The following is a 221,530-nucleotide window of genomic DNA, read 5'->3' as shown; positions in this document are numbered from 1 at the left end:
GCCTCACCCTGGGCGTTGTTCACCACTTCGGCGCGATAGCCCTCGGCGTTCTCGACCAGTTGCGCGGCTTCACCCCGCGCGCCCGCCAGCACCCGGTTGGCATAGGCGTCGGCCTCTTTCTCAAGCCGGTCGCGTTCCTGCTGTGCGGCCTGAACCTCGCGGAAACTGTCGATGACCTCGCGCGGCGGGTCGGCGCGGTTGAAGTTGACGCGCACGATGTTGATGCCCGCGTCATAGCTGTCCAGCGTCGCCTGGACCGCATTGCGCAGATCGCCGGCGATCAGGCCACGGTCGCGGTTCAGGATCGGGGCCAGTTCCGACCGCGCGATGATATCGCGCATGGCCGATTCCGACACCGCGCGGATCGTGTCCTGCGGGTCGGCGATGTTGAACAGGAACTTCGACGGATCGGTGATGTTCCAGACCACCTGGAACTCGACATCGACGATGTTCTGGTCGCCGGTCAGCATCAGGCCGCTGTCCATCGTGCCGCCCTTGCCGGTGCCGATCTCGATCGACCGTTCGGTCGAGACCGGGATCACCTCGCGCGTGACGACCGGCCAGGGCGCGAAGTTCAGGCCCGGCTCGCCCACGCCGACGAAGCGGCCGAACATCAGCTCGACGCTGCGTTCCTCAAGTTTGACCTGGTAAAAGCTGGCGAAGGCCCACAGCACGGCGGCGCCGAGCGCGGCCAGACCGATGGCGCCGCGGCTGAGCATCGGGCCTTGCGGCAGACGCGGGCCATTGCCGCCCGAACCGCCATTGCCACCCTGCCCCGGACGCCCCTTGCCGCCCATCAGCACGCGCAACTGATCCTGACCGCGCCGCATCATCTCCTCGATTTCGGGCGGGATCGGACGTTCACCGGGGCGGCGCGGGCCGCCCGAGGGGTCGCGGTCGGGGTCTCGGTTCGGGTCTCGGGGGTCATTGGGCCGGTCGCGGTCATCGCCGCGATTGCCGCCTCCGCCGCCCCAGGGGCCTTTGGTCATCCGTCTTCCTTTCGGTCAGTCTTCCTCGGTGCAGATCGCAGCCGGGCCGCATCTTGCCACTTGGGCAGGGGGCGGCCCGAAATCAAGTCAAGGGCCTAGCCAAGGCCGGGGTATTCGCGCGTCATCTGGCGCATCGTCACCAATTCCTCGGCCAGGGTGGGGTGCACGGCCATGGTGGCGTCGAAATCGGCCTTGGTCGCGCCCATGGTGATCGCCACGGCGGCCATCTGGATGATCTCGCCCGCCTCGGGGGCGAAGATGTGGCAGCCCAGCACCCGATCGGTCGCGACATCGACCACCAGCTTCAGGCGGGCGCGGGCCTCGGAGCCGGCAAAGGCGCTGCGCATCGGGCGGAAGGCGGTGGCGAAGATCCGGGTGTTGCCGCGCGCCACAGCCTCGGCCTCGGTCATGCCGATGGTGGCCAGCTCAAACGGCCGGGTAAAGACGGCGCTGGCGATCAGGCTGTGATCGACCTTGCGCGGGGTCGCGGCAAAGATCGTGTCGGCAAAGGCGTGCCCCTCGCGGATGGCGACGGGCGTCAGGTTCGCGCGGTCGGTCACATCACCCACCGCAAAGATCGAGGGAACCGCCGTCTGCGACCATTCATCGACGATGATCTGCCCGCGCGCGCCCAGCTTGACGCCGGTGTTTTCCAGCCCCAGATCGGCGGTGTTCGGCACCCGTCCGGTGGCGAACAGCACCGCGTCAAAGACCTGCGTGCTGCCGTTGTCGAAGATCACCCGCAGCCCTTCTGCCGTGCGCTCGATCGCCGCCAGATCCAGCCGCACCCGCAGATCGACGCCTTCCGCCACCAGCTGATCGGCGGCGGCATCGGCCATCTCCGCATCAAAGCCGCGCAGGATTTGCGTGCCGCGATAGGCCTGCACTACCTTGCTTCCCAGACCGGCAAAGACCCCGGCAAACTCGCAGGCGATATAGCCGCCGCCGACGATCAGCAGCCGGTCGGGCAGCCGTTCCATGCCGAACACATCGTCCGAGACCATCGCCAAATCCGCCCCCGGCAGCACCGGGCGAACCGGCCGCCCGCCGGTGGCGATCAGGATGTGCTTGGCGGTGATCGTTTCGTCGTTCACCTGTACCGTGTGATGGTCGACCAGCCGGGCGCGGCCGTCGATCACCCGCACCCCGGCCCCGGTCTGACCGGCACGATAGACGCCCTCAAGCCGGGTCAGTTCCGCATCCAGACGGGCGCGGAAGGCGGGCCAGTCAAAGGCCCCGGAGCTGGCATCGGCCCAAGCGTAGCCGCGCGATTGTTCGGCCCCGGCGCGCGCGCTGGCGGCGAACACCATCAGCTTTTTCGGCACGCAGCCGCGAATGACGCAGGTGCCGCCCATCCGGCTTTCCTCGGCCAGGGCCACGCGCGCCCCGTGCCCGGCGGCGATCCGCGCCGCCCGCACCCCGCCCGAGCCGCCGCCGATGACGAACAGATCGACGTCAAAGCTCATGCCAGAACCTCGCGCGTGGAGCCATCGGCGGACCCCAGAATGGCGCGGCTGGCGATGTTCAGGAACAGGCCGGTTTCCACCACACCCGCCACCGCCAGAAGCCGGTCGGACAAAGCCTGCGCATCGCTGATCGCGCCCAGATGCAGGTCCAGGATCAGGTTCCCCTCATCCGTGCGGATCGGCGCGTCGGCCCCGCGCAGCACCACGTCGCGCCCCTCATATCCCAGCTCATCCAACGCCTTGCGCACCAGCCGCGCGCTGCTTTCCCAGCCAAAGGGGATCACCTCGACCGGCAGCGGAAAGGCCCCCAGCCGCGCGACATGCTTGCTGTCATCGGCAATCACGATCATCCGGTCGGATGCCGTCGCCACGATCTTTTCATGCAAAAGCGCCGCGCCGCCGCCCTTGATCAGTTGCAGGCGGTCGTCCAGCTCATCCGCGCCGTCGATGGTCAGGTCCAGCCGCCCCGCCGCATCCAGCGTCACCGTCTGGATACCGACCGCCGCCGCCAGTTCCGCCGTCCGGCGCGAGGTCGGCACGGCCGTCAGCCGCAGCCCCTCGGCCTTGACCCGCTCACCCAGGGCCGCAACCAGAAAGGCCGCCGTCGATCCGGTGCCCAGACCCAGCTTCATGCCGTCGCGCACCTCGCCCAAAGCGGCGCGGGCAGCGGCATCCTTGGCGCGGTCGGCGGGCGAAAGCGGGCTGGCACTCATGGCGGGTCTCCTGTTGGTTTGGGACGTTATAGGCAGGCTTGCCGCGAATGGGTAGCCGCCGGATGGTCGCGGGCGCGACAATCCCCGTCGTTTTCGCATGGCCGTCCGCGCCCGACTGCGCCATCATGCCGCAAATCCAACGGAGGCCGCATGTTCCTGTCCACCTTCGACATCTTCAAGATCGGCGTCGGCCCGTCCTCGTCGCATACGATGGGGCCGATGGTTGCGGGCGGGCGGTTTCTGGACCGGCTGCGGGCGTCGTCCTTTCATCCGCGCGGGCTGCGCGCCGGGCTTTACGGATCGCTGGCCTTCACCGGCAAGGGCCACGCGACCGACCGCGCCACGATCCTGGGGCTGGCAGGCTTCCTGCCCGAAAGCTATGACGCTGCCGAGGCCGAGGCCGCCCTGGCCGCCAACCGCGACAGCAAGACCCTGACCCCGCCCGGCCTGGGCGAGCTGGCCTTTGATCCCGATGCCGATCTGGTGTTCCACTATGATGCGCCGCTGCCCGGCCATGCCAATGGCATGGTGCTGATGGCCTTGGACGGTCAGGGCGACGTGATCGCGCAGGAGACCTATTATTCCATCGGTGGCGGTTTTGTGGTCACCGGCGACGAGCTGGCCGAGGCCGCGACAGACCGCAAGGCAGCCACAACGCCCGTGCCCTATCCCTTTGACAGCGCAGCGCAAATGCTGTGGATGGCGCGTGACAGCGGCAAGACCATCGCGCAGATGAAGCGCGCCAATGAACGCATCTGGCGAAGTGATGCGCAGATCGACACCGGGCTGGCGCGGATCTGGGCGGTGATGACCGACACGATCGATCGCGGCCTGTCGCGCGATGGCATCCTGCCCGGCGGGCTGAACATCCGCCGCCGCGCCCGCGCCATCCATGAGGCGCTGGTCGCCGAACGCGGCATGAACCTGAACGCGCCGCATACGATCAACGACTGGATGTCGACCTATGCCATGGCGGTGAATGAGGAAAACGCCGCCGGTGGCCAGGTCGTCACTGCCCCCACCAATGGCGCGGCGGGCGTGGTGCCGGCCGTCATCCGCTATTGGCTGGATCATGTGCCCGGCGCCAGCCGCGCGGGCATTGGCGATTTCCTGCTGACGGCGGCGGCCATCGGCGGCATCATCAAGCACAACGCCAGCATCTCGGGCGCGGAATGCGGCTGCCAGGCCGAGGTCGGATCGGCCGCTGCGATGGCTGCGGCGGGCCTGTGCGCGGTGTTGGGCGGCACCCCCGAGCAAATCGAAAACGCCGCGGAAATCGCGCTGGAACATCACCTTGGCATGACCTGCGATCCGGTCAAGGGGCTGGTGCAGGTGCCTTGCATCGAACGAAACGGCCTGGGCGCGATCAAGGCGGTCAGCGCCGCCAGCCTGGCGCTGCGCGGCGACGGCCAGCATTTCGTGCCGTTGGATGCGGCCATCGAAACCATGCGGCAAACGGGCCGCGACATGCACGAAAAATACAAGGAGACGAGCCTGGGCGGGCTTGCCGTAAACGTGCCGAATTGCTAGCGCAGACGGATCATTCCTGGAGACGCCGATGCGCCTGACCCTTGCCCTGATGCTGTCCGCGCCCTTCGCGCTGGCCGCCTGCACCGATCCCTTCGCCAGCCTGCGCACCGCGCCCGACCCAGCGGCCGAAGCCGCGCCCGCCCAGCCCGCGCCTGTCGGACCGCCGGCGGTGTCGCCGCTGGAACAGCCGATCGAGGTCGCCGTGGGTGAGCAACTGGCCACCGTCGACGGCGTGACCAACCGCAGCCATGGCTTCAAGGCGCAAGGCGCGGGCTGGACCGCCCATGCGGCAGGCAACAGCACGGTGTTCACCAATGGCGGGTCCAAGCCGCGTTCGGTGCGGGTGCGCAAACTGGCCTTCGCGGGCGGCGTCGAATATATCGGCGTTGTCAGCGACCGGCCCTATGCGCTGCGTGTGACCAATGTCGCGTGCAGCGACGGCGCGGGCAGCCATGCCTTTACCGCGCGGATGACGGTGCAGGGCCGCAGCCTGAACGGCTGTGCCGATGCCACGACCGAGAACCCGCCCAAGGCCCCCGCCGCGCCCGGCGTGACCGCCAAGCCAGCCGCCCCGGCCAAGCCGAAACCGGCCACGCCCGCGCCTGCGACGCCTGCGCCCGCCACCCCGGCGCCTGCCACGCCCGCGCCGGCAACCCCGGCACCGGCGACGCCTGCCCCCTCGACCCCGGCACCCGAGACTCCGGCGCCCACCACCCCGGCCCCGGCGACCCCGGCACCCACTACGCCGGCGCCCGCAACCCCGGCGCCCTCAACCCCGGCCCCCACAACGCCGGCACCGACCGGCCCGGTGGTGATCCCGCCGCCGCCCTTCGTGCTGCCGCCGCTGGGCAATCCGCCCAGCATGAACTGATGCAGATGGGGCGGTGATCGCTGATGAACGCCGCCCCAATTGCCAGCTTGCGCCAACCAGATCGCGTCAGTGCGGGGATGGGGCTGATGGTGCTGTTCTGCATCATCGCGCCGCTGATCGATGTCGCTGCGAAGCTGGCCGCACAGACGGTGCCGGTGGGCACAGTCACGCTGGCCCGCTTTGTCGTGCAGGCGCTGCTGATCGCGCCTTTGGTCTGGGCGCTGCACCTGCCGATGGCGATCCCGCGCGCGGCGCTGGGCCTGTCGGTTGCCTGCGCGGTGCTGTCGATCGTCTCGACGCTCAGCTTTGTCGGCGCGGTCAAGGTGATGCCGATTGCCGACGCCCTTGCCATCGCCTTTGTCGAGCCGTTCATCATCCTGCTGATTGGCTGGGCGGTCCTGAAGGAACAGGTCGGCCCGCGCCGCCTGGCCGCCGCCGGGATCGGCTTTGCCGGGGCACTGCTGGTCATCCAGCCCTCGTTCGCGCGGTTCGGGCTGACGGCGGTGCTGCCGCTGATCACCGCCGCCTCATTCGCGCTTTACATGTTGGTCACGCGGCATCTGACGCGGTTCGTGCATCCGGTGCCGATGCAGATGCAGACGGCGCTGATCGCGGTGCCGCTGACGCTGGCGGTGCTGGGCGTCGGCGGCGCGCTGAACGTCCCGGCGCTGACCCTGCACGCGCCGCAGGGCATCGACTGGATCTGGTGCGCAGGCGTCGGGATCTTCGCCACCGCCAGCCATGTCGCGATGGCCTATGCGCTGCGCTTTGCGCCCTCGGCCACGCTGGCCCCGCTGCACCATCTTGAGATTGTGACCGCCACCGCCTTCGGCTGGCTGGTGTTTGGCGATTTCCCCGCGGGCACAGTGTGGGCCGGGATCGCGGTGATCGTCGGATCGGGGCTTTACGTCATCTGGCGCGAAGGCCAAGCCCGTCCAGCGCCACCGCCAGCATAGCTTTCGGCAAGATCACCAGCACATCGCCGGTCATCGACAAGGCCACCGGCCCGACCGCCCGGTTCGACGTGCCGACCCGCCCCGAGGGCGTCATCTCGATCCCGTCGATGGGCCAGTTCAGCCCCACCGACCGCCCCCGCACCACGCCCATCGGCCAGAGCGAGACCCGCGTATCTTTTGGCACCGCCAGTGCCAATTCCTTCGGTGCGCGAAAGATCAGATCCTCGCCGCCGATCAGCACAACGGGGCGCGGGTCGTGGCACAGGACGGTCAGCGCCGCCAAAGCGTGATCCATGCGCGGCCCGGTAAAGCCCACCGCCAGCACGAAGGGCGCGTCAATCCGGCGCAGACATTTGGCGAAATCGGTGCTGTCCTGCTCAGCCACCGGATGTTGGCGCGCCTGCGGGATCGCCGCGCGCGCTGCCGCGCTGATGGAATCGAAATCGCCGATCACCGCCTCGGGCATCAGGCCCAGGTCCAGCGCCGCATCGGCCCCGCCATCGGCCGCCACCACCACCGGCGCGATCCCCCGCGCCAGCGCAACGTCAGCCGCATCAACCGCCCCGCCCCCGATCAGCGTAACGCCGCGATCCGTGCGAATGATCATTCCTCGCCCCGGCCGACGCCGTGGAACAGGCGTTTGAAGGGCAGCACCCACAGAAAGCCCAGGCCGACATAGACCGCCAGCTCGGCCCAGAACGGCAGCCGACCAAAGCGGCCATCGGCCCAGTTCACAAGGCTGACCGCCGCCACGATGTAAAGCGGCATCCAGATCACCAGCACGACAAGCGCCAGCCGTTTGCGGGTTTTCAGATCAAGCGCCATGACGGCCCTCCTGTTGCAGCGCGTCGCATGTGGCGGCGTGGGACGCTCCGCGGGGGATATTTATGCCAAGAAGAATGGCCTTTCTTCTTGGACCAAATATCCCCGCCGGAGGCATCCGTCGCCGTCAACGGCGCCTTAGTCGACAAAGGGGTCACGCACCAGAATGGTGTCGTCGCGTTCGGGACTGGTCGACAGCAGCGCCACCGGGCACTGGATCAGTTCCTCGACGCGGCGGACATATTTGATCGCCGCCGCCGGAAGATCCGCCCAGGAGCGCGCGCCCTGGGTCGATTCCTGCCAGCCCTCCATTTCCTCATAGATGGGCGTCACCTTGGCTTGCAGCGCGGCGGCGGTCGGCAAGTAGTCATATTGCACGCCGTCGATTTCATAGCCCACGCAGATCTTCAGCGTCTCGAACCCGTCCAGCACGTCCAGCTTGGTCAGCGCGATGCCGTTGACGCCGGAAATCGCGCAGGTCTGGCGCACCAGCACCGCATCGAACCAGCCGCAGCGGCGTTTGCGGCCGGTGACGGTGCCGAACTCATGCCCGCGTTCGCCCAGCCGCTGACCATCGGCGTCATGCAGTTCGGTCGGGAACGGTCCTTCGCCGACACGGGTCGTATAGGCCTTGACGATGCCCAGCACGAAGCCGATGGCCGACGGCCCCATGCCGGTGCCGGTCGCGGCCATGCCCGACATCGTGGTCGAGGATGTGACATAGGGATAGGTGCCGAAATCGATGTCCAGCAGGCTGCCCTGCGCGCCCTCGAACAGGATGCGTTTGCCGGCACGGCGTTCCTCGTCCAGGACTTTCCAGACCGGCGCGGCAAAGGGCAGCAGTTTCGGCGCGATCTCCATCAGGCGGGCCTTCAGATCGGCGCGGTCGATGGGGGTGGCGCCCAGGCCCGCGCGCAGGGCGTCATGATGGGCCAGCAGGCGATCAAGACGGGCGTCCAGCGTTTCCTCATCGCCCAGATCGGCCAGGCGGATGGTGCGGCGGCCCACCTTGTCCTCATAGGCCGGGCCAATGCCGCGCCCGGTGGTGCCGATGCGCGCCGCGCCCGCGGCCTCTTCGCGCAGCTTGTCCAGATCCTGATGCAGCGGCAGGATCAGCGGCGTGTTTTCGGCAATGATCAGGTTGTCGGTGCCGATCTTGACGCCCTGCGCCGCCAGCTTGTCGATCTCGGCAAACAGCGCCCAAGGGTCCAGCACCACGCCATTGCCGATCACCGCCAGCTTGCCGGGGCGCACGATCCCCGAGGGCAGCAGCGACAGTTTGAACACCTGATTGCCGATGACCAGCGTGTGCCCGGCATTGTGGCCGCCCTGAAAGCGCGCGATCACATCGGCGCGTTCCGACAGCCAGTCGACGATCTTGCCCTTGCCCTCGTCGCCCCATTGCGCGCCAACGACCACCACATTTGCCATATCTGCCGTCCTTTCGGTCAAACCCCGTGATCTATAACGAGCCTCGGCGCGGTGGGAAAGGGCAGACCGGGCCTGCGGCGCGGCAAGGCGGGAAAGGGTTGCGCGGGCCGACCGATGGGCCTAGATAGGCGCGTCATTCCAACAAGGGGCTGTCTGCCGTGGAAAACGTCGTTCTGACCATTCTTCTGATTCTGGCCGTGCTGCTGATCGGCGTGGTTCTGATCCAGCGGTCGGAAGGCGGCGGTCTGGGCATGGGTGGCGGATCGGGCGTGATGACCGGGCGGCAGGCGGCCAATGCGCTGACCCGCGCGACCTGGATTCTGGGTGCGGGCTTCATGGCGGCGGCTTTGGCGATGACGATCATCGCGGCGCGCAATGCCGCCGGTGTGTCGGTGGTCGACCGGATCGTCGACAGCGCCCCGGCCACCCCGGCGCCTGCCCCGGCCAGCGACGGGCTGATCCAGCTGGCCCCGCCGCGCAGCGACGCGCCGCTGACCCCGCCCCCGGCCGAGGACGCGGCGGCAGCGCCTGCGCCGGTTGCACCGGTCGAGACGGCGCCCGCCACCCCGGCACCCGCTGCGCCCGGCAACTGATCCACAAGAGCTTGGCCTGTATCGCGGGCCGGTGACTATCCCTTGCGTTCCCGTTGCGGGGCGGGCGCGAATCTGTTATGTCTTGTCTCCCGTGATGGTTGGCCTTCGCGCCTGCCGAAATCCTGATTTTTCGCTTCACGGGGGCCCCTGCCATGGCAAGATATGTGTTCATTACCGGGGGCGTGGTGTCGTCGTTGGGCAAGGGCCTGGCCTCGGCGGCGCTTGGCGCGCTGTTGCAGGCGCGCGGCTATACCGTGCGGCTGCGCAAGCTGGACCCCTATCTGAACGTCGATCCCGGCACCATGTCGCCCTTTGAACATGGCGAGGTCTTCGTGACCGATGACGGCGCGGAAACCGACCTGGACCTGGGCCATTACGAACGCTTCACCGGGGTTCACGCCCGCAAGACCGATTCCATCAGCTCGGGCCGGATCTATTCCAACGTGCTGGAAAAGGAACGGCGTGGCGCCTATCTGGGCAAGACGATCCAGGTGATCCCGCATGTCACCAATGAAATCAAGGACTTCCTGTCCATCGGCGATGATGAGGTCGATTTCATGCTGTGCGAGATCGGCGGCACGGTGGGCGACATCGAGGGCCTGCCCTTCTTCGAGGCGATCCGCCAGTTCATCCACGAACGCCCGCGCGGCGAATGTATCCTGATGCATCTGACACTGCTGCCCTATCTGCGCGCCAGTGGTGAGCTGAAGACAAAGCCGACCCAGCACAGCGTCAAGGAACTGCAATCCATCGGCCTTGCGCCGGATGTGCTGGTCTGCCGGTCGGAGCACCCGATCCCCGACAAGGAACGCGCCAAGATCGCGCTGTTCTGCAACGTGCGACCCGATGCGGTAATCCCGGCCTATGACCTGAAGTCGATCTATGAGGCGCCGCTGGCCTATCACCGCGCGGGTCTGGATCAGGCGGTGCTGGACGCCTTCGGCATTCGCCCCGCGCCGCGCCCCGATCTGTCGCGGTGGGAAGACGTGATGGACCGGCTGACCCATGCCGAGGGCAAGGTGCGCATCGCCATCGTCGGCAAGTACACCCAGCTTGAGGACGCCTATAAATCCATCGCCGAGGCGCTGACGCATGGCGGCATGGCTAACCGTGTGCGGGTCAAGGCCGACTGGATCGCCGCCGAGGATATCGAGGCCGAGGGCGGCATTCACCTGCTGGACGGCTATCACGGCATCCTGGTGCCCGGCGGCTTTGGCGAACGCGGCACCGAGGGCATGATCGCCGCCGCCCGCTATGCGCGCGAGCGCAAGGTGCCCTATTTCGGCATCTGTCTGGGGATGCAGATGGCGGTGATCGAGGCCGCGCGCAACCTGGCGGGGATCGAGGATGCCGGTTCCGAAGAGTTCGACCATGAGGCCGGCGAGACCCGCTTTACCCCCATCGTCTATCACCTGAAGGAATGGGTGCAGGGCAATTACACCGTGCAGCGCAAGGTCGATGACGACAAGGGCGGCACGATGCGGCTGGGCGCCTATAGCGCGGTGCTGACGCCGGGATCGCGGATCAGCGGGATCTATGATGGCGCGGTCGAGATCGAGGACCGCCACCGCCATCGCTATGAGGTGGATGGCCGTTACCGCGACCAGCTTGAGGCCGTGGGCCTGCGGTTTTCCGGCATGTCGCCCGATGGTCGCCTGCCCGAGGTGGTCGAGTATGCCGATCATCCCTGGTTCATCGGCGTGCAGGCCCATCCCGAACTGAAGTCGAAACCCTTCAGCCCCGCGCCCCTGTTTGCCGATTTCGTGCGCGCCGCGAAAGAGAATGAGCGGATGGTCTAGACGCCTGCGGCAGGCGGGGGGCGGCGGTCGTCGCCCGAACCTGCCGGATGCCTCGGGGTCTTGGCAGCTTGCCTTTGTTCGGCGGACATGTCGGCCTGAGCGCGACAAGCTCTTTCGCGCAGCCGGGGACAAAGGGCCGCGTGCCCCGTCAGCCGCCCAGCCATGATCGACAGCGGCCAAGCCGCCAAGCACTGACCCGCTGGCCGCCTTGAAGCACGGCGCACCGCTGGGTCGCCCGACGGCACCGGGGGCCGAGCGGAACACGCCGCAGCCCTGCGACCACGGCGGGGGTGGCCTTTGCGACGGTGGCGACCTAGGCTTGGCGTGGCCGCGTGATCGCACGGCGAATGCCAAACGGCGGCCCTGACTGACCACGAGCGAAAGGAAGCCGATGTTGAACCCTGACCTGCCGCTGGTGTTGCGCGTGATCCTTGTGGCGCTGCCGCTTCTGGCCTCGGCCTATGGATTCGCGACCGGATCGATCCTGCTGGGGGTGATCGGCATTGCTGTGGGCGGCTGGCTGTTCAACCGGCTGTTCCTGCTCGGCGCCCCAGCCGACGACCGCCCCATCGACCGCGACCACGATCTTTAGGGGCTGCGCTTGTCGCCTGGCGGCACATGGTCGGGCGGGCCGATGGCGTTGCCAACATGAGGCGCGGGACGGTCGCGTGAACCAGCGGGCAATCCAACTGTCGCTTGGTCCCGCTGTCGTTCGCCGCACACCGCGGGCCGTTGTTCGCCCCCGCGCAGGATGTGGGCCAGCCCTGACACTGATGAGGCCACGCGCGCGACGGCCCACCGGTGATGCAGCATGGCCTTGGCCGATGCGCGGTTGAGGTGGCCGCACGCCGGTGCCGGCCGCAAGGGGCGCAAGTTGACCAGTTGGCAGGTGCGGCGCGTATCTGGGACAGCACCGGGGGCGACGGGCCGTTCGCCATGAAAGCGTGGTTGATCGCCACCGAGCCACCGGCAATAAGACGCGGCGTCTGCGCGGTTCGCGTGGCGACCCCGGCTAACCCCTGTCTGATCTCAATGAGCCAGTCGCGGGCAGCGACGAAGAAGACGAAGCCCATCAAGCTGGTGGCGGCATTCGCGCAGCGGCGGGCTGGCCTGGACCCCGGGTTCATCCGTGAGCGTCCCGCACAAGGCGCCCGGGTCGCAGGCCGCATCGGCGATGACCTGGCGCACACCGGCAAGCTTCTCTCAGGTCGTCGGCCTGCCGGCTGTCGGGATGAGCCGCGCCGGGGAGCCCGGAAATATCAACGGCAGTGTGGATCTTCCTCATCAGGCTGCCACGCGAACGCGCAATGAAATGACGCCGAGGCTCCGGGGCCTGCCATTGCCATCTTCGCCTCGCGGGGGCAGTGGATCCAGCGCGCCACAGTGGCGGGCTGCTCTGGTGGTCATCCTCGCCATGCGGCCATCATGATCAGCGTTCCCGAGATTTGGGATCATCCGGTGATGCGCTTTCGCCATGCACGCGCTTGATCCCTCATGTGTTCCGGTGCCGAAGCGCCCTCGATACCCATGTCTCGCGCGCAGTGGGTCCGAGCGGTTTCGATGCAACACCAAGCGGGTGGCGGCCCATGGCGCGCGCGCAATGAAGCGCACCGTCTGACGGGCTCGTGTTATGCACCAGTGCATGTCCCGCCCCGCGCGCTGACGATGCGCAGGGCCAACACCGGTGCCGCGCGAGTGGCAATCCTGCCCCCGCGCCTTTGATCTGTCCTTCCCGGTCAGGGCGCCGATGCGGCGCGTCGGCGCTGAATCCCCCTATAGATACCCCTGCGCGCGAAAGCTGATTTCGCGGCTTTTGCCGATGATGATGTGGTCATGCAGCACGAGGCCCAGCACCTCGGCGCCCTGGCGGATGCGGTCGGTCATTGCCAGATCCTGTTCGGATGGCGTCGGATCGCCGGAGGGATGGTTGTGGACCAGGATCAGCGCCGAGGCGTTCAGCTCCAACCCGCGCTTGATCACCTCACGCGGGTAGACGGGGACGTGATCGACGGTGCCACGGGCCTGCTCCTCATCCGCGATCAGGACGTTCTTGCGATCCAGATAGAGCACCCGGAACTGTTCGATATCGCGATGCGCCATGGCGGTGTGGCAATAATCAAGCAGCGCCGCCCATGAGGTCAGCACCGGGCGCTGCATGACCCGTGCGCGGGCCAGGCGTTGTGCCGCGGCCTCGACGACTTTCAGTTCGGTGATGACGGCCTCGCCCACACCCGGCACCTCGGCCAGACGGGAGGGTGCGGCGCTGATGACGCGACCGAAATCACCGAACGCCTCGATCAGGTGGCGTGCCAGCGGCTTGACGTCCTGGCGGGGAATGGCGCGAAACAGCACCAGTTCCAGCAGTTCGTAATCCGGCATCGCCCCGGCCCCGCCGTCGCGAAACCGGTCGCGCAGCCGCGCCCGGTGATCGCGCAGGTAGGAGGGCAGCCTTCCGCCGGGGACCGCCGCAACCCCCTCTGCGCCGCGAAACAGCGGCAAGGGCGGCTCGGAAAGGGCGCGATTCGGGTCCATGGCCCAGACTTGCCCGAAAATCCTTTCCAAAGGCTTAACACGCGATGTCGAAATCCTGCTACACAACTGCCACAGAGGCGCGTTAGATCAAGCCGACCCGCCATGACCGCGCAGGAGACCGCGATGACCGACGACACCCCCGCCGCAGCCGCCAATCTGGACTGGCTGGAGGCCGAACTGGCCGACACGCTGGACGAGGATTTCGAGATCGAGCTGGAAGACGCGGTGCTGTCGCAGGAGATCAAGAAGATTTACCGCGAGACCCATCCCGAAACGATCCCGCGGCCACAGTATTTCAGCGCGCTGCTGCGGCTTCAGGCCGAGCTGATCAAGATGCAGGACTGGGTGCAGGCCAGTGGCGAAAAGATCGTGGTGCTGTTCGAGGGCCGCGACAGCGCCGGCAAGGGCGGCGCGATCAAGCGCATCACCCAGCGCCTGAACCCGCGGGTGGCGCGCGTGGTGGCGCTGCCGGCGCCCTCGGACCGGGAAAAGACGCAATGGTATTTCCAGCGCTATGTGCCGCATCTGCCCGCTGCGGGCGAAATGGTGCTGTTCGACCGGTCCTGGTATAACCGCGCAGGCGTCGAGCGGGTGATGGGCTTCGCCAGCGAGGATCAGGTCGAGCAGTTCTTCAACGACGTCCCCGAGTTCGAGCGGATGCTGGTGCGGTCGGGCATCCGGCTGATCAAATACTGGTTCTCGATAACCGATGAGGAACAGCAGATGCGGTTCCTGATGCGCATCCATGACCCGATGAAGCAGTGGAAACTGTCGCCGATGGACCTGCAAAGCCGGGTGCGCTGGGAACAGTATACCAAGGCCAAGGAGGAAATGCTGGCGCGCACCAACATTCCCGAGGCGCCGTGGTATATCGTTGAAGGCAATGACAAAAAGCGCGCGCGGCTGAACGTGATGGACCACCTGCTGAGCCAGGTGCCCTATGCCGAGGTGCCGCATGATCCGATCACCCTGCCCGAGCGGGTGTTCAACCCCGAGTATGAACGCGAGGTGCTGCCGCGCGACCTGTATGTGCCGCAGAAATATTGACCAGGGCGGATGCGTATTTGGACAAGAAAGAAGGTGCGGACATGGCAAAGGGTTACTGGATCGGGCATGTGACAGTGGCGGATGCCGACGCCTATGAGGCCTATCGGCAGGCCAATGCGGCGGCTTTCGCGCGGTTTGGCGGGCGGTTTCTGGTGCGCGGCGGCGATCAGACCGTGGTCGAGGGCGACCTGCGTCCGCGCGCCGTGGTGATCGAGTTTCCCAGCCTTGAGGCCGCGCGCGCCTGTTACGACAGCCCCGAATATCAGGCGGCACTGGCGCTGCGCCGACCGGTCAGCCATGCCGATCTGGCGATCGTCGAGGGCTGGGAGGCGCCGGCGTGACGGGTTGCGGGTAAGAAAACGTTAACACATTAAAAAGGTTAGACTTTTAGCAGACAGCTTGACAGATGCCGGACAAGCGTCCACAGACGTGGCAACGGCGCTGTCGCCCCTGCCCAACCGGAGCCACCATGAGCCACGACCAGAACGGTCTGCCTGTCAACCTGACTGACCTTGCCGACAAATACGGTTCGGACAAGGGGTCGGCCAAGCACCACTATACCGAACTCTACCATATGCTGTTCCACCCCTATCGCGACCAGCCGATCCGGTTTCTGGAAATGGGGCTGTGCATCGGCGGGCCGGAACATGGGGTCGATGCCGACCGGCAGACGACCGACGCGCCCTCGGTCCGGATGTGGCTTGAGTTCTTTCCCAAGGCCGCCATCCATGGCCTTGATGTGTCGGATTTTTCCTGGCTGAAAGCCGACCGCTTTACGTTTTTCCGCTGCGACATGGACAAGCGCGAAAACATCGCCGCCACGATGAAGGATCAGGCGCCGTTCGACATCATCATCGACGATGCCAGCCACGCCAGCCACCATCAGCAATTCGCCTTTCTCGAACTGTTCCCCAAGCTGAAATCCGGCGGGCTGTACATCATCGAGGATCTGCGCTGGCAGCCCAAGACCTATGAGCGGCCGGGCATCACCAAGACCGCCGAACTGTTCCAAAGCTGGCTGCACGACCGACGGTTCAGCCACAGCGATCCGGGCCTGGCGGCCGAGTTCAACGCGCTTGCACCGCAGATGTCGGGCGTTTTCGTTCACCAGGCGCGGTTCCAGAAGAAACGCTCCGATCAGGTTGTGGTCATTCACAAACGCTGATAGGCGCATCCCCGTCCGAAAATCAGGAAGAAACATGGCTCAGGATTACATCGTCAAGGATATCGCGCTGGCCGGATATGGCCGCAAGGAACTGGATATCGCGGAAACCGAAATGCCGGGCCTGATGGCGCTGCGGGCGGAATATGGTGATGCCAAGCCGCTGAAGGGCGCACGGATTGCCGGTTCGCTGCACATGACCATCCAGACCGCCGTGCTGATCGAAACGCTGGTGGCTTTGGGGGCCGATGTCCGCTGGGCCTCGTGCAACATCTTCTCGACGCAGGACCATGCGGCGGCAGCGATTGCCGAAGCGGGCGTGCCGGTGTTCGCCATCAAGGGCGAGACGCTGGAAGATTACTGGACCTATACCGACAAGATCTTCCAGTTCGCGGATGGCACCGCGAACATGATCCTGGACGATGGCGGCGATGCGACGCTGTATATCCTGCTGGGCGCGCGGGTCGAGGCCGGGGAAACCGGGCTGATCGACAACCCGACCAGCGAAGAGGAAATCTGCCTGTTCAACCAGATCAAGAAGCGCCTGGCCGCCAGCCCCGGCTGGTTCACCAAGCAGCGCGACGCGATCAAGGGTGTCTCCGAGGAGACCACCACGGGCGTTCACCGTCTGTATGACCTGCACAAGAAGGGCCTGTTGCCCTTCCCGGCGATCAACGTCAACGACAGCGTGACCAAGTCGAAGTTCGACAACAAATACGGCTGCAAGGAATCGCTGGTCGACGGCATCCGCCGCGCCACCGATGTGATGATGGCGGGCAAGGTCGCCGTGGTCTGCGGCTATGGCGACGTCGGCAAAGGCTCGGCGGCGTCGCTGCGTGGCGCAGGTGCGCGCGTGAAAGTGACCGAGGTTGACCCGATCTGCGCCCTGCAAGCCGCGATGGACGGGTTCGAGGTCGTGGTGCTGGAAGATGTCGCGGGCAGCGCCGACATCTTCATCACCACCACCGGCAACAAGGACGTCATCCGGCTGGAGCATATGCGCGCCATGAAGGACATGGCGATCGTCGGCAACATCGGCCATTTCGACAACGAAATTCAGGTTGCCGCGCTGAAGAACCACAAATGGACCAACATCAAGGACCAGGTGGACATGATCGAGATGCCCTCGGGCGCGCGGATCATCCTGCTGTCCGAAGGCCGCCTGCTGAACCTGGGCAATGCCACCGGGCACCCCAGCTTCGTGATGTCGGCCAGCTTCACCAACCAGGTGCTGGCCCAGATCGAGCTGTGGACCAAGGGCAACGAATACCAGCCCGGCGTCTATATCCTGCCCAAGGCGCTGGATGAAAAGGTCGCGCGGCTGCATCTGGAAAAGATCGGCGTCAAGCTGACCACCCTGTCCAAGGATCAGGCCGATTATATCGGCGTGACGCCCGAAGGCCCCTTCAAATCCGACCATTACCGGTATTGAGATCATGAGCGAATACAGCCTTTTCACCTCGGAATCCGTGTCCGAGGGCCATCCCGACAAGATCGCGGACCAGATTTCCGATGCCGTGCTGGACGCGATCATCGCCCAGGATCCGCGCGCCCGCGTGGCCTGCGAAACCATGGTCAAGACCGGTGTCGCCATCATCTCGGGCGAGATCACGACTTCGGCCTGGGTCGATCTGGAATCGATCGTGCGCGGCGTCATCAATGACATCGGCTATACCTCGTCCGAGGTGGGCTTTGACGGCTCGACCTGTTCGGTGATCAACATCATCGGCAAGCAGTCGCCCGACATCAACCAGGGCGTCGACCGCGCCAATCTTGAGGATCAGGGCGCGGGCGACCAGGGCTTGATGTTCGGCTATGCCAGCGATGAGACCGACGTGCTGATGCCGGCGCCGATCACCTATTCGCACCGGCTGGTGGAACGTCAGTCACTGGTGCGGCGCGACGGCACCCTGCCGTGGCTGCGCCCGGACGCGAAATCGCAGGTCACGCTGCGCTATGATGACAACGGCCAGCCCGCCGCCATCGACGCGGTGGTGCTGTCGACCCAGCACAACCCTGAAATCACGCTGAAAGACCTGCGTGAAGCGGTGATGGAGGAGATCATCAAGCCGGTGCTGCCGGCGGCCTGGATGAGCAAGGACACCAAGTTCTTCATCAACCCGACCGGCAATTTCGTGATCGGCGGGCCGGTGGGCGACTGTGGTCTGACCGGGCGCAAGATCATCGTCGACAGCTATGGCGGCATGGCGCGCCACGGCGGCGGCGCGTTCTCGGGGAAAGACCCGTCCAAGGTGGACCGTTCCGCCGCCTATGCGGGCCGCTGGATCGCCAAGAACATCGTCGCCGCGGGCCTGGCCAAGCGCTGCGAGATCCAGGTGAGCTATGCCATCGGTGAGGCGCAGCCGACCTCGATTTCGGTGAACACTTTCGGCACCGAGACCGTGGCCCCGGCCAAGATCGTGGCCGCCGTGCGCGAGGTCTTTGACCTGCGCCCGTTCGCGATCATCCGCGACCTGGACCTGCTGCATCCGATCTATCGCCCGACCGCCAGCTATGGCCATTTCGGCCGCGATCCCTATGCGCTGAACGGCGCGACGGCGTTCACCTGGGAACGCACCGATCGGGTGGACGCGCTGAAAGCCGCCGCGCGCTGATCCCTGGGTGGTGAGGGGGCTACCGCCCCCTCTGGGCCTTTGGCCCATTCACCCCTGCGGATATTTTCGCCAAGAAGGAAGGGCGTCAGCCCGTCAGCAAGGCCGCGATCATCGCGGCCTTTTTGGCGACCAGATCGGCGTCACCGCGCGATTCGACATTCAGGCGCAGCAGCGCTTCGGTGTTGGAATTGCGCAGGTTCAGCCGCCAATGTCCGAAGTCCAGGCTGAGGCCGTCCAGATCGTCGCGCGCGGGTTTCTCGGCGGCGAAATGCGCGATGATCCGGTCGCGCGCGGCGGCGGGATCGGAGTGGCGAAAGTTGATCTCACCCGATGAGGGGAAGGCGCTGCGGCTGGCCTGCACCAGATCCGCGAGACTGCGGCCGCTGTGACCGATCAGCGCCGCGACCAGAAGCCACGGGATCATGCCGCTGTCGCAGAACATGAAGTCGCGGAAATAGTGATGCGCCGACAATTCACCGCCATAGACGGCGTTTTCGCGTCGCATCGCGGCCTTCAGATAGGCGTGGCCGGTGGGTGCGGCGACGGCCCGGCCACCGGCCGCGGCCACGGCGGTGGTGGTCGCGTAAAGCGCGCGCGGGTCGTGGATGATCGTGGCCCCCGGATGGCGCGCCAGCATCGCCTGCGCCAGCAGAGCCACCACCTGCTCGCCCGGCACGAAGCGGCCCAGGTGATCGAACAGAAAGCAGCGGTCGAAATCGCCATCCAGCGCGACGCCGAAATCCGCCCCCTGCGCGATCACAGCTTGGCCTGTGACCGGCTGATTTTCGGGCAGAAGCGGGTTCGGGATGCCGTTCGGGAAGGTCGGATCGGGCGTGTCAAACATCGGCAGAAGCATCAGCGGGCTGCCCGCGCCGGCCAAGGCATCGCCAAGTGCGGCCAGTGCAGGCCCCGCCGCGCCATTGCCGCAATTGACCACCACCTTCAGCGGCGGCAGGCGCTGCGCATCGACGAAGGACAGAACCCGAGCGACATATGCCCCCCGCAGATCGGGCGCTGCGGTGCAACTGCCGCCCGGCGCATCGGGGACGCCCTCACCGGCCTCGGCAAGGGCACGGATCGGGGCCAGGTCGGCCAGCGGCGCCGCGCCCCGCCCGACCAGCTTCATGCCGTTGTCCGTGATCGGATTGTGCGAGGCGGTGATGCAGATCCCGGCGTCCGCGCCGGTGTGATCGGTGGCGAAATAGACCTCCTCCGTGCCGCAAAGCCCAAGGTCGATCACCTGCACCCCGGCCCGCACAAGCGCCGCCACCGCCGCCTGCGCAAGGTCGGGCGAGGATGGGCGCGGGTCGCGGCCGATCACCACCCGCCGCGCGGCCAGATGCCCGGCCAGCGCACGCGCGATCCGGGCCGCGATCTCAGGCGTCAGATCGCGCCCCAGGCGACCGCGAATGTCATAGGCCTTGAAACAATCCAGCCGCATCTTGCCCCCTTGGCTGCGCCCCTGCTTGCCCCTATCTTTGCCCGATGTTCGCATCCCTTCTCAATCAGCTTCTGGGCCGCGAGGCCGCCCCCGACGCCCTTCCGGGCGAGGCCGCCGAACAGGCTTTGGCCGCGCTTTTGGTGCGCGTCGCCCGCGCCGATGGCCATTATGACGACGATGAGCGCGCGCATCTGTTGCAGATCATCGCCAGCCGTAACGGCTTCAGCCCCACCGATGCCGAAGTATTCCTGGCCGAGGCCGAAGCCGCCGAGGCGCGCGCCGCAGATACCGTCAGCTTCACCCGCGACATCAAGGCCGGCATCCCGCTGGACGAACGCGCCCAAGTGCTGCGCGCGATGTGGTCTTTGGCACTGGCCGATGCCAACCGCGACCCGGATGAGGATCAGATCCTGCGCCTGACCGCGGGCCTCCTGGGCCTGACCGACCGCGATTCGGCGCTTGCGCGGCAGCAGGCTGCGGCGGATCTGGGGTTGGCCTGACCGCCCATGCCACAGGAAGCCGTTGCATTCCGGGCGGGAATCGTCCCCTATGGCAAAAATGACGATGGCCGGACCCGTGACTGATACCCCTGTTCTTGAAATCCGCGACCTGCACAAATCCTACGGCGACCTCGAGGTGCTGAAGGGTGTGTCGATCTGCGCCCGCAGGGGCCAGGTCATCAGCCTGATCGGCAGCTCCGGTTCAGGCAAGTCCACGCTTTTGCGCTGCGCCAACCTGCTGGAGGACAGCCAGCAAGGCGACGTCCTGTTCGAGGGCGAGGCCGTGCGCTGGAAGGGAACGGGGCTGCGCCGCCATCCTGCCGACCGCGCCCAGATCACACGCTTTCGCACCAACCTGTCGATGGTGTTCCAGCAGTTCAACCTGTGGTCGCACATGACCATCCTGCAAAACGTGATGGAGGCGCCGGTCACCGTGTTGGGGCAGAACCCGGCCGAGGTCGAACCCCGCGCCCGCGCCCTGCTGGCCAAGGTCGGCATCGGCGACAAGGCCGAGGCCTGGCCCGCGCAACTGTCGGGCGGCCAGCAACAGCGCGCCGCCATTGCCCGCGCGCTATGCATGGAACCGCGCGCGCTGCTGTTCGACGAGCCGACCAGTGCGCTGGACCCCGAATTGCAGCAAGAGGTCGTCAAGGTCATCAAGGATCTGGCGGGCGAACATCGCACCATGCTGCTGGTCACCCACGACATGCGCCTTGCCGCCGATGTGTCCGATCACGTCGTTTTTCTGCACAAGGGCCGCATCGAGGAGGAAGGCCCGCCCGACCGGCTGTTCGGCGCGCCGCAGACCGACCGGCTAAAGCAATTCCTCAGCGCCACCATGGCCGTCTGAGGCGATAACAAAACCACCAACGGGAGTTCACAATGAAAAAACTGATCCTGACCGCCGCCGCTTTTGCGATGATGATGGGTGCTGCGCAGGCGCAGACCGTGCGCATGGGCACCGAGGGCGCCTACCCTCCCTACAACTTCATCAACGACAAGGGCGAGGTCGACGGCTTTGAACGCGAGCTGGGCGATGAGCTGTGCAAGCGCGCAGCGCTGGACTGCACCTGGGTCAAGAACGACTGGGATTCGATCATTCCGAACCTGGTGTCGTCGAACTATGACACCATCCTGGCCGGCATGAACATCAACGAAGAGCGCAAGAAGGTGATCCAGTTCACCCAGAACTATCTGCCGCCGGTGCCCTCGGCCTATGTGGGCCTTAAGGCCGATGTCGACGTCAAGACCGGCATCGTGGCGGCGCAGACCTCGACCATCCAGGCGGGCTATGTCGCGGAATCGGGCGCCAAGCTGGTGGAATATGCGACCGCCGATGAAACCATCGCCGCCGTCCGCAACGGCGAGGCCGATGCGGTCTTTGCCGACAAGGACTTCCTTGTGCCCTTCGTCAACGATTCCAAGGGCGAGCTGACCTTTGTCGGCGAGGATGTCGTGCTGGGCGAAGGCGTCGGCATGGGCCTGCGCCAGTCCGACACCGAACTGAAGGACAAGTTCGATGTCGCCATCGCCGAGATGAAAAAGGACGGCTCCCTGAACACGATGATCAAGAAATGGTTTGGCGACGACGCCGCGACCTTTGAATGATCTGACAGAGGAATGCGGCCCCCGCCGGTCGGGGGCCGTGATCTGACATGCTTTCCAGTTGCGCCGATCCCTCTGCCCTGCATGGGCTGTCCTGGCTGGTCTGTTATCTGACCACCGGCAAGCAAATGATGTTCTACACCTCGTTCGGGGTGGTGCTGGCGCTGCTGGCCGTGACCGCGCCGATCGCGCTGGCCTTCGGCTTTGGCGGGGCGATGGCTGCGCGGTCGCAGATCGCGCCGCTGCGCTGGTTCGGCAAGGGCTATACCGCGATGGTGCGCGGGGTGCCCGACATCATCTTCTTCCTGTTCGTGCCGATCGCCCTGGATCAGGGGCTGGAATATCTGCGCCACAAGGTGAAATGCCCCGATTGGGATGCCCCGGTGCGGCAGGGCAACGATTTCGTGGTCTGCGCCCAGGCCAAGCTGCCGCTGGCGACGTCCGCCCCTTGGGTGCATGATCTCTATGCCGTGGCGATGGCGGTGCTGGCCTTCTCCATCGTCTTTGGCGCCTTTGCCGCGAACGTGCTTTATGGCGCGATGAATGCGGTGCCGCGCGCGCAACTTGAAACCGCCGAGGCCTATGGCATGTCGCGCGCCCAGGTCAGCCGTCGGGTGCTGATCCCGCAGATGTGGATCTATGCGCTGCCGGGTCTGTCGAACCTGTGGATGATCCTGATCAAGGCGACGCCGCTTCTGTTCATCCTCGGGATCACGGATGTGGTCTATTGGGCGCGCGAACTGGGGGGCGCCAAGACCTCGGCCTTTGACTATCCCCATCCTGATTGGCGGCTTTACTATTTCCTGGTGCTGCTGGTGTTTTACCTCGCGATGACCTGGGTTTCGGAAAAGGGCTTTGCCCGACTGTCGGCGCGGCTGTCGCGCGGGCAGGCGACCGCCGCGGGCGAAGCGATGCGAAAGGCCGGGCTATGAGCTGCACCCAGACCATTCTGGATTACGGGCTGCGGTCCGTCGGCATCGGCGAACGGCTGCTGCCGCGATCCGATTTCACCCTGTGCCAGCAATTCACGCTGATCGGCTCGGGGATGATCTGGAACATCTATTTCGGCATCGTGGCGCTGGCCTTCGGCTTTTTCCTGGCCAATGCGCTGGCCCTGGCCAAGGCCAGCCGCAACCCCTGGCTGCGCAAGCCCGCCGAGTGGTTCATCTTCATCTTTCGCGGCAGCCCTTTGTTCATCCAGTTCTTCCTGGCCTATGAGGCGCTGGTGCTGCTGCCGCGCGCGGGCATCGACGTGTTCGGCATCACCGTGCAGACAAGCTGGATGACAAAGGCTTGGGCGGGGGCGCTGTTCGTGCTGTTCCTGAATACCGCCGCCTATTCCGCCGAGATCTTCCACGGCGCCCTGATGTCGGTGCCCAAGGGCGATCTGGAGGCCGCCGATGCCTATGGCCTGACCGGCTGGACACGGTTCCGCCGCATCGTCTGGCCGACGATGATGCGCCTGGCCTGGCCCTCTTACACGAACGAGGCGATCTTTCTGTTCCACGCCACGACGCTGGTGTTCTTTTCCGGCTTCCCCGCCTTTCAGCAAAAGGGCGATGCGCTGTATTACGCCAAGTATTTCGCAGACAAGACCTTTGACCCCTTCATCCCCTATCCGATCGTTGCTTTCTATTTCATCCTGCTCACGCTGGTGCTGATTGCGATTTTCGGATGGGCGAACCGGCGGCTGAACCGCCATATGCCGGGGGCACGCCCCCGCCTGAAGGTTCGCCCGCAACTGATCAGGTGATCTATGCAATGGCTGATGGACCATCCCGAGGTCCGCACGATCCGTGTCGCCGCCGCCGATCTGAACGGCGTGGCGCGCGGTAAACGCATTCCCGCGCGATTCGCCGAAAAGGTGTTCACCGACGGCACGCGCTTCCCGTTCTCGGTCATGAACCTGGACATCTGGGGCGAGGATATCGAGGACAGCCCGCTGGTCTTTGAATCGGGTGATGTCGATGGCGTGCTGATGCCGACCGAACGCGGCTTCATGCCGATGCCCTGGCTTGAGGCGCCGACCGCGCTGTTGCCGATCTGGATGTTCCACATGGATGGCCGCCCTTATGACGGCGATCCACGTCAGGCGTTGGCGCGCGTGGCCGACCGTTACCGCGCCCTGGGCCTGACCCCGGTGGTCGCGACCGAGCTTGAGTTCTTTCTGATCGACGATTCTGGCACCAATCTGCGCGTGCCCCCCAGCCCGCGTTCCGGCAAGCGCCGCACCGGCGGCGAGATCCTGTCGCTGCGGGCGCTGGATGCCTTTGACCGCTTTTTCACCGCGCTTTACGACGCCTGCGAGGTGATGGACATTCCCGCCGATACCGCCATTTCCGAGGCCGGGCCGGGCCAGTTCGAGATCAACCTGATGCATCAGGCCGATGCGCTGAAGGCCGCCGACGATGCCTGGCTGTTCAAGATGCTGGTCAAGGGCGTGGCGCGCCAGCACGGCTTTGCCGCCAGCTTCATGGCCAAGCCCTATGACATCTGGTCGGGCAACGGGATGCACACGCATTTCTCGGTGCTGGACCGGGCGGGCAAGAACATCTTCGACGATGGCACCGAACAGGGGTCTGACCGGCTGCGGCAGGCGGTGGCCGGGTGTCTGGCGGCGATCGACGGCTCGACACTGATCTTTGCCCCGCATGAAAACAGCTATGACCGGCTGGTGCCGAATGCCCATGCCCCCACCGGGATCGGCTGGGCCTATGAAAACCGCACGGCGGCGCTGCGCATTCCGGCCTCGGGTCCGGCGGCGCGGCGGATCGAACATCGGGTCGCGGGCGGCGATGTGAATCCCTATCTGATGCACGCGGCCATTCTGGGGGCGGCGCTGATCGGGCTTGAGGACCGGATGCAGGCCCCCGCGCCGATCAACGGCAACGCCTATAACCAGGGCCTGCCGCAGATACCCGGCACCTGGGGCGGCGCGCTGACCGCTTTCGAGACCTGCCCGCTGGTGCGGCGGATCTTCTCGGATGAGCTGGTCACCAACTATCTGATGACCAAGCGGCAAGAGATTCACTATATGGCCGAACTGTCGGATGCCGAGACGGTGGAGCTGTATCTGGATACGGTTTAGGCGGCGGGCCAGTCGCGCGCCGTCTCCTTCGCCAGCAGACCCTCTAACAGCGCCAGCCGTTGCGGCGCGAAATCGCCGGTCAACACGGCAAGGCCGGTCATCTCGCGCACGAAGAACTGGCGAAAGTCGGCACGTTCGCCGCACCAGGCCAGCAGCTTGACGCCCTGCGGCGGATGCACCAGCACCAGCGGCAGCACCGCGCGCTGGCTGGTGCGGCCTGACAGGTCGGTATAGCCAAAGCCGACCGGCCGACAGTCGCGGATCGCATCATGCAGCAGCGCCAGATCAGCGGCGCCCGCCGGGGGCGCATCGGCCCGCCAGACCTGCGCGGGCCGCACATCCAGCCGCTGATAAAGCCGCGCCAGAAGCGCCGCCTCGGGGTCGGTCATCGCCAGGCGGTCGATGGTGGCCTGCGCCACCGCCTTGGCCACGGGATCGCCGCGATGCCCGGCCAACGCCAGCCCACGCAGCGCCGCATCGCGCAGGTCGGCGTCGATGGGGGGCAGCGCCTCAGCGACGGCGGCGCTGCCACGCCCACCCCAGCCGATCAGCGCGGCGGCACCGGCCAGTCGGCCTGCAAGGCCACGTCGCGTCATTCCGCCTGTTCGATCTTCTGCCATCGCGCTCACCTCGGTTCAGGGTCAGCCCTGTCAAGGCAGCCATCATAAAGGGCTTGCGGCCCGTCGTGCCCCACCCCACACAGATTATCCCGCGCTGTCGCGCCGCCGCATCAGTCGGCCCCGGTGAGCGCGGTTGACGGGGTGGCCCGAACCCCCTTGCGAAAACCACCCCAAGGCGATAGTCAGGGGCCGTCGCGGGTGTAGCTCAATGGTAGAGCCGCAGCTTCCCAAGCTGATGACGAGGGTTCGATTCCCTTCACCCGCTCCATCCCCCACTTTTCAGGACGGCGCGGCGGCTTGATTGCAGCCTTGCGTTTTGGCATGGCGGTGGTGTTCCTATTCGACACCCGTGAAAGGCATCCCATGACCCAGATCCAACGCATCGAATGCGGCCCGCGCATGAGCCAGGCCGTCGTCTTCAACGGCATCGCCTATCTGGCCGGTCAGGTCGGCGCGCCGGGCGCACCGGCCGCCGATCAGACCCGTGCCGTGCTGGCCGAGATCGACCGCCTGCTGGCCGCCGCCGGCACCGACAAGACCCGCATCCTGACCGCGCAGATCTGGCTGGCCGACATGGCCGATTTCGCGGCGATGAACGGCGTCTGGGATGAATGGGTGCCCGCTGGCCACTGCCCCGCGCGCTATACCGGCGAGGCGAAGCTGGCCACCGCCGATTACAAGGTGGAAATCATCGTCACCGCCGCGCTGTAAGGGCTGCGGCGGACGCTCCGCGGGGGATATTTGGGCCAAGAAGAAAGCGCATCGCGCAAAGCCTGCCCCCGCGTGGGCTATCCCTTGGCGGCGGCGGCGTGTTCGCGCAGCCGGGCGATCATCGCGCGCAACCCGTTTGACCGTTGCGCCGACAGGTGATCGTTCAGCCCCAGCCGCGCCAATTCGGCGGGCGCGTCGATCGCCAGGGCCTGTTCGACCGTGGTGCCCGCGTAAAGTGCGTGCAGCACGGCAATCAGGCCACGCACGATCAGCGCATCGGACGTGCCGTCGAAATCCATCCGCGCGCCCGCGCCCTGACCGGTGATGCGCGGAAACAGCCAGACCTGGCTGGTGCAGCCATCGACCTTGTTGGCGGGAACGCACAAAGCCGGGTCAAGATCGGGCATCGCCTTGCCCAATTCGATCACATGGCGATAGCGATCCTCCCAGTCGTCAAGGAAATCGAAGGTCTCGACAAGATCGGCAAAGGCTTCTGTCGTCGTCATGGCGGCTCTCCTTTGGTTCGTGCCTAAGGCGGCAGGCCGGGCTTTTCAATGGCACGGCGATCGGTTAGCCATGATCGAAAGCCACAGGAGCCGTCGATGAAAGCCCCGCTGATCCCTGCCCTTGTTGTTGCACTGGCCATTGCTGGCACGCTGTCGGGCTGTTCGCGGATCAGCGAAAGCCGGTTCAATCCGCTGAACTGGTTCGGCAGCTCCGAGCCGGTGGCGGCGACGCTGGCGCCCGAGGGCGGCTATGCCCAGGCCGCCGAGGATCACCGCCAGCCTGCCGCCCAGATCACCCGGATGGATCTTCAGCGCGTCAGCGGTGGGGCGGTGCTGCTGGTCACCGGCGTTGCGCCTTCGCTGGGCTGGTGGGATGCTGAACTGGTGCCCGCCGAGGTCAGCGACCGGCCGGTCGACGGCACGCTGGCCTATCGGCTGATGATCGCGGCCCCGCGCCCCGGTAGCGCCGACGCGTCCCGCGCCGGCACCCAGCAAACGCGCGAGATCATCGTGCAGCACTTCATTTCCGAGGTGAAGCTGGCGCAGGTCAATCGGCTGGTGGTCGAGGGCGCGAATGGCGCCCGCAGCATGCGGCGCTGATCAGCCGCCCACCTCGACCACGCGCACCGTCGTGCCCTTGGCCGACAGCGCCAGTTCGCCCCGGCACAGCCGCAGCGCATCCTGGCCAAAGACCTCATGCCGCCAGCCGTGCAGCGCGGCCAGATCCCGCCGCCCCGCCGCCAGCCCGTCCAGATCCGAGGCGCTGGCGATCAGCTTGGCTGCGACGCCCGATTCTTCGGACTTGGCTTTCAGCAGCACCCGCAACAGGTCGGCCAGTGCGCCATTGCCCTGCATCTGCGGGCCGTCATCCTCGGGCTTGGGCAGCGCGGTCTGCGGCACGGCCATGCCCGCCGTCACCGCCGCGATGATGCCATCGGCAATGTCACCCTTGCGCGCCTCGCGCAAGAGCAGCCGGGCGCGCGACAGGTCATCGGCGCTTTGCGGCCGGGTCGAGGCCAGTTCCAGCAGCGCATCATCCTTGAACACGCGCGAGCGCGGCACATCGCGCGACTGGGCATAGCGTTCGCGGAAGGCCGCCAGTTCGCGCAGTACCGCCATGAAGCGGCCTGACTGGGTGCGGGTCTTGACGCGCTGCCAGGCCTCATCGGGGCGTGTGATATAGGTCTCGGGGTTCAGAAGGATCGCTTCTTCTTCCTCCAGCCAGTGCTGGCGGCCCGATTTCACCAGTTCGCGCGACAGATGTTCGTAGATCACCCGCAGATGCGTGACATCGGCCAAGGCGTAATCCAGTTGTGCGGGCGTCAGCGGGCGGCGCGACCAATCGGTAAAGCGCGAGGTCTTGTCGAGGCTGGCCCGCGCGATCTTTTTCACCAGCGTTTCATAGCTGACCTGATCGCCGAACCCCGCCACCATCGCCGCAAGCTGCGTGTCAAACAGCGGCACCGGAAAGACGCCCGCATCGTGGTGAAAGATCTCCAGATCCTGCCGCGCGGCATGGAACACCTTGACCGTGCCGGGATGGCGGAACAGGTCATACAAGGGTTCAAGCGACAGCTTGCCCGCGATCGGATCGACGATCACCGCCTCGCCATGGGCGGCCACGCCATCGGCACCCGGCAGCGCCATCTGGATCAGGCAGAGCTTCGACCAATAGGTGCGTTCGCGCAGGAACTCGGTGTCGATGGTGACATAGGGCCGGGTCTTGGCGGTCTGGCAAAAGGCGGCCAGGCCTTCGGTCGTGGTAATAATGTCCATGCGCATCCCTTGGGCGGGGTCATCCCGCAAGGGCGGTTTAGGCCAGCCGGGGGGGCTTGAAAAGCCCCCGGTCACGATCGCGTGTCACAGGTCGATCGGCGGGGTCGTTCTGAAGGGGGCCAGCGGATCGGCCGGACCCTCGGGCGCGGGCGGCAGATCAGGCAGCTCGGGTGCGGGCGGCGCACCCGGCTTGCGGCGGATCAGGATGTCGCCATTGGCCAGACGCTCGGGCGCCTGATAATTGCCGATGTCGTCGATCAGCACCCCCAGCCGGTCAAAGGTCGGCGCCATCGCATCCGCCAACAGGCCCATGTCGCGGGTGATATTGTCCAGATGCGGGGCGGCATCGCGCAGCATCTGGTCAAACAACCCGCCGATCAGCCGGTCGATCAGGCCGGGCGGCTCGGGCTGGACGGGCTCGGCACCGGCGGGCTGTGCCGCCAGCAGCAGCGCCAGCATCATGGCCGTGGCATCACGTTTCAGGGTCATTCGGTCCCCCTTCCCTTCTCCGGACGCGGGGCGCGCCCAGGCCTGAATATAGGCGCCCGGTGCGGCGCTTCACAGGTCGATGTCCAGCACCACGGGATAGTGATCCGAGGCCAGCCGCAGCGCCTGCGCCAGGGCCGGGTCGGTGTGCATGTCAGGGTCAAGGATCTGCCAATGCGGGCGATGGCGGGCCAGATCGGGCGAGATCAGGATATAGTCCAGCAGCGCCGCGAACATCCCGTCGGGGGCATCCGACAGATCGGGGCGGTGAAAACGCGCGCTGACCGGGGCCGGGTGGCGGCCCTGCCGCGCGGCTTCAGCATGGGGGTCGTGCAGGCGAAGGGAGGCGGGGCCATCTGCGCCCATCACCACCTCGACCGTCGAGAGGCCAAGCGCGGCCTCGACCCGATCATGGCCGGGGCCGTCATTCAGATCGCCCATGACGATCAGCGGCTGGTTCTGGCGCAACAGCGCGTCGATCCGGGCGCGCAGCCACAAGGCCTGCGCCAGTTGCAGCCGACCATTGCGCGCCGCGCGGCGCAGCGCATCCTCGGCCGAGGTCGCGCCATGCGGGGCCTTGGATTTCACATGCGCCCCGATCAGCCGAAGTCGCATTCCGCGCGCAGTGGTCAGCGCCAGTTCCAGCGGCGGTTTGGAAAAGCGGATGCGGCCAGGCTGGCCGATTTCAGGGACCAGCCGCGCGGGATCGGGCTGATAGTCGCCATCAAAGCGGGGGGCGCGCGCCGTGGGATCGCGGCGCCCCTGCGGATCGTGACGGGCGCGCAGCACCCGCGCGTCATGGAGAAAGGCGATTTCCTGCTGAGTGCCGTTCAGAAAGCCACGCACCGCGCGCCGCGCCCGCAGCCCATGGGCGCGGGCAAAGCGGCCCAGCAGGTGCCGGGTGTCGCGGCTGATGGTGCCGCCATCCAGCCGTGTGTCTGGGGCCTCGATCACCATCACCCCATCCGCATCCAGATGCCGCAGCACCTTCGCGATCGCGGCGATCTGGTCGCGCGCGGCAACGCCCGGCAGGCCGCCCGGACCGTCATCCGCCCGCAGCCGACCTTCGGAATCAAACAGGCTGTCGAACCAGGCGATGTTCCAACTGACCAGCCGCACCAGCCTAGCCCGCGCTGACCGGCTGCGGCGCGGCTGCGCGGATCGCCTCCCAGGCGCGGTTCAGGGCCTGGGTGCGAACCTCGGCCAGCCGCACCGCCTCGGGGGGCAGGCCGCGCGCGAAGGCGCGGTCGGGATGCGCCTCGCGCACCAGCTCGCGCCAGCGGGCGCGCGCCGCTTCAAGCCCGGCGTCATCATCCAGGCCCAGCACATGCCAGGGGTCGGGGTCGGCCTCGGGCACGAAACTGGCACGCAGGCGGCGGAAACAGCGATCCGACAGGCCGAAATGCCGCGCCACCTCGGCCAGAAAGGCATCCTCGGCCTCATTGTAGTCACCATCGGCCAAGGCGATGAAGAACAGCCCCTCCATCACGTCCTCAAGCACGCCTTCACAGGCATCGCCGGGGGCGAACATCGCGCCGATCTTGCGGGCGTAATAATCGAAACCCGCCACATCGGCGCGCGCCAGGTTGAAGACGCGGGCGGCGTTGACCTCCTCGCCTGGCGGGATGGTAAAGACCTGGCGAAAGGCCGTGACCTCATCGCGGGTGACGCGGCCATCGGCCTTGGCCATCTTGGCGCCAAGCGCGATGACGGCGATGGTAAAGCCGACGCTGCGTTCGGGCGGCGTGCGCAGCCGGTCGAACACCGCCGACAGCCCCTCGCCCCGACCAAGTGCGGCCAGGGCGCCGGCCAGACGCGACCAGATGGATTCGGGGGCGGGCAAGGTGGTGGTCATGGCCTGATCCTAAAACGCCGGGACGGGGAATGTCACAGGCATTTCTGCATCAGCACCAGATCCAGCCAGCGGCCGAACTTGCGCCCGACCTGCGGCATCCGCCCGGTTTCAGCATAGCCAAGCGCGGCGTGAAAGCGCAGCGCGGCCTGGTTTTCGCCGCTGATCCCGGCGACCATCACATGCACGCCACCGTCCCGCGCCCGCCCCTCAAGCGCAGTCATCAGCGCGCGGCCGACGCCGTGGGCCTGGGCGGCGGGATCGACGATGATCGTGTGCTCATGGGCGTGAACATAGCCATTGCCACCCCGAAACTGCGCGCAGGTGGCATGGCCTGCGACACGGCCATCCACCTCGGCCACCAGAAACCAGGGGCGCTCAGCGATCATCGCCGCCAGATCGGAAAGGCTTTTCTCCTCGCTGGAAAAGGTGATGGTCGTCGTGCGGATCAGCGGGTTCCAATAGGCGGCGATGGCGGGGGCATCGGCTGCGGTCGCGTCGCGCAGGATCACAGCCAGACCAGCCCGTTGGGCGTGTCGATGGCAGCGCGCAGCCCGGCCGGGCCGGGCGTCACGCGGATGCGCGGATCGGCCAGCCCCAGACCCAGGGCCAGATCGTCGGCACGCGGATGGCTGACCTCAAGCGCCGCAAGCCGACAGCCCGCATCGGGCAGCCGCGCGGCCGGATGCGGCCCGCCCAGCCAGTCGATCAGCGCCGGATGGCATCCGTCAAATGGCATCACGCCGCTGTCGCTGACCCCGATCCGCCAGCAAAGATCACCCCGGCTGACCTCGACCGCGCGGCCCGCGCCGCTGGCGGCCAGCCGCGCGTCAAGATCGTCGCAGGCCGCCACCCAGCCCGCCAGGCGCGGCGCGCCCGAAAACCCGTCCAGCCCGAACCACCGCGCCCGTCCGGGCGGCGGTGCAGCGGGGTCGATGGCGATCACCTCCAGATATTCGCCCGGCCCCAGCGACAACAGCCGGTTGTGGGTGCCCATCACGCCGTGCTGCCCACCGGGCGCCAAGGTCACGCCAAGCGCCGCCTCGACCCAGGCCATCCCCTCGGCCAGGGAGGCCGCCGCCACTGCCACATGATCCAACCGCATGACCGCACCCCTTTCTTCTTGGCCCAAATATTCCGCAGGGCTAAGCGGCGCGCAAGCGCCGCGAGGGGGGGCGCGCAGCTCCCCTTAGCCGCGCAGGGTAAGGGCGTCGTCCAGAACCGCGCGCAAGGCCGCCGGATCAACGGCATCACAGACAAAGGCCCGGCCAATGTCATGGGCCAGAACGAAGCGCATCTGCCCGTCGACCACCTTCTTGTCCTGCGCCATCAACGCGATCAATGCCTCGGCGCCCGGCAGATCGCCCGGAATATCAGCCAGATCGACCTTCATCCCCATGGCGCGCAGATGCGCCCGCACGCGCGAGGGGGTCTCTTGCGCGCACAACCCCATGCGGGCCGACAGATCAAAGGCCAAGGCGCAACCGATCGCCACCCCTTCGCCATGCAGCAGGCGGTCGCCATAGCCGGTGGCGCTTTCCAGCGCGTGACAGAAGGTATGGCCCAGGTTCAGCAACGCGCGTTCGCCCTGTTCGGTCTCATCACGCGCGACGATCCCCGCCTTCATGGCCACCGAATGCCGCACCGCCTGCACTCGTTTATCACTGTTTTCAGCTAGTTGCGGGCCGTTCTTCTCAAGCCATGTGAAGAAATCGGCATCACCCAGAAGGCCGTATTTCACCACCTCGCCATAGCCCGCCAGAAAGTCGCGGGCGGGCAGCGTCATCAGCACGTCGGTATCGGCCAGCACCAGGCTTGGTTGATGAAAGGCGCCGATCAGGTTCTTGCCCTGCGGGCTGTTGATGCCGGTCTTGCCGCCCACCGAACTGTCGACCTGCGCCAGCAGCGTGGTCGGGATCTGCACGAACCGCACCCCGCGCCGCAGGATCGCGGCGGCGAAGCCGGCCAGATCGCCGATCACGCCGCCGCCAAAGGCCACCACCAGATCGCGGCGTTCGACCTTTTCGGACAGCAGCCATTCGACCGCGCGTTCCAGCCCCGGCCAGCCTTTCGTCGCCTCGCCCGCGGGCAGCGCCAGCGACGACATGGCAATGTCGCCCAGACCGGCGCGCAGGCCATCCAGATGCAGGCCCGCCACCGTTTCATCGGTCAGCACCGCCACACGGCGGCGGTGCAGCAAGGGCGCGATCTCGGCCCCGGCGCGCGCCAGCAGGCCCGGCCCGATCCGCACCTGATAGCTGCGATCGCCCAGATCGACGCCAACCGCTTCGCTCATGCCATCTCCTCCAGCAGGCCGGGCACGGCGCGCAACGCGGCCCGCACTCGGTCGGTCATCCCCTCGATCGACAGGCCCGGCACCGCCTCGACCACCACCTGCGCCTCGGCATAGATCGGCTCGCGCGCGGCCAGCAGCGCGGCCAGCGTGCCGCGCGGATCGGCGGTGCGCAGCAGGGGCCGCGTGCTGCGGTGGCGCACCCGCTGCCAGAGCAGGTCCAGATCGGCCTTGAGCCAGACCGAAACGCCCGCCTCTGCAATCGCCTGCCGGTTCGCCGGTGCCAGAAACGCCCCGCCGCCGGTCGAGATCACCGAAGGCCCCGCCGCCAGCAGCCGGGCCAGCACCTCGGCCTCACGCGCGCGAAAGAAACCCTCGCCGTCGCGGGCGAAGATTTCAGCCACGCTCATGTTCGCGGCGGCCTCGATGGCCTCATCTGAATCGCGGAAATCGACGCCCAGCACGCGCGCTAGCTGCGTGCCCACGGCGGTCTTGCCCGCCCCCATCATGCCGATCAGCACCACCGGCCGTGTCAATCGTTGCACCGTGATCGTCCCGTCTGCGAGGGCCGCCAGGGTGAGCGCGGCGCGAATAGCCAGGCCCGACCGGCGAGGGGCTGCCCAAAAGACACGCCCTGCCCCGATTTTCCCCCTGAATGGCGTGATCTTGCCGAGATTACCATATATATTCGCGACCAAAGACCCCAGACCGCACCTGTGCGCGCGGTCGGGCAATGATGACAATGGCAGAAGACAGGCGGAACGGCAGATGCTTACCTTTCTGAAAATCCTTGTGGCACTGGTCGTTCTGGGCCTGATCGGCGTGGCCGGTTATGCCTATCTGGGCGACATGCAGGCCGATCCGGTCGAAACCCGGCTGCCGGTCACGCTGAATGGCACGAATTAAACCCCTGCTGGCGGCACTGACGCTGGCGCTGCCGATCCCCGCATGGGCCGCGGATGATGGCGCGCCGATGTCGGCGGTCGACTGGCTTAGCCCGTCGCTGGCACCCGCACCGGGTGTGGACACCCGGCAGGTGCCGCCGCCCGCCTGGCGGCCCGGTCAGCCGAACCCCGGTTCCCGCGTGGTCGAGCCTCCGGTCGCGCAGACCGGCGCGGTCGGCCCCGTCACCACCCTGCGGCTGGGCGAGGCGAACCCGGAAAGCCTTGGGCTGATGCCGGCCGACCGCGCACGGCTGCCCGCCGATCTGTGGTCGGGCAGCCAGCCGGGCGATGTCGCGGCGCTGATTGCGACCGCGCCCGCCGACGGGCCGCCGGGCATCGGCGCCTTGCTGCGCCGCCTTCTGGTGGCGCGGCTGGATCCGATGCCGGGCGCGCAGGGACAGGTGTTTCTGGCCCGCGTCGACCGGCTGCTGGATCTGGGCGCACTGGATGCGGCCCAGGGGCTGCTGGATGCCGCCGGTCCCGGCGATGCCGAACGCTTCCGCCGCCGCTTCGACGTCGCCCTGTTGACCGGGCATGAGACCCGGGCCTGCGCCACGCTGGACGAATCCCCCGGTCTGACGCCCAGCCTGCCCGTGCGGCTGTTTTGCCTGGCGCGCGGCGGCGACTGGTCGGCGGCGATGACCAGCTTTGTTGCGGCGCGCGCGTTGGATCTGATCGACCCCGAGATGTCGGAACTGCTGCTGCGCTTCCTTGACCCCGAACATGCCGATGGCGCGGCCCCCTTGACCCCGAACGGCACCCCCACACCGCTGAGCTATCGGCTGATGGAGGCGATCGGCGAGCCGCTGCCCACCCATGGCCTGCCGCTGGCCTTTGCCCAGGCCGACCTGTCGGCCAACACCGGCTGGCGCGCGCAGATCGAGGCATCGGAACGGCTTGCCCGCGCGGGCGCGCTTCGGGCCGACCGGCTGTTTGACAGCTATGGCCATCAGCGCGCGGCGGCCTCGGGCGGGGTGTGGGACCGGGTGGCGGCGATCGCGGCGCTGAATGCGGCACTGGCGGATCTGCCGCCGGGTGATGGTCCCGATCCCCGGTTGGATGCGGCGCTGGTCACCGCTTGCGACCGGTTGGCGGAGGCCGGTCTGATCGACCCGCTGGCCGAGGTCTATGCCCCCCGCCTGTTGCCGCGCGTGAACCGGCTTGGCCCGGCGGGCGGGGCCTGCGCGACGCGCCTTGGCCTGATGACCGAGGCCGCCGCCGACTGGACCGCCACCCCCGGCGCGGCCACCGCCCCGCCGCTTGCGCTGGCACTGGCGCGGCCCGACAGCCCGCTGCCGCAGCCGGGTGACAATGCGATGGAACAGGCGGTCTGGGCGGGCTTTGCCGACACGGCGCAGCCCAGCCAGACGGTCACCGATCTGCTGGCCGCCGACCGGCGCGGCGAGGCGCTGCTGGCCAGCCTTGCCGATCTGGCCGAGGGCGCGGGCGGTGGCGATCCGCGCCGCCTGACCGCCGGGCTGGTCGCACTGCACCGGCTGGGGCTGGAGGCCGACGCCAGATTGATCGCGCGGCAGGCGCTGATCCTTCATGACCGACGCTGAGCCCCCCCCTGCCCCATCGGGCCAGACCCGCCTATGGGTCAGCGCGTTTCTGGACGCCGCCAGCGCCGAGGCGGGCGTGGCGCGCAACACGCTGCTGGCCTATGGCCGCGATCTGGTCGATTTCGGCGGCTGGCTGGCGCATCGGGGCCTTGCCCCCGACAGCGTGACCCAAACCCAAATCGAGGACTACCTGATCGGGCTTGAGGCGATCGGCCTGTCGCCTGCCACCCGCGCGCGCCGCCTGTCGGCGATCCGGCAATTCTTCCGCTTCGTTCAGGATCAGGGCTGGCGCGCGGATCACCCGGCGATCCGGCTGGCCGGGCCGGGCCGCGCGCGCCGCCTGCCGCGCAGTCTGGGGCAGGATCAGGTGACGGCGCTGCTGACCGCCGCAGCCGAAACCGGCGCAACCCCCGCCGAGCGGTCGCGCAACCGGGCGCTGATGGAACTGCTTTACGCCACCGGCCTGCGCGTCAGTGAACTGGTCAGCCTGCCCGTCGCCGCCGCGCGCGGCGATCCGCGCATGATCCTGGTGCGCGGCAAGGGCAGCAAGGACCGGCTGGTGCCGCTGTCCGACCCCGCACGCGCGGCGCTAGCCCATTGGCTGGTCCACCGCGACGCCGCCGATGCGGCGCGCCCGCGCGGCAGCCCCCCTGCCCGCGCCCTGTTTCCCGCGCGCGGGCGCGACGGCCACCTGACCCGGCAGGGCTTTCATGCGCTGCTGAAAACCTTTGCCGCCAAGGCCGGGCTGAACCCCGCGCAGGTCACGCCTCATGTGCTGCGCCACGCCTTTGCCACGCACCTGCTGGAAGGCGGCGCCGATCTGCGCGTCATTCAGACGCTGCTGGGCCATGCCGACCTGTCCAGCACCGAAATCTATACCCATGTGCTTGAGGCGCGGCTGCGGGAACTGGTAATGACCCATCACCCGCTGGCCCAGCCCGATCCCAGACATCCGCCCACCGCAACCCAAGACGAGAGTGACAATGCAACATCTTGACCTGACCTTCTGGTTGAATGCCGCGGGCATTGCCGTTCTGCTGATGATATCGGCATTCTTTTCGGGGTCGGAAACCGCATTGACGGCCAGTTCGCGCGCCAAGCTGAAGGCACGGGCCGACAAGGGCGACGAGGGCGCGGGCATCGCGCTGAGCGTGACCGAGGATAACGAACGCTTCATCGGCGCAATGCTGCTGGGCAACAACGTCGTCAACATCCTCTCGGCCAGCCTGGCGACCGCGCTGCTGACGCGCACCTTCGGTGACAAGGGCGTGCTGGTTGCGACGGCGGTGATGACGGTGCTGGTTCTGATCTTTTCGGAAGTGCTGCCCAAGACCTATGCGATCATGGTGCCGGAAACCGTAGCCAGCCGCGTGGCCCGCCCGGCGGCGCTGTTCACCCGGATGCTGGCACCCGTGGTCACATTGGTCCGTGCCATCGTGCGCGGCATCCTGCGGCTGGTCGGCATCCGCGCCGACGCGGGTCAGCATCTGTTCACCATCCACGAGGAAATCGCCGGTGCGCTGGCGATCGGCGCATCCGAGGGCAAGGTGGACAAGGAAGACCGCGACCGCCTGCTGGGCGCACTCGACCTGGGCAATCGCACCGTAGACGAGATCATGCGCCACCGCAGCCAGATCGAGATGATCGACGCCGACGCGCTGCCCGGTGCCATCCTGGCGCAGGTTCTTGCCTCTCCGCATACGCGCATGCCGCTGTTCCGCGGCGAACGTGAGAATGTCGTCGGCGTCCTGCACGCCAAGGATCTGTTGCGCGCCGTCGACAAGTTCCTGCGCTCGGGCGATGGCAAGCTGGATTCGGTCTCGGACCTGGATGTGATGAAGGTGGCGATGCAGCCCTATTTCATCCCCGATACCACGCCGCTGGACGAACAGATGCGCGAGTTCCTGAAGCGGCGCACGCATTTCGCGCTGGTCGTCGATGAATATGGCGATCTGAAGGGGCTGATCACGCTGGAGGATATCCTCGAGGAAATCGTCGGTGAAATCACCGATGAGTTCGACACCACCACCGTTCCCGCGCCCGCCCGCACCGAGACCGGCGATTATCTGATCGACGGCGCGATGACGATCCGCGACCTGAACCGCGCGCTGGATTGGTCTCTGCCCGATGATGAGGCCAATACCGTCGCCGGCCTGGTCATCCACGAGGCGCAGATGATCCCGCTGCAAGGTCAGGTGTTCTCGTTCCACGGTTTCCGGTTCGAGGTGGTGACCCGCAAGGACAACCGCATCACCCGCATGAAGGTGCGCCCGCTGTAGATCGGGGCGCCTTTGCCCCCATAAATCCTTTAGCGCAATCATAACCTTGGGCAGTCAGGATTCCCTGACTCGCCTTTACGGGGAAATTGGTCGACCATTTCCCCGTTCCATGAGTGGTGGCAATTTCGCCAGGAACGACGGCGCGCGGCTTAGCCCTGGTTTTTTCAGGGAAGCCGCGCGTCACCGTCGCCGCGAAGCCTGCCTGACATGCAGAACGCCGCCCGGTGGGCGGCGTTCGCATCAGACAGATGGGGAAGGATCAGCCCTTCAGGGTCTTGGCGACCTCGGCAGCGAAGTCTTCCTTTTCCTTTTCGATACCCTCGCCCACGGCGACGCGGGCAAAGCCGGTCACTTCGATCCCGGCATCCTTGGCAGCCTGGGCCACGGTGATGTCGGGATTGATGACGAACTTCTGGCCCAGCAGGGTCACTTCTTCAAAGAACTTGGCCATACGGCCTTCGATCATCTTGGCGATCACCGCCTCGGGCTTGCCCGATTCACGCGCCTGTTCGGTCAGCACGTTCTTTTCGCGCTCGATATAGGCCGGGTCCAGGTCGGCCTCCGACAGCGAGGCGGGCGAGGTCGCGGCGATGTGCATGGCGATCTGCTTGGCCACATCCAGGTTGTCGCCCTTGATGCCGACCAGAACGCCGATCTTGCCCATGCCTTCGGCCGCGGCGTTGTGGACATAGGACGCCACATTGTCGCCGGTGACCACGACCATCCGGCGCAGGGTCATGTTCTCGCCGATCTTGGCGATGGCATCGGTCAGCACTTCGCTGACCGGCTTGCCGCCCAGTTGCGCGGCGTTCAGGCCGTCCAGGTTGTCGACGCCCAAAGCGGTCTCGGTGATGCCGCGGACCATGCCCTGAAACTCATCGTTCTTGGCCACGAAGTCGGTTTCGCTGTTGATTTCAACGGCGACACCCTTGCCGCCTTTGACGGCAACGCCGACCAGACCTTCGGCGGCCACACGGCCGGCCTTTTTCGCGGCCTTCGCCAGGCCCTTGGTGCGCAGCCAGTCAACGGCGGCTTCCATGTCGCCATTGGTTTCGGTCAGGGCTTTCTTGGCATCCATCATGCCCGCGCCGGTCGATTCGCGCAGGTCTTTCACCATTTGTGCGGTGATGGTCATCACAGCATCTCCTTGCTGAATGGGATCGGGCGGGGCTGACCCCGCCCTGATGTGCTGAATGGGGTCGGGCGGGGCATAGCCCGCCCTGATGTCAGTTCTGTAACGGCGCCGATCAGGCGTCGACGGCTTCTTCGGCCGGGGCCTCTTCCAGGGCGCCCAGGTCGACACCGGCGGCACCCATCTGGGCGCTCATCCCGTCCAGCGCAGCGCGGCTGACCAGATCGCAGTAAAGCGCGATGGCGCGGGCCGCGTCGTCGTTGCCGGGGATCACATAGTCCACGCCCTTGGGCGAGCAGTTGGTATCCACGACCGCGACCACCGGGATGCCCAGCTTCTGCGCTTCCAGGATCGCCAGGTCTTCCTTGTTCACGTCGATGACGAACAGCAAATCCGGCAGGCCGCCCATTTCACGGATGCCGCCCAGGCTGGCCTGAAGTTTGGCCTGCTCGCGCTCCATGTTCAGACGTTCTTTCTTGGTCAGGCCCTCGCCACCGGCGGCCATCACTTCGTCGATCTGCTTCAGACGCTGGATCGACTGCGACACGGTTTTCCAGTTGGTCAGCGTGCCGCCCAGCCAGCGGTGGTTCATGTAATACTGCGCCGACTTTTCGGCGGCTTCGGCCACGGCCTTCTGCGCCTGACGCTTGGTGCCGACGAACAGGATGCGGCCGCCCTTGGCAACGGTTTCGCGCACGACGTTCAGCGCGGCGTCCAGCATGGGGACGGTCTGCGTCAGGTCGATGATGTGGATACCGTTGCGGTCGCCATAGATGTATTCGGCCATGCGCGGGTTCCAGCGCTGGGTCTGGTGGCCGTAGTGAACGCCAGCTTCAAGCAGCTGACGCATCGAGAAATCAGGAAGCGCCATATCCATGTCCTTTCCGGTTTGCGCCTTGGCGGGGCTTTCAAGACTGACGTCTCAACCGGTGGACCGATGCAGGATGTCTCTCTGCAAAGGCCCGACCCCGCCTGTGAAGTGGCGCGCGTTTAGCCCGGAGCGGACCCGCGCGCAAGGGGGAAGGCTGCGCGGGCGGCGGGTTCGGATGCCTATTTGTGCAAGAAAGAAGGCCAAGTTGACGGTATCTTAACCGAATCGGTGTCTGTTGGGATCACGGCACAGGCTGGCGAGTCGATGGCCGTCAAGGAAGAAGGCCCTGGCGCCTGGAGGTTTGGACAGGCCCGCCTGAAAGGGTTGGGGGCGCCAGAATCTTCCTTGGTCACATACCCAAGCACGCTTAGGGCTTGCGGAAGGCAAGGCATGGGTCAGGACGCGGGGTCGGCGCGGTCAGGATCAGCATGTCGTAAAGATCGGGGGCGGCGTCGCCGGCCTCGGTGCAGGTTTGGCCGTCGCATTCGCTTTGGCCCAGGGCGAAGATACGTGCCTCGGGCGCGGCTTTGGCCAGCATCGCTGGGACAGCGCGGTCCTTGCGCGCGTGGCCGGTGCCGGTGATCAATACGACCGGGCCGCCGGTTTCGCTCAGCGCGGCCAGCGTGGCGCGGGCAAAGGCGGCATCGCGCAGCCGCTGCGCCTCGACCATGCCGGGCAGGGCAGTGTCGGGCAAGGCGCCGCAGTGATCGTCGCCGATCTCCTCGGCCAGGCGGGCGGCCTGGTCCTTGGGCAGCGGGCGGGCCAGCCCGTATTGGGCCGCACCGGTGCCAAAGACCGCTGCCGCGCCTTCGGTCATGGCGCGGCGCACGTGATCGCGTGGCAGCGCCGCACCCCGGATTCCGCCCTTGGGCACATGGGCAAAGACCGGCGCATAAAGCGCGAAATCGGGCCAGCCGGAATTGGCCCAGTCCAGGGCCCGCGCCAGTGACTTGGCATCGCGCGGGTCGATGTCGCGGGCCCGCGCCGCTTGCTCGGGGGTCAGCATTTCAAAGACGACCGCCGTGGGGGCCAGCGTGGCGATGGCGGCGGCCTGATTGCGGTGGTGCTGGGGGTTGTCGTGAACCTCGCCCAGAATGGCGATGTCGACCGGGTTTTCGGCCAGATGCAGCGCTGCATCCTGCGCCAGTGCCGGCCCCGCCAGCCATGCCGCCACCACCACCGAAAGCCCGATCCCGCGTGCCATGCCGTTCCCCCGTGCATCCTGATTGTGGTGATAGGTCGGCTCGCCCCGCTGGGCAAGCGCAGCGACGTTAACCATTCCTAAACCATCGCCGCGCTAAGCAGGGGCAAAGGGGGGCGCATGACCGCAATCACCTATACTGTGGCATTCGAGGGCGTCGAGGCGCGTGAGGTCGAGGTGCAATGTGCGCTCGCCGCCGGGATGCCCGCCTTTGCCGTCGTCGGCCTGCCCGACAAGGCGGTGTCCGAAGCCCGCGAGCGGGTGCGCGCGGCGCTGGCTGCGATGGCCATCGCGCTGCCGACAAAAAAGATCACCGTCAACCTGGCGCCCGCCGATCTGCCGAAGGAGGGGGCGCATTTCGATCTGCCGATCGCGCTTGCCTTGCTGGCCGCGCTGGACATTCTGCCGCGCGATGCGGTTGCGGGCGTCACCGCCATTGGCGAACTGACGCTGGACGGGCGGCTGATCGCGGTGCCCGGCGCCCTGCCCGCCGCGGTCGGCGCGGCGGCGGCGGGTCGGGTGCTGATCTGCCCGCGCGCCTCGGGGGCCGAGGCGGCCTGGGTCGGGGCCGCGACGGTTTTCGCGCCGGCCACCCTGACCGAAGCCATCGCGCATCTGACTGATCGACATCCGCTGCGCCCCGCCCTGCCCGGTGAGGTCGCGCTGCCTCCCGTCAGCCGCGATCTGCGCGACGTCAAGGGCCAGATCCGCGCCAAACGCGCATTGGAAATCGCCGCCGCCGGACGCCACCACCTGTTCATGTCCGGTCCGCCCGGTGCCGGCAAATCCATGCTGGCCGCGCGCCTTCCCAGCCTGATGCCGCCGCTGTCGGCACCCGAGGCGCTGGAAACCTCGATGATCCTGTCGCGCGCGGGCCTGATCGGCGAGGGCGGCATCTCGCGCCAGCGGCCTTTCCGCGAGCCGCATCACACCGCCTCGATGGCGGCGATCGTCGGCGGCGGGCGCGGTGCGCAGCCCGGCGAAATCAGCTTGGCCCATAACGGCGTGCTGTTTCTGGACGAACTGCCCGAATTCTCGCGCGCGGTGCTGGAAACCCTTCGCCAGCCGGTCGAAACCGGTCAGGTGATGGTCGCGCGCGCCAACGCCCATATCCGCTATCCGTGTCGGTTCCTGCTGGTCGGGGCTGCAAACCCCTGCCGCTGCGGCCACCTGACCGACCCAGCCCGCGCCTGTTCGCGTGCCCCGCAATGCGGCGAGGACTACCTTGGTCGCATCTCTGGCCCGTTGATGGATCGGTTCGACCTGCGAATCGAGGTGCCCTCGCTGCGGTTGGCCGACCTTGATCGCCCGGCCGAGGGTGACAGCTCGGCCGATGTCGCCGCCCGCGTGACCGCCGCGCGCGCGATCCAAGCCGAACGCTATGGCCATCACCCCGATCTGCACACCAATGCCGAAGCCGAGGGCCGCGTGCTTGAGGATATCGCGCAGCCAGATGCCGAGGGCCAGGCCCTGATCGCGCGTGTTGCCGACCGCTTCGGGCTGACCGCACGCGGCTATCACCGCATCCTGCGCGTGGCCCGCACCATCGCCGATCTCGAGGCCGCGCCGAAAGTTGCCGCGCATCACATTGCCGAAGCGGTCGGATATCGCATCCGCCCCGACCTGCGTGACTGAAGGGACGATGGTGCGACTGTCGGTCGGCGGTGGCTTGCGGGTCCGGATTTTGGAGGGCTTTGGCGGCGAAAGACGGCAGAATCGGGCTTGGCAGGCGATGACGCAACACGGGCGCTTTGCGGCTGCCAATTACGCGCACAGCCACGCTGAACGCCATCAGAAGGTGGCCGGATCACCCACGTCGCGGTCCAGTCCAGGGCACCGACCCCGCGCTATCGATAAATCTTGGCCTGCCGGCGAATCGTTTGGCAGCGATGACCTGTCATTACATCGACCACCTTCGGGATGGCGAAAGCGCCGCGCCTTGTGATGGCCAGCAGCGGATCGGCTGGGCGGGCGGCTTCAGTTCACACAGATGTTCCAGGCCGCCCACCTCAGCACGAGGCCACGCCGGGCACCGGGAACGCACCATCGGCTGCCCGGACGGTAACCGAGAATCTCGATCCATGGGCATCAGCACAATAGGCCGGAGAGGCACAGTTGATGGCGACTCACCCGGCGACCATGCGCGCCGACATCACGGCTCTGGCGGCCAGGGCGAGCGGGATCGCTTGAGGCGGCCGGCTGTCTTGATGAGCCGGCGGCAGCCGGTCTATCGACAGATCGAAGGCGGTCGAATCACGTTGGCACTTTCGTTAGGCAGCACACAGACGCCCCCGGCCCCCTTCATCGGCCAAGGTGCTTCGATACGCGATGATCATTCCGTTGAGGGGAGCGATAGCTCGTACGGCATCGCCTTTGCTTGGCAGGGATTAACCGGACCGAGGATGGTTGCAAGCTCGCATCGGGATGCTGGAGAAGCACATGACCGCAGAAGCGATGCCGCCGAAATGGGCCGTCATCAATCCGTTTGCCAATGAGGGTTTGGTGATCCAGCAGCCAGGTTTGCTCTGCCGTCCAGCGCGACTCTTCGGGATCGGTGTCACACTCGGCCCGTCTTTAGGAGACCGAGTGGGCAGTTGTCTTGATCGGCAGCGAGCCCAGGGCGCCGAACAAAATCTCCTCGGCAAAACACGATCACCCATACATCGCCCTGTTCGCCGGCGGCGATGCGTCGCGCGCCAGGTGGCCATCCCACAACCAGAAGCGCGATCGGACAAGCTGTCGGCGCGATGCCTGACATCTGCACCTTGGCCATGATTTCAGGTCGGAGCACCACGACGATCGGGTGAGTATCAGTGGCATCGGCGGATGTTTCCGCCCGTGCGTGACGGCTGGATCAGCACCATATCCACCCGCGCGACGTCACGATGCAGCATCACCTGCACCATCGCGCCGACCAGCCACAGCAGCAGGTCGACGGCGAAGGGCCACCGCAGGATTACCGCAGCAGATCAAACTGCCATGGCATCGACGCGTCGTTCGACCGCCTCCCATATCAGGCGCGCCACATTGGTGCCGTCGAAGCGCTCCAGCTCCTGAATACCGGTGGGCGAGGTCACGTTGATCTCGGTCAGCCAGTCCCCGATCACATCGATCCCGACAAAGACCTGACCTTTTTCGCGCAGAACGGGGCCGATACGGTCGCAGATCTCGCGGTCGCGCGGTGTCAGCGCAACCGGCTCGGCACGGCCGCCGACATGCATGTTCGACCGTGTTTCACCCTTTTGCGGGACGCGGTTGATCGCCCCGACAGGCACGCCGTCGACCAGAATGATCCGCTTGTCACCCTCGCTGACAGCGGGCAGGAAGCGCTGCGCGATCAGCGGCTCACGGTTGATGTTGGAGAAGAGTTCATGCAGCGCCGCGAGATTTCCATCATCGGCGCGCAGGCGGAACACGCCAGCCCCGCCGTTTCCGTACAGCGGCTTCAGAATGATATCACCATGCACGGCGCGAAAATCGCGGATGGCCTGCAAATCGCGGGCGACCAGTGTCGGCGGCGTCAGATCGGGAAAGTCCAGAACCAGCAGCTTTTCTGGGCAGTTGCGCACCCAGAACGGATCGTTCACAACCAGCGTCTGCCCCCTCAGGCGGTCCAAAAGATGTGTCGTCGTGATATAGCCCATGTCAAACGGCGGATCCTGGCGCAGCCACACCACATCGACATCGGCCAGATCACGTTCCTCGGCATCACCGAACTGAACGTGATCCCCCCTGACGCGTTGCAGGTTGACCGGCCAGCCACGTGCAAGCACCCGCCCCTCCCGATAGATCAACCGGTCAGGCGTATAGAAAAACAGGCTGTGCCCCCGCGCTTCGGCTTCCAGCCCGATGCGAAACGTGCTGTCTGCGTCAATGTTGACGGCCTGGATCGGATCCATCTGCAAAGCCACCTGCAATGGACGGCTGGCCTTGGCAACGGTTGAATCGGACGGGCGCGGGCTGGTCGACATGGGTTTTCCCCTGGCTGGACAATCCTGTTGCCCTGCATGAGACCAGTTACGTGCCGATGCAAGCCCACCCAAAGGCAGATCAGTTCAGGCCAAAGGCGTTTTCGATCACATCGACCCGCCCCATGGCATCCACCAGCGCCACGTCAAACCGCATCGGGGTCAACTGCCCTGTCGGCTCACCGGCCAGATATTCGCTGGCGGCCCCGCAGATGCGATCCATTTGCCGCCTGCTTAGACGTAGCGCCGCCGTAGCGAAATCACGGGCCCGCTTGACCTCGATGAAGATCAGCCCGTCCTCATCACGCGCCACCAGGTCGATCTCGCCCTGGCTACCGCGCCAGCGGCGGGCGGCGATCGACCGGCCCGCCTTGTCGTAATAGGCGGCCACACAGGCCTCGGCCAACAAACCGGCCTGATAGTTCGCCGCGCCTCGCGCCGCTTGCATCCGCATCGCCATCCCCTTCGCCGGGCTGACGCGGACATCAATCCAACGTCAGCGCGATCTGATAAACCTCACGCCGCGGCCGGTTCAGCATCTGCGCCACCTCGGCCGCCGCATCCTTGCGCGTCATCTGCCCCAGCCGATCCCGGAGCGCGGCGATGATGTCATCCGTGCCGATCACAACCGGCAGCGGTCGCCCCACGACAATCACCACCTCACCCTTCGGCGGCGTTTCAGCATAGCTTGCAGCCAGTTCCGCCAGCGTGCCGCGCCGCACCTCCTCGAATCGTTTGGTCAGTTCGCGGCACACTGCCGCCGGTCGTTCTGATCCGAATCTCTCGCACAGATCATTTAACATTTCCCCAACGCGTCTGGGTGATTCAAAGAAGATCATGGTTGACGGAACGGCCGCGAGTTCCTCCAGCCAGGCCATGCGGGCGCTGTGGGTGCTTGGCGCGAAGCCTGCAAAAGTGAACCGGTCGCTGGGCAGGCCCGATACCGTCAGCGCCGCCAGCACCGCCGAGGGGCCAGGCGCCGAGGTCACCGGCAGCCCCGCCGCGATGGCCTCTTGTGCCAGCCGATAGCCCGGATCGGCGACCAGCGGCGTCCCCGCCTCCGAGGCATAGGCGACGCTTTTGCCTTGCTCCAGCAGCGACATCAGCCGTGGCCGGACCGCCGCGCCATTATGGTCATGATAGGCGATCAGCGGCCGATGATTCAGCGCAATCCCATGGATTTCAAGCAGATGGCGCAGCGTCCGCGTATCCTCGGCAGCAATGGCATCGGCGTCGCGCAGGATGTCCAGCCCGCGCAGCGTGATGTCGCGCGCCGTGCCGATCGGGGTGGCAACGAAATACAGGCCCGGCGCCAATCGCGGCGCCTGCGCCTGCCCCTGAAAACCCTCGTTCATCAGCGCCTCCCTTCCTTGCCGCGCGCCCCTGCGCGGGGGTTTGCCGGTGCGGCTTTTCCCCGGCCTTAGCGCGTTTACAACCCCCTGGGAACCCCGTAGGATTTTAGCGATTTTACCACAGATCCAGCCGATGGGGCCGCCTCTCATGACCGCCAGCACTACCCTGTTCTGCCGCGCCAGCCTGACCCTGGGCGCGGCTTTTCTTGTCACCGCCTGTCAACCGACCGGCATGGGCGGACCGTCGACCGGGCCGACCATCGACCCGCGTCAGCCCGTGCCCGTCGCCCTGTTGGTGCCGACCGGGGCCGAGCCGGGCATCGCCAGCGCGCTGAGCAATGCCGCGCGCATGGCCGCCGCCGACGTGCGCGGCGCCACAATCGACCTGCGCATCTATGACAGCGGTTCCTCGTCGGCATCGGCCGCTGCCGCCGCGCAGAAGGCCGTCGATGCCGGTGCCAAGATCATCGTCGGCCCGCTGCACGCCGAGGCCGCCAATGGCGTTGGCACCGCCGTTCTGGACGAAGGCATCAACGTTCTGGCCTTTTCCAACAACCCCGCCGTCGCGGGCGGTAACGTGTTCATCGTCGGCTCGACCTTCGACAACACCGCCAACCGGCTGGTGCGCTATGCCCGCAGCCAGGGCAAGTCGCGCATTTTCCTGACCACTGGTGACGATATCGCCGGCCAGACCGCCGGTGCCGCGGTCGAGGGTGCGATTGCCCGCAACGGCGCGCGTCTGGCGGGCAAGCAGGTCCATACCCAGTCGGTCCAGGGTGTCGAGGCCGCCGCCCCCGCCGTTGCCGCCGCCGCCAAGTCCGGCCAGGCCGATGCGATCATGCTGACCGGCGATCCCTATGGCGCGCTGCCCTTCATGCTCAAGGCGCTCGGCGCGAACGGCGTCAGCCCGGCCACCACGCAATACATGGGCCTGACCCGCTGGGATGCCAATGCGCAGGTGATGGCCGACCCGGCGGCGCAGGGCGCCTGGGTCGCGCTGCCCGATCCGCGCACCTATGACCAGTTCGCCGCGCGCTATCGGGCCGCCTATGGCGCGGCGCCGCATCCGCTGGCCGGGCTGGCCTATGACGCGGTGGCCGCCATCGGGGCGCTGGCCGCGCGGGGCAATGCCAACGCGCTGACCACCGCAGGGCTGACCTCATCCTCGGGCTTTGCCGGGGTCAACGGCGCGTTCCGGCTGAACCGCGATGGCACCAACAGCCGCGCGCTGGCGATCGGCCAGATCCGCGGCAATCAGATCGTCGTGGTCGATCCGGCGCCGCGCAGCTTTGGCGGCGCAGGTTTCTGACCCCGTGACCGAGACCACCATCGACACCATCCAAAGCGCCCCGGCCCTGCCCGGGGCGCAACCCATTTTCGATGCCACCGCCTTTCGCGCCACACTGGAAAAGGCGCTGGCCGGCCATGACAACCCGCGCGACCTGCGTGCCGCCGCCGTCGCCTGCCTGTCGGTGGCCCGCTCGGCCGCACTGGCCGATATCGAGGCAGGCTTCGCCGCCCATCCCCGCGCCGCCCGCGAGACCGTGCGCGCCTATGCCAGCCTGACCGACGGCATCGTCACCGCCGCCCATATCGTCGCGACCGAGTTCCTGCACCCCCAGCAGACCGCCTCGGACGCCGACCAACTGGCGGTCATCGCCGTCGGCGGCACCGGCCGCGCCGAGATGGCGCCGCAATCCGATGTGGACCTGTTGTTCCTGACCCCCTGGAAGATGACGCCCTGGTGCGAAAGCGTCATCGAATCCATGCTGTACATCCTGTGGGATCTGCGACTGAAGGTTGGCCATGCCAGCCGCACCATCGCCGATTGCCTGCGCCTCGCGCGTGAGGACATCTCGATCCGCACCGCGCTTTTGGAACATCGCTTCATCACCGGCCACGCCCCCCTGGCCGAGGCCCTGCGCGAGCGCCTGCATACCGATCTGTTCACCGGCACCGAGGCCGAGTTCATCGAAGCCAAGCTTGAGGAACGCCGCGCCCGACACGAACGCCAGGGCGGCCAGCGTTACGTTCTGGAACCCAATGTCAAAGAGGGCAAGGGCGGCCTGCGCGACCTGCAAACGCTCTATTGGATTGCGAAATACATCCACCTGGTCGACCGCGCCGTCGAGCTGGTCGATGTCGGCGTATTCACCCAGGATGAACACCTGGCCTTCTGGCAGGCCGAGGATTTCCTGTGGGCCGTCCGCTGCCACCTGCATCTGATCACCGGCCGCCCGACCGACCAGTTGACCTTCGACATGCAGGTCGAGGTCGCGCGCCGCATGGGCTATGAAGATGGCGGCGGCCGCCGCGCCGTCGAACATTTCATGCAGGATTACTTCATTCAGGCCACCAAGGTGGGCGAGCTGACGCGCATCTTCCTGACCGCGCTCGAAGCCCGCCACGGCACCCGCGCGCCGATGCTGAAACGCCTGCTGCGCCGCCGCACCAAGGTCCGCGCGCCCTTTGCCGACGACAATGGCCGGCTGAACATCGGCGACACCGCCGCCTTTCTGGCCGATCCGCTGAACATGCTGGCGATCTTTGCCGAAGGGATGCGCACCGGCCTGTTGATCCACCCCGAGGCGATGCGCGTCGTGGTGGCCAATCTCGACCTGATCGACGACGATCTGCGCAACGATCCGCGCGCCAACACGCTGTTCCTGGCGATGCTTCTGGATCACGGCAACCCCGAACGCGCGCTGCGGCGGATGAACGAACTGGGCGTCCTCGGCGCCTTCATCCCCGAGTTCAAGCCGATCGTGGCGATGATGCAGTTCAACGTCTATCACCACTACACGGTCGACGAACACACGATCCAGGTGATCTCGACGCTGGCCCAGATCGAACGCGGCGAGCTGGTCGAGGAACTGCCGCTCTCCTCCTCCATCCTGACCGCCGGGGTGAACCGCCGCACGCTGTATGTCGCGCTTTTGCTGCATGACATCGGCAAGGGCCGCCCCGAGGATCACTCGATCCTGGGCGCCCAGATCGCGCGCCGCGTGGCCCCGCGCCTGGGGCTGGACGCCAACGAAGCCGAAACCGTCGAATGGCTGGTGCGCAACCATCTGGTGATGTCGGACACAGCGCAGAAACGCGACATCGGCGACCCGCGCACGATCCGCGACTTTGCCAAGGCAGTGAAATCGCGGCGGCGGCTGGACCTCTTGACCGTGCTGACCGTCTGCGACATTCGCGGCGTCGGCCCCGGCACCTGGAACAACTGGAAGGCGATGCTGTTGCGCCGCCTCCATGGCGATACCGCATTGGCGCTGGAATCGGGCATCGAGGCGATCAACCGCGACCAGCGCGAGGATGAGGCCAAGCGCGCCCTGACCGCCGCCCTGCCCGACTGGTCCAAGGCGCAGATCAAGGCCGAACTGGGCCGCCACTACGCCCCCTATTGGCAGGGCCTGCCGCCCGAAACGCAGGCGGTGTTCGCCCGCCTGCTGCACGGCATCGGCGATGACGAAATCCGCATCGACCTGCACCCCGACCCCGACCGCGACGCGACCCGCGCGGCCTTCGCGCTGGCCGACCACCCCGGCATCTTCTCGCGCCTGGCGGGGGCCCTGGCGCTGGTCGGCGCGAACGTCGTGGACGCGCGCACCTATACGTCGAAAGACGGCTATGCGACCGCCGTGTTCTGGATCCAGGACGCCGAGGGCCACCCCTATGAGGTCGCCCGTCTGCCCCGGCTGCGCGGCATGATCGGCAAGACCTTGAAAGGCGAGGTGCTGCCGCGCGAGGCGCTGAAGGACCGCGACAAGGTGAAGAAACGCGAGCGCGAGTTCCGCTTTCCCACCCATATCAGTTTCGACAACGAAGGGTCCGACATCTACACGATCATCGAGGTTGACACCCGCGACCGCCCCGGCCTGCTGTATGACCTGACGCGGACGTTGGCGGCCAACAACATCTACATCGCCAGCGCGGTGATCGCGACCTATGGCGCGCAGGTGGTCGACGCCTTCTACGTCAAGGACATGTTCGGCCTGAAACTGCACGCCAAACTGAAGCAGGAAGCGCTTGAGAAAAAGCTGCGCCAGGCGATCAAGGAAGGCGCGGAGCGGGCGGGGTAAGGGGGTGTCAGGCCACTTGCGCCTGCAACAGATTGCGCAGATCGGTCGCAACGGTGCCAGCCGTCGGCGGGGCCAGTTCGCGGGCGAAACGCTGATAGCCCAGTAAGCCTCGGTTTTGGGCCTCACCCCGGATCTTGGCGCACAGCGTCTTGCCCAGGATCACATGCTGCGCACCGTGCTGCGCATATTCCGCCACCACTTCAGCGTCATTGAAGGCGCCGATCCGGCCATCGTCGCAGGCCCTGATCTTCTTTCTGACTTCAACCCGTTTTGCGTTTCGGTGCTTGGCAAGTTCAGCATCGGTCCCAGCCGCCTCAACCGCCGTCGCCAACAGATCCGCGGCCGCATCCAGTGTCAGCCCGAAATGCGACGCAATGACCTCCGGCGCGCACCAATAGCCTTCCACATCGCTGTGCCGCGTCAGCCAGACCGCGATCCCCTTTTCGGCATAGGGCCGCGCGAGCTCCTCCGCCTCGGCGGGCATCATGAAATCCCGGTCGCGATGCAGCACGATCCGCAGGTGATCCCCGAACAGGGTTTGCAGCGACCGGCAGCCGTCGGCGTCCAGCAGCTTGCCACTACCATGCAGCGGCCAGATCGCCGTGGCCCGCTCCAACTCCGGCCATTGCGCCAGCAGCGATCGCAGCATCTCGGTCTTGCTATCCTCGCTCAGCAGCAGGATGCGTTTGTCCAGCAGACCCCAGCCCATCATCTGACGGCCTGCCTGGTCGCCATCAGGCTGCACCTGACCGTTCTTCATCCAGACCACCTGCGCGTCGGCCGGCAGCGCCCGGATGACCGAGGGGCTGTGCGTTGTCAGCACCACCTGCGTGTCAAACATCGCAGCCGCCTTGGCCAACACCCGCACCAAGCGCTCCTGCGCGGTGGGGTGCAAATGCGAATCCGGCTCGTCGACCAGCAAAAGCACGGGGCGGAAGTAGATCAGATAGGAAAAGATCTGGATGACCTGCAAAAATCCGATCCCGGCCAGTTCCAGCGGCTTGGTGCGTTTGGGGTCAGCCGCGCGCATGTCGTCAGTCTGAAAGCTGGCCGTGATGGTCTGGTTCTTGTCCTCATCGAAGGACAGCTGAAGAGTCAGCCCACCCAGCACCTCGGACGCGAAGTCTTGCACCCATGTCAGACCATCCTTGCGGTCATGCGTGACACCTTCCAGCAAAAGCAGCATGTTGCGCAGAACGGTGTTTGCATCCCCGGCTGCGGCCTGACGACGCACGATCAACCGGCTTCGCCGCTCTTCGGCCAGCGGGATAACCGCCAGGCCCGGAACATAGGAACTGAACTCCTGGTCGCGGTTGCGCAGCGCCAGAACGAAGGCATTGTTCGACGGAACATGTACGCTCAGCCCCTCATTGCGCGCCGCCTTGATCCACATCGTGGCGCTCAGCTGGGCGCCGTCGGATGACGCGGCTTCAACGGTCAGGGTCAGCTGCGAGGCGCTTTTGAAGTTGCCATATTCCACCCCATGCCCCGCATTGCGATAGCTGGGCGAGGGCATGTAGGTGGCGTCCTTTTCCGATAGCGTCGAACCCACTTCGGCTGACCTTTTCGTGTCGACCTCAAGGTTGCGCCCCGATTGACACACCCAGTGCAGGGCTTGCAGGACCGAGCTTTTGCCCGACCCATTGGCACCGACGATCGCGGTGAACGCCCCTAGGTCGCCTCGTCAATGGCCTTGAAATTGCGGATGGTGACACGGCGCAGCTTCATGCATCGCCCATTCAGCTGCGATGCAGATGAGGTCCGCTTGCGGATGATCGCAATGCCGACCGAAGTGGAGGGGCAAACATCGCCGTGCGCGCGCTGTGCACAAGCTGTGTACGTTCCGTGCACAGCTTGTGCGGCCGATTTTTCGTGTTCTCAACGACTTGCCGCACAGCCCCACCACCGCACCGCTCGCCCCGACCACCCCGCGCGCAACACCCCGCTGCCCCATGGCGCCGGGGCCGCGCCCGGTGTATGTCAGGGCCGAACCAGAACAGGGGCGGCACATGAAGGGCGGACTTGTCAGCGGCTTTCTCAAGGTCGGAAGCTGGACGTTTCTGTCCCGTCTCACCGGCTTTGTTCGCGACATCCTGATGGCCAATTGGCTCGGCACCGGCGCGGTGGCCGAGGCGTTCCTTGTGGCCTTTTCCCTGCCCAACATGTTCCGCCGCTTCTTCGCCGAGGGGGCGTTCAACACCGCCTTCGTGCCGATGTTCTCCAAACGGTTGGCGGGGGGCGAGGATGCGCAAGGCTTTGCGCGACAAGCCTTTTCCGGGTTGTTCTTTGTCGTCACCGTGTTTTCGGCGTTGGCGATGATCGCCATGCCGGCGCTCGTCTGGGCGATGGCCGACGGCTTTGCCGGCGACGAACGCTTTGCCCTGGCGGTCGAATACGGACGCATCACCTTTCCCTATATCCTGTTGATTTCACTGGCCTCGATGATCTCGGGCGTGCTGAATGCGAACGGCCGCTTTACCGCTGCGGCGGCAGCACCTGTGCTGCTGAACCTGCTGTTCATCGTCGCGATGTTGCTGGGACAGGTGCTGGGCTGGGACATGGGCCTGACGCTGGCCTGGGCCACGCCGCTGACCGGGCTGGCGCAACTGGGCCTCGTCTGGTGGGACGCGCGGCGCAGCGGCTGGACCTTCTGGCCGGGCCGCCCGCGCCTTACGCCAGAGATGCGGGCGCTGCTGGCCATCGCGCTTCCGGCGATGTTCGCGGGGGGCGTGGTGCAGATCAACCTGCTGATCGGGCGACGCGTCGCCTCGCAGTTTGAAGGCGCGATTGCCTGGCTGAACTATTCGGACCGGCTGTATCAGCTTCCCCTGGGGGTCGTCGGCGCGGCGGTGGCCGTCGTGCTGCTGCCCGAACTGGCGCGCCGCCTGCGGGCGGGCGATGCCGAAGGGGGCCAGGCCGCCTATTGCCGCGCGACCGAGTTCGGGCTGTTCCTGACCCTGCCCGCCGCCTTTGCCATCGCGGTGATCGCGCAGCCGATGGTGGCCACGCTGTTTGAACGGGGCAAGTTCACCCCGGACGACACCATCCAGACCGCCCGCGCGCTGGTCGTCTATGCGGCGGGCCTGCCCGCCTTTGTGCTGCAAAAGACCCTGCAACCGCTGTATTTCGCGCGCGAGGATACACGCACCCCGTTCCGCTATGCGCTGTGGTCGATGGTGGTGAACGCGGCCATCGCCTATGGGTTGATGGGCACGGTCGGCTTTCTGGCGGCGGCGCTGGCCACGACATTGGCGGCCTGGGTGATGGTCGCGCAATTGTGGTGGGGCACGCGCAAGATGGGTCAGGCCGCCCGCGCCGATGCCCGCCTGCGCCACCGGGTGCCGCGCATCATCCTGGCATCCAGCCTGATGTCGGCGGCGCTTTGGGCGATGCTGTGGGCCACGCGGTCGCTGGGCCTGCCACGGGTGCCGGAACTGGCCATCCTCGTCTTTGGCGGCGGCATCCTGTATTTCGCGCTGAGTTTCGCGACCGGCGCGCTGAGCCTTTCCGAGTTGAAGGCCAACCTGCGCCGCAAGCGCTGATCGCTACAGCGACCGTTCGCGGGGTGGGCCGGTCTCTGGCCCCGCCGCACTGGCGGCTTGCAGCTGGGCCGCGACACTGGCCGCGACCTCATCCAGGCCCAGCCAGCCGTCGCGGTTCATGTCCATGGCCAAAAGGTCGCGCAGCTTGTCGGCGCTGCGATCCGAGAAGTTCCGCACCGCCTGACTGTCGGCGCTGATGCGCGCCTCATCGGCGGTGACGTGACCATCACCATCGGCATCGGCGCGATCATGGGCCAGCTTGGCGCGGGCTTGCAGGCGGGGCGACAAGGCGCGCAAGTGAACCGCCAGCTCATCGGCTTGAACCGCGCCGTCACCATCCAGATCCGCCGCCAGAATCCGCGCCAGCGCCGTGGCCCGTCGCCCGGCCCGCGCATGGGCAATCGCCAGATCGACGCCAGCGGCATCGATGCGGCCATCCTGTCCATAGGCCAGGATCAACTCAGCCGCGTCATCCAGCACGCCCGGTGCCGCATCCTCGATCCGGTCGATCAGACCGGGCGGTAGCGCGGCCAGCCCGCCCTCGGCCCGCGCCCAGAGGGGCCAGCACAGCGCCAGCCCCAGCATCACCATCGCCGCCCCCAGCATGGGCGAAAATCGCAGTCGCATCACCAGGCCCCCTGATTCCATCCCGTGCAGGCTGGCACATCAGAGGTGAAGATCCGGTTAAGCCCTCAGCGATGCCGCAATCTATCGCGCAGTGCCGCGATCCCGCCCGGCGCCAGCAGGAAGGACAGGCCGAACCCCAGGGCAAAGCCCGCGATTTCGGCCATCCAATCCGAACGCCCGCCGAAGATGACGGCGAAAACAAGCTGGAAAACCAGCAGCATGGCAATCAGCCGGAACGCTGTCAGCCGGTTTGCCCGCATCTGCCCCAGCCGCGCCCACAGCGTGAAGGTAAAGGCCCCGATCAGCCCGTAGACCGCCGGATAGCCGCCGATCAGCGGCTGTTCGGACCAGGGCAACAGCGCATAGATCAGCGCGGCCCCGATGCCCGACAGGAAAAACACCGCCAGGAAGCGCAGGCCGCCAAAGGTCTCGGCGACGATCTTGCCCATCGCCAGGATGAAGACGACGACGAACAGCGCATGGGTGAAGCTGCCGTGGACGAACAGATAACCGACCAGCCGCGCAATCTGGCGCGGCGGATACTGGCCGGTGGCAATCATGCGGTTCAGCACCTCGGGGATGAAAGCGGTGGCCTGCATCGCCTCAAGCCGCCAGCCGACCGCGGTGGGACCGCCCGCGACACCGCTGGCACCGGCGGCAAAAACCACCTCAAGCGCGATGATCGGCAGGACCAGCAGCCAGACCACGGGCGGCAGCGCGTTCAGCGGCGATTCATCATATCCGGGGCGCATGTTTCCCTCCCGTGGGTTGACCCTGAAAGCCTGGCAGGGATAAGCAAACCCACGCCATTTGGCCAGACCCCGAGGATGACATGACCGCCAACGCCCGCACCCCCCGCATCTTTTCCGGCATCCAGCCCTCGGGCGGGTTGACGCTGGGCAACTATCTGGGCGCGTTGAAGCGGTTCGCGGAAAAGCAGAATGACGGGATCGAGACGATCTTCTGCCTGGTCGATCTGCACGCCATCACCGTCTGGCAAGATCCCGACAAGCTGCGCCAGCAAACGCGCGAGGCGGCGGCGGCCTTCATGGCGGCCGGAATCGACCCGGCGCGGTCGGTGCTGTTCAACCAAAGCCAGGTCAGCGCCCATGCCGAGATGGGTTGGCTCTTGAACTGCGTGGCGCGTCTGGGCTGGATGAACCGGATGACCCAGTTCAAGGACAAGGCCGGAAAGAATGCCGAGGCCGTCAGCCTTGGGCTTTACGCCTATCCGGCGCTGATGGCGGCCGACATTCTGACCTATCACGCCACCCATGTGCCGGTGGGCGAGGATCAGAAGCAGCATGTCGAACTGACCCGCGACATCGCCGCCAAGTTCAACCATGACTTCAAGACCGACTTCTTCCCCCTGCCCGAGCCGGTGATCGAAGGCCCCGCGACCCGCGTCATGTCACTGCGGGATGGCAGCAAGAAAATGTCGAAAAGCGACCCCTCGGATGCCAGCCGCATCAACCTGACCGATGACGCCGACACGATCGCGCAAAAGTTCCGCAAGGCGCGTACCGATGCCGACCCGCTGCCCGGTTCCGCCGAGGGGCTGAAGGACCGCCCCGAGGCGCGCAACCTGGTCAATATCTATGCCGCGCTGTCGGGGGAGAGCGTCGATCAGGTGCTGGCCCGGTTCGAGGGTCAGGGCTTTGGCGCCTTCAAACCCGCTTTGGCCGATGTCGCCGTGGGCGTGCTGGCCCCGATCAGCGCCGAGATGGCCCGCTATATGGCCGACCCGGCCGAGATCGACCGTATCCTGGGCGCGGGGGCGGCGCAGGCGGCGGCGATTGCCGACCCGATCCTGGCGCAGACGCTGGACATCATGGGCATGATCCGCAGCCGCTAAGCGGATGGGATAAAACGCAAAAGGGGGCCTTTCGGCCCCCTTTTCCATACCGGGAAAGCCCGCGATCAGCCGCGGATCAGGCCCATCGATTCCAGCTTCAGCAGCACCTGATGGGCGCAGTTGTCCACGTCCTTGTCCTCGGTGGTGACGCGCAATTCGGGGCTTTCCGGCACTTCATAGGGGTCGGAAATGCCGGTGAACTCCTTGATCTTGCCTTCGCGGGCCAGCTTGTACAGGCCCTTGCGGTCACGGCGTTCGCATTCCTCGATCGAGGTAGCGACATGCACCTCGACGAAGGCGCCGTAGGCCTCGACCATCTCGCGCACGGCGCGGCGGGTCGCGGTATAGGGGGCAATCGGCGCGCACAGCGCGATGCCGCCGTTCTTGGTGATCTCGGACGCGACATAGCCGATGCGCTTGATGTTGATGTCGCGGTGTTCCTTGCTGAACCCCAGTTCGGACGACAGGTGCTTGCGCACCACATCGCCGTCCAAGAGCGTGACCGGGCGGCCGCCCATCTCCATCAGCTTGACCATCAGCGCGTTGGCGATGGTCGATTTGCCGCTGCCCGACAGGCCGGTGAAGAACACGGTGAAGCCCTGCTTGTCACGCGCCGGGCTGGTCTTGCGCAGTTGCGTGACGACCTCGGGGAAGCTGAACCATTCCGGGATTTCCAGCCCTTCGCGCAGGCGGCGGCGCAGTTCGGTGCCGGAAATGTCCAGCACGGTTGCACCTTCCGGCACTTCGTTGGCGGGGAAATACTGCGCCTTTTCCTGCACATAGACCATGTGCTTGAAATCGACCATGGTAACGCCGATTTCCGCCTCGTGCTGTTTGAACAGCTCTTGCGCGTCATAGGGGCCGTAGAAATCCTTGCCTTGGCTGTTCTTGCCGGGGCCGGCATGGTCGCGCCCGACGATGAAATGGGTGACGCCGTGGTTGCGGCGGATCAACCCGTGCCAGACGGCTTCACGCGGGCCGGCCATGCGCATCGCAAGGTTAAGCAGCGACAGCGCGGTGGTGGCGGAGGGATACTTGTCCAGCACCGCCTCATAGCAGCGGACGCGGGTGAAATGGTCGACATCGCCCGGCTTGGTCATGCCGACGACCGGGTGGATCAAGAGGTTCGCCTCGGCCTCGCGCGCGGCGCGGAAGGTCAGTTCCTGATGCGCGCGGTGCAGCGGGTTGCGGGTCTGGAAGGCCACGATCTTGCGCCAGCCCAGCTTGCGGAAGTAAGCGCGCAGTTCATTCGGCGTGTCGCGGCGGGCGCGGAAATCGTAATGCACCGGCTGCTGGATGCCGGTGATCGGGCCGCCCAGATAGACCGGGCCTGCGATATTGTGCAGATAGTTGATCGCCGGGTGGGCCAGATCATTGGCCCCCGCGCCGAACACCTGTTCGGCCTCGCGCACCTTGTTCGGCACCCATTTGTCGGTGACCGACAGGATCGCCAGGATCACCCCCTCCTGATCGCGCAGGGCGATGTCGGTGCCCGGCTCCAGCCCCTCGGCAAAGGCTTCGCTGACGTCCAGCGTGATCGGCATCGGCCACAAGGTGCCATCGGCCAGCCGCATGTTGTCCACGACGCTGTCGTAATCGGCCTGACCCAGGAAGCCCTTCAGCGGGTTGAAGCCGCCGTTCATCAGCAGTTCCAGATCGCAGATCTGGCGCGGCGTCAGATCCCAGCTTTTCAGATTGCCGGCCTCGGCCTTCAGCTTTTGCGCGGATTCGGGCGAGACATAAAGTTCCGGGATGGGCGACAGGTTCGACAGCGACATGGCAGGCCTCGGGCGGTTCGGATCTAAGGATATGGGCGGCTCATACGACCGCACCCCGCCCCGCGCAAGCCGCGACCGGTCAAATAGGACGGCTGTTCAGCCTATCTGCACGATTTCGGTGGTTTTTCCCCGCAAAACCACGGCGGCTGGAACGAATTACGCCTGACCTGCCGCCTGTTCGGCCAGCCAGCGTTCAGCATCCAGTGCCGCCATGCAGCCCATGCCGGCACTGGTCACCGCCTGGCGATAGATGTGATCGGTCAGATCGCCCGCCGCGAACACGCCGGGGATCGAGGTGCGGGTGCTGCCCGGCTCGACCTTCACATAGCCGCCATTGTGCAGCTCAAGCTGGTCCTTGACCAACTCGCTGGCCGGGGCGTGGCCGATGGCGATGAACACGCCGTCGGCGGGAATGTCGCTGATAGCGCCGGTCTTGACGTTGCGGATCCGTGCATGGGTGACGCCCTTGGGCGCCTCGGTGCCCGCGACCTCGGCCAGTTCGCTGTCCCAGATCACCTCGACCTTGGGATTGCGGAACAGCCGCTCTTGCAGGATCTTTTCGGCGCGGAAGGAATCGCGGCGATGCACGACCGTCACCTTGCTGGCGAAATTGGTCAGAAACAGCGCCTCCTCGACGGCGGTGTTGCCGCCGCCGACGACGACCACCGGCTTGCCGCGATAGAAAAAGCCGTCGCAGGTCGCACAGGCGCTGACGCCGAAGCCCTGAAACGCCGCCTCGCTGGGCAGGCCCAGCCACCGCGCCTGCGCGCCGGTCGCCAGGATCACCGCATCCGCCGTCACCACCGTGCCGCTGTCGCAGGTCGCGGTGAAGGGCCGCTTCGACAGATCCAGGTTGGTCACCAGATCGTTGACGATCTCGGCCCCCATCGCCTCGGCATGGGCCTGCATCTTCACCATCAGATCGGGGCCCTGGATCTCGGTCTCGCCGGGCCAGTTCTCGACCTCGGTGGTGATGGTCAACTGCCCGCCCGGCTGCATCCCCTGGATCAGCAACGGCTTCAGCATCGCGCGCGACGCATAGACGGCAGCGGTATAGCCCGCAGGCCCCGACCCGACGATCAGCAAAGTGACGTGACGTTGCGCGGCCATGGCCCGTTCCCCCGAAAATCCGTGTCCCCGCCCAGATAGCAACGCCGCCCGCCGCCAACAAGCCCAAGCCACCGCGCTGGAACGCCGTGACGCGGGCGCGGCGCGATTTGAAATAATATTGCGCAGAACCCCCCGGTTCGATAGGTTCGCGCCAATTCCACCCCCGAGGACACCATGGCCATTGGCAAACTAGACGACATCGACCGCCGCATCCTGGCCGAGCTTCAGGCCGATGGGCGGATGACGAATGTCGAACTGGCCAAGCGCGTCGGCATCTCTGCCCCGCCCTGCCTGCGCCGCGTCCGTGCGCTTGAGGAGGCGGGCTACATCCGTGGCTATCACGCCAATGTCGACCCGCGCGCCCTGGGGTTCGAGGTGCAGGTCTTCGCCATGGTCCGCCTGCACAGCCAGGCCGAATCAGACCTGTCAGCTTTCGAGGCCCGCGCCCGATCCTGGCCGCTGGTGCGCGAATGCCACATGCTGAACGGTGAAATCGACTTCATCCTGAAATGCGTGGCCCCCGATCTGCCCAGCTTTCAGGATTTCCTGACCCGCGACCTGACGGCCGCCGACAATGTGGCCAGCGTCAAGACCAGCCTGGTAATCCGCGGCGCCAAGGATGAGCCCGGCGTGCCCTTCGACGTGCTTGAGGCGCGGCTGGCCCAGACCCCCTGACCCACAGCAAAAGGGCGGCGACCGATCCCGGCGCCGCCCCTTTCTTCTTGATCCAGTTATCCTGGGGTCCGGCGCAAAGCCCCGGTCCTGCCCACGGTCCTGCCCACGGGGGCAGCCGTCAATGCACGCTGACCGGCGCCAGCTCGTTCTGACGGGCCAGCGAAAAGGCCAGGGCGCGGTCGCGCACCAAGGCCAGCCGCTCGCCATCCGGGCCATGCACGGCATAAAGCCGCGTCACGCCGGGCACCTGCTCACGCAGGTCGGCGGGCAGGTCGGCCACTTCGACGGGGCGGACATAGACGATGTTGCCGGTTTCGTCCGGCGCGGTGTCAAAATCATATTTCTCGTTCATCTCACCCTTCCTTCCGGCGTGTGATGGGAATGGTCTGCACCACCGGATCAGGCACCCGGCGACGCAATTCGATATGCAAAAGCCCGTTTTCCAACTGCGCCCCCGCCACTTCGACGCCTTCGGCCAGCACGAAGCTGCGCTGAAAGGCGCGGGCGGCGATGCCGCGATGCAGGAACACGCGGGCCGCGTCGCCCTCGGCCTGGCGACCACGCACCACAAGGGCGCGATCTTCGACCGCGACGGCCAGATCGGCTTCGGCGAAACCGGCCACGGCCAAGGTGATGCGGAACGCATCCTCGCCCGCCTGTTCGATGTTATAGGGCGGATAGCCCTCGGCACCGGTCTTGGCGGTGCGTTCGACCAGCCGCTCAAGCTGGTCAAAGCCGAGCAGCCAGGGATGGGCGCCAAAGCTCAGTTTCGTCATCTCGCGGTCCTTGTCAGCGACACGTGGCTTGCGGCCCCTGACGGCGACCGCTTCCCGAATATGGGGGCGCAGCCCAGCCCCCGCAAGCCTGTGCGGAACCGGCAAAATCTTTTCCACCGCCGCGATTTTCGCCCTATGCTGGGGCGGTAGCGATTCCACAGACGGCCCGATGACCCGATGAACGCCCATTCCACCACGCCTGTCGAAATGACCCACGAAGACGTGCTGCGCGTGCAGTTGCAGATGCTGCGCCGCGAACACCGCGACCTGGACGAGGCGATCGGGGCGATGGCGGCGCGCGGCATGGGCGACCAGCTTGCCCTGGTCCGGCTGAAAAAGCAGAAGCTGGGCCTGAAGGACCGGATTGCCCGGATCGAGGATCAACTGACCCCCGACATCATCGCCTGAGGGGCGGATCGAGCGATTGCGCCCGCCCGCCCCATGCCTATAGTGCGGGCCAACATGAAAGGGGCGCGAATGGTCAAGGTCGGCATCATCATGGGATCGACGTCGGACTGGCCGACGATGCGCAAGGCCGCCGAGATCCTGGACGAACTGGGCGTTGCCTATGAAACCCGCATCGTCAGCGCGCATCGCACGCCTGACCGGCTGTGGGATTACGGCAAGACCGCCGCCGAACGCGGCCTGCATGTCATCATTGCGGGCGCCGGCGGGGCCGCGCATTTGCCGGGGATGATGGCGTCCAAGACGCGGGTGCCGGTGGTCGGCGTGCCGATCCAGACGCGGGCGCTGAACGGCGTCGACAGCCTTTATTCCATCGTGCAGATGCCGCGCGGCTATCCCGTCGCCACCATGGCCATTGGCGAGGCGGGGGCGGCCAATGCCGGGCTGATGGCCGCGCAGATCCTGGCGGTGACCGACGCCGATCTGGCCGCCCGGCTGGACCAATGGCGCGCCGATCTGTCGGCCTCGATCCCGCAGGAGCCATCCGATGACTGACATGCTGCCCCCCGGTTCGGTGATCGGCATTCTGGGCGGCGGCCAGCTGGGGCGGATGCTGTCGGTCGCGGCCAGCCGCCTGGGCTATCGCTGCCACATCTACGAACCCGCCGCCCTGCCCCCCGCGGGCCATGTGGCCGAGGCGGTCACCACCGCGCCTTATACCGACGCCGCCGCCCTGCGCGCCTTTGCCGCCTCGGTCGATGTCGTGACCTATGAGTTCGAGAATGTCCCCGCCGAGGCGCTGGACCTGATCGAATCCATCGTCCCGATCCGCCCCGGACGCCGCGCTTTGGCTGTCAGCCAGGACCGGATCGCGGAAAAGGATTTCCTGACCGGCATCGGCCTGACCTGCGCGCCCTATGCCCGCGTCAGCGATCTGGCCAGCCTGAACGCCGCGCTCGACCGCATCGGCGCGCCCGCGATCCTGAAAACCACGCGGCTGGGCTATGACGGCAAGGGCCAGGCCCGCATCCGCCCCGGCGACGACCCGGCCACCGCCTTGGCCGCGATGAACGGCGCCGAGGCGGTGCTGGAGGGCTTCGTCACCTTCGATCGCGAAATCTCGGTCATCGCGGCGCGCGGCACCGACGGCAGCGTCTCGGCCTTCGATCCCGGCGAGAATGTGCATGTCGACGGCATCCTGTCGACGACCACCGTGCCCGCCCGCATCAGGCCCGCCGAGCGCAGCGATGCGGTGCTGATCGCGGCGCGGATCCTGAACGCGCTGGATTATGTGGGCGTGATCGGGGTCGAGCTGTTCGCCACCGCCGATGGGCTGGTGGTGAACGAGATCGCGCCGCGCGTTCACAACTCGGGCCATTGGACGCAGGACGGCTGCGTGATCGACCAGTTTGAACAACATATCCGCGCCATCTGCGGCTGGCCCTTGGGCGACGGCCAGCGGATCGCCGATGTGGTGATGGAAAACCTGATCGGCGACGACGTGGATCGCATCCCGGCCCTGGCCGCCGAGGGCTGCGCGATCCACCTTTACGGCAAGGCCGAGGCCCGCCCCGGTCGCAAGATGGGCCATGTCAACCGCGTGACCCGCCGAGTTTAACGGGGGCGCTGCCCCCGTGCCCCCGGCGTATTTCGACAAGAAAGAAGCGCATCGGCGTGACATCATGCCCAACGACGCCTATAAGGCGCGCGACTTTCCCCATCCTGCGCAGGAACGATCATGATTCAGGTTTTTGGCCACAAATCCCCCGATACCGATTCCACCGGCAGCCCGATCATCTGGGCCTGGTATCTGACCGAGGTGAAGGGCACCCCGGCCAAGCCCGTCCTGCTGGGCGAGCCGAATACCGAAGCCGCCTTCGTGCTGCGCCAGTGGGATCTGGAAAAGCCCGCGATCATCAGCGATGTGGCAGCGGGCGATGATTGTGTGATCGTCGACACCAACAACCCCGCCGAGCTGCCCGCCTCGATCAACGAGGCCAATGTGATCGAAATCATCGACCATCACCTGCTGGCCGGTGGCATCAAGACCAAGGGGCCGATCACCATCACCATCCGCCCGCTGGCCTGCACCGCGACGGTGATGCACGATCTGATGGGCGATGATGCGGCGCGGATGCCGCGCGCGATCAAGGGCGCGATGCTGTCCTGCATCCTGTCGGACACGCTGGCTTTCCGCAGCCCGACCACCACCCCCCACGACCGCGCCGTGGCCGAAAAGCTGGCCGCCGATCTGGACGTGAACATCGCCGATTACGCCGATCAGATGTTTGCCGCGAAATCCGACGTTTCGGCCTTCAGCGATGCCGAACTGCTGCGCATGGACAGCAAGGAATACAATGTCGCGGGCAAGGAGCTGCGCGTCTCGGTTCTGGAAACCACCGCGCCGCAGGTCGTGCTGGATCGCAAGACCAGCCTGATGGCCGCGATGGAAGGCGTCGCGCGCGAGGACGGGGCCGATCAGGTGCTGCTGTTCGTGGTCGACATCCTGCGCGAGGAAGCCACCCTGCTGGTGCCGAACGATCTGGTCAAGCAGCTGGCCGAGGCCAGCTTTGGCGCCACCGTCACCGGCGACAGCGTGGTGCTGCCCGGCATCATGTCGCGCAAGAAGCAGATCATCCCGGCCCTGAAGCTGTGATCTGACGCCCCGCCCGGCCGCGCATCGCCGCGCGGTCGGGCCTGACACCTGACGGGTCCGGGCGCATGCCCCGCCCAAGCCCGGAGCCGCCATGACCCGCCTGATCCCCGCCCTGTCCGCCATCGCCGCCGATTACGACATCCTGTTCTGCGATCTGTGGGGCTGCCTGCATAACGGCGTCACGCCCTTTCCGGCCGCTGTCGAGGCCTTGCAGGGCTTTCGCATGGGCGGTGGGCGAGTCGTGCTAATGACCAATGCCCCACGTCCGGCGGGCTTCGTGCGCGCCTCGCTGGATCGGATGGGGGTGCCCGAGAATGCCTATGACCTGATCGTCAGTTCGGGCGATGCGGCGCAGGATGCGATGTTCGCGGGCGCCGTGGGCCGCCGCGTCTGGCATCTTGGCCCGGCCAAGGATGACGGCTTCTTCACCGACATCCCCCCCGAATGGGCCGATGCCCCCGCCATCACCCGCGTCAAGATGGATCAGGCCGAGGGCATCATCTGCACCGGTCCCTTTGACGAGATGACCGAAGTCCCCGAGGATTACCGCGCCCGGCTGATGCTTGCGCGCGAACGCGGGCTGAAGATGATCTGCGCCAATCCCGACATCGTCGTCGATATGGGTGAGGCCCGGATCTATTGCGCCGGGGCCATTGCCGCGTTGTATGAGGATCTGGGCGGCGAGGTGCTGTATTTCGGCAAGCCGCATCCGCCGATCTATGACATGGCGCGGCGCAAGCTGGCGGCGATGGGGATCGACCCGCAGGCGCGCGTTCTGGCTGTGGGCGACGGCATCAACACCGATGTGGCCGGTGCCGCAGGCGAAGGCATCGACGCGCTGTTCATCCTGAACGGGCTGGCGGCGGGCCATTTCGGGCCGGACGCCGACCGCCCCGATCCCGACCTCTTGCGCGATTGGCTGGCCGCGCGGCAGCAGGCCCCTGCCTGGTCAATCCCGTTCCTGCGCTAGGCATTGACTGGCGCCGCGCGCGCCCCATATCGCGGCGATGACACCGATCCATTCGCCCACAGCGCCCGCCCCCGCAACCGCCTCAGTCGGTCATGTCCATCTGAAGGTCGCCGATCTTGACCGCGCCATCGGCTTTTACAGTGACGTTCTGGGCTTTGCCGTCACGCAACGGCTGGGCCGGGGCGCGGCGTTCCTCGGCGCGGGTGGCTATCACCATCACATCGGGCTGAACACCTGGGAAAGCGCCGGCGCCACCCCGCCGCCGCCCGGCCACACCGGGCTTTACCACAGCGCTTTTCTTTATCCCGACCGCCGGTCGCTGGCGCAGGTGCTGCGCCGCGTGCTTGAGGCCGGGCTGGATCTGGACGGTGCGGCCGATCACGGCGTCAGCGAGGCGATTTATCTGCGCGATCCCGATGGCAACGGCGTCGAGCTTTACCGCGACCGCCCGCGCGATGAATGGCCGCTGGATGCGCAGGGCCGCCTGTCGATGGTGACGCTGCCGCTGGATCTGGCCGCGCTGCTGGCTGAGGCCGATTAACCCCGCAACATTGTTGCGTCACCCCGTCCCTTTTTGACGCAACCTTGCGTCACGCCCTTGCGCGACTCGGCCCGGCTTGCTATGCCGCGTCGCAGCAAGACCAGTCACGGGGCAGCGATGTTGGACAATTTTCCGCGCGGCACGATCTTTATCGAAGACATCGAAATGGGCATGTCCCGGCATCTGCGAAAGGTCGTGACCGACCGCGACATCGAATTGTTCGCCGAGGTCTCGACCGATCGCAATCCGGTCCATCTGGATGACGACTATGCCCAGGACACGATCTTTGAAGGCCGCATCGCCCATGGGATGCTGACCGCCGGGCTGATCAGCGCGGTGATCGGTGAACAACTGCCCGGCCATGGCACCGTCTATCTGGGCCAGACGCTGAAGTTCATGGCCCCCGTCCGCCCCGGCGACATGGTTCATGCCGAGGTCAAGGTAATCGCCATCGACCATGGCAAACGTCGCGTGACCCTTGAAACCCATTGCGCGGTCGGCAATACGGTCGTGCTGAAGGGCGAGGCCGTGGTGCTGGCGCCCAGCCGGAAGTTCGACTGAACCCGGCCTGAACCGGGGGCGCCATGCAGATCATCCACGACTGGACCGGGATCGACGCGACCCTGCGCGGGGCCTCCTGCGCGATGGGCAATTTCGACGGCGTGCATCGGGGTCATCAATCGGTCATCGATACGGCGCGCCGCTTTGGCCCCTTGGGTGTCATCACCTTTGAACCCCATCCGCGCCAGTTCTTTGCCCCCGACGCGCCGCCCTTTCGCCTGATGAACGCCGAGGCGCGCGCCAACCGCCTGGCCCATGTCGGTGTCGAGCGGCTGTATGAACTGCCCTTTGATGCGCGGCTGGCGGCGATGCCCGCGGCCGAGTTTGCGCGCACCGTGCTGGCCGATGGGTTAGGTGTCGCCCATGTCACCGTCGGTGCCGACTTCCGGTTCGGCAAGGGCCGCGACGGCGATGCGCAGGTGCTGGCGGAACTGGGCCGCGCCCTGGGCTTTGGCGTCACCATCGCGCCTTTGATGCGCGAACGCGGGGCCGAGGTCAGCTCGACCGCGATCCGCGCCGCGCTGACCGAGGGGCGGGTGCAGGACGCCGCGCAGATGCTGGGCCACTGGCACCGGATCGAGGGCGAGGTGCTGCACGGGGCCAAGCGCGGCCGCGAGCTGGGCTATCCGACCGCGAACATGGCCATCGCCGGGCTGCATCCGCCGCGCTTTGGCGTCTATGCGGTGCGCGCCAAGGTGCTGACCGGCCCGCATCAGGGCGAATATGACGCGGTGGCGAACCTCGGCCTGTCACCGATGTTCGACGGTCAGGTGCCGCTTCTGGAAACGCATCTGTTCGACTTTGCGGGCGATCTTTACGGCCAGCATCTGTCGGTGGCGCTGATCCACTATCTGCGCCCCGAGGCGCGGTTCGACGGGCTGCCCGCGCTGATCGCGCAGATGGATGATGACAGCGCGCGCGCCCGCGCGATCCTGTCGGGGATCTGATCAGGTGGTGGCGTTGCTGCGTATTTGGGCAAGAAAGAAGGGCTGACGACCTCTTGCCGCGGGATGCGGTTTCAGCCAGTGTCCGGCGCATGAAGACGACCCTTCGCCCCCGTTTCTGGGAACGCCCCCTGACGCAGCTGACCGCCCCCGAATGGGAGGCGCTGTGTGACGGTTGCGGCAAATGCTGTCTGAACAAGATCGAATACGAGGACACCGGCGAGGTGGAATACACCCGCGTTGCCTGCCGCCTGCTGGATGACGCGACCTGCCGGTGCAGCCAGTATCCGATCCGCCACCAGTTCGTTCCCGACTGCATCCGCATCACCCCCAAGACCATTGCCAAGGTGGCCTATTGGATGCCCGCCACCTGCGCCTATCGCCTGCGGCATGAGGGGCGCGATCTGCCCGACTGGCATCCGCTGGTGACCGGCGATCCAGACAGCGTTCACGCCGCCGGCATGTCGATGCGCGGGCGCACGGTGCCGGAATATGAAGTCGCCGAGGACGACTGGGACCATTACATCATCGAGGATCTGGCATGAACTTTGCGTCGGACAACGTGACGGGCGTGGCGCCACAGATCATGGCCGCCCTTGCCGCGGCCAATGCCGGAACCATGCCCAGCTATGGTGCCGATGCGCTGACCGCGCGGGTGCAGGACCAGATCCGCGCGATCTTTCAGGCACCCGAAGCGCGGGTGTTTCTGGTGGCTACCGGCACCGCTGCCAATGCCTTGTCCTGTGCGATCCTGACCGATCCCTGGGGGGCGATCTATTGTCACCGCAATGCCCATATCGAAGAGGATGAATGCGGCGCGCCCGAGTTCTTCACCGGCGGGTCCAAGCTGGTGTTGATTGACGGCGACCATGCCCGGATGAACCCTGCCGATCTGCGCCGCGCCATCGCGCACAGCGCCCGCGCCGGGGTCCATAACGTGCAGCGCGGCATGGTCAGCCTGACCAATGCAACCGAGGCGGGGGCGGTCTATTCGGTCGAACAGACCCGCGCCATCTGCGATGTGGCGCGCGATTTTGGCCTGCCCGTGCATCTGGATGGGGCGCGCTTTGCCAATGCCGTGGCCGCAACCGGGGCATCGCCTGCCGATCTGACCTGGCGGGCGGGGGTGGATGTGCTGTCGCTGGGCGGCACCAAGAACGGCTGCATGGGGGTCGAGGCGGTGGTGATCTTTGATCCCGCCCGCGCCTGGGCGTTCGAGCTGCGCCGCAAGCGGGCGGGCCATCTGTTTTCCAAGCACCGGTTCCTGGCCGCGCAGATGTCGGCCTATCTGGAGGAGGGCCTTTGGCTGAACCTGGCTGGGCAGGCCAATGCCATGGCGGCGCGGCTGTCGGCGGGGATCGCCGCCTTGCCCGGCGCCAGCCTGACCCACCCGACCCAGGCGAATGTGGTCTTTGCGGCCTTTCCCCGCGCCGCCCATGCCCGCGCGCAGGCCGGCGGGGCGCATTATTATTTCTGGCCCTTCGATCAGTCGCTTGAGGGGCCGGGGGATGAGCCGCTGACCTGCCGTCTGGTGACAAGCTGGTCAACCACGCCCGCCGAGGTTGACGACTTTCTGGCGCTGCTGGCATGACAGCCGCCGCGCCGCTGGTCTGGTTCCGCCGCGACCTGCGGCTGATCGACAACCCCGCCATCACCGCGGCCGGTCCGGGCTGGCAGGGGGTGTTCATTCTGGATGACGGGCTGGCGGCGCAGGGCGCGGCCAGCAGATGGCGGCTGGCGCAGGGGCTGTCGGCGCTGGATCGTGACCTGCGCGAACGCGGGGGCGAACTGATCCTGCGGCGCGGCGATCCGGCGGTGGTGCTGGCTGAACTGGCGCGTCAGACCGGTGCGGAGGCGGTTCACGCGAATGCCTGGCCCACCCCCGCGCAGCGCCAGACCGACCGTAGCGTGGGCGAGACGCTGGCCCGGCAGGGCTGCCGCCTGACGCTGCATTCGGGGGCTTTCCTGATCCCGCCGGGCCGCGTCGTCACCGGCGAAGGGCGGATGTATCAGGTCTATTCGGCCTTCGCCCGCGCGCTGTGGGCGCTGGACCCGCCCGATGCGCCCGCCGATCCCGTGCCGCCCCCCGCCCCCGCTGCCAACCCCGGCCAGACGCAGGATCAGACGCTGGCCGCGATGCTGGCCGATCTGTGCGCGCCGATGAACCGGGGCGCGGCGGCTCTGGCCCGTCACGCCCTGCCCGCCGGGGCCGAGGCCGCCCGCGCCCGGCTGGCGGCCTTTCTGGAGGGGCCGCTGCGCGATTATGCCGCCGGGCGCGATCGCGCGGATCGGGCCTGCACGTCCGAGCTGGCCGAGGCGCTGGCGGTGGGAGAGATCAGCCCCCGCCGCATTCTGGCCGACACCCGCGCCGCCATCGCCGCCCGCCCGGCGCTGGCCAAGGCGGGGCAGAAGTTCCTGTCCGAACTGGTCTGGCGCGAATTCGCCTGGCACCTGCTGTATGACCGCCCCGACATGGAGCATGCCGAATGGCGCCCCGACTGGCAGGGCTTTCCCTGGCAGGGCGCGTCCGATGCGCTGATCGCCTGGCAGCGTGGCCGAACCGGGCAGGCACTGGTCGATGCCGGGATGCGCGAATTGTTCGCCACCGGGCGAATGCACAACCGCATCCGCATGGTCGTGGCCAGCTATCTGACCAAGCACCTGCTGACCGACTGGCGGTTGGGCATGGCGTGGTTCGCCGATACGCTGACCGATTGGGATCCGGCCTCGAATGCAATGAACTGGCAATGGGTGGCAGGCTGCGGGCCGGATGCGGCGCCCTATTTCCGCATCTTCAACCCGCTGTTGCAGGCCGAAAAGGCCGATCCGAACGGCAGCTACACCCGCCGTTGGCTGACCCATACCGATGTCGAACAGGCCGCGCCACGGTCCTGGCGCCTGCCCGATCCGGCGCGACGTCCCGCGCCGCTGATCGATCTGGGCCAGGGCCGCGCCCGCGCGCTGGCCGTCTATCAGGATTGGAAGGCGCGGTAGGTCAACCTGCCGCGCCCCGCCCGGTCAGCGGATCGGGTTGCGATAAAGCACCCGGCGCACCGATCCGGTCTTGGACCGCATCAGGATGGTTTCGGTCTCGATGAACTTGGGCTGACGCTTGACGCCATGCACGATCGAGCCGTTGGTCACGCCGGTGGCGGCAAAGATCACGTCCGCCGTCACCATCTCGTCGCGCGAATAGATACGGTTCAGGTCGGTGATCCCGGCCTTGGCGGCGCGGCCGCGTTCGTCGTCGTTGCGGAACAACAGCTTGCCCCACATCTGCCCGCCCATGCATTTCAGCGCACTGGCCGCCAGAACGCCCTCGGGCGCGCCACCCGATCCCATATACATGTCGATCCCGGTCAGTTCCGGTTCGGCGCAATGCATGACGCCCGCCACATCGCCATCGGTGATCAGCCGGATCGAGGCGCCGGTCGCGCGCACCTCGGCGATCAGATCCTCATGCCGGGGGCGTTCCAGAATGCAGACGGTGATGTCCTCGGGCGTGACGCCGCGCGCTTTCGCCAGCACCCGCACCCGTTCCGCCGGGGCCATGTCCAGGCTGACGATATCCGTGTCATAACCCGGCCCGATCGCCAGCTTTTCCATATAGACATCGGGCGCGTGCAGCAGCGTGCCGCGCGGCGCCATGGCGATCACCGTCAGCGCGTTCGGCATGTCCTTGGCGGTCAGCGTCGTGCCCTCAAGCGGGTCCAGCGCGATATCGACCGCCGGGCCGTCGCCGGTGCCGACCTCTTCGCCGATGAACAGCATCGGGGCCTCGTCACGCTCGCCCTCACCGATCACCACCACGCCCTTGATGTCCAGCATGTTCAACTGGTCGCGCATGGCGTTGACGGCGGCCTGGTCGGCGGCCTTTTCATCGCCGCGCCCGATCAGGCGGGCACTGGCATGGGCCGCGGCCTCGGACACGCGGGCGAGGCCCAGCGACAGCATCCGGTCGTTGAAGTCCTTGGTATGGGGCATGGGTCCACCTGTTCATTGGGGTCAGGCGCATCTAGCGCGGGGTGATGCGGCGGGGCAAGTCTGGGGGCGCTAACGCCGCCGGCCCTTGCCACTATTCGACCAGAGACCGGCTGTTGGCCGCGTGCCGCCGGACCAGGCTGCGCCCCTTGCGACCCGCGATCAGCGCCCGCGCGGGCTGGGGACAGGCCCCCGGAAAGCCAAGTTCGGGAAAGATCGTCAGCACCTCGTGGCGCGCAGCCGGGCCAAGCGCGCGCAGCGCCTCGGGGCCGGGATACAGGCTTTCGGTCGCCGCGCCGTTGGACAGGATCACCTCATGACGGTCGAACATCAGATGCAGATAGCTGACCCCCGCCCCGCAGGGCAGCACATCGACGCCATCCAGCGCGCAAAGATGCCGCGCCGCCACCAGCACTTCGGGCGCCGAGAACATCCGCTGCGCGATCGGGGAACGCACCAGCACGCGATGCTGGGGGCTGACGACCAGATCACGGCTTGGGCAGCCGCCGCCCAATGCGCCCGCTGAAATACGGATCGGGCGCAGGTGCGGCAGGCTGGCAAGCTGGTCGCGCGTAAAGTGACGCCGCCCGATCCAGCGCAGCGGCTGCGCGCCATGGTCGCAGGTCAGAACAAGGTCGCCCGGCACCAGGGTCTCGATCAGGCGGGGGCCTTGGGGCGTGTCGATCAGCGTGCCCGCCGTGAAACACGGCGCCGTGCGCATCTCGGGCAGTTGCTCACGCCAGGCGTGCAGCCCGGTAAAGCTGCTTTCGACCACATCGGTCAGCTCGATGCGGGTGATCGTCGCATCCAGCAGCGCGGTGTCCCGCGAATAGGTCGACGGCGGCACGACCCAGGTATTGCCGATGCTATCCTGAATGACACCGATCTGGACCGACTTGCTGCGCAACAGCCGGGTCTGAGGATCGACAAAGGTGACATCGGCGCGATAGGACACCACAGCGTCGAAACGATGAACGCTGACACTGCCATCGGCCGCGACGATTTCAAAATAGTCGGCGCCATAGCTGCTGTCCTGATTATAGCTGTCATAGGCACCACCTGAATCCGCCGTGTCGCTGAAGGTGGTGCGCGATAACGCCGGGCGGAAGGTCTGAAGATTGTCAGCGGTCAACCGATCAAAGCTGCGCCCGACCAGCAGCCCGGCGTCCTCGGCATCGTTATTGTATTCGTAAGGGTCGATGACCGGCAGCGCGCCAAGTGAAATGACGCTGAAGCTAAGTTCGGCGGCCATGAAAATTCCTTTCTTCCCCGCCGCGGAACGGCAGGCAGTCGTGTTCGGCCGCGACCGGGCGCGGCTTGGATTGGGATGGTCCCGATTCTCGGGCTGACCGGTCAAAAAACGACCGGTGGGTTCAGGCGGCGGCCCCGTTCAGGGAGCGCCATCTGCAAACACATCGCGCAATTAAGTTAAGCTAAAGTGTCTTTCAACGTCTTTTTCAGGAATGAACAGTGCAGTTCCAGCGACTTAAGCCTAAGGAAAAATCGTTTGATTTCAGACAGGCAGACAGAATGTCGAATGTCCGAAACGAAAAAGGGCGCCCGAAGGCGCCCTTTCCCGTGATCCTGACGGATGTCTTACATCATACCGCCCATGCCGCCCATATCGGGCATGCCGCCGGCGGCGGGCTTCGGCTCGGGCTTTTCGGCCACCATCGCTTCGGTGGTGATCAAGAGACCCGCGATCGAGGCCGCATCTTCCAGCGCGGTGCGGGTGACCTTGGCCGGGTCGATGACGCCGAACTTGAACATGTCGCCATATTCTTCGGTCTGGGCGTTGAAGCCAAAGTTCTTGTCGCTGGATTCGCGCACCTTGCCGGCCACGACGGCGCCATCGACGCCCGCGTTTTCGGCGATCTGGCGCAGCGGGGCTTCCAGCGCGCGACGCACGATGGTGATGCCCGCATCCTGATCCGAGTTGGCGCCGCTGACGCCTTCCAGACCCTTCGCGGCCTGCACCAGCGCGACGCCGCCGCCGACCACGATGCCTTCCTGAACGGCGGCACGGGTGGCGTTCAGCGCGTCGTCAACGCGGTCCTTGCGCTCTTTCACTTCGACTTCGGTCATGCCGCCGACCTTGATGACGGCCACACCACCGGCCAGCTTGGCCACGCGCTCTTGCAGCTTTTCGCGGTCGTAATCGCTGGTGGTCTCCTCGATCTGGGTGCGGATCTGGGCCACGCGGGCTTCGATCTCGGCCTTCTCGCCCGAACCGTCGACGATCGTGGTGTTGTCCTTGTTGATCGTCACTTTCTTGGCGCGGCCCAGCATGTCCAGACCGACGTTTTCCAGCTTCATGCCCAGATCTTCGCTGATGACCTGACCGCCGGTCAGGATCGCGATGTCTTGCAGCATGGCCTTGCGGCGATCACCAAAGCCCGGCGCCTTGACGGCGGCGATCTTCAGGCCGCCGCGCAGCTTGTTGACGACCAGCGTCGCCAGGGCCTCGCCCTCGACATCCTCGGCGATGATCAGCAGCGGCTTCTGGGTCTGGATGACCTGCTCCAGCAGCGGGACCATCGGTTGCAGCGACGACAGCTTCTTTTCGTGCAGCAGGATGTAGGCGTCTTCCAGATCCGCGATCATCTTGTCGGGATTGGTGACGAAATAGGGCGACAGATAGCCGCGGTCGAACTGCATGCCTTCGACGACATCGACCTCGGTTTCCATGCCCTTGTTTTCTTCGACGGTGATCACACCCTCGTTGCCGACGCGCTGCATGGCTTCGGCGATCTGCTTGCCGATGGTGGCCTCACCATTGGCCGAGATGGTGCCGACCTGCGCGACTTCAGCGCTGTCGTTGACGGGGCGCGAGGCGGCCTTGATCGATTCCACGACCTTGGCGGTGGCCAGGTCGATGCCGCGCTTCAGATCCATCGGGTTCATGCCGGCGGCGACCGCCTTCATGCCCTCTTTCACGATGGCCTGCGCCAGAACCGTGGCGGTGGTGGTGCCGTCGCCAGCCTCGTCATTGGTGCGCGAGGCCACTTCGCGGACCATCTGGGCGCCCATGTTCTCGAACTTGTCGGACAGTTCGATTTCCTTGGCGACCGAAACGCCGTCCTTGGTGATGCGCGGCGCGCCAAAGGATTTCTCGATCACCACGTTGCGGCCTTTCGGGCCCAGGGTGACTTTCACGGCATCGGCCAGGATGTTGACGCCTTTCAGCATCTTGTCGCGGGCGTCGGTGCCGAACTTGACTTCTTTCGCAGCCATGTCAGGTGCTCCTTGAAACGGTTAGGGGGTGGGCGACGATCAGGCGATGATGCCCAGGATGTCGCTTTCCTTCATGATCAGCAGCTCTTCGCCGTCGATGGTGACCTCGGTGCCCGACCATTTGCCGAACAGCACGCGGTCGCCGGCCTTCACGGCCATGGCGATCAGTTCACCCGAATCCTTGCGGGCGCCTTCGCCGCAGGCGACGATCTCGCCCTCGGCCGGTTTTTCCTTGGCGCTGTCGGGGATGATGAGCCCGCCCTTGGTCTTTTCGTCGGACTGGACGCGGCGAACCAGCACACGGTCATGCAGCGGTTTGAAAGCCATCGGGATACTCCCTTGAGTTCCGGTTGAGAAGTTTTAGCACTCACATCGGGTGAGTGCCAACGACAGCCGATTTAGGCAGCCACCCGACCCGAGTCAACACCCGCCAGAGAGCCAATCGCGGCCCGATCTGACGTAAAGATGACCGGTCCGGGGGTGGTGGATGGGTGGTCGGCGGGCCGGGGAAATGTCACATTGGGGCCAAGATGAAAGGCCATATTGATGACGATTCCCTTTATCCGCAGCCTGTGCGCGGCGGCGCTGATGGCGTTCAGCGCGCCGATGGCTTTTGCCCAGACCGCCTGCCAGGGTCAGAACCTGATCGAGGCGATGCCCGCCGATCAGCGCGAGGCGATGATCGCCGCCGCCCATGCCGTGCCCTATCCGCAGGGGCTGATCTACAGCGCCGAAAAGGACGGCCGGCAGGTCACGCTGATCGGCACCTATCACCTGCACGACCCCCGCCATCAGGCGCTGATCGACAAGATCACCCCGCGTCTGGACGAAGCCCACGCGCTGATGGTCGAGGCCGGCCCCGAGGAGGAAGCGCAGTTGCGCAATGCCCTGGCGCTTGACCCCTCGCTGGCCTTCATCACCACCGGGCCGACCCTGCCCGATATCCTGGACGAAAGCGACTGGCAGCGACTGCGCGCCGCCGCCGAGGCGCGCGGCATGTTGGCCCCCGTCGCCGCCAAGATGAAGCCCTGGATGGTCACCGTGACGCTGGCGCTGTCGCCCTGCATGATGCGCGACATGCAGAACGGGCAGCGCGGACTGGATCACCGGATCATCGACATGGCGACCGAACGCGACCTGCCGATCCGCGCGCTTGAGCCCTATGATACTGTCTTCTCGATCTTCCGCGACATGCCGGCCGAGGATGAAAAGGCAATGATCCTGACCGCGCTGTCGACCGAAGCCCATGCCGAGGATTATGCCGTGACCCTGGCGGACGCCTATTTCCAGGCCGAGCCCTGGTTGATCTGGGAGTTCGGGCTGGTCGATGCCAAGGCCAATTCCGGCCTGACCGAGGCCGAGGTGACGCGCCAGATGACGATGCTTGAGGATCGGATGATGACCAGCCGCAACCGCGCCTGGCTGCCGCGCATTGCCGATGCCGCCGCCGAAGGCCCGGTCGTCGTGGCCGTGGGCGCGCTGCATCTGGGCGGCCATGACGGGCTGCTGGACCTGCTGGCGCGCGACGGCTGGCACCTGACCCGGCTGGATGGATAGGGCGCGATGCGGGGGATCTGGGCGCGGCACCGGCGGTTTCTGCTGGCCCTGGTCGCGGGGCTGGCGGCGGCGGCGATCCTGTCGCGTCTGCCGCTGGCGCTGACGGGCGGCGATCTGGCGCTGCTGGGCACCGACACCGCCTTTGCCGGCTATCTGATCGGCGCGGCGCTGCTGGCCCGACGCCTGACCCCCGCCACCCTGCGCCACCGCGCCGTGCAGGCCGATGAGGGCGGCTTGCTGATCGCCCCGCTGGCGGTGGCGGTGCTGGCGGTGTCGCTGACGGCGGTGTTTCAGGCGCTTGGCGGCGGCGGACGGCTGCACGCCGGGCTGGCGCTTGCCTCGGTCCCACTGGGCTGGGCGATGCTGCATGTGTTGGCGGGCTTTCACTATGCGCATCTGTTCTACAGCCAAGGCCCGACCCGCCACGGCCTGTCCTTTCCCGGCACCGACCAGCCGGGGATCGGCGACTTTCTGTATTTCTCGATGGGGATCGGCATGACGGCGCAGGTCTCGGATGTGGTGGTGACGTCGCCGGCGCTGCGCCGCCTGGTCACCGCCCATGCGGCGCTGTCGTTCTTTTACAACACCGTGCTGCTGGCGCTTGCGGTCAGCGCCGCCGGGGCAATGGTCGGCTAGACGCCGCCCCCCACTGGACGCCGCCACCGCCCGCTGCCAGATTGCGCCCATGCCCCCGATCCGCCTGGCCGTGCGCGCCCTGATCCTGAACGCTGACCACCGGCTGTTGCTGGTCAACGCCTTCCCCGACGCCGCCGCGCCGCTGTGGGTCGCCCCCGGCGGCGGGATCGAGCCGGGCGAAGCCATCGAGGCCGCGCTGATCCGCGAGGTGGCCGAGGAGACCGGCCTGACCATCACCCCCGGCCCGCTGGCGCTGATCGGTCAGTTCCACGACGAAGGCAGCGGCTTTCATCAGGTCGATCTGTTCTTTCGCGCCACCATCGCCTGCGGCAGCCTGCGGATGGCCGATCCGGCAGGCGTCGTTCACGCCTTTCGCTGGATCAGCCGCGCCGATCTGGCCGGGCAACCGCACGCGCCCACCGGCCTGGCCGATGCCGCCTGGGCAGCCCCCGGCCCGGCGATCCTTCACCCGCTTGAGGCGATGATCCGCCCGGCTTGATCCCCCTTCACGGCGCGGCCCGCCCGTGCCAGATTGCCGCCATGGATAGCGATTTTCTGATCATCGGCGGCGGCATCGCCGGCGTTTCGGCAGCCGCGCGGATCGCGCCTCTGGGCCGTGTCATCCTCGTCGAGGCCGAGGCGCATCTGGCCACCCAATCCTCCGCCCGGTCGGCCGCGCTTTACGAGGCGACCTATGGCCCGCCGGTGGTGCGCGAACTGAACCGCGCCTCATTCGCGGATTATCAGGCCAGCGGCACCCTGTCGCCGCGCGGCTTCATGCTGATCGGCGCGGTCGGCGGCGACGAGACCTTCGCCCGCGAATGCGCCGATTTCGAACTGACCGAAATGCCGCTGGATCAGGCCCGCGCCATGGTGCCGATCCTGAACCCCGCCACCGTCGCCCGCGCCGCCTTCTCGCCCGATGCCTGGGACATCGACACCCATGCGCTGATCCAGATGTTCCTGCGCCAGGCCCGCGCCGAGGGCGCGCAGGTCATCACCCGCGCCCCGGTCAGCGCCATCCGCCGCCTGCCGCAGGGCTGGGCGGTGACGGCGGGCGGGGACCAGATCACGGCCCGGGTGATCGTGAACGCCGCCGGGGCCTGGGCCGACCAGATCGCACAGATGGCCGGGATCGCGCCGATCGGCCTGCAACCCTATCGCCGCTCGATGGCGCGGATTCCGGCACCGGGCGGGCATGACCTGTCGGGCTGGCCGATGCTGGTCGGCCCAGGCGACACCTTCTATTTCAAACCCGACGCGGGCGCGCTGCTGGTCTCCCCCTGCGAGGCCGACCCGATGCCGCCCCATGACGCCTTTCCTGACGACATGGTCCTGGCCGAGGGGCTGGCGCGCTATGAACACTACATGAGCGAGCCTGTGACGCGGCTGATCGCCAGTTGGGCCGGGCTGCGCAGCTTTGCGCCCGATCACAACCTGGTGCTTGGCCCGGATGCCACCGATGACGCCTTCGTCTGGGTCGCGGGTCAGGGCGGCTATGGGTTCCAGACCTGCCCCGCCGCCAGCCAACTGGTCGCCGACCGCATCGCGGGACGCACATCCGCCCTGCCCGCACCGGTCGTCGCCGCCCTTGATCCCGCCCGCTTTTCGCGGCACTGAGGCGCCAGAACATATTCACGGAAAGGAACGTGTCATGGGCTACAGCGACAAGCTGGCCGATCTGCGCAGCGATCTGCGCGCCCTGAACAAGGCCATCCCCGAGGCCGCGCAGGCCTTTGGCGGGCTGAACAAGGCCGTCAAGGAGGGCGGCACCCTGGGGCTGAAGGAAAAAGAGTTCGTGGCCCTGGGCATCGCCATCAGCCAACGCTGCGAGCCCTGCATCATGCTGCATGTCGAGGCGCTGATGAAGACCGGCGCCACGCGCGCGGAAATGTCGGATGTGCTGGCGATGGCCGTGCAGATGGGCGGCGGGCCGTCGCTGATGTATGCCAGCAAGGCCCTAGCCTGCTGGGACGAACTGACCGCCGCCAAGGGCTGATCCGGCCCAAGGACGCGGGGGCGGAACGCCCGTCCCCGCCCGCCTCACAGGATCGTGATCCGCCGGATGCTGCCCGGCGCGACCATGGCGGGATGACACAGGCCCCACCACAGGGCAAAAGGGCCAAAAGGGGGCAAACCCCTCCCAACAGATGAGGCAGCAGATATGACCCGCCCCCTTCGGGCGCTTTTCAGCGTCCTGTTCGTGGTGATGCTTGGCCTGGGCCTGGCGGCCTGTGGCGGCCACCGCGGCGGCTACCCCTCGGCCCCTGCCGGGGTCGGGCCGAACTTCGGCGACCGCAAGCCCCACCCCTGGAGCTTCCGCCCCCCCACCACCTATCCCGTCCATGGCATCGACGTATCCCGCTGGCAGGCGGGCATCGACTGGGGTGCTGCGCGCAATTCCGGCGTCTCCTTCGCCTTCATCAAGGCGACCGAGGGCGGCGACGTGGCCGACCCGATGTTCCTGGCCAACTGGATCGCCACCCAGCGGGCGGGCGTGATGCGCGGCGCCTATCACTTCTATTACTTCTGCCGCACCCCCGAGGAACAGGCAGCCTGGTTCATCCGCCATGTGCCCCGTTCCAGCGGTTCGTTGCCGCCGGTGCTGGACATGGAATGGACCAACTCGCGCAACTGCCCCGGCCGCCCGGCCCCCGCCGTGGTGCGCGACCACGCCAACCGCTTCCTGAACGCGCTTGAGCGCCATTACGGCCAGCGGCCGATCTTCTATACCACGCCCGATTTCTATGCCGACAACGACCTGGGCCAGTTGCGGGCCGAGTTCTGGTTGCGCTCGGTCGCCGACCACCCTTCGGTGCGCTATCCGAACGAACGCTGGACCTTCTGGCAATATACCGGCACCGGCATCGTGCCGGGCGTGAATGGCGACACCGACATCAACGTTTTCGCGGGCAATGTCGCCAGCTATCAACGCTGGCTGAAACAGCGCACGGTTCGCTAAGCGAAACGACAAAGGGCCGCCCCACATCCGGGCGGCCCTTTCTTCTTGGGTTAAATATCCTCGGGCGTTTGGGGGCCGACAGCCCCCACGGCGCTACCCATCCACGCGGATCCGCGCGTTTTCCGGATCATGCGGGCTGTCCACCGTCACTTCCGCATCCCACAAGTCGCCCAGCATCCGCACCTTCACGCGGGTGCCCGGCACCGCCAGATCGGGGCGCAGATAGCCCATGCCGATCTGCTTGCCAAAGGCCACCGAATAGCCGCCCGAGGTCAGCCGCCCGACCTTCACCCCATCGACAAAGATCCCCTCCTTGCCCCAGGGGTCGGCATCGGCCGGCCCGTCGATCAGCAGCGTCACGCATAGCGACCGGATGCCCTTGGCCTGCATCGCCGCCTTGCCGCGGAACTCCTTGCCCAGATCGACAAAGCGATCCAGCCCGGCCTCCAGCGGCGTCGCGTCGCGGCCCAGTTCGGTGCCGAAGGCGCGATAGGATTTCTCCTGCCGCAGCCAGTTCTGCGCCCGCGCGCCGACCAGCTTCAGCCCGTGTTTCTCGCCGGCCTTGACCAGCAGATCCCACAGATAGCGGCCGAACTCGATCGGGTAATGCAGTTCCCAGCCCAGTTCGCCGGTATAGGCCACGCGGATCGCGCGCACCGGGCACATGCCCAGCTCAATCTCGCGCATCGACAGCCAGGGGAAACGCTTGTTGCCCAGAACGGTGTCGGGGTCGGCATCCTTGACCACCTCGCGCAGGATCGCCCGCGCATTGGGACCGGCAAGCGCGAACACGCCCCATTGCGTCGTGATGTCCTGGATCACGACATCGCCGCCAAAGTCCTCGGCCGATTTCACCAGCCAGTCGCCGTCATAGGCGGTCCATGCCCCGGCCGAAATCAGATAGTAATCATCCTCGGCCAGCCGCACGATGGTATATTCGGTGCGCGTCGTGCCCGCATCGGTCAGCGCATAGGTCAGGTTGATGCGGCCCACCTTGGGCAGCTTGTTGGTGGTCAGCCAGTCCACAAACGCCGTCGCCCCCGCGCCCGTCACCCGGTGCTTGGTAAAGGCCGAGGCGTCGATCAGCCCGGCGGTGTCGCGGATCGCCTGCGCCTCATCGCGCGCGTATTGCCACCAGCCGCCGCGCCGGAAGCTGCGGCTCGCGTGATCGTCAAAGCCCTGCGGCGCGTAATAGTTGGGGCGTTCCCAGCCGTTCACCTGCCCCATCTGCGCGCCCGCCGCGATCTGGCGATCATAGGCGGGGGCGGTGCGCAGCGGGCGGCAGGCTTCGCGTTCCTCATCGGGGTGGTGAAGGATGAAGACATGCTCATAGCATTCCTCATTCTTGCGCGCTGCGTATTCGGTGGTCATCCAGCCGCCGTAACGGCGCGGGTCAAGGGCCGCCATGTCGATCTCGGCCTCGCCCTCTACCATCATCTGCGCCAGATAATGCCCGACACCGCCCGCAGCGGTGATGCCGAAGGAAAAGCCCTCGGCCAGCCACATGTTGCGCAGTCCGGGCGCGGGGCCGACCAGAGGGTTGCCGTCCGGCGTATAGCAGATCGGGCCGTTGAAATCATCCTTCAGACCGGCGGTTTCGCTGGTCGGGATGCGGTGGATCATGCTGGCGTATTCTTCCTCGATCCGGTCCAGATCAAGCTGGAACAGATCGGCGCGGAAGCTGCCGGGCACGTCATACAGGAACCGCGCGGGGGCGTTCCTCTCATACGGCCCCAGAATCCAGCCGCCGCGTTCCTCGCGCACATACCATTTGGCATCGGCATCGCGCAGCACCGGATGCTCGGGGTTGCCCTCGGCGCGCCATTTCACAAGCGCGGGGTCGGGTTCAGTGACGATATACTGGTGTTCCACCGGGATCGCCGGGATCTTGATCCCCAGCAGCCGCGCGGTGCGCTGCGCGTGGTTGCCGGTGGCGGTGACGACATGTTCGGCGTGAACCTCGATCACCTCGCCCGAGGGGATCAGCATCCCGCCCTTTTCCACCATGCGTTCGCAGGTGACGATCCATTCCGAACCGGTCCAGCGATAGCCGTTGACCTGTATCTTGCGTTCGATGGTCGCCCCCGCCATCCGCGCGCCGCGCGCCATCGCCTGCGTCACATCGGCGGGGTTGATATAGCCGTCCTGCGAATGAAACAGCGCGCCCTTCAGATCCTCGGTCCGCACCAGCGGCCAGCGGGCCTTGATCTGGGCAGGCGTCAGGAACTCATGGTCAATGCCCACCGTTTCGGCGGTCGCGGAATACAGGCGGTATTCGTCCATCCGCGCGTCGGTCTGGGCCATGCGCAGGTTGCCGACCACGGCGAAACCGGCGTTCAGCCCGGTTTCAGCCTCAAGCCGTTTATAGAGCTTCACCGAATAATCGTGGATATGGCTGGCAGCGAAGTTCATGTTGAACAAGGGCAGCAGGCCCGCCGCGTGCCAGGTCGACCCGGCGGTCAGCTCATCGCGTTCGACCAGCATCGTATCCCAGCCGGCGCGGGCCAGGTGATAGGCGATGCCGCAGCCGACGGCGCCGCCACCGACGATCAGGGCTTTGACATGGGTTTTCATCCTTGGGCCTCATGCGCAGATGGTTTGTCCCCTTGTGCCAGAGGCGGCGCGGAACCGGCAAGAAAAGCCGACACCCCCGCGACGAAAACGACATCACAGGGCGCTTGACCGGACAAAGCGCCCGGCGCATCAACCGGCCCATGACGCGCCCCGCCCGCCCCCTGCCGCCCTGCGCCCCCGGTCTTGCCGGGCGGCTGGCGATTGTGCTGGCACGGCTGGGGGTGATGGCGCTGATCGCGGCCAGCCTGATCGCGCCGGGGGTGATGCCCGCGCGTAACACCGGCGGCGTCTTGCAGCTGGAAATCTGCACCGGCCACGGCCCGGTCAGCATGACGCTGCCCAGCCCGGATGGCCCCGCCCCCGATCACCGTGACGACAGCGCCGTGGCGGCGATCTGCGGTTTTGCCGCCGCCCAAGTCGCGGTCGTGCTGGCAGGCCAGACCCTGCCCCGCGCGCCCCTGCGCGCCGCCCGCGCCCGCCGCGCCCGGCCCGCATCCTGCCGCCCCGTTGCGTGCCGCCCGGCGCGGCCCTTTGCCGCCCGCGCGCCCCCGATCCTGTCCTGATCTGACCCCACCCATCTCAGACACGGACAGGAGGACACATGTCCAATCCCCAATCTGCGGGCGCCGCCGCGCCGCGCGCCAACAAACTGTATTTCGCCGCCTGGCGGTGGCATTTCTACGCAGGACTTTACGTCATCCCCTTCATCCTGATGCTGGCAATCACCGGCACGGTGATGGTGGCGATGACCGCCTTCACCTCGGAATATGGCGACCGGATGGTGATCGACCCGGTGACCCGGCCGCTGCCGGTCGAGGCGCAGGCCCGCGCCGCGATGACCGATTATCCCGGCGCCACGATCAGCCAGTATATCGCGCCGCGCAGCGACACGAACCCGGCGATCTTTGGCGTCAAGACCGCCGATCAGACCCGGATCATCGCGCTGGACCCCGCCACCGGCGCGGTGCTGCGCGACACCCGCGAAGGCGACACATGGGAGGAGTTCGCCGATGCCCTGCATGGCGAGCTGATGCTGGGCAAGCCTTGGGGCGATCTGCTGGTCGAGATCGCGGCCTCGCTGTCGGTGCTGCTTTTGGTCACCGGGCTATACCTCGCCTGGCCGCGCGACGGGCGCGGGCTGCGGGCGATGCTGGTGCCCGATCTGACTGCGCGCGGGCGCGGCCTGTGGAAGTCGGCTCATCTGGTGATCGGCACCTGGATCAGCCTGTTCCTGCTGATGTTCCTGCTGTCGGGCCTGGCCTGGGCCGGGATCTGGGGCGGCAAGTTCGTGCAGGCCTGGTCCACCTTTCCGGCGGAAAAGTTCGACAACGTGCCGCTGTCGGATGCGCTGCACGCCAGCATGAACCACACCGCGGCCGAGACAGTGCCGTGGGTGCTGGAGCAGACGCCGATGCCCGCTTCGGGCTCGGAGGCGGGGGTGACGGGGCTGGCCCATGGCACGCCCGTCACGCTGGAGACCGTCGCCGCCCTGGCCCGCCAGATCGGCTTTGACGGGCGCTTTCAGCTTGCGGTGCCCGATGGCGACACCGGCGTCTGGACGATCTCGCGCGATAGCATGTCGAACGATTCGACCGACCCGACCAGCGACCGCACCGTGCATGTCGACCGCTTCAGCGGGCGCATTCTGGCCGATATCCGCTTTGCCGATTACGGGCTGGCGGGCAAGACCATGGCCGTGGGCATTCCGCTGCACATGGGGCTGATGGGCACGCTGAACGCGGTGGCGAACATCCTGATCTGCGCCCTGCTGATCGCCGTTGCCGTCAGCGGCGCGGTGATGTGGTGGAAGCGCCGCCCGACCGGCGCGGGGCGTCTGGCCGCGCCGCCGGTGCCAGTCGATGTGCCGCTGGCCAAGGGTGTGGTGCTGATCGCGCTTGCCCTGTCGATGGCCTTTCCGGTGCTGGGCCTGACGCTGCTGACCGTGCTGGTGCTGGACGTGGCCATCCTCAGCCGCATCCCGGCGCTGAAGCGCGCGCTGTCGTGAACCAAAGGGGGCCGTCAGGCCCCCTTTACCCGCCGCATGACTTCGGCCAACAAGGGCCATGGCCAAGTCACCTGTGAAACCCCTTGCCTTTACCTGCGCCGAATGCGGCGCGGCCCATCCGAAATGGTCGGGGCGCTGCGATGCCTGCGGCGGCTGGAACACGATCATCGAGGAAGCGCCGCTGTCGCAATCCGGCCCTGCCAGCCGCACCCTGGGCGCCGCGCGCGGCAAGCGCATCACGCTGACCGGCCTTGACACGGACGAAGCCCCACCCCCGCGCACCCTCTCTGGCATGGGCGAGTTCGACCGCGTTCTGGGTGGCGGGCTGGTTGCCGGATCCGCGATCCTTCTGGGCGGCGATCCGGGCATCGGCAAATCGACGATCCTGTTGCAGGCCACCGCGCGTTTCGCGCAGGCCGGGCTGAAATGCCTGTATCTCTCGGGCGAGGAAGCCAGTGCCCAGGTCAGGATGCGCGCCGCCCGTCTTGGCCTGGCCGAGGCCCCGGTGCTGCTGGGGGCCGAGACCAACCTGCGCGACATCCTGACCACGCTCGAGGCCGAGGCGCCGCAACTGGCGGTGATCGACTCGATCCAGACGCTCTGGGCCGATCATGTCGAGGCAGCGCCCGGCAGCGTCGGCCAGGTCCGCGCCGCCGTGCATGAGCTGGTCAGCTTTGCCAAACGCTCGGGCACCGCGATCATCCTTGTCGGCCATGTCACCAAGGACGGCCAGATCGCCGGACCCCGCGTCGTCGAACACATGGTCGATACCGTCCTGTATTTCGAGGGCGAGCGTGGCCACCAGTTCCGCATCCTGCGCGCCGTCAAGAACCGCTTCGGCCCCGCTGCCGAAATCGGCGTGTTCGAGATGACGGGCAGCGGGCTGGCCGAAGTCCCCAACCCTTCGGCGCTGTTTCTGTCGGAACGCGGCGCCGCGCCCGGATCGGCGGTCTTTGCGGGCATCGAAGGCACGCGCCCGGTGCTGACCGAGGTTCAGGCCCTCGTCGCCCCCTCCCCCCTGGGCAGCCCGCGCCGCACTGTCGTGGGGCTGGATGCGGGGCGCGTCTCGACCATCCTGGCGGTGCTGGAATCGCGCTGCGCCATCCCGTTCGCGGGCCTTGATGTCTTCCTGAACGTCGCGGGCGGCATGAAAGTGACCGAACCCGCCGCCGATCTGGCCATCGCCTGCGCGCTTCTGAGTGCGCGCGAAGATATTTCCCTCCCACCGGAATCGGTGATTTTCGGCGAAATCAGCCTGTCGGGCGCGCTGCGGCCGGTGGGACAGACCGAAAACAGGTTGAAAGAAGCCCAAAAACTTGGTTTCTCTCGCGCGATTGTGCCCGATGCGACCAAGATCGAGGGCATGGATGGCATGAAACTGGATCGCGCGGCCGAGCTTGTTTCCCTTGTGGGCGAGATGTTCGGCGCCGGATAGCGACAGGAAAAGGACGAATGGAAGGCTTTACCATCATCGACGCCATCGTGGCGGTTGTCATCCTGCTGTCGGCGATCCTCGCCTATGCACGTGGTTTTGTGCGCGAGGCGCTGTCGATCGCGGGCTGGATCGGCGCCGCGATCCTGGCCTATCTGTTCGCGGGCGCGGCGCGCCCGCTGATCGCGCAGATCCCCGGACTGGACAAGTTCCTGGCCGATAGCTGTGAATTGTCGACCATCGGCGGCTTTGCGGCGGTGTTCGCCCTGGCCCTGGTGGTGTTCTCGATCATCACGCCACTGTTTGCCTCGGTCGTGTCGAACTCGGCGCTCGGCAGCGTCGATCAGGGGCTTGGCTTCCTGTTCGGGGTGGCGCGCGGGGTGATCCTGGTGCTGGTGGCCTTTGTCGTCTACGACCGGGTGATCGGCGAAAAGTCGATCCCGGTGGTCGACAACTCGCGCTCGGCCCAGGTGTTTTCGGGCCTGACCGGCAGCGTCGATGACCAGATCCCCGATGACGCGCCGGGCTGGATCGTCAGCCGCTATGAAGAACTGGTCTCGGGCTGCGCCGTGCCGGCCACAGCGCCTGCGGCGGAAACCGCACCTGCGGCCGAAACCGCCCCGGCACCGGGCGCGGAAGCCGCACCCGCCGGCAACTGACAAACTGAACGCGACGGTTTCGTGACCGTCGCGTCCCGCCGGGGGTGACAGACGGCAACGTCTGACCTAAATGAAGGCCAACCGCCATCATCAAGGGAATCGCCCGGTGACCGATGCTGCCCCGTTCCGTGCCGATCCGTTCGACGACGACAAGCTGCGCGAGGAATGCGGCGTCTTCGGCGTGATCGGCGTCAGCGACGCGGCCAATTTCGTCGCCCTTGGCCTGCACGCCCTGCAACATCGCGGGCAAGAGGCCGGCGGCATCGTCAGCCATGACGCCGAACGCGGCTTCAACAGCGCCCACCGCTTCGGCTATGTCCGCGACAATTTCACCAAGCAATCGCTGATGGAGACGCTGCCCGGCCCGCTGGCGATCGGCCATGTGCGCTATTCCACCGCCGGATCGAAGGGCGCTGTGGTGCGCGACATCCAGCCGTTTTTCGGCGAATTCGCCATGGGCGGCTGCGCCATCGCCCATAACGGCAACCTGACCAATGCGGCCGCCCTGCGCCGCGAACTGATCGAACGCGGCGCGATCTTTCAGTCGGGCAGCGACAGCGAATGCATCATTCACCTGATGGCGCGGTCGATCCAGCGCAACCTGCCCGAGCGGCTGAAGGATGCGCTGCGCCGGGTCGAGGGCGCGTTTTCCGTCATCGCCATGACCCGCAGCAAGCTGATCGGCGTGCGCGACCCCTTGGGCGTGCGGCCCCTGGTGATCGGCCGCCTGGCCGATGGCGCCTATGCGCTGTCATCGGAAACCTGTGCGCTGGACATCATCGGCGCCGAGTTCCTGCGCGAGGTCGAGCCGGGCGAAATGGTCGTCATCTCGAAAGGCCAGATCGAAAGCTCGCGCCCTTTCGCGCCGATGCCGTCGCGGTTCTGCATCTTTGAACAGGTCTATTTCTCGCGCCCCGACAGCATCATCGGCGGCCGCAGCGTCTATGAGACCCGCCGCCAGATCGGTGTCGAATTGGCGCGCGAGGCCCCGGTGGATGCCGATCTGGTCTGCCCCGTCCCCGACAGCGGCACCCCGGCAGCCATCGGCTTCGCCCATGAAAGCGGCATTCCCTACGGCATGGGGATCATCCGCAATCAATACATGGGCCGCACCTTCATCGAACCGACCGAACAGATCCGCAACATGGGCGTCCGGCTGAAGCTGAACGTGAACCGCGCCCTGATCGCGGGCAAGCGGGTGGTGCTGGTCGATGACAGCGTGGTGCGTGGCACGACCAGCCGAAAGATCAAGGACATGATCCTGGATGCCGGCGCGAAAGAGGTGCATTTCCGCATCGCCAGCCCGCCGACCGCCTGGCCCTGCTTCTACGGCGTCGACACGCCCGACCGCGACAAGCTTCTGGCCGCGAAAATGTCCGAGGACGAGATGCGCGACTGGATCGGCGTCGACAGCCTGCGCTTTGTCAGCCTTGACGGCCTGTATCGCGCCGCGGGCGAGGTCGCGGGCCGCGATGCGACATGCCCGCAATTCTGCGATGCCTGCTTCTCGGGCGAATACCCGGTCGCGCCCTTCGATCAGTTGGAACGCGGCTTCCAGATGAAACCGGCGGCGGAATAATCCGCCGCCGCCATCGGGCACGACTGGCCCTTCTTTCTTGCCCAAATACGCATCCGCAGCCGGCCATGCTCGCAGGCCCCGGTCAGGCGCGTCGGATCAGGCCGGGTCAGCCTCCAGCCGATCCGCCAGGGCCTCGGCCCGCGCGGCCATCTCGGCCAGGGATTCGGTCAGCGCGCGCGGCACCACCGGCACCTCGACGCGCGGCGGGTTGGCTTTCAGCCGGGTCAGCTCGGCCTCGGCCCGGTCGGCGCGGTCCTGCAATTCGGCGGTGCGGTCGGCCAGCATCAGCCCGGCCATCAGCAGCATCCGCGATTCCGGCAACCGGCCGATCTGCGACAGCAGCGTGGCGGCCTCGGCATCCAAGAGGCCCGCAGCCTGGGTCAAAAGCGGCTCCTCGCCGTCCTGACAGGCGACGGTAAAGGCGCGCCCGCCGATGGTGAATGTGACCTCAGGCATGGCTATCCTCCTTGGTGGCGTCAGGGATGGGGGTGGGGTTCGGCGCGGCGGCGATCAGGTCGTCCATCGCCGCCAGTGTGTCTTCGATCAGCGTGACCTCGGCCAGGCGCGCGGCTTGCAGCGCGGCGATCTCGGCCTGGCAGGCCGCCAGCAGGGGGTCAGCGCCCTGCCCCAGCCGGGCCTTGCCACTCAGCGCGCGATTGGCCGCCGTCAGTTCGGCATTGGCGGCGGTCAGCCGGTCGATCGCCGCGCCCGCGCGCGCCAGCCCCTGCTGGGCCAGCGTCAGCCGCGCGGCCAGCCGGTCGATCACGCCCTGCTGGCGGCGGTGCAGCGCGCCCAGCCGCTCGGCCAGCCGTGCGCCTGCCGCGCGTTCATCGGCCAGCGCCTGATCCAGCGCGGCTTGCGCGGCCGGATCGGCGGCCCGTTCACGGCGCGCGCGGTCGGCCTCGGCCTTGGCCTCCAGCCGGGCAAGGGCGGCGTCCAGCCGTGTCTGATGCGCTGCTGTCGTCTGATCCATTGTCCTTCACCGGGCCGATGGGCGACCCGCGTCCATGGTCTAGCGCGGTTTGCCCGGTTGGCCAAGGGTTGCGGGCCAAGGGTTGCGGGGATCAGCGGCCGGGCTTACACGGGGAAGCAACCGTTTCAGCCGAAGGAACCCCCGACGTGGACATCGCCAAGCTGCGCGCCGATCACCCCGACCACTGGAACCTGGCCACGGCCATCCGCGCGCTTGCGATGGATGCCGTGCAGGCGGCCAATTCCGGCCATCCGGGTATGCCGATGGGCATGGCCGATGTCGCCACCGTCCTGTTCCAGAAGCACCTGAAATTCGACGCCGCCCATCCCGACTGGTTCGACCGCGACCGCTTCATCCTGTCGGCGGGCCATGGCTCGATGCTGATCTATGCGCTGCTGCACCTGACCGGCTACCGCGACATGACGCTGGATCAGATCAAGAACTTCCGCCAATGGGGCGCGATCACCGCCGGGCACCCGGAATACGGCCATGTCAAAGGGGTCGAGACGACCACCGGCCCGCTGGGTCAGGGCATCGCCACCGCCGTCGGCTTCGCCATGGCCGAGGAACATCTGCGCGCGACCTGGGGGCCTAAGGTCTGCGACCACCGCACCTGGGTGATCGCCGGCGACGGCTGCCTGATGGAGGGCATCAGCCAGGAGGCGATCGCCCTGGCCGGTCGTCAGCGCCTGTCGCGGCTGACCGTGCTGTGGGACAACAACGACATCACCATCGACGGCCGCGTCAGCCTGTCGGACAAGACCGACCAACGCGCCCGCTTTGCGGCCTCCGGGTGGGAGGTTATCGCCTGCGACGGCCACAACCCCGCCGACATCGACCGCGCGCTGAGCGCCGCGAAAAAGTCCGACCGCCCGGTGCTGGTCGATTGCAAGACGATCATCGGCTTCGGCAGCCCGAAAAAGGCCGACAGTTCGGGTGCCCATGGCAGCCCGCTGGGTGACGCGGAAATCGCCGCCACGCGGCAGGTCTATGGCTGGACGCATGGCCCCTTCGACATCCCCGCCGACATCAAGAAAGTGTGGGAGATGATCGGCAAGCAGGGCGCCGAGGCCCGCAAGGACTGGGAAGACCGGCTGGCCGCCCTGCCCGCCGCCAAACAGGCCGAGATTACCCGCCGCATCGCAGGCCAAGCCCCCGCGAAACTGTCGGCCCGCATCAAGGCGCTGAAAAAGCAGGCCAGCGACGAGGCCCCGAAGGTCGCCACCCGCAAGGCCAGCGAAATGGCGCTGGAGGTGATCAACCCGGTGATGCCCGAAACCATCGGCGGATCGGCCGACCTGACCGGATCGAACAACACCAAGACCGGCGATCTGGGCATGTTCGACGTGGATAACCGCAAGGGCCGCTACATCTATTACGGCATCCGCGAACACGGCATGGCAGCGGCGATGAACGGCATGGTTCTGCATGGCGGCCTGCGCCCCTATGGCGGCACCTTCATGGCCTTCACCGATTACGCGCGCGGCGCGATGCGGCTGTCGGCGCTGATGGGCATTCCGACCGTCTATGTCATGACCCATGACAGCATCGGACTGGGCGAGGACGGCCCGACCCACCAGCCGGTCGAGCATCTGGCGATCAGCCGCGCCACGCCGAACACCTGGGTGTTCCGCCCCGCCGATGTGGTCGAAACCGCCGAGGCGTGGGAGCTGGCGCTGACCTCGACCGGCACGCCCTCGGTGCTGGCCCTGTCGCGCCAGAACCTGCCGACGGTGCGCAAGAAACACACCGCCACCAACCTGACCGCGCAGGGCGGCTATATCCTGGCCGAGGCCGGGGCCAAGCGCCGCGCGATCCTGATGGCCACCGGCTCCGAGGTCGAGATCGCCATGGCCGCCCGCGACCTGCTGGAGGCCGAAGGCATCGGCACCCGCGTGGTGTCCATGCCCTGCATGGAGCTTTTCGCCGCCCAGCCCGAGGCCTATCGCAAGCGCGTCCTGCCCGCCGGTCCGGTCCGCGTCGCGGTCGAGGCCGCCGTTCGCATGCCCTGGGATCGCTTCCTGCTGGGCGAACGCGGGTCCGAAAAGAAGGCGGGCTTTGTCGGCATGACCGGCTTTGGCGCAAGTGCCCCGGCAGAGCGGCTTTATGCCGAGTTCGGCATCACTGCCGAGGACGTCGCCGCCAAGGTCAAGGCGCTGCTGTGAGCCTGGCCCGCAAGGGCCTGACCGATCAGGCCAGCGGCATTCTGCTGCTGCTGGCCTCGATCCTGCTGTTCACGCTGATGGATGCGACGGCCAAGCACCTGACCGGGCGCTATCCGCCGTTGCAGATCGTGTTCGTGCGGCTGGTCATCAATCTGGCCCTTGTGCTGATCGTGCTGGGGCCGCGCCTGCCGCGCCATCTGCGGTCGAACCAGCCCGGCGCGCAGATCGCGCGCGGGTTTTTTCAGGTGGCCACGGTGACGCTGTTCTTCACCTCGCTGGGCTATATCGGCCTGGCCGAGGCGACGGCGATCATCGACATCAACCCGGTGCTGATCACCCTGTTCGCGGCGCTGTTCCTGGGCGAACGCATCGGCCCGCGCCGGATCATCGGCATCGCCGTGGCGCTGCTGGGGGCGATGATGATCATCCGTCCGGGCGCGGGCGTGCTGCACCCGGCGGCGGTTTTGCCGCTGATCGGCGCCTTCGCCTATGCCGGGGGTGCGGTGCTGACGCGGATGGTGCGCAGCGACAGCACGGCCACCTCGATCCTGTGGTCGACGACGACGGCGACCCTGCTGGCCAGCCTGGCGATGCCGTTTGTCTGGCAGCCGATCGCCGCCGCCGATGCCTGGGCCTTTGCTCTGATCGGCCTGTTCGGCACCGTCGCGCAGGCGCTGCTGATCAAGGCGTTTTCGCTGGCCGAGGCCGCCGCCGTCGCCCCCTTCGGCTATACCGGGCTGATCTGGGCGGGGCTGTGGGGTTGGCTGTTCTGGGGCGCGGTGCCCGATGGCTGGTCGCTGGCAGGCGCCGCCGTGATCGTCGCCGCCGGCTTGTATGTCTGGAGCCGCGAGGCCCGCGACACCGCCCGCGCCGCGAAAGCCGCAAGGGGCCGCGCATGACGACCAACACGCCCCCCGACATCCCCGCTCCGCCCCCGGTTCCGCTGACCGACCGGCTGGCCAGTGCGCTGTTTCTGGGGGCGATGCGGATGGCGGGGCTGCTGCCCTATCACCGCCGCATCCCGGCGATGGGCTGGGTCTTCGCGCATCTGCTGGCCCCGGTCGCGGGCTATCGCCGCCGGGCGCTGGACAATCTGGCACTGGCCCGGCCCGACCTGCCCCCGCATCAGGCCCGCGCCATTGCCGATGCCGTGGCCGACAATGCCGGGCGATCCCTGGCCGAGATCTACGCCGGGCGCGACTTTACCGACCGGATCGCGGCGCGCGACCCCCTGTGCGGGCCGGGTCTGGCGGCGCTGGAACAGGCCGCCGCGGATCACCGCCCCGTGATCCTGGCCTGCGCGCATTTCGGCAATTACGACGCGATGCGCGCGGCGCTGTCGGCGCGCGGCTGGCCGGTCGGGGCGCTGTATCGGCCGATGAACAATGCCGCCTTCAACGCGCATTACATCCCCGCCATGCAGGCCATTGCCCAGCCGATGTTCCCGCGCGGCAAGGCGGGTTTCGCCGGGATGCTGCGGTTCCTGAAGGGCGGCGGGATGCTGGCGCTTGGCTTTGACCAATATGCGGGCGATGGCGCGCTGCTGTCGTTCTTCGACCTGCCGACGCGCACCGTGCTGACGCCCGCCGAACTCGCGCTGCGCTATGACGCGCTGCTGGTGCCGATCCATGGCATCCGCCAGCCTGACGGTATCAGCTTTGCGGTGCAGGTGGGCGCACCGATCCCGCCCTCGACACCGGAACGGATGATGCAGGCGCTGAACGACGATCTTGAGCAACTGGTGCGCGCCCATATGGGCCAGTGGTTCTGGGTGCATCGGCGCTGGAAGTAGCGCGGCCTAATCCGTCACCTGGATGGCGCCCAGCACCGCGCCCGGAAGATTGCGCCCGCCCGGCCCCTTCAGCCGCTCTTGCACGATCACCGCGACGATCTCGCCACGCCGGGCCGAGGCTTCGGTGGCGATGTCCAGCAGCAGCGGCTTTTCGCCCGACCATTGCGCGACCAGATCCCAATCGCGCGCGACATTCACATGGCGCAGGCTGCGGCCGATGTTTTCGCCCGACCGGATCTCGGTCTCGACCTGACGATCCAGACGTGCCACGATCACATCGGCGGGCACCCGCAGCGCGTGATCGGACAACAGCGTCACCCGGTGGCGACCGGCAGCCGTCACGACATGGCCGGCAACGGACAGATCATCCGACAGCCGGGCGATCTCGCGGCTGACCTGGGCGGGGCGCGGGGCCGTGGCGCCGGCCACCCCGCCCACCACGATCTGCGGGGTAAAGACCGTGCGCGTGCCGTCGCGGCGCGCATAGGCCCGCTGGCGGCTGGTAAAGGCGGGCTTGGCGAAAGGATCGGGCCAGCCCAGATAATCCCAGTAATCGACATGGAATGACACGGCCAGAACGTCATCGCGCCGCGCCAGATCGCCCAGCAGCGCCTCGGCCGGGGGACAGGCGCTGCACCCTTCCGAAGTGAACAGCTCAACCAGCACCCGCGACGCCCGCGCCTGCCCGGTGTCGGGTGCGGCCGGGGCGGCGGCGGCGTCTGCCGCCGGTGTGGGGGCGGGGATCATCGACCGGCGCGCCTGCCCGCCCCGACCATCGCGCGGCGCGGGGGCAGCCGGGGCGGTGGAGGGGGCGCCCTCATCCTCGGCTCCGTCCGGCCCGGTCAGCGCGCCACCGTCGCGCGGTCCGACCAGATCAGCATCGGGATCGGCAAAGTCGTCATCCAGGCCAAGGTCATCCTCGACCGTGACGGGGCCGTCCTCGACCGCGCCATGGCTGTCGTCGCCCCAATCCGCGCCGCCGTGCCGCCCCCGGTCGGTGCCCGGGTGGTTCGACAGATCGCCGTTCATCGCCAGGCCCTCGGCCCGGACCGGCGCGGCCGCGATGCCGACGCCACCCCAGGCCATGGCGGCCACCAGCAGCGCCGTGGCCAGCCGTGCGCCGACCGCCCCGCCAGGGCGGCGCGGGACAGGCGGTTGGGCGGCGGCGGCAGGACGGGTCATGGAACCGCTGATACAACCCAAGGCCCGCCCCTGCCAATCAACCAATCGCGAGACAGCGCCGAAATCACGCCGCGCGACGCAGGGTCAGGCCCGCCCGGAACCGTCCCCGGCCAAGGCCCGATTCAGCGCGTGACAAATTGCATACAATGGCATACAATCCCGCCCATCCCCCCTTGAACGCCTGCGGGGATTGCGGCAAGACAGCCGCGCAGCCAGATATTTTCAGCCACGACGCTAACCACGGAGGCCCCGATGCCCATCGTCACCGGCAAGGACACCGCCAAGACCCGCCGCAGCCTGACCGCAGGCGGCAAGACCATCGCCTATTACTCGATCCCCGCCGCCGAAGAGGCCGGCCTCGGCGATTTCTCGCGCCTGCCCGCCAGCCTCAAGGTCGTGCTGGAAAACATGCTGCGGTTCGAGGATGACGGCTTCACTGTCAGCGTCGACGACATCAAGGCCTTTGCCGAATGGGCGCAGAACGGCGGCCAGAACCCGCGCGAAATCGCCTATCGCCCGGCCCGCGTGCTGATGCAGGACTTCACCGGCGTTCCGGCGGTCGTCGACCTGGCCGCGATGCGTGACGGCATCAAGGCGCTTGGCGGCGATGCGCAAAAGATCAACCCGCTGAACCCGGTCGATCTGGTCATCGACCACAGCGTGATGATCGACGAGTTCGGCACCCCCCGCGCCTTTCAGCGCAACGTGGAACTGGAATACGAACGCAACATGGAGCGTTACCAGTTCCTGAAATGGGGCCAGAAGGCGTTCCAGAACTTCCGCGTGGTGCCGCCCGGCACCGGCATCTGCCACCAGGTGAACCTGGAATATCTGGCGCAGACGGTCTGGACCGACACCGATCAGAACGGCGAAACCGTCGCCTATCCCGACACGCTGGTTGGCACCGACAGCCACACCACCATGGTCAACGGCCTGGCCGTTCTGGGCTGGGGCGTCGGCGGGATCGAGGCCGAGGCCGCGATGCTGGGTCAGCCGGTGTCGATGCTGATCCCCGAAGTCGTCGGCTTCAAGATCACCGGCGCGCTGACCGAAGGCGTGACGGCCACCGACCTGGTGCTGAAGGTCGTGCAGATGCTGCGCAAGCACGGCGTTGTCGGCAAGTTCGTCGAGTTCTACGGCGAAGGCCTTGACAACATGCCGCTGGCCGACCGCGCGACCATCGCGAACATGGCCCCCGAATACGGCGCCACCTGCGGCTTCTTCCCGATCGACGCCGAAACCCTGCGCTATCTGCGCCAGACCGGCCGCGATGAGGACCGCATTGCCCTGGTCGAGGCCTATGCCAAGGAAAACGGTTTCTGGCGCGGGGCGGATTACGCGCCGATCTATACCAGCACGCTGGAACTGGACATGGGCACGGTCGTCCCCGCGATTTCCGGCCCCAAGCGCCCGCAGGATCACGTCGCGCTGACCGATGCCGCCTATCAGTTTTCCAAGTTCATCTCGGGCACGCGCCAGTTCCCCGAACCTGCCCGCGCCGAGATCAAGGAATGGAACGACGAAGGCGGCGCCCCGGCCCCGGACTGGCTGCCGGGCCATCTGGACGGCTATCAATCGGGCGCGGTCGAGGGGCAGGGTTACAAGCTGCATGACGGCAGCGTGGTGATCGCCTCGATCACCTCCTGCACCAACACCTCGAACCCCTATGTGCTGATGGCCGCCGGTCTGGTGGCGCGTAAGGCGCGCGCCCTGGGCCTGAACCGCAAGCCCTGGGTGAAAACCTCGCTGGCGCCCGGATCGCAGGTCGTGGCGGAATATCTGCAAGCCGCCGGCCTGCAAGAAGATCTGGACGCCATCGGCTTCAACCTGGTCGGTTTCGGCTGCACCACCTGCATCGGCAACTCGGGTCCGCTGGACCCGGCGATTTCCAAGTCGATCAACGACAACGATCTGGTCGCCGTTTCGGTGCTGTCGGGCAACCGCAACTTCGAGGGCCGCATCAGCCCCGACGTCCGCGCCAACTATCTGGCCAGCCCGCCCCTGGTCGTCGCCTATGCCCTGGCTGGCGACATGAACATCGACCTCACGCGTGAGCCGCTGGGCTATGGCGCGAACGGCAAGCCGGTGTTCCTCAAGGATATCTGGCCGACCAGCAAGGAAGTCGCCGATCTGGTCGACACCATCGTGACGCGCGAGATGTTCATCGAAAAATACGCCGATGTGTTCAAGGGTGATGAACGCTGGCAGGCGGTCGAGACCACCGACAGCGAGACCTATGACTGGCCCGCCGCCTCGACCTATATCCAGAACCCGCCCTATTTCCGCGGCATGTCGCGCGAACCGGGTGTGATCTCGGATCTGGCGGATGCGCGGGTGCTGGCCGTGCTGGGCGACATGATCACCACCGACCACATCAGCCCGGCCGGTTCGTTCAAGCCCACCACCCCGGCGGGCAAATACCTGACCGAACGCCAGGTCGCGCCGAAGGACTTCAACAGCTACGGTTCGCGCCGCGGCAACCATGAAGTCATGATGCGCGGCACCTTCGCCAATATCCGCATCAAGAACGAGATGCTGGACGGCGTGGAAGGCGGCTATACCAAAGGCCCGGACGGCGAACAGACCAGCATCTATGATGCGGCGATGGCCTATCAGGCGGCCGGTGTGCCGCTGGTCGTCGTGGGCGGCATCGAATACGGCGCCGGTTCGTCGCGCGACTGGGCGGCCAAGGGAACCAACCTGTTGGGCGTCAAGGCGGTCATCGCGGAATCCTTTGAACGCATCCACCGCTCGAACCTGGTCGGCATGGGCGTCATCCCGTTCGAGTTCACCGGCGGCGACAACCGCAAGACGCTGAACCTGAAAGGCGATGAGGTGATCTCGATCACCGGCCTGGCGGGCGATTTCAAGCCGCTGTCGATGGTTCCGGCGACGATCCGTTATGCGGACGGCAGCGAAAAGACCATCCAGCTAAAGGCCCGCGTCGATACCGAGGTCGAGATCGAATATCTCGAAAACGGCGGCGTGCTGCATTATGTGCTGCGCAACCTGGCCAAGGCCTGATCGCGCATCACTCGCGCTGCTTCACGGTTGCGCGACCATCGTGAACGACCCCGGCAGCAAATGCCGGGGTTTTTTCATGCGCGCCAGATATGTCTTTCGACATTGCAACCAGCCGTGATCGCGCCCCGCTTGCCGCGCGACGAAGCCCGGCTAATCCCCTTGGCGTGCACGATTGCACGACAGGAGAAACTGATGAAAAACGTGATTGCCGCCACCCTGTGCTGCGCCCTGCCGGGCGCCTGCGCAACCAACAGCCAGGGCCAGACCGACTATTCCCAGCCGCGCACACCGACCCTGGCCGAGGGCGCGGGCATCGGGATCGTCGCCCTGCTGGGCATCGGGCTTCTGGGGGCGACCCTGCTGTCCAAGGCGGGCAGCGATGCGGTGAACAGCCAGTAACCCGGCCGGCCCCGGCACGACCGGGGCCAAGCCCGCCCGCACACCACAACGCCGCGCGCTACGCCTCTGGCCTCTGGCGGCAGCCCGCAGCGACACCCGCGCCCCCGGACGCAACACCGCCCCTTCTTTCTTGCGAAAATACGCCGGGGTGAATGGCCCGCAGGGCCAGAGGGGCAGCGCCCCTCCTGCCTTAGCCCGCCAGCCGATCCTTGACCATCGGCCCGACCGCGCCGAAATCCATCTGCCCGGTGTGGCGCGCCTTCAGTTCGGCCATGACCCGGCCCATGTCGCGGATGCCGCTGGCACCGACCGCCGCAATCGCCGCATCCACGGCTGCCGCGATCTCGTCACCCGACAGCGGTCGCGGCAGATAGGTCTCGATCACCTTGATCTCGGCCAGCTCCTTCTCGGCCAGTTCCAGCCGCCCGCCTTCCTCATAGGCGCGGGCGCTGTCCTGGCGCTGCTTGACCATCTTGCCCAGGATCGCCAGCAGATCGGCCTCGGTCAGATCGCCCCCCTCACCGGCGCTGCCACGCGCCGCGATCTCGCGGTCCTTGAAGGCGGCATTGATCAGCCGCAGCGTCGACAGCCGGTCCGCCTCGCGGGCTTTCATCGCGTCTTTCAGATCGGCCATGATACGGGCGCGCAGGTCCATCACTCTCTCCTTCGTTTGCCCCAAGATAGGCGCAGGACGCGCCCAACGAAAGGCCCCGACGAAACCCCCGGCGCGCCGAAGGCTTGACCCGGCGGCCCGCCATCCTTAGGTTCCCGGCAATTTGCGCGCGCCGATTCCGCGCCCGCGCCGCCCGAGCCCGAGAGTTCCGCCATGACCGATGCCTTCGCCCCCGCCAAACCCACGGGATGCCTTGTTCTGGCCGATGGATCGGTGTTCTACGGTCAGGGCTTCGGGGCGACCGGCGCCCGTGTTGCCGAACTGGTGTTCAACACCGCGATGACCGGCTATCAGGAAATCATGACCGACCCGTCCTATGCGGGCCAGATCCTGACCTTCACCTTCCCCCATATCGGCAATGTCGGCACCAACCCCGAGGATGAGGAAGCCGCCACCCCGGTGGCCGAGGGCATGGTGGTGAAATGGGACATCACCCAGCCGTCGAACTGGCGCGCCGCCGAAACTCTTGGCGCCTGGCTGGAACGCCACGGTCGCATCGGGCTGGCCGGTGTCGATACCCGCCGCCTGACCCGCGCGATCCGCCAGCAGGGCGCGCCCCATGCCGTCATCGCCCATGACCCCGAAGGCCGGTTCGACCTGGAACAACTGGTCAGCCGCGCGCGCGGCTGGAATGGGCTGGTCGGCCTTGACCTGGCCCGCGACGTTTCCTGCACCGAGCCTTACGCCTGGAACGAAGGCCGCTGGTCCTGGCCCGAAGGTTTCGGCCCCGGCCCGACCGATGGCTTCCGCGTCGTCGCCATCGATTATGGCGCGAAACGCAACATCCTGCGCTGCCTGTCTTCGGCTGGCTGTTCGGTCACCGTTCTGCCCGCCACCGCCACCGCGGATGAGGTGCTGGCCCTGAACCCCGAGGGCGTGTTTTTGTCGAACGGTCCCGGCGACCCGGCGGCGACCGGCGACTATGCGGTGCCGATGATCCAGGGCGTGCTGGAAGCCGACATCCCGGTGTTCGGCATTTGCCTTGGCCATCAGATGCTTGCTCTGGCGCTTGGTGCGCGCACCGTGAAGATGAACCACGGCCATCACGGCGCCAACCATCCAGTCAAGGACAAGGACACCGGCAAGGTCGAGATTACCTCGATGAATCATGGCTTTGCGGTTGACAGCCAGACCCTGCCCGCGGGTGTGATCGAAACCCATGTGTCGCTGTTCGACGGGTCGAACTGCGGCATTCGGGTGGATGGCAAGCCCGTGTTCTCGGTCCAGCACCATCCCGAGGCCAGCCCCGGCCCGCAGGACAGTTTCTATCTTTTTGAACGATTCGCGCGGGCGATGGCCGATCGGCGTTAAGCGTTTCTTAAGGGATCGTCTGCTAACACCGGCTTCGGGAATCGTCCGGGGGCCAGCATGGCGGTCATCGCATTCGAGCGGAAACAGGATGTCGCGGCAGATCAGGCGGCGCGCCCGCGGCTGTCGGTGGTGCGGCCCACTCGGCGGCAGCTTGGGCAAATCCTGATCGAACAGGGCGCGGTGCGGCCCGCCGATCTGGTGCAGGCCCTGGCGTTGCGCCGTCGCCAGACGGTGCGGCTGGGCGACATCCTTCTGGCGCGCGGCTGGGTGCATGAGGATGCGTTGATGCGCGCCCTGGCAACGCAATGGGGCTGCGGCACGGTCGATCTGACCCGCGACCCGCCGCAGGATTGGCTGACCGATCTGCTGGGCGCCGATTTCTGCCTGACTCATGCGGTGATCCCCTGGCGGCGGCACGGCGATGACCTGATCCTCGCCACCGCCCGGCCCGAGGATTTCGGTGCGCTGAAAGCCCGCCTGCCGCGCCTGCCCGGTCGTGTCGACATGGTGATCGCCAGCGAAAACGCGATCCACGCCGCCCTGCTGGCACACCGGCAAGAGGGGCTGATCCGCCAGGCCGAAACCCGCGTCGATGCCGCCGACAGCGCCCGCAGCCTTGACGGCCAGCGGCTGTCGGCGCTGGTGCTGCTGATGCTGGTCGCGCTGACCGCCGGGCTGACCTTCGCGCCGCTGGCGGTGTTCGGCCTGATCGCCGCCTGGGCCACGCTGACACTGATCGCCACCACCGGGCTGAAGGCCTTGGCCTTCGCCGCCGAGGTGCGCGGCCAGGCCCGCGACAGCCTGCGTTCGCCACCCGCCGCCCCCGGCCTGATCCCGCTGCCGGTGATCTCGGTCATGGTGCCGATGTTCAACGAACCCGACATCGCCCCGCGCCTGGTCGCGCGGCTGTCGGCTGTCGATTATCCGCGCGAATTGCTGGATGTCATGCTGGTGGTCGAGGAGGTGGACACCACCACCCGCGACGCCCTGTCCATCGCCGGCCTGCCGCATTGGATGCGCGTCGTCACCGTGCCCGACGGCCCGGTCCGCACCAAGCCACGCGCTCTGAATTACGCGCTGAACTTTGCCAAGGGCAGCGTGATCGGCGTCTGGGATGCCGAGGATCGCCCCGAGCCAAGCCAGCTTCGCCAGATCGCCGCGCATTTCGCCCGCGCCGGTGATGACGTCGCCTGTCTGCAAGGGCGGCTGGATTACTACAACCCCCGCGTCAACTGGCTGTCGCGCTGCTTTACCATCGAATATGCGGCCTGGTTCCGCGCCATGCTGCCCGGTGTCGCGCGACTGGGGCTGGTGATCCCGCTAGGCGGCACCACGCTGTTCTTCCGCCGCACAGCGCTTGAGGAACTGGGCGGCTGGGACGCCCATAACGTCACCGAAGATGCCGATCTGGGCGTGCGCCTGGCGCGGCACGGCTGGCGCACCGAACTGGCCGACACCACCACCCACGAAGAGGCGAACTGCCGGACCCTGCCCTGGGTCAAGCAACGCTCTCGCTGGCTGAAAGGTTACGCGATGACCTGGGCGGTGCATATGCGCGACCCGCTGCGGCTGTGGCGCGATCTGGGGCCGCGCCGTTTCCTGTCGTTCCAGATCCAGTTCCTTGGCACGCTGTCGCAATATCTGCTGGCCCCGGTACTGTGGACCTTCTGGCTGGCCTCGTTCGGGCTTTGGCACCCGGTGGCCACGCCCCTCGCGGACCTCGTCGGGCCGAGCGCGGTCACGGCGCTGTTCACGCTGTTCCTGGCGACCGAGGCGCTGAACCTGCTGGTCAACCTCTGGGCCACGCGCGGTGCCGATCATCGCGGCCTCTGGGGCTGGACGCTGACCATGAACCTTTACTTTCCGCTGGGCGCACTCGCCGGCTGGAAAGCCATCCATGAGGTGCTGACCAAGCCCTTCTATTGGGACAAGACCGCCCATGGCCTTTACGATGGCGCGGCACATGAGGTGCCCCCGACGCCCGGCCCGGCACTCGCGCCGCAACCGGCACTGGCCGCTGTGCAGCACCGTGGCACGATCAGCTAGCACAGGCCGAAACGTCGCGCCCGGCACGCCCTCATCACGCTGGACAGGCAGGCCCGCGATGCGCTTAGCTGCGGGCCACCACATGCCAGACAGCAGGTCTTGACGATGACATCCTATCTTAAACAGTTCCCCGACGCGCAGGGGTTTTTCGGACAATATGGCGGGGCTGACCTGCCGCCGCCGCTGGTGCCGCATTTCAAGGCCATCGAACAGGCCTATGACCGCATCGCCAAAAGCGCCGATTTCATCCGCGAACTGCGCGCCATCCGCAAGCATTTCCAGGGCCGGCCCACGCCGATCTCGTATCTGGGCAACCTCTCGGACATCTGCGGCGGCGCCCGCCTTTACGCCAAGCGCGAGGATCTGAACCACACCGGCGCCCACAAGCTCAATCACTGCATGGCCGAGGCGCTGCTTGCGCGCCACATGGGCAAGACCAAGGTCATGGCCGAGACCGGCGCCGGCCAGCACGGCGTCGCACTGGCCACGGCGGCGGCCTATTTCGGCCTCGAATGCGAAATCCACATGGGTGAGATCGACATCGCCAAAGAGGCGCCGAACGTCACCCGGATGCGGCTTCTGGGCGCGCAGGTGGTGCCGGTCAGCTTCGGCGGCCGGTCGCTGAAAGAGGCGGTGGACAGCTGCTTCCAATCCTATCTGCAACAGGCCGACCGCGCGCTGTTTGCCATCGGCTCGGTCGTCGGCCCGCACCCCTTCCCGCGCATGGTCCGCGACTTCCAGCATGTCGTCGGCCTTGAGGCGCGCGAGCAATTCCTTGAAATGACAGGAAACCTGCCCGACATGGTGGCCGCCTGCGTCGGTGGCGGGTCGAACGCCATGGGCATCTTCGCGGGCTTCATCGACGATGCCGATGTCGCGCTTTACGGCGTCGAGCCGATGGGCACCTCGTCGAAACTGGGCGATCACGCCGCCACCATCACCTATGGCGAAGATGGCGACATCCACGGCTTCCGCACCATCGTGCTGAAAGATGCCGAGGGCAACCCCGCCCCCGTCCACACCATCGCCTCGGGCCTTGACTATCCCGGCGTCGGCCCCGAACACGCGCACCTGCACCGCAGCGGCCGCGTGACCTATACCGCCGCCAATGACCATGAGGCGCTGGACGCCTTTTACCGGCTGTCGCGCCACGAGGGCATCATCCCCGCCCTGGAAAGCGCCCATGCCGTCGCCTTCGCCCTGCGCGAGGCAAAGAACCACCCGGGCAAGGCGATCCTGATCAATCTGTCCGGGCGCGGCGACAAGGACATCGATTACGTCACCCAGACCCACGGCTTTGGCGACGGACGCTGATTTCTTTCTTGCCCAAATACGCTGGGGGTGAATGGCGGCCCCGCCGCCAGAGGGGGCAAAGCCCCCTGCCCCGGCCCCGAACCCGCGCCGCCGCCCCTTGCAGCGACGCCCCCCCGCGTCTAGATCAGATCAAACGCCAGCGAAAGGAAGCCACCCATGGCCATGGAAGCCCATGACATCGAAGCCCTGATCCGCGCGGCTTTCCCGGATGCGCAGATCACCATCACCGATCTGGCCGGCGACGGCAATCACTGGGCCGCCGAGGTGATCGACGAATCCTTCCGCGGCCAGAACCGGGTTCAGCAACAGCGCGCCGTCTATGCCGCGCTGAAGGGCAAGATGGACGGCCCGCGCGGCGAATTGCACGCGCTTGCGCTGACCACCAAGGCCCCCGATTGACGCCACACCATCGACCGCCCCTTGCGGCACCGAAAGGACATCACCATGACCGCCTCCGACCAGATCCGCGACACGATCACCGCCAATGACGTGGTGCTGTATATGAAGGGCAGCAAGGAAATGCCGCGCTGTGGCTTTTCCAGCCGCGTCGCCGGCGTGCTGAACTTCATGGGCGTCGACTACAAGGACGTCGACGTGCTGGCCGATGAAAATGTCCGCCAGGGCATCAAGGATTTCTCGGACTGGCCGACGATCCCGCAGCTTTACGTCAAGGGCGAATTCGTCGGCGGCTGCGATATCGTCACCGAAATGACCCTGTCGGGCGAGCTGGACCAGCTGTTCGACGCCAAGGGCATCGCCTATGACAAGGCCGCCGCCGACCGCATCCGCGAAGCGAACGCCTGAAATAGCCGCCATGATCGGCAAAGGCCGCCCCCAGGGGGCGGCCTTTTTCATGCGCTACAGCCCGTAGGGCAGCCAGATCGTCTTCCACTGGCGCGCGGCCTCGCGGAACTCGGGGCCTTGGCCGCGCGGGCTGGACCAGTCGCGCGGGGCAATGCGCCAGACCGGCTTCAGATTGCCCGCCGCCTGCGGGGCGTGATCCAGATCGCCCGCCAGCCACAACGCCGCGACCGCATCATGCGCGGCCAGGGTCGCGGCCAGTTCGGCCTCATCGCCGGGGATCAGGTTGACGACCCCGCCGGGCAGGTCGGACGTGTCCAGCACCTGCGCCAGATCGGCGGCGATCATCGGATGGCTGCGCGAGGGCACGGCCACCACCCGGTTGCCCGCCGCAATCGCCGGGGCGATCAGCGAGACCAGCCCCAGCAGCGGCGCGGCATCGGGGGCGACCATGCCGATGATGCCATAGGGCGCGGGCAGGGTCAGGGTCAGATGCCCGGCCTGGGTGTCATGGCTGCGACCGTCATCCTTGTCGGCACGCCCGGCCCATTGAAACAGCCGGTCCAGACTGGCCGCCACCTCATCCCGGCCCAGTTGCGCGGCCAGGGCATCGGCGCGCTGCGACAGGTTTTCGGCGATGAAATAGATGACCTGTGCGCGCTGATGCCCCGACAGGCGCGACCAGCCGGCGGCCTTGGCGGCGGCCTCGACCGCGTTGCGGATGTCCTTGCGCCCGCCGATGCCGATCAGGCCATCATCGGTGGCGCGCGACAGCCCGCCATCGGGGCGCTTCTGCGCGCCGCCGATATACAGTTTCGCGGTCCGGTCGATGGTCTGCGCCGCGGGTTTCACCGCCCCCGCGCGACGCGGCGCGGGCGGGTCGGGCAGGCGCAGATAGGCCGCCATCCCCTCGGCCCCGCCCTCGCGGCCAAAGCCCGACTCGCGCCAGCCACCAAAGGGCGCACCGGCATCGAACAGGTTGGTGGCGTTGATCCAGATCACCCCCGCATTCAGCCCGGCCGCGACCGCCGTCGCCTGGGTGATGTTTTCCGACCAGACGCTTGCCGCCAGTCCATAGCGCGTGGCGTTGCCGATCTCGATCGCCTCATCGGGCGTGCGAAAGGTGGTCAGCGTGGCGATCGGGCCGAAGATTTCCGTGATGCTGGCGGGGTTTGCGGGTTCGGCCCCGGCCAGAATGCCGGGCGCGACCCAATTGCCTTTCGCGGGAAGCGCCGTGGCGGGCGTCAGCAGATCAGCCCCCGCCGCCTGCCCCGCCGCCACCAGCGACCGGATGCGGTCGGCCTGTTCGGCGCTGATGATGGCGCCGATGTCGGTCGATTTGTCCAGGGGATCGCCGACCCGCAGCCCGTTCATCCGCCGCACCAGCCGGTCGGTGAAATCCCGCGCGACCGAGGCCGCGACGACCAGCCGCGAGCCCGCGCAGCAGACCTGACCCTGATTGAACCAGATGCCATCGACCACGCCCTCGACCGCGGCATCCAGATCGGCGTCCTCCAGCACGATGAAGGGCGACTTGCCGCCCAGTTCCAGCGTCACCGGCACCCGGCCCGCGACCTGTTCGTGGATCTTGCGCCCCACCTCGGTCGAGCCGGTAAAGGCGATCTTGTCGACCGGCGCGGCAACCAGTGCCGCCCCCGTCGCGCCATCGCCGGTGACGATGTTGACCACCCCCGGCGGCAGGCCGACCTCGGCGCAGATCTGGGCAAAGCGCAGCGCGGTCAGCGGCGTCTGCTCGGCCGGTTTCAGCACCACGGTATTGCCGGCCGCCAAGGCCGGGGCGATCTTCCAGGCCAGCATCAGCAGCGGAAAGTTCCACGGAATGATCTGGCCGCAGACGCCATGCGGGCGGTGGTCGGGAAAATCCTGATCGACCAGATCGGCCCAACCCGCGTGATGATAGAAATGCCGCACGGCCAGCGGAATGTCGGCCTCGCGCGCTTCGCGGATCGGCTTGCCGGTGTCCAGCACCTCCAGCACCGACAGCAGGCGTTCGTGCTTTTGCAGGTGCCGGGCGATGGCATACAGGTATCGCGCCCGCGCGGCGCCGGGCAGCTTGGCCCAGCCCGACTGCGCACGCCGCGCGGCGCGGATGGCCGCCGCGATGTCATCCGCGCTGCCCTGCGCGACCTTGGCCAGCGTCTCGCCAGTTGCCGGGTTCAGCGTCGGGAAGTGTCCCTGCCCCGCCACCCATTTGCCGCCGATGAAATGGCCAAAGGGCTGATGCGCGGCGATCCAGTCGCGCGCCGCCGCATCGCTTTCGCGCGAAGGGCCATAGTCCAGGGTTTCCAGAATCTCGGTCACGGTCGGCATCTTTCCCCCTCAAGCCAGCGCAAAACGCGAGGCATCGGCATACCGCCCCGTCACATGATGATGAAGCTGGCGTTCGATATCGCCCAGCATCGAGCTGGCGCCCAGCCGGAACAGCCCCGGATCCAGCCAGTCGCGGCCCAGCTCCTCGCGCATCAAGACCTGCCAGTTCAGCGCATCCTTGGCGCTGCGCATCCCGCCTGCGGGCTTGAAGCCGACCCGGTGGCCGCTGCGCGCCGTGTAATCGCGCAGCGCCCGCAGCATCACCAGACTGACCGGCAGCGTGGCATTCACCGCCTCTTTCCCGGTCGAAGTCTTGATGAAATCGGCCCCCGCCTGCATGGCGATCATGCTGGCCTTCCAGACATTGCCGTAGGTTTTCAGATCGCCGGTCGCCAGGATCGCCTTCAGATGGGCGGTGCCGCAGGCCTCTTTCATGGCGGCGATTTCATCGTAAAGCGCGGCCCAGTCGCCGTTCAGAACGTGCTGGCGGGTGATCACGATGTCGATTTCCGCCGCGCCCTGATCGACGGCATAGCGGATCTCGGCCAGACGCAGGTCCAGCGGCATCAGCCCGGCGGGAAAGCCGGTGGCGACGCTGGCGACGGGCACGCCGGAATTGCCAAGCGCGCGCACCGCCGCCGCCACCATCGTCGGGTAAACGCAGACCGCGCCGGTGGTCAGCCGGTCCAGCCCAAGGCCCGCCATGATCTGATCGTCCAGCGGGCGCAGCGCCTTGGCGCACAGCCGCGCGACCCGTTCGGGCGTGTCATCCCCGGCCAAAGTGGTCAGGTCCATGCAGCGGATCGCATTGACCAGCCAAGCCGCCTGCCATTCCTTCTTCAGCGACCGCCGCCCGGTGATGCTGGCCGCCGCGCGGTCCGTCGCGGGCGCGTTGATATGGGCCTGCGCGATCTGGTCAGGCGCAAAGCCGGTCCCCGGGTTCATGCCTGCCCCCCACCGTTGTTGCCACTATTGCCCTTGCCGCCGCGCAGCCGGTCCCACCAGCCCGACATGCGCCCGCGCGCGGCATCGGCGCGCTGATCCAGCCGATCCCAGCTTTGCGACACATCGGCCAAGGCGGGGTCGATGGCGCGTTGGCGGAACTGCTGCCACATCCGCCAGATCGTCAGCACGCCGATCAGGATCAGCCCCAGGATGACCAGCCGCGGCCAGTTCACACCCTGCGCATCCGGCCCCGCCACCGGGCGGATCTTGATCGCATTGGGATAGATCGACAGCCACGCCACCCGCCAGCCGTAATGCGTGACCCGCACCCATTCCGGCGCCTGCGCGGTTGACCGGGCATTCGCCGCCTCGGCCTGAAGGTTCGAGCTGTCGTATTTGAAATAGGGCGGCCAGATCCAGCCGGTGTCCTCGTTGCGGTAGACGATCACCCGGCCATTCGGGCGCACGCCGCTGATGAAGCGGATGTCGCGCATGCCTTGGGCGTTTTCCACCGTGCCGCTGTCGGATGAGGCATAGAAGATCGCGTTGGCCCCCAGGTCGGTCAGCCGGTTGTAAGTCTCGGTGATGCGAACCGTGTCGTATTGCGGCAGGACGTAATCCAGAAAGCCGATCAGGATCAGGGCAAACACCCCCCGCAGACCCCAGGAAAGATAGCGCAGCATCAGGTGCCCCCTCAGGCGTAATTGACCAGATAGATGATCGCGCCCATTGCGATCAGCGGCAAGACATAGATCAGCCACAACAGCCGCACCGCCAGCGACCGGCCAAGGCCTGCCATGCCGCGCGCGATATACCCCTCGCGCCCCTCGCCATCCAAGGGCAGCGCGCGGCCCTGATCCCAGTCGTTTTCCAGCCGCTCGCGCCGCAGGCTGCGCAGCCAGAAAAAGGTCAGGACATAGATGACCGATAGCACCAGAAAACCAAAGACGAACAGCCGGATCAGTGCCATGGGGCGCCTTTCGTGGTGGACAAGGCCCTTGATAGCGGCTGCGCGTCACCGGGACCAGTGGCTGCGTCAGCGGCGATCGGGCAGGGCCATGACCCGCGCGGGCGCGCCGGTGGTGCCGATCAGCCGCAAGGGCAGCGCCGCGATCTGGCCGGGACCGGTGATGGCGCGGGCGGCGGCGGGGTCCAGATCCTCGACCAGAAAGCGGCCGGCCTGCGCCAGGACGCGGTGCAGGTGCCAGCCGTCGCGCCCCGCCACCCGCGCGGCCCCCGCCATCACCCAGACCGGATCGCCGCGCGCCAGCAGCGCGGCAAGGCCCGCCTCGGGCAGGTCGGGGCCGTCCAGTGCATCCAGATACAGGATGCGGCCCGCCCCCAGCGGCGCCTGCCCCGCCGCCAGCATCGCCGCGCTGACATAGGCATATCGCCCGATCAGCGTGGCGGCAGGCAGCGCTTCGAGCGTCGTACCGCCCGGCGCGAAATGCGCGGGCGCGTCGATATGGGTGCCGGTCTGCCCGCCCAGCGACAGGTGATCGACGGCAAAGCCCTGATCCGCGATCCCGCACCAGGGGGTGATGCGCAGCGGCGGGTCGGCGTAATCGCCGTGGCGAAAGGGCGGCAGGCCGGGGGTCAGCGGTCGGGTCAGGTCAATCCAGTCCATGCCCCAGCCTGCCACGGATTACGGCGGCTGGACAGACCTCCGGCGGCGCGGCACAGTCACCCCATGACCCGGCCCGATCTGCATGACCGCCTTGCCACCGCCGTCGCCACCCGCCGCGACGACCTGATCGCGCTGACCCAGGCGTTGATCGGCGTGCCGACGCTGAACCCGCCGGGCCGCGACTATCGCGCGATCTGCGACCTGATCGCCGCCCGCCTTGGCCCGCAGGGGTTCGAGGTCGCGCTGATCCGCGCCACCGGCACGCCCGGCGATTGCGACGCCTTTCCGCGCTGGAACCTGATCGCCCGGCGCAGCGGTGCCAGCCCCGGCGACTGCGTGCATTTCAACAGCCATCACGATGTGGTCGAGGTCGGCCACGGCTGGACCCGCGACCCCTTTGGCGGCCAGGTCGAGGGCGACCGCATCTATGGCCGGGGCGCCTGCGACATGAAGGGCGGCCTGGCCGCCAGCATCATCGCCGCCGAAGCCTTCATCGCCACCTGCCCCGATTTCAGCGGCGCGGTCGAGATTTCGGCAACGGCGGACGAGGAATCGGGCGGCTATGGCGGCGTGGCCTATCTGGCGCAGCAGGGCCTGTTCGACCCGACCCGCGTGCAGCATGTCATCATCCCCGAACCGCTGCACAAGGATCGCATCTGCCTGGGCCATCGCGGCGTCTGGTGGGCCGAAATCGAAACGCGCGGGCGCATCGCCCATGGCTCGATGCCGTTTCTGGGCGATTGCGCGGTGCGCCACATGGGCGCGGTGATCGCGGAAATGGAGACCAGCCTGTTCCCCGCCCTGGCCGCACGTCGCACCGCGATGCCGGTGGTCCCCGAAGGGGCGCGGGCCTCGACCATGAACCTGAACTCGGTCCATGGCGGGGCGGCGGAACAGCCGCCCGGCGACACCGGCCTGCCCGCGCCCTGCGTGCCCGATCGCGCCCGCATGGTGATCGACCGCCGTTTCCTGATCGAGGAAGACCTGGATGAGGTGAAGGCCGAGATTGACCGGGTGATGGCCCGCGTGGCCGCGCGCCGCCCGTCGATGGGCTGGGGCATCCGCGATCTGTTCCAGGTGCAGCCGGTGATGACCGACCGCGCCGCCCCGGTGGTGCGATCCACCGCCGCCGCGATCGAGACCGTGCTGGGCCGCGCCGCCGATTACGTCGTCAGCCCCGGCACCTATGACCAGAAACACATCGACCGCATCGGGCGGCTGAAAAACTGCATCGCCTATGGGCCGGGCCTGCTGGAACTGGCGCATCAGCCCGACGAATGGGTGGGCATCACCGACATGATCGACAGCGCCACCGTCATGGCCCTGGTGCTGGCCGAGCTGTGCGCCCCCCGCTAGGGCGCGGTCTTTTCGTCACAGCGCGCGGCGCGATGGTGCAGCCGGTTTGACTTCGCCCCGCGGCGGGGCCAAGATTTCCCGACCGCGGCGGCCAGCCCGCGGCCTTACCCCAGACGGGATGTCCGATGCAGATTTTCCTGCCGATTGCCGAGGTATCCGTGAACGCCTTTGTGCTGTTCGGCCTGGGCGGCATCGTCGGGCTGATGTCGGGCCTGTTCGGCGTGGGCGGCGGCTTTCTGATCACGCCGCTTCTGTTCTTCATCGGCATTCCGCCCGCCATCGCGGTGGCGACCGGGGCCAATCAGGTTGTGGCCTCGTCATTCTCGGGTCTGCTGGCGCATCTCAAGCGCCGGTCGGTCGACATGCGGATGGGCTGGGTGCTGCTGATCGGCGGCATGGTCGGGTCTGTGACCGGCATCTATATCTTCAACATCCTGCGGCAGTTGGGTCAGGTCGAGCTGGTCGTGCAACTGGCCTATGTGCTCTTTCTGGGCGTCATCGGCCTGATGATGCTGAACGAGGGCATCCGCGCCCTGCGCCGGTCGCGCCATGCGCTGCCGCCGACCAAGCGGCACCATCACAACTGGGTGCATGGCCTGCCGCTGAAGATGAAGTTCCGCGCCTCGGGCCTTTACATCAGTGCGCTGCTGCCCCTGGGGGTCGGGCTGGTGGTCGGGCTGATGGCCGCGATCATGGGGGTCGGCGGCGGCATCATCATGGTGCCGGCGATGATCTATCTGCTGGGGATGCCGACCAAGGTGGTGGTCGGCACCTCGCTGTTTCAGGTCACCGCGCTGTCGGCCTTTACCACCGTCATGCACGCGGTCAGCTATAACACGGTCGACATCATGCTGGCGGTGCTGCTGATCCTGGGCGGCGTGGTCGGCGCGCAACTGGGCACGATCCTGGGCCAGCGGCTGAAGGCCGAACAGTTGCGCATCCTGATGGCGGTGCTGGTGCTGTCGGTCTGTTTCAAGATCGCGCTGGATCTGGTGCTGACGCCCGCCGATCTGTTCAGCCTGACACCGGGGGTCTTGCGGTGAGGGGGGGCCTCATCATCGCCGCCCTGCTGGCCCTGACGCTGGGGGGTGCCTCGGCGCAGACCCTGGGCGCGATCATCGGCCCGCCCGCCGCGCCGCGGCCCGCGCCCGCTGAAACCGTTGTCGCGGGCCTGTCGCGCGATGCGGTGGCGATCACCGCCGATTTCACAGGATCGGAAATCCTGATCTATGGCGCGGTCAAGCGCGAAACACCGGTGCCGCCCGGCCCGCCGCTGGACGTGATCGTCACGCTCGAGGCGCCCTCGCGCGGGGTCACCATCCGGCGCAAGGAACGCAGTTTCGGTATCTGGATGAACCGCGACGCCGTGCCGGTCGGCGCCGCCCCCGCCTTTTACGCGGTGGCCAGTTCGGCGCCGCTGGATCATATCCTGTCGCCGCAAGAGGATGCGACCCATCGCATCACCATCGCCCGCGCCATCCGCGCCTTTGGCGGCCCGCTGAAGGTCGACGACACCCGCCCCTTTACCGAGGCGCTACTGCGCATCCGCGACCGCGAAGGCATGTATGTGCTGGATCAGGCCGGCGTCACCATCGTCGATCAGACGCTGTTTCGCGCCGATATCAAGCTGCCCTCGAACCTGATCGAGGGGATGTACAAGACCCGCATCTTCCTGCTGCGCGACGGCATGGTGATCGATGCCCATTCCGCCGCGATCGAGGTTCACAAGGTCGGGCTGGAACGCTGGCTTTACCAGCTTTCGCGGCACCAGCCGCTGATCTACGGGCTGATGTCGCTGGCCATCGCGGTGCTGGCCGGATGGGCGGCCAGTGCCGCCTTTCGCCTGATCCGCCGTTAGGGCTTGATCGACGTCAAGGCGCGGGTGCAGGATCGGTTGTGTTATCGGCCCATCGATCGGCCCCTGGCCCGGCACCGCAGCCCAAGGGGCCGCATGACATGGCGGTGCAAGGGATGCGTCCATGACCAAAGAAACCGTCGGCCCGCGCGTCGCGGCCATTGTCGGCAGCTATACCAGCGGCAAGACCACCCTGTTTGAAGACATGCTGTTCGCCGCCGGTGCGATTCCGCGCCGGGGCAGCGTCAAGGATGGCAATACCGTGGGCGACACCAGCCCGCAGTCGCGTGAACGCGGCATGTCGACCGAACTGAACGTCGCCAGCTTCAGCTATCTCGACGATGCCTGGGCGCTGATCGACTGCCCCGGATCGGTCGAACTGACGCATGAGGCCGAGGGCGCCATGATGGTGGCCGATCTGGTCATCGTGGTGGCCGAACCCAGCCCCGACCGCGCCATCACCCTGTCCCCGATCCTGCGGTTTCTGGATGACCGGTCGATCCCGCATCTGGTCTATATCAACAAGATGGACCAGGCCGAGGCCTCGGTTCGCGCCACGTTCGAGGGCTTGCAGGCCGTCAGTTCGCGCCCCTTGGTGCTGCGCGAAATCCCGATGCGCGACGAGGCCGGGCAGATCACCGGCATGGTCGATCTGGTCAGCGAACGCGCATGGCGCTGGAACCCCGGCAAGCCGTCCGACCTGATCGCTCTGCCCGACCGGTTGGCCGCGGATGAGGGTGCGGCGCGCAGCACGATGCTGGAATCGCTGGCCGATTTCGATGACGCGCTGATGGGCGAGTTGCTGGAGGATACGGTTCCCTCGACCGATGAGATCTATGAGAACCTGACCCGCGATCTGGCCGCCGATCTGATCGTGCCGGTGTTCTTCGGTTCGGCTGAAAACCAGAACGGCATCAACCGCCTGCTGAAGGCCCTTCGGCATGAGGCGCCGGGCGTCGCCGCCACCCGCGACCGGCTGGGGTTGGGCGATAAGGGCACCCAGGCGCAGGTGTTCAAGACGCTTTACGCCGGCCAGTCCGGCAAGCTGTCGCTGGTGCGCGTCTGGTCGGGCGAGGTCCGCGACGGCATGACCCTGGGCCAGGATCGGGTCGGCGGGTTGTCGGCCCCGATGGGTCGCAAGTTGACCCCCAAGGCCAGTGCCACGGCGGGTGAGGTGGCAGTGCTGGGCCGAATGGCCCATGCCGCGACCGGCGACCTGCTGACCGAAACCGGCGTGGCCGAGGCCGACTGGCCCGCCCCGCCCCCTGCCCTGCACGCCTTGGCGATTGCCGCCAGCCAGCCCTCGGACGATGTGCGGCTGGCCGCCGCGCTGACCCGGCTGGCCGAGGAAGATCCCTCGCTGCGCTTTGCCCATCATGCCGAGACCGGCCAACTGGTGCTATCGGGCCAAGGCGAGGTGCAATTGCAGATCGCGCTTGCGCGGCTGAAATCCGACGCCGGCCTGGCCGTCACCGCCAGCCCGCCCGCGATCCCCTACCGCGAGACGATCACCAAACCCGCCACCATCGCCGCGCGCCACAAGAAGCAATCGGGCGGCCATGGCGAGTTTGCCGATGTCACGCTGGAGATCCGCCCGCAGCCGCGCGGTGCCGGTTTCGCCTTTGACGACCGTATCACCGGCGGCGTGGTGCCCAAGGCCTATATCCCCGCCGTGCATCGCGGTGTCGAGGCGTGGCTGGCCAAGGGGCCGATGGGCTGCCCAATCGTCGATGTCGCGGTGACGCTGACCGATGGCAGCTATCACAATGTCGACAGTTCCGACATGGCCTTCCAGAAGGCCGCCGCCAAGGCCATGTCCGAGGCGATGCCCGGCTGCGGCCCGGTGCTGCTGGAACCCGTCCGGCGCGTGCGCATCGACACCCCGGCCGAGTTCACCGCCCGCGTCCAGCGCATCGTCACCGGGCGGCGCGGGCAATTGCTGGGCTATGACGCCAAGCCCGGCTGGCCCGGCTGGGACCGGATCGAGGCGATGATGCCGGAATCCGACATGGCGGGAATGATCGTCGACATTCGCAGCCAGACGCTTGGCGTCGGCAGTTTCACATCCGATTTCGACCATTTGCAGGAGTTGCACGGCAAGGATGCCGACAAGGCCCGCGCCAGCCTGAGCGGGGCCTGAGGACAAAGGGGCCGCGCCCACCGGCGCGGCCCCATCCGTTTACTTCACGGTGATGCGGCCGTCAGTGACCGGCTTGAAGCCCGCCCCTTGCGCGGCCAGATAATCGGCCAGCACCTCGGCCAGATCGGGACCGAAGTCATAGGCATTCTTGCCCGCCGTCTCGAAGATGTCATAGCCGTCGCCGCCGCCGCGCATGTAATTGTTGCTGACCACGCCATAGGTCGCCGCGGGGTCGATCGGCGCGAAGCCGTCGCCATCGCGCACCTTCACATCGCTGATCCGCGCCCCCGCCGGGGCCTTGGCGTCAAAGGCGAATGTCAGCCCGGCAACCTGCGGGAACCTGCCTGCGCCTTCCTCCACCTGGCTGACGCCGTTTTCCAACGCCGTGATCACCTCGGCGCCGGTCAACTGGAACGTCGCCAGCGTGTTCTGGAACGGCAGCACGCTGTAGATCTCACCCATCGTGACCGGGCCTTGGTCGATCGCGGCACGCAGGCCGCCGCCGTTCTGGATGGCGATCTGGATGCCTTGCGGGCGAACGCGATCCAGCATCGCCTCGGCCACCAGATTGCCCATCTCGCATTCGCGGGCGCGGCAGGTGTCGCGGTCGGCCCCGATCGGCGCGGCGGTTTCGGCCACAACCTTGTTGCGCAATTCCTCGATCGGCTTGGCCATTTCGGTGATGCGGGCGGCCAGCTTGGGGTCGGGCGTCACGCTGGCATCCAACAGGATCGGCGCGCCCTCGGCCTTGGTGACCTTGCCCTGATCGTCAAAGGTCAGCGTCAGATGGCCCAGATATTTGGAATAGGCATAGGCCTGCACCACCGGCACATCGCCCACCATCGTCGGATAAGGCCCGGCGGCCTTGTCGTCGTCGTTCGACAGCAGCGTGTGGCTGTGCCCGCCGACCACCGCTGCCAGACCCGGCACCTGCGCCGCGATCTCTTGATCGCGCAGATAGCCGACATGGTTGACCGCGATGATCTTGGTCACGCCATCGGCTTGCAGCGCCGCCACATCGCCCTTCAGGCTGTCGATGTCGTCCTGAAAGATCACCGCCTTGCCGGGGGATGAGGTTTCGGGCGTGTCGGTGGCAAGCGCCGAGACGATGCCGATCTTTTCGCCGCCGACCTCGATCACCGCATGGTCGCTGACCTTGCCCTTCAGCACATTCGATTGGCTGACGTCGATATTGCCCGACACCACCGGGAAATCGACCGCGCCGATCAGCCCGGCCAGCCCCTCGGGGCCGTCGTCGAACTCATGGTTGCCGACGGCCATGGCGTCAAAGCCGATGGCGTTCATGAACTCGGCCACCTCGGCGCCCTTGTAGGTGGTATAGAACAGGCTGCCCTGGAACTGGTCGCCCGCATCCAGCACGATGACATTGCCGCCCTCGGCCCGGATCGCATCGCGGATCTCGTTCACCTTGGTGGCGACGCGGGCGATGCCGCCGAAACACTCGCCCTTCGCCTCGGTCTCGGCGTCGCAGGTGCTGTCATACTTGTTGATCTGCTCGATGCGCGAATGCAGGTCGTTGATATGCAAGATGTGCAGCGTATAGTCGGCCTGCGCGGCACCGGCCATCAGGCCAAGGGCTGCGGCGGATGTCAAAAGGATGCGGTTCATCTTCGGCTCCTGTTCACGGGGTCGGAAAGGGGCTAACAGCCGATTGTGACAGTCGCCCGACAGTTGACAGCACGCAAGCCCCGCGCCAAGGAAACGCCCATGCTGATCTACAAGATTTTCCGCGACACCGAATGGCAGGCGCTGGAGGCCGAGGGCGAAACCGCCGGTGCCCCGGTCGATCTGGCCGATGGCTATATCCATTTCTCGACCGCCGCGCAGGTGGCCGAAACGGCGGCGAAGCATTTCGCGGGTCAGGACGGGCTGTGGCTGATCGCGGTCGACAGCGAAGATCTGGGCCGGTCGCTGAAATGGGAGGTGTCGCGCGGCGGGGCCGAGTTTCCGCATCTGTATCGCCGCCTGACGCTGGATGACGTGGCCTTTGCCCGGCCGCTGCCCTTGGGGCCGGATGGCCATGTTTTCGGGGATCTGGATGACGACGCTGATTGAACGCATCGGTCTGGCCGCGTTGCACCGGCTGGACCCCGAGGTCGCCCATGGCCTGTCGATCCGGGCACTGCGGTCGGGCGCGGTGCCGCTGCCCGGCGTGGTGACCGGGGCGCGGCTGGCCACGCGGATTGCCGGGCTGGACCTGCCGAACCCGGTCGGGCTGGCCGCCGGTTACGACAAGAACGCCGAGGCCGTCGCGCCCCTGATGCGCGCCGGTTTCGGCTTTGTCGAGGTCGGCGCGGCCACCCCCCTGCCGCAGCCCGGCAACTCCAAGCCACGGCTGTTCCGGCTGACCCAGGACCGCGCCGTCATCAACCGCTTCGGCTTCAACAATCAGGGCGCGCAGGCGATTGCCGCGCGGCTGGCGGCGCGGCCCAAAGGTGTGCCAGTCGGGCTGAATCTGGGGGCCAACAAGACCGCGACCGACCGGGCGGCGGATTTCGCCACGGTGCTGCGCATCGCCGGGCCACATGTCGATTTCGCCACGGTGAACGTCAGTTCGCCCAACACCGAAAAGCTGCGCGACCTGCAAGGGGCCGAGGCCTTGGCGGCGCTCCTGGCGGGGGTCATGGCGGCGCGGCAGGAATTGGCACAGCCAGTGCCAATTTTCCTGAAGATCGCCCCCGACCTGACCGGGGCCGAGATCACCGAAATCGCCGATGTGGCGCGTCAGGCCGGGGTGGATGCGATCATCGCCACCAACACCACGCTGTCGCGCGACGGGCTGACCAGCCCCGACCGTGATCAGGCGGGCGGGCTGTCGGGCGCGCCGCTGTTCGAGAAATCGACCCGCGTGCTGGCCCAACTGTCTGTCGCGCTGGAGGGGGCGCTGCCGATCATCGGGGTCGGTGGCATCGCCAGTGCCGACGACGCCTATGCCAAGATCCGCGCCGGGGCATCCGCCGTGCAGGTCTATTCGGCGCTGGTCTATCACGGCCTGTCGCTGGTGGGCGACATCGCGCGCGGACTGGAGACCCTGCTGGCGCGCGATGGCTTTGCATCGGTCGCGGATGCGGTCGGCACCGACCGCGACCGTTGGCTGTGACCTAGCCGTTCAGATCCTTCAGCAGCCGCCCGTGCTGGCGGACCTCGGCCAGAAGCTGACCGAAGGTCTCGATCCCGCGCGACCGCAGCGCGGGCAAGAGCTTCAGGAAGGCGTCGGCGGTGGCGATCGTGTCGCCGATGGCGGTGTGGCGGGCTTCCTCGGGGATGGTGATGCCAAGCCGATGGGTCAGCGCGTCAAGGCTATGCACCTCGGACTGGCCGAACAGCACCGCAGACAGCAGCACCGTATCCAGGATCGGATGGTCGAAAGCCGCGCCGATCGCCGCCTCGCGCCGTTTCAGGAAAGTCATGTCAAAGGGCGCGTTATGGGCGACCAGCACGGCGTTCTGGGCGAATTTGTGGAACCGGCGGACGGCGCTGTTGACGTCGGGCGCATCGGCCACCATGGCGTCGGTGATGCCATGCACGGCGGTCGATCCGGGCGGGATCGGGCGGCCGGGGTTGACGAGCATGTCGAACACCTCGGTCTCGATCCGGCGACCGTTGACGATGCGCACGGCGGCCAACTGGCAGATCTCATCGGTTTCCGGGAACAGGCCTGTGGTCTCGCTGTCGAACACCACATAGACCAGATCGGCCAGCCGGGCGTTTTCGATTTCCGGGTGGCGGATGCGGGCCAGCAGGTCGAAATCATAGACCACCTTGCGCGACACCGGCGCCGGGCGGGCGGTGGCGCGGCGGGCCTCACGCAGGGGCAGGCAGATGCGGCCGCCTTCGGCGGTCGGCTCGGGCCAGATCTCGGTCGCATGGGCGCGCAGGACGCTGCGGCCGGTGACATCGGGCAGCGCAGGGTCGATGGGCAGGTCCAGCCACCCCTCCAGCCGGGCGAGGGGCAGCGCGGGGCCGGGCCAATCGAGGGTGAGCAGCGCCCCCGCCCCATCGGCGCGGATGGCGAAATCCTGCCGCGTCAGGCCGCTTTGGGCCAGATGCCGCGCGAGCGCGGCCATCAGCGCGCCGATCTGGAACCCGTCGCAGCGCAGCAGCAGATCATCAGTCTGCGTGACAAGCGTCACACCGCCGCCCTGACCGGCGCGGGCACGGGTCGCGGCGGCCAGATCGCGAGCGCGGATCGGGGACAGAGGCCACCATTCGGCGCGCCCCGCATCATGGCGGGCGGCCAGATCGGTGACCGCGCCCGACAGCCGCGCGGTTTCCTGACGCAGCGCGGTGGCCACCGGCGCGGGCAGCGCCGCATCATCCAGCGCCGCACCGATTACCCCTTGCAGATTGGCGGCGGGGCGGCGGACCCGTTCAAAGAACTCCTCGATCAGCGCCTCTTGCGCGGCATGGGTGGCCAGATCGCCGGTCACGTCACGCAGCGTCAGCACATAGCCCGGATGCGCGCCTTTGTCCGCGATCAGCCGCATCCGCGCCGCCAGAATGCGACCGCCCGCGACCGTGGTGCACAAAAGGTCCGAGGCCGCGTCGTGATCCTCGGTTGCCAGCAGACGGGCATAGGCCTCGCGCACGGGTGCATCGTGCAGATAGTCGAACAGGCCGCGATCAAGGCCGGGCAGCGCGGCGGCATCGGCCCCGCCCAGAAGATCGACGGCATGGCCGTTGTAGAACACAAGCTGGTGGTCGGGCGAACACAGCAGCACCCCCACCGGCACATCGCCCAGAAGATGTTCCAGACGGTCCTTTTCGGCGGCCAGCCGGGTGGTTTCGCGCGCGACGGATTCGGCAAGGGCGCTGCGGGTCTCGGCCAGATGCGCCGTCACCGCCGCCGCCGCCCCGCCCAGATCGCCCAGATAGCGCGCCGTCGAATGATCCAGATCGCCGTCGATCTGCGCCATGGTGCGGGCGCGGATATTGCCGGCCAACCGCTCGATGGGTCGCGCCACGTTCTGATCGAACAGGAACCAGACCCCGGCGATCAGGCCGGTCACGACAAAGGCCGCGACGATGGCGCCGGTCAGCAGCGCCGAGAGGGCCTGCGGATCATCCAGACGCGACGAGCCGAACCACAGCCCCGCGCCGATCGCCGCCAGATTGCCAAGCGCAAGCGCCGCGAAGAACAGGAACACCCGCAGCCGCAGGCTGAGGCTTTCGACCCGTATCACGATGCCGCCCCTTCATCCAGCAACCGCCGCACTTCAGCCCGCAATTCGCCCAGTTCAAAGGGTTTGGCGATGAAGCCGTCGGCGCCAAGCGCCAGCCCCTTGCGGCGTTCCATCGTCGAGCCGCGCGCCGTCATCATCAGGATCTTCACATCGGCAAGCCCGGGATCCATGCGCACGTCCTGACAGATTTCATAGCCCGAGACCTCGGGCAGCATGACATCCAGCAGCACCAGATCAGGGCGGGTGGCGCGGATCTGGTCGACGGCCCCCGCGCCGGTCGCCAACCGGCTGTGGGCGTAGCCCTCGCGGGTCAGAAGGTAGTCAAGGGCAAGGGCGATGTTGTCCTCATCCTCGACGATCAGAACGGTCTGGCCTTGGGCTGTCATGCGTTCCTCCCCCCATTGGTGGTGTCAGGCCGGCCCTGTGCAGGCGGCAATCAGGCTTGGGTCGTCGGCTGGCAGATCCAGCCAGTCGGTGCCGGTCAGCGTGCCATCTGGGCTGACCTGGGCAGTGCCGAACAGATCGGCACGACGACGAGCCGGACAATCCCAGACGGCGGTCACGCGCTGCGTGGGCCGCCAGCGTTCGATCAGGATCAGGTCGCCGCGCACCAGGCCGGGCCGCGCGGCAGAGCGGATCAGCGCGGCGCGGTCCAGCGCGACAAAGCGCGCGGTGATCGGCATCAGATAGGTCCAGGGGCGCAGCGCGGTGGTCTGCTGGCCCTGGTCCAGCACCGCCACGCTGTCGGGCAACTGGCCGGTGACGCGACCGAACCATGAATATTCCGTCCAGACCGAGGCCCCGATGATGGTCGCTGCGATCACCGCCGGGGTGATCCAGCGCGGCAGGTTCACACCCGCCAGCCGCGACAGCGCATGGCGCAGCGCGAAGATCATCATCATCGCCGCCAGCGTCAGCACCAGGATGGTCAACAGATCAGTCGCCATTACATCAGCGCCCCTTTGCCATGGCCGATGGCCGTCTGCATGGTGCGGATCACCACGAAGGCATCGCGCAGGTGGCTGCGTTCCAGATCCGACAGATCGGAGGGCGCCAGATAGTTGTCGGGCTTGCGGCCCGCGCGGATCAGGTCGGCCTGATTTTGCAGCCGCATCCCGGCGATCAGATCATAGGCGTCGATCAGATCGCGCGCCCCGCTGGTCGAGATGACGCCCGCATCCTCGGCTGCGATCAGCCGGGCGCGGGTGTTCACCGCCGCGACACGGCCCCGCAGGGCATGGACGCGCGCCAGGTCGATCACCGGCACGACGCCGTTCATCTTCATGTCGATATGGTTGCGATGCTCACCCGAGCGGATGGTGGCCAGGCCCCGCAGCAGGCCCAACGGCGGCGTGTGCTTCAGGCTGTTGGCGATCAGATGGGCGACAAAGATCGAGTTGCTGGCCGCCATCTCCAGCGTCTGCGCCTGCAAGTCCTGAAACAGCCGCGCCGTCCCGCCGATCGGGCGCAGGTCGAACATGACGCTGGCCAGCATCTGACTTTCAGGCTGATGGGTGTTCGTCCAGTCGTGGAAATAGCGCCGCCAGGTGGCGACGGGCTGGCACCAGCGGGGGTTCGTCGCCATCATGTCGCCGGGGCAATAGACATAGCCACAGGCGTTCAGCCCGTCGCTGACCGACCGCGCGAGGTCGGCGAACCAGGGTCGCATGTCCTCGGTGAAGGCGTCGTCCAGGATCAGCACATTGTCCTGATCGCTGACGCCGGTCTGTTCCTGGCGGCCCTGCGATCCGCAGGCCAGCCACAGATAGGGCACCGGCGGCGGGCCAAGCCGGGCCTCGGCCAGAACCAGAAGGCGGCGGGTCACGGCGTCGGTGATGTCGGTGATCATCCGGGTGACGACATCATGGCTGTGGTGGCTGGCGACCAGTTGCACCAGAAGCTGCGGGATGGTCGCCGTCGCGGCGGCCAGTTGCGCCACGGTTTCGGCGCGCATCACATCACGCAGCAGCACCGCCGAGCTGGTCGCTTGCAGCCGGGTCAGGTCGGTCTGGGTGATCATGCCGACAAAGCGCCCGCCCTCGACTACGGGCAGATGCCCGACGCGGCGTTCCATCATCGCTTGCAGCACATCGGTGCCCAGATCGGTCGGGGCCAGCGTCAGCGGGTCGGCGGTCATCACCTGGGCGACGGCGATCAGCGGGTCCAGCCCTGCCGCCAGCACCCGGTTCGACATGTCGCGAACGGTGACGATCCCCAACAGCGCGCCACCCGCATCGGTGACACCCAGCGATGAGACATGCGCATCGCGCATCATCCGCGCCGCCTCGGCCGCCGGGGTGTCGGGCGGGCAGGCCAGCGGGTTGCGCGCCAGCAGGTCGGCCACGCGCATCGTGTCGATCTGCGCCGGGCGGGTGTCGATCGCGGTGCGGCCACGGGTGAAAAAGCGGCGGAACGGCGGCTGGTCCTGCATCAGGCGGCGGAACTCGGCACCCGGCAGCATCAAGAGCGTCGTCGCCTCGGCGGTGCGGGCGGTGGTCACGGCGATGCCGTCCTTCATCAAACCGCGTTCGCCAAAGCTGTTGCGCGGCCCCAGAAGCGAGACAGTGGCGCCGTTGCGGTCGGTGATCTCGACCCCGCCGGTGCGGATCAGGAACAGGCCGGCCAGCGGCTCGCCATGCTGATAGATCACCTCGCCCGCGGGCAGATCCCTGCGGCTGAAAGAGCTGGCGACACGCGCCAGTTCGTCCTGCGGCAGGTTGTCATAGGGATGGACCGATCCCAGAAAGCCGGTCAGATCGGCAAGGTCGGGCATCGGGGTCGCATCGGAGGTCATCGTCGGGCCTTTCGGGTGGGGATGCGCGCCCCGGCGTGGCTGCCGGGGCGCGCGTTGTCATGTCAGTGGCCGGTCGCCGCCCCCGCGCCACGCGGCACGCGGATCGATTCAACCAGATCCTGCACCTCTTGCGGCGGCTCGCGGGTGGCGTTCGACACCAGCCAGGCGACGCCAAAGTTCAGCAGCGCGCCGATCGTCCCGAAGGATTGCGGGCCGATGCCGAAGAACCAGTTGTCCGGCGTATCGGCCAGCTGGTTGGTGCCGGGGATGAAGAACCACCCCTTGTAGATGAAGATGTAGACGGCCGTGGTGATCAGGCCGACCAGCATCCCCGCAATCGCCCCGTGCGAGTTGATGCGCTTGCTGAAGATGCCCATCATCAGCGCCGGGAAGATCGTCGCCGCCGCCAGGCCAAAGGCCAGGGCCACGGTCTGCGCGGCAAAGCCGGGCGGGTTCAGGCCCAGAAGCGTCGCCACCAGGATGGCCACGCCCATCGACACCCGCGCCCACATCAGTTCCGCCTTTTCCGAAATCGCCGGATTCAGCGTGCCCTTGATCAGGTCGTGGCTGACCGCCGACGAGATCGCCAGCAGAAGCCCCGCCGCCGTCGACAGCGCCGCCGCAAGCGCGCCCGCCGCCACGATGGCGATGACCCAGGACGGCAGGTTGGCGATTTCGGGGTTGGCCAGCACCATGATGTCGTTGTTCACGGTGGTCAGCTCATTGCCCTGCCAGCCATTCGCCGCAGCCCGTTCCGACAACGCCACACCGGCGGCGTCGGTCGCGCCGTCGGCATCGTTGTAATACTGGATCAGGCCGTCGCCGTTCTTGTCCTCCCATGCCAGCAGGCCGGTGCGTTCCCAGGTCCGCATCCATTGCAGATCGGGCCGGGTCTCGATATCGGCCAGGGCGATCGCCGGCTGGCTATAAGTGTCGCTGGCCGCAGCCCCCGGCCACATCGTCGTGGACAGGTTCAGACGCGCCATCGACCCGACCGCCGGGGCGACCGTGTAAAGCAGCGCGATGAAGACCAGCGCCCAACCCGCCGAGGACCGCGCGTCCGACACCTTGGGCACGGTGAAAAAGCGGATGATGACATGCGGCAGGCCGGCGGTGCCGATCATCAGCGACATGGTGAACAGGAACATGTTCAGCGTGCCGGTGTGATGTTCGGTATAGGATTTGAACCCCAGATCGGTCACCACCTGATCCAGCTTGTCCAGAAACAGCATCCCCGATGCGTCATGGGTGCCAAACAGCCCCATCTGCGGCAGGAAATTGCCCGTCAACTGCATCGAGATGAAGATCGCCGGGATCGTATAGGCGGTGATCAGCACGACATACTGGGCGACCTGCGTATAGGTGATGCCCTTCATCCCGCCCAGCACCGCATAGGCAAAGACCAGCGCCGCACCGATCCACAGACCGGTCGCGTTCGACACCTCAAGATAGCGCGAAAAGGTCACGCCCACGCCCGTCATCTGCCCGATCACATAGGTGGTCGAGATGATGATCAGGCACAGCACCCCGACCAGCCGCGCGGTGCGCGAATAGAAGCGGTCGCCGATGAAATCCGGCACGGTGAACTTGCCGAACTTGCGCAGATAGGGCGCCAGCAGCAGCGCCAGCAGCACATAGCCACCCGTCCAGCCCATCAGATAGGACGAATTGTCATAGCCGGTGAAGGCAATCAGACCGGCCATCGAGATGAACGACGCCGCCGACATCCAGTCGGCACCGGTGGCCATGCCGTTCAGCACCGGATGCACGCCGCGACCGGCCGCGTAGAACTCGGCCGTAGAGCCTGCGCGGGCCCAGATCGCGATGCCGATATACAGGGCAAAGGTCAGGCCGATGACAAGAAGGTTAAGGGTAAATTGATCCATTGTGCGACCTCACTCATCCACGCCGAAGTCGCGGTCGATCTTGTTCATGCGTGCCGCATACCAGAAGATCAGCACGATGAAGATCAGGATCGAGCCTTGCTGGGCAAACCAGAAGCCCAGATCGGTGCCGAAGAACGGCACCCCCGACAGCATCGGGCGCAGCAAGATCCCGAAACCGAAGGAACACAGAAACCAGCTTACAAGGCTGACCCCAATCATCCTTTTATTCGCGGCCCAGTATTCACTGGCCGTACGGTTCATATCCGCCATGTCTCTCTCCCCTATGTGGCGGGGGTCGCTGGCGTACCGACCCCCGCTGTCTTGCCAAGGCGCTATGGTGACACGATGACCGCCATCTCCCTGGCCACCTCGGCGATGTCAGCCATCGCATCGGTGCGTTTCAGAACGCCAAGCGCGTCGTAATGCGCGATCAGCGGCGCCGTCTGGTCGTGATAGGCCTTCAGCCGTTCACGCGCCGTTTCGGCATTGTCATCGGCGCGCCGCTTGAAGCTGGTGCCGCCGCATTTGTCGCAGACGCCGGGGGTGGCGGGCTGCTTGAAGCTGTCGTGATAGCCTTCGCCGCAGGTGGCGCAGGTCGACCGTCCGGCGACGCGGGTCACCATGGCCTCGTCGTCGACCTCCATCGAGATCGCGGCGGTGACCTTTTGCCCGCCCGCCGCCAGCAGTCCGTCCAGCGCGGCGGCCTGCCCCGCGGTGCGCGGAAAGCCGTCCAGGATGATGCCGTTGGCGGTGTCGGGTTCGGCCAGCCGGTCGCGCAGAATGGCCAGAACGATGTCGTCGCTGACCAGCCCGCCCGCCTTCATCACCGCTTCGGCGGCGCGTCCGGCCTCGGTGCCTTGCGCGACGGCGGCGCGCAACAGATCGCCGGTGGACAGTTGCACCAGACCGAAGCGTTCTTCCAGCAGGCGCGCCTGTGTGCCCTTGCCCGCGCCGGGCGGGCCGAGCAGGATGTAGACCGGCCCGCGCGCGGAGGCGCGCATGTCTGAGCCGCGCGCGGAGGCGGGCATATCGGATTGGCTGCTCATGCGCGGTTCATCCGGTTTTCGATCAGCTCATCCACGACCGAAGGATCGGCCAGGGTCGAGGTATCGCCAAGCCCGTCATAGTCGTTTTCCGCGATCTTGCGCAGGATGCGGCGCATGATCTTGCCCGAACGGGTCTTGGGCAGGCCGGGCGACCATTGGATCAGGTCGGGGCTGGCGATCGGGCCGATCTCGGTGCGGACCCATTTCACCAGATCCTTGCGCAGATCCTCGGACGGCGCGACGCCGTTCATCAGCGTGACATAGGCATAGATGCCCTGCCCCTTCAGCGGGTGCGGATAGCCGACCACGGCGGCCTCGGCCACCTGGGGATGGGCGACCAGCGCGCTTTCCACCTCGGCGGTGCCCATCCGGTGACCGCTGACGTTGATCACGTCATCGACGCGCCCGGTGATCCAGTAATAGCCATCCGCATCGCGCCGGCAGCCGTCGCCGGTGAAGTAATAGCCCTTGTATTGCTGGAAATACGCCTCCTGAAAGCGGTCGTGATCGCCCCACAGGGTGCGCATCTGCCCCGGCCAGCTATCGCTGAAGCACAGCACGCCCTCGGCCTCGGTTTCCTGCAGCTTGCGCCCGGTCGCGGCGTCCAGCACCACCGGCTTGACGCCGAAGAACGGGTTGGTCGCGGACCCCGGCTTGGTCGGCGTGGCACCGGGCAGCGCGGTCACCATATGGCCGCCGGTTTCGGTCTGCCAGAAGGTGTCGACGATCGGGCATTTGCCCTTGCCGACATGCTTGTCATACCAGATCCAAGCCTCGGGGTTGATCGGTTCCCCGACCGAGCCAAGAACGCGCAGCTTGGACAGGTCGTATTTCTCGACCCATTCCGGGCCTTGCCCCATCAGCGACCGGATCGCGGTCGGCGCGGTATAGAACTGGGTCACGCCGTGCTTTTCGCAGACCTCCCAGAAGCGGCCGGCATCGGGATAGGTGGGCACGCCCTCGAACATGACGGTGGTCGCGCCGTTGGCCAGCGGGCCATAGACGATATAGCTGTGGCCGGTCACCCAACCCACATCCGCCGTGCACCAGAACACGTCGCCGTCCTGATAATCGAACGTATATTGATGCGTCATCGAGGCATAGACCAGATAGCCGCCGGTGGTATGCACCACCCCCTTGGGCTTGCCGGTCGAGCCTGAGGTATACAGGATGAACAACGGGTCTTCGGCATTCATCGGGCGCGCCGGGCATTCCGGGCTGACCATATCCATCAGCATCAGCACGTCGACATCGCGCCCCTGCACCCAGCTTGTCTGATCGCCGGTATGCTTGACCACCAGGCAGCGCACCTTGTCGCTGCAATGCAAAAGCGCGGCATCGGTATTGGCCTTCAGCGGCGTGCGGCGGCCCCCACGCGGGGCGGTGTCGGCGGTGATGACCAGTTTCGCGCCGCAATCGTTGATGCGGTTGGCCAGGGCGTCGGGGCTGAAGCCCGCAAAGACGATCGAATGGATCGCGCCGATCCGCGCGCAGGCCAGCATCGCATAGGCGGCCTCGGGGATCATCGGCAGATAGATCACCACACGGTCGCCGCGCATCACGCCCTGCGACAGCAGGACGTTGGCCATGCGGTTCACCTTTACGGACAGTTCCTTATAGGTGATGTGCTGGGCCGGGGTGTTCGGATCATCGGGTTCAAAGATGATCGCGGTTTGCAGGGCGCGATCCTTCAGATGGCGGTCGACGCAGTTCACGCAGGCGTTCAGCACGCCATCCTCGAACCACTTGATCTTGACCTTGCCGAAGGTGAAATCGGTGTTCTTGACCTTGGTATAGGGCGTGATCCAGTCCAGCCTTTTGCCCTCGCGGCCCCAGAAGGCTTCGGGATCTTCGACGGATTCGTCATACATGGCGCGGTATTTCGCCATATCGGCATGGGCGTTTTCAAAGCCCGGCGGCACCTCACGGACGATATCGGCCTGTTGCTGGTCGGTCATCGGCATCCTCCCCGAAAATCATGGAACCGGGCTGACTGGCATCACACCCGGCGCCAGCCCTCCCCTGCTGGCACCGGGGCGATCCTCCGCCCTGATCCAATTGTTAAGCACATTAGGACAGGGCTGTAACCCCATTTTCGGGCCGTGATTTTTTAGTTAATTTTTTGACGGAATAATGGAAAATTATGTCAATCGTCTGGCGATGGGGCGGATTTTTCCGAAAGCTCACAAGAACTTGACTGTTGATTATGCGGCTGGGGCGTCGACGCAGGGTCGCAGGTCGCGCTTGCCGCTGCGTCAACCAGGATCGGGGCCACACCGATCAGGTCACGCGTGATTCGGACAGCGCCGCCAAGGCCGTGTCCAGATCGCGGCGATAGATCACGGCGGGCTTGCGCAGGTGCTGGGCCAGCAGCATTCGCCGCACGCGCGGGCTGGCGCCAGCCACGATCAACTGCCCGCCATGGCGCGACAGCCGCCGCGACAGACTGCCCAGCATCTGCGCCCCGGTGCTGTCGATGAAAGGCACCTGCGACAGATCGACGACAAAGGCGCGCGGGCTGGCGGCGATCTGATCCAGCGCCGCCCCCAGCTTGGCCGCCGCGCCAAAGAACACCGCGCCGCGCAGCCGATAGACCACGACATCATCCGGCACGGGCCGGTCGCCGGTGTCAGGCGCGGGGGCGCGGCCCGTTTCGGCTTGGGCCAGGTCGGACATGCGGGCGATGAACAACAGCCCCCCCAGGGCAAAACCGACGACGATGCCCTCGGTCAGGTCGCGGAACACGACCAGCAGAAAGGTCACCGCCAGCACCAACGCATCACCGCGCGATGAGGCCAGCAGCGCCGCGATCTCGCGCTTTTCGATCATGTTCCAGGCGACAAGCGCCAGCACGCCCGCCAAGGCCGGCAGCGGGATGAAGGCCGCCAGCGGCGCGGCGATCATCATGAAGGCCAGCACGAAAGCCGCGTGCAGCATCCCCGAGACCGGGCCGCGCGACCCGGCGCGCACATTGGTCGCAGTGCGGGCGATGGTGCCGGTCACGCAAAAACCGCCAAACAGCGCGCTGCCGATATTGGCGATGCCTTGGCCCATCAGCTCGGTGTCGGATCGGTGGGTGGTGCCGCTCATCCCGTCGGCGACCATGGCCGACAGCAGGCTTTCGATGGCCCCCAGCAGGGTAAAGCTGACCGCAAAGGGCAGCGCCGCGCCGATCAGCGCCAGGTCGGGCAGCGCGGGCATGGGCAGCCGGTTCGGCAGCGCGCCAAAGCGGCTGCCGATGGTGTCGACGCCAAGGCCCGTCACCGCCACCGCGACCGCCGCCACCGTGACCGCCACCAGAAGCGAGGGCAGGCGCGGCGCCAGCCGCTGCACCCCCAGGATCACCGCAATGGTGCCAAGTGCCACGATGATGGCGGCGGGCGTCAGGCTGTCGCGCACATCCCACAGCGCGCGGGCCTTGTCGATCACCGGGCCAGGCTCGGCCCCGGCCAGGGTCAGGCCCAGCAATTCCTTGATCTGGCTGATGAAAATGATGACGCCGATGCCTGCGGTAAAGCCGACCGTGACCGGGAACGGGATAAAGCGGATGTAGCTGCCCAGCCCGGTGACCGCCAAGGCCATCAGCATCAGCCCCGACAGGAAGGTGGCGGTGATCAGCCCCGCGACGCCGATCTGCGCCACGCAGGCGGCGACCAGCACGATGAAGGCACCCGCCGGGCCGCCGATCTGAAAGCGCGACCCGCCAAAGGCAGACACCAGAAAGCCGCCGACCACAGCCGTGTAAAGCCCGCGCTCTGGCCCCAGACCCGAGGCGATGGCGATCGCCATGGACAAGGGCAGCGCCACGATCGCCACCGTCAGCCCCGCCAAGGCATCAGCGCGCAGCGCGGCCAGGCCGTAACCCTCGCGCCAGGAGCGGACGCTTTCGGGATGGATCACCGCGCCAACGCGGCGGGTCCAGGTGGCACGTTCGGGGGTTGAGGCGGTCATGGAACGGTCCGATACTGGGCAGGTCAGGAATGCGGCAGTCAACGCCCCTGCCCACCGCTTGTCAACGAGGCCCCGATGGCGACCGATCCGATCCGCCCGACCGACGATCAGGCCCGCGCCATGGCGCAGGGGCTACTGCATGGCGCGCGCCATGCCGCCCTTGCGGTGCTGGACCCGGCCACCGGCGCGCCCTCGATCAGCCGGATCGCGCTGCAAGTTGACGCCAGCGGCCAGCCGGTCACGCTGATCTCGGGTCTTGCGGCGCATACGCGCGCCCTTGCCGCCGATCCGCGCGCGGCCCTCCTGGTTGGGGAACCCGGTGCCAAGGGTGACCCGCTGATCCATCCGCGCCTGTCGATCAACGTGCGCGCGCAATTCATGGAAAAGGGCGCAGAGCATGATCTGCTCTGCGCCCGCTGGCTGGCGATCCAGCCCAAGGCCAAACTGTATATCGACCTGCCCGACTTTCGCTTCGTCCGGCTGGTGATGACATCGGCCCTTCTGAATGGCGGCTTTGGCCGGGCGTTCCGGCTGACTGCCGCCGATCTGGTCAGTTCGGCTGATCCATCCGCACCCGCATGACCAGCTTGCCCTTGGCGGGCTGGGCAAAGTTCACCCGCGCCTCACGCCGGTCACTGCCCTGTTCCACCTGCACATAGGGCATCTCGGTGACCCGCTGCCCGGCGGCATTGGTGATCGCGCCCTCGGCCGCCAGCCCCTCGACCTTGCGCAGCCACCCCTCGAACGGCAGCGCGGTCGGACGCACCACCCAGGAACTGCCTGCGGTGGCCTGCACGACCTCGGTGGTCAGCGGATTGGCGACCGGCTGGCTGATCGCGTTGAACATGTTGCCCTCGATCAGGATGTTGCGCATCCGCCCGTAATCAAGATCGGCATAGGTGGTGTCGACCGCCTCGATCCGGTCAACGGTGCAGTTCAGCGCCTTGAAGACGTTCGATTGCACCGTCAGCCCATGCACATAATGACCCCGGCCATAGGGTTTGATCGCCAGCCATTTGAACCAGGGCGCCACGCCGGTGCAGACAAAGGTATTGCCGGTGATCGTCAGGCCGCCAAAGGAATATTGCTGGTTCCAGTCAGGTTCGGGCGACCGTTCATTGGTCCATTCGATATGGTTGTTGTCGATGTAATTGCCGGTGATCGAGCTTTGGATGTTCGGCTGGGTGAACACGACCCCGGCCAGACGCAGGCCGTTCGGCTCTCCATCGCCCTGGAACCAGTGGTTGCCGACGATCAGATGGCCCGAGCCATCGGCCACCAGCACATGCGCAAAGCGCACGAACCGGCTGTCGCGGATCTTGGTGTCATTGGCGTTCACGTTGATGGCGATGCTGGTGCGTTCCTGCGCGCGGGTACCCATCTCGTTGGACAGGAACTGGCAATTGTCGATCATCATCCCCTGACAGGCCCGCCCGATCGATGTGATGCCACGGTCGCGCGGCCGGTTCACCCAGCTGTCGCGCATCTGGAAGACCTCGCCTTCAGGCGCCAGCATCACTCCGCTGGCGATGCCGTTCAGCAGCAGCTCCACATTGTCGATCACCAGCCGGTCCAGCTTGGCCATGCCTGAGAAATCAAGTGCATAGCGATAGCGGGTAAAGGTCAGCACGCGGGTGCCGGAACCGCCGAAGAACGGCTGGCTCAGGGTCAGGCTTTGCGCAGCGACGTTGACGGCCTTCACATAGACCTCGCGCCCGACGCCGGTGCCGGTGATCCGCGCGCCGACCGGGATGTTGGCAATATTGGCCACATCGGTCAGGATGATCGACTGCGCCGTCGAATAGGTCGCCTGCGACGTAACGACCCTCGTGTCCCAGGCCGGGCCATCGACGACATTCAGCAAGCCGTTGCTGATGACCCGCCGGTTCGAGAAGCTGGCCACATCGGGCAGCAGCGCACCCATGTCCAGCGGCTCGCGCAGGTCGATCCGGCGACCGCGCAGATCCAGCGTGTTGTGATCCGAGGCCGTGAACAGAACTTGCAGCGCCTTGGCCAGGCCAAGATGTTCATCACCGAACGCCTCGGCATAGGTCGGGAAATCGTAATTCGACAGCAGCGTCAGGCGCGCGGCAGTCGGCATGACAACCGTGCCCTGAAACCGCACCGGCGCCGCGATCGAGATATGCCCACCCAGATAGAACCGCCCGGCCGAGACCAGGATTTCGCGCCCGCCAGCGGCGGCATCGGCGGCCAGAAAGGCCGCGCGGTCATCGGTCACGCCATCGCCCTTGGCGCCGAAATCGCGCACATCGACCCAATCCATCAGGCTGCGCGCAAAGGCGGTGGTCACATCCTCGATACGGATGGACTCGATGCGGATCACGCCGCCGGTCGCGCCGATCAGGTCCAGGCCGAAATGGCCAAAGACGGCATCGCGGCCCCAGGCCATGTCGACGCCGCTGCGCGCGCCGCTGCCGACAATCGCGCTGACCTCTACCACGCGGCCATAGGCGGGGATGGTATTGGTCGGGCCGACCTCGACCACGCCGGCCAGATGGCTGCCATTCGCACGCCCCGCCCAGGCCCCGATCCGCACCGAAGGCAGGTTGCCCGACACCGCCTTGACGCGCGCGGTGATGCGCAGATATGTGCCCGGCAGCACCGGCGTTTCGGCCATGAAGCGCAGTTTTTGTGTGGTCTGGGTCTTGATGATCTCAAGGCAGGTGCCGAAATCGGCATCCCCCTGAACGATGGCCGCGTCGCTGCCCCCGGCATAGGTGGCGCTGCCGGGCGTGCCATCCTCACGCGACCAGACGGTTAGTCCCTGATCGAAGGCGGGCGGCATCAGCAGCAGGCCATCGGTAATCGCAATGTTCATCGGTCATCCCCGCTGTGGCTTTGGTCAGCGGCAGATGTAGGCGGCAAGGTTAAAGAAAGGTTGAAGCCGCCGCGCGGAGGATGGCAGCGGGGCGCAACAGCGCTGCCCAAGCAAATGGCCGGGTGCGCCCTCCCGCGCACCCGGCCCCGGGACGTGAAACGCCAAAGCCTCAGACCAACGCGCCGGTCAGCCCCTTGTCGATCAGCGCGATGGTCTCATCGACGCCGTAAAGCGCGATGAAACCGCCAAAGCGCGGCCCCTGCGACTGGCCCAGCAGCACCTCGTAAAGCGCGGTGAACCAGTTACGCAGCGGCTCGAAGCCATGGGCGGTGCCGACGGCAAAGACCATGGTTTGCAGCGCCTCGGCATCCAGCCCGCCATCCCAGGCCACCAGCCGCGCGCGCAGATCCTCAAGCGCCGCGCGCTCAAGATCGGTCGGCAAGCGGAACTGCCGGGTCGGTGCCACGAAGTCCTTGAAATACTTGACCGCATAGCCCGCCGCAGCATCCATTTGCGGATGCGTTTCCGGGCTCGCATCGGGCGCATAACGACGGATGAAGCCCCACAGCCGGTCCTTGTCGTCGGCCCCCGACACGCTGGCCAGGTTCAGCAGCATCGCGAACGGCACCACCATGTCCGACGCCGGCGGCTGGCCGCCATGAATGTGCCAGACCGGGTTCGCCAGCTTCTGATCGTCGGCCTGATCGGCAAAGGCGCGCAATTGCTGGTGGTATTCATCCACCGCTTTCGGGATCACGTCGAAATGCATCCGCTTGGCCGTCTTGGGCTTCAGATACATGAAATAGCTCAGGCTTTCGGTCGCGGCATAGGTCAGCCATTCGTCGATCGACAAGCCATTGCCCTTGGATTTGCTGATCTTTTCGCCGTTCTGATCCAGGAACAGCTCATAGGTGAAATGCTCGGGCGCGCGCCCGCCCAGCACCTCGCAGATGCCGTCATAGATCGGCGTATTGGTGCTGTGGTCCTTGCCATACATCTCGAAGTCGACATCCAGCGCCGCCCAGCGGGCGCCGAAATCGGGCTTCCATTGCAGCTTCACATGCCCCCCGGTAACCGGCAGCGTCCATTCGCGCCCGTCCTCGTCGTCAAAGGTGATCTCACCCTTGGCGGCATCGACATGCTTCATCGGCACATACAGAACCCGACCCGTTTCGGGATGGATCGGCAGGAAGCAGGAATAGGTCTGCTGGCGTTCTTCGCGCAAGCTGGCCAGCATGATCGCCATGATCGCGTCATATTTCTCGGCCGACCGGCGCAGCACCTCGTCCAGCTTGCCAGACTTGTAATAATCGGTCGCGCTTGCGAACTCATAGTCAAAGCCGAAGGTGTCCAGAAACCGGCGCAGCATGGCGTTGTTGTGATCGCCGAAGCTGGGGTATTCGCCAAAGGGATCGGGCACGGCGGTCAGCGGCAGTTGCAGATGCTCGCGCAGCATCTCGGTGTTCGGCACGTTATCCGGCACCTTGCGCATCCCGTCCATATCGTCGGAAAAGCACAGCAATTTCGTGGGGATATCGGAAATCATCTCAAAGGCGCGGCGCACCATCGTGGTCCGCGCCACCTCACCAAATGTGCCGATATGGGGCAGACCGCTGGGACCATAGCCGGTTTCGAACAGCACATAGCCCTTGGCCGGGTCTTTCTTGGCATAGCGGTTCAGCACGCGCCGCGCCTCCTCAAAGGGCCAGGCCTTGGATTTCATCGCCGCGTCGCGGATGCTGGTCATCGTCATGTCCTCGTGGCGCCCCATGCGCCGCCCGACTGCCTATTGATTGCTGCGGGGATCGTCAATAATTTCAGGGCAGATGCACGAAAGGTGATGCCCGTGACGATGGAACTGCCCTCGCTGTCGCCCCAGGATGCGCTGGTTGCGCTGATGGTCGCGGTCTCGGCTTCGGACGGGGCGCTGCGCACCTCGGAGCTGGTGGCGATCGAACGCACGATCAACCATGCGCCGGTCTTTGCGCGCTATGACATCGACCGGCTGCGGGCGGTGGCGCAAACCGTAATGTCGCTGTTCGAGGAAGAGGACGGCCTCGATGCCCTGTTCGGGCTGATCCGCGACTCGCTTCCCGAACGGTTGTTTGAAACCGCCTATGCCCTGGCCTGCGATGTCTCGGCGGCGGATGGCCGGGCGCTGGATGGCGAATTGCGGATGTTGCAGGAAATCCGGCACGAACTGACCATCGACCGCCTGCATGCCGCCGCGATCGAGCGCGGCGCGCGGGTGCGCCACATGACGCTTTAGCCCGCCCAGATCCGCAGCAGCTCATCCTGCAAGGCCTTTGACCTCCGCGTCCAGGCCTCGACCCCTGCGGGCAGGTCCAGCGGCGATCCCATCACCGCGGCGCGGCGGTCCATGTCGGCGGTCAGGATAACGAACACCATCGGCGCCCTGCCCTGCGGGGTCAGAAAGCCGACCAGGTTCGACACAAAGTTCAGTGTGCCGGTCTTGGCCCGCACCGTGACGCCGGGCAGCCGGTCCCGCGCGCCCACCGCCCGTGGCAGAGGATGGTCGTGCAGCAGGCCCGGCAATCCCGCGCCCGGACCCGCAAGGGCAAGCGCCTGCGCCATGCCCGCCGCGGTGATCCAGGACTGCGGCCCCAGGCCCGAATGATCGGTCAGTTCCGCCGGGCCAAGCGGTGCGTGATGCCACAGCCAGGCCCGCATCGCCGCCGCCGAAGCCGACTGGTCCGACGCGCCGCTGGCCGCCAGGCCCAGGGCCTCGGCCGTCAGATTGGTCGAATACCGCAGCATCCCGGCCAGCATCTCGTGCAGGGGCGGGCTGTCATGGCCCGCGATCTCGGCCCCATCATGCAAGACGGGCGCGGGCGCCGAAACCGGCAGCGTGACCCCCTGCGCCTGCGCCAGGCTGCGGAACACATCCCCCGCATAGGCCGCTGGTCGGCGCACCGGCAGCCACCGCGCCCCGCCCCGGCCCAGGGCCGATCTTGCCACTGTCCAGCCCTCGACCGGGCCCGCCCCATCATAGGTGAACAGCGGCAGGTCACGGGGCGCGACCCGCGCCGTGACCGTGCGCGCGGCGGGCACATGCGCCTCGGCCCGCGCGTCCAGAGACAGGTTGTAGTCCCCATTCACCCGCCGCCATTCCAGGTGCACGCGATTGAAGTTCAGCATCAGCCCCGAAATCGCGGGGTCATAGCTGGCATGGACGGGCTGGCCTGGCGCGATCTGGTCGCGCGCAGGCAAGGCACCGTCCCAGGTCAGGAAACGCCCGGTCACGCCGCGCACCCCGGCCGCTGCCAGATCGGCTGCAAGCGCCGCCAGATCGTCGCTGTCCAACACCGGATCGCCGCCCCCGGCCAGGATCAGATCGCCCTCGATCCGGCCCGCGACGACCGGCCCGGTGGCGATCAGCCGGGTGCGCAGGCGCGCCTCACCCCCCAGCCGCCCCATGGCATAGATCGCGGTCAGCGCCTTCATCGTGCTGGCAGGCGGCAGCGGGCGGTCGGCCCCGCGCGCGGCAATCACCGCGCCGGTCGCTGCATCAGCCAGAACGAAGGCCACCTCTCCGCCAAGGCCCGAGGCCGCAATCGCCCGCGCCGCCGCATCGCCCGGCCCTGCGACCCGGCGCGGATTGGCCGCCGGGCGGCGCTGCGCCAGTGCCGGTCCCGCCAGCACCGCGCCGATCCCGGCCAGAAAGACGCGGCGCGCGATCATGGCCGGACCAGCCCGGCGCGGATGGCCGTCGATGACAGGTTGTTCAACGGCATATGCACCAGACACCATGCCGGCGGTTCGGCGCGCCCCAGCAACGTCGCCGCCTGCTCAGGCAGGCGCGCGCGCGCAAAGCGCCGCGCCGTGCGTGAAAACGGCGCGGTCAGGGTCGATCCGGGCCGCGCCAGCACGCCGACCGGCACCATGCGCAGGATGTCCTGCCAGTCGTCCCAGCGATGAAAGCCCACCAGGTTGTCCGCGCCCATCAGCCAGGTGAAGCGTACGCCGGGATATATCGCCCGCAGCTTTGCGATCGTATCGGCGGTGAAACGGGTGCGCAGGTCGGCCTCGATCCCGGTGATGGTGACGCGGGGGTGGCGCATGATCGCCTGCGCGGCAGCGATGCGGTCGGCCAGCGGCGCCGGGCTCCGCGCCTTCAGCGGATTTCCGGGCGAGACCAACCACCAGACCCGATCAATGCCAAAGCGGCGCAACGCCTCAAGCGTGATCTGGACATGTCCGGCATGGGGCGGATCGAACGACCCGCCCAGCAACCCGACACGCAGCCCCGGCGGGGCGAGGGGAAACCCGACACGCATGCGCCCTGTCTAGGGTTCGCGGCGACGGCGCGCAATATTCACGATGCGGCCGCGCGCGGGGGGCTGCGCGCGAGTGGCCGGGGGCGGCGGCGCGGGGACGGTATGGCGCGTTGTGCGCGGCCTTTGGCAGGGGCGAAAGTGGGGCCGCCATCCTGCTGTGGCGCAGCCAAGGGCGCGCCTCTGCCTTCGGCAGCGGCGGCAGACCGACGTCCGCGTTGCCCGGCAGCGCGCCGCACCAAACGGCGCGAGCACACCTCCTGCGCCCTGCGGGTCGCGCCACTCCCCCATCCGCGGCGGCCCGCGCCGACTGCCGCCACGCATTTGGCCGCGCCTTCACCCAGGCCGCTCGGCAGATCCGCACCGCCCCGTTCCTGGCGCGAACAGGCCTCTTCAACCCTCCGCCGTCATCTGCCGAATGGTGCAGCGCGCGCGGCCGCGGCGCTTCGATGCGTAAAGCGCGCCATCGGCCATCGACATCAGCCGATCAAGGTCGGGTGGGTGCCGCGCCGAGGGGATGGCGATGCCGATGCTGGCGGAAATCGTGACTGATTTGGGTTCCCCGCCCCCCTCATCCAGGCGGATCGGTCGTTCTATCCCGGCGATCAATCGCGCGCCGAAGTCCCGCAGGGTGGCGACATCGGTCAGATCGCGCAAGAGCAAGATGAACTCATCTCCGCCAACCCGGGCGGCCAGGTCGCTGCGCCGCACCCCCTCGCGCAGGATTTGCGCGACACGGATCAGCACCCGATCGCCTGCGGCATGGCCCTCGGTGTCGTTGACCTGCTTGAACCTATCCAGATCGATATGCGCCAAGGCAAAGGGGGGGCCGCCCGCCGCCATCGACGAAATGGCCGCCGACAGCGCCAGTTCCAGGCCACGCCGATTGGTCAGGCCGGTCAGCGGATCGGCCAGCGCCTGCGCCTCGGCCGTCTGGCGGGCGTCCTCAAGCCGGGTATTGAGCGCCTGCAACTCATGCATGACGACGGTCTTGGCTTCATGCAGATACAGCAATTCCAGCGCCAGATCGGTTGGTGCGAAATCGGCGCTGGTCAGCCCATGGCGGAGGACCGCATCCGCCAGGTCAATCCCGAACGAGAAATTGGCCAGACTGCCCTGGGCGGCGGCATCCCGCGACGGGTCGGGCACGGCCAGAGTCGGCCCCATGCCAGTGTCGCACCACATGGCGGGCTGAAGCAGGGCGCGAAGCACGGTATCGGGCCGGCGGCGCAGGCGCAGGTGCAGCGTCAACCCGTGCAAGGCTGGCAAGTCCGCCGCCTCTTGCTGTGGGCGGCGGGGCGATTCGAAAACGTCCCAGAACGGCGCGCCGATCAGCGGCTGGTCAGCACAGAGCCGCCGCATGGTCGGCCCGGCATGGCGCACGATGCCCTGATGATCCGCCCACAAAAACAGCGGCATCAGTCGATCCAGCGTGGTGCCGCCGTGGTGGTCGGCCTCGACCTTGTCCTCGGACGGCGGCACCTGCACGCTAAATACCCGCATCATGACCGTGCTGCCCGCGCTTGTGACAGATCAAAGCGCCGCCCCAGGCTGTGACGGCTGTCAGCCATCACGACCTCCACCGTCTCGGACATGCTCTCGTCGCTTGTGCTCAGCGTCACCGGGTCGGCCACAAGCACCAGCGCCCCATAATCATCGGCCATCGCGCGCAGCAGCCCCGCGAGCACAGCCCCCCAGCCCGCCTGCGCCGAGTCGACCAGCACGGCAAACGTGCCCGGCGCCGTCTCTTCCACCGTCAGGCGCGGCAGCCCAAGGTCCGGCAGGGCCATCCGGCTGCGGCCCTGCAAATCATCCAGCGACATCAGAAAGTCGACAAAATCGGTGCCGCCGAACCGCAACAGCCGCCGCAAAGGTTCAAGCCCGACCAGAAATCCGCCCAGATCCTCAAGCACCATGGCGCGCGGCTTGTTCAGGGCCGCGGCGGCACCGTCGATCAGGTCCAGCGTCAGCGCGTCGTCATACTGCAACATCGGCTCAAACCCACGGATGCCGAAACGTTGCGCAACCCGGTCCCACAGCGGCGCGCCATAGGTTTCGGTCAGGAACAATTCGATCGACCGGTTGATCAGCCCGTGCATTCCGATTCCGCCCTCAGTTGATCGCAGGCTAGGGGCCAATCCTTAACAAACCCCAAAGAAAAGCTGCCGCCAGGCAAAATCTTTCAGGACCGACTGTCCAGCCAGCCTTCGATCCCGCCAATATCGGCCAGCACCACATCGGCCATCGGCGCCAGTTCATCCGCACCCGCCATCCCGGTCAACACCCCTACTGTCACCATTCCCGCGGCGCGACCGGCGGCCAGGTCATGCAGACTGTCGCCCACCATCGCGATCCGGGCCGGCTCAAGGCCCCATTGCCGAGCGCATTCCAGCAAAGGCGCAGCCGAAGGCTTGGCGCCATGGCCACTATCGGCGCCCAGAATCGGGTCGAAATCCGCCACGATCCCCGCTGCCGCCAGATGCGCACGGGCGGGCACCTCACTGTCGTTGGTCATCAGGCCGATCCGCAGGCCACGCGCACGCAGCCGCGCCATCAGCGGAACCAGCGACACTGCGGGCGCCATATCGCAGCGTGCGGCCTCGGCGTTCAGACGCGCGACCAGGCTGGCCTGATCCCACCCCGGCAAAGCCGGACGCAGCAGCGCGGCGATCTGGCCCGCCGTGCCTGCGATCACCGGGCTTGCCGGATCGAACCGACCCGCCACCAGGTCATAACCGATCAGGTCGCCAAGCGCGATCGCGCGGCTGTGGTCGCCATCGGCCAGGCCGGTCAGCACACGCGCGGCCCACTGCCCCCAACTGCGGGCAAAGTCGAACAATGTGCCGTCCTTATCGAAGATCAGGCCGCGCATGTCAGGTCCAATGCGGCAGGTCGCCGGACAGGGCGCGGGCGATGGCGGCGATTCCGTCAGGCCGCGTTTCCAGCGCCTCGGCGGCACCCAGCACGCGGGCGTCCTCGGCCAGCACGAAATCCATCACGGCGGCCAGGAAACCCGCATCGCCCGCCACCTGCGCCAGATCGCCCGGCGCCATACCCGATTGCGCCAGAAAGGCCGACATCAGTGCCTCATCCCCCGCAAGCCAGCCCAGCACGGCAAGGGCCCTAACCTCGGCCTCGTCCTTTTTCATCGCGATGTCGAAACCTTTTCCTGCCGCACATGTGGTTTTGGAAACCACTTCTTAACCATTCGTCACGCAGGATGGCCAAAGCGGCGCGCCAAGTAAAGCCGCGACAAGGGGGCCAAGGGTGAGCGGAACCATTCTGATTATCGACGACGTTGCAACCAACCGCATCGTGCTGAAGGTCCGGCTGGTCAAAGCCTGTTATCAGGTGATGTCGGTGGCCAGCCTTGCCGACGGGATCGAGGCTGCGCGGATGATCCGGCCCGATGTGATCCTGCTGGGGCTTGGCTCGGCCTCGGGTCTGGGGGCACTGGCGCGGCTGGCGCAGGATGCGGCAACGGCGGGTCTGCCGGTGATCGCCCTGACCGGGGCCGAGGCCGCGGCGCTGCGTGCCCAGGCGATCCGGGCGGGGGCCATCGATGCCCTGTCGCGCCCGGTGGATGAGGGGCGCCTGCTCGCCCGGCTGCGGCAGCTGATGCGGGAACGGCTGCAAGGCACGCCCAGCCAGGCGCTGGAACCGGTTGGCCTGGCCGAAGGCGCCGCTCCGTATGAGGCCCCGCCGCGCCCCGCGCAGGTCACGCTGATCTGGGGCGACCGGGCGCAGGCGGTCAGCTGGAAACACGCACTGACCGGGCGCATGTCGGCGGTGCCTCGCATCACATCGGCCGAGACGGCTCTGCTGGAGGCCGGTTCGGATGCGGTGGCCGATGTCTATCTGATTGCCGCCGACCTCGCCCAGCCGGGCGACGGGCTGCGGCTGATGGCGGATCTGCGCGCCCGCCCCGGCACGCGCGATGCGGCGATCTGCATTGTCACCGCATCGGCCCAGGTCGCGGCGGATGCGCTGGATCGCGGCGCCGATGAGGTGCTGTGGCCCGACCTCGCCAGCCCCGCCACGTTGGATGAGGTCGAGGCGCGGCTGCGCGCCTGCCTGCGCCGCCGTGCCGCCGATCAGGCCAGCCGCGACCGGCTGGCGGCGCAGTTGCGCGACGCGGTAACCGACCCGCTGACCGGGCTTGCCAATCGCCGCGTGGCGCAGGCGCAGCTGGCCCGTATCGCGGCCGAGGCGGCGGCCATCGGTCATCCCTACGCGGTGCTGGTGATCGACCTCGACCGCTTCAAGACGATCAATGACAGCTTCGGCCATGCGGCGGGCGACGCCGTGCTGGCGGGCAGCGCCGACTGCCTGTCGCGCCTCGTGCCGCGCGGCGCGCTGATGGCACGTCTTGGCGGTGAGGAGTTCGTGGCCCTGCTGCCGCGCTGCGACCGCGCCGATGCAGTGGCCCTGGCCCAGGCGATGCGCGACGATCTGGCGGCGGCAGCGCTGCGCATTCCATCCAGTGCCGGGCCCGGCCTGCCCGCGACGGTGCAGTTGACGGCCTCGGTCGGCGTCGCCATCGGCCAACCGGGTGAGGATGGCACCACTGTCCTGAACCGGGCCGATCGCGCGCTGCTGGCCTCCAAGGCCGCCGGGCGGAACCGTGTCACCCTGGCGGTGCTACGCGCGCCCGAGCCTGTGGCACCCCGCCCGCCTGCCGTTCCAGCGCATGAAGACAGGGTGCGCGCTTTTGGTTAACTGGAAAACGTTGGATCGAGGCCGTCACCGGGTCGGTCAGCATCTTGCGGCATGGGCGATGCTGGCGTCGCGCGATGACCTGGACATGGCGACGGCAGCCGGACCCAGCGGCTGACCTGGCACCATGCAGATGGATGCGAATGCGGCTCCCCGGCGTCTGCCGCGACGAAGCACCGTTTATCACGCCGCTGACCGCGCGCCGAAGTCATGTGACGCAGTGCACGCGCGTCAAGATGATGCAGACACCAGGGGTAGCGAGGCCGCCGCAGCGCAAGACCCCTTGCCGACCCGGTGCGGCTATCGGTCGTCCTGGCGATTGCCATGATCGGCCGCGCCAGATCGCCCCCGCAGATCGCGCAACCGTGTGAGGCCAGACACGCTGTGGTCGGATTCCCCAGCCGGCCCCATGCACCGAACATCGCGACGCCACATGGACCGTGGCAGGCTCGCCGCACGGGTGACGGGTCGCGTTGAGGGGACGCCAGCTTTGACCGGTGCTTCAATCGTCATGTGGTGGCAAAACTGCCAACACCCCCGCATGGCATCCCTGCGCGCGCTGTCACGCAGACCCGATGTCCCGAAACCGGGCACCGCGCGGTCGGTCTGTTTCGATGCTCAAGCACGCCTTGCCTGCTGGTGCTTCGCGCGCCCCGCAACGAATGGCACGTCAGGGCCGAAGGCCGCGACAAGCGCCCCATCGGGTATCCGGCCCGTTTTGCGCCTGCCTAGGGTGACCTCCATCGCTGCGTTCATCGCCGCCCGCAGACTAACGGCGCTTGCGATCCTTGTGGCGTTCGGCGGCGGCCTCCATGCGATCGGCAAGGGCCTTGCGCTCGCCCGGCGACATGGAATCCAGTCGCTCCAGCACCAGGCGGCTGCCCAGATCCAGCCGCGCAGCGGCGCGGGACCGGATTTGGCCAAGCAGCCCGACGATCGCCTCGCGGTCCCAGGGTTCGGCACGCAGCGCGGCAATCAGCGCCGCCTGCTCGGCGCGGGCCGTCCGCATCACCTCGCGCATGCTCAGCCCCTCATGCGCGGCACGCTCGCGGATCGCCTTGCGATCGTCATCGGTCAGCGCCGGGGTAAAGGCGCCCAGGTTGACCTCACCCAGCGGCGGCGGCGGGTGGTGCAGGCGGCCAGTCAGCCCGCCGACGACGATCCCCGCCACCAGCAAGTTCACCGCCAGCGACACAATCAGCGCCAGCCGCATCCACAGCGGCGCGCGGGCCCTGGTCCGGGGCGGGGTCTGGGTCATGGTGTCACCTCGGCGTCCTCGGACAGGGCAATGACAAAGCTGTCGGCCTCGGGCAGCAGCGTCAAGGCGGTGTCGGATTCGGTTTCAAACAGCAGCGGCGCGGCCTGCCCCAGCCAGCTTGCGCCGCTGATCGCGCCCGACAGACCGATGCCGAAGCCGATGACGGCCGCCGTCACCAGCCCGCCCGCCGCCTGCCCGAAGGGCGCGCGCAGCCAAGCGCGCCAGCCGCCACCGTCGGCCGCCCGGCGTGCAGGCACCGGCGCCGGCTGGGCAAGGATGGCATCGGCATCCGCCATCACGCGGCGAAGGTAAGCCTTTGGCGCGGCCGGGGTCTGGTCGCGCAGATCGTCGAACAGCGCCGCCAGCGCAGCTTCGTCCTGGGGGTGCAATCTGTCAGTCGTCATCGCCATATCCGATCTCGGCCCGCCGTCCAGCCAAAGCCGCCACCAATCCGCGCTTGCCGCGCGCTACAAGACTTTCCACCGCCTCGACCCCGATCCCCATGATCTCGGCGATCTCGGGGTTGGGCAGGCCCTCAAGATGGCGCAGCACCACCGCCTGACGCTGCCGCACGGGCAGCAGATCCAGCGCAGCTTGCAGGGCGGCGGCGCGGGCTGCCTGGTCCATCGCTTCGCCCGGCCCCGGTGCGGTCGAGACCGGCTCGGGCGCGTCCTCCAGCGGCAGCGCGCGGCGCTTGCGCAGGCGATCGGTCGCCAGATTGCTGACCACACGATAAAGCCAGGTGCTGACGCGCGCCTCGCCATTGCGCCATTCCGGCGCGATCCGCCACAACCGCAGCATCGCCTCTTGCGCGACATCCTCGGCCTCGGCGGGATCGCGCAACAGGCGCTGCGCCACCCGCAGCGCGACCGGCGCCAGCCGCGCCGTCAGATGCCGCGCCGCGTCACGATCACCGCGCGCGAACAGCAGCATCAGCGCCTCATCCGGGGCGTTATTCAGCGGCGTGGCATCCAAAAGACAGTTTCCGCGCGGGTTCCCATTGATCCGGGGCTACCGCGAAAGGGGTCGCCCCGCAAGCGCCCGGCCCCAGGTCAGGGCCGGGCGCGCGGTCGTTTACTGCATCGCTGCCGGCGGCTGCATCACTGCCGGCGGCGGCGCCAGATCCGAGGGAACCGCCGGGGCCTGCCCACCGCGCGGACCATGGTGGCCACCCTTGCCGTGATGCCCCCCTTTGCCGCGCTTACCCCGCTCGGCCATCTTGGCCTTGGCGGCGTCGAACTCGGCCTGGCTGACGGCACCGTCACCATCGGAGTCCATCCGCTTGATCATCTTGGCGGCACGCGCCGGATCATGGGCGGCCTGCATCTCGGCAACGCTGACGCGGCCATCCTTGTCGGTGTCCATCTTGGCCAGACGCTCGGTCATCCGATCGGTCATGCGGGCGGCCTTGTCGGCGGGAATCCCGGCGGTGGTCCATTTGGCCATCAGCTCCTCGACAGTGATGAAGCCGTCCTTGTCGGTGTCCAGCGCCGCGATCCGGGCGTTATGGGCCGCGACCATTTCATCCGCGGTGATCTTGCCGTCGCCATTGGCATCCAGCGTGGCGAAATCGGGCATCATCCGGTCCATGCCGCCCTTGGCCAGCGCCGGAACCGAGGCAAGCCCCAGTGCCGCCACGACCGCCGCACCCATCAGACCATGTTTCATCGTCAGTTTCATCGTATTCCCTTTCAACTCTTGACCCTGGGCAGCCATGCCGCCCGTGATGCCTGACAAACGCCGCGGGCGGGGCCTTCCGTCGGCGCTGTCGGTCACGACCTTTCACGAAAGCGCGACCGCATCCCCCTTTCCCCGGCAGGGATTTGCCGCGATAGTCACCACAAAGGGAGACGCCGAATGACGCAAACCGAACCCACCGATCGCCCGCTTGGCCCCGCGCTGCGCCGTGGATGGTCGCGCCGCTGCCCGGCCTGCGGGACCGGCGCGCTGATGCAGGGCTATCTGGGGGTGCGCGATCACTGCCCCGATTGCGACACAGCGCTGCATCACCACCGTGCCGATGACGGGCCGGCCTATCTGACGATCCTGATCGTCGGGCATCTGATGGCGCCCCTGATCCTGTGGGCCTTTGTCACCTTTCGGCCGCAACCCCTGGTGCTGGCGGGGGTGTTCACCGTGGGCTGCGTTGTGCTGTCGCTCTATCTGCTGCCGCGGCTGAAGGGGGCGATGGTCGGCTATCAATGGGCCAAACGGATGCATGGCTTTGACACCAGCCCCGGGCGCGACCCCGCATGACCGATATCCCGATCCGTGACGCTGCCACCATCCTGCTGGTCCGCCGCGATGTCGCGGGCGGCGCCGTGCTGATGGGGCAGCGCGGCGCGGGTGCGGCCTTCATGCCGTCGAAATTCGTGTTTCCGGGCGGGGCGGTCGATGCGGGTGATGCCGATGTGCCGCTGGCCGCGCCCCTGCCCGACGCCTGCGCGGCGCGCCTGACCGGGGCGCCCGGCCCCGCCACCCTGGCCGCCGCCGCGATCCGCGAATTGCATGAGGAAACCGGCCTGGCCCTGGGTCGCCCCGGCACCTGGCCCACCACGCCGCCCGACGACTGGCACGATTTTGCCGAACGCGGCCTGATCCCCGACGCCAGCGCCCTGCGCTTTGTGTTCCGCGCCATCACCCCGCCCGGCCGTCCGCGCCGCTTTGACGCGCGGTTCTTTCTGGCCGATGCCGCTGCGCTGCACGGCGACCCCGAGGATTTCAGCCGCGCCTGTGATGAACTCTCGCATCTGCATTGGGTGCCGCTGGATCAGGCCCGCGCCCTGAACCTGCCGTTCATCACCGAGGTCGTCCTGGCCGAGGTCGCAGCCCAGGTCAATGCCGCCGGAACCGGCCCGCTGACCTGCCCGGACTTCGTGCCCTTCTTTGACAATTCCGGGCCTCAATCGGTATTTCGCCATATCATTTAGGCCCAACGATTGACGAAATCGGGCTTTACCGCTCGGTCAGCTTCAACTCGATCCGGCGGTTCGCGGCGCGCGCCTTGGGGCTGGAGTTGGGCTGCGCGGGGCGCGTGTCGCCAAAGCCTGTCGCCGCCAGCCGGTCGGCCGGAAAGCCCAGATCCTGCGTCAGATAGCGCACGACAGCCAAGGCGCGGGCCTGGCTCAGCTCCCAGTTATCGCGATAACGGCCCAGGCCGGACAAGGGCTGGTCATCGGTGTGGCCGTCGACGCGGATCACCCAGTCGATTTCGGGCGGGATGGTGGCCGATACCTCGGTCAGCATCTGCGCGACCTGCGCCACCTGATCGCGCCCGGCGGGCGACAGATCGGCGGCGCCCGGCTGGAACAGCACGTTGGAATCGAACACGAAGCGGTCACCCACCACCTTGACGCCCGGCCGCCCGGCCAGGATCTGCGACAGCCGCCCAAAGAACTCGGACCGATAGCGGGCCAGATCGCGCGCTTCGGCCTCGGCCTTCTTGCGCGCCGCCTCCTCCAGCGCGGCGCGGGCGGTTTCGGCCTGGGTCTTGGCCAGCAGCGCCGCATTCAGCCGCTGCCCCAGATCCTGCACTTCAAGTGCCTGCGCGGCCTCGGCTTCGGTTTTCAGATCCAGCGCCGACTGCACCGTGGCCAGTTTGCCGCGCAGATCGGCGATCTGGGCGTTCAGCAGCGCCACCTTGCGCGCCTCATCGGCGGTCAGCGCCTTTTCCTGGGCGATCGCGGCCTCGGCAGCGGCCAGCAGCGCGGCTTTCTGATCCACCTCGCCCGCTTTGGCGGCTGCGTCGGCCTCGATCCTGGCTTTGGCCGCTTCTGCGGCAGCCAACAGGGTCAGCGTCTCCTCGGCGCGCTTGCGGCTTTCCTCAAGCGATAGGGTCATCGCGGTCAGTTCGGTTTCCGCACCGGCGAGCTTCTGCCGCAACGCCTCGGCGGCGGCGGCATCGGCCAGGCGCGCGGCCTCGGCATCCGACAGGCGGGTCTGCACCTGCGCCAGTTCTGCCGCGCCTGCTTGACCCTTGGCTTGCAAATCGGCCACCAGCGCCTCCAGCGCCTCGCGCCGGGCGGCGGCCAGACGCGCGGCCTCGGCGGCGGCGTCGATTTCGCTGCGCGCCCCGGTCAAGGCGGCCTCCTGCGCGCGCAGGGCCTCGGCCAGGCGGGCGGCCTCGGCGGCACGGTCGGCAGCGGCCTGCTGGCTGGCGGTCAGTTCCGAGGTCAGGCTGGCCGTCTGATCCTTTTCAACCGACAGCGCATCCGACAGCCCGGCAATGTCGCGCGTCAGCCGGTCAAGCTGGCTGTCCTGCGCGGTGATGCGGTCACGCAGAACCGATTGCACGACGGTGAAGATCGTCAGCACAAAGGTCAGCACCATCAGCAGCGTGGCCAAGGCGTCGACAAAGCCCGGCCAGATATTCGTGTGCAGCCGCCCGGCGCCGCGCCGACCCAGTGCCATCTAGCCCTCCCGGTCGCCGGGCATCGGCGCGCCTGCGGCCCGGCCAAGCGCCCGCAGCGCCAGCGTCAACTGCCTGATCTCGCTGCGCATTTCCTGGCTTGTCTCTTGCCGGCCCGCTGCCAGTTCCTCGACCAGACGCAACAATTGCACGTCGATCGACCGCAGCCGCATCCGGCTTTCGGCATCTTCGGGCAGGGCGGCCGGGCTGCGCTGTTGCAGGTCGATGACATCGGTCAGGCGCTCTTGCGCCTCGGCGATGCGGGTCAGAAGCGCGGGCGCCGCGGCCCCCTGTTCGGCGCCCTGATCCAGCCGATGCGTCAGCCGGTCCAGCCCCTGCGCCATCTCGCCCAGCCGCGATTCAAGCGTGGAACGGCCGACCTCGGCATGGGCGTAGTAATCCTGCAAGGCCTCCATTTGCAGGGCCATCTGATCCAGCACGCCGACGATGGTGGCATGGTCCAGCGCCTCACCGCCCTCGCCCGCAACCGACAGCTTGGTGAAGGAGGTCATCCATTCCTCAAGCTCGCGGTAGAAGCGGTTCTGGCCGTGGGTCACGAACAGTTCCAGCAGCCCCACCACCAGCGACCCCGCCAGACCCAGCAGCGAGGATGAGAACGCGGTGCCCATGCCGCCCAACTGCGCCTCAAGCCCGGTCATCAACTGGTCGAACACCTCCATCCCCGACTGGCCGTCCTGCGGCTTAAGCGCGCGGATGGTATCGACGACCGCCGGAACGGTCGTCGCCAGCCCGTAGAACGTGCCGAGAAGCCCCAGGAAGATCAGCAGGTTGGACAGATAGCGGGTGATATCGCGGGCCTCGTCGATGCGGGTGGCCACGCTGTCCAGGATCGAGGCCGACGCGCTGGAGGAAATCGCCATCGCCCGCCGTTCGCCCAAAAGCGCGGCCAGCGGCGCCAGCATCGGCGGCGCCTGCCCGGTCGCGGCCTTGGCCCCGCCGCGGCGTTGGCGGGCGAAACTTTCGATCCAGCGGACCGACGTCATCAGTTGCGCGACCTGCCAGAAACAGGCCAGCACGCCCAGCACGAACACCGCCAGGATCGCCCCGTTCAACCAGGGATTTGCCTGAAAGATCGGATAGATGCGGGCATAGGCCGCCCATCCGCCGGCGACGACCAGCCCCAGCACGACCAGCATCATCGTGACCTGCCGCAGCGGCTGCGAGAATGACATGCGCAGATCGGCAGCCCCCGGCAGTGGGCGCGGGTCGGCCGTCAGACGGTTCGGGTTGACAGTGTCGCTGGCGGTGTTGCTGGCGGGCGGGTCTGAAACACTCGGGTCGTCAGCGCGGGTCATCGCGGCCTGTTCCTTCGCGGCTGTTCATGCGCCGCGCGGGTCGGGCCGCCGCAGCGTGGGCAGCATGGCAGGCCGCCCGGCGCTTGCCAAGCCCGTAGCGTGACCCGCGCCAAAGGTCGGGTCAGGCTGGCCGCAGAGCGCGGACGCGGGCGCAAAGATCGTCCATCTGCGGATCGGCCAGCCCCAGATCGCCCAAATGCGCGGCGGTGTTATACAGATAATCCGCATTCGGCCCGCGCCCGCCGACCGCCTGGGCAATGATCCGCGCCTGATCGTCCAGGGGCAGCCCACCCTGATATTGTTCATGTGCCGGATCAATGACATAGGTCACCGCCGTCAGCCGTCGCCCATCGGCCAGATCGACCGGCAGCCAGCGTTCCAGATAGGCCGAGGTCACCAGTTCGCGCGCCCTCAGCGCCTCCAGAATGCCATCGGCCTGATCCTTGGGGGCGCGAAAGGCCACGCCGTCGCAGACCGCCGCCCGGTCGGCATCCAGCGCCAGCACCAGCCCCGGCGCTTCGGGCCTGCCGCGATGCACCCAGGACGACAGGCAAAACGACCGCCGCCAGCCCGATAGCCGCGCCAGCACCCGCTCTGCCGGGTCAAAACCCGGATCCCAGATCAGCGAGCCATAGCCGAAGATCCACAGATCGCCATCCGGTCGCAGCGTCATGATCGCACCCCTCGTCACCTTTGGACTGTCACTGGCAGCCCTACCCCGGCCTGTGTAAAAGGGGCGGCATCCAAGGAAAAGCTGGAAACGCCCATGCGACTGTTGCGCCGATTGACGATCCTGATCAGCCTGCTGGCGGTGCTGGCCGCCGGGCTGTGGCTGGCGGCGGCGACGCTGGCCGAACGCGGTCTGCGGGCCGCCCTGACCGCGCCGGACAGCGTGCTGAGTGCGGCGGACGTGCAGGGCACTGGCTTTCCCGGCCCGCTGCACCTGCGGCTGGATCGCCCCGTTCTGACCGATCCGAATGGCACCTGGGTCTGGACGGCGCCCACGGCGGACGTCTCGGTCAGCCTGCCCGCACGGGCGCGGCTGAATCTGCCGCGCGATCAGGTGATCATGCTCGGCGGCGCCGCGATCCCGCTGCGGGCCGAAGCGATGCGCGCCGATCTGACCCTGGCCCCACGCCCCGACCTGCGGCTGCGCCGCGTCGCGCTGCATGGGCAGGCGATCCGGCTGGGCGGGGCCGATCAGCCACTGGCGCAGGCCGCCCAGATCGACGCGGACCTGACCCAGGGCCGGGGCGAGCCCGTCTCTGATCTGACGCTGGCCCTGCGCGATGTCACCCTGCCCCCGGCGTTGACGGCGCTGCTGCCGGATGCCAGCCTGCCCGCGGCGGTGTCCTCGCTGGATGGCGTGGCGCGGCTGCATCTGGACCGGCCGCTTGACCGGCAGGCGGGCAATGGCGCGCCGCTGCGGCTGATGGCCGTCGAACTGATGGCGGCGCGGCTGGAATGGGGTCCGCTAAGCGTCAGCGCCGAAGGGCGGATCGCCGCCGACGCCCAGGGCCAGGCCGAGGGCCGGGTGATGCTGCGCCTGACCGGCTGGCGGGCGCTGCTGCCGTTGCTCAGCGCCAGCGGCGCGGTGCGCCCGCAGCTTTTGCCGACCGTCGAAAACGCCCTGACCCGGCTTGAGACGACGCCGCCCGAGGGCGGCCCGCCGCGCCTTGATCTGCCGTTGATCCTGGCCAATGGCCGCGCCAGCCTCGGCCCGCTACCGCTGGGACCGGCCCCGCAGTTCTGGGTTGCGGATCACTTGCAGTAAGGCCCGCTGCGATATTGCGCGACGTCGAGATGCAGATGGTCGTGGTGATAGGCATCCGAACCTGGCCCCAGCACCGTGCCGAAGGTGCCGCAGGCGCCGCCGCGCATCTGCTTCAACACCCGCGCCGCGCGCCCGAAAAAGCCCCAGTCGCCTTCCACCGTGACGCGGGTGCCGTCGCCGGTGACAAAGCCGGAAATATCGATGGCCTTGCCCAACCCATGTTCCGACATCCGCGCCCCCGCCTGCCGGTTGCGCCCCCGGCAGGCGTAGGAGGCCGCGACCGTCAGCTCTGCCAGCCCGCCCCGGCTGCCGCCCACGGCGGGGATGGCGGTGTCGACGGTCCATTGCTCCAGCGCGCGGACGGTCTGGCAATCCAGCGTGGCGGGCTGCGACAGGCGCACCCCCGCGACCGAGGTGATGCGCACCGGGTTGGCGATCCCACAGGCCCCCTGCTGGATCGGGGCGATGCGTTCACCGATCACGCTGCGGGTGCCGCAGATGCCATTGCCGATCGCCGGCGCGCCGGTGCCGACATGCCGCCCGCCAAAGCCGCAGGCCCCAATCGCCGCCAGCATCCCTGCCAGAAACCAGATCTTGCGCATGTCAGTCCTTTTCCGCCGTTTGCCCGGCCTTGCCCGACCGGCCAAAATCTGGCGCGGCGGTATCCTGCCCGGCTTCGATGATGCCACGGCGGATGGCGCGGGTGCGCGTGAAATAATCGTGAAGATGCGAACCATCGCCCATGCGGATGGCCCGCTGAAGCACGAACAGCTCCTCGGTAAAGCGGCCGAGGATGTCCAGCACCGCATCCTTGTTGGTCATGAACACGTCGCGCCACATCACCGGGTCGCTGGCGGCGATCCGGGTGAAGTCGCGGAAACCGGCGGCCGAGAACTTGATGACCTCGGATTCGGTGACCCGGCGCAGATGGTCGGCCACGCCGACCATCGTATAGGCGATCAGGTGCGGCACATGGCTGGTGACCGACAGCACCAGATCGTGATGGTCGGCCTCCATCGTTTCGACATGCGCGCCCATGCCTGCAATCAGCCGGGTCAGCCGGTCGACCTCGAGTTGCGGCACCTCGGGGGTCGGGGTCAGCAGCCACCAGCGGTTGACGAACAGCGTGGCAAACCCGGCGCGCGGCCCGGAATGTTCGGTCCCCGCCAAAGGGTGACCGGGGATGAAATGCACGCCCTGCGGCACATGCGGGCCGACCGCCTCGATCACCGCCTGCTTGACCGAACCGACATCGGTGATGACCGCGCCCGGTTTCAGATGCGGGGCGATCTCGGCCATGACGTCGCCCATCGCCCCGACCGGCACCGCCAGCACCACAAGATCGGCCCCGGCGACAGCCTCGGCGGCGGTGTCGAGCACATCGCACAGGTCGATCTCGCGCGCGGTGGCGCGGGTCTCGGGGCTGCGCGCATAGCCGGTGATGGCGCGCGCAAGCCCCCGGTCGCGCATCGCATGGGCCATCGACCCAGCGATCAGGCCAAGCCCGATCAGCGCCACCCGGTCATAGATCGGCGCCGTCATCGCGCACCGGCCTTGAACTGGCCGATGGCATGGGCGACGCGGCGGCAACTGGCCTCATCACCGATGGTGATGCGCAGGCAGTTGGGCAGGTTGTAACCCGCCACCCGCCGCACGATCAGCCCTTCGGATTTCAGGTATTCGTCGCAGGCCACCGCCTCTTTCACATCGGCAAAGCGCGCCAGGATGAAGTTCGCGCATGAGGTATCCGAGGGCACGCCCTTTTCCGCCAAAGCCTCGGCCAGCCAGGCACGCATCCGGGCATTGTCGGCGCGGCAGCGGGCGACGTAATCCTGATCACGGACGGCGGCCTCGGCGGTGTCCAGCGCGGCATTGGACAGGTTGAACGGGCCGCGAATGCGGTTCAGCACGTCAATGATCGCGCGCGGGCCATAGCCCCAGCCGACCCGCAATCCGCCCAGACCATAGATCTTGGAAAACGTCCGCGTCATCACCACGTTCGGCAGCCGCGTGGCCAGATCGGCACCGCCATCATAGCCTTCGACATATTCCGCATAGGCGCCGTCGATCACCAGAATGGCCTGCGGCGGCAGGCCCTCGGCCAGCCGCGCCATCTCGGCGGCGCAGATCATCGTGCCGGTCGGGTTGTTGGGATTGGCGATGAACACCAGCCGCGTGCGATCCGTCGCCGCCGCCAGCAGCGCATCGACATCGGTGGTGCGGTCGCGTTCGGCCACCTGCACCGGGGTCGCCCCGGCGGCATGGGCACTGACGCGATACATCAGAAAGCCGTGTTCGGTGAACAGCACCTCATCCCCCGGCCCGGCATAGGCCTGGCACAGAAAGTGGATGATCTCATCGCTGCCGACGCCGCAGATGATGCGGTCGGGATCAAGGCCATGCACCTCGCCGATGGCCTGACGCAGCCGCGCGTGATCGGTCGAGGGATAGCGATGCAGGCTGTGAACCGCGCGACCAAAGGCTTCGCGCGCGGCATCGCTGGCGCCAAAGGGGTTCTCGTTCGACGACAGCTTGATTGCATCGCTGCGCCCCGCCACATGCGCCGCGCCACCCTGGTACAGCTCGATGTCAAGGATACCGGGCTGGGGGACGATCTCGGGACGGCTGGCTTCGTTCATGTCGGTCACTCCGCTGACCGGGCCGTTCTAGCGGGTCGGCCCGCCAAGCGAAAGGCCCGCCGTCGCCACCGGCGCGGCAATGAAAAAGGCCGCACCCTGCGGCGCGGCCTTTCCCGAAACGATGCGGCGAAGATCAGTTCTTCGCGTAGTATTCGACGACCAGGTTCGGTTCCATCACCACCGCATAGGGCACGTCGCCCAGGGCCGGGGTGCGCACGAAGGTCGCGGTCATCTTGTTGTGGTCGACTTCCAGGTAATCCGGCACGTCACGCTCGGTCAGGGCGACGGCTTCCAGCACGATGGCCAGCTGGCGCGACTTGTCACGAACGGCGATCACGTCGCCTTCCTTGACGCGGTAGGAGGCGATGTTCACGCGCTGACCGTTCACGGTGACATGGCCGTGGTTCACGAACTGGCGCGCGGCAAAGATGGTCGGCACGAACTTGGCGCGATAGACCACGGCATCCAGACGACGCTCCAGCAGACCAACCAGCATCTCGCCGGTATCGCCGCGCAGACGCTCGGCCTCTGCATAGATGCGGCGGAACTGCTTTTCGGTCAGATCGCCGTAATAGCCCTTCAGCTTCTGCTTGGCGCGCAGCTGGGTGCCAAAGTCCGACAGCTTGTTCTTGCGGCGCTGGCCGTGCTGGCCGGGGCCGTATTCACGCTTGTTGACGGGCGACTTGCCGCGACCCCAGATGTTTTCGCCCATGCGGCGGTCGATTTTGTACTTGGCAGCGGTGCGTTTGGTCATCGCTGATCTCCTTCTGACGATGTGAAGGGCGTTGTCCTTTCCCCGGATGGGGCGACAGGCTTCCCCTTGCGGGGTCCACCAACACCAATGGAAGCCGCGCTTATAGCCAGCGGGGGACCAGAGTCAACACCGCCCCCCTTGCTTCTTGGCCCAAATATCCGCGGGCGCGCGGCTTGGCTGCGCCAAGGCGCAATGGGGGCAGCCAGCCGCCCCCAACGACGGCCCGGATCAGGCCTTGTCGTCGGCCTTCGCAGCCTTCTTGCGCGCGGGCTTGGCGGCGGCGGTGGCTCCACCTGCCTCAAGCACGGCGATGCGCGCCAACAAGGCGGCGTTTTCCTCGCGCGCTTTCACGGCCATTTCGCGCACCGCGTCGAACTCGTCACGGGTGACAAGATTGCGTTCGGCCAGCCAGCGGTCGAACCAGCCCTTGACGGCGTTACCGGCCTCGTCGCGGGCGCCCTGGGCCACGCCCATGGCATTGGTCATCAGCTTGGACATGTCGTCGAAAAACTTGTTCGGGGTCTGCATCGCGGCTTCCTTGATGGTTCGGGTCACGCCCGCCTGTGGCCAGACTGACCCATCACTTTCGCCCTATATGGGCGCCCCGCCCCACCCCTGCAAGGTTGACTTCGCCCCCGGCCCGCGCCATCCCGCAAGCGCACATCCCGCCCTGACAGGACCGTCCGATGATCGCCGCCCTTGCCCAAGCCAGCACCGTCACCGCCGCCGGCATCGCCTTTCCCGACATCCGCCCCGAGATCTTCACCCTGCCCATCGCGGGGTTCGAGTTCTCGCTGCGGTGGTATGCCCTGGCCTATATCGCCGGGCTGTTGCTGGGCTGGTGGATCATCACCACGCTGATGCGCCGCCCGGCCCTGTGGGGCGGTCGTGCGCCGATGACCCCGGCGCAGGTCGAGGAATTGCTGACCGCCGTGGTGCTGGGCGTGGTGATCGGCGGGCGGCTGGGCTTCGTGCTGTTCTACAACCGCGATTATTACCTGGCGAACCCGCTGGACATCGTGAAGGTGTGGCAGGGCGGCATGTCCTTTCACGGCGGTTTCCTGGGCGTCGTGCTGGCGGCGTTCTGGTTCGCCGGGCGGCACGGCATCGACCGGCTGCGGCTGGCCGACGCACTTGCCGTCGCCACCCCGGCGGGGCTGTTCTTCGGCCGCATCGCCAATTTCATCAACGCGGAACTGTGGGGACGCCCCACCACCAGCCCCTTCGGCGTGATCTTCCCCGGCGAGGCCGCGCAATTCTGCCCCGGCTTTCCCAGCCCCTGCGCCCGCCACCCCAGCCAACTCTATGAGGCCGGGCTTGAGGGGCTGGCGCTTGGCCTTGTGATCTGGATCCTGGTGCGGGCGGGCGCGCTGATGCGCCCCGGCCTGATCCTGGGCACCTTCCTGACCGGCTACGGCCTTGCCCGCTTCGTGGTCGAGTTCGTGCGCCAGGCCGATGCGCAGTTCATCACCCCTGACAACCCGTTGGGGCATGTGCTGGACGTTGCGGGCTTCGGCCTGTCCATGGGGCAATTGCTGTCGCTGCCGATGATCGTGCTGGGGCTGTGGTTCATCGGCACCGCCCCCCGCCGGCCACTGACGGCCTGACGCAGGATGACGCCGCTCGCCCGCCTGCTGGCCGACCGCATCCGGGCCGAGGGGCCGCTGAGCCTTGCCGATTACATGGCCGATTGCCTGCTGCATCCCAAGCACGGCTATTACGCGACACGCGATCCCTTTGGCCGGGCGGGCGATTTCATCACCGCGCCGGAAATCAGCCAGATGTTCGGCGAATTGGTGGGGCTGGCGCTTGCCCAGGCCTGGCTGGATGCCGGATCGCCCCACCCGTTCCTGCTGGTCGAGATCGGGCCGGGGCGTGGGACGCTGATGGCCGACGCCTGGCGCGCCACCCGTGCGGTGCCGGGCTTTCACGCCGCCGCCCGGCTGTGGCTGATCGAGGCATCGCCGCATCTGCGCGGGGTGCAGGCGCGAGCCCTGTCCGGTGTCGCGGTCGATTGGGCCGAGGCGCTGGACGAGCTGCCCGAAGCTGGCCCCCTGTTCCTGATCGGAAATGAGTTTCTGGACGCCCTGCCCATCCGCCAGTTCACCCGGCAAGGCGCGGGCTGGGCGGAAACCCGTGTCGGACTGACCGCCGATGGCACCGCCCTGACCCTTGGCCGCGCCGCGCCGCAGCCGGTCGCGGCGCTCGATCACCGGCTGGACGACACCCACCCCGGCCAGATCGTCGAGATCTGCCCGGCAGCCGAGGCCGCCGCCGCCACCATCGCCGCCCGCATCGCCGCGCAGGGCGGGCTGGCGCTGCTGATCGACTATGGCGATGCGCAATCGCTGGGCGACACGTTTCAGGCGCTGCGCGGCCATCAGTCGGTCGATCCCCTGGCTGAACCGGGCCTTGCCGATCTGACCGCGCATGTGGCCTTTGAACCGCTGGCCCGCGCCGCCCGCGCCGCCGGGGCCGACGCGACCGGCCCCGTCCCGCAGGGGCTGTGGCTGGAACGGCTGGGCGTCACCGCCCGCGCCCAGGCCCTTGCCACAAGGCTGACCGGCACCGCCCGCGACAGCCACATCGCCGCCCATCGCCGCTTGACCCATCCGGGTGAAATGGGCCAGTTGTTCAAGGTGCTGGCGATCCACCGCCCCGGCATCATTCCGCCGGGCCTTGCAGGGGACATCCGATGATTCAGGTGCCGCTTGATGCGCTGACCTCTGCCCTTCTGGGCGACATCCCGCATGGGTTTTTCACCCGCAAGGGCGGCAATTCCTCGGGCGTGTTCGCGGGGCTGAACTGCGGGCATGGATCATCCGATCAAACCGACAGCGTGACGATGAACCGCGACCGGGTGGCGCAGGCGATGGGTGTCGCACCCGACCGGCTGATCGGCGTGCATCAGGTGCATTCCGCCGATGTCGTCACCATCGACGCGGATTATCTGACCCATCCGCCCGCCGACAAGCCGCGCGCCGATGCGCTGGTGACCGCGCTGCCCGGTGTCGCGCTGTCTGTGCTGACCGCCGATTGCATGCCGGTGCTGTTTGCCGATCCGCAGGCCGGGGTGATCGGCGCGGCACATGCCGGTTGGCGCGGCGCGCTGGATGGCGTTCTGGACAACACCCTGACCGCGATGGAGGCCCTGGGCGCCGCCCGCCCCCGCATCCACGCCGTCGTCGGCCCCTGCATCAGCCAACGCGCCTATGAGGTGGCCGACGATTTCATGGATCGTTTCCTGGCCGAAGACCCTGATTTCGCGCGGTTCTTTTCCGGCGGCCCCTCGGACCGGCCCTGGTTCGACCTGGCCGGTTTCGGCCTTGACCGGCTGCGCGCGGCGGGCGTGGGCCAGGCCGAATGGACGCGGCATTGCACCTATGGCGATGCCGACCAATTCTATTCCTACCGCCGCGCCACGCATCGCGGCGAACCCGATTACGGCCGCCTGATCTCGGCCATCCGCCTGTAGAAAGGGTCCGATGTTTTCCGTCTGCATCTATTGCGGTGCCCGCGACGGCACCAACCCCGCCCATGCGGAAGCTGCCGAGGCGACCGGCCGGATGCTGGCCGACAACGGCTGGCGGCTGGTCTACGGGGCGGGCGATGTCGGGCTGATGGGCCGCGTGGCGCGCGCCGCCATGGCCGCGGGCGGCACGACCTTTGGCGTGATCCCCGAACATCTGATGGCGTGGGAGGTCGGCAAGCGCGACCTGACCACCCTTGTCGTGACCGAGACCATGCACGAACGCAAGAAGGTCATGTTCAAGAATGCCGATGCGGTGGTGGTGCTGCCGGGCGGCGCCGGATCGCTGGACGAATTGTTCGAGGTGCTGACCTGGCGCCAGCTTCGCCTGCATGACAAGCCGGTGTTCCTGCTGAATGTCGCGGGCTATTGGAACCCGCTGATCGCGCTGATTGACCACACGATCGCCCAGGGCTTCGCCGGGGCGGATCTGCGCGACTATTTCACCGCCGTGGATGACGTGCCGACTCTTGCCGCCGCGTTGCGCGCCGCACGCACCCCGGCCTGAGCGCGCAAGGCCTGCACTGTCACCAGTGTCAGCCCCGCCCAGATCAGCGCCAGCGCGATCAGGTGCCAGCGCGTCACCTGCCCGCCCAGCAGGCTGGCCGCGACGATCAATTGCAGCGTCGGGTTCAGATAGGACACCAGCCCGACCAGCCCCAAGGGCGCCAGCTTTGCCGCGCGGCTGAACAGTATCAGCGGCACCCCGGTCAGCACGCCGAAGCCGATCAGCATGGCCGCATGGCTGGCAGAGGCGGTGAAATGCCCCTGATCCTGCGCCAACAGCCAGAGCAGGGCGAGAGGTGCCAACACCACCACCTCGCCGGTGACCGAGACGACCGGCCCGGCGGCGATCCGTCGCTTGACGATGGAATAAAGCCCAAAGCTGATCGCCACAGCCAAGGCCAGCCACGGCGTGACGCCCAGCCCCAAGGTCAGCACTGCCACAGCCACCCCCGCCAGTGCCAGCGCGATGCAGGTCGTCCCGCTCAGCCGCTCGCCCAGGATCAGCCGCGCAAGGCCGGCCATGACCAGCGGCAGCAGATAATAGCCGACACTGGCCTGCACCGCGTAGCCATGCCCGACGCCCCAGATGAAGATCCACCAGTTTGCCGACACCAGCACCGCCGCCACGCAGGTCAGCATCAGGTTGCGCCCGCGCAGCGCGGCGCGCAGCTCGGCCAGGCGGCCGCGCAGGGCGAGGAATGCGCCGAACAGGACCAGCGTCCACAGGATGCGATGGGCCACGATCTCGGTTGCAGGGATCCCGGCGCGACTGGCCATGGCGACATAAAGCGGGAACAGCCCCCAGATCACCGACGATCCGGCCACCGCGATCAGCCCCTTGCCCGTATCCGTCATGCGCACCCCCAGCCCCAGCGTTAAGCCATGCCGCCGGATCGCTGGCAAGCCGGTGCATCGCGGGATCGTGTTAACAGATCGTTCGCGTTTGGCTGCTATGCGGAATCAGGTGAAAATGGATGGCCCGATGCTGCATGTGCTGCTGATTCTGCTGGTGCTGATCGCCCTGCCCGCGCGGGCGGCGCCAAGCTGGGACATCCAGTTCAGCGGCCCGCTGGATCTGTCGGTGCCGGTGCAGATCCTCGACCTCGACCCCGACGGGGTGACTGCCGATCAGATCGCCGCGCTGAAGGCGCGCGGCGTGATGCCCATCTGCTATGTCAGCGTCGGCACGGTCGAGGATTACCGCGCAGACCGCGCCGCCTTTCCTCCGCAGGTGCTGGGCAAACGCTACGCCGAATGGCCGGATGAGGTGTTTCTGGACATTCGGCAGCGCGATGTCTTGCTGCCGCTGATGACCGCGCGGCTCCGACGATGTGCCGAACTGGGCTTTCTGGCGGTCGATCCCGACAATCAGGATGTGCATGACAACGACACCGGGCTGGATGTCACCGCCCAGGATACGCTGCTGTGGCTGCGTGACCTGGCCCGCATCGCGCATGGCATGGGCCTGCGGATCGGGCAAAAGAACATCGGCGCGTTGACCCCGGATCTGGTCGACACGATGGACTTTGTGGTCACCGAAAACTGCCTGACCGATGGCTGGTGCGATCAGGTGGCCGCCTATGCCGAAGCCGGAAAACCGATCCTGGCCATCGAATACGGCGTCGCGCCGCAGGATCGGGCGGCAGCCTGCGCAAGGGCGCGGGCGGCGGGGATTTCCATGGTGTTCAAGACGCGGGTGCTGTCTGCTGGCGGCGCGGGTTGCCCATCGGCTAAGCCGCCGTGATCGTGCAGCGGGCAAGTGGACGACCGTGCTTTGAGCCGCTGCCCAAAGCCACGCCGGGCAAGCGGTCGTGACGCGGCTGAAGGGAAACCTGTTTGATGGCGTGGCCAGCGCCGACCAACGTTCCAGTGGGAACAGGCGCTCCCCTCGCCCTGTCGCGCCAATGCAGGGAGGCGGCCTCCGCGAAATGCAGACAGCGCCCGGTGGGGCGCTGTCGCAGGGTCTCATGCGTGGCCGATACTTAGGACCAACGCGGTATCACATGCGCGAGGCGACGTTTTCCCAGTTTACCAGCTTATCCAGGAAGTTGCTCAGATAGGCCGGGCGCTTGTTGCGGAAGTCGATGTAATAGGAATGTTCCCACACATCGCAGCCCAGCAGCGCGGTCTGGCCAAAGCACAGAGGGTTGACGCCGTTTTCGGTCTTGGTCACCTTCAGCGCGCCGTCCTTGTCCTTGACCAGCCAGGCCCAGCCCGAACCGAACTGACCAGCACCCGCGGCGGCGAATTCTTCCTTGAACTTGTCGACCGACCCAAAGGATTCGACGACCGCCTTTTCCAGATCGCCCGGCATCTTGCCCGACTTCGGGCTCATCATCTCCCAGAACTGGGCGTGATTCCAATGCTGGCTGGCGTTGTTGAAGATACCCGACTGGGCAACGGCGCCATCCTTGTAGGTGCCTTTGACGATCTCCTCCAGCGTCTTGCCTTCCCATTCGGTGCCGGCGATCAGCTTGTTCAGGTTGTCGACATAGGCCTTGTGGTGGATGTCGTGGTGATATTCCAGCGTCTCTTTAGACATGCCGGCGTCGGCCAGCGCGTCATGGGCATAGGGAAGGTCGGGAAGGGTGAACGCCATCGGTCGATCCTTTCGGGGTCACGGTCAAAACTGTCGCGCACCCGATCACGGGCGCTGTCCAAGGTCAACGCCCCGTGACCCGTTTCTGTTCCAAGCCGGTTGACACAGGCGAGGCGAAGCGCGCCCGGCTTGGGCTGGCCTGCGCGCGATCACGCAGCGCCGACGCGCCGCCCCTTGGGCGTGTCGTCAGCTGGCACGCTTGGAGGCCGGGGGCCATCGCGTAAGCACCGCCGCTGCGATATGGGCCGCCCCCGTTTGCAAGCGCGACCAGTGGTCCGACGCCCGGAAGGGCCTCTGCCGATCATCGGCAAGTCCGGGTGCCGTGGCCTTGGCCGCCCTGCGCCCGTGCGGTTGAGGTTTCACAAGGGCCGCGAAGGCTGCACATCCCGACTTGGCCAATGACGGCTGCGCAGGTCACCCGTGACCAGCACGCACCACCAGGCGCGCGGCTGGCCGACGCGCCCGGCGCGGCCGGGGGCAACGTCACGCCCAATCGACACGCCATATCAACGGGGGGTTTACGGCAACCGACCCGAATGACCGGGGCCGAGCCAGCGGACGTCAATCGCCGCTCGGGCGGGCCACCGGCCTCGTGGCGCGCAGCCGGGGGCGATGTCACGCCCAATCAAGGCGCGACGCCTGCGGGCTGACGCCAACCGACGATAAAGCCGGGGACACGCCGGCAAGTGTCAATCGCCGTTCAGGCGGGCCATCGACCTTGGGGCGCGCGACAGGGGCCGACCGTCACAAGCGGCCCAGTGAAGCGCCCCCGGCGCGACCACCCGACCCGCCCGGCAGGAGCGCCGTCACCTACTGCGGATCCAGGTCGCCACCTGGCTGCGCCGCAGTGTCCAGCAAATCACGCATATAGACCGCGACCGAGCGGAAGCAGACCAGCCGCCAGCCGCCGTCCACCCGCCAGAACGCGGCTGCGACCTGGGCCACGCGCGACCGGCGCAATTCGCCCACCGCCACGCCCGCGACATCGGCGGGCGTCAGTTTCATCAACACCTGATCGGCGCGCGGCCCGGTGATCTGGAACATGGCGCGCATGTCGCTGACATCGACGACCAGATGGTGCAGCCCGGCCAGCGCATCAGCCAGCGCGTCCAGCACATCGGCGAGATCGGCGGCGGGCAGCATCAGGATCAGCTCATCAGGCGACATCCAGCCCAGGCTGCGCGCGCCCGCCTCCACGATCCCGCGCGGGGCGGGCATGTCGCAGCCGGTTGCGGCGGTGATGCCCGTCACGATGCGCGGATCCGACAGATCGCCGCGCAGACCGATCATCGCCGGGGCATCGGCCAGCGGCCCGTCGATCCGGGCCAGGGGTTCGTTCCGGTCAGACATTCTGCTTGGCCCCCTCTTTGTCATAAAACACCGGGTCGCAGATCCGCGCCTGCACCACCTTGCCCGCATCGGTGGGGAAGTCCAGCACCTCGCCCATCCGGTCGGGGCCGTGCAGGACGAGGCCCATGGCGATCCCCTTGCCCAAGGTCGGCGAATGATAGGACGAGGTGACCCGCCCCTGGGTGTTGCGCTGTCCATTGGGGTTCACGCCATCGGCCACCGCCAGCGCACCATCGGGCAGCACGCTGCCGTCCAGCGTTTCCAGCCCGACCAATTGCCAGCGGCGCGGATCGGCCATATGGCTGCGTTCCTGCGCGCGCTTGCCGATGTAATCGGCCTTTTTCTTGCTGATCGCCCAGGAAAGGCCCAGATCCTGCGGGATCACCGTGCCGTCGGTCTCATCCCCGATCATGATGAAGCCCTTTTCGGCGCGCATGACGTGCAGGGCCTCGGTCCCGTAGGGGGTGACGCCCAGATCGGCGCCAGCCGCCATCAGGCGTTCCCACAGCTCCAGCCCGCGCGCGGCAGGCGTGGCGATTTCAAAGGACAATTCGCCCGAGAAACTGATGCGATAGATGCGCGCCGGGATGCCGCCCAGATCGCCCGCGACCCAGCCCATGAAGGGCAGCGCCGCCGCCGACAGGTCTATCCCCCCCAGCCTTTCCAGCAGCAGCCGCGCCTTGGGGCCGACCACCGCCACTTGCGCGAATTGTTCGGTCAGGTTGGCGGTATAGACCTGCCAATCCCACCATTCGCATTGCAGCCAATCCTCCATATGGGCGTGGATGCGGTCGGCGCCCCCAGTGGTGGTGTGGCACAGCCATTCGTCATCGGCCAGGCGCACCACCACGCCATCGTCGATCAGAAAGCCGTTGTCGTTGCACATCAGCCCGTAACGGCATTTGCCGACCGGCAGGCTGGACATGACATTGGTATAGAGCATGTCCAGGAACCGGCCCGCATCCGGGCCCTTGACCAGGATCTTCCCCAGGGTCGAGGCATCGAGCATCCCCACCCCGTTGCGTGTCGCGTTGATTTCGCGCGCCACGCTGGCGTGCTTGTCCTCGCCCGCGCGGGGATAGGTATAGGGGCGGCGCCACAGGCCCACGGGTTCCCAGATCGCGCCGCGCGTTTCGTGCCAGCCATGCATCGGCGTGCGGCGCAGGGGTTGGAAGATCGCGCCGCGCGCCTCGCCGGCGATGGCGCCCAGGCTGATCGGGGTATAGGGCGGGCGGAAAGTGGTGGTGCCGGTGGCCGGGATCGGGCGGCCCAAAGCCTCGGACAGCACGGCCAGGCCGTTGATGTTGGACAATTTTCCCTGATCGGTGGCCATGCCCAACGTGGTGTAGCGCTTGGTGTGTTCGACGCTGGCGTAACCCTCGCGTGCGGCAAGCTGCACATCGCTGACCTTGACGTCGTTCTGATAGTCCAGCCACATCTTGAACCGCTTCTGGATCGGTGCCTGCGCGGGCATCACCCAGACGGGCATCGGCGCGGCCTCATCCGGCGTGTCGATCAGGCCGGTCAGTCGCAGGTCGCCAAAGGCCGCGCCGACACATTCGGCCAGCGGCTGCCCCTGATCGCCGCGCGGCGGGCGCGACGGGTCGGGGCGGAACATGGCCTGGCCGTCATCCCAGGTCAGTTTGCCGTCGCAATGCGACCACAGATGCACGACCGGCGACCAGCCGCCCGCCATCGCCAGACAATCGCAGGACAGGCTTTCGGTCACATCGCCTGCGCCGGACTGGGCGCAGATGTCGATGCCGGTGACGCGGCCCCGGCCATGAACGGCGGCGACGCCGCGGTCGGTCAGCACCCGGATGCCGCGCGCCCGTGCCGCCTGTGGCAGGGCGCCATCGGCCACGGGCCGCGCGTCCAGCACCACCGGCACATCCAGCCCGGCATCAAGCGCGGCCAGCGCCGTGCGATAGCCATCGTCATTGGTCGTCACCACCGCGATCCGCCGCCCCGGCGCGACCGCCCAGTTGACGATATAGTCGCGCACCGCGCTGGCCAGCATCACGCCCGGCACGTCATTGCCCGCGAATGAGATCGGCCGCTCGATCGCGCCGGTCGCCACTACCACCTGCCCGGCGCGGATGCGCCACAGCCGGTGGCGCGGGCGGCCATCGCCCGGCGTGTGATCGGCCAGCCGCTCATAGCCCAGAACATAGCCATGGTCATACAGGCCCGAGACCATGCAGCGCCGCCGCAGGGTCACATTGGCCATGCCCTGCAATTCGGCCAGCGCCGCCGCCACCCAGTCGGCGGCAGGCTGGCCCTGAACGCTCGCCCCGTCCAGCGCGTGATCGACGGGCGCGCGGCCACCCCAATGCGCGGTCTGTTCCAGCACCAGCACCCGGCGACCGGCGCGGCCATGGTCCAGCGCGGCAGCCAGCCCCGCCACGCCGCCGCCCGCGACCACCACATCGGCATGGTCATAGGCCTGTTCATAGCGATCCGCATCGCGGCCCTTGGGCACCTTGCCCAGGCCCGCCGATTGCCGGACGATGGGTTCAAACACGTGTTTCCATGCCGCGCGCGGCGCCATGAAGGTCTTGTAGTAAAACCCTGCAGGCAGAAAGCGATAGAACCAGTCGTTCACAACGCCGATGTCGAACCGCAGGCTGGGCCAGTGGTTCTGGCTGGCGGTCTCGGCCCCGTCAAAGGCCTCGGTCGTGGTCAGCCGCTGGTTCGGCTCGAACCGCGCGCCAGCCCCAAGGCCGACCAGCGCATTCGGTTCCTCGGCCCCCGAGGCGACGATGCCGCGCGGGCGGTGGTATTTGAATGACCGCCCGACCATCACATGATCGCCCGCCAGCAGCGCCGAGGCCAGCGTGTCACCCTGATAGCCCGGCACCGGCGCGCCATTGAAGGTCAGCGTCAGCGGGCGCGAGCGGTCAATCAGCCGACCGCCAGTCTGCAAACGATGGCTCATGCGCGCCCCCCTTCGGCTTTGGCGACGATTTCGGCCGGCGGGGCCGATGTCTGCGCCGGATAGGTGCCGAAGACCTGCAAGGTCACGGTGTCGCGCGCCGCCAGAAACCATTTGCCGCAGCCATAGCTGTGTCGCCAGCGTTCAAAATGCAGGCCACGCGGGTTGGCGCGGTCGAACATGTAGCTTTCAAAATCGGCATCCGACGATCCGGGGCCGAAACGCTTCAGATGCGCCTCGCCCCCGGGGGTCAGTTCGGTTTCACAGGCTTTGACGCCGCAATAAGGGCAGGTCAGCACCAGCATGGCGCACCTCGTTCTTCTGTCAGGGCGGATTTCAAGGCGAAAACATGCGAAAACGGGCGCTGACCCCAAAGGGCGCGCCCGTCCGCAGTCGGCGACAGCAGGCCAAGGCCCGCTGCCGCGAAAGGCGTCAGATCAGTTCGACGGGGCAGTAGTGCCCGACATCCCCGACATGCCGTCCATGCCCGACATGCCAGCCGGGGCCTGCTCGGTCGCGGCCGGGGCTTCGCCAGCCGGGGCGGTCTCGACGACGACCGGGGGGGTGGTGGTGGCGGGCGGCGTGGTGACATTGACATTGGTGTCGCCGGTGGCGGCGGGCGCCGGGTCGGTAGCCGGGGTGGTGGACGTGGTGACAGCCGTGTCACCGCCCGACAGATACCACATGATCGCGGCGATCGCGACGACGACCGCTCCAACGATGAAATACAGGCCCGAGTTCGACGACTGCGGGTTCGGGTTCGGGTTGTGATTGTGGTTGTGGTTGACCATGATTGGGGCTCCTCAGGGACATATGGCACCGGCAACACCCGGCACGCTGCTGCATTCAACGCGGGCAGGCCCGCGCGGTTCCACATGTGACATAGATTTTTTACATAAGCGGGAAAGCGTTTTTCCGCCGCATCAGGCCCCATCAATGCGCCACCCCCGCGGCCACCGATTCGTCGATGAACCGCCCCTCGCGGAAACGGTTCAGGCCGAATGCCTCGGCCAGCGGGCCGGGCTGGCCCTTGGCGACCAGTTCGGCCATGGCCCAGCCGGAACCGGGGATTGCCTTGAAGCCGCCGGTGCCCCAACCGCAGTTCACGAAGATGCCCGGCACCGGCGTGGCCGACAGGATCGGGCTGCGATCGCCGGTCATGTCGACGATGCCGCCCCATTGCCGCAGCATCTTCAGCCGCGACAGCATCGGGAAGGTCTCGATCAGCGACCGAACGGTTTCCTCGACATGGTGCCACGACCCGCGCTGACTGTAGTTGTTGAAGCCGTCGGTGCCGCCGCCGATCACCATCTCGCCCTTGTCGGACTGGCTGATATAGCCATGCACTGTGTTGGCCATGATGACCACATCCAGACAGGGCTTGATCGGCTCGCTGACCAGGGCCTGAAGCGCCATGCTTTCGATCGGCAGCCGGAACCCCGCCATATCGGCCAACACGCTGGAATGACCGGCGACGACCAGCGCCAGCTTGCCGCAGCCGATGGCGCCCTGCGTGGTCTGCACCCCGGTCACCGCGCCATCCGGGCCACGGTCGATGCCGGTGACGGCGCAATTCTGGATGATGTCCATGCCCATGGCACTGCACGCGCGGGCATAGCCCCAGGCCACCGCATCATGCCGCCCGGTGCCGCCGCGCGCCTGATAAAGCGCCCCCAGAACCGGATAGCGGGGGCCGCCCAGTTCGATGATCGGCGCCAGCTCCTTGACCCGTTCCGGGCCGATCCATTCGGTCGACACGCCCTGCAGGTTGTTGGCGTAAACCGTGCGCTTGTAGCCGCGCACCTCGTGTTCGGTCTGCGCCAGCATCAGCAGGCCGCGCGGGCTGAACATCACGTTGTAATTCAGATCCTGGCTCAGATCCTCATACAGTTTCAACGCCTTGTCATAGATCGCAGCCGAGGGATCCTGCAAATAGTTCGACCGGATGATCGTGGTGTTGCGCCCGGTATTGCCGCCGCCCAGCCAACCCTTTTCGATGACCGCGACATTGGTGATGCCATGGTTCTTTCCCAGGTAATAGGCGGTGGCCAGCCCATGCCCGCCTGCCCCCACCACGATCACGTCATAGCGGGCCTTCGGCTGCGGACTGCGCCAGGCCTTTTCCCAGCCCTGATGGAAACGCAGCGCCTCGCGCGCGATGGCAAAGACGGAATAGCGGCGCATCTGAACCCTCCGGTGGTCATCATATGAATGGCCCGATTGCCTTGATGGATCACCACGCAAAGCGGCACAAGAGCGACAAATGCGACATTGCCCCGCGCCCCCGACTGCCGCTTGGGGCTTTTGTGTGGCCCGGCTTCGGCCTAAACGGGGGGAAATCGAAAGGACGGATGATGGCGGTTTGGCTTGTGATCGTGGCGGTGGCGCTTGTGTCGGCAATGGCGCTGCTGTGGCCGCTGATGCGGCCGGGGCGCGGCGATACGCGCGGCGTCGAGGCGGCGGAATACGACCTGCGCCTGTATCGGGATCAACTGTCCGAGGTCGACCGCGATGCCGAGCGCGGCACCCTGTCGGCGGATGAGGCCGCGCGCGCCCGCACCGAAATCTCGCGCCGGATGCTTGAGGCCGACCGCGCCCGCCAGGCCGCCGCCGCGCCCCGTGCCCTGCCGCCTGCCATGCGTCTGGCCGGGGCCATCACGGCGGTCGCCGCCGTCACCGGCAGCTTTGCGCTTTACGCCCATCTGGGCCAGCCCGCCGCATCCGATCAGCCGATCACCGCCCGCATCGCCGCCGCCGACCGCAGCTATGCCGCCCGCCCCGATCAAGCCAAAGCCGAGGCCGCCCCGACCCAGCCCAAGCCCGAGGTGCCGCAGGATTTTGCCGACATCCTGGACAAGCTGCGCAAGGCCGTGGCCGACAATCCCGACGATCCGCAGGGCCTGCAATTCCTGTCCGACAGCGAGGCCCGCGTGGGCAATTTCCCCGCCGCCTGGCGCGCCCAGCAGCACCGGATCGCGGTCATCGGCGATCAGGCGACGGCCGAAGATCACGCCATCCTGGGCGAGCTGATGACCCGCGCCGCCGGCGGCACCGTCACCCCCGAGGCCGAGACCGCCGTCATGCAGGCTCTGAAGATGGATCCGCTGAACGGCCGCGCGCGGTTCTATGCGGGCCTGCTGCTGGCCCAGAACGGCCGTCCCGACAAGGCCTTCCCGGTCTGGCGCAGCCTGCTGGAGCAAGGCCCGCAGGACGATCCGTGGATCCCCTTCGTGCGCGCCTCGATCGCTGATCTGGCCTGGTTCGCGGGCGACCGCACCTATGTCGCGCCGCAGGCGGGTGCGCCGATGATGCCCGGCCCGGATGCCGCGCAGATGCAGGCCGCTGGCGACATGGCGCCGGAAGATCGCCAGCAGATGATCCGCCAGATGGTCGAGGGGCTGAACGAACGCCTGGCGACCCAAGGCGGCACGCCCGACGAATGGTCGCGGCTGATCAGCAGCCTGGCCGTGCTGGGTGAGGTCGACCGTGCCCGCGCCATCTGGACCGAGGCGCAGACCCGTTTTGCCGACCAGCCTGAGGCCCTGGCCACCGTCACCCAAGGCGCCACTCAGGCCGGGCTGGTCGAGGGCGCATCCCCCGCGCCGGGGCCGAGCCAGCAACAGATTGAGGACGCCCAAGCGATGTCCCCCGAGGATCGTCAGGCGATGATCGCCCAGATGGTCGAACAGCTGGAAACCCGGCTGATGACCGAGGGCGGCAGCGCCGACGAATGGGAACGGCTGTTCAACACGCTGACCGTAATCAACGCCCCCGACCGCGCCAAGGCCGCCTGGGACAAGGCGCAGGCCGCCTTCGCGGGCGATGCCGCGACGCTTGACCGGCTGCGCGCCGCCGCTACCGCCGCGGGCGTCACACCATGATCTGCGCCGACATGAGCGTGATGGCCGAGGAACTGCCCCGCATCGGCGCCATCGCGGGGCTTGACCTGGGCACCAAGACCATCGGCGTCGCGGTGTCCGACAGCTTCCGGCAGGTCGCCACGCCGCTCAGCACCATCAAGCGCAGCAAGTTCACCGCCGACGCAGCAGCACTTTTGCAACTGGCCGAGGCGCGCGGCCTGCAGGGCTTCGTGCTGGGCCTGCCGCTGAACATGGACGGCAGCGAAGGCCCGCGCGTGCAATCGACCCGCGCCTTTGCCCGCAATCTGGAACGGCTGACCGACCTGCCCATCGCCTTCTGGGATGAACGGCTGTCCACCGTCGCCGCCGAACGCGCCCTGCTTGAGGCCGACACATCCCGCAAGCGCCGGGCCGAAGTCATCGATCACGTCGCGGCGGGCTATATCCTGCAAGGCGCGCTGGACCGGCTGCGCCATCTGGGGCCGCGTGATGACGGATGAGGTCTGGACCCGCGACGAGCCGCAAAGCCCCTGCGTCAAGATCTGCGTGATCCACAAGGCCGAGGGCCTGTGCATCGGCTGCCTGCGCACCCTGGATGAGATCGCAGGCTGGTCCGCCATGGACGCCGATGCCCGCCGCGCCGTCCTGGCCGAGCTGCCCGCCCGCGCGCCCCGCCTGCGCCAACGCCGTGGCGGTCGCAGGCGCCAGAACCCGGCGGGCGACTAGCCCATCTTCCTTGTCCAAATACGCACGGCCCTACGGCCCTTGATCGCGTGCCGCCGGAAAGACGAACACCCGGTCGCGGCGCAGCATCAGCCACATGCAGGTGCCGGGTTTGGGCAGGAACACATTCGGCACGGTCGCGCGCAGGATCGAGCCATCGGCGTCCATCCTGAACTCGACCAGCGATTCCCGACCGATGAAGCGGGCGCGTTGCACGCAGGCGCGGGCGGCGGTGCCGTCCTGTGTGGTCGGCGCGGGGCCCTTGCCGGCGCGGTCAAAGTCGATCTTCAGATGCTGGGGGCGGATCACGATATCGACCGGCGTGCCATCCGCCAGCCCCGGCGTCAGGAAATCACCGAACGGCGTCTGCGTCAGCGCGCCCCGGCTGGTGCCATGCAACACGTTGATGTCGCTGAAAAACGCCGCCGCCTGAAGGTCGACGGGCGCGTTATACAGGTTATAGGGCGCACCCCGCTGCACGATGCGGCCATCGCGCATCAGCAGGATCTGGTCGGCCATCCGCATCGCCTCGACCGGGTCATGGGTGACCAGCAGGACGGCGGTGCCTTCCTCTTTCAGCAGCGCCAGCGTCTCGTCGCGGATGTCGTCGCGCAGGCGTTCGTCCAGGCCCGAGAACGGCTCATCCATCAAGAGGATGCGCGGGCTGGGGGCCAGGGCGCGGGCCAGGGCCACGCGCTGCTGCTCGCCCCCTGACAGGGCATGGGGGTAATCGTCGGCATGGGCGGCCAGATGCACCCGCTCCAGCAGCGCGCGCACCCGCGCCGGATGCGCGGCGACCCCGCCCTTCAGCCCGAAGCCTACGTTCTGCGCTACCGTCAGATGCGGAAACAGCGCAAAATCCTGAAACATCAGGCCAATGGCGCGGCGTTCGGGCGGGATGCGGAACACCGTGTCACAGATCAGATGGCCATCGGCATGGATCGACCCGCTGTCCTGCTTGTCGACACCCGCGATGATCCGCAGCGTGGTCGACTTGCCGCAGCCCGACGGACCCAGCAGGCAGGCGACCTGCCCCGCCTGAATGCCGAAGGACACGCCATCGACCACGGCGCGCCCGCCAAAGCGGCGCACCAGATCGCGCACTTCAAGCCGGGGCGGGGCGATATGCGAGGGGACTGGCTGATCGTTTTGGTCGGACATGCGCGTTCCCTACCAGCCCGCCCACGCCGCTTCAAGCCACGCTACATGACCGAGTTGAACCCGCCGCCATCCAGCAGGATGTTCTGCCCGATGATGAAGCCGGCGTGCTGCGAACACAGAAAGGCGCAGGCGGCGCCGAACTCGGCCGGGGTGCCGTAGCGCCCGGCGGGAATGGTCGCCTGCCGGTCGCGCCGCGCCTGATCCAGCGTGATGCCTGCCGTCTGCGCGGCGCCGCGATCCAGGCTGTCGGACCGATCGGTCTGATGCAGGCCCGGCAGGAGGTTGTTCACCGCCACCCCCTGCCCCGCGACCTGCCGCGACATGCCCGCGACAAAGCCCGTCAGCCCGGCGCGGGCGGTGTTCGACAGGCCTAGCACCGGGATCGGCGACTTGACCGATTGCGAGGTGATGTTGACCACCCGTCCCCAGCCACGCGCGGCCATCCCCGGCACCATGGCCTGCATCAGCGCGATCGGCGTCAGCATGTTGGCGCGGATCGCGGCCAGGAAGTCGGCCTCGGACCAGTTGGTCCAGGTGCCGGGGGGCGGCCCGCCGGCATTGGTCACAAGAATGTCGACATCGCCCGCTTGCGCGAGCACCTCGGCGCGACCGGCCTCGTCGGTGATATCGGCCGCAACGGTGGCCACCTGCACACCGAAACGATCGCGGATGGTGGCCGCGGTCGCCTCCAGCGCGTCGGCACCGCGCGCATTCAGCACAAGATCGCAACCGGCTTCGGCCAAGGCCTCGGCACAGCCCCGCCCCAAGCCCTTGGACGAGGCGCAAACCAGCGCGCGTTTCCCCCGGATACCCAGATCCATGCGATCCCCCTGTTTGGCCCTTTGCCTATCGCTAACAGGGGCGGGCCGGGGGTGAAAGGGGGCAAAGGGTGCTTTCGCGCGCCCGTGAAGCCCGCTATCGTCGCGCGGCAAACTGGTTGGTTTCCCAAGATGTGCCCTAGCCCTACCCCGTTTCACGCCGGCAGCGACATCCAGGTCGAGGTGTTCGCCGCGTCCGATTTCAGCGTCATCCGCGGCATCTGCACCGGCGACAGCCTGGGGCTGGCTGATCAGGTGAACCCCGGCGATGTCTATGCCCTGACGCCAGGCGCACAGGCGCAGCGCATCCTGATTCCGGTCGACGGCCAGGCCAATGCCGTGCCCGCCGCCAATCCGGTCGCGCGCCACCACCTGATGTCATCGCGCGGTGAATCGGTCATGGTCGTGGTGCTGCACCGCAATGACGGGCTGCTGATCCTGCCGCAAAGCCCACTCTTGATCGGCGAGGATTACACGCTGATCGAGGCGACCCCTTACAGTGGCCCGCTAGAGGGGCTGGGCTCGGTGATCGCGGCGTTCTCGGCGGGCACCGCGATCATCCTGGCCGATGGATCGTCGCGCCCGATCGAGCGGTTGCAGCCCGGCGATCTGGTGCTGACGCGCGATCACGGCGGCCAGCCCCTGCGCTGGATCGGCCAGTCATCGCTGGCTGGCGGCGGCCCGCTGGCACCGATCGTGTTCCGCGCCGGCTGCCTGGGCAATCTGGATGACCTGATCGTCGCCCCCACACAGCGCATGTTCGTTTTCCCGCATGAGGAAGGCGCCGCATGGGCCGGGCTGACAGGCGCGCGCCATGGCGTCCTGATCGAGGCGCGCCACCTGGTCGACAGCCAGACGATCTGCCCATTGCCCGAAGGAATCGTCGATCTGTTCGCCCTGGTGTTCGACCAGCACGAGGTGATTTATGCCGAAGGCATCCCCTGCGAAAGCCATCTGGTGACCGAGGCGACGCTGCGCCAGATCCCCGAACCGATGGCCCGCGAATTGCGCGACCGCTTTCCCGCGATGCGTCACCGCCCGCATTACGCGGTCGACGCCGGGCGCTGATCACGACGCCCGGCGAATCCCCATGAACCGCGCCCGCGCGCGGGGGTCATTGTCGAACAGAGCCGCAAGCTGTTCGGTCATCGCCCCCGCCAGTTGCTCGACATCGGTGATGGTGACCGCGCGCTGATAATAGCGGGTCACGTCATGGCCGATGCCGATCGCGATCAGCTCGACCGCGCGACGGCGTTCGACCATGGCGATCACGTCGCGCAAGTGCTTTTCCAGATAGCTGGCGGCATTGACCGACAGGGTGCTGTCGTCGACCGGCGCACCATCGGAAATCACCATCAGGATGCGCCGCGCCTCGGGGCGGGCCAGCATCCGGCGGTGCGCCCATTCCAGCGCCTCGCCGTCGATGTTTTCCTTCAGCAGGCCTTCCTTCATCATCAGGCCCAGGTTGGGCCGAACGCGCCGCCAGGGGGCATCGGCGGATTTGTAGATGATATGGCGCAGGTCGTTCAGGCGGCCCGGCTGGGCGGGCCGACCGGCGGCAAGCCAGGCCTCACGCGATTGGCCGCCCTTCCAGGCGCGGGTGGTAAAGCCCAGGATCTCGACCCGCACCTGGCAGCGTTCCAGCGTGCGCGCCAGCACGTCGGCGCAGATCGCGGCGATGGAAATCGGCCGGCCCCGCATCGACCCGGAATTGTCGATCAGGATCGTCACCACCGTGTCGCGGAACTCGGTATCCTTTTCCCATTTGAATGACAGCGGTGTGGTCGGGTTCGCCACCACCCGCGCCAGACGACCAGCATCAAGGATGCCTTCTTCCTTGTCGAACTCCCAACTGCGGTTCTGCTGGGCTTGCAGGCGGCGCTGCAACTTGTTCGCCAGACGGCTGACGGCACCTTTCAGCGGCTCAAGCTGGCGGTCCAGATAGGCGCGCAGGCGCTCCAGCTCGACCGGCTCGGCCAGATCCTCGGCGCGGATTTCCTCGTCATGGTCCTCGGTAAAGACCTTGTAATGCGGATCGGCCTCACTGACCGGTGGGGGCGGCGGCGGTTCCAGCGGGGCGTCGGCCTCGGGCAAGTCGGCCTCGTCCGACATCTCGTCCTCGGCCAGCTCATCCATGCTGACGCGCGCCTCGGACGGGTCGGATTGCTCATCCTGGGTCTGTTCGGAACTGGCCTCGGATTCGTCGGGCTGATCCTCGTCGCGGCCCTGATTGTCCTGCTGCTCTTCCTCGCCCTGCTCGTCGCCGCCCTCATCCTCGTCGGGCTGGTCGGGGTCGTCGCCCAACTGGTCGCCATAGCCCAGATCGGCAATGACTTTGCGCGCCAGCCGCGCGAAGGCCGCCTGATCGGACAGGGCGCCGGTCAGATCGGCCAGCGATCCGGCGGCGGCCTGTTCGACAAAGGGCCGCCACAGATCAGCGGCCTGCGCCGCCCCGGCGGGCAGCGCGCGCCCGGTCGCGGCCTCGCGCAGCAGATAACCGGCAGCGACCGCCAGCGGGATTTCCTCGCGCGAGCGCAGGCTGGTATAGCCGCGCTTCACCGCGTCATGGGCGATCTTGGCGTCGATGTTCGACAACGTGCCGGGCATGTCGCGGGCACCCAAAGCCTCGCACCGGGCGGTTTCCATCGCCTCGTAAAGCTCACGTGCCATCGCGCCGGGCGGGGTGAAGCGCATGCCCAAGGCGGGGTCGTGATGGCGCCGCTTCATCGCCAGGGCATCGGCGGTGCCCCGCGCCACCAGAACCTCATCGCGGGTCATGCGGCGGCTGATCTGCGGCAGACGCATGACATCGCCCGCCACCCCGGCCGGATCGACACTATAGGTGACGCTAAGGTCGGCATCATCGGCCAAGGTGCGCGTGGCCTCGGCCAGGGCCTTCTTGAACGGATCGGCGGGGTTGTCGGTGGCTTTCATGAAACCGGTTTCATCCAATTCCCCGGCCATGTCAAAGGGGCGCGTCGCGCGACCCTGCTAAACCCCTGCGGCGCGCCCGTCATACTGCGAGCGCGCGGCGTCAATGTGATCGGCATGATGCCAGACCCATTCGGCCAAGGCGTCGATCGGACGGAACAGATCGGCGCCCATCGTCGTCAGCGCATATTCGACCTGCGGCGGCGTGGTGGGCGTGACGGTGCGCGTCACAAAGCCGTCGCGTTCCAGATGGCGCAGGGTCTGGGTCAGCATCTTCTGCGAAATGGAACCCAATTCACGCTTCAGCGCGTTGAACCGCAACGGGCCGGGGCCAAGCGCGCGCACGATCAGCAGCGTCCATTTGTCCCCGATCCGCGACAGAAGCTCGCTCATCCTTTGGCAGGTGCCGGTTTCATGCGTGGTCCAAGGTTTCTTCAAAGTGCCTTCTTGCATGTCGCCTATCCGGTCTCTAGCTGATCCATAGTTACGAATTGAAACTTACATACGAACGGAGACCCAAATGTCCAAGCCCAAAATCGGCGTGATCGTCAGCTCGACCCGCGACACCCGCTTTGCCGACAAACCTGCGAACTGGTTCATGGATCAGGTCAAGGATCACGCCGAACTGGATTTCGACCTGCTGGACCTCCGGGATTTCGACCTGCCTTTCTTCAACGAAAAGGCCTCGAACGCCTGGGTGCCGTCCGAGGACGACAAGGCGGTGAAGTGGCAAAAGACGCTGGCTAAATATGATGGCTTCGTGGTGGTGATGGCCGAATACAACCGGTCGATCACCGGCGCGCTGAAGAACGCCTTCGATCAGGCCTACAAGGAGTGGAACCGCAAGCCGATCGGCGCGGTCGCTTATGGGTCGATGGGCGGCGCCTTCGCGCTGCAACATCTGCGCAATATCGCCACCGAATTGCAGATGGTGCCGGTGCGTTCGTCCGTTCACATCGGCGGCGCGGATTTCTTTACCGTCTCGCCGCTGGGGTCCGACAAGGACATGTCGGCGATCGAGGGCAATCTGAAGAACTCGCTGAATGGGTTGCTGGACGATCTGACCTGGTGGACCAAAGCCACCAAGGCCGCACGCAGCTAAGCAAAAAGGGGGGCGCTGCCCCCCTCGCGCGTACCGCGCTCACCCCCCGGAGTATTTGGGCAAAGCGGAAGATGATGTCTTTCTTGCCCAAATACGCGCGGGGTGCGGGGGCAGCCAGCCCCCGCTGCGACCTCTCAACCGGCCTTGGCCGCTGCGCTTTCGGGCAGTTCCTCGTCGAACAGGCGCTGATAGAACTCGGCCACGGTCTGACGTTCCAGTTCATCGCATTTGTTCAGGAAAGACAGCCGGAAGGCATAGCCGATATTGCGGAAGATCTCGGCGTTCTGCGCCCAGTTGATGACTGTGCGCGGCGACATCACCGTGGACAAGTCGCCATTCATGAAGGCGGTGCGGGTCAGGTCCGCGACCGTCACCATCTGGCTGATCTGCTTGCGGCCCTTTTCGGTGTTGTAATGCGGGCATTTCGCCAGAACGATCGCAGATTCCGCGTCATGCGACAGATAGTTCAGGGTCGCGACAAGCGACCAGCGGTCCATCTGTGCCTGGTTGATCTGCTGGGTGCCGTGGTAGAGCCCGGTCGTATCGCCCAGACCCACGGTGTTGGCGGTGGCGAACAGGCGGAAGTTGGGGTTCGGGGTGATGATCTCGTTCTGGTCCAGCAGGGTCAGCTTGCCATCATGTTCCAGCACGCGCTGGATCACGAACATCACATCGGCGCGGCCTGCGTCATATTCGTCGAATACGATGGCGACGGGATTGCGCAGCGCCCATGGCAGGATGCCCTCGTGGAACTCGGTCACCTGCTTGCCGTCGCGCAGCTTGATCGCGTCCTTGCCGATCAGGTCGATACGGCTGATGTGGCTGTCAAGGTTCACCCGCACGCAGGGCCAGTTCAGCCGCGCCGCCACCTGTTCGATATGGGTGGATTTGCCGGTGCCGTGATAGCCCTGGATCATCACCCGCCGGTTATAGGCAAAGCCCGCCAGGATCGCCAGGGTGGTATCGGGGTCGAACTTGTAGGTCGGGTCCGGTTCCGGCACCCGGTCGCTGCGCTCGGCAAAGGCGCGCACCTTCATGTCGCTGTCGATGCCGAACACATCGCGGATGTCGATATCCTCGGTCGGTTTCGCCTTGGGGTCCAGTTGCGCGTCCATAGCCTGCCCTTTCCAGATCACCCCGCAGACATGAAACATTCGTCCGGTGGGCGCAAGGCCGGAACCTTCCCCCGTGCTGGGCCGTTGCAGCGCGCAAACCCTGTGCTATTCAGGGCTCAACAATATGGGGACGGCGCGGATGAGCGGACTTCTGGCACTTCTGGACGATGTGGCGGGGATCGCCAAGGTCGCGGCGGCATCGGTCGACGATGTGGCCAGCATGACGGTCAAGGCCGGGGCCAAGGTCAGCGGCGTGGTGATCGACGATGCGGCCGTGACGCCGCGCTATGTCACCGGCTTTTCCGCCGACCGCGAATTGCCGATCATCTGGAAGATCGCCAAGGGGTCGATCTTCAACAAGCTGGTGATCTTGCTGCCGATCGCGCTGCTGCTGAAGGCGTTTGCGCCCTGGGCCATCGCGCCCCTGCTGATGATCGGCGGCGCCTATCTGTGCTTCGAGGGCGCCGAGAAGGTCTGGCACTGGCTGAACCCGCACACGCCCCATGCCGATGGTCATGTCGATAATGACGTCGATCCCGTCCGGCTTGAGGAAGAGCGCGTCGCGGGCGCGATCAAGACCGACTTCATCCTGTCGGCCGAGATCATGACCATCGCCCTTGCCACCCTGCCCGAGGGGCAGACGGTCTGGATGCAGGGCGGCGTGCTGTTCGCGGTCGCCGTGGCGATCACCGCTCTGGTCTATGGCGGTGTCGCGCTGATCGTGAAGATGGACGACATCGGCCTGCATATGGCCGAAAACGGCCGCCGCGCCACCGCCTCGCTGGGGCGCGGCATCCTGCGCTTCATGCCCGGCTTCATGAAGGCGCTGACCATCATCGGCACGGCGGCAATGATCTGGGTGGGGGGCAATATCGTCGTGCATGGCCTGCATGAACTTGGCGTGCATGAGCCTTACAACACCATTCACCACCTGGCCGAAGGTGCCGCCCATGCGGTGCCGCAGGCGGCGGGCTTTGTGAACTGGCTGGTGACGGCGGCGTTGGACGGGGTGATCGGGCTGATCCTGGGGCTGGCGCTGATCCCGGTCGCCACGCATGTCATCAACCCGCTGATCGGCAAGCTGACGGGCAAGGCTGCGGCGCATTAAGCGCCGCGCGCCCTTAGCGCGGCAGGTCGCGGCCGAACGGGCCGTCCTTGACCAGCGCCCCCAGTTGGCCGGCGTCCGCGCCGATCCGCCACGACAGCCCCATCCAGCCCTGCGCCAGCTGCGCGCCGCAGGCGCCGAGTAAGACCAGGATGGGGAAGATCCAGGCCGCCGACCAGCCTATCCGCAAGGGCGGCACAAGGATCAGCGCCAGAAACACCAGCCGGAACCCCCAGGCGGGCAGCGCCTGACCGGGGCCGTCCAACAGCCACAGGCTGCGCCCTGTCCAGCGCGCGGTCAGCGCGGTCAGGTTGAGAAAGCCGCCGGCATGGGCTGCGCGATGATACAGGCCTTGATACCTGCGCCGTTCATCATCTGCCCCTGCCGCGCAGGCGGCTTAATCCTTGAAGTTGCGGCTGTCCTTGATCTGATCCCAGGCCCAGACGACCTCTTGCAGGCGGTCCTCGTCGTCGCGGTTGCCGCCGTTCATGTCGGGGTGCAGATCCTTGACCAGGGATTTGTATTGCTTGCGGATCTCGGCGCGGGTCATGGTGTCGCGGGCATCCAGGATGTCCAGCGCCCGGCGTTCGGTCGGGGGCAGTTTGCGCGCGGCAGTGGGGCGGGCGGTGGCAGCGCCCTCGCCGGTCAGGCCATGCGGATCGCTAAGCCCGCCAAGGCCCAGCCGCGCGTCATCGGCGGCGCGGCCAAAGGGGCGGGTCGGGCGTTCCCAGACGGTCGCGTTGTCCAGGAACTTCTGGAACTCCTCGTCGCTTTGCCCCTGAAAATAATTCCACTTCAGGTTGTATTCGCGGACGTGATCCTTGCAGAACCACAGATAGTCATCCAGCGCCTTGGGCGAACGCGGCGCGCGGAAGGTGCCAGGCAGATCGCAGCCCGGATGATCGCAGCGCCGCCCGGCGGTCTCGAACGCGCCCGACATGCCGCGGCGACCCTTGGCACGCTTTTTCTTGTCGCTTGCCGCGGATAGGTCAAAGCCAAAGGGATCGTTCTTGGTCATCTGTCTCTGCCGGTCTGCTGCCTGTTGCCCGAGTCGGCTTTCCAACTCGGGGCGGGCAGTTTAGGCAAAGCGGCGGGCGGGCAAAACCCCCGAACCGGGAAAGGGCGGAAAAAGATGGACAAGCAGGACAGCATTGCGGCGCTGATGCGCGACCGGCTGGCGGCCTTGCAGCCGACCGAGATCGAGGTGCGTGACGACAGCGAACAGCACCGTGGCCATGCCGGCTGGCGCGAGGGTGGCCAGACCCATTTCCAGATCCGCCTGCGCGCGCCGGGGCTGGCCGGGCTGTCGCGCGTGGCCCGCCACCGCGCCGTGCATCAGGCGCTCGGCGCCGATCTGGTGGCGCGCATTCACGCGCTGTCGCTGGATCTGGGGTAAGGCGCGCCGCCTTGGCGCAGGGCGATGTAATCGTTCAGCAACGCCACACGGCGCGGGGCAAAGCTGCCGCCGCCGGGCACGACCGACACCATGCGCGCGACGTTGAAGCTGCGAAAGGTGCCGCGCAAGCAGCAATGCGCGACCAGCATCAGGTTACGGTCGAAATAGCCAAGCGCCAGCGGCCAGATCTCGCGCGTGGTGGTGGCGCCCATCAGGTCGGTATAGGTCAGCTGCAGGCTGGTCTCGTCCCAGCAGGCCTGACGGATCAGGTTCATGTCGACGCCGGGCGCGGGCGCGGGGGCCTGCGGGAAACAGCGGATCACCCGATGCGCGGCCTGCCGCATCTGTCGTTCGGGCAGCGTGGCGATGATCCGCGCCAGTGCCGCATCGCCCGCCGCCGTCAGATCGGCATCGCCCATTTCCGACAGCCGGCCAACCGCCAGGATCAGCGCCTCGATCTGAAGCCGGGTGAAGGTTTGCGGCGGCAAGGCGGGGTCTTCGGTCAGGCGGTAGCCCACGCCCGCCTCACCGTCGATCAGCGCGCCGCCCGCGCGAAGGGTGGCGATGTCGCGGTAGAGCGTGCGCGGGCTGACGCCGGTCTCGGCCGCCAGACGGGTAGCCGTCACCGGCGCGGGCAGGCGGCGCAGCGCATCCATCAGGCGCATCAGGCGGTCAGGGCGGGCCATCGTCATCCTGCCGGTTTCTGTCAGCAGGCCCAAGCTATGACAGGTGCATCAACCCCGCAAGGAGACTGTGCCATGCTGACCTTCTACCACGCCCCGAACAGCCGTTCGACCCTGATACTGGCGCTGTTGCGCGAACTGGATGCTGTCGATCAGGTGAACCTTGTGCGTGTCGACATCCCCCGCCAGGATGGCAGCGGCGCGCGCGATGCGGCGAATCCGCACCCCGAGGGCAAGGTGCCCTATCTGACCGACGGCGACGACTGGCTGCGCGAACGCGGTGCGATCTGCCTGTATCTGACCGACCGCTTTCCGGCGACGGGGCTTGGCCCGCTGCCCGACCAGCCGGGGCGCGGGCGTTATGTCAGTTGGCTGTCCTATTACCAGGGCGTCGTCGAGCCGGTCATGATCTTCGACTATCTGGGCCTGTCGCATCCGGCGCTGATGGCGACCTTCCGCGACATGCCCGCGATGTTTGACCGGCTGGATCAGGCACTGGCCGAGGGGCCGTATCTGCTGGGCGATCGCTTCAGCGCCGCCGACCTGCTGATCGCCAGCCCCTTTGGCTATTTCCCCGACATGTTGCCCGACGACCGTCCGGCGATCCGGGATTGGGTCGGCCGGGTGCTGGCGCGGCCCTCGCTGGCCTGGGCCAAGGCGCAGGACGCAGCGGGCTGAGCCAGAGGGGCCTGCCCCCTCGCGCTACGCGCTCACCCGCGGGATACTTTCGCCAAGAAGAAAGATCAGCCGAGGCGGGCCAGCACGTCGGCGGCAGCAGCCGAGGGGGCGGCGCGGCCCTGTTCGACCGCCGCGCCAGCCTGATCCATCGCGGCGCGCAGGGCCGGATCGGCGGTCAGGCGGGCCAGCAGCCCCTCGCGCAGTTCGGTTTCAAAGGCGCGGCGGGCCTGTGCGGCGCGGGTGCGGTGAAAAAACCCCTTGTCGCGCCGCCACTCGGCAAGGCGTTGCATCGCGGCCCAGGCCTCGGCCAGCCCCGCCTCGGTCACGGCGCTGACCGGCATCGCCAGCGGAAAGCCCTCGGGGTCTTGCGGGCGTTTGCGCAGCAATCGCAGCGCGCCCGCGTAATCGGCCACGGTGCGGCGCGCGGCAGGTTCCAGATCGCCATCGGCCTTGTTCACCAGGATCATGTCGGCCATTTCCATGATGCCGCGCTTGACGCCCTGCAACTCATCACCCCCCGCCGGGGCCATCAACAGCACGAACAGGTCGGACATGTCCGCGACCATGGTTTCCGACTGCCCCACGCCGACGGTTTCGATCAACACCACGTCAAAGCCCGCCGCCTCGCACAAAGCCACGGCCTCGCGCGTGCGGCGGGCGACGCCGCCCAGATGCGCCTGGCTGGGCGAGGGGCGGATGAAGGCCTGCGCGTCACGCGCGAGCCGGTCCATCCGGGTCTTGTCGCCCAGGATCGAGCCGCCCGACCGCGCGCTGGAGGGATCGACCGCCAGCACCGCCACCCGCAGCCCCTGCCCGGTCAGATGGCTGCCGAAGGCGTCGATCAGCGTGGATTTGCCGACCCCCGGCGTGCCCGACAGGCCGATGCGCAGCGCCTGACGACCTGTCCCCGCGAGGGTTGCCAGCAGCCGCTCGGCTGCGGCGCGGTGATCGGGACGCTGGCTTTCGATCAGGGTGATCGCGCGGGCCAGGGCGCGGCGATTGCCCGCAAGGATGTCCTGCGGGTCGGGCGTCGGGAAAGGGCGGCGTTCGTCGGTCACGGTCTGTCCTTGGGCTTGGCCGCAGACTGCCCGCGCCGGGCGCGCTTGTCCAGCACCGGGGGCCGCGCTGTGACGTCGCGCGCCAGCTTATGCCCGCTTCCCTTGCGCCGGGCTTCGTGCCACATCTGGCGGCCAGAGAGAATCCCATGACAACCCCAGATCGCCGCGCCCGTCTTTTCATTCTGTTGACCGTGCTGATTGATGCCACCGGGATGGGGATCATCTTTCCGGTCATGCCCGATCTGCTTGAGGAACTGACCCATGGCACGCTGGCGCAGGCGGCGATCTGGGGCGGGATCCTGTCGACATCCTATGCGGCGATGCAGTTCCTGTTCGGGCCGATCATCGGCAACCTGTCCGACAGCTGGGGGCGGCGGCCGGTGATGCTGCTGGCGCTGCTGGTGATGGCGGCCGATTTCGTGGCGATGGCCCTGGCCCATACCGTCTGGCTGGTGCTGGCCACGCGCATCATCGGCGGCATCAGCGCCGCCACCCATTCAACCGCGACCGCCTATATGGCCGACATCTCGCCGCCCGAACAAAAGGGGCGCAACTTCGGCCTGATCGGCGCGGCCTTCGGTATCGGTTTCGTGCTCGGCCCGGTGCTGGGCGGAGCGGCGGCGCATATCGACCTGCGCGCGCCGTTCTGGATCGCGGGCGGTCTGGCGGCGGCGAACCTGGTGTTCGGCTGGTTCGTGCTGCCCGAAACCGTCACCGACCGCATCCGCCGCCCGTTCACCTGGTCGCGGGCCAATCCGCTGGCCTCGTTCGCGGCGATCGGCAAGATGCGGCGGCTGCGGCCCTATCTGATCGTTTTTGCGATCTTCCAGCTGGCGATGTTCGTCTATCCCGCAATCTGGAGCTTTTGGGCCAAGGCCCGCTTCGGATGGGAACCGGCGATGATCGGCCTGTCGCTGGCCCTGTTCGGCGTGTCGATGGCTGTGGTGAACACCATGTTGGTCGGGCCGGTCATCAAACGGCTTGGCGCGCCGCGCGCGGTCTTTCTCAGCTTCGTGCTGGAGGTGATGGCCTGCGTCTTTTACGGCCTTGTCACATCCGGCACGGCGGCGCTGTTCTTTACCCCGTTTGCGGCACTTGCGGCCTTTGGCGGGCCGGGCCTGCAACAGATCATGTCGAACGCCGTGCCCGCCGACCAACAGGGTGAGTTGCAGGGCGTGCTGGGGTCGCTGACGGCGCTGTCCACCGCGCTGTCACCGCTGTTGATGACCTGGGCGTTTTCGTTCTTCACCTCGGAAAAGGCGCCGATGCAGGTGCCGGGCGCGCCCTATCTGCTGGCCGCCGGTTTGATGGTAGTGGCGATCCTGATGCTGCCGCGTCCGCCCCGGCGCAAGGGGTTGGGCGGGCGGCGCGTCGCTGCGGACAGCGCCCGTTAACCGCGCCCGACCAGCGGCATCGAACTGGCCATCACCGTCAGGTTCAGCACATTCGCCCCCGGCGGCATCGCGGCCATGGTCATCACCGCATCGCAGACCGCACCCATGTCCATCATCGGTTCGGCGCGGATACTGCCATCGGCCTGCGGCACGCCGCGCGCAATCTGATCGGCCAGATCGGTGCGCACATTGCCGATGTCGATCTGCCCGGCCGCGATGCCAAAGGCCCGCCCGTCCAGCGCCAGCGTCCGCGTCAGCCCGGTGATTGCATGCTTGGTGGTCGTATAGATCACCGAACCGGGGCGCGGCGCCTGCGCGCTGACCGATCCATTGTTGATGATCCGCCCGCCCTGCGGGTCTTGCGCGCGCATCCGCGCGAAGCCCGCACGGGCGGCGTTGAACATGCCGGTCAGGTTGACCGCCAGCCCCTGCGCCCAGTCGGCATCGCTGATCGTGTCGATCGTGCCCGCGCGCGGCAGCACACCGGCATTGTTGAACACCACGTCGATGCGCCCGAACCGCGCCGTGGCCGCGTCAAAGGCGGCCTCGACCTGCGCGCTGTCGGTGACGTCACAGGCGCAGGCCAAAGCGCGCGGCTGGCCCGCCGCCAGATCGGCCAGCACATCGGCCCGCCGGGCCAGCATCGCAACCGACCAGCCATCGGCCAGCGCCCGTTCCGCCACCGCCCGCCCGATCCCGGCGCTGGCGCCGGTGATGACCATCACCCCGGCCATCAGAAGGCCCGGAACGTGATGGTGGTCAACGTGCGCGAGATGCCGGGAATGTCGAACAGCTTTTCGTTCAGGAAATGCCCGATGTCCTGATCTTCGGCGACATAGACCTTGGCGATCAGGTCATACTCGCCCGAGGTCGAGAACAGCTCGCTGACCACCTCGCGGTCATAGATGGCTTCGGCCACGGCATAGGTCTGGCCCGGGTGGCAACGGAATTGAACGAAAACGCAGCGCATGGTGGCCCCTTTCTGTTTCGGGCCACGCTAGACGGGCGCGGGGCGCGGCTCAACCCCGGCTGCGCCGCCGTCGGCCACCGCCGCCGCCCTCATCGCCGCCGCCGGTGTTGAAGCTGACATTGGGTAGCGGCACCACGGCGGTCAGTTTCGGAAACGGGTCTGTGGCATGGGGGATGGCGTTCGCGGCGACGAAATGATCCTGAAACTTCGGCGCGATGGCGGTTTCGATTTTGGTGATGCGGCGGACCTGCGCCTCGATCGCGGCGCGTTCGGCGACCGAACACAAAGCCATGCGCGCGCCGGTTCCGGCGGCATTGCCCGCACTTGTCACGCGATCCTCGGGCGCGTCGGGGATCATGCCCAGGATCAGCGCATGGCGCGGGCTGATATGGGCGCCAAAGGCCCCGGCCAGCACGACGCGATCGACGGTCTCCGCCCCGATCTCGTCCATCAGCAGCCGCGCCCCTGCGTAAAGCGCCGATTTCGCAAGCTGGATGGCGCGGATATCGCCTTGCGTCGCGGTGATGCGCGGGCCGCCCTGCGCTGATCCGTCATGGATCAGATAGGCATGGGTGCGCCCCATCGGCTCAGACCGCGCGGTGCCGGTCTGTTCGGCCGATCCGATCAGACCCGAAGCGTCGACCAGCCCCGCCGCCCGCATTTCGGCCACCGCCTCGATGATGCCCGATCCGCAGATCCCGGTGACGCCGGTTTTCGCCGTCGCCTCGGCAAAGCCCGGATCATCCGACCACAACTCGCTGCCGATGACACGGAAGCGGGGTTCCTTGGTCACCGGGTCGATGCGGATGCGTTCGATGGCGCCCGGCGCGGCACGCTGGCCGCTGGAAATCTGCGCGCCCTCGAACGCCGGGCCGGTGGGCGATGAACAGGCCAGCACGCCGGTCGCGCGCGAGCCCAGCAGGATCTCGGCATTGGTGCCGACATCGACGACCAGCACCAGATCATCGCTGTCCTGCGGCGCCTCGGACAGCGCCACCGCCGCCGCATCGGCGCCGACATGGCCCGCGATCAAGGGCAGCACATAGGCCCGCGCCGAAGCGCCGATGCTGGTCAGGCCGATCTCGGCTGCCGCAAGCGACAGGCTGTCGCCGGTGGCCAAAGCAAAGGGCGCCTGACCCAGTTCCACCGGGTCGATGCCCAGCAGCAGGTGGTGCATGACCGGGTTGCAGACGATCACCGCCTCAAGCACGTCGCGGGGATCGATTGCCGCCTCGGTCGCCAGCGCCTCGGCCAGGGTCGACAGCGCCTGCCGCACGGCAGCCGTCATCTCGACCTCGCCGCCCGGGTTCATCATCACATAGCTGACGCGGCTCATCAGATCTTCGCCAAAACGGATCTGCGGGTTCATCAGCCCGGATGAGGCCAGCACCCGCCCGTCATCCAGCGCCACCAGATGCCCGGCGATGGTGGTGGACCCCAGGTCGATGGCCAGGCCGTAAGCCGGCGCATCGCGCAGGCCGGGCCACAGCCCGACCAGACGCGGCGCGGCCCCGGTCTGATCCCGATGCACCGCCGCCGTGACGGTGAAATTGCCCTTGCGCAGCACCTTTTGCAGGGCTTGCAGCGCGGCCAGATCAGCGGTCAGGCCGGTGATCTGCCATTGCTCGGCCAAGGCCATCGCCAGCCGCTGAAAATCGCCCTCGGGGGCGTGCATGTCGGGTTCGGCGACCTGCACCACATAAAGCCGGATCGCCGGGTCCATCACCATGGCGCGTTCGGTCGCGGATTTGCGGATCACCTGCTTGTGCAACTGGCTTTCCGGCGGCACGTCGATGACCACATCCTTCTGGATCAGCGCCTGACAGCCCAGACGGCGACCGGGCTTGAGGCCGCGCACCCGGTCATAGCGTTCCTCGACCGCGTTGACGGGCGACAGCGCGTCGGCTTCCACCGTCACGCCATGTTTGGCGAACTCACCCAGACCGGGCGCGATCTGGCATTTGGAACAGATGCCGCGCCCGCCGCAGACCGAATCCAGATCAACGCCCAACTGCCGCGCGGCGGTCAGAACCGGGGTGCCGGCAGCAACCCGGCCACGCTTGCCCGAGGGGGTGAAGATCACCAGCGGATCGCGGTTGTCGGTCATCGGATCGTCCTGTCTGACGGGGCCGTGGCGCCCCCTGTGGGATCTGCTCAGGCTAGGCCGGGCCGCGCCGCCGGTCTGGCCCGGCGGCGACATCCGGCGCGGCATTCGCGGCCTAATCCAGCGCGCGCGCCTCATCCACCAGCATGATCGGGATACCGGCGCGGATCGGAAAGGCCAGCTTCGCCGCCGCGCTGACCAACTCGGCACGGTCGGCATCGTAATGCAGCACCGAATGCGTCACCGGGCAGACCAGTGCTTCAAGCATCCGGGGATCGAAGGCGGGGCCGGTCTCGGCGGCGGTCTGGGGCGTGTCGGTCATTGCAGGGTCTCCTCATCGCTGCCGCCGGTGGCCAGTTCATAGTCGATCAGCGCCGAAAGCGCCTCGCGCCGACGGGTCAGCGAGGCCGCCTCAAGCAGGGCCTGCTTTTCAGACGCCTCGAACGGCAGCATCATCGACAGGCCGTTGATCAGCAGCTCATCCTCGGCCTGGCGCAGGCCATCCCAATCGGTTTCCAGACTGCGCATATCAAAGAACCGCGACAGCCGGTCGAACATCAGCGTCCGGTTCAGGCCGGGGTCGGTTTCGACCTCGCGCGCGCGGTCGCGCTCGAACCCCGCCCAATCGACGCGACCCCGGCGATAGGGGGTGAAGCCGTCCTCAAGCCGAGACAGCCGGAACCGCGACACCGCCGACAGGGTGATCATGTAACGCCCGTCCTCGGTCTCGACAAAGCCGGTGACGCGACCCGCGCCACCGACCGCCGCCAGACTGCCATCGTCGCGCTTTTGCATGATGCCGATCAGCCGTTCGGGGGTTTTCAGAACGTCCTCAAGCATTTGCAGATAGCGCGGTTCGAACAGTTGCAGCGGCAGGCGGGCGCGCGGCAGCAGGATCGCGCCGGACAGCACGAACAGCGGCAGCACTTCGGGCAGGTCGAAACTGCGCATGATCAGGCAAAGATCATCGAGGACAGGCGCCGCCGCCCCTTGATCGCCACCGGATCATTGGGTTTCAGCGCGTCGAAAATGGTCATCAACTGCGCCTTGGCCGCGCCCTCGTTCCAGTCGCGGTCGCGGCGGAACAGTTCAAGCAGGTGGTCGACAGCCTGATCGCTGTGACCTTCGGCTTGCAGCGCGGTGGCCAGATCGAAGCGCGCCTGATGATCGGCGGGGTCGGCCTCGACCCGCGCCAGCAGCTCGGCGGCGGGGCCGGCAGAGGCGGCCTGACGCAGCAGCGCCAGTTGCGCCCGCGCCCCCTCAAGCTGGCCGGCGATCGCGGCGGGGGCCGCGTCCAGCAGCGCCTGCGCCTGATCGGCATCGCCAAGCGCCAGATGCGCGCGCACCAGCCCGCCATAGGCAGCGGCGTTTTCCGGCTCCTCGCCCAGGATCGCGGCGAAGGTTTCGGCGGCATCGGCGGCCTCACCCTCGGCCAGCATCTGTTCGGCGGCCTCGACGGCGGCTGCCAGACCGCCATCATCGGTCAGCGCCAGCAGCTTGTCGACAAAGGCCTTGATTTCCGACCCGGGCAGCGCCCCCTGAAAGGCATCGACCGGCTGGCCCTGATGAAAGGCATAGACCGTGGGGATGGACTGCACGCGAAGCTGCGCGGCGATCATCTGGTTTTCGTCGACATTGACCTTGACCATGCGGATCTTGCCCTTGGCGCGCGTCACCTCGGCCTCAAGCGCGGGGCCAAGCTGGCGACAGGGGCCACACCAGGGCGCCCAGAAATCGACGATCACCGGCTGGTTCATCGAGGCGTCGACGACCTCGGCCATGAAATCGGCCTCGGTCACGTCCTTGATGTAATCGACCGGGGCGGCGGCCTTGTCGGCGGAACCGGACAGCAGCATGAAACTCACCTTATCTTCGGATCGCGCGGCGGGCGCGCTTTGGCGCCAATATGGGGCCGGACGCCGCCAAGGCCAAGCCCATCTGTGGCCGAATGGCCCCGTTCGGGGAACCAGACCGGCCGGTTCGGGTTGGTTGGTCACACAGAAATGTGAAAGGCGCGTCATCGCGCATCACCAAGGCGGCGCGACAGCACCGCCCGAATGACACAGACAGGAGGCACCCTTGCCCCAAATCGACCCCGTATCGACAACACCCGAATCCCGCCCGTTGCCGCCCCTGTGGCTGGCCTTGCTGCCGGTGGTCCTGACGCTGGCGCTGCTGGCGCTGCAACTGTTCTATTTCGGCGATTTCACCCCGCATATCCCGCTGATCCTGGGCCTTGCCATCACCAGCCTGCTGGGCGTCCTGCGCGGCCAGGGCTGGATGGACATCCGCGAAGGCATCTTTCACGTCATCCATGTGTCGATGCCGTCGCTGGCGGTGCTGATCGTGGTCGGCATGATCATCGGCGTCTGGATCGCTTCGGGCACGGTGCCGACGCTGATCTATTACGGGCTGACGCTGCTGAACCCGAAGATCTTCCTGGCAGCGGCGATGATCCTGTGCGCGGTCATCTCGGTCAGTCTGGGCACAAGCTGGGGCACGGTTGGCACCATCGGCATCGCGCTGATGGGGATCGGCGCGGGCTTTGGCATCCCGCCCTACTGGACGGCGGGCGCTGTGGTGTCGGGGGCGTTCTTCGGCGACAAGATTTCGCCCTTGTCGGACACCACAAACCTGGCCCCCGCGGTGACCGGCGTCACCGTGTTCGACCATATCCGCAACATGCTGCCGACCACGGTTCCGGCGATGCTGATCGCGCTGGTCGCCTATCTGGTGGCGGGCTATGCGCTGATCACCCCGGCGGAAACCTCGCTGGGCGCGATCACCCAGATCACCACCCGGCTGGCCAGCGAATACCACTTGGGCCTGGTGCCGCTGATCCCGGCGCTGGTCGTCGTCGTGCTGGCGGTGACACAAAAGCCGCCGCTGCCGTCACTGTTCGCGGGGGTGCTGATCGGCGCCCTGGTGGCGATCTTCTGGCAGGGCGCGGGCGTGCATGACGTGTTCAGCTATGCCCAGTCGGGCTACAAGATCGAGACCGGCATCGCCGATATCGACAGCCTGCTGAACAGCGGCGGCATCCAGTCGATGATGTGGACAATCTCGCTGATGCTGATCGCGCTTGGCTTTGGCGGCGCGTTGGAGCGCACCGGCTGCCTCGAATCGATCATCCAGGCGATCATAGCGCGGGTGTCCTCATTCGCGGGCGTTCAGACGGCGGCCATCGGCACCTCGTTTGCCACGAACATGGTGGCGGGCGACCCCTATATTTCGATCGCGCTGCCGGGCCGGATGTTCGCGCCGCTCTATCGCGGCATGGGCTATTCGACGCTGAACCTGTCGCGCGCGGTCGAGGAGGGCGGGACGCTGATGTCACCGCTGATCCCGTGGAACGCGGGCGGTGCCTTTGTGATCTCGGCCCTGGGCTTGGGCATCATGTCGGGCAACCTGACCAACCTGCTTTATATCCCGCTGGCCTTTGCCTGCTGGACGGCGCCGCTGATTGGCATCTTCTACGCCGTCACCGGCCTGTTCTCGCCGCGCGCCTCGGATGCCGAACGCGCGACCTGGGAAAGCTCGGGCGAGACTGTGATGGATCTGGCCGACCACGCACTGTCGGATGACACGCAGCCGCAGGCTTAAGTCTTCCTTGCCACATACGCTGGGGGTGCGGGGGCAAAGCCCCCGCCCTTTTTTGGTGCTACAGATCGAACCGCGCGATCACCGGCACATGGTCGCTGGGCTGATCCCAACCGCGCACCGGACGCAGCAGGCGCGACCCATGCGCGGCATTGGAAATGTCGGGCGTGGCCCAGATGTGGTCCAGCCTGCGCCCCTTGTCGGCGGCGTTCCAATCGGGCGACCGATAGGACCACCAGGAATAAAGCCGCCCCTCGGGGATGTCCTGACGGGTGACGTCGACCCATTTCCCCGCATCCTGCGCCTCGCCCAGATGCGCGACCTCGACCGGGGTGTGGCTGACGATCTTCAGCAATTGCTTGTGGTTCCAGACGTCATCCTCGCGCGGGGCGATGTTCAGATCGCCCACCAGGATCGACCGCTCGGGCCGGTCGGCGTGAAAGGCATCGCGCATGTCGGTCAGGAAATCCAGCTTCTGCCCGAACTTGGCATTCAGCTTGCGGTCGGGAATGTCGCCACCGGCAGGCACATAGACATTGTGGATGACCACGCCGTTTTCCAGCCGCGCGGCGACATGGCGGGCATGGCCCAGGCTGGCATAATCGCGGTCGCCATGATCGGTGATCGGCAGCCGCGACAGGATCGCCACGCCGTTATAGCCCTTTTGCCCGCGCGCAACCATGTGGTGATAGCCAAGCGCGCGGAACACATCATGCGGGATCTTCTCGACCGGGCTTTTGCATTCCTGCAAGCACAGGATGTCGGGGCTTTCCTCGCGCAGGAAGCGCTCGACCAGCGGCGCGCGCAGGCGCACCGAGTTGATATTCCAGGTGGCGATGCTGAACATGGGGTCTCCTTCGGGCGCCAAGCTAACGTCACGGCGGGGGACGGGCCAGACCAATTTACCACTATGCAAATGCGGCATTTTGATGAACATGCCCGACATCGCCACGCCGCAACGGGGGACTATGCGCATGACGTCGATGACCATTGACCAGGCCCTGGCGCAGGGCGGCATCGGGCGCTTTCAGGCGCGATTGCTGGCGATCTTCGGGCTGGTCTGGGCGGCCGACGCGATGCAGGTGATTGCGGTTGGCTTTGCCGCCGCCTCGGTCGCCGCCACCTTCGGGCTTGAGATGAAGGCCGCGCTGCAGATCGGCACGCTGTTCTTTCTGGGCATGTTCGCGGGGGCGTTCCTGTTCGGGCGGCTGGCCGACCGGATCGGGCGGCGGCGGGTGCTGCTGGCCACGGTGACGGCGGATGCGATTTTTGGCCTGGCCTCGGCCTTTGCGCCGGATTTCACGACGCTTCTGGTGCTGCGGTTCCTGACCGGGGTCGCGGTCGGCGGCACCCTGCCCGTCGATTACGCGCTGATGGCCGAGTTCCTGCCCCCGAAAAACCGTGGTCGCTGGCTGGTCTGGCTGGAGGGCTTCTGGGCCATCGGCACCATCGCCATCGCGCTGACCGCCTGGATTGCCGCCAGCCAGGGCGCGGCCGAGCCGTGGCGCTGGATCTTCGGCATCGCCGCCGCCCCCGCGCTGATCGGGCTGGTGCTGCGGTGGTGGGTGCCGGAATCCCCGATGTTCCTGGTGCGGCAAGACCGCCAGGACGAGGCCCGCGCAGTGATGAACCGGGTGCTGGGTGCCAACGGCGCGGCACCGCTGCCCGCCGATACGCGGCTGATCCCCGCCCCCACGGCTACCGGCACCGCAAGCTCGATCTTTGCGCCCGAACTGATCCGCCGCACATTGGGCATTCTGGCGGTCTGGTTTCTGGTCTCGCTGTCCTATTACGGCGTCTTCATCTGGGTGCCGGGCAAGCTCGCGACCGACGGCTTTGGCTTTGTGCGCGGCTATGGCTTTCTGGTGATCCTCGCCCTGGCGCAGGTGCCGGGCTACGCCCTGGCCGCCTATGGGGTCGAGGCCTGGGGCCGCCGCGCCACGCTGATGGGGTTCCTCTTGCTCAGCGCGGCGGGCTGCCTGTTGTTCACCATCGCCGCCAGCACCGCGCTGATCGCCGCATCGCTGATCGTGATGAGCTTTGCCCTGCTGGGCACCTGGGGCGCGCTTTACGCCTTTACGCCGGAACTTTACCCCACCGCCCTGCGCGGCACCGGCATGGGCACCGCCAGCGCGGTCGCACGGCTGGGCGGCATTCTGGCGCCGACCTTGCTGACGCTTGCCTTTGCGCGCGGCTTCGGCTTTGCCATCGGCACCTTCGCGGCGCTGCTGGTGCTGGCGGCCCTGGCGCTGCTCATGGTGCGCAGCGAGACGCGGAACGCCGCCATCGGCTGAGGGGCGCGCGCAACCCTTTGCGCGCCTGCGCCGTTCCTTCCGTGACACATCACCGAAAGGACAAGACATGGGCCATCTGGTCAACGGCGAATGGCATGACGAATGGTATGATACCGATGCCAATGACGGCGCTTTCGTGCGCGACACATCGCGTTTTCGCAACTGGGTGACGGCGGATGGCCAGCCCGGCCCGACCGGAGAGGGCGGCTTTACCCCCGACAGCGGGCGCTATCACCTCTATGTCTCGCTGGCCTGCCCCTGGGCGCATCGGACGCTGATCTATCGGCAGTTGCGCGGGCTGACCGATCATATCGGCGTCTCGGTCGTGCATCCCGACATGCTGTCGGATGGGTGGACCTTTGCCACGGATTTCCCCGGCGCGACGGGCGACCGGCTGCATGACCTGCCGTTCCTGCGCGACCTTTACCTGCGCGCCAAGCCCGATGCCTCGGGCCGGGTGACGGTGCCGGTGCTGTGGGACAGCGCCCGCGACACCATCGTGTCGAACGAAAGCGCCGACATCATCCGAATGTTCAATTCGGCCTTCGACAGCCTGACCGGCAACGACCGGGATGACTGCCCCGCCGAGTTGCAGGGCCAGATCGACGCGCTGAACGACCGCATCTATGACACGGTGAACAACGGCGTCTACAAGGCCGGTTTCGCCACCAGCCAGCAGGCCTATGACGATGCCGTCGGCCCCCTCTTTCAGTCGCTCGACTGGCTTGAGGGGATCTTGGCCGACACCCGCTATCTGACCGGCCCGCGCCTGACCGAGGCCGACTGGCGGCTGTTCACCACGCTGATCCGCTTTGATGCAGTCTATCACGGCCATTTCAAATGCAACCGCCGCCGGATCGCGGATTATCCGAACCTGTCGGGCTGGCTGCGCGAGCTGTATCAGGTGCCGGGCATCGCCCAGACGGTCGATTTCGACCACATCACCCGGCACTATTACTATAGCCACGACACGATCAATCCGCACCGGATCGTGCCGATTGGCCCGGCCCAGGATTTCACCCTGCCGCACGGTCGCGGCTAAGCCCCCCCGCCAAGAAAAAACCCCGCCGGAAACGGCGGGGTAAAGTTCAGGACGAAATGTCAGGGACATTGGGACTGTGGTCTCTTACCCTCGACCACGCGGGCTTCACGGTATGAACGCGCTTGCCCCGATCCGGTTCCCCACCGACTACACCGCCAGCCGATAGCCGCCGGATTCGGTGACCAGCAGCCGCGCCTGGCTGGGGTCCGGCTCGATCTTCTGGCGCAGGCGATAGATGTGGGTCTCCAGCGTATGCGTGGTGACACCCGCGTTATAGCCCCAGACCTCATGCAGCAGCACGTCGCGCGCCACCGGCCCGTCGCTGGCCCGATACAGGAACTTGAGGATGTTCGTTTCCTTCTCGGTCAGCCGGATCTTGCGATCCTTTTCGTCGATCAGCATCTTCATCGCCGGCTTGAACGTATAGGGTCCAAGCTGGAAAATCGCATCCTCGGATTGCTCATGGGTGCGCAGTTGCGCGCGCAGCCGGGCCAGCAGAACCGGGAACTTGAACGGCTTGGTAATATAGTCATTCGCACCGCTATCCAGACCCAGAATGGTGTCGGCATCGGTGTCGTGACCGGTCAGCATCACCACCGGGCATTTCACACCCTGCTTGCGCAGCCGCTTGCACAATTCGCGCCCGTCGGTGTCGGGCAGCCCGACATCCAGCACCACCAGATCGAACAGTTGCGATTTCGCGATCTCGACCGCCTGGGCGCCGGTTCCGGCCTGCTCCACCTCGAACTCGTCCGTGGCCAGCAATTGCTCGGCCAAGGCGTCGCGCAGGTCTTCCTCGTCATCGACCAGAAGGATACGTTTCAAAGCCGCCATGGGGGCCTCCTTTCCGTTGCGCCCAGGATCGGTCGCGGCGCGGCGGGCGACAAGCGCGAAGGGCGAAACTGAAAAATGCCTCACACGAACGTCAGCCTGGGGCGGGATTTGTTTCAATCCGTTTCAGAACGGGCTATGGCACGGGGATGAAAAACCCGCTGGACCCAAGCCCACAGGACATGCTGGCCCGCGCCCGCGCCGATCTGCGGCTGGGGCTGGCGGTGGTGGTGGATGACTGGCTGGTCGCCGCTGCCGAGACGGTGGCCCCTGCCCGGCTGGCGGCGATGCTGGCCGGCGGGCAGGCAGAGCTGGCGCTGACCGCGCGGCGGGCCGCGACGCTGAAGATCGCGGCCTATGACGGCGATCTGGTGCGCCTGGTGCTGCCCGGCGATCTGGGCGCGGCGCATCTGCGCGCCCTTGCCGATCCGTCGCGCGATCTGGACCACCCGCTGAAGGGTCCGCTGCGCGCCCAAAGGGACGGCAGCCCGATCCCCGCCCGCGCCGCCATCAGCCTGCTGAAACAGGCCGAACTGCTGCCCGCCGCGATCCTTTGTCCTGCCACGGGCAGCCCCGCCAACCTGACGCACCTTGACGCCGCCATGGCGCTGAACGACGCGCCCGCTGCCTTTTCCCCGGTTGCCGCCGCCAGCCTGCCCACTGCCTTGGCCGGTCGCGGACGGCTGCACGTGTTCCGCGCCACCGGTGGCAGCGCCGATCACTATGCCTTTGAAATCGGCCAGCCCGCCCGCGACCGCCCGGTGCTGGCGCGGCTGCATTCGGCCTGTTTCACCGGCGATGTGCTGGGCAGCCGCAAATGCGACTGCGGCCCCCAGCTTCACGCCGCATTGGCGCAGATGGGTGCGGCGGGTGGCGGCGTGCTGCTTTATCTCAACCAGGAAGGCCGCGGCATTGGCCTGGCCAACAAGATGCGCGCCTATGCCCTGCAAGATCAGGGCTTCGATACGGTCGAGGCCAATCATCGCCTTGGGTTCGAGGATGACGAGCGTGATTTCCGCATCGGTGCGGGCCTGTTGAAAACGCTGGGCTTTTCGCAGATCCGGCTGCTGACCAACAACCCGCGCAAGCTCGACATGCTGGCCAGCCACGGGCTGACCGTCACCGACCGGGTGCCGCTGCGGGTGGGCGAAACCCCCGAAAACCGCGCCTATCTGGCGACCAAGGCCGCGAAATCCGGCCATCTGATGACCGACTGATGCCTTCTTCTGTTCCGAAATACTCTGGGGGTCCGGGGGCAAAGCCCCCGGCGCTGCACCACGACATGATCCTGACCCCCAAGGGCCTGCGCGCCGGTTGCCGCCTGATCCCGGTCAGCCTGGGTCGCAGCGGCGTGACCCTGACCAAGGCCGAGGGCGACGGTGCCACCCCTGCCGCGACTCTGACGATCCTTGGCCTGCGCTATCGCCCCGACCGCCTGCCCGCCGCGCGCTTTGCCCATCTGCCGCGCGATTTCGCCCGGCCGATCCTGCCCGGCGATCTGTGGTGCGACGATCCCGGCCACCCGGCCTATAACCACCCCGCCCGCGCCCCCTTCGCCCCCAGCCATGAGGCGCTGCGGCGTGCCGATCCCCTTTATGCCCTGTTCTGGATCACCGGCTGGAATTACCCCGATGCCACGCCCGGCGCGGGCTCGGCGATCTTCGTGCACGTCTGGCGACGGCGCGGCTGGCCCACGGCAGGCTGCATCGCCATGGCCTTGCCCGACCTCATGTGGCTGACCGACCGGCTGCGGCCCGGCGCGCGGCTGATCGTGCCGACGGCGCTTGCGCAAACAAAAACGCGCCGGAAAACCGGCGCGTCTGGCAAGGTCTAGGATCAAGCGACCTTACTTGATCTTGCCTTCCTTGTATTCGACATGCTTGCGCACGACCGGATCGTATTTGTTCACGGTCATCTTTTCGGTCATGGTGCGCGCGTTCTTCTTGGTCACATAGAAATGACCCGTCCCGGCGGTCGAGTTCAGCCGGATCTTGATGGTGGTCGGCTTGGCCATCGTCTCTCTCCTTCGGACAGGCCAAAACCCGCCAAGGGCGGCCCGCAAAATCTTGAAGCCCGCTATTTACCCGCGCCGGGACCAGAGTCAACCGCCCTTTTGCCCCGAAAGTCGATTTTCCCCGTCCGCCGGGCCTTCTGCCACGCCCCCGGCGTTACGCCCGTCGCCGCGCGAAAGGCGCGGGTCATGTGGCTTTGGCTGGACCAGCCCCCGGCCGCCGCGACCGCAGCCAGCCCCTGCCCCGCCGAAAGGCGCGCCTGCGCCGCCTCGATCCGGCGGGCTTCGTGCCAGCGATGGGGGCTGGTGCCGAAGCGGGCGCGGAACATGCGGTGCAGGTGGAACTCGGACAGGGCGGCGACCTCGGCCAGTTCGGACAGCCCCACCGGCCGGTCGACATGGGCGCGCAGATAGTCGGTCAAACGCCGCGCGATACCCGGTGCCAGCCCGCCCTGCGCGCGCGCCGCACGGCCAGACAGCCGCGCGACCGCGGCCAGCACCTCGGCCAGGGCGGCATCGCGCGCCATCAGCCCCTCGGCCGCCAGCAGCGCCTGCATCGCGCCGCGCAGCCCGGTATCGTCGACAAAGCTGAGGTCCGGCAGCGCCAGGCTGCGCGGGTCGCAATCCAGCACCTCGGCGGCAAAGCGCGCCACGGCCTCATCGGGCAGATAGAGATGCGCGAAGTGGAAAGGCGCGTCGATCTCCCAATCGGAATAGCTGCCCTGCGGGATCAGGCAGATCGCGCCGGGCCAACCCGCGCCATCGACGCCGCGCCGACGGCTGCCCGCGCCGCCGTCCAGATACAGTGACACGGTATGCAGCGGCGGCGCCTCGTAATGCACGCGGTCGCAGTCGTTCGCCCAACGCGCCAGAATCCGCCCCGCGCCCAGATCGGTACGGTCGGTGAGGCGGGCCTTGGCGCGGCTCAGGCTGTCGAAAACGGTCTCGCTCATCGCGGCGGACTATGGCGCGCCGCCCGCACGCCGAACAGGGCCGCCAAGCGCCATCCCGCGAAAAACCGCAAGATCGTGCAAAACAGCCCCCGTCCCGCAGGCTAGACAGCGGGCAAGGAGACCGCCATGAACCTGACCCTGTTCGCCGCCACCGTCCTGATCTGGGGCACCACCTGGATCGCCATCGCCATGCAGATCGGGCCGGTGCCGGTACCGGTCTCGGTGTTCTACCGCTTTGCCCTGGCGGCGGCGATCCTGATCCCGGCACTGGCGCTGACGGGACGGCTGCCCGCCATCCCGCGCGGCCAGCGGCGCTGGATTCTGGCACAGGCCGCCTGCCTGTTTTCGTTGAACTTCCTGTGCTTTTACACGGCGACGGCCAGCATCCCGTCGGGGCTGGTGTCGGTGATCTTTTCACTGGCGACAGTCTATAACGCGATCAACGCGCGGATCTTTTTCGGTGACCGGATCACGGCGCGGGTGCTGATCGCAGGGGTGATGGGCTTTGCGGGGCTGGCGTTGATGTTCAAGGCCGAGCTGGCCGATCACCCGATGGGGGCGCAGGCGCTGCGCGGCATTGCCCTTGCGGCGCTTGGCACGTTGTTCTTTTCCTTCGGAAACATGATTTCGCGGCGCAATTCGGCGGCCGGGATCGCACCGCTGACAGCGAACGCCTGGGGCATGGGCATGGGGGCGCTGATCCTGGCCGGGGTCATTGCGGCCACCGGCATGCCGATCGTCGCCCCGCCCGATGCGCGCTATTGGGGCGCGCTGATCTATCTGTCGGTGGTCGGGTCGATCATCGGCTTTACCACCTATCTGATGATGGTGGCGCGAATGGGCACGGCCAAGGCGGCCTATGCGACGGTGATGTTCCCGGTGATCGCGCTGATCCTGTCGTCGCTGTTCGAGGGCTACCGCTGGCAGCCGCTGTCCATCGCCGGGCTGGGGCTGGCATTGGCGGGCAACCTTGTGCTGTTTGCCCGCCCCCGCCGTTAGCAATCAGGCGCGCTTGACGCCGGCCTCATCGTGCAGCTCGGCGACCTGCGTATCCTCCAGCCCCAGGACCGAGGCCAGGTTCTTCAGAAACGCCCGCTCGCCTTCGCTGTCGGCCTTGGTCACCATCAGCGCGGCGGTATAGACCTGCGCGCGCGCGCCCTCACCAGCCTCTTTCGCCAGGTCGGCCAGATCGACATCGCCCGCCAGGGTTTCCTCGACAAAGGCGATCTCCTCCTCGCTGGCATCGCCCAGCTTGGACATGATCTCTTCGCGCTCTTCGGCGCTGATCTCTCCATCGGCCTTGGCGGCGGCGATCATGGCGCGGATCATCAGGCGGGCGTTATCCTCGGTGACATTGCCCATGCCTGCGGCCTCGGCCACGCGGCCAAAGATGTCGGACATGCTGGACATGCCGGTCTGGGCGGCGGCGGTCGCGGTGGCGATCAGGCTGCCAAGGCCGGCTTCGGTGGCTTCAGTCGCCTGGGCGGCGGATTTGCCAAAGCTGTCGGCCATGCCGCGCACCTGCGCGCTGTCGACCGGCAGGCCCAGTTTTTCGGCCTGCTTGGCCAGTTGGTCGGCCACGCCGCCTTCGGCACCGGCATTGCGCAGGCCGTCCTTGACGGCATCCATACCGCCAGCCTTTCGGATGCGATCAACACCGCGCGCGGCGGCAAAGCCCAGGCCAAGGGCGATCAGGGTGCGGGCAAAGCTCATCTGTCATCTCCAACTGGTCGAAAACTGTCACGGGCCGAACGCCGGGCGACAGGCGATAGTTCCACCCTGACGTGACGCGCGCGTGACCATCAGGGGAAAGTTGGCGGGGAAATTGCGCGGAGGGCCTGTAAGCCGGGTTCTGTCCGGGGGCGTGAAGCCCCGTGGATGACCATTCCTCTGGCCCGGCCGTTACCGGACGGGTCTAGCTGCCAACCCGGGCCCCTGGGTCGAAGCATCCTGCGCGGTGGTTTCGTTTCCGACCTGACCGCGCGCGGGGCCCCTATTTGGCATTGCTTCCGGTGGGGCTTGCCGTGCCGGTCCGGTTACCCGTCCCGCGGTGGGCTTTTACCCCACCGTTTCACCCTTACCCGCGCGGACGCGGGCGGTCTGTTCTCTGTGGCGCTTTCCCTGGGGTTGCCCCCGCCGGGCGTTACCCGGCACCGTTGCTTCATGAAGCCCGGACTTTCCTCGAGGGTTGCCCCCCGCGGTCATCCAGCCCTCCGCGCGGTGCCGATATGGCCGCCCCGCGGCGCCCCGTCAAGCGGCGTAACGCGACAGCGACAGATCGTCGGTCCGGATTGCCGGGGTCTGGCCCGCGATCAGATCGGCCAGCACCCGACCCGAACCGGCGGCCATCGTCCAGCCCAAGGTGCCGTGGCCGGTGTTCAGGAACAGGTTGCCCAGCCGGGTCGGGCCGACCAGCGGCGTGCCATCGGGCGTCATCGGCCGCAGCCCGGTCCAGAAAGTCGCGCGGGCCTGATCGCCCGCGCCGGGGAACAGATCCTCGACCGAATGCACCAGGGCGCCACGCCGGCGTTCGTGCAGGGTCAGGTCATAGCCCGCGACCTCGGCCATACCGCCGACGCGGATGCGGTCGCCCAGACGGGTGATGGCGATCTTGTGGGTTTCATCCATGATCGTCGATTGCGGGGCGCGGGTGTCGTCGGTGATGGGCAGGGTGATCGAATAGCCCTTGACCGGATAGACCGGCAGCCGCAGCCCCAGCGGCCGCGCCAGCACGGGCGAGTGGCTGCCAAGCGCCAGCACATAGGCATCGCCGCGGATCAGCCCCTGGTCGGTGCGGATGCCGGTCACGCGGGCGCCGTCGGTTTCGATCGACTGGACGGTCACGCCGTGGCGGAACTCGACCCCCGCCTGCGCGGCAAGCGTCGCAAGCGACTGGGTGAAGATGAAGCAATCGCCGGTTTCGTCATTGGGCAGCCGCAGCCCGCCCGCGATCTTGTCGCGCGCGTCCGAAAGGCCCGGCTCGGCGGCGATGCAGCCGTCGCGGTCCAGCACCTCATAGGGCACGCCCCCGTCGCGCAGGACGGCGATGTCCTTGGCCGCCGCATCCACCTGTTTCTGGCTGCGAAACAGTTGCAAGGTGCCTTGCTGGCGGTCGTCAAAGCGGATGCCGGTCGCGGCGCGCAACTCGGTCAGGCAGTCGCGCGAATATTCGGCCAGCCGTACCATCCGGGCCTTGTTCACGGCATAGGCGCGGGCGTTGCAGTTGGCCAGCATCTGCGCCATCCAGCGGACCTTGGCCGGATCGGGGCGCGGCCCCAGGATCAGGGGCGGATGCGTCATCATCAGCCATTTGATCGCCTTGACCGGAACCCCTGGCCCGGCCCAGGGCGCGGAATAGCCCGGGCTGATCTCACCGGCATTGGCGAATGAGGTTTCCAGCCCCGCCTCGGGCTGACGGTCGATCACCGTCACCTGATGGCCGTCTTGCGCCAGATACCAGGCGGTCGTGACACCGATCACGCCCGCCCCCAGAACCACAACCTGCATCGTCATCCCCCTGCGGTCATCCCTGCGGTGCAGGATAGCGCGCCCACGGGGGATTGGGCGGCGATTTTGGTGGCGGATTGGGGTGATGGCGCAGGATTATCGCGTGATGATCGGATTTGGCGCGATTTTTACGCGCCAGATGGGATGGCGACGCGCGGGGCATGATTCGGGCAACAGGGGGGTGCCCCCTCAGACACTTTGCGCCTTCACCCCCGGGATATTTCGGCCAAGAAGAAGGGGCTGGCCGGATCGGTCAGGCAATCGCGCAGATTGTCGGCCAGATGCGGGATCGCGCGCGGGTGGGTCAGGAAGGTCGGGATCGGCATCGCCTGCCAGCCCTGCCCCTCATCGCCAAAGCGGATCGCGGCGATCTGGTCGGCGGTGACGGCGGCGGCAAAGAAATGCGCGGGGCGGCGGCGGGGCGCGCGCGGGGGGTAGATACGGTGCCAGGTGACCGTCGCGGGGTCGAGGGTCAGGCCGTATTCTTCCTGCGTCTCGCGCAGGGCGCAGGCCAGCGGCGTTTCGTCGCCCTCGCGCCCGCCGCCGGGCAGATCCCATTGGCCGGGAAACTGGATCGTCGGGATGTCGTCGCGCAGATGGGTCAGCACATGGCCGGCGTGGATCAGCGCGATCTTGGCGCCGCAAAAGGGCGGCCAGTCGGTCATCGCAGCGTCCAGGGCCGATGGCGCAAGGCCCAGGCGGCGCGGCGGTCGCCATGGGAATAGCCAAGCGCGGTCAGGCGGTCGTCGTCGACCTCGGCCGCATCCCACAAAGCCAGCCCCTGCCGGGCCAACCGCTGCCAGTCAAAGCGCGGGCCGGGGTCGATCTTGCGGCCCGGTGCCATGTCGGAATGGCCGATCACGCCCTCGGGGCCGATGGACCAGCGGGCCATGAGCCGGCCCAGCAGGATTTCAAGCGCCGCCATCTGTGGTTCGGGAAACGGGCGGTCGCCGGGATTGGCCAGTTCGATACCGATGGAGCGCGAGTTCACATCATCCCGGCCCTGCCATGATCCGGCCCCCGCGTGCCATGCGCGGCGGGATTCGTCGACCAGTTGTTCGGCCGTGCCATCCTCGGCGATGATCCAATGGGCGCTGACCTCGGCTGTGGGATCACAAAGCCGCTCGCGCGCCTCGGCGCAGGTGGCCATGCCGGTGTAATGGATGACGATCAGATCGGGGCGCGCGCCGCCACGGCGTTCGCCGTGGTTGGGGGAGGGAAGGGTCATTCCGCGCCCGCCCGCAGGATCATCAAAGGCCCGCGTCGGGGCGATAGGCGCAGGCGTAACCATCGCCATCCGGGTCCAGCCCGCCATGATCGACCTGCGGCCCACCGGCGCGCAGGAAGGCATCCTGCGCCGCCTTGGCGCTGTAAAAGTTGGCGCAGGCGCGGGCGTGGGCTTCGGCGCTGACCGGCTGGCGCGGCCAGGGGCCGGTGGCGCGCACCGGGGTGGCGGGCGTCACGACGACCGCGACCTGCGCCGCCGGGGCCGCCTGCCCCGCCGCGATCTGCGCGGGCGTCGGGGCCTTGACCGGCAGCGCCACCGGCACGGTGCCCGGCTTCGCGCCGGTGCCGACCAAAGTCGCCTCACGCTGGACGCGATAGGCCTGATAGCCCGGCGTCGTCCAGTCCGAGGCGCAGCCCGCCACCAGCGCCATCACCAAGCTCAGACCGATCACCCGCATCGCGCGCCCCTTTTTGACGGTTTGAATCAGACTACCACCAGCGCGCGGGCTTGGCCACAAATCCGGCGGCCCGTTCCAGCACAAGCGCCTGGTTCAGGATGTCGCCCTCGGCCCAGGGGCGACCGATCAGTTGCAGCCCCATCGGCAGGCCCTGCGCATCGGTGCCGACCGGCACCGCGATGCCCGGCAGACCGGCCAGGTTCACCGTCACCGTGAACACGTCGTTCAGATACATCTCGATCGGGTCGGCACTGGCCATTTCCCCCAGACCGAAGGCCGCCGAGGGCGTCGCGGGCGTCAGGATCGAATCGACGCCATCAGCAAATGCCTGGTCGAAGTCGCGCTTGATCAGGGCGCGGACCTTGCGGGCGCGGTTGTAATAGGCGTCATAAAAGCCCGCCGACAGCACATAGGTGCCGATCATCACCCGGCGCTGGACCTCATGCCCGAAACCCTCGGCGCGGGTCTTTTCATACATGTCGGTGATGCCGTCGCCCGCCGCCAGCTTGGCACGGTGGCCATAGCGCACGCCGTCATAACGCGCGAGGTTCGACGACGCCTCGGCCGGCGCGATGACGTAATAGGCCGGCAGCGCGTATTTGGTATGCGGCAGGCTGATGTCGACGATCTTCGCACCGGCGTCGCGCAGCATCTCGATCCCTTGCTGCCACAGCGCATCCACCTGATCCGACAGACCATCCAGCCGGTATTCGCGCGGAATGCCGATGGTCTGGCCGCGAATGTCGCCGCTCAGCGCGGCCTCGAAATCGGGCACGGCGATATCGGCGCTGGTCGAATCCTTGGGGTCATGGCTGCACATCGCGCCCAGCATGATTGCCGCGTCGCGCACGTCCTTGGTCATCGGCCCGGCCTGATCCAGCGAGCTGGCAAAGGCCACCGTCCCCCAGCGCGAGCAGCGCCCATAGGTCGGCTTGATGCCGGTGATCCCGGTGAAGGCCGCAGGCTGACGGATGGATCCGCCGGTATCGGTGCCGGTCGCGCCAAGGCACAGATCGGCCGCCACCGCCGCCGCCGAGCCGCCCGAAGACCCGCCGGGCGTCAGCTTGCGGTCATCGACCTTCCACGGGTTGACCGCAGGCCCATAGCACGAGGTTTCATTGCTGGAACCCATGGCAAATTCGTCCATGTTCAGCTTGCCCAGCATGACCGCGCCCGCGTCCCACAGGTTCTGGGTCACGGTCGATTCATATTCCGGCTTGAAGCCCTTCAGGATGTTCGACGCGGCCTGGCTGGCCACGCCCTTGGTGCAAAACAGATCCTTGATGCCGACCGGAATGCCGCACATCGCGGGCGCATCGCCCGCCTTGATGCGCGCATCGGCGGCGCGGGCCTGATCGCGGGCGATGTCGGGCGTCATATGCACAAAGGCATTCAGCGCCCCCGCGCCGTCGATCGCGGTCAGGCAGGCTTCGGTCAGGTCAAGCGACGTGACGTCGCCGCGGCGCAGGGCGTCGCGGGCCTGGGCGATGGTCCACTGGTTCAGATTGCTCATTCCACCACCTTCGGCACGGCAAAGAAGCCCTCGCGCGCGTCGGGGGCGTTTTTCAGGATCTGCGCGGGCATGTTGCCATCGGTCACCACATCCTCGCGCCGCTTCAGCCGCATGGGCGTGACCGAGGTCATCGGCTCGATCCCGTCCACATCGACTTCGTTCAGCTGCTCCATGAAGGCCAGCACGGCGTTCAGTTCCTGCGCCAAGGCGGGCAGCGCCTCGGGGGTCACCGCAATGCGCGCCAGATGGGCAACCTTGCGGGCTTCGTCTTGGGTGATCGACATGGGTGATCCTTTCGCTTGGGGCCGGTTTAGCCGCCCGCCCCAAGGCGCGCAAGCGGGCCTACCGCTGGCGCAGCAACTGCCGCAGCGCGCCGTGCAGCGTCTGCACATCGGCGCGGGTCAGCGGCATCCGCGCCCAGAAGGCCCGCAGGTTCTGGCGCATCACCGCAGCCTTGCCGGGTGGAAAGAAGAACCCGGCCTGATCCAGCCGTTCTTCATAGTGATCTGCCAGGCGGTCGACCTCGATCCGGGTGGCCAGCTCGGTGACGTCGCCGCGCAGGGTGATCGGTTCGGCGGCAATCGTCTGGCGGCCCCATTCATAGGCCATCAGCAGCACCGCCTGACCCAGGTTCAGGCTGGCGAAGGCGGGATTGACCGGGACCGAGACGATGGCACTGGCCAGCGCCAGATCGGTGTTTTCCAGGCCCGCGCGTTCGGGACCAAAGACAAAGCCGACCTTGGCGCCGCCCGCGATCAGGCGGCGGGCCTCGGCCACGGCGGCCTCGGGGGTGTAGACGGGCTTGGTCAGCTCGCGCGGGCGGGCGGTGGTGGCAAAGACCATCTGACAATCGCCGATCGCACTGGCCATGTCGGGAAACACCCCGGCCGGGTCCAGCACCCGGCTGGCCGCACCCGAGGCGTTGGCGATCGCCGCCGGATTGGGCCAGCCATCGCGCGGCGCGATCAGGCGCAGCCGATCCAGGCCAAAGTTCAGCATGGCGCGGGCGGCGGCGCCGATATTCTCGCCCATCTGCGGGCGGGTCAGGATGAAGACAGGCTGTTCCATCCCTGCCCCATACAAGCGACAGCCGCCCCGCCGCAAGCAGTAGCCAGCGGCCACGATCCGCGCTATGGCGGGAAAAACATGACGAGGCCCCAGATGTCCGACACCCAGCCGCAGCTTTATCTGATCACGCCCCCCGCCTTTGACCCGGCGCCCTTTGGCGATCTGCTGTCGCGGGTGCTGGATGCGGCACCGGTGGCCTGCCTGCGTCTGGCCCTGGCGGGCGAGGATGAAACCGATCTGGGCCGCGCCGCCGATGCCTGCCGCGAGATCGCCCATGCCCGCGACATCGCCGTGGTGATCGACCGTCACCCCGCCCTGGCCGCGCGGCACGGGCTGGACGGTGTGCATCTGTTGAACGGCGCGAAAGAGGTGCGTTACGCGCGCAAGGAACTGGGCGCGGATGCCATCGTCGGCGCCTTCTGCGGGGCCTCGCGCCATGACGGCATGAACGCGGGGGAGGCCGGGGCCGATTACGTCAGCTTCGGCCCGGTCGGGGAGTCTGCCCTGCTGACCGGACCCCGCCCCGAAATGGACCTGTTCCAATGGTGGTCCGAGGTGATCGAGGTTCCGGTCGTCGCCGAGGGCGCGCTGAGCCTTGATCTGGTGCGCGAGCTGGCGCCGATGACCGATTTCGTGGCACTTGGCGCGGAAATCTGGGGGTCGGATGATCCGGCCGCGACGCTGGCCGCCTTTGCCGCCGCGCTGAACGGCTGATGCCCCCCGCGCTGGACGATCTGATCGCGCGCATCCGCACGCTGGCGGGGCTGCGGGTGATGGTGGCGCTGATCGGACCGCCGGGTGCGGGCAAATCCACCTTGGCCGAAGTGCTGGCCGCCCGGCTGGATCACGCCGAAGTCGTCGGTCAGGACGGCTTCCACTATGACGACGCCATCCTGACCGCGCGCGGCCTGCGCCCGCGCAAGGGCGCGCCCGAGACCTTTGACACCGCAGGCCTTGCCGCGATGCTGGCACGGCTGAAACGGGCCGAGGGCGATGTTGCTATCCCGGTCTTTGACCGGGATCTGGAACTGTCGCGCGGCTCGGCGCGGATCATCCCGGCGGCGACACGCATCCTGATCGTCGAGGGCAATTACCTGCTGCTGACCCGCCCCGGCTGGTCCGACCTGCATCCGCTGTTCGATCTGACCGTGGCACTGGACATCGACCGCGCCACGCTGCACGACCGCCTGACCCGCCGCTGGCAGCGCGCCGCCCTGCCCGATGCAGAAATCCGCCGCCGGGTCGATGCCAACGACCTGCCCAATGGCGATGTGGTCCGCGCCGAGAGCCGCGCGGCGGATGTGATCCTGCGCGAAGATCAGATCGGGCGCATCTGACGCAGGCAGCAAGGCCGAAGGTCGCGCCCTATGGCACGCGCGACGGGGGCGCGGCCCCCCTTCGCCGGTCACAACGGCTCGACGTCACCCTGGGCGCGCAAAGCGTGGAAATCGGCCACGAACGCCGCCAGCCGCCCGCCTGCGATGGCATCCCGCAGGCCCTGCATCAGCTCTTGATAGTAATGCAGGTTATGCCAGGTCAGCAGCATCGAGCCGATGATCTCGCCCGAGCGGACGACATGGTGCAGATAGGCGCGCGAATAGTTGCGGCAGGCCGGGCAGGTGCAGGCCTCATCCAGGGGGCGGGGGTCGTCGGCGTGGCGGGCGTTGCGCATGTTGACCTGCCCGCGGCGGGTCCAGGCCTGCGCGGTGCGCCCGGATCGGGAGGGCAGCACGCAATCCATCATGTCGACGCCACGTTCGACCGCGCCGACGATATCGTCGGGTTTGCCGACACCCATCAGGTAACGCGGCCGGTCCTCGGGCAGAAGGCCGGGCGCATAGTCCAGCACGCCAAACATCGCCTCTTGCCCCTCCCCCACCGCGAGGCCGCCGATGGCGTAGCCGTCAAAGCCGATGGCCCGCAGGCTGGCGGCGCTTTCTTCGCGCAGATCGCGCTCGACCCCGCCCTGCATGATGCCGAACAGCGCATGGCCGGGCCGGTCGCCAAAGGCATCGCGCGACCGCTGCGCCCATCGCATCGACAGCCGCATCGCCTCGGCCTGGCGTTCGTGGGTGGCGGGCAGCGCCGGGCATTCGTCAAAGGCCATCACGATGTCCGAGCCCAGCAGGCGCTGGATCTCCATGCTGCGTTCCGGGGTCAGGACGTGGCGCGAGCCGTCGATATGGCTGCGGAAGGTCACGCCGTCTTCGGTCAGCTTGCGCAATTCGGCCAGGCTCATGACCTGAAAGCCGCCGCTGTCGGTCAGGATCGGGCGATCCCAGTTCATGAAGCGGTGCAGGCCCCCCAGCCGTGCGATGCGCTCTGCCGTGGGGCGCAGCATCAGGTGATAGGTGTTGCCCAGCAGGATGTCCGCCCCGGTGGCGCGCACGCTGTCGGGCAGCATCGCCTTGACCGTGGCGGCGGTGCCGACCGGCATGAAGGCCGGGGTGCGGATGGCGCCGCGTGGCGTGTCGATCACCCCGGTGCGGGCGGCACCGTCGGTGGCGTGGACGGCAAAGGAAAAGCGGGTCGTCATGGGCACCTCATCGGTCTGGCCCGGCTTGTAACCCGGCGGGGCGATGCGCGCAAATGCCGGCGCGGCCGGTTCGGGCGGCATGCCATCGGGTTGCCTTTGGCGCGGCAAACCCTATATATTCCCTCAACCATTCAAGAGGCCGCCATGATCGCCGAAAGCACCGCGCCGCTGGAAGGCGCCCCCCTGATCGCCCCCTCGAGCACCGATCACCCGCTGTATGACAACGTGGTCGAGGCCTGCCGGTCCGTCTATGACCCGGAAATCCCGGTGAATATCTATGACCTTGGTCTGATCTACACGATCGAGATCGGGGCCGAGAATGAGGTTCGGATCGTCATGACCCTGACCGCGCCGGGTTGCCCGGTGGCCGGTGAGATGCCGGGCTGGGTGTCCGAGGCGGTCGAATCGCTGGATGGCGTCAAGGAGGTCAGCGTCGAAATGACCTTCGATCCGCCGTGGGGCATGGACATGATGTCCGATGTCGCGCGGCTGGAACTGGGCTTCATGTGATGTTCGGGATTCCGGGCAAGGCGCCGGTCACGCTGACCCCGCAGGCAGTGGCGCAGATCACCGCGCTGATGGCGCGCGAAGGCGCCCATGGCCTGCGGCTGGGCGTCAAGAAGGGCGGCTGCGCGGGCATGGAATACACGCTGGACGTCGCCGCCGAGGCCGGCCCGCATGACGAGATCGTCGAACAGGATGGCGCGCGGGTGATGATCGCGCCGATGGCGCAGATGTTCCTGATCGGCACCGAGATCGACTATGAGATCGGCCTGCTGGACAGCGGCTTCCGGTTCCGCAACCCGAATGTCGTGGAAAGCTGCGGCTGCGGGGAATCGGTGAAGTTCCGCGAGGATTGAGACCCCGGGGCGCTGCCCCGGACCCCGGCGTATTTGGGCAAGAAAGAAGGGGGCGCGTGGCCCCCTTTCTCATGTGGTCAGATGCCGTCGCCGACGAAGGCCTTTTCGACCACGAACTCGGCCGGGTCGGAATTGGCGCCCTCGCGCAGGCCGAAGTCCTCGAGCACCTTTTTCACATCGACGTTGAAGGCCAGGCTGCCGCAGATCATCGCGCGGTCATGGGCTGCATCCATCGGCGGCAGGTTCAGGTCGGCAAAGACCTTGCCCGATGTCAGGTTGTCGGTGATGCGGCCCATCAGCGGGCTGTCTTCGCGGGTGGTGGTCGGGTAGTAGAGCAGGCGTTTGTCGAACCCCTCGCCAAACATTTCGGTCAGCAGCGGATCGTTGTGCAGGTTCGCCACCAGCTCGCGCCCGTAATCCAGTTCGGCGGCGGTGCGGCAGGTGTGCATCATGATGACCTGATCGTAACGCTCGAAGGTTTCGGGGTCGCGCATCAGGCTGGCAAAGGGGGCGATGCCGGTGCCGGTGGCCAGGAACCACAGCCGTTTGCCGGGCAGCAGCGCATCCAGCACCAGCGTGCCGACAGGTTTGGGGCGCAGGATGATCTGATCGCCCGGCTGGATATGTTGCAGGCGCGAGGTCAGCGGCCCGTCCGGCACCTTGATCGAGTAGAACTCCAGCTCATCATCCCAGTTCGGGCTGGCGATGGAATAGGCGCGCAGCAGCGGTTTGCCGTTGTCGTCCAGAAGCCCGATCATCACGAACTCACCCGAGCGGAAGCGCAGGCTGGGCGGGCGGGTCACCCGGAACGAGAACAGCCGGTCGGTCCAGTGCTGGACCGAGATCACCGTCTGCGCATCGGGCAGGGTTTTCACGGGCGGAATGGGATTGGCGTCTTGCATGGTCGGTCGCTTGTTCATTGGACGCGCCCTTTTAGTCGGAATTGATGTATCGGGAAAGGCGAATATCACCCGGCCAGCCGCGACCGATAGTCATGGGCCTGCCAGTCGGCGCGGACGAGCCAGGCGGATTCGGGATGGCTGGCGGCGTGTTCGGCGGTCAGTTCGACCTCATCAAAGCCGGTGCGGCGCAGCATCGCATATTGATCGGGCAGCAGCGGGCCTGCGGCACGCAGGCGGCCACGGAAGCCCTGGGCGCGCAGGGCGCGCGCCAGCGTGAAGCCGCGCCCGTCCGAGAAGGCCGGGAAGCGGATGCGCACCAAGGGCGCGGCCAGAACCTGCGTCCAGTCGGCGGGCAGATCGTCACCCGCCAGTTCCAGCACCGCGCCGGTCCAGTCATCGGCCTGAAAGCCCGCGTCTTGCACGATGATCGTCATGGGGTCGCACCTTCCTTGATCCGCACCATCTTGCCGCCGACCAGATGGATGCCGCATTCGGTTTTCGCGCTGCCCCGCCAGCGACCGGCGCGCGGGTCTTCGCCGGGCTTCACCGGGCTGGTGCAGGGCGCGCAACCGATCGAAGGATAGCCGCGCGCCACCAGCGGGTGCCGGGGCAGGCGGTTTTCGATCATGTAGTCCTGCACATCCTCGGCCCGCCAATGCGCCAGCGGGTTGACCTTCAACCGGGGGGCGGCGCCATCGGGATATTCAACCTCAAAGAAATCCAGCGCGGCGCGGGTCGCGCCCTGATAGCGTTTGCGCCCGGTAATCCAGCCGTCAAAGCCGGCCAGCGCGCGTTCCAGCGGCACCGTCTTGCGCAGCGCGCAACAGGCGTCGGTGTTGACCGTATGCAGATCGCCCGCCGGATCATCCAGCGCCAGCGCCGCCGGGTCGGGGCGGATCAGGCGCAGGTCGGTCAGGTTCAGCGCCTGCGCCACCTGCTGCTGATAGGCGAGCGTTTCGGGAAACAGCATCCCGGTTTCGACGAACAGCACCGGATTGCCGGGCGCGAACCGCGCCACCATATGCAGCAGCACCACCGATTCCGCGCCAAAGGACGACACCAGCGCGACATTGCCCACCGCCGGATCCTTCAGCGCATGTTCGACCACCGCCACCGCCGCATGGTGGCGATAGCGATCGTTCAGCGCGGCGGCACGGACCTGGACGTCCAGATCAAATCGTTCAGGCCGCATCGCGCGCGCTTTCGGGGTAAAGCGCGGCATGGAACGGGGCCGCACCCGCGCGCCGATAGGCCTGGGCGAAGGTTTCGGACGAGGCCTGACGCAGCTTCAGATAGGCATCGACCAGGCGTTCGATGGCCGGCACGATCTGGTCATAGGCAAAACCCGGCCCGGTCTTTTCGCCGATCGCCGCCAGCGGACCCGAGGCTCCGCCCAGCGTGATCTGGTAGTTCTCGACCCCGGCGCGATCCAGGCCCAGGATGCCGATATCACCAATATGGTGATGCCCGCAGGCGTTGATGCAGCCCGAGATCTTGATCGCCAGCGGCCCCACCTCGGCCTCGCGCGCGGCAAGGGCGGTGGCGATGCCTTGGGCCACCGGGATCGACCGGGCGGTGGCAAGGGCGCAGTAATCCATGCCGGGGCAGGCGATGATGTCGCTGGCCAGGCCGACATTGGCGGCGGCCAGACCGGCGCGCACCAGCGCCGCGTGCAGCGCCGGCAGATCGTCCAGTGCGACATGGGGCAGCACGACGTTCTGCATATGGGTAATGCGCAGCTCGGCCTGGCTGTAGCGGTCGGCCAGATCGGCCAGCACCCGCATCTGGTCGCTGGTCGCATCCCCCGGCACCCCGCCATGCGGCTTGAGGCTGACGGTCACGATACCATGCCCGGCGATCTTGTGGGACGTCACGTTCTGCCCGGCCCAGACCGCGAAAGCGGGGTCGGCATCGCGGTGGCGATCATGGATGGCCTGACCGCGCGGCGCCAGATCGGGCAGCGCGAAAGCCCCGCGCAGCCCGGCCAGCACCTGCTGATCAACGCCGCTGAAGGCCGCGCGGCGGGCCGGGAACTCGGCCTCGACCGCGGCGCGAAAGGCGTCCAGCCCGGCCTCGGCGACGGTGATCTTGATGCGCGCCTTATACTTGTTGTCGCGCCGACCCAGCCGGTTATAGGCGGCCAGGATCGCCTCCAGATAGGGCAGCAGATCGGCGGCGGGCAGGAAGTCGCGGATCACCGGGCCGATCATCGGGGTGCGGCCCAGACCGCCACCGGCGATGACGCGGAAGCCGCGCGCGCCGCCCTGTTCGACGATCATCAGGCCGATATCATGGGCATGGATCGCGGCGCGGTCGGCGGGGCTGCCGGTGATGGCGATCTTGAACTTGCGCGGCAGGAACTGGAACTCGGGGTGGTCGGTGGACCACTGCCGGATCAGCTCGGCCCAGGGCCGGGGGTCTTCGATCTCATCCGCGGCGGCGCCGGCAAAGGCGTCGGTCGTGGTGTTGCGGATGGTGTTGCCGCTGGTCTGGATCGCGTGCATCCCGACATCAGCAAGCGCGGACAGGATGTCGCCCACGTCGGTCAGCTTGGGCCAGTTGAACTGGATGTTCTGGCGCGTGGTGAAATGGCCATAGCCGCGATCCCAGCGGTCGGCGATCATCGCCAACTGCCGCATCTGCCGGGCACTGATCGTGCCATAGGGGATCGCCACCCGCAGCATATAGGCGTGCAGTTGCAGATAGAGGCCGTTCATCAGCCGCAGCGGGCGAAACTGATCCTCGGTCAGTTCACCCGTCAGGCGGCGGTCGATCTGACCCCGGAACTGCGCTACGCGGGCGCGCACGAAGGCTTCGTCAAAATCGCTGTATTCATACATGACGCAGGCCTTTCACCGCTTCCGACGGCCCGGTGGCGCGGAAGACTTCGCGGAAATGGACCGGCTCTGGCCCGTTCGGACCAGGCCGGGCGTCGGCCAGATAGGGGCCGACAACCCGGTCGGACTGGCCAAGCGCCGTCAGCAGACGCAGGTCGGCAATGGCCTCGTCCTCGATCAGCTCGGCCTTCGCATGGTGGCACACCCAGGCGCCGTCCGGGGCCAGATAGACGACATGGCCTTCCCGCAGGTCGTTCGCGGTCACGACTTTCGGGGTGAAACGGCGGGCCATGGCAATCTCCTGTTCTATGGGGTGAATATAGGACAAAATCCTTCGCCAAGGCTATGCAGCGACGGAAATAAGGAATATTGTCCGCCGTAAACCGTCAAACCGGGACCATGGACCATGACCGACGCCACCCCGAAATCGCCGTTCCGGCTGGATGAGACCGACCGGAAAATCCTTCGCATCCTGCAACGCGACGCGACCCTGCCGCTGGATGACATCGCCCGTCAGGTCGGCGCGTCCAAGACCCCGGTCTGGAACCGGATTCGCAAGCTGCGCGAAGCCGGGGTTATCCGCGCCGAAATCGCCGTGCTGGACCCCGAGGCCCTGGGCTTCGAGGCGACCTTCTTTGTGCTGATCCGCACCTCTGAACATGACAAGGATTGGCAGGCGCGGTTTCTGGCCGCGCTGCTGGCGCGTGATGAGGTGCAAGAGGCGCACCGCCTGGCGGGGGAAATCGACTATCTGCTGAAGGTGCGGGTGCCCAATGCCCGCGCCTATGACCGCTTCTATCAGTCGCTGATCGGCGAGGTGCGGATCCACAATGTCACCGCCCTGCTGTCGATGGAGGAGATCAAGGCGGTGACCGCGCTGCCGGTCTGACCCCTAGCTGCCGCGCGGCTTGGCGCGGGTGGTCGGGTCGGCCTCGGCGGGGTTTTCGGGCCAGGGGTGGCGCGGATAGCGGCCGCGCATGTCCTTGCGCACATCGACATAGCTGCCCGCCCAGAAGGACGGCAGATCGGTGGTCACCGCGATGGGCTTGTGACCCGGCGACAGCAGTTCGATGCGCAGCGGGCGGTTGCCGATCATCGGATGGCGCGTCAGCCCGAACAGCTCCTGAAGCCGCACGCTGATCGTCGGGGTTTCGGCGTCGTAATCAATCGCCAGCTTGCGGCCCAGCGGCGTGGTGACATGCGCAGGCGCCAGCCGGTCCAGCGCGCCAACGCCGTCCCAGCCCAGCCGGTCGCGCAGCACCGCGACCAGATCAAGGCTGGCCAGATCCGCCGCAGTGCGCCGCCCCTTCAGATGCGGCAGCAGCGCGGTCTCATCGGCCAGAACGGCGGCCTCGGACAGGTCGGGCAGGCCCGCGCCACCGGCATTGACCGCCGCAACCCGCGCCGCCAGCCGCCGCGCCGCATCCGACCAGCGCAGGCCCTGCGCGCGCAGCCCGATCAGCGCGGCGCGGGCCTGATCCTCGGGCGGGGCGTCGGGCCAATGCGCATCCGACAAGACCAGCACGCCCAGCCGTTCGCGCCGCCGGGTCAGGATGCGGCCCGCGCGCACGTCCCAATCGCACAGGGTTTCGACGGCCATGCGGTCGCCCAGAACGGCGCGCAATTCGGCCTCGGACAGCGGCAGCGCCAGCCGGATGCGGGCCTCGCGCGGGTCGCCGTCGGTATCGGTGACAACCAGCAGCGGCGAGGCGGCCAGCGGGTCGGCCTCGTCGATCACCGCGCCCTTGCCGCCCGACAACAGATAGCGGTTGGTGCTGCCATCACGGCGCTGCGCGATGCGGTCGGGATATGCCAGCGCCGCCATCTGCGCGGGCGACAGGCTGGCGGTGGATGCCGGGGCCAGCCGCTTCAGCCGCCGCGCCTCATCCTGGATCGCGGGCGGCAGGGCGCGCAGGCGGGCCGCCAGATCGGCCCCTGCCCCGCGCAACGGGTCGCGCGCCTCGATCAGCGCGGCCAAGGGGGCGGCGGCGGGACCGGCGATCAGCAGCATATGCGCCAGGCGCGGATGCAGCGGCAGCCCCGCCAGCGCCCGGCCATGGGCGGTGATGCGGCCCGCGTCGTCCAGCGCGCCAAGCTCGGCCAGCAGCGCGCGGGCCTCGGTCAAGGCGGGGGCCGGGGGCGGGGTCAGGAAGGCCAGATCATCCGCCTCGGCACCCCAGACCGCCAGTTCCAGCGCCAAGGGCGTCAGATCGGCGGTCAGCATTTCGGGCGGGGCAAAGGCGGGCAGCGCGCCTTCCTCACCGCGTGTCCACAGCCGATAACAGGTGCCGGGTTCCATACGGCCCGCGCGACCCTGACGCTGCACCGCCTCGGCCCGGCTGACACGTTCGGTCACCAGCCGGGTCAGACCCGATCCGGGGTCGAACCGCGCCCGCCGCGCGCGCCCGCCATCAACGACGATCCGCACCCCTTGAATGGTCAGCGAGGTTTCCGCAATCGAGGTCGCCAGCACCACCCGCCGCCCCTGCCCCGGCTCGATCGCGGCGCGCTGATCGGCAAAGGGCAGCGCGCCATAGAGCGGGCGGATGGCGACGCCGAGCAGATCCAGCAGGGCGGCAACGCGGCGGATCTCGGCCTCGCCGGGCAGAAATGCCAGCACGTCGCCCGGCTCGGCGGCGACGGCATCGGTGATCAGCGCGGCCATGGCGCGGTCGAACCGTTGGCCGGGCGGCAGCGGTCGGTCCAGCCAGCGGGTCTCGACCGGGAAGGCGCGCCCCTCGGACCGGATCACCGGCGCGCCGTCCAGCAGCGCGGCGACGGGTTCTGCATCCAGCGTGGCCGACATCACCACGATCCCCAGATCGGGGCGCAACAGGCCGCGGGCCTGCCAGGCCAAAGCCAGCCCCAGATCGGCATTCAGGGACCGTTCGTGAAACTCATCAAAGATCAGGCAGCCGATGCCGTCGAGGCCCGGATCGGACTGGATCATCCGGGTCAGGATGCCTTCGGTGACGACCTCGACCCGGCTGCCGGGGCAGGATTGGCCGCGGATGCGGTAGCCGACGGTCTTGCCCGGCACCTCGCCCAGGGTGGCGGCCATACGTTCGGCAGCGGCGCGGGCGGCCAGACGGCGCGGCTCCAGCATGACGATGCGGCCGGTGACATCGGGCAGCAGCGCCAGCGGCACCCGCGTGGTCTTGCCCGCGCCGGGCGGGGCCATCAGCACGACGCGCCCTGCGTCGCGCAAGGCATCGCGCAGCGCGGGCAGCACGGTGTCAATCGGCAGGGTCGCGGTCACTGCTGTATCACGTTCACAGGGGCCGGTTGTAGCGGATGAAGGGGCTGCGCACGGCCACCTTGTCGTAAAGCATCCGGCCGGCATAGTTGAACTCTTGCGTCAGCCAATAGACGGCGGGGCAACCGGCGCGGTCGGCCTCGGCATAGACGGCCTCGATCAGGGCGCGGCCTACGCCCTGCCCGCGCGTCGCGGCATCGGTGAACAGGTCTTGCAGGTAACAGACCCCCTCGGGGCGCCAGACATGGGCGTGGTAAAGATAATGCACCAGCCCGACCAGCCGGTCGCCCGACTGCGCCACCCGCGCGTAAAGGCCGCTGTCGGGATCGGTCAGGCGCGCAAAGGCGGTGTCGTAAAAGTCGGCGGGCAGATCGGGGCGGTCGTAGAAGGCGTGATAGGCTGTATAAAGCCGCTGCCAATCGGCGCGGTCCTTGGCGGCCAGCGGGCGGATGGTCAGGGACGGGTGTGTCGGCATGGCAGACCTCTGGCAAGACGCCCCATCATAGCCAGCCCAGCCCCGCCCCGCCAGTGCGGTGGCCGATCGCGCTGATGGACTTGGGGCTTAAAACCGCTTAAAGCAGGGGCTAATCCCAAGCGAGGCGCGGAAAATGTCCCAGGAATATCGTATCGGCATGTTGTGGATGGAAGGTCCGCTCAGCTATCTGGAGCAGCTTTGCGTTGCCTCGTTCCGGGACGCGGGCCATCATGTCGTGCTGTATCACTATGGCCCGGTGACCGGCGTGCCCGACGGGGTCGAGCTGGCATCCGCCGATGACATCCTGCCGCGCACCAATTTTCTGGCGCATGAACGCACCGGCAGCCCGGCGCTGCATTCGGATCTGTTCCGCTATCACATGCTGGCCAAGACCGGCGACATGATCTGGGCCGATACCGACGCCTATTGCGTGAAGAAGTTCGAGACCCCGAATGGCCATTTCTATGGCTGGGAATCCAAGCACCATGTCAATGGCGGCGTGCTGGGCCTGCCCCGCGACAGCGCGACGCTGGCCGAGCTGCTGGCCTTCACCACCGACGAATTCGCCATCCCCGACTGGTTCGATGCCGACACCAAGGCCAAATACGTCGCCGCGCGCGAGGCGGGAAACCCGATCCATTGCAGCGAAATGCCCTGGGGCGTGTGGGGGCCGCACGCGGTCACCCATTTCCTGAAAAAGACCGGTGAGGTGCGCTTTGCCCAACCCCGCCACGGCCTTTATCCCTTCAGCTTCAAGGAGCGGCTGAAGATGCTGAAGCCTGGGCTGGATGTGACGCCCTATATCCTGGACGACACGTTCTCGGTGCATTTCTATGGGCGGCGGATGCGGCGGCGGCTGGTGACCAGCGAAACCGGCATTCCGCATCCCGACAGCCTGATCGGGCGGCTGCTGGTCAAGCACGGGATCGACCCCAGGCTGGCGCCGATCCAGAACAAGCCGCCCAAGCTGGACAGCGACGAGGATGACGACGATCAGGACGCGCCGGTTGCGGTAACCGCACCCGCCCCGGTTGCGGCCCCTGCCCCGGTTGCCGCCCCCCTGCCCGCCGAAGGCCCGCGCCCCAGCCTGACCGAACTGGCCGATGCAGCCGGATCGGATCGAGGCACGCTGAAGCACCGCTTCACCGACCTTTACGAGATGCTGTTGCAGCCCCGCCGCGACCAGCCGCTGACCCTGATCGAGTTCACCCCGGCGGTCACCGCCAAAGGGGCGAAGCCGCCAGTCATCGACCCCGCCGTGTGGCGCGATTACTTCCCGCAGGGTCAGATCATCGGCATCGCGCCCGGCGACATGTCGGCCCATGCCGGTGACCGGCTGCGGTTCGAGGTGGTGAATGCCGACAACCGCGACGAACTGGCGGCACTCGCCGCGCGCCTGCCGCAGCCGCAGATCGTCATCGACGACGGCAGCCACATCTCGCACCACCAGCAGTTCGGCTTTCTGGAACTGTTCCCGCGCCTTGCCCCCGGTGGGCTTTACATCATCGAGGATCTGCGGTGGCAGCCCAAGACCGGCGAGCGCGCGGGCTTTCCCAAGACCGCCGAACTGTTCCAGGGCTATCTGGACACGCATGAGTTCGACCACAGCCGCCCCGACCTGCGCGCCGCGCTGAACGCGCTGCGGCGGCAGATCGCCGGCGTCTTCATGTTCCAGGCGCATTTCCGCAAGGCCAACCGCGATCAGATCGTGGTCGTCCACAAGAAATGACCCGCCGCTGATCGCGGCACCGGCGTACAGCGTGCCCCTGCCTAGAGGGTAATCGGCTCCAGCACCTCTGGCTCGATCACCCGCACCCCCGCGAGGGCGTCGATCAGCGCCTGCGCTGACTGTTCCAGCAGCGGGAAGGTGCGATAGTGGCAGGGGATCACCACCTTGAAATCAAAATACTTTTTCGCGGCCCAGGCGGCGCGGGCCATGTCCATGGTGAAATGCCCGCCGGCCGACAGGATGCCGATGTCGGGACGGTGATATTCGCCCATCCAGCCCATGTCGGCCATGATATCGGTATCACCCGAGACATAGATCACATGCCCCTCGCCCGCGATCATGTAGCCCGACTCATGCCCGGCATAGACCGGCCCGTCTTGCCCTTGCAGGGATGAGGAATGGCTGGCGTTCACCATCGTGACCTTCGCCCCGCCCAGATCGACGGTGCCGCCCTTGTTGAAGCCGATGCCCTCGATCGGCTCATGCGTTTGCCAGTGGCTGACCAGATCATAGATGCCGACCACCGGAATGTTCAGTTCCTTGGCAATCGCCAGCGTGTCGCCGGAATGATCGCTATGGCCATGGGTCAGCAGGATATGCGTGGCCCCTGCGATGGCAGCGTCGCGCTGCCCCTGGGGGAACATCGGGTTGCCGCTGATCCAGGGGTCGATCAGGATCACGGCCTGTTCGATCTCAAGCCGAAAGCCGGAATGGCCAAGCCAGGTCAGTTTCATGGGCGTTCCTTTCATGCTGGCGGCAGGGTGCCATGCGGGCCCAGGGTTGCATAGCCCGATCCGCAACCTAACTTGACCCTGCAATGAACGGGAGACGTGAATGAAACAGGTCAGACTGGGCAGCACCGGCCCGATGGTCAGCGCCGTATCGCTGGGCACGATGATATTCGGCAACCAGACCGGCGCGGATGATGCCTTTGCCCAGATGGACATGGCGCTGGATGCCGGGATCACCTTGTTCGACGTGGCCGAAATGTATCCGGTGAACCCGGTAAAGGCCGAAACGGCGGGCAATTCCGAACGCATCATCGGTGATTGGCTGACGGCTCGCGGGCTGCGCGACCGGGTGCAGATCGCCACCAAGGTCACCGGTAACGGATCCTCGATCCGCGGCGGTGAGGGGTTCGACGGCGCCATCATCGGGCGCACGATTGATGCCTCGCTGGGACGGCTGAAGACCGATGTGATCGACCTTTACCAACTGCACTGGCCGATGCGCGGATCATATGCGTTCCGGCAGAACTGGCGGTTTGACCCGTCGAAGCAAGATCCGGCCGCGACCCACGCGCATATGGAAGATGTGGTGGCCACGCTTGAGGCCGCGCGGGCGGCGGGCAAGATCCGCGCCTGGGGGCTGTCGAACGAAAGCGCCTGGGGGATGACCCGCTGGTGCGACATGGCCGAACGCGCGGGCGCGGCGCGGCCGGTCGCGGTGCAGAACGAATATTCGCTGCTTTATCGCGCCTATGACACCGACCTGGCCGAGGCCGCCGTGCATGAGGGCTTTACCCTGCTGGCCTATTCGCCGCTGGCGGCGGGGCTGTTGACCGGCAAATATGCGGGCGGCGTGGTGCCTGACGGGTCGCGCGTCGCCGTCGACAAGGCGACCGGCGGCCCCGGCAATCTGGGCGGGCGGGTGACCGACCGCGCCCATGCCGCCGTCGCCGCCTATGCCGATCTGGCCCGCGCCCATGGCACCGATCTGATCGGCCTGTCGCTGGGCCTTACGCTGTCGCGGCCGTTCCCGGTGATCCCGATTCTGGGGGCGACCCGTGCCGATCAGCTCCGCACGCAGATCGACCGGCTGGACCTGCGCTGGACTGATGAGATCGACCGTGCCCTGCGTCAGGCCCACAAGGCGCATCCGATGCCCTTCTAAGGTCGCTAACATCCGGCCCGCCGATTGCGCGGCCCGGACCCTGCGGCTATCGTCGCCCCGACCAATGAAGGGGGATATCAGATGCGCCGCAAACTTGCCGCCGGGAACTGGAAGATGAATGGCACCGGGGCCGACCTGGCCGAGGTCGCGGCCTTGGCCAAGGCCCATCCGGCACCGGACTGCGAGGTGTTGCTCTGCCCGCCGGCCACGCTGATCGCGCGCATGGCCGCCGCCGAACGCGGCCCGGTGATGATCGGCGGGCAGGATTGCCATGCCAAGACCAATGGCGCCCATACCGGCGACATCGCCGCCGCCATGCTGGCCGAGGCGGGGGCCAGCCATGTCATCCTGGGCCATTCCGAACGCCGCGCCGACCATGCCGAGACCGACGCCCAGGTCGCCGCCAAGGCGATCGCCGCGCATCAGGCCGGGCTGGTCAGCGTGATCTGCGTGGGCGAGACCGAGGGCCAACGCGATGCCGGTGACACGCTGGCCGTGATCGCCGGGCAGATGGCTGGCTCGATCCCCGATTGCGCCACCGCCGCCAATACCGTCATCGCCTATGAACCGGTCTGGGCCATCGGCACCGGCCGCACCCCCACCCTTGATCAGATCGCCGAGGTCCACGCGGCCATGCGCGCCACGCTGGTCGCGCGGTTCGGTGATGGCGACGGTTTCCGCCTGCTGTATGGCGGTTCGGTCAAGCCTGGCAACGCCGCCGAGATTTTCGCCGTCCCCGATGTCGATGGCGCATTGGTCGGCGGCGCCTCGCTGAAAGCCGCCGATTTCGGCGCGATCATTGCGGCACTTGGCTAGGCCGCGCCCGGCTTTGTTGACTCGCGCCGCGTTGCGGCCTATGTGACGGGGGATTCCCGGAAGCCCGTCTTCCGGTCCCCGCCCATTGCCGGGGATCGCCATCCGTCAGCGCGTCGCGCCCACGGATGCCGTCCGGCATTGGCAACCCGTAGGAGCGCGCGATGTTTGAAAGCCTTTCCGAACGCCTTGGCGGCGTCTTTGACCGCCTGACCAAACAGGGCGCGCTGACGGATGCCGATGTCGCCACCGCGCTGCGCGAAGTGCGGGTCGCCCTGCTGGAGGCTGACGTCTCGCTGCCGGTGGCGCGCGACTTTGTGAAATCGGTGCAGGACAAGGCGACCGGCCAGGCGGTGACGAAATCGGTCACGCCGGGCCAGCAGGTCGTCAAGATCGTGCATGACGAACTGATCCGGGTGCTGGCGGGCGACGGCCCGGCCGAAACGCTGAAGATCGACAACCCGCCCGCGCCGATCCTGATGGTCGGCCTGCAAGGCTCGGGCAAGACCACCACCACCGCGAAACTGGCCCGCCGCCTGAAAGAGCGCGAGAAGAAGCGCGTGCTGATGGCGTCGCTTGACACCAACCGGCCCGCCGCGATGGAGCAGTTGGCGATCCTCGGCAGCCAGATCGGCGTCGACACCCTGCCCATCGTCAAGGGCGAAACCGCCGTGCAGATCGCGCGCCGCGCCAAGCAACAGGCGACGCTGGGCGGCTATGACGTCTACATGCTGGACACCGCCGGTCGCCTGCATATCGACGAAGTGCTGATGGATGAGGTGCAGGCCGTCCGCGACGTCGCCACCCCGCGCGAGACGCTGCTGGTGGTCGACGGGCTGACCGGCCAGGACGCCGTGAACGTCGCGACCGAGTTCGAATCCAAGGTCGGCATTACCGGTGTGGTGCTGACGCGCATGGACGGCGACGGGCGCGGCGGTGCTGCCCTGTCGATGCGCGCCGTCACCGGCAAGCCGATCCGCTTTGTCGGCCTTGGCGAAAAGATGGACGCGCTGGAAACCTTTGAGGCCAGCCGCATCGCGGGGCGCATCCTTGGCATGGGCGACATCGTGGCCCTGGTCGAAAAGGCCCAGGAAACGCTTGAGGCCGAACAGGCCGCCAAGATGATGAAGCGGTTCCAGAAGGGTCTGTTCAGCATGAACGACCTGAAAGGACAGCTTGAACAGATGCTGAAGATGGGCGGGATGCAGGGCATCATGGGGATGATGCCGGGCATGGGCAAGATGGCCCGCGCCGCCGAGGATGCGGGTCTGGACGACCGCGCCATCCGCCGCCAGATCGCGCTGATCCATTCCATGACGAAAAAGGAACGCGCCAATCCCGACCTGTTGCAAGCCAGCCGCAAGAAGCGGATCGCTTCGGGCGCGGGGCTGGATGTGGCCGAGCTGAACCGGCTGCTGAAAATGCACCGGCAGATGGCCGACACGATGAAAAAGCTGGGCAAGATGGGCAAGGGCGGGATGCTGAAGCAGGTCGCCCGGTCGATGATGGGCAAGAAGGGGATGGAGGGCGGCCTGGCTGACCTGGCCAACGTCAACCCCGAGGACATGCAGAAGGCGCTTGGCCAACTGGGCGCCTCGGGCCAACTGCCGGGCCTTGCGCGCGGCATGCAACTGCCCCCCGGCCTGTCTGGCCTGGGCGGTCTGGGCAAGAAAAAGTGACCACGCTGACCGCGCATATCCCGGTGATCGAGACCGAACGGCTACGCCTACGCGGGCCGTGCATGGCCGATCTGCCGGCCTTCGCGGCCTTCAGCCGCTCGGACCGCAGCCACTTCGTCGGTGGACCCTCCACGGCGGATCACGCTGCATGGGATGGCCTGCGCGGCATGATCGGGCACTGGGTCTTGCGCGGCTTCGGCTGGTGGACGGTCGAGGACAAGGCAACCGGCACCGTCGCCGGACGGGTCGGCATTGGCCACCATACCGACTGGCCCGAACCCGAACTGGGCTGGCACATCTTCGACGGCTTCGAGGGCAAAGGCCTCGCCCATGAGGCCGCACTGGCCGCGCGCGCCCATGGCCACGGCCCGATGCGCCTTGGCCCGGTCATTTCGCTGGTCCACCCCGACAACCTCCGCTCGCGCCGCTTGGCCGAACGCATGGGCGCACGGATCGAGGGCGACATGACCCTGCGCGGCACGCCCTGCCTGATCTACCGCCACCCCGCAGGTGCCGCATGATGCTTCCTCTTTGCGAAAATACTCTCGGGGGTCCGGGGGCAGAAAGCCCCCGGCCTGACCACACGGGGGCCGCATGACAGATGCCGTGACCCGCGCCGCCGAGGTGCTGAAGGAACACCGCGCCAGCATCGACCGGCTGGATGCGGTGCTGGTCTTTACCCTGGCGGAACGCTTCAAGCACACCCAGGCGGTCGGCCAGTTGAAGGCCACCCACGATCTTCCCCCGTCCGATCCGACGCGCGAAGCCGCGCAGATCGAACGGCTGGAGCGGCTCGCGCGCGAGGCCGATCTGGACCCCGACTTCGCGCGCAAGTTCCTCAATTTCGTGATTTCCGAGGTCATTCGGCATCACGAGCAATATCAGAAATAACGACATATCAAGGAGATAACCCATGTCGATGAAGATCCGTCTGGCCCGTGGTGGTTCGAAGAAGCGCCCGCACTATGCCATCGTCGCCTCGGATTCGCGGATGCCGCGCGATGGCCGCTTTCTGGAAAAGCTGGGCACCTATAACCCGCTGCTGGCCAAGGACAGCGAAGACCGCGTGAAGATGAACATGGAGCGCGTGCAATACTGGCTGAGCCAGGGCGCCCAGCCGACCGACCGCGTGGCCCGCTTCCTGGAGGCTGCCGGCGTCAAGCCGAAGGCCGAGCGCGCCAACATGAAAAAGGCCGAGCCGGGCAAGAAAGCCAAGGAACTCGCCGCCAAGAAAGCCGCCCGCAACGCGGCCCCGGCCGACGAGGCTTCGGAATAATCTTGCGGAGGGGGGGGGGGGGGGGGGGGGGGGGGGGGGGGGGGGGGGGGGGGGGGGGGGGGGGGGGGGGGGGGGGGGGGG

General features: G+C 67.2%; 223 protein-coding genes, 1 tRNA gene and 1 other RNA gene (1 of these 225 cut by a window edge). 106 read left to right on the top strand and 119 right to left on the bottom strand.

The window, feature by feature from the left end:
• The 3 genes from hflK to rpiA form a co-directional block, all read right to left on the bottom strand.
• Positions 1–989, bottom strand: partial view of an FtsH protease activity modulator HflK gene (gene hflK, locus ACEYYA_RS04055; RefSeq protein ID WP_374797844.1) — the 5' portion only. 223 nt of this gene lie to the left of the window's left edge; 989 of the gene's 1,212 nt are visible here — the first part of the coding sequence; it begins with the start codon at positions 987–989; its stop codon lies beyond the left edge, outside the window.
• 95 nt (positions 990–1,084) lie between these two features.
• Positions 1,085–2,455 carry a glutathione-disulfide reductase gene (gene gorA, locus ACEYYA_RS04050; protein ID WP_374797842.1) on the bottom strand — a complete coding sequence of 457 codons (1,371 nt, stop codon included), beginning with the start codon at positions 2,453–2,455 and terminating at the stop codon, positions 1,085–1,087.
• Entirely contained in the window at positions 2,452–3,168 is a 717-nt protein-coding gene (gene rpiA / locus ACEYYA_RS04045) for a ribose-5-phosphate isomerase RpiA (RefSeq protein WP_374797840.1), read from the bottom strand. Before rpiA ends, gorA begins: the two co-directional genes overlap by 4 nt.
• Before the next feature lie 150 nt (positions 3,169–3,318).
• Here rpiA and ACEYYA_RS04040 point away from each other — a divergent pair, with 150 nt between their 5' ends.
• From ACEYYA_RS04040 to ACEYYA_RS04030, 3 genes are read left to right on the top strand one after another with little or no spacing between them, the layout of a single operon-like run.
• Positions 3,319–4,698 (top strand): L-serine ammonia-lyase, encoded by a 1,380-nt coding sequence (locus tag ACEYYA_RS04040; protein ID WP_374797838.1) that lies wholly within the window; start codon positions 3,319–3,321, stop codon positions 4,696–4,698.
• A 28-nt stretch (positions 4,699–4,726) separates the two neighbouring features.
• The gene (locus tag ACEYYA_RS04035) at positions 4,727–5,569 is read left to right on the top strand and encodes a hypothetical protein (RefSeq protein WP_374797836.1); all 843 of its coding nucleotides are present in this window, start codon (positions 4,727–4,729) and stop codon (positions 5,567–5,569) included.
• 23 nt (positions 5,570–5,592) lie between these two features.
• Positions 5,593–6,525 (top strand): DMT family transporter, encoded by a 933-nt coding sequence (locus ACEYYA_RS04030; protein WP_374797834.1) that lies wholly within the window; start codon positions 5,593–5,595, stop codon positions 6,523–6,525.
• On the opposite strand, the gene ACEYYA_RS04025 is transcribed toward ACEYYA_RS04030, so the two are convergent.
• The 3 genes from ACEYYA_RS04025 to ACEYYA_RS04015 form a co-directional block, all read right to left on the bottom strand.
• Positions 6,479–7,132: a thiamine diphosphokinase gene (locus ACEYYA_RS04025; RefSeq protein ID WP_374797832.1), complete on the bottom strand. Its 654-nt coding sequence runs from the start codon at positions 7,130–7,132 to the stop codon at positions 6,479–6,481. The two genes, ACEYYA_RS04030 and ACEYYA_RS04025, sit on opposite strands and share 47 nt — an antisense overlap.
• Positions 7,129–7,350 carry a DUF2842 domain-containing protein gene (locus ACEYYA_RS04020; RefSeq protein ID WP_374797830.1) on the bottom strand — a complete coding sequence of 74 codons (222 nt, stop codon included), beginning with the start codon at positions 7,348–7,350 and terminating at the stop codon, positions 7,129–7,131. The genes ACEYYA_RS04025 and ACEYYA_RS04020 overlap by 4 nt, the downstream gene beginning before the upstream one ends.
• A gap of 135 nt (positions 7,351–7,485) precedes the next feature.
• Positions 7,486–8,778: an adenylosuccinate synthase gene (locus ACEYYA_RS04015; RefSeq protein ID WP_374797828.1), complete on the bottom strand. Its 1,293-nt coding sequence runs from the start codon at positions 8,776–8,778 to the stop codon at positions 7,486–7,488.
• A 158-nt stretch (positions 8,779–8,936) separates the two neighbouring features.
• On the opposite strand from ACEYYA_RS04015, the gene secG reads away from it, so the two are divergent.
• The 3 genes from secG to ACEYYA_RS04000 all read left to right on the top strand — a co-directional run bounded on the left by secG (position 8,937) and on the right by ACEYYA_RS04000 (position 11,762).
• Positions 8,937–9,371 carry a preprotein translocase subunit SecG gene (gene secG, locus ACEYYA_RS04010; protein ID WP_374797826.1) on the top strand — a complete coding sequence of 145 codons (435 nt, stop codon included), beginning with the start codon at positions 8,937–8,939 and terminating at the stop codon, positions 9,369–9,371.
• Between the two features lie 152 nt (positions 9,372–9,523).
• Positions 9,524–11,170: a CTP synthase gene (locus ACEYYA_RS04005; RefSeq protein ID WP_374797824.1), complete on the top strand. Its 1,647-nt coding sequence runs from the start codon at positions 9,524–9,526 to the stop codon at positions 11,168–11,170.
• A gap of 391 nt (positions 11,171–11,561) precedes the next feature.
• Positions 11,562–11,762: a hypothetical protein gene (locus ACEYYA_RS04000; protein ID WP_374797822.1), complete on the top strand. Its 201-nt coding sequence runs from the start codon at positions 11,562–11,564 to the stop codon at positions 11,760–11,762.
• A 1,181-nt stretch (positions 11,763–12,943) separates the two neighbouring features.
• On the opposite strand, the gene radC is transcribed toward ACEYYA_RS04000, so the two are convergent.
• Positions 12,944–13,702 carry a RadC family protein gene (gene radC / locus ACEYYA_RS03995; RefSeq protein ID WP_374797820.1) on the bottom strand — a complete coding sequence of 253 codons (759 nt, stop codon included), beginning with the start codon at positions 13,700–13,702 and terminating at the stop codon, positions 12,944–12,946.
• Positions 13,703–13,825: 123 nt separating this feature from the next.
• On the opposite strand from radC, the gene ppk2 reads away from it, so the two are divergent.
• The 5 genes from ppk2 (at position 13,826) to metK (ending at position 18,526) form a co-directional block, all read left to right on the top strand.
• Positions 13,826–14,749: a polyphosphate kinase 2 gene (gene ppk2 / locus ACEYYA_RS03990; protein WP_374797818.1), complete on the top strand. Its 924-nt coding sequence runs from the start codon at positions 13,826–13,828 to the stop codon at positions 14,747–14,749.
• Between the two features lie 41 nt (positions 14,750–14,790).
• Positions 14,791–15,090: a DUF1330 domain-containing protein gene (locus ACEYYA_RS03985; RefSeq protein WP_374797816.1), complete on the top strand. Its 300-nt coding sequence runs from the start codon at positions 14,791–14,793 to the stop codon at positions 15,088–15,090.
• Between the two features lie 128 nt (positions 15,091–15,218).
• Complete coding sequence (locus ACEYYA_RS03980; RefSeq protein ID WP_374797814.1) at positions 15,219–15,914, top strand: O-methyltransferase; 696 nt, start codon at positions 15,219–15,221, stop codon at positions 15,912–15,914.
• Between the two features lie 34 nt (positions 15,915–15,948).
• A complete protein-coding gene (ahcY, locus tag ACEYYA_RS03975) occupies positions 15,949–17,343 on the top strand; it encodes an adenosylhomocysteinase (RefSeq protein WP_374797812.1) in 1,395 nt (464 codons plus the stop codon).
• Positions 17,344–17,347: 4 nt separating this feature from the next.
• Positions 17,348–18,526: a methionine adenosyltransferase gene (gene metK / locus ACEYYA_RS03970; RefSeq protein ID WP_374797810.1), complete on the top strand. Its 1,179-nt coding sequence runs from the start codon at positions 17,348–17,350 to the stop codon at positions 18,524–18,526.
• Between the two features lie 85 nt (positions 18,527–18,611).
• Here the strand turns inward: metK and ACEYYA_RS03965 are convergent, their stop codons facing one another.
• Positions 18,612–19,967, bottom strand: coding sequence for a phosphohexomutase domain-containing protein (locus ACEYYA_RS03965; protein WP_374797808.1), 1,356 nt, complete (start codon positions 19,965–19,967; stop codon positions 18,612–18,614).
• 44 nt (positions 19,968–20,011) lie between these two features.
• On the opposite strand from ACEYYA_RS03965, the gene ACEYYA_RS03960 reads away from it, so the two are divergent.
• The 6 genes from ACEYYA_RS03960 to ACEYYA_RS03935 are packed head-to-tail and all read left to right on the top strand — an operon-like array spanning position 20,012 to position 25,160.
• On the top strand, positions 20,012–20,467 hold the full coding sequence (locus ACEYYA_RS03960) for a tellurite resistance TerB family protein (RefSeq protein ID WP_374797806.1): 456 nt from the start codon (positions 20,012–20,014) through the stop codon (positions 20,465–20,467).
• Positions 20,468–20,516: 49 nt separating this feature from the next.
• Complete coding sequence (locus ACEYYA_RS03955; RefSeq protein ID WP_374797804.1) at positions 20,517–21,317, top strand: ABC transporter ATP-binding protein; 801 nt, start codon at positions 20,517–20,519, stop codon at positions 21,315–21,317.
• A gap of 32 nt (positions 21,318–21,349) precedes the next feature.
• On the top strand, positions 21,350–22,075 hold the full coding sequence (locus ACEYYA_RS03950; protein ID WP_374797802.1) for a transporter substrate-binding domain-containing protein: 726 nt from the start codon (positions 21,350–21,352) through the stop codon (positions 22,073–22,075).
• A gap of 47 nt (positions 22,076–22,122) precedes the next feature.
• On the top strand, positions 22,123–23,004 hold the full coding sequence (locus tag ACEYYA_RS03945; RefSeq protein WP_374797800.1) for an ABC transporter permease: 882 nt from the start codon (positions 22,123–22,125) through the stop codon (positions 23,002–23,004).
• Complete coding sequence (locus tag ACEYYA_RS03940; RefSeq protein WP_374797798.1) at positions 23,001–23,825, top strand: ABC transporter permease; 825 nt, start codon at positions 23,001–23,003, stop codon at positions 23,823–23,825. Before ACEYYA_RS03945 ends, ACEYYA_RS03940 begins: the two co-directional genes overlap by 4 nt.
• Positions 23,826–23,828: 3 nt before the next feature.
• Positions 23,829–25,160 (top strand): glutamine synthetase family protein, encoded by a 1,332-nt coding sequence (locus ACEYYA_RS03935; protein ID WP_374797796.1) that lies wholly within the window; start codon positions 23,829–23,831, stop codon positions 25,158–25,160.
• Here ACEYYA_RS03935 and ACEYYA_RS03930 read toward each other — a convergent pair.
• Positions 25,157–25,756, bottom strand: a complete 600-nt coding sequence (locus tag ACEYYA_RS03930) for a helix-turn-helix transcriptional regulator (protein ID WP_374797794.1) — start codon at positions 25,754–25,756, stop codon at positions 25,157–25,159. The two genes, ACEYYA_RS03935 and ACEYYA_RS03930, sit on opposite strands and share 4 nt — an antisense overlap.
• Positions 25,757–25,974: 218 nt before the next feature.
• Between ACEYYA_RS03930 and ACEYYA_RS03925 the strand changes: the two genes are divergently transcribed.
• Positions 25,975–26,048: transfer RNA gene (locus ACEYYA_RS03925), tRNA-Gly, on the top strand.
• Between the two features lie 95 nt (positions 26,049–26,143).
• Positions 26,144–26,491, top strand: coding sequence for a RidA family protein (locus ACEYYA_RS03920; RefSeq protein ID WP_374797792.1), 348 nt, complete (start codon positions 26,144–26,146; stop codon positions 26,489–26,491).
• A 77-nt stretch (positions 26,492–26,568) separates the two neighbouring features.
• Here ACEYYA_RS03920 and ACEYYA_RS03915 read toward each other — a convergent pair whose 3' ends face one another.
• Complete coding sequence (locus ACEYYA_RS03915; protein ID WP_374797790.1) at positions 26,569–26,997, bottom strand: SufE family protein; 429 nt, start codon at positions 26,995–26,997, stop codon at positions 26,569–26,571.
• A 96-nt stretch (positions 26,998–27,093) separates the two neighbouring features.
• Here ACEYYA_RS03915 and ACEYYA_RS03910 point away from each other — a divergent pair, with 96 nt between their 5' ends.
• Positions 27,094–27,597: a hypothetical protein gene (locus ACEYYA_RS03910; protein WP_374797788.1), complete on the top strand. Its 504-nt coding sequence runs from the start codon at positions 27,094–27,096 to the stop codon at positions 27,595–27,597.
• On the opposite strand, the gene rnd is transcribed toward ACEYYA_RS03910, so the two are convergent.
• The 8 genes from rnd to ACEYYA_RS03870 form a co-directional block, all read right to left on the bottom strand.
• Complete coding sequence (gene rnd / locus ACEYYA_RS03905) at positions 27,598–28,773, bottom strand: ribonuclease D (protein ID WP_374797786.1); 1,176 nt, start codon at positions 28,771–28,773, stop codon at positions 27,598–27,600.
• 84 nt (positions 28,774–28,857) lie between these two features.
• On the bottom strand, positions 28,858–29,262 hold the full coding sequence (locus tag ACEYYA_RS03900; protein ID WP_374797784.1) for a hypothetical protein: 405 nt from the start codon (positions 29,260–29,262) through the stop codon (positions 28,858–28,860).
• Between the two features lie 69 nt (positions 29,263–29,331).
• Positions 29,332–30,378 (bottom strand): endonuclease/exonuclease/phosphatase family protein, encoded by a 1,047-nt coding sequence (locus tag ACEYYA_RS03895; protein WP_374797782.1) that lies wholly within the window; start codon positions 30,376–30,378, stop codon positions 29,332–29,334.
• Between the two features lie 4 nt (positions 30,379–30,382).
• Complete coding sequence (locus tag ACEYYA_RS03890; RefSeq protein ID WP_374797780.1) at positions 30,383–31,114, bottom strand: TerB family tellurite resistance protein; 732 nt, start codon at positions 31,112–31,114, stop codon at positions 30,383–30,385.
• Positions 31,115–31,146: 32 nt separating this feature from the next.
• Positions 31,147–31,620 carry a GNAT family N-acetyltransferase gene (locus ACEYYA_RS03885; RefSeq protein ID WP_374798113.1) on the bottom strand — a complete coding sequence of 158 codons (474 nt, stop codon included), beginning with the start codon at positions 31,618–31,620 and terminating at the stop codon, positions 31,147–31,149.
• Positions 31,620–32,216 carry a VOC family protein gene (locus ACEYYA_RS03880; protein ID WP_374797778.1) on the bottom strand — a complete coding sequence of 199 codons (597 nt, stop codon included), beginning with the start codon at positions 32,214–32,216 and terminating at the stop codon, positions 31,620–31,622. Before ACEYYA_RS03880 ends, ACEYYA_RS03885 begins: the two co-directional genes overlap by 1 nt.
• An 84-nt stretch (positions 32,217–32,300) precedes the next feature.
• Positions 32,301–33,407: a 3-dehydroquinate synthase gene (gene aroB, locus ACEYYA_RS03875; RefSeq protein ID WP_374797776.1), complete on the bottom strand. Its 1,107-nt coding sequence runs from the start codon at positions 33,405–33,407 to the stop codon at positions 32,301–32,303.
• Positions 33,404–33,949 (bottom strand): shikimate kinase, encoded by a 546-nt coding sequence (locus tag ACEYYA_RS03870; RefSeq protein ID WP_374797774.1) that lies wholly within the window; start codon positions 33,947–33,949, stop codon positions 33,404–33,406. Before ACEYYA_RS03870 ends, aroB begins: the two co-directional genes overlap by 4 nt.
• A gap of 223 nt (positions 33,950–34,172) precedes the next feature.
• Here ACEYYA_RS03870 and ACEYYA_RS03865 point away from each other — a divergent pair, with 223 nt between their 5' ends.
• Genes ACEYYA_RS03865 through ACEYYA_RS03850 form a run of 4 tightly spaced genes read left to right on the top strand, consistent with a single transcriptional unit; the run spans position 34,173 to position 38,189 of the window.
• Positions 34,173–34,310, top strand: coding sequence for a hypothetical protein (locus tag ACEYYA_RS03865; RefSeq protein ID WP_374797772.1), 138 nt, complete (start codon positions 34,173–34,175; stop codon positions 34,308–34,310).
• The gene (locus ACEYYA_RS03860) at positions 34,297–35,910 is read left to right on the top strand and encodes a hypothetical protein (RefSeq protein WP_374797770.1); all 1,614 of its coding nucleotides are present in this window, start codon (positions 34,297–34,299) and stop codon (positions 35,908–35,910) included. Before ACEYYA_RS03865 ends, ACEYYA_RS03860 begins: the two co-directional genes overlap by 14 nt.
• On the top strand, positions 35,897–36,907 hold the full coding sequence (locus ACEYYA_RS03855) for a site-specific tyrosine recombinase XerD (protein ID WP_374797768.1): 1,011 nt from the start codon (positions 35,897–35,899) through the stop codon (positions 36,905–36,907). Before ACEYYA_RS03860 ends, ACEYYA_RS03855 begins: the two co-directional genes overlap by 14 nt.
• Complete coding sequence (locus ACEYYA_RS03850) at positions 36,888–38,189, top strand: HlyC/CorC family transporter (RefSeq protein WP_374797766.1); 1,302 nt, start codon at positions 36,888–36,890, stop codon at positions 38,187–38,189. The genes ACEYYA_RS03855 and ACEYYA_RS03850 overlap by 20 nt, the downstream gene beginning before the upstream one ends.
• Before the next feature lie 259 nt (positions 38,190–38,448).
• Here ACEYYA_RS03850 and tsf read toward each other — a convergent pair whose 3' ends face one another.
• From tsf to ACEYYA_RS03835, 3 genes are all read right to left on the bottom strand, one after another.
• Positions 38,449–39,324: a translation elongation factor Ts gene (gene tsf / locus ACEYYA_RS03845; protein WP_374797764.1), complete on the bottom strand. Its 876-nt coding sequence runs from the start codon at positions 39,322–39,324 to the stop codon at positions 38,449–38,451.
• Positions 39,325–39,436: 112 nt separating this feature from the next.
• Positions 39,437–40,198 carry a 30S ribosomal protein S2 gene (gene rpsB / locus ACEYYA_RS03840; protein ID WP_374797762.1) on the bottom strand — a complete coding sequence of 254 codons (762 nt, stop codon included), beginning with the start codon at positions 40,196–40,198 and terminating at the stop codon, positions 39,437–39,439.
• A 361-nt stretch (positions 40,199–40,559) separates the two neighbouring features.
• On the bottom strand, positions 40,560–41,396 hold the full coding sequence (locus tag ACEYYA_RS03835; RefSeq protein ID WP_374797760.1) for a ChaN family lipoprotein: 837 nt from the start codon (positions 41,394–41,396) through the stop codon (positions 40,560–40,562).
• Between the two features lie 117 nt (positions 41,397–41,513).
• Between ACEYYA_RS03835 and ACEYYA_RS03830 the strand changes: the two genes are divergently transcribed.
• Positions 41,514–43,028, top strand: a complete 1,515-nt coding sequence (locus ACEYYA_RS03830) for a YifB family Mg chelatase-like AAA ATPase (protein WP_374797758.1) — start codon at positions 41,514–41,516, stop codon at positions 43,026–43,028.
• Positions 43,029–44,362: 1,334 nt separating this feature from the next.
• Here the strand turns inward: ACEYYA_RS03830 and gshB are convergent.
• The 3 genes from gshB to rsmI form a co-directional block, all read right to left on the bottom strand.
• Positions 44,363–45,364, bottom strand: coding sequence for a glutathione synthase (gshB, locus tag ACEYYA_RS03825; RefSeq protein ID WP_374798111.1), 1,002 nt, complete (start codon positions 45,362–45,364; stop codon positions 44,363–44,365).
• 79 nt (positions 45,365–45,443) lie between these two features.
• Positions 45,444–45,815 carry a YraN family protein gene (locus ACEYYA_RS03820; protein ID WP_374797756.1) on the bottom strand — a complete coding sequence of 124 codons (372 nt, stop codon included), beginning with the start codon at positions 45,813–45,815 and terminating at the stop codon, positions 45,444–45,446.
• Positions 45,816–45,846: 31 nt separating this feature from the next.
• Positions 45,847–46,716, bottom strand: a complete 870-nt coding sequence (gene rsmI, locus ACEYYA_RS03815; protein ID WP_374797754.1) for a 16S rRNA (cytidine(1402)-2'-O)-methyltransferase — start codon at positions 46,714–46,716, stop codon at positions 45,847–45,849.
• A 145-nt stretch (positions 46,717–46,861) separates the two neighbouring features.
• Here rsmI and ACEYYA_RS03810 point away from each other — a divergent pair, with 145 nt between their 5' ends.
• The gene (locus ACEYYA_RS03810) at positions 46,862–48,022 is read left to right on the top strand and encodes a penicillin-binding protein activator (RefSeq protein ID WP_374797752.1); all 1,161 of its coding nucleotides are present in this window, start codon (positions 46,862–46,864) and stop codon (positions 48,020–48,022) included.
• Positions 47,922–50,798 (top strand): [protein-PII] uridylyltransferase, encoded by a 2,877-nt coding sequence (locus ACEYYA_RS03805; protein WP_459349872.1) that lies wholly within the window; start codon positions 47,922–47,924, stop codon positions 50,796–50,798. Before ACEYYA_RS03810 ends, ACEYYA_RS03805 begins: the two co-directional genes overlap by 101 nt.
• Positions 50,799–50,805: 7 nt before the next feature.
• Here ACEYYA_RS03805 and ACEYYA_RS03800 read toward each other — a convergent pair whose 3' ends face one another.
• Positions 50,806–52,455, bottom strand: a complete 1,650-nt coding sequence (locus ACEYYA_RS03800; protein ID WP_374798109.1) for an ATP-binding protein — start codon at positions 52,453–52,455, stop codon at positions 50,806–50,808.
• Positions 52,456–52,807: 352 nt separating this feature from the next.
• Here ACEYYA_RS03800 and murJ point away from each other — a divergent pair, with 352 nt between their 5' ends.
• The gene (gene murJ / locus ACEYYA_RS03795; RefSeq protein WP_374797748.1) at positions 52,808–54,340 is read left to right on the top strand and encodes a murein biosynthesis integral membrane protein MurJ; all 1,533 of its coding nucleotides are present in this window, start codon (positions 52,808–52,810) and stop codon (positions 54,338–54,340) included.
• Between the two features lie 3 nt (positions 54,341–54,343).
• Here murJ and ACEYYA_RS03790 read toward each other — a convergent pair whose 3' ends face one another.
• Both ACEYYA_RS03790 and ACEYYA_RS03785 read right to left on the bottom strand, forming a co-directional pair.
• Positions 54,344–54,967 carry an EF-hand domain-containing protein gene (locus ACEYYA_RS03790; protein ID WP_374797746.1) on the bottom strand — a complete coding sequence of 208 codons (624 nt, stop codon included), beginning with the start codon at positions 54,965–54,967 and terminating at the stop codon, positions 54,344–54,346.
• Positions 54,968–55,032: 65 nt separating this feature from the next.
• Positions 55,033–55,719, bottom strand: coding sequence for a rhomboid family intramembrane serine protease (locus ACEYYA_RS03785; RefSeq protein WP_374797744.1), 687 nt, complete (start codon positions 55,717–55,719; stop codon positions 55,033–55,035).
• An 80-nt stretch (positions 55,720–55,799) separates the two neighbouring features.
• On the opposite strand from ACEYYA_RS03785, the gene trpS reads away from it, so the two are divergent.
• Positions 55,800–56,822 (top strand): tryptophan--tRNA ligase, encoded by a 1,023-nt coding sequence (gene trpS, locus ACEYYA_RS03780; protein WP_374797742.1) that lies wholly within the window; start codon positions 55,800–55,802, stop codon positions 56,820–56,822.
• A 65-nt stretch (positions 56,823–56,887) separates the two neighbouring features.
• On the opposite strand, the gene ACEYYA_RS03775 is transcribed toward trpS, so the two are convergent.
• A complete protein-coding gene (locus ACEYYA_RS03775; RefSeq protein WP_374797740.1) occupies positions 56,888–58,600 on the bottom strand; it encodes a bifunctional sulfate adenylyltransferase/adenylylsulfate kinase in 1,713 nt (570 codons plus the stop codon).
• 156 nt (positions 58,601–58,756) lie between these two features.
• Positions 58,757–59,710, bottom strand: coding sequence for a thioredoxin-disulfide reductase (trxB, locus tag ACEYYA_RS03770; protein WP_374797738.1), 954 nt, complete (start codon positions 59,708–59,710; stop codon positions 58,757–58,759).
• Between the two features lie 174 nt (positions 59,711–59,884).
• Between trxB and ACEYYA_RS03765 the strand changes: the two genes are divergently transcribed.
• On the top strand, positions 59,885–60,385 hold the full coding sequence (locus ACEYYA_RS03765; protein ID WP_374797736.1) for an Lrp/AsnC family transcriptional regulator: 501 nt from the start codon (positions 59,885–59,887) through the stop codon (positions 60,383–60,385).
• A gap of 118 nt (positions 60,386–60,503) precedes the next feature.
• On the opposite strand, the gene ACEYYA_RS03760 is transcribed toward ACEYYA_RS03765, so the two are convergent.
• A complete protein-coding gene (locus ACEYYA_RS03760) occupies positions 60,504–60,737 on the bottom strand; it encodes a DUF1150 family protein (RefSeq protein ID WP_374797734.1) in 234 nt (77 codons plus the stop codon).
• A 1-nt stretch (position 60,738) separates the two neighbouring features.
• Positions 60,739–61,161, bottom strand: coding sequence for an Hsp20 family protein (locus ACEYYA_RS03755; protein WP_374797732.1), 423 nt, complete (start codon positions 61,159–61,161; stop codon positions 60,739–60,741).
• Between the two features lie 177 nt (positions 61,162–61,338).
• Between ACEYYA_RS03755 and ACEYYA_RS03750 the strand changes: the two genes are divergently transcribed.
• The 11 genes from ACEYYA_RS03750 (at position 61,339) to ACEYYA_RS03700 (ending at position 70,232) form a co-directional block, all read left to right on the top strand.
• Positions 61,339–61,569 (top strand): YdcH family protein, encoded by a 231-nt coding sequence (locus ACEYYA_RS03750; protein WP_374797730.1) that lies wholly within the window; start codon positions 61,339–61,341, stop codon positions 61,567–61,569.
• A gap of 69 nt (positions 61,570–61,638) precedes the next feature.
• On the top strand, positions 61,639–62,121 hold the full coding sequence (purE, locus tag ACEYYA_RS03745) for a 5-(carboxyamino)imidazole ribonucleotide mutase (RefSeq protein WP_374797728.1): 483 nt from the start codon (positions 61,639–61,641) through the stop codon (positions 62,119–62,121).
• A complete protein-coding gene (locus tag ACEYYA_RS03740; RefSeq protein WP_374797726.1) occupies positions 62,114–63,184 on the top strand; it encodes a 5-(carboxyamino)imidazole ribonucleotide synthase in 1,071 nt (356 codons plus the stop codon). Before purE ends, ACEYYA_RS03740 begins: the two co-directional genes overlap by 8 nt.
• A gap of 120 nt (positions 63,185–63,304) precedes the next feature.
• Positions 63,305–64,222 (top strand): manganese-dependent inorganic pyrophosphatase, encoded by a 918-nt coding sequence (locus ACEYYA_RS03735; RefSeq protein ID WP_374797724.1) that lies wholly within the window; start codon positions 63,305–63,307, stop codon positions 64,220–64,222.
• 91 nt (positions 64,223–64,313) lie between these two features.
• On the top strand, positions 64,314–65,192 hold the full coding sequence (locus tag ACEYYA_RS03730) for a TIGR01459 family HAD-type hydrolase (RefSeq protein ID WP_374797722.1): 879 nt from the start codon (positions 64,314–64,316) through the stop codon (positions 65,190–65,192).
• 37 nt (positions 65,193–65,229) lie between these two features.
• Positions 65,230–65,733: a VOC family protein gene (locus ACEYYA_RS03725; RefSeq protein ID WP_374797720.1), complete on the top strand. Its 504-nt coding sequence runs from the start codon at positions 65,230–65,232 to the stop codon at positions 65,731–65,733.
• Positions 65,734–65,850: 117 nt separating this feature from the next.
• A complete protein-coding gene (locus tag ACEYYA_RS03720; RefSeq protein WP_374797718.1) occupies positions 65,851–66,294 on the top strand; it encodes a MaoC family dehydratase in 444 nt (147 codons plus the stop codon).
• A gap of 23 nt (positions 66,295–66,317) precedes the next feature.
• Positions 66,318–67,241 carry a bifunctional riboflavin kinase/FAD synthetase gene (locus tag ACEYYA_RS03715; protein WP_374797716.1) on the top strand — a complete coding sequence of 308 codons (924 nt, stop codon included), beginning with the start codon at positions 66,318–66,320 and terminating at the stop codon, positions 67,239–67,241.
• Between the two features lie 89 nt (positions 67,242–67,330).
• Entirely contained in the window at positions 67,331–67,783 is a 453-nt protein-coding gene (locus ACEYYA_RS03710; RefSeq protein ID WP_374797714.1) for a YcgN family cysteine cluster protein, read from the top strand.
• On the top strand, positions 67,780–68,829 hold the full coding sequence (locus ACEYYA_RS03705) for a threonine aldolase family protein (protein WP_374797712.1): 1,050 nt from the start codon (positions 67,780–67,782) through the stop codon (positions 68,827–68,829). Before ACEYYA_RS03710 ends, ACEYYA_RS03705 begins: the two co-directional genes overlap by 4 nt.
• On the top strand, positions 68,826–70,232 hold the full coding sequence (locus ACEYYA_RS03700; RefSeq protein WP_374797710.1) for a cryptochrome/photolyase family protein: 1,407 nt from the start codon (positions 68,826–68,828) through the stop codon (positions 70,230–70,232). Before ACEYYA_RS03705 ends, ACEYYA_RS03700 begins: the two co-directional genes overlap by 4 nt.
• Before the next feature lie 24 nt (positions 70,233–70,256).
• Here ACEYYA_RS03700 and glpX read toward each other — a convergent pair whose 3' ends face one another.
• The 4 genes from glpX to ACEYYA_RS03680 all read right to left on the bottom strand — a co-directional run bounded on the left by glpX (position 70,257) and on the right by ACEYYA_RS03680 (position 74,780).
• Positions 70,257–71,222, bottom strand: a complete 966-nt coding sequence (gene glpX, locus ACEYYA_RS03695) for a class II fructose-bisphosphatase (RefSeq protein ID WP_374797708.1) — start codon at positions 71,220–71,222, stop codon at positions 70,257–70,259.
• Between the two features lie 91 nt (positions 71,223–71,313).
• Positions 71,314–72,471: a Hint domain-containing protein gene (locus ACEYYA_RS03690; protein ID WP_374797706.1), complete on the bottom strand. Its 1,158-nt coding sequence runs from the start codon at positions 72,469–72,471 to the stop codon at positions 71,314–71,316.
• A gap of 344 nt (positions 72,472–72,815) precedes the next feature.
• The gene (gene groL / locus ACEYYA_RS03685; protein WP_374797704.1) at positions 72,816–74,453 is read right to left on the bottom strand and encodes a chaperonin GroEL; all 1,638 of its coding nucleotides are present in this window, start codon (positions 74,451–74,453) and stop codon (positions 72,816–72,818) included.
• A gap of 39 nt (positions 74,454–74,492) precedes the next feature.
• A complete protein-coding gene (locus ACEYYA_RS03680) occupies positions 74,493–74,780 on the bottom strand; it encodes a co-chaperone GroES (RefSeq protein ID WP_374797702.1) in 288 nt (95 codons plus the stop codon).
• Between the two features lie 219 nt (positions 74,781–74,999).
• On the opposite strand from ACEYYA_RS03680, the gene ACEYYA_RS03675 reads away from it, so the two are divergent.
• The 6 genes from ACEYYA_RS03675 to ACEYYA_RS03650 all read left to right on the top strand — a co-directional run bounded on the left by ACEYYA_RS03675 (position 75,000) and on the right by ACEYYA_RS03650 (position 79,608).
• Positions 75,000–76,010 (top strand): TraB/GumN family protein, encoded by a 1,011-nt coding sequence (locus tag ACEYYA_RS03675; RefSeq protein ID WP_374797700.1) that lies wholly within the window; start codon positions 75,000–75,002, stop codon positions 76,008–76,010.
• A gap of 6 nt (positions 76,011–76,016) precedes the next feature.
• Positions 76,017–76,646 carry a DUF1345 domain-containing protein gene (locus ACEYYA_RS03670; protein WP_374797698.1) on the top strand — a complete coding sequence of 210 codons (630 nt, stop codon included), beginning with the start codon at positions 76,017–76,019 and terminating at the stop codon, positions 76,644–76,646.
• Between the two features lie 49 nt (positions 76,647–76,695).
• Positions 76,696–77,145, top strand: coding sequence for an NUDIX domain-containing protein (locus ACEYYA_RS03665; protein WP_374797696.1), 450 nt, complete (start codon positions 76,696–76,698; stop codon positions 77,143–77,145).
• A gap of 41 nt (positions 77,146–77,186) precedes the next feature.
• On the top strand, positions 77,187–78,266 hold the full coding sequence (locus tag ACEYYA_RS03660; RefSeq protein WP_374797694.1) for an NAD(P)/FAD-dependent oxidoreductase: 1,080 nt from the start codon (positions 77,187–77,189) through the stop codon (positions 78,264–78,266).
• Positions 78,267–78,300: 34 nt separating this feature from the next.
• Positions 78,301–78,645: a carboxymuconolactone decarboxylase family protein gene (locus ACEYYA_RS03655; protein WP_374797692.1), complete on the top strand. Its 345-nt coding sequence runs from the start codon at positions 78,301–78,303 to the stop codon at positions 78,643–78,645.
• A gap of 165 nt (positions 78,646–78,810) precedes the next feature.
• Positions 78,811–79,608: a glycoside hydrolase family 25 protein gene (locus ACEYYA_RS03650; protein ID WP_374797690.1), complete on the top strand. Its 798-nt coding sequence runs from the start codon at positions 78,811–78,813 to the stop codon at positions 79,606–79,608.
• A 93-nt stretch (positions 79,609–79,701) separates the two neighbouring features.
• Here the strand turns inward: ACEYYA_RS03650 and ACEYYA_RS03645 are convergent, their stop codons facing one another.
• The gene (locus ACEYYA_RS03645) at positions 79,702–82,182 is read right to left on the bottom strand and encodes a GcvT family protein (RefSeq protein ID WP_374797688.1); all 2,481 of its coding nucleotides are present in this window, start codon (positions 82,180–82,182) and stop codon (positions 79,702–79,704) included.
• Positions 82,183–82,322: 140 nt separating this feature from the next.
• Here ACEYYA_RS03645 and ACEYYA_RS03640 point away from each other — a divergent pair, with 140 nt between their 5' ends.
• The 5 genes from ACEYYA_RS03640 (at position 82,323) to purF (ending at position 87,857) form a co-directional block, all read left to right on the top strand.
• A complete protein-coding gene (locus ACEYYA_RS03640) occupies positions 82,323–82,745 on the top strand; it encodes a hypothetical protein (RefSeq protein WP_374797686.1) in 423 nt (140 codons plus the stop codon).
• 38 nt (positions 82,746–82,783) lie between these two features.
• Complete coding sequence (locus ACEYYA_RS03635) at positions 82,784–84,187, top strand: PepSY-associated TM helix domain-containing protein (RefSeq protein ID WP_374797684.1); 1,404 nt, start codon at positions 82,784–82,786, stop codon at positions 84,185–84,187.
• A 58-nt stretch (positions 84,188–84,245) separates the two neighbouring features.
• Entirely contained in the window at positions 84,246–85,622 is a 1,377-nt protein-coding gene (radA, locus tag ACEYYA_RS03630; protein ID WP_374797682.1) for a DNA repair protein RadA, read from the top strand.
• 17 nt (positions 85,623–85,639) lie between these two features.
• Positions 85,640–86,278, top strand: coding sequence for a CvpA family protein (locus tag ACEYYA_RS03625; RefSeq protein WP_374797680.1), 639 nt, complete (start codon positions 85,640–85,642; stop codon positions 86,276–86,278).
• Between the two features lie 106 nt (positions 86,279–86,384).
• Entirely contained in the window at positions 86,385–87,857 is a 1,473-nt protein-coding gene (gene purF, locus ACEYYA_RS03620) for an amidophosphoribosyltransferase (RefSeq protein WP_374797678.1), read from the top strand.
• Between the two features lie 96 nt (positions 87,858–87,953).
• Here the strand turns inward: purF and ACEYYA_RS03615 are convergent, their stop codons facing one another.
• Together ACEYYA_RS03615 and ACEYYA_RS03610 are read right to left on the bottom strand one after the other, a co-directional pair.
• Complete coding sequence (locus ACEYYA_RS03615; RefSeq protein ID WP_374797676.1) at positions 87,954–88,313, bottom strand: cell division protein ZapA; 360 nt, start codon at positions 88,311–88,313, stop codon at positions 87,954–87,956.
• Positions 88,306–88,830 (bottom strand): hypothetical protein, encoded by a 525-nt coding sequence (locus ACEYYA_RS03610; protein ID WP_374797674.1) that lies wholly within the window; start codon positions 88,828–88,830, stop codon positions 88,306–88,308. Before ACEYYA_RS03610 ends, ACEYYA_RS03615 begins: the two co-directional genes overlap by 8 nt.
• Before the next feature lie 146 nt (positions 88,831–88,976).
• Between ACEYYA_RS03610 and tkt the strand changes: the two genes are divergently transcribed.
• From tkt to ACEYYA_RS03595, 3 genes are read left to right on the top strand one after another with little or no spacing between them, the layout of a single operon-like run.
• The gene (gene tkt / locus ACEYYA_RS03605; protein ID WP_374797672.1) at positions 88,977–90,995 is read left to right on the top strand and encodes a transketolase; all 2,019 of its coding nucleotides are present in this window, start codon (positions 88,977–88,979) and stop codon (positions 90,993–90,995) included.
• On the top strand, positions 90,992–91,894 hold the full coding sequence (locus ACEYYA_RS03600) for a DMT family transporter (RefSeq protein WP_374797670.1): 903 nt from the start codon (positions 90,992–90,994) through the stop codon (positions 91,892–91,894). The genes tkt and ACEYYA_RS03600 overlap by 4 nt, the downstream gene beginning before the upstream one ends.
• Positions 91,891–92,787, top strand: coding sequence for a lysophospholipid acyltransferase family protein (locus ACEYYA_RS03595; protein ID WP_374797668.1), 897 nt, complete (start codon positions 91,891–91,893; stop codon positions 92,785–92,787). The genes ACEYYA_RS03600 and ACEYYA_RS03595 overlap by 4 nt, the downstream gene beginning before the upstream one ends.
• A 6-nt stretch (positions 92,788–92,793) precedes the next feature.
• Here the strand turns inward: ACEYYA_RS03595 and ACEYYA_RS03590 are convergent, their stop codons facing one another.
• On the bottom strand, positions 92,794–93,969 hold the full coding sequence (locus ACEYYA_RS03590) for a DUF1223 domain-containing protein (RefSeq protein ID WP_374797666.1): 1,176 nt from the start codon (positions 93,967–93,969) through the stop codon (positions 92,794–92,796).
• A 252-nt stretch (positions 93,970–94,221) separates the two neighbouring features.
• Between ACEYYA_RS03590 and acnA the strand changes: the two genes are divergently transcribed.
• Both acnA and ACEYYA_RS03580 read left to right on the top strand, forming a co-directional pair.
• Positions 94,222–96,993 (top strand): aconitate hydratase AcnA, encoded by a 2,772-nt coding sequence (gene acnA, locus ACEYYA_RS03585; protein WP_374797664.1) that lies wholly within the window; start codon positions 94,222–94,224, stop codon positions 96,991–96,993.
• Between the two features lie 192 nt (positions 96,994–97,185).
• Positions 97,186–97,392: a hypothetical protein gene (locus tag ACEYYA_RS03580; protein WP_374797662.1), complete on the top strand. Its 207-nt coding sequence runs from the start codon at positions 97,186–97,188 to the stop codon at positions 97,390–97,392.
• Positions 97,393–97,582: 190 nt separating this feature from the next.
• Here the strand turns inward: ACEYYA_RS03580 and ACEYYA_RS03575 are convergent, their stop codons facing one another.
• The gene (locus ACEYYA_RS03575; RefSeq protein ID WP_374797660.1) at positions 97,583–98,047 is read right to left on the bottom strand and encodes a GatB/YqeY domain-containing protein; all 465 of its coding nucleotides are present in this window, start codon (positions 98,045–98,047) and stop codon (positions 97,583–97,585) included.
• Positions 98,048–98,218: 171 nt separating this feature from the next.
• Between ACEYYA_RS03575 and carA the strand changes: the two genes are divergently transcribed.
• From carA to grxD, 5 genes are all read left to right on the top strand, one after another.
• Complete coding sequence (gene carA / locus ACEYYA_RS03570) at positions 98,219–99,376, top strand: glutamine-hydrolyzing carbamoyl-phosphate synthase small subunit (RefSeq protein ID WP_374797658.1); 1,158 nt, start codon at positions 98,219–98,221, stop codon at positions 99,374–99,376.
• A gap of 57 nt (positions 99,377–99,433) precedes the next feature.
• A complete protein-coding gene (locus tag ACEYYA_RS03565) occupies positions 99,434–101,422 on the top strand; it encodes a glycosyltransferase family 2 protein (RefSeq protein ID WP_374797656.1) in 1,989 nt (662 codons plus the stop codon).
• Positions 101,423–101,527: 105 nt separating this feature from the next.
• Positions 101,528–102,736, top strand: coding sequence for a tryptophan synthase subunit beta (gene trpB / locus ACEYYA_RS03560; RefSeq protein ID WP_374797654.1), 1,209 nt, complete (start codon positions 101,528–101,530; stop codon positions 102,734–102,736).
• Positions 102,737–102,892: 156 nt separating this feature from the next.
• Positions 102,893–103,135: a BolA/IbaG family iron-sulfur metabolism protein gene (locus tag ACEYYA_RS03555; RefSeq protein WP_374797652.1), complete on the top strand. Its 243-nt coding sequence runs from the start codon at positions 102,893–102,895 to the stop codon at positions 103,133–103,135.
• A gap of 45 nt (positions 103,136–103,180) precedes the next feature.
• Positions 103,181–103,540 (top strand): Grx4 family monothiol glutaredoxin, encoded by a 360-nt coding sequence (gene grxD / locus ACEYYA_RS03550; protein ID WP_374797650.1) that lies wholly within the window; start codon positions 103,181–103,183, stop codon positions 103,538–103,540.
• A 54-nt stretch (positions 103,541–103,594) separates the two neighbouring features.
• Here the strand turns inward: grxD and ACEYYA_RS03545 are convergent, their stop codons facing one another.
• From ACEYYA_RS03545 to ACEYYA_RS03525, 5 genes are all read right to left on the bottom strand, one after another.
• Complete coding sequence (locus tag ACEYYA_RS03545; protein WP_374797648.1) at positions 103,595–105,868, bottom strand: aldehyde dehydrogenase family protein; 2,274 nt, start codon at positions 105,866–105,868, stop codon at positions 103,595–103,597.
• A gap of 9 nt (positions 105,869–105,877) precedes the next feature.
• A complete protein-coding gene (gene deoC, locus ACEYYA_RS03540; protein ID WP_374797646.1) occupies positions 105,878–106,813 on the bottom strand; it encodes a deoxyribose-phosphate aldolase in 936 nt (311 codons plus the stop codon).
• Positions 106,810–107,496, bottom strand: coding sequence for a DUF1523 family protein (locus ACEYYA_RS03535; RefSeq protein WP_374797644.1), 687 nt, complete (start codon positions 107,494–107,496; stop codon positions 106,810–106,812). The genes deoC and ACEYYA_RS03535 overlap by 4 nt, the downstream gene beginning before the upstream one ends.
• A gap of 11 nt (positions 107,497–107,507) precedes the next feature.
• Positions 107,508–107,783, bottom strand: coding sequence for a hypothetical protein (locus ACEYYA_RS03530; protein WP_374797642.1), 276 nt, complete (start codon positions 107,781–107,783; stop codon positions 107,508–107,510).
• 66 nt (positions 107,784–107,849) lie between these two features.
• The gene (locus ACEYYA_RS03525) at positions 107,850–108,440 is read right to left on the bottom strand and encodes a cyclase family protein (protein WP_374797640.1); all 591 of its coding nucleotides are present in this window, start codon (positions 108,438–108,440) and stop codon (positions 107,850–107,852) included.
• A gap of 63 nt (positions 108,441–108,503) precedes the next feature.
• Here ACEYYA_RS03525 and ACEYYA_RS03520 point away from each other — a divergent pair, with 63 nt between their 5' ends.
• The 4 genes from ACEYYA_RS03520 (at position 108,504) to ACEYYA_RS03505 (ending at position 113,791) form a co-directional block, all read left to right on the top strand.
• Positions 108,504–109,796 carry an acetylornithine deacetylase/succinyl-diaminopimelate desuccinylase family protein gene (locus ACEYYA_RS03520; protein WP_374797638.1) on the top strand — a complete coding sequence of 431 codons (1,293 nt, stop codon included), beginning with the start codon at positions 108,504–108,506 and terminating at the stop codon, positions 109,794–109,796.
• A 125-nt stretch (positions 109,797–109,921) separates the two neighbouring features.
• Positions 109,922–110,839, top strand: coding sequence for a sulfite exporter TauE/SafE family protein (locus ACEYYA_RS03515; RefSeq protein ID WP_374797636.1), 918 nt, complete (start codon positions 109,922–109,924; stop codon positions 110,837–110,839).
• The gene (locus ACEYYA_RS03510) at positions 110,836–111,654 is read left to right on the top strand and encodes a TIGR02186 family protein (protein ID WP_374797634.1); all 819 of its coding nucleotides are present in this window, start codon (positions 110,836–110,838) and stop codon (positions 111,652–111,654) included. Before ACEYYA_RS03515 ends, ACEYYA_RS03510 begins: the two co-directional genes overlap by 4 nt.
• Before the next feature lie 121 nt (positions 111,655–111,775).
• Positions 111,776–113,791, top strand: a complete 2,016-nt coding sequence (locus tag ACEYYA_RS03505; protein WP_374797632.1) for an elongation factor G — start codon at positions 111,776–111,778, stop codon at positions 113,789–113,791.
• Positions 113,792–113,830: 39 nt separating this feature from the next.
• Here the strand turns inward: ACEYYA_RS03505 and ACEYYA_RS03500 are convergent, their stop codons facing one another.
• Positions 113,831–115,420, bottom strand: a complete 1,590-nt coding sequence (locus ACEYYA_RS03500) for a bifunctional metallophosphatase/5'-nucleotidase (RefSeq protein ID WP_374797630.1) — start codon at positions 115,418–115,420, stop codon at positions 113,831–113,833.
• Between the two features lie 99 nt (positions 115,421–115,519).
• On the opposite strand from ACEYYA_RS03500, the gene ACEYYA_RS03495 reads away from it, so the two are divergent.
• Complete coding sequence (locus ACEYYA_RS03495; RefSeq protein ID WP_374797628.1) at positions 115,520–115,867, top strand: DUF952 domain-containing protein; 348 nt, start codon at positions 115,520–115,522, stop codon at positions 115,865–115,867.
• On the top strand, positions 115,851–116,912 hold the full coding sequence (locus tag ACEYYA_RS03490) for a quinone-dependent dihydroorotate dehydrogenase (protein WP_374797626.1): 1,062 nt from the start codon (positions 115,851–115,853) through the stop codon (positions 116,910–116,912). The genes ACEYYA_RS03495 and ACEYYA_RS03490 overlap by 17 nt, the downstream gene beginning before the upstream one ends.
• 1 nt (position 116,913) lies before the next feature.
• Here the strand turns inward: ACEYYA_RS03490 and ACEYYA_RS03485 are convergent, their stop codons facing one another.
• The 9 genes from ACEYYA_RS03485 to ACEYYA_RS03445 all read right to left on the bottom strand — a co-directional run bounded on the left by ACEYYA_RS03485 (position 116,914) and on the right by ACEYYA_RS03445 (position 128,672).
• A complete protein-coding gene (locus ACEYYA_RS03485; protein WP_374797624.1) occupies positions 116,914–118,995 on the bottom strand; it encodes an exonuclease domain-containing protein in 2,082 nt (693 codons plus the stop codon).
• Entirely contained in the window at positions 118,992–119,381 is a 390-nt protein-coding gene (locus ACEYYA_RS03480; RefSeq protein ID WP_374797622.1) for a response regulator transcription factor, read from the bottom strand. The genes ACEYYA_RS03485 and ACEYYA_RS03480 overlap by 4 nt, the downstream gene beginning before the upstream one ends.
• Before the next feature lie 24 nt (positions 119,382–119,405).
• Complete coding sequence (locus ACEYYA_RS03475) at positions 119,406–119,942, bottom strand: hypothetical protein (RefSeq protein ID WP_374797620.1); 537 nt, start codon at positions 119,940–119,942, stop codon at positions 119,406–119,408.
• Positions 119,942–121,768 carry a DUF294 nucleotidyltransferase-like domain-containing protein gene (locus tag ACEYYA_RS03470; protein WP_374798107.1) on the bottom strand — a complete coding sequence of 609 codons (1,827 nt, stop codon included), beginning with the start codon at positions 121,766–121,768 and terminating at the stop codon, positions 119,942–119,944. Before ACEYYA_RS03470 ends, ACEYYA_RS03475 begins: the two co-directional genes overlap by 1 nt.
• A gap of 83 nt (positions 121,769–121,851) precedes the next feature.
• Complete coding sequence (locus ACEYYA_RS03465; protein WP_374797618.1) at positions 121,852–123,675, bottom strand: sodium:solute symporter family protein; 1,824 nt, start codon at positions 123,673–123,675, stop codon at positions 121,852–121,854.
• Positions 123,676–123,684: 9 nt separating this feature from the next.
• Complete coding sequence (locus ACEYYA_RS03460; RefSeq protein WP_374797616.1) at positions 123,685–123,945, bottom strand: DUF4212 domain-containing protein; 261 nt, start codon at positions 123,943–123,945, stop codon at positions 123,685–123,687.
• 62 nt (positions 123,946–124,007) lie between these two features.
• Positions 124,008–124,676 (bottom strand): adenylate kinase, encoded by a 669-nt coding sequence (locus ACEYYA_RS03455; RefSeq protein ID WP_374798105.1) that lies wholly within the window; start codon positions 124,674–124,676, stop codon positions 124,008–124,010.
• A 41-nt stretch (positions 124,677–124,717) separates the two neighbouring features.
• The gene (gene acs, locus ACEYYA_RS03450; RefSeq protein ID WP_374797614.1) at positions 124,718–126,679 is read right to left on the bottom strand and encodes an acetate--CoA ligase; all 1,962 of its coding nucleotides are present in this window, start codon (positions 126,677–126,679) and stop codon (positions 124,718–124,720) included.
• Between the two features lie 322 nt (positions 126,680–127,001).
• Positions 127,002–128,672, bottom strand: a complete 1,671-nt coding sequence (locus tag ACEYYA_RS03445) for a SulP family inorganic anion transporter (RefSeq protein ID WP_374797612.1) — start codon at positions 128,670–128,672, stop codon at positions 127,002–127,004.
• Between the two features lie 75 nt (positions 128,673–128,747).
• On the opposite strand from ACEYYA_RS03445, the gene ACEYYA_RS03440 reads away from it, so the two are divergent.
• Positions 128,748–129,254 (top strand): HugZ family pyridoxamine 5'-phosphate oxidase, encoded by a 507-nt coding sequence (locus tag ACEYYA_RS03440; RefSeq protein ID WP_374797610.1) that lies wholly within the window; start codon positions 128,748–128,750, stop codon positions 129,252–129,254.
• On the opposite strand, the gene ACEYYA_RS03435 is transcribed toward ACEYYA_RS03440, so the two are convergent.
• Positions 129,223–131,511, bottom strand: a complete 2,289-nt coding sequence (locus ACEYYA_RS03435) for a glycosyl hydrolase family 28-related protein (RefSeq protein WP_374797608.1) — start codon at positions 131,509–131,511, stop codon at positions 129,223–129,225. The two genes, ACEYYA_RS03440 and ACEYYA_RS03435, sit on opposite strands and share 32 nt — an antisense overlap.
• Positions 131,512–131,680: 169 nt before the next feature.
• Entirely contained in the window at positions 131,681–133,258 is a 1,578-nt protein-coding gene (locus ACEYYA_RS03430; protein ID WP_374797606.1) for a lysine--tRNA ligase, read from the bottom strand.
• 93 nt (positions 133,259–133,351) lie between these two features.
• On the opposite strand from ACEYYA_RS03430, the gene ACEYYA_RS03425 reads away from it, so the two are divergent.
• Positions 133,352–133,780 carry a tellurite resistance TerB family protein gene (locus ACEYYA_RS03425; RefSeq protein ID WP_374797604.1) on the top strand — a complete coding sequence of 143 codons (429 nt, stop codon included), beginning with the start codon at positions 133,352–133,354 and terminating at the stop codon, positions 133,778–133,780.
• Here the strand turns inward: ACEYYA_RS03425 and dacB are convergent.
• From dacB to ACEYYA_RS03395, 6 genes are all read right to left on the bottom strand, one after another.
• Positions 133,777–135,213 (bottom strand): D-alanyl-D-alanine carboxypeptidase/D-alanyl-D-alanine endopeptidase, encoded by a 1,437-nt coding sequence (dacB, locus tag ACEYYA_RS03420; RefSeq protein WP_374797602.1) that lies wholly within the window; start codon positions 135,211–135,213, stop codon positions 133,777–133,779. The genes ACEYYA_RS03425 and dacB overlap by 4 nt on opposite strands.
• Positions 135,210–135,809, bottom strand: coding sequence for a nicotinate-nucleotide adenylyltransferase (locus tag ACEYYA_RS03415; protein ID WP_374797600.1), 600 nt, complete (start codon positions 135,807–135,809; stop codon positions 135,210–135,212). Before ACEYYA_RS03415 ends, dacB begins: the two co-directional genes overlap by 4 nt.
• A 390-nt stretch (positions 135,810–136,199) precedes the next feature.
• The gene (locus ACEYYA_RS03410; protein WP_374797598.1) at positions 136,200–137,312 is read right to left on the bottom strand and encodes a GGDEF domain-containing protein; all 1,113 of its coding nucleotides are present in this window, start codon (positions 137,310–137,312) and stop codon (positions 136,200–136,202) included.
• Positions 137,309–137,905, bottom strand: coding sequence for a heme NO-binding domain-containing protein (locus tag ACEYYA_RS03405; RefSeq protein WP_374797596.1), 597 nt, complete (start codon positions 137,903–137,905; stop codon positions 137,309–137,311). Before ACEYYA_RS03405 ends, ACEYYA_RS03410 begins: the two co-directional genes overlap by 4 nt.
• Before the next feature lie 83 nt (positions 137,906–137,988).
• Positions 137,989–138,678: an HAD family hydrolase gene (locus ACEYYA_RS03400; RefSeq protein ID WP_374797594.1), complete on the bottom strand. Its 690-nt coding sequence runs from the start codon at positions 138,676–138,678 to the stop codon at positions 137,989–137,991.
• A 1-nt stretch (position 138,679) separates the two neighbouring features.
• A complete protein-coding gene (locus ACEYYA_RS03395) occupies positions 138,680–138,955 on the bottom strand; it encodes a DUF3572 family protein (protein WP_374797592.1) in 276 nt (91 codons plus the stop codon).
• Between the two features lie 118 nt (positions 138,956–139,073).
• Here ACEYYA_RS03395 and ACEYYA_RS03390 point away from each other — a divergent pair, with 118 nt between their 5' ends.
• Positions 139,074–140,525 (top strand): diguanylate cyclase domain-containing protein, encoded by a 1,452-nt coding sequence (locus ACEYYA_RS03390; RefSeq protein WP_374797589.1) that lies wholly within the window; start codon positions 139,074–139,076, stop codon positions 140,523–140,525.
• A 766-nt stretch (positions 140,526–141,291) separates the two neighbouring features.
• Here ACEYYA_RS03390 and ACEYYA_RS03385 read toward each other — a convergent pair.
• The 4 genes from ACEYYA_RS03385 to ACEYYA_RS03370 all read right to left on the bottom strand — a co-directional run bounded on the left by ACEYYA_RS03385 (position 141,292) and on the right by ACEYYA_RS03370 (position 143,460).
• Positions 141,292–141,780: a periplasmic heavy metal sensor gene (locus ACEYYA_RS03385; RefSeq protein WP_374797587.1), complete on the bottom strand. Its 489-nt coding sequence runs from the start codon at positions 141,778–141,780 to the stop codon at positions 141,292–141,294.
• On the bottom strand, positions 141,777–142,184 hold the full coding sequence (locus ACEYYA_RS03380; RefSeq protein WP_374797585.1) for a hypothetical protein: 408 nt from the start codon (positions 142,182–142,184) through the stop codon (positions 141,777–141,779). Before ACEYYA_RS03380 ends, ACEYYA_RS03385 begins: the two co-directional genes overlap by 4 nt.
• On the bottom strand, positions 142,174–142,755 hold the full coding sequence (locus ACEYYA_RS03375) for an RNA polymerase sigma factor (protein ID WP_374797583.1): 582 nt from the start codon (positions 142,753–142,755) through the stop codon (positions 142,174–142,176). Before ACEYYA_RS03375 ends, ACEYYA_RS03380 begins: the two co-directional genes overlap by 11 nt.
• A gap of 99 nt (positions 142,756–142,854) precedes the next feature.
• Positions 142,855–143,460, bottom strand: coding sequence for an EF-hand domain-containing protein (locus ACEYYA_RS03370; protein ID WP_374797581.1), 606 nt, complete (start codon positions 143,458–143,460; stop codon positions 142,855–142,857).
• A 177-nt stretch (positions 143,461–143,637) separates the two neighbouring features.
• Here ACEYYA_RS03370 and ACEYYA_RS03365 point away from each other — a divergent pair, with 177 nt between their 5' ends.
• Both ACEYYA_RS03365 and ACEYYA_RS03360 read left to right on the top strand, forming a co-directional pair.
• The gene (locus tag ACEYYA_RS03365; protein ID WP_374797579.1) at positions 143,638–144,036 is read left to right on the top strand and encodes a DUF983 domain-containing protein; all 399 of its coding nucleotides are present in this window, start codon (positions 143,638–143,640) and stop codon (positions 144,034–144,036) included.
• Positions 144,033–144,710 carry an NUDIX hydrolase gene (locus ACEYYA_RS03360; protein WP_374797577.1) on the top strand — a complete coding sequence of 226 codons (678 nt, stop codon included), beginning with the start codon at positions 144,033–144,035 and terminating at the stop codon, positions 144,708–144,710. The genes ACEYYA_RS03365 and ACEYYA_RS03360 overlap by 4 nt, the downstream gene beginning before the upstream one ends.
• 25 nt (positions 144,711–144,735) lie before the next feature.
• Here ACEYYA_RS03360 and ACEYYA_RS03355 read toward each other — a convergent pair whose 3' ends face one another.
• The 3 genes from ACEYYA_RS03355 to ACEYYA_RS03345 all read right to left on the bottom strand — a co-directional run bounded on the left by ACEYYA_RS03355 (position 144,736) and on the right by ACEYYA_RS03345 (position 148,177).
• The gene (locus ACEYYA_RS03355) at positions 144,736–146,190 is read right to left on the bottom strand and encodes a peptidoglycan -binding protein (RefSeq protein WP_374797575.1); all 1,455 of its coding nucleotides are present in this window, start codon (positions 146,188–146,190) and stop codon (positions 144,736–144,738) included.
• A complete protein-coding gene (locus tag ACEYYA_RS03350) occupies positions 146,191–147,381 on the bottom strand; it encodes a biopolymer transporter ExbB (protein ID WP_374798103.1) in 1,191 nt (396 codons plus the stop codon).
• A gap of 244 nt (positions 147,382–147,625) precedes the next feature.
• Entirely contained in the window at positions 147,626–148,177 is a 552-nt protein-coding gene (locus tag ACEYYA_RS03345) for a gamma-glutamylcyclotransferase (protein WP_374797573.1), read from the bottom strand.
• Positions 148,178–148,270: 93 nt separating this feature from the next.
• On the opposite strand from ACEYYA_RS03345, the gene ACEYYA_RS03340 reads away from it, so the two are divergent.
• Positions 148,271–149,278 (top strand): DUF2125 domain-containing protein, encoded by a 1,008-nt coding sequence (locus ACEYYA_RS03340; protein WP_374797571.1) that lies wholly within the window; start codon positions 148,271–148,273, stop codon positions 149,276–149,278.
• Here the strand turns inward: ACEYYA_RS03340 and ACEYYA_RS03335 are convergent.
• The 5 genes from ACEYYA_RS03335 to ACEYYA_RS03315 all read right to left on the bottom strand — a co-directional run bounded on the left by ACEYYA_RS03335 (position 149,266) and on the right by ACEYYA_RS03315 (position 153,199).
• The gene (locus ACEYYA_RS03335; RefSeq protein ID WP_374797569.1) at positions 149,266–149,880 is read right to left on the bottom strand and encodes an extensin-like domain-containing protein; all 615 of its coding nucleotides are present in this window, start codon (positions 149,878–149,880) and stop codon (positions 149,266–149,268) included. The genes ACEYYA_RS03340 and ACEYYA_RS03335 overlap by 13 nt on opposite strands.
• A gap of 1 nt (position 149,881) precedes the next feature.
• A complete protein-coding gene (locus ACEYYA_RS03330; protein WP_374797567.1) occupies positions 149,882–150,820 on the bottom strand; it encodes a prephenate/arogenate dehydrogenase family protein in 939 nt (312 codons plus the stop codon).
• The gene (gene hisC / locus ACEYYA_RS03325; RefSeq protein WP_374798101.1) at positions 150,817–151,917 is read right to left on the bottom strand and encodes a histidinol-phosphate transaminase; all 1,101 of its coding nucleotides are present in this window, start codon (positions 151,915–151,917) and stop codon (positions 150,817–150,819) included. Before hisC ends, ACEYYA_RS03330 begins: the two co-directional genes overlap by 4 nt.
• A 133-nt stretch (positions 151,918–152,050) precedes the next feature.
• Positions 152,051–152,671 carry a 30S ribosomal protein S4 gene (rpsD, locus tag ACEYYA_RS03320; protein ID WP_374797565.1) on the bottom strand — a complete coding sequence of 207 codons (621 nt, stop codon included), beginning with the start codon at positions 152,669–152,671 and terminating at the stop codon, positions 152,051–152,053.
• A 228-nt stretch (positions 152,672–152,899) separates the two neighbouring features.
• Entirely contained in the window at positions 152,900–153,199 is a 300-nt protein-coding gene (locus tag ACEYYA_RS03315; protein WP_374797563.1) for an accessory factor UbiK family protein, read from the bottom strand.
• Between the two features lie 158 nt (positions 153,200–153,357).
• On the opposite strand from ACEYYA_RS03315, the gene lgt reads away from it, so the two are divergent.
• The 4 genes from lgt to ACEYYA_RS03295 are packed head-to-tail and all read left to right on the top strand — an operon-like array spanning position 153,358 to position 156,708.
• Positions 153,358–154,278 carry a prolipoprotein diacylglyceryl transferase gene (gene lgt / locus ACEYYA_RS03310; protein WP_374797561.1) on the top strand — a complete coding sequence of 307 codons (921 nt, stop codon included), beginning with the start codon at positions 153,358–153,360 and terminating at the stop codon, positions 154,276–154,278.
• Between the two features lie 6 nt (positions 154,279–154,284).
• Positions 154,285–155,370 carry a class I SAM-dependent methyltransferase gene (locus tag ACEYYA_RS03305; RefSeq protein ID WP_374797559.1) on the top strand — a complete coding sequence of 362 codons (1,086 nt, stop codon included), beginning with the start codon at positions 154,285–154,287 and terminating at the stop codon, positions 155,368–155,370.
• Entirely contained in the window at positions 155,367–156,146 is a 780-nt protein-coding gene (gene pgeF / locus ACEYYA_RS03300) for a peptidoglycan editing factor PgeF (RefSeq protein ID WP_374797557.1), read from the top strand. Before ACEYYA_RS03305 ends, pgeF begins: the two co-directional genes overlap by 4 nt.
• A gap of 10 nt (positions 156,147–156,156) precedes the next feature.
• Positions 156,157–156,708, top strand: coding sequence for an LOG family protein (locus ACEYYA_RS03295; RefSeq protein ID WP_374797555.1), 552 nt, complete (start codon positions 156,157–156,159; stop codon positions 156,706–156,708).
• Here ACEYYA_RS03295 and rarD read toward each other — a convergent pair.
• Positions 156,639–157,562, bottom strand: a complete 924-nt coding sequence (gene rarD / locus ACEYYA_RS03290) for an EamA family transporter RarD (protein WP_374797553.1) — start codon at positions 157,560–157,562, stop codon at positions 156,639–156,641. The genes ACEYYA_RS03295 and rarD overlap by 70 nt on opposite strands.
• A 115-nt stretch (positions 157,563–157,677) precedes the next feature.
• On the opposite strand from rarD, the gene ACEYYA_RS03285 reads away from it, so the two are divergent.
• The gene (locus ACEYYA_RS03285; RefSeq protein WP_374797551.1) at positions 157,678–158,451 is read left to right on the top strand and encodes an endo alpha-1,4 polygalactosaminidase; all 774 of its coding nucleotides are present in this window, start codon (positions 157,678–157,680) and stop codon (positions 158,449–158,451) included.
• 255 nt (positions 158,452–158,706) lie between these two features.
• Here ACEYYA_RS03285 and ACEYYA_RS03280 read toward each other — a convergent pair whose 3' ends face one another.
• The 6 genes from ACEYYA_RS03280 to ACEYYA_RS03255 all read right to left on the bottom strand — a co-directional run bounded on the left by ACEYYA_RS03280 (position 158,707) and on the right by ACEYYA_RS03255 (position 165,775).
• Positions 158,707–159,306 carry a superoxide dismutase gene (locus ACEYYA_RS03280; protein ID WP_374797549.1) on the bottom strand — a complete coding sequence of 200 codons (600 nt, stop codon included), beginning with the start codon at positions 159,304–159,306 and terminating at the stop codon, positions 158,707–158,709.
• Positions 159,307–160,116: 810 nt separating this feature from the next.
• Entirely contained in the window at positions 160,117–160,656 is a 540-nt protein-coding gene (locus ACEYYA_RS03275) for a sarcosine oxidase subunit gamma (RefSeq protein WP_374797547.1), read from the bottom strand.
• Positions 160,649–163,594, bottom strand: coding sequence for a sarcosine oxidase subunit alpha family protein (locus ACEYYA_RS03270; RefSeq protein ID WP_374797545.1), 2,946 nt, complete (start codon positions 163,592–163,594; stop codon positions 160,649–160,651). Before ACEYYA_RS03270 ends, ACEYYA_RS03275 begins: the two co-directional genes overlap by 8 nt.
• Positions 163,591–163,896: a sarcosine oxidase subunit delta gene (locus ACEYYA_RS03265; RefSeq protein ID WP_374797543.1), complete on the bottom strand. Its 306-nt coding sequence runs from the start codon at positions 163,894–163,896 to the stop codon at positions 163,591–163,593. The genes ACEYYA_RS03270 and ACEYYA_RS03265 overlap by 4 nt, the downstream gene beginning before the upstream one ends.
• A gap of 132 nt (positions 163,897–164,028) precedes the next feature.
• The gene (locus ACEYYA_RS03260; protein WP_374797541.1) at positions 164,029–164,382 is read right to left on the bottom strand and encodes a hypothetical protein; all 354 of its coding nucleotides are present in this window, start codon (positions 164,380–164,382) and stop codon (positions 164,029–164,031) included.
• Between the two features lie 142 nt (positions 164,383–164,524).
• A complete protein-coding gene (locus ACEYYA_RS03255) occupies positions 164,525–165,775 on the bottom strand; it encodes a sarcosine oxidase subunit beta family protein (protein WP_374797539.1) in 1,251 nt (416 codons plus the stop codon).
• Between the two features lie 170 nt (positions 165,776–165,945).
• On the opposite strand from ACEYYA_RS03255, the gene ccmI reads away from it, so the two are divergent.
• From ccmI to ACEYYA_RS03240, 3 genes are read left to right on the top strand one after another with little or no spacing between them, the layout of a single operon-like run.
• Positions 165,946–167,472, top strand: a complete 1,527-nt coding sequence (gene ccmI, locus ACEYYA_RS03250) for a c-type cytochrome biogenesis protein CcmI (protein WP_374797537.1) — start codon at positions 165,946–165,948, stop codon at positions 167,470–167,472.
• A complete protein-coding gene (gene ruvX, locus ACEYYA_RS03245) occupies positions 167,469–167,951 on the top strand; it encodes a Holliday junction resolvase RuvX (RefSeq protein ID WP_374797535.1) in 483 nt (160 codons plus the stop codon). Before ccmI ends, ruvX begins: the two co-directional genes overlap by 4 nt.
• Positions 167,941–168,177: a DUF1289 domain-containing protein gene (locus ACEYYA_RS03240; protein WP_374797533.1), complete on the top strand. Its 237-nt coding sequence runs from the start codon at positions 167,941–167,943 to the stop codon at positions 168,175–168,177. The genes ruvX and ACEYYA_RS03240 overlap by 11 nt, the downstream gene beginning before the upstream one ends.
• Before the next feature lie 30 nt (positions 168,178–168,207).
• On the opposite strand, the gene ACEYYA_RS03235 is transcribed toward ACEYYA_RS03240, so the two are convergent.
• Both ACEYYA_RS03235 and ACEYYA_RS03230 read right to left on the bottom strand, forming a co-directional pair.
• Positions 168,208–169,335 carry an ABC transporter ATP-binding protein gene (locus ACEYYA_RS03235; protein ID WP_374797531.1) on the bottom strand — a complete coding sequence of 376 codons (1,128 nt, stop codon included), beginning with the start codon at positions 169,333–169,335 and terminating at the stop codon, positions 168,208–168,210.
• Positions 169,336–169,376: 41 nt separating this feature from the next.
• Positions 169,377–170,156 carry an SDR family oxidoreductase gene (locus ACEYYA_RS03230; RefSeq protein WP_374797529.1) on the bottom strand — a complete coding sequence of 260 codons (780 nt, stop codon included), beginning with the start codon at positions 170,154–170,156 and terminating at the stop codon, positions 169,377–169,379.
• A 129-nt stretch (positions 170,157–170,285) separates the two neighbouring features.
• Here ACEYYA_RS03230 and ACEYYA_RS03225 point away from each other — a divergent pair, with 129 nt between their 5' ends.
• Positions 170,286–171,221: a Hint domain-containing protein gene (locus tag ACEYYA_RS03225; RefSeq protein WP_374797527.1), complete on the top strand. Its 936-nt coding sequence runs from the start codon at positions 170,286–170,288 to the stop codon at positions 171,219–171,221.
• On the opposite strand, the gene cobT is transcribed toward ACEYYA_RS03225, so the two are convergent.
• A complete protein-coding gene (gene cobT, locus ACEYYA_RS03220; protein WP_374797525.1) occupies positions 171,222–173,087 on the bottom strand; it encodes a cobaltochelatase subunit CobT in 1,866 nt (621 codons plus the stop codon).
• Between the two features lie 57 nt (positions 173,088–173,144).
• On the bottom strand, positions 173,145–173,477 hold the full coding sequence (locus tag ACEYYA_RS03215; protein WP_374797523.1) for a winged helix-turn-helix transcriptional regulator: 333 nt from the start codon (positions 173,475–173,477) through the stop codon (positions 173,145–173,147).
• 127 nt (positions 173,478–173,604) lie between these two features.
• On the opposite strand from ACEYYA_RS03215, the gene ACEYYA_RS03210 reads away from it, so the two are divergent.
• Positions 173,605–174,186: an NADPH-dependent FMN reductase gene (locus ACEYYA_RS03210; protein WP_374797521.1), complete on the top strand. Its 582-nt coding sequence runs from the start codon at positions 173,605–173,607 to the stop codon at positions 174,184–174,186.
• 134 nt (positions 174,187–174,320) lie between these two features.
• On the opposite strand, the gene cobS is transcribed toward ACEYYA_RS03210, so the two are convergent.
• The gene (gene cobS, locus ACEYYA_RS03205) at positions 174,321–175,301 is read right to left on the bottom strand and encodes a cobaltochelatase subunit CobS (protein ID WP_374797519.1); all 981 of its coding nucleotides are present in this window, start codon (positions 175,299–175,301) and stop codon (positions 174,321–174,323) included.
• Positions 175,302–175,440: 139 nt separating this feature from the next.
• On the opposite strand from cobS, the gene ACEYYA_RS03200 reads away from it, so the two are divergent.
• Positions 175,441–176,409 carry a DUF808 domain-containing protein gene (locus ACEYYA_RS03200; protein WP_374797517.1) on the top strand — a complete coding sequence of 323 codons (969 nt, stop codon included), beginning with the start codon at positions 175,441–175,443 and terminating at the stop codon, positions 176,407–176,409.
• A 13-nt stretch (positions 176,410–176,422) separates the two neighbouring features.
• Here the strand turns inward: ACEYYA_RS03200 and ACEYYA_RS03195 are convergent, their stop codons facing one another.
• Both ACEYYA_RS03195 and ACEYYA_RS03190 read right to left on the bottom strand, forming a co-directional pair.
• Complete coding sequence (locus tag ACEYYA_RS03195) at positions 176,423–176,671, bottom strand: hypothetical protein (RefSeq protein ID WP_374797515.1); 249 nt, start codon at positions 176,669–176,671, stop codon at positions 176,423–176,425.
• A gap of 132 nt (positions 176,672–176,803) precedes the next feature.
• The gene (locus ACEYYA_RS03190) at positions 176,804–177,424 is read right to left on the bottom strand and encodes a J domain-containing protein (RefSeq protein ID WP_374797513.1); all 621 of its coding nucleotides are present in this window, start codon (positions 177,422–177,424) and stop codon (positions 176,804–176,806) included.
• A gap of 114 nt (positions 177,425–177,538) precedes the next feature.
• On the opposite strand from ACEYYA_RS03190, the gene ACEYYA_RS03185 reads away from it, so the two are divergent.
• On the top strand, positions 177,539–177,802 hold the full coding sequence (locus ACEYYA_RS03185; protein ID WP_374797511.1) for a BolA family protein: 264 nt from the start codon (positions 177,539–177,541) through the stop codon (positions 177,800–177,802).
• Here ACEYYA_RS03185 and ACEYYA_RS03180 read toward each other — a convergent pair.
• The gene (locus tag ACEYYA_RS03180; RefSeq protein ID WP_374797509.1) at positions 177,775–178,488 is read right to left on the bottom strand and encodes a helix-turn-helix transcriptional regulator; all 714 of its coding nucleotides are present in this window, start codon (positions 178,486–178,488) and stop codon (positions 177,775–177,777) included. The two genes, ACEYYA_RS03185 and ACEYYA_RS03180, sit on opposite strands and share 28 nt — an antisense overlap.
• Before the next feature lie 72 nt (positions 178,489–178,560).
• Here ACEYYA_RS03180 and ACEYYA_RS03175 point away from each other — a divergent pair, with 72 nt between their 5' ends.
• The gene (locus tag ACEYYA_RS03175) at positions 178,561–179,163 is read left to right on the top strand and encodes a glutathione S-transferase family protein (RefSeq protein ID WP_374797507.1); all 603 of its coding nucleotides are present in this window, start codon (positions 178,561–178,563) and stop codon (positions 179,161–179,163) included.
• Between the two features lie 65 nt (positions 179,164–179,228).
• Here the strand turns inward: ACEYYA_RS03175 and meaB are convergent, their stop codons facing one another.
• On the bottom strand, positions 179,229–180,221 hold the full coding sequence (meaB, locus tag ACEYYA_RS03170; protein WP_374797505.1) for a methylmalonyl Co-A mutase-associated GTPase MeaB: 993 nt from the start codon (positions 180,219–180,221) through the stop codon (positions 179,229–179,231).
• An 89-nt stretch (positions 180,222–180,310) separates the two neighbouring features.
• Here meaB and ACEYYA_RS03165 point away from each other — a divergent pair, with 89 nt between their 5' ends.
• On the top strand, positions 180,311–181,615 hold the full coding sequence (locus ACEYYA_RS03165) for a TCR/Tet family MFS transporter (RefSeq protein ID WP_374797503.1): 1,305 nt from the start codon (positions 180,311–180,313) through the stop codon (positions 181,613–181,615).
• Here ACEYYA_RS03165 and ACEYYA_RS03160 read toward each other — a convergent pair.
• From ACEYYA_RS03160 to trxA, 6 genes are all read right to left on the bottom strand, one after another.
• Positions 181,612–182,349: an SDR family oxidoreductase gene (locus ACEYYA_RS03160; protein WP_374797501.1), complete on the bottom strand. Its 738-nt coding sequence runs from the start codon at positions 182,347–182,349 to the stop codon at positions 181,612–181,614. The two genes, ACEYYA_RS03165 and ACEYYA_RS03160, sit on opposite strands and share 4 nt — an antisense overlap.
• A complete protein-coding gene (locus ACEYYA_RS03155; protein WP_374797499.1) occupies positions 182,349–182,585 on the bottom strand; it encodes an Lrp/AsnC ligand binding domain-containing protein in 237 nt (78 codons plus the stop codon). The genes ACEYYA_RS03160 and ACEYYA_RS03155 overlap by 1 nt, the downstream gene beginning before the upstream one ends.
• A 49-nt stretch (positions 182,586–182,634) precedes the next feature.
• A complete protein-coding gene (locus ACEYYA_RS03150) occupies positions 182,635–184,692 on the bottom strand; it encodes an ASKHA domain-containing protein (RefSeq protein WP_374797497.1) in 2,058 nt (685 codons plus the stop codon).
• 112 nt (positions 184,693–184,804) lie between these two features.
• Positions 184,805–185,011, bottom strand: a complete 207-nt coding sequence (locus ACEYYA_RS03145; protein WP_374797495.1) for a Trm112 family protein — start codon at positions 185,009–185,011, stop codon at positions 184,805–184,807.
• Positions 185,008–185,643, bottom strand: a complete 636-nt coding sequence (locus ACEYYA_RS03140) for an LON peptidase substrate-binding domain-containing protein (protein ID WP_374798100.1) — start codon at positions 185,641–185,643, stop codon at positions 185,008–185,010. Before ACEYYA_RS03140 ends, ACEYYA_RS03145 begins: the two co-directional genes overlap by 4 nt.
• Positions 185,643–186,545, bottom strand: coding sequence for a thioredoxin (trxA, locus tag ACEYYA_RS03135; RefSeq protein WP_374797493.1), 903 nt, complete (start codon positions 186,543–186,545; stop codon positions 185,643–185,645). Before trxA ends, ACEYYA_RS03140 begins: the two co-directional genes overlap by 1 nt.
• Positions 186,546–186,768: 223 nt before the next feature.
• On the opposite strand from trxA, the gene nhaC reads away from it, so the two are divergent.
• Positions 186,769–188,292 carry a Na+/H+ antiporter NhaC gene (gene nhaC / locus ACEYYA_RS03130; protein ID WP_374797491.1) on the top strand — a complete coding sequence of 508 codons (1,524 nt, stop codon included), beginning with the start codon at positions 186,769–186,771 and terminating at the stop codon, positions 188,290–188,292.
• A 58-nt stretch (positions 188,293–188,350) separates the two neighbouring features.
• Here the strand turns inward: nhaC and ACEYYA_RS03125 are convergent, their stop codons facing one another.
• Positions 188,351–189,136, bottom strand: a complete 786-nt coding sequence (locus ACEYYA_RS03125; RefSeq protein WP_374797489.1) for an exodeoxyribonuclease III — start codon at positions 189,134–189,136, stop codon at positions 188,351–188,353.
• 136 nt (positions 189,137–189,272) lie between these two features.
• Between ACEYYA_RS03125 and ACEYYA_RS03120 the strand changes: the two genes are divergently transcribed.
• Together ACEYYA_RS03120 and ACEYYA_RS03115 are read left to right on the top strand one after the other, a co-directional pair.
• Positions 189,273–190,583, top strand: coding sequence for an MFS transporter (locus tag ACEYYA_RS03120; protein ID WP_374797487.1), 1,311 nt, complete (start codon positions 189,273–189,275; stop codon positions 190,581–190,583).
• A 67-nt stretch (positions 190,584–190,650) separates the two neighbouring features.
• Complete coding sequence (locus ACEYYA_RS03115; protein WP_374797485.1) at positions 190,651–191,625, top strand: glutathione S-transferase family protein; 975 nt, start codon at positions 190,651–190,653, stop codon at positions 191,623–191,625.
• Between the two features lie 147 nt (positions 191,626–191,772).
• On the opposite strand, the gene ACEYYA_RS03110 is transcribed toward ACEYYA_RS03115, so the two are convergent.
• Positions 191,773–192,459 carry a response regulator transcription factor gene (locus ACEYYA_RS03110; RefSeq protein ID WP_374797483.1) on the bottom strand — a complete coding sequence of 229 codons (687 nt, stop codon included), beginning with the start codon at positions 192,457–192,459 and terminating at the stop codon, positions 191,773–191,775.
• Between the two features lie 146 nt (positions 192,460–192,605).
• Between ACEYYA_RS03110 and ribA the strand changes: the two genes are divergently transcribed.
• Together ribA and ACEYYA_RS03100 are read left to right on the top strand one after the other, a co-directional pair.
• The gene (gene ribA / locus ACEYYA_RS03105) at positions 192,606–193,673 is read left to right on the top strand and encodes a GTP cyclohydrolase II (RefSeq protein WP_374797481.1); all 1,068 of its coding nucleotides are present in this window, start codon (positions 192,606–192,608) and stop codon (positions 193,671–193,673) included.
• Complete coding sequence (locus tag ACEYYA_RS03100) at positions 193,673–194,290, top strand: L,D-transpeptidase family protein (protein WP_374797479.1); 618 nt, start codon at positions 193,673–193,675, stop codon at positions 194,288–194,290. Before ribA ends, ACEYYA_RS03100 begins: the two co-directional genes overlap by 1 nt.
• 12 nt (positions 194,291–194,302) lie before the next feature.
• Here the strand turns inward: ACEYYA_RS03100 and rpmG are convergent, their stop codons facing one another.
• Both rpmG and ACEYYA_RS03090 read right to left on the bottom strand, forming a co-directional pair.
• The gene (gene rpmG / locus ACEYYA_RS03095) at positions 194,303–194,470 is read right to left on the bottom strand and encodes a 50S ribosomal protein L33 (protein ID WP_011750518.1); all 168 of its coding nucleotides are present in this window, start codon (positions 194,468–194,470) and stop codon (positions 194,303–194,305) included.
• A gap of 62 nt (positions 194,471–194,532) precedes the next feature.
• Positions 194,533–195,420, bottom strand: a complete 888-nt coding sequence (locus ACEYYA_RS03090; protein WP_374797474.1) for an AraC family transcriptional regulator — start codon at positions 195,418–195,420, stop codon at positions 194,533–194,535.
• 126 nt (positions 195,421–195,546) lie between these two features.
• On the opposite strand from ACEYYA_RS03090, the gene ACEYYA_RS03085 reads away from it, so the two are divergent.
• Positions 195,547–196,419: a DMT family transporter gene (locus ACEYYA_RS03085; protein ID WP_374797472.1), complete on the top strand. Its 873-nt coding sequence runs from the start codon at positions 195,547–195,549 to the stop codon at positions 196,417–196,419.
• 3 nt (positions 196,420–196,422) lie between these two features.
• Here the strand turns inward: ACEYYA_RS03085 and ACEYYA_RS03080 are convergent, their stop codons facing one another.
• The 9 genes from ACEYYA_RS03080 to ACEYYA_RS03040 all read right to left on the bottom strand — a co-directional run bounded on the left by ACEYYA_RS03080 (position 196,423) and on the right by ACEYYA_RS03040 (position 203,193).
• Complete coding sequence (locus tag ACEYYA_RS03080; protein ID WP_374797470.1) at positions 196,423–197,133, bottom strand: DUF533 domain-containing protein; 711 nt, start codon at positions 197,131–197,133, stop codon at positions 196,423–196,425.
• Positions 197,134–197,245: 112 nt separating this feature from the next.
• An RNA gene (gene rnpB, locus ACEYYA_RS03075) (RNase P RNA component class A) lies at positions 197,246–197,637 on the bottom strand.
• A 33-nt stretch (positions 197,638–197,670) separates the two neighbouring features.
• The gene (locus tag ACEYYA_RS03070; protein WP_374797468.1) at positions 197,671–198,927 is read right to left on the bottom strand and encodes a D-amino acid dehydrogenase; all 1,257 of its coding nucleotides are present in this window, start codon (positions 198,925–198,927) and stop codon (positions 197,671–197,673) included.
• 206 nt (positions 198,928–199,133) lie between these two features.
• Entirely contained in the window at positions 199,134–199,592 is a 459-nt protein-coding gene (locus tag ACEYYA_RS03065) for an NUDIX hydrolase (RefSeq protein WP_374797466.1), read from the bottom strand.
• Complete coding sequence (locus ACEYYA_RS03060; protein WP_374797464.1) at positions 199,589–200,155, bottom strand: N-acetylmuramoyl-L-alanine amidase; 567 nt, start codon at positions 200,153–200,155, stop codon at positions 199,589–199,591. Before ACEYYA_RS03060 ends, ACEYYA_RS03065 begins: the two co-directional genes overlap by 4 nt.
• A 22-nt stretch (positions 200,156–200,177) precedes the next feature.
• Positions 200,178–200,612: a hypothetical protein gene (locus ACEYYA_RS03055; protein ID WP_374797462.1), complete on the bottom strand. Its 435-nt coding sequence runs from the start codon at positions 200,610–200,612 to the stop codon at positions 200,178–200,180.
• Between the two features lie 31 nt (positions 200,613–200,643).
• Positions 200,644–202,125, bottom strand: a complete 1,482-nt coding sequence (gene gatA, locus ACEYYA_RS03050; protein ID WP_374797460.1) for an Asp-tRNA(Asn)/Glu-tRNA(Gln) amidotransferase subunit GatA — start codon at positions 202,123–202,125, stop codon at positions 200,644–200,646.
• The gene (gene gatC, locus ACEYYA_RS03045) at positions 202,122–202,409 is read right to left on the bottom strand and encodes an Asp-tRNA(Asn)/Glu-tRNA(Gln) amidotransferase subunit GatC (RefSeq protein ID WP_374797458.1); all 288 of its coding nucleotides are present in this window, start codon (positions 202,407–202,409) and stop codon (positions 202,122–202,124) included. The genes gatA and gatC overlap by 4 nt, the downstream gene beginning before the upstream one ends.
• Before the next feature lie 58 nt (positions 202,410–202,467).
• Positions 202,468–203,193, bottom strand: coding sequence for an RNA methyltransferase (locus tag ACEYYA_RS03040; RefSeq protein WP_374797456.1), 726 nt, complete (start codon positions 203,191–203,193; stop codon positions 202,468–202,470).
• Between the two features lie 93 nt (positions 203,194–203,286).
• On the opposite strand from ACEYYA_RS03040, the gene ACEYYA_RS03035 reads away from it, so the two are divergent.
• Positions 203,287–203,907 carry a thiamine phosphate synthase gene (locus ACEYYA_RS03035; protein ID WP_374797454.1) on the top strand — a complete coding sequence of 207 codons (621 nt, stop codon included), beginning with the start codon at positions 203,287–203,289 and terminating at the stop codon, positions 203,905–203,907.
• On the top strand, positions 203,907–204,530 hold the full coding sequence (locus ACEYYA_RS03030) for a nucleoside/nucleotide kinase family protein (RefSeq protein ID WP_374797452.1): 624 nt from the start codon (positions 203,907–203,909) through the stop codon (positions 204,528–204,530). Before ACEYYA_RS03035 ends, ACEYYA_RS03030 begins: the two co-directional genes overlap by 1 nt.
• A 68-nt stretch (positions 204,531–204,598) precedes the next feature.
• Here ACEYYA_RS03030 and tgt read toward each other — a convergent pair whose 3' ends face one another.
• Positions 204,599–205,729 carry a tRNA guanosine(34) transglycosylase Tgt gene (tgt, locus tag ACEYYA_RS03025; RefSeq protein ID WP_374798098.1) on the bottom strand — a complete coding sequence of 377 codons (1,131 nt, stop codon included), beginning with the start codon at positions 205,727–205,729 and terminating at the stop codon, positions 204,599–204,601.
• Positions 205,730–205,873: 144 nt separating this feature from the next.
• Between tgt and ACEYYA_RS03020 the strand changes: the two genes are divergently transcribed.
• Both ACEYYA_RS03020 and ACEYYA_RS03015 read left to right on the top strand, forming a co-directional pair.
• Positions 205,874–206,239 carry an SUF system Fe-S cluster assembly protein gene (locus tag ACEYYA_RS03020; protein ID WP_374797450.1) on the top strand — a complete coding sequence of 122 codons (366 nt, stop codon included), beginning with the start codon at positions 205,874–205,876 and terminating at the stop codon, positions 206,237–206,239.
• On the top strand, positions 206,239–206,589 hold the full coding sequence (locus ACEYYA_RS03015) for a HesB/IscA family protein (RefSeq protein ID WP_374797448.1): 351 nt from the start codon (positions 206,239–206,241) through the stop codon (positions 206,587–206,589). The genes ACEYYA_RS03020 and ACEYYA_RS03015 overlap by 1 nt, the downstream gene beginning before the upstream one ends.
• Before the next feature lie 77 nt (positions 206,590–206,666).
• Here ACEYYA_RS03015 and ACEYYA_RS03010 read toward each other — a convergent pair whose 3' ends face one another.
• From ACEYYA_RS03010 to ACEYYA_RS02990, 5 genes are read right to left on the bottom strand one after another with little or no spacing between them, the layout of a single operon-like run.
• The gene (locus tag ACEYYA_RS03010; RefSeq protein ID WP_374797446.1) at positions 206,667–207,509 is read right to left on the bottom strand and encodes a ferredoxin--NADP reductase; all 843 of its coding nucleotides are present in this window, start codon (positions 207,507–207,509) and stop codon (positions 206,667–206,669) included.
• Between the two features lie 47 nt (positions 207,510–207,556).
• On the bottom strand, positions 207,557–207,925 hold the full coding sequence (locus tag ACEYYA_RS03005; RefSeq protein ID WP_374797444.1) for a DUF934 domain-containing protein: 369 nt from the start codon (positions 207,923–207,925) through the stop codon (positions 207,557–207,559).
• Entirely contained in the window at positions 207,922–208,683 is a 762-nt protein-coding gene (locus ACEYYA_RS03000; RefSeq protein ID WP_374797442.1) for a phosphoadenylyl-sulfate reductase, read from the bottom strand. Before ACEYYA_RS03000 ends, ACEYYA_RS03005 begins: the two co-directional genes overlap by 4 nt.
• Positions 208,673–210,331, bottom strand: a complete 1,659-nt coding sequence (locus ACEYYA_RS02995; RefSeq protein WP_374797440.1) for a nitrite/sulfite reductase — start codon at positions 210,329–210,331, stop codon at positions 208,673–208,675. Before ACEYYA_RS02995 ends, ACEYYA_RS03000 begins: the two co-directional genes overlap by 11 nt.
• Positions 210,324–210,620, bottom strand: a complete 297-nt coding sequence (locus ACEYYA_RS02990) for a DUF2849 domain-containing protein (protein WP_374797438.1) — start codon at positions 210,618–210,620, stop codon at positions 210,324–210,326. The genes ACEYYA_RS02995 and ACEYYA_RS02990 overlap by 8 nt, the downstream gene beginning before the upstream one ends.
• Before the next feature lie 114 nt (positions 210,621–210,734).
• Here ACEYYA_RS02990 and ACEYYA_RS02985 point away from each other — a divergent pair, with 114 nt between their 5' ends.
• Positions 210,735–211,217 carry an Lrp/AsnC family transcriptional regulator gene (locus tag ACEYYA_RS02985; RefSeq protein WP_374797436.1) on the top strand — a complete coding sequence of 161 codons (483 nt, stop codon included), beginning with the start codon at positions 210,735–210,737 and terminating at the stop codon, positions 211,215–211,217.
• Positions 211,218–211,220: 3 nt separating this feature from the next.
• Here ACEYYA_RS02985 and hrpB read toward each other — a convergent pair whose 3' ends face one another.
• Positions 211,221–213,587, bottom strand: coding sequence for an ATP-dependent helicase HrpB (gene hrpB / locus ACEYYA_RS02980; protein ID WP_374797434.1), 2,367 nt, complete (start codon positions 213,585–213,587; stop codon positions 211,221–211,223).
• A gap of 13 nt (positions 213,588–213,600) precedes the next feature.
• A complete protein-coding gene (locus ACEYYA_RS02975) occupies positions 213,601–214,059 on the bottom strand; it encodes a GNAT family N-acetyltransferase (protein ID WP_374797432.1) in 459 nt (152 codons plus the stop codon).
• Positions 214,060–214,192: 133 nt separating this feature from the next.
• On the opposite strand from ACEYYA_RS02975, the gene ACEYYA_RS02970 reads away from it, so the two are divergent.
• Positions 214,193–215,788, top strand: a complete 1,596-nt coding sequence (locus tag ACEYYA_RS02970) for a class I SAM-dependent methyltransferase (protein ID WP_374797430.1) — start codon at positions 214,193–214,195, stop codon at positions 215,786–215,788.
• 41 nt (positions 215,789–215,829) lie between these two features.
• Here the strand turns inward: ACEYYA_RS02970 and ACEYYA_RS02965 are convergent, their stop codons facing one another.
• Positions 215,830–216,522, bottom strand: coding sequence for a metal-dependent hydrolase (locus ACEYYA_RS02965; RefSeq protein ID WP_374797428.1), 693 nt, complete (start codon positions 216,520–216,522; stop codon positions 215,830–215,832).
• Between the two features lie 100 nt (positions 216,523–216,622).
• Here ACEYYA_RS02965 and ACEYYA_RS02960 point away from each other — a divergent pair, with 100 nt between their 5' ends.
• The 6 genes from ACEYYA_RS02960 (at position 216,623) to rpsP (ending at position 221,449) form a co-directional block, all read left to right on the top strand.
• Positions 216,623–217,681: an aldo/keto reductase gene (locus ACEYYA_RS02960; protein ID WP_374797426.1), complete on the top strand. Its 1,059-nt coding sequence runs from the start codon at positions 216,623–216,625 to the stop codon at positions 217,679–217,681.
• An 81-nt stretch (positions 217,682–217,762) separates the two neighbouring features.
• Positions 217,763–218,497 carry a triose-phosphate isomerase gene (tpiA, locus tag ACEYYA_RS02955; protein ID WP_374797424.1) on the top strand — a complete coding sequence of 245 codons (735 nt, stop codon included), beginning with the start codon at positions 217,763–217,765 and terminating at the stop codon, positions 218,495–218,497.
• A gap of 161 nt (positions 218,498–218,658) precedes the next feature.
• The gene (gene ffh / locus ACEYYA_RS02950) at positions 218,659–220,173 is read left to right on the top strand and encodes a signal recognition particle protein (RefSeq protein WP_374797422.1); all 1,515 of its coding nucleotides are present in this window, start codon (positions 218,659–218,661) and stop codon (positions 220,171–220,173) included.
• On the top strand, positions 220,170–220,694 hold the full coding sequence (locus ACEYYA_RS02945; RefSeq protein ID WP_374797420.1) for a GNAT family N-acetyltransferase: 525 nt from the start codon (positions 220,170–220,172) through the stop codon (positions 220,692–220,694). The genes ffh and ACEYYA_RS02945 overlap by 4 nt, the downstream gene beginning before the upstream one ends.
• Positions 220,695–220,767: 73 nt before the next feature.
• Positions 220,768–221,064 (top strand): chorismate mutase, encoded by a 297-nt coding sequence (locus ACEYYA_RS02940; RefSeq protein WP_374797418.1) that lies wholly within the window; start codon positions 220,768–220,770, stop codon positions 221,062–221,064.
• Between the two features lie 22 nt (positions 221,065–221,086).
• Positions 221,087–221,449 carry a 30S ribosomal protein S16 gene (gene rpsP / locus ACEYYA_RS02935; protein ID WP_374797416.1) on the top strand — a complete coding sequence of 121 codons (363 nt, stop codon included), beginning with the start codon at positions 221,087–221,089 and terminating at the stop codon, positions 221,447–221,449.
• Positions 221,450–221,530 lie beyond the last annotated feature (81 nt).

The sequence above is a fragment of the Paracoccus zhouxuedongae genome (assembly GCF_041927815.1).
Lineage (GTDB): Bacteria > Pseudomonadota > Alphaproteobacteria > Rhodobacterales > Rhodobacteraceae > Paracoccus.
This window is presented reverse-complemented; position numbering and strand designations above follow the sequence as displayed.

Bases quoted from the DNA above. Each gene is read 5' to 3' on its own strand.
- ACEYYA_RS03720 (WP_374797718.1), top strand. From the start codon at position 65,851: ATGTTGGACAATTTTCCGCGCGGCACGATCTTTATCGAAGACATCGAA.
- ACEYYA_RS03115 (WP_374797485.1), top strand. From the start codon at position 190,651: ATGGGCCATCTGGTCAACGGCGAATGGCATGACGAATGGTATGATACC.
- ACEYYA_RS03945 (WP_374797800.1), top strand. From the start codon at position 22,123: ATGCTTTCCAGTTGCGCCGATCCCTCTGCCCTGCATGGGCTGTCCTGG.
- ACEYYA_RS03030 (WP_374797452.1), top strand. From the start codon at position 203,907: ATGCCCCCCGCGCTGGACGATCTGATCGCGCGCATCCGCACGCTGGCG.
- ACEYYA_RS03400 (WP_374797594.1), bottom strand. From the start codon at position 138,678: ATGCGCGGCCTGATCTTCGATAAGGACGGCACATTGTTCGACTTTGCC.
- rarD (WP_374797553.1), bottom strand. From the start codon at position 157,562: ATGACGGATACGGGCAAGGGGCTGATCGCGGTGGCCGGATCGTCGGTG.
- ACEYYA_RS03955 (WP_374797804.1), top strand. From the start codon at position 20,517: ATGGCAAAAATGACGATGGCCGGACCCGTGACTGATACCCCTGTTCTT.
- ACEYYA_RS03200 (WP_374797517.1), top strand. From the start codon at position 175,441: ATGAGCGGACTTCTGGCACTTCTGGACGATGTGGCGGGGATCGCCAAG.
- ACEYYA_RS03880 (WP_374797778.1), bottom strand. From the start codon at position 32,216: ATGCGGTTGGATCATGTGGCAGTGGCGGCGGCCTCCCTGGCCGAGGGG.
- ACEYYA_RS03080 (WP_374797470.1), bottom strand. From the start codon at position 197,133: ATGAGCTTTGCCCGCACCCTGATCGCCCTTGGCCTGGGCTTTGCCGCC.
- ACEYYA_RS03280 (WP_374797549.1), bottom strand. From the start codon at position 159,306: ATGGCGTTCACCCTTCCCGACCTTCCCTATGCCCATGACGCGCTGGCC.
- ACEYYA_RS03645 (WP_374797688.1), bottom strand. From the start codon at position 82,182: ATGAAAACCCATGTCAAAGCCCTGATCGTCGGTGGCGGCGCCGTCGGC.
- ACEYYA_RS03810 (WP_374797752.1), top strand. From the start codon at position 46,862: ATGACCGCCAGCACTACCCTGTTCTGCCGCGCCAGCCTGACCCTGGGC.
- ACEYYA_RS03640 (WP_374797686.1), top strand. From the start codon at position 82,323: ATGACGCGCCCCGCCCGCCCCCTGCCGCCCTGCGCCCCCGGTCTTGCC.
- ACEYYA_RS03395 (WP_374797592.1), bottom strand. From the start codon at position 138,955: ATGAAAAAGGACGAGGCCGAGGTTAGGGCCCTTGCCGTGCTGGGCTGG.
- ACEYYA_RS03260 (WP_374797541.1), bottom strand. From the start codon at position 164,382: ATGGTCAACCACAACCACAATCACAACCCGAACCCGAACCCGCAGTCG.
- ACEYYA_RS03980 (WP_374797814.1), top strand. From the start codon at position 15,219: ATGAGCCACGACCAGAACGGTCTGCCTGTCAACCTGACTGACCTTGCC.
- rpsB (WP_374797762.1), bottom strand. From the start codon at position 40,198: ATGGATATGGCGCTTCCTGATTTCTCGATGCGTCAGCTGCTTGAAGCT.
- gatA (WP_374797460.1), bottom strand. From the start codon at position 202,125: ATGAGCAATCTGAACCAGTGGACCATCGCCCAGGCCCGCGACGCCCTG.
- ACEYYA_RS03010 (WP_374797446.1), bottom strand. From the start codon at position 207,509: ATGAACAAGCGACCGACCATGCAAGACGCCAATCCCATTCCGCCCGTG.
- ACEYYA_RS02990 (WP_374797438.1), bottom strand. From the start codon at position 210,620: ATGGCCCGCCGTTTCACCCCGAAAGTCGTGACCGCGAACGACCTGCGG.
- tsf (WP_374797764.1), bottom strand. From the start codon at position 39,324: ATGACCATCACCGCACAAATGGTGAAAGACCTGCGCGAATCGACCGGC.
- ACEYYA_RS03380 (WP_374797585.1), bottom strand. From the start codon at position 142,184: ATGACGACTGACAGATTGCACCCCCAGGACGAAGCTGCGCTGGCGGCG.
- ACEYYA_RS03580 (WP_374797662.1), top strand. From the start codon at position 97,186: ATGAAAAACGTGATTGCCGCCACCCTGTGCTGCGCCCTGCCGGGCGCC.
- ACEYYA_RS03760 (WP_374797734.1), bottom strand. From the start codon at position 60,737: ATGAACGAGAAATATGATTTTGACACCGCGCCGGACGAAACCGGCAAC.
- ACEYYA_RS03890 (WP_374797780.1), bottom strand. From the start codon at position 31,114: ATGACCACCACCTTGCCCGCCCCCGAATCCATCTGGTCGCGTCTGGCC.
- ppk2 (WP_374797818.1), top strand. From the start codon at position 13,826: ATGACCGACGACACCCCCGCCGCAGCCGCCAATCTGGACTGGCTGGAG.
- ACEYYA_RS03635 (WP_374797684.1), top strand. From the start codon at position 82,784: ATGTCCAATCCCCAATCTGCGGGCGCCGCCGCGCCGCGCGCCAACAAA.
- ribA (WP_374797481.1), top strand. From the start codon at position 192,606: ATGAAAAACCCGCTGGACCCAAGCCCACAGGACATGCTGGCCCGCGCC.
- grxD (WP_374797650.1), top strand. From the start codon at position 103,181: ATGACCGCCTCCGACCAGATCCGCGACACGATCACCGCCAATGACGTG.
- ACEYYA_RS03110 (WP_374797483.1), bottom strand. From the start codon at position 192,459: ATGGCGGCTTTGAAACGTATCCTTCTGGTCGATGACGAGGAAGACCTG.
- ccmI (WP_374797537.1), top strand. From the start codon at position 165,946: ATGGCGGTTTGGCTTGTGATCGTGGCGGTGGCGCTTGTGTCGGCAATG.
- tpiA (WP_374797424.1), top strand. From the start codon at position 217,763: ATGCGCCGCAAACTTGCCGCCGGGAACTGGAAGATGAATGGCACCGGG.
- ACEYYA_RS03820 (WP_374797756.1), bottom strand. From the start codon at position 45,815: ATGCGGATGCAAGCGGCGCGAGGCGCGGCGAACTATCAGGCCGGTTTG.
- ACEYYA_RS03960 (WP_374797806.1), top strand. From the start codon at position 20,012: ATGTTCGCATCCCTTCTCAATCAGCTTCTGGGCCGCGAGGCCGCCCCC.
- ACEYYA_RS03295 (WP_374797555.1), top strand. From the start codon at position 156,157: ATGTTTTCCGTCTGCATCTATTGCGGTGCCCGCGACGGCACCAACCCC.
- ACEYYA_RS03270 (WP_374797545.1), bottom strand. From the start codon at position 163,594: ATGAGCCATCGTTTGCAGACTGGCGGTCGGCTGATTGACCGCTCGCGC.
- ACEYYA_RS03070 (WP_374797468.1), bottom strand. From the start codon at position 198,927: ATGCAGGTTGTGGTTCTGGGGGCGGGCGTGATCGGTGTCACGACCGCC.
- ACEYYA_RS04025 (WP_374797832.1), bottom strand. From the start codon at position 7,132: ATGATCATTCGCACGGATCGCGGCGTTACGCTGATCGGGGGCGGGGCG.
- ACEYYA_RS03480 (WP_374797622.1), bottom strand. From the start codon at position 119,381: ATGACAGCCCAAGGCCAGACCGTTCTGATCGTCGAGGATGAGGACAAC.
- ACEYYA_RS03520 (WP_374797638.1), top strand. From the start codon at position 108,504: ATGACCCGGCCCGATCTGCATGACCGCCTTGCCACCGCCGTCGCCACC.
- ACEYYA_RS03100 (WP_374797479.1), top strand. From the start codon at position 193,673: ATGCCTTCTTCTGTTCCGAAATACTCTGGGGGTCCGGGGGCAAAGCCC.
- ACEYYA_RS02985 (WP_374797436.1), top strand. From the start codon at position 210,735: ATGACCGACGCCACCCCGAAATCGCCGTTCCGGCTGGATGAGACCGAC.
- ACEYYA_RS03330 (WP_374797567.1), bottom strand. From the start codon at position 150,820: ATGACGGCGCCGATCTATGACCGGGTGGCGCTGATCGGGCTTGGCCTG.
- ACEYYA_RS03145 (WP_374797495.1), bottom strand. From the start codon at position 185,011: ATGACCGACACGCCCCAGACCGCCGCCGAGACCGGCCCCGCCTTCGAT.
- ACEYYA_RS03435 (WP_374797608.1), bottom strand. From the start codon at position 131,511: ATGAACATTGCGATTACCGATGGCCTGCTGCTGATGCCGCCCGCCTTC.
- groL (WP_374797704.1), bottom strand. From the start codon at position 74,453: ATGGCTGCGAAAGAAGTCAAGTTCGGCACCGACGCCCGCGACAAGATG.
- ACEYYA_RS03415 (WP_374797600.1), bottom strand. From the start codon at position 135,809: ATGCGTGTCGGGTTTCCCCTCGCCCCGCCGGGGCTGCGTGTCGGGTTG.
- ACEYYA_RS03700 (WP_374797710.1), top strand. From the start codon at position 68,826: ATGACAGCCGCCGCGCCGCTGGTCTGGTTCCGCCGCGACCTGCGGCTG.
- ACEYYA_RS03155 (WP_374797499.1), bottom strand. From the start codon at position 182,585: ATGCGCTGCGTTTTCGTTCAATTCCGTTGCCACCCGGGCCAGACCTAT.
- ACEYYA_RS03790 (WP_374797746.1), bottom strand. From the start codon at position 54,967: ATGCGACTGCGATTTTCGCCCATGCTGGGGGCGGCGATGGTGATGCTG.
- ACEYYA_RS03940 (WP_374797798.1), top strand. From the start codon at position 23,001: ATGAGCTGCACCCAGACCATTCTGGATTACGGGCTGCGGTCCGTCGGC.
- ACEYYA_RS02960 (WP_374797426.1), top strand. From the start codon at position 216,623: ATGAAACAGGTCAGACTGGGCAGCACCGGCCCGATGGTCAGCGCCGTA.
- ACEYYA_RS03475 (WP_374797620.1), bottom strand. From the start codon at position 119,942: ATGGCGACTGATCTGTTGACCATCCTGGTGCTGACGCTGGCGGCGATG.
- ACEYYA_RS03360 (WP_374797577.1), top strand. From the start codon at position 144,033: ATGACCGATATCCCGATCCGTGACGCTGCCACCATCCTGCTGGTCCGC.
- ACEYYA_RS03610 (WP_374797674.1), bottom strand. From the start codon at position 88,830: ATGGATCAGACGACAGCAGCGCATCAGACACGGCTGGACGCCGCCCTT.
- ACEYYA_RS03545 (WP_374797648.1), bottom strand. From the start codon at position 105,868: ATGCCGACCGTGACCGAGATTCTGGAAACCCTGGACTATGGCCCTTCG.
- ACEYYA_RS03440 (WP_374797610.1), top strand. From the start codon at position 128,748: ATGGCGACCGATCCGATCCGCCCGACCGACGATCAGGCCCGCGCCATG.
- ruvX (WP_374797535.1), top strand. From the start codon at position 167,469: ATGATCTGCGCCGACATGAGCGTGATGGCCGAGGAACTGCCCCGCATC.
- ACEYYA_RS03340 (WP_374797571.1), top strand. From the start codon at position 148,271: ATGCGACTGTTGCGCCGATTGACGATCCTGATCAGCCTGCTGGCGGTG.
- ACEYYA_RS04015 (WP_374797828.1), bottom strand. From the start codon at position 8,778: ATGGCAAATGTGGTGGTCGTTGGCGCGCAATGGGGCGACGAGGGCAAG.
- tgt (WP_374798098.1), bottom strand. From the start codon at position 205,729: ATGACGACCCGCTTTTCCTTTGCCGTCCACGCCACCGACGGTGCCGCC.
- ACEYYA_RS03125 (WP_374797489.1), bottom strand. From the start codon at position 189,136: ATGTTCAGCATCGCCACCTGGAATATCAACTCGGTGCGCCTGCGCGCG.
- ACEYYA_RS03750 (WP_374797730.1), top strand. From the start codon at position 61,339: ATGAACGCCCATTCCACCACGCCTGTCGAAATGACCCACGAAGACGTG.
- ACEYYA_RS03625 (WP_374797680.1), top strand. From the start codon at position 85,640: ATGGAAGGCTTTACCATCATCGACGCCATCGTGGCGGTTGTCATCCTG.
- ACEYYA_RS03615 (WP_374797676.1), bottom strand. From the start codon at position 88,313: ATGCCTGAGGTCACATTCACCATCGGCGGGCGCGCCTTTACCGTCGCC.
- ACEYYA_RS03675 (WP_374797700.1), top strand. From the start codon at position 75,000: ATGACGATTCCCTTTATCCGCAGCCTGTGCGCGGCGGCGCTGATGGCG.
- ACEYYA_RS03335 (WP_374797569.1), bottom strand. From the start codon at position 149,880: ATGCGCAAGATCTGGTTTCTGGCAGGGATGCTGGCGGCGATTGGGGCC.
- ACEYYA_RS03120 (WP_374797487.1), top strand. From the start codon at position 189,273: ATGACCATTGACCAGGCCCTGGCGCAGGGCGGCATCGGGCGCTTTCAG.
- ACEYYA_RS03015 (WP_374797448.1), top strand. From the start codon at position 206,239: ATGTTCGGGATTCCGGGCAAGGCGCCGGTCACGCTGACCCCGCAGGCA.
- ACEYYA_RS03470 (WP_374798107.1), bottom strand. From the start codon at position 121,768: ATGCCCGACCTTGCCGATCTGACCGGCTTTCTGGGATCGGTCCATCCC.
- ACEYYA_RS03150 (WP_374797497.1), bottom strand. From the start codon at position 184,692: ATGACCGACAACCGCGATCCGCTGGTGATCTTCACCCCCTCGGGCAAG.
- ACEYYA_RS03710 (WP_374797714.1), top strand. From the start codon at position 67,331: ATGAAGACGACCCTTCGCCCCCGTTTCTGGGAACGCCCCCTGACGCAG.
- ACEYYA_RS03215 (WP_374797523.1), bottom strand. From the start codon at position 173,477: ATGAGCGAGCTTCTGTCGCGGATCGGGGACAAATGGACGCTGCTGATC.
- ACEYYA_RS04040 (WP_374797838.1), top strand. From the start codon at position 3,319: ATGTTCCTGTCCACCTTCGACATCTTCAAGATCGGCGTCGGCCCGTCC.
- gorA (WP_374797842.1), bottom strand. From the start codon at position 2,455: ATGAGCTTTGACGTCGATCTGTTCGTCATCGGCGGCGGCTCGGGCGGG.
- ACEYYA_RS03465 (WP_374797618.1), bottom strand. From the start codon at position 123,675: ATGGATCAATTTACCCTTAACCTTCTTGTCATCGGCCTGACCTTTGCC.
- ACEYYA_RS03165 (WP_374797503.1), top strand. From the start codon at position 180,311: ATGCCCGCTTCCCTTGCGCCGGGCTTCGTGCCACATCTGGCGGCCAGA.
- ACEYYA_RS03705 (WP_374797712.1), top strand. From the start codon at position 67,780: ATGAACTTTGCGTCGGACAACGTGACGGGCGTGGCGCCACAGATCATG.
- ACEYYA_RS04020 (WP_374797830.1), bottom strand. From the start codon at position 7,350: ATGGCGCTTGATCTGAAAACCCGCAAACGGCTGGCGCTTGTCGTGCTG.
- ACEYYA_RS03935 (WP_374797796.1), top strand. From the start codon at position 23,829: ATGCAATGGCTGATGGACCATCCCGAGGTCCGCACGATCCGTGTCGCC.
- radA (WP_374797682.1), top strand. From the start codon at position 84,246: ATGGCCAAGTCACCTGTGAAACCCCTTGCCTTTACCTGCGCCGAATGC.
- ACEYYA_RS03305 (WP_374797559.1), top strand. From the start codon at position 154,285: ATGACGCCGCTCGCCCGCCTGCTGGCCGACCGCATCCGGGCCGAGGGG.
- ACEYYA_RS03455 (WP_374798105.1), bottom strand. From the start codon at position 124,676: ATGCGCGCCTCCGCGCGCGGGCCGGTCTACATCCTGCTCGGCCCGCCC.
- cobS (WP_374797519.1), bottom strand. From the start codon at position 175,301: ATGGACGCGCAACTGGACCCCAAGGCGAAACCGACCGAGGATATCGAC.
- ACEYYA_RS03575 (WP_374797660.1), bottom strand. From the start codon at position 98,047: ATGGACCTGCGCGCCCGTATCATGGCCGATCTGAAAGACGCGATGAAA.
- ACEYYA_RS03680 (WP_374797702.1), bottom strand. From the start codon at position 74,780: ATGGCTTTCAAACCGCTGCATGACCGTGTGCTGGTTCGCCGCGTCCAG.
- ahcY (WP_374797812.1), top strand. From the start codon at position 15,949: ATGGCTCAGGATTACATCGTCAAGGATATCGCGCTGGCCGGATATGGC.
- ACEYYA_RS04005 (WP_374797824.1), top strand. From the start codon at position 9,524: ATGGCAAGATATGTGTTCATTACCGGGGGCGTGGTGTCGTCGTTGGGC.
- ACEYYA_RS02965 (WP_374797428.1), bottom strand. From the start codon at position 216,522: ATGAAACTGACCTGGCTTGGCCATTCCGGCTTTCGGCTTGAGATCGAA.
- ACEYYA_RS03515 (WP_374797636.1), top strand. From the start codon at position 109,922: ATGCAGATTTTCCTGCCGATTGCCGAGGTATCCGTGAACGCCTTTGTG.
- ACEYYA_RS03345 (WP_374797573.1), bottom strand. From the start codon at position 148,177: ATGACGCTGCGACCGGATGGCGATCTGTGGATCTTCGGCTATGGCTCG.
- ACEYYA_RS03730 (WP_374797722.1), top strand. From the start codon at position 64,314: ATGACCCGCCTGATCCCCGCCCTGTCCGCCATCGCCGCCGATTACGAC.
- ACEYYA_RS03370 (WP_374797581.1), bottom strand. From the start codon at position 143,460: ATGAAACTGACGATGAAACATGGTCTGATGGGTGCGGCGGTCGTGGCG.
- rpsP (WP_374797416.1), top strand. From the start codon at position 221,087: ATGTCGATGAAGATCCGTCTGGCCCGTGGTGGTTCGAAGAAGCGCCCG.
- trxA (WP_374797493.1), bottom strand. From the start codon at position 186,545: ATGCTGCTGTCCGGTTCCGCCGACAAGGCCGCCGCCCCGGTCGATTAC.
- deoC (WP_374797646.1), bottom strand. From the start codon at position 106,813: ATGAACCCGGGGACCGGCTTTGCGCCTGACCAGATCGCGCAGGCCCAT.
- ACEYYA_RS03255 (WP_374797539.1), bottom strand. From the start codon at position 165,775: ATGCGCCGCTATTCCGTCTTTGCCATCGCGCGCGAGGCGCTGCGTTTC.
- carA (WP_374797658.1), top strand. From the start codon at position 98,219: ATGACCGATGCCTTCGCCCCCGCCAAACCCACGGGATGCCTTGTTCTG.
- aroB (WP_374797776.1), bottom strand. From the start codon at position 33,407: ATGAGCGAAGCGGTTGGCGTCGATCTGGGCGATCGCAGCTATCAGGTG.
- ACEYYA_RS04030 (WP_374797834.1), top strand. From the start codon at position 5,593: ATGAACGCCGCCCCAATTGCCAGCTTGCGCCAACCAGATCGCGTCAGT.
- ACEYYA_RS02970 (WP_374797430.1), top strand. From the start codon at position 214,193: ATGTCCCAGGAATATCGTATCGGCATGTTGTGGATGGAAGGTCCGCTC.
- ACEYYA_RS03650 (WP_374797690.1), top strand. From the start codon at position 78,811: ATGACCCGCCCCCTTCGGGCGCTTTTCAGCGTCCTGTTCGTGGTGATG.
- ACEYYA_RS03535 (WP_374797644.1), bottom strand. From the start codon at position 107,496: ATGCTGCGCTATCTTTCCTGGGGTCTGCGGGGGGTGTTTGCCCTGATC.
- ACEYYA_RS03445 (WP_374797612.1), bottom strand. From the start codon at position 128,672: ATGACCGCCTCAACCCCCGAACGTGCCACCTGGACCCGCCGCGTTGGC.
- ACEYYA_RS03350 (WP_374798103.1), bottom strand. From the start codon at position 147,381: ATGTCATTCTCGCAGCCGCTGCGGCAGGTCACGATGATGCTGGTCGTG.
- ACEYYA_RS04000 (WP_374797822.1), top strand. From the start codon at position 11,562: ATGTTGAACCCTGACCTGCCGCTGGTGTTGCGCGTGATCCTTGTGGCG.
- ACEYYA_RS03655 (WP_374797692.1), top strand. From the start codon at position 78,301: ATGGGCTACAGCGACAAGCTGGCCGATCTGCGCAGCGATCTGCGCGCC.
- ACEYYA_RS03765 (WP_374797736.1), top strand. From the start codon at position 59,885: ATGGCCATTGGCAAACTAGACGACATCGACCGCCGCATCCTGGCCGAG.
- ACEYYA_RS03595 (WP_374797668.1), top strand. From the start codon at position 91,891: ATGACGACCAACACGCCCCCCGACATCCCCGCTCCGCCCCCGGTTCCG.
- acnA (WP_374797664.1), top strand. From the start codon at position 94,222: ATGCCCATCGTCACCGGCAAGGACACCGCCAAGACCCGCCGCAGCCTG.
- ACEYYA_RS03275 (WP_374797547.1), bottom strand. From the start codon at position 160,656: ATGTCTGACCGGAACGAACCCCTGGCCCGGATCGACGGGCCGCTGGCC.
- ACEYYA_RS03555 (WP_374797652.1), top strand. From the start codon at position 102,893: ATGGCCATGGAAGCCCATGACATCGAAGCCCTGATCCGCGCGGCTTTC.
- ACEYYA_RS03715 (WP_374797716.1), top strand. From the start codon at position 66,318: ATGCAGATCATCCACGACTGGACCGGGATCGACGCGACCCTGCGCGGG.
- trpS (WP_374797742.1), top strand. From the start codon at position 55,800: ATGACCGCCAACGCCCGCACCCCCCGCATCTTTTCCGGCATCCAGCCC.
- ACEYYA_RS03835 (WP_374797760.1), bottom strand. From the start codon at position 41,396: ATGGCACGCGGGATCGGGCTTTCGGTGGTGGTGGCGGCATGGCTGGCG.
- pgeF (WP_374797557.1), top strand. From the start codon at position 155,367: ATGATTCAGGTGCCGCTTGATGCGCTGACCTCTGCCCTTCTGGGCGAC.
- murJ (WP_374797748.1), top strand. From the start codon at position 52,808: ATGAAGGGCGGACTTGTCAGCGGCTTTCTCAAGGTCGGAAGCTGGACG.
- ACEYYA_RS03530 (WP_374797642.1), bottom strand. From the start codon at position 107,783: ATGGCACTGATCCGGCTGTTCGTCTTTGGTTTTCTGGTGCTATCGGTC.
- gatC (WP_374797458.1), bottom strand. From the start codon at position 202,409: ATGTCGATCACCCAAGACGAAGCCCGCAAGGTTGCCCATCTGGCGCGC.
- trpB (WP_374797654.1), top strand. From the start codon at position 101,528: ATGACATCCTATCTTAAACAGTTCCCCGACGCGCAGGGGTTTTTCGGA.
- rnd (WP_374797786.1), bottom strand. From the start codon at position 28,773: ATGGACATTATTACCACGACCGAAGGCCTGGCCGCCTTTTGCCAGACC.
- ACEYYA_RS02995 (WP_374797440.1), bottom strand. From the start codon at position 210,331: ATGTATGAATACAGCGATTTTGACGAAGCCTTCGTGCGCGCCCGCGTA.
- ACEYYA_RS03175 (WP_374797507.1), top strand. From the start codon at position 178,561: ATGCTGACCTTCTACCACGCCCCGAACAGCCGTTCGACCCTGATACTG.
- ACEYYA_RS03930 (WP_374797794.1), bottom strand. From the start codon at position 25,756: ATGACGCGACGTGGCCTTGCAGGCCGACTGGCCGGTGCCGCCGCGCTG.
- lgt (WP_374797561.1), top strand. From the start codon at position 153,358: ATGATCGCCGCCCTTGCCCAAGCCAGCACCGTCACCGCCGCCGGCATC.
- purE (WP_374797728.1), top strand. From the start codon at position 61,639: ATGGTCAAGGTCGGCATCATCATGGGATCGACGTCGGACTGGCCGACG.
- ACEYYA_RS03690 (WP_374797706.1), bottom strand. From the start codon at position 72,471: ATGGCCGCCGAACTTAGCTTCAGCGTCATTTCACTTGGCGCGCTGCCG.
- ACEYYA_RS04035 (WP_374797836.1), top strand. From the start codon at position 4,727: ATGCGCCTGACCCTTGCCCTGATGCTGTCCGCGCCCTTCGCGCTGGCC.
- ACEYYA_RS03235 (WP_374797531.1), bottom strand. From the start codon at position 169,335: ATGTCCGACCAAAACGATCAGCCAGTCCCCTCGCATATCGCCCCGCCC.
- radC (WP_374797820.1), bottom strand. From the start codon at position 13,702: ATGGACCCGAATCGCGCCCTTTCCGAGCCGCCCTTGCCGCTGTTTCGC.
- ACEYYA_RS03985 (WP_374797816.1), top strand. From the start codon at position 14,791: ATGGCAAAGGGTTACTGGATCGGGCATGTGACAGTGGCGGATGCCGAC.
- ACEYYA_RS03285 (WP_374797551.1), top strand. From the start codon at position 157,678: ATGGATGGCCCGATGCTGCATGTGCTGCTGATTCTGCTGGTGCTGATC.
- ACEYYA_RS03965 (WP_374797808.1), bottom strand. From the start codon at position 19,967: ATGCGGCTGGATTGTTTCAAGGCCTATGACATTCGCGGTCGCCTGGGG.
- ACEYYA_RS03910 (WP_374797788.1), top strand. From the start codon at position 27,094: ATGAAAGCCCCGCTGATCCCTGCCCTTGTTGTTGCACTGGCCATTGCT.
- ACEYYA_RS03055 (WP_374797462.1), bottom strand. From the start codon at position 200,612: ATGCGGGTGATCGGTCTGAGCTTGGTGATGGCGCTGGTGGCGGGCTGC.
- ACEYYA_RS02975 (WP_374797432.1), bottom strand. From the start codon at position 214,059: ATGCCGACACACCCGTCCCTGACCATCCGCCCGCTGGCCGCCAAGGAC.
- ACEYYA_RS03000 (WP_374797442.1), bottom strand. From the start codon at position 208,683: ATGCGGCCTGAACGATTTGATCTGGACGTCCAGGTCCGTGCCGCCGCG.
- ACEYYA_RS03915 (WP_374797790.1), bottom strand. From the start codon at position 26,997: ATGACGACGACAGAAGCCTTTGCCGATCTTGTCGAGACCTTCGATTTC.
- rpsD (WP_374797565.1), bottom strand. From the start codon at position 152,671: ATGACCAAACGCACCGCTGCCAAGTACAAAATCGACCGCCGCATGGGC.
- ACEYYA_RS03665 (WP_374797696.1), top strand. From the start codon at position 76,696: ATGCCCCCGATCCGCCTGGCCGTGCGCGCCCTGATCCTGAACGCTGAC.
- rsmI (WP_374797754.1), bottom strand. From the start codon at position 46,716: ATGAACGAGGGTTTTCAGGGGCAGGCGCAGGCGCCGCGATTGGCGCCG.
- ACEYYA_RS03735 (WP_374797724.1), top strand. From the start codon at position 63,305: ATGATTCAGGTTTTTGGCCACAAATCCCCCGATACCGATTCCACCGGC.
- ACEYYA_RS03180 (WP_374797509.1), bottom strand. From the start codon at position 178,488: ATGGCCCGCCCTGACCGCCTGATGCGCCTGATGGATGCGCTGCGCCGC.
- ACEYYA_RS03355 (WP_374797575.1), bottom strand. From the start codon at position 146,190: ATGGCACTGGGTCGGCGCGGCGCCGGGCGGCTGCACACGAATATCTGG.
- ACEYYA_RS03225 (WP_374797527.1), top strand. From the start codon at position 170,286: ATGTGCCCTAGCCCTACCCCGTTTCACGCCGGCAGCGACATCCAGGTC.
- dacB (WP_374797602.1), bottom strand. From the start codon at position 135,213: ATGATCGCGCGCCGCGTCTTTCTGGCCGGGATCGGCGCGGTGCTGGCG.
- hisC (WP_374798101.1), bottom strand. From the start codon at position 151,917: ATGAACGAAGCCAGCCGTCCCGAGATCGTCCCCCAGCCCGGTATCCTT.
- metK (WP_374797810.1), top strand. From the start codon at position 17,348: ATGAGCGAATACAGCCTTTTCACCTCGGAATCCGTGTCCGAGGGCCAT.
- ACEYYA_RS03035 (WP_374797454.1), top strand. From the start codon at position 203,287: ATGTCCGACACCCAGCCGCAGCTTTATCTGATCACGCCCCCCGCCTTT.
- ACEYYA_RS03920 (WP_374797792.1), top strand. From the start codon at position 26,144: ATGACCCAGATCCAACGCATCGAATGCGGCCCGCGCATGAGCCAGGCC.
- ACEYYA_RS03085 (WP_374797472.1), top strand. From the start codon at position 195,547: ATGAACCTGACCCTGTTCGCCGCCACCGTCCTGATCTGGGGCACCACC.
- ACEYYA_RS03495 (WP_374797628.1), top strand. From the start codon at position 115,520: ATGCTGATCTACAAGATTTTCCGCGACACCGAATGGCAGGCGCTGGAG.
- ACEYYA_RS03410 (WP_374797598.1), bottom strand. From the start codon at position 137,312: ATGATGCGGGTATTTAGCGTGCAGGTGCCGCCGTCCGAGGACAAGGTC.
- ACEYYA_RS03090 (WP_374797474.1), bottom strand. From the start codon at position 195,420: ATGAGCGAGACCGTTTTCGACAGCCTGAGCCGCGCCAAGGCCCGCCTC.
- ACEYYA_RS03230 (WP_374797529.1), bottom strand. From the start codon at position 170,156: ATGGATCTGGGTATCCGGGGGAAACGCGCGCTGGTTTGCGCCTCGTCC.
- gshB (WP_374798111.1), bottom strand. From the start codon at position 45,364: ATGTCGACCAGCCCGCGCCCGTCCGATTCAACCGTTGCCAAGGCCAGC.
- cobT (WP_374797525.1), bottom strand. From the start codon at position 173,087: ATGAAAGCCACCGACAACCCCGCCGATCCGTTCAAGAAGGCCCTGGCC.
- ACEYYA_RS03065 (WP_374797466.1), bottom strand. From the start codon at position 199,592: ATGACCGACTGGCCGCCCTTTTGCGGCGCCAAGATCGCGCTGATCCAC.
- ACEYYA_RS03785 (WP_374797744.1), bottom strand. From the start codon at position 55,719: ATGCGCCCCGGATATGATGAATCGCCGCTGAACGCGCTGCCGCCCGTG.
- ACEYYA_RS03900 (WP_374797784.1), bottom strand. From the start codon at position 29,262: ATGACCCTGAAACGTGATGCCACGGCCATGATGCTGGCGCTGCTGCTG.
- ACEYYA_RS03210 (WP_374797521.1), top strand. From the start codon at position 173,605: ATGTCCAAGCCCAAAATCGGCGTGATCGTCAGCTCGACCCGCGACACC.
- ACEYYA_RS03160 (WP_374797501.1), bottom strand. From the start codon at position 182,349: ATGGCCGGGGTGATGGTCATCACCGGCGCCAGCGCCGGGATCGGGCGG.
- ACEYYA_RS03855 (WP_374797768.1), top strand. From the start codon at position 35,897: ATGACCGACGCTGAGCCCCCCCCTGCCCCATCGGGCCAGACCCGCCTA.
- ACEYYA_RS03405 (WP_374797596.1), bottom strand. From the start codon at position 137,905: ATGCACGGGCTGATCAACCGGTCGATCGAATTGTTCCTGACCGAAACC.
- ACEYYA_RS03020 (WP_374797450.1), top strand. From the start codon at position 205,874: ATGATCGCCGAAAGCACCGCGCCGCTGGAAGGCGCCCCCCTGATCGCC.
- rpiA (WP_374797840.1), bottom strand. From the start codon at position 3,168: ATGAGTGCCAGCCCGCTTTCGCCCGCCGACCGCGCCAAGGATGCCGCT.
- acs (WP_374797614.1), bottom strand. From the start codon at position 126,679: ATGACCGACCAGCAACAGGCCGATATCGTCCGTGAGGTGCCGCCGGGC.
- ACEYYA_RS03060 (WP_374797464.1), bottom strand. From the start codon at position 200,155: ATGACCCTTCCCTCCCCCAACCACGGCGAACGCCGTGGCGGCGCGCGC.
- ACEYYA_RS03590 (WP_374797666.1), bottom strand. From the start codon at position 93,969: ATGACCCGTCCTGCCGCCGCCGCCCAACCGCCTGTCCCGCGCCGCCCT.
- ACEYYA_RS03830 (WP_374797758.1), top strand. From the start codon at position 41,514: ATGACCGCAATCACCTATACTGTGGCATTCGAGGGCGTCGAGGCGCGT.
- ACEYYA_RS03385 (WP_374797587.1), bottom strand. From the start codon at position 141,780: ATGACCCAGACCCCGCCCCGGACCAGGGCCCGCGCGCCGCTGTGGATG.
- ACEYYA_RS03725 (WP_374797720.1), top strand. From the start codon at position 65,230: ATGACACCGATCCATTCGCCCACAGCGCCCGCCCCCGCAACCGCCTCA.
- ACEYYA_RS03740 (WP_374797726.1), top strand. From the start codon at position 62,114: ATGACTGACATGCTGCCCCCCGGTTCGGTGATCGGCATTCTGGGCGGC.
- ACEYYA_RS02940 (WP_374797418.1), top strand. From the start codon at position 220,768: ATGACAGATGCCGTGACCCGCGCCGCCGAGGTGCTGAAGGAACACCGC.
- ACEYYA_RS03005 (WP_374797444.1), bottom strand. From the start codon at position 207,925: ATGACGATCATCGTGCAAGACGCGGGCTTTCAGGCCGATGACTGGACC.
- ACEYYA_RS03755 (WP_374797732.1), bottom strand. From the start codon at position 61,161: ATGACGAAACTGAGCTTTGGCGCCCATCCCTGGCTGCTCGGCTTTGAC.
- ACEYYA_RS03525 (WP_374797640.1), bottom strand. From the start codon at position 108,440: ATGGACTGGATTGACCTGACCCGACCGCTGACCCCCGGCCTGCCGCCC.
- ACEYYA_RS03805 (WP_459349872.1), top strand. From the start codon at position 47,922: ATGGCACCAACAGCCGCGCGCTGGCGATCGGCCAGATCCGCGGCAATC.
- ACEYYA_RS03950 (WP_374797802.1), top strand. From the start codon at position 21,350: ATGAAAAAACTGATCCTGACCGCCGCCGCTTTTGCGATGATGATGGGT.
- ACEYYA_RS03365 (WP_374797579.1), top strand. From the start codon at position 143,638: ATGACGCAAACCGAACCCACCGATCGCCCGCTTGGCCCCGCGCTGCGC.
- ACEYYA_RS03660 (WP_374797694.1), top strand. From the start codon at position 77,187: ATGGATAGCGATTTTCTGATCATCGGCGGCGGCATCGCCGGCGTTTCG.
- ACEYYA_RS03775 (WP_374797740.1), bottom strand. From the start codon at position 58,600: ATGTCGCTGTCGAACCTGTCGCCCATCCCGGAACTTTATGTCTCGCCC.
- rpmG (WP_011750518.1), bottom strand. From the start codon at position 194,470: ATGGCCAAGCCGACCACCATCAAGATCCGGCTGAACTCGACCGCCGGG.
- ACEYYA_RS03185 (WP_374797511.1), top strand. From the start codon at position 177,539: ATGGACAAGCAGGACAGCATTGCGGCGCTGATGCGCGACCGGCTGGCG.
- ACEYYA_RS03565 (WP_374797656.1), top strand. From the start codon at position 99,434: ATGGCGGTCATCGCATTCGAGCGGAAACAGGATGTCGCGGCAGATCAG.
- ACEYYA_RS03315 (WP_374797563.1), bottom strand. From the start codon at position 153,199: ATGCAGACCCCGAACAAGTTTTTCGACGACATGTCCAAGCTGATGACC.
- ACEYYA_RS03190 (WP_374797513.1), bottom strand. From the start codon at position 177,424: ATGACCAAGAACGATCCCTTTGGCTTTGACCTATCCGCGGCAAGCGAC.
- ACEYYA_RS03505 (WP_374797632.1), top strand. From the start codon at position 111,776: ATGACCAAAGAAACCGTCGGCCCGCGCGTCGCGGCCATTGTCGGCAGC.
- ACEYYA_RS03240 (WP_374797533.1), top strand. From the start codon at position 167,941: ATGACGGATGAGGTCTGGACCCGCGACGAGCCGCAAAGCCCCTGCGTC.
- ACEYYA_RS03670 (WP_374797698.1), top strand. From the start codon at position 76,017: ATGCGGGGGATCTGGGCGCGGCACCGGCGGTTTCTGCTGGCCCTGGTC.
- ACEYYA_RS03860 (WP_374797770.1), top strand. From the start codon at position 34,297: ATGGCACGAATTAAACCCCTGCTGGCGGCACTGACGCTGGCGCTGCCG.
- ACEYYA_RS03490 (WP_374797626.1), top strand. From the start codon at position 115,851: ATGACGACGCTGATTGAACGCATCGGTCTGGCCGCGTTGCACCGGCTG.
- ACEYYA_RS03040 (WP_374797456.1), bottom strand. From the start codon at position 203,193: ATGGAACAGCCTGTCTTCATCCTGACCCGCCCGCAGATGGGCGAGAAT.
- trxB (WP_374797738.1), bottom strand. From the start codon at position 59,710: ATGGCCGCGCAACGTCACGTCACTTTGCTGATCGTCGGGTCGGGGCCT.
- ACEYYA_RS03430 (WP_374797606.1), bottom strand. From the start codon at position 133,258: ATGACCAGCATCCGCGACGCGGCGATGAAATCCAAGGCCTGGCCCTTT.
- ffh (WP_374797422.1), top strand. From the start codon at position 218,659: ATGTTTGAAAGCCTTTCCGAACGCCTTGGCGGCGTCTTTGACCGCCTG.
- ACEYYA_RS03865 (WP_374797772.1), top strand. From the start codon at position 34,173: ATGCTTACCTTTCTGAAAATCCTTGTGGCACTGGTCGTTCTGGGCCTG.
- ACEYYA_RS03460 (WP_374797616.1), bottom strand. From the start codon at position 123,945: ATGGCGGATATGAACCGTACGGCCAGTGAATACTGGGCCGCGAATAAA.
- ACEYYA_RS03425 (WP_374797604.1), top strand. From the start codon at position 133,352: ATGCCCGTGACGATGGAACTGCCCTCGCTGTCGCCCCAGGATGCGCTG.
- ACEYYA_RS03500 (WP_374797630.1), bottom strand. From the start codon at position 115,420: ATGAACCGCATCCTTTTGACATCCGCCGCAGCCCTTGGCCTGATGGCC.
- ACEYYA_RS03265 (WP_374797543.1), bottom strand. From the start codon at position 163,896: ATGCTGGTGCTGACCTGCCCTTATTGCGGCGTCAAAGCCTGTGAAACC.
- glpX (WP_374797708.1), bottom strand. From the start codon at position 71,222: ATGCCCCATACCAAGGACTTCAACGACCGGATGCTGTCGCTGGGCCTC.